The 203,525-nt window shown below is 73.3% G+C and carries 134 protein-coding genes; 74 read left to right on the top strand and 60 right to left on the bottom strand.

What is annotated here, in order from left to right; translation table 11 throughout:
• The 4 genes from IEY78_RS14335 to IEY78_RS14320 all read right to left on the bottom strand — a co-directional run.
• On the bottom strand, positions 1 to 11,258 hold an 11,258-nt coding region (locus IEY78_RS14335; protein WP_189098164.1), incomplete at its 3' end, for a type I polyketide synthase.
• Between the two features lie 55 nt (positions 11,259 to 11,313).
• Positions 11,314 to 23,130, bottom strand: coding sequence for a type I polyketide synthase (locus IEY78_RS14330; protein WP_189098161.1), 11,817 nt, complete (start codon positions 23,128 to 23,130; stop codon positions 11,314 to 11,316).
• A 312-nt stretch (positions 23,131 to 23,442) separates the two neighbouring features.
• Positions 23,443 to 38,376, bottom strand: a complete 14,934-nt coding sequence (locus tag IEY78_RS14325) for a type I polyketide synthase (RefSeq protein WP_189098159.1) — start codon at positions 38,374 to 38,376, stop codon at positions 23,443 to 23,445.
• 46 nt (positions 38,377 to 38,422) lie between these two features.
• Positions 38,423 to 51,073, bottom strand: a complete 12,651-nt coding sequence (locus tag IEY78_RS14320; protein WP_189098157.1) for a type I polyketide synthase — start codon at positions 51,071 to 51,073, stop codon at positions 38,423 to 38,425.
• Positions 51,074 to 51,445: 372 nt separating this feature from the next.
• On the opposite strand from IEY78_RS14320, the gene IEY78_RS14315 reads away from it, so the two are divergent.
• The gene (locus IEY78_RS14315; RefSeq protein WP_189098202.1) at positions 51,446 to 52,852 is read left to right on the top strand and encodes an NDP-hexose 2,3-dehydratase family protein; all 1,407 of its coding nucleotides are present in this window, start codon (positions 51,446 to 51,448) and stop codon (positions 52,850 to 52,852) included.
• Between the two features lie 32 nt (positions 52,853 to 52,884).
• Here the strand turns inward: IEY78_RS14315 and IEY78_RS14310 are convergent, their stop codons facing one another.
• Both IEY78_RS14310 and IEY78_RS14305 read right to left on the bottom strand, forming a co-directional pair.
• Positions 52,885 to 53,511 (bottom strand): TetR/AcrR family transcriptional regulator, encoded by a 627-nt coding sequence (locus tag IEY78_RS14310; protein ID WP_229699947.1) that lies wholly within the window; start codon positions 53,509 to 53,511, stop codon positions 52,885 to 52,887.
• A 57-nt stretch (positions 53,512 to 53,568) separates the two neighbouring features.
• Complete coding sequence (locus tag IEY78_RS14305) at positions 53,569 to 54,351, bottom strand: FadR/GntR family transcriptional regulator (protein ID WP_189098153.1); 783 nt, start codon at positions 54,349 to 54,351, stop codon at positions 53,569 to 53,571.
• A 1,046-nt stretch (positions 54,352 to 55,397) separates the two neighbouring features.
• On the opposite strand from IEY78_RS14305, the gene IEY78_RS14300 reads away from it, so the two are divergent.
• From IEY78_RS14300 to IEY78_RS14290, 3 genes are all read left to right on the top strand, one after another.
• The gene (locus IEY78_RS14300) at positions 55,398 to 58,208 is read left to right on the top strand and encodes a helix-turn-helix transcriptional regulator (RefSeq protein WP_229699950.1); all 2,811 of its coding nucleotides are present in this window, start codon (positions 55,398 to 55,400) and stop codon (positions 58,206 to 58,208) included.
• 319 nt (positions 58,209 to 58,527) lie between these two features.
• Entirely contained in the window at positions 58,528 to 59,400 is an 873-nt protein-coding gene (locus IEY78_RS14295) for a helix-turn-helix transcriptional regulator (RefSeq protein WP_229699946.1), read from the top strand.
• Between the two features lie 1,043 nt (positions 59,401 to 60,443).
• Positions 60,444 to 63,320 (top strand): ATP-binding protein, encoded by a 2,877-nt coding sequence (locus IEY78_RS14290; RefSeq protein WP_189098149.1) that lies wholly within the window; start codon positions 60,444 to 60,446, stop codon positions 63,318 to 63,320.
• A 23-nt stretch (positions 63,321 to 63,343) separates the two neighbouring features.
• On the opposite strand, the gene IEY78_RS14285 is transcribed toward IEY78_RS14290, so the two are convergent.
• Positions 63,344 to 64,057 (bottom strand): 4'-phosphopantetheinyl transferase family protein, encoded by a 714-nt coding sequence (locus IEY78_RS14285; RefSeq protein ID WP_189098147.1) that lies wholly within the window; start codon positions 64,055 to 64,057, stop codon positions 63,344 to 63,346.
• A 339-nt stretch (positions 64,058 to 64,396) separates the two neighbouring features.
• On the opposite strand from IEY78_RS14285, the gene IEY78_RS14280 reads away from it, so the two are divergent.
• Positions 64,397 to 64,615: a DUF5988 family protein gene (locus IEY78_RS14280; RefSeq protein ID WP_189098145.1), complete on the top strand. Its 219-nt coding sequence runs from the start codon at positions 64,397 to 64,399 to the stop codon at positions 64,613 to 64,615.
• 86 nt (positions 64,616 to 64,701) lie between these two features.
• On the opposite strand, the gene IEY78_RS14275 is transcribed toward IEY78_RS14280, so the two are convergent.
• Positions 64,702 to 65,412: a DUF6215 domain-containing protein gene (locus tag IEY78_RS14275; RefSeq protein ID WP_189098143.1), complete on the bottom strand. Its 711-nt coding sequence runs from the start codon at positions 65,410 to 65,412 to the stop codon at positions 64,702 to 64,704.
• A gap of 333 nt (positions 65,413 to 65,745) precedes the next feature.
• Between IEY78_RS14275 and IEY78_RS14270 the strand changes: the two genes are divergently transcribed.
• From IEY78_RS14270 to IEY78_RS14255, 4 genes are all read left to right on the top strand, one after another.
• Positions 65,746 to 66,462, top strand: a complete 717-nt coding sequence (locus IEY78_RS14270) for a hypothetical protein (protein ID WP_229699945.1) — start codon at positions 65,746 to 65,748, stop codon at positions 66,460 to 66,462.
• On the top strand, positions 66,459 to 67,739 hold the full coding sequence (locus IEY78_RS14265; protein WP_189098141.1) for a sensor histidine kinase: 1,281 nt from the start codon (positions 66,459 to 66,461) through the stop codon (positions 67,737 to 67,739). The genes IEY78_RS14270 and IEY78_RS14265 overlap by 4 nt, the downstream gene beginning before the upstream one ends.
• A gap of 203 nt (positions 67,740 to 67,942) precedes the next feature.
• Positions 67,943 to 70,027, top strand: coding sequence for a SpoIIE family protein phosphatase (locus IEY78_RS14260; RefSeq protein ID WP_189098139.1), 2,085 nt, complete (start codon positions 67,943 to 67,945; stop codon positions 70,025 to 70,027).
• Between the two features lie 170 nt (positions 70,028 to 70,197).
• Positions 70,198 to 71,220 (top strand): TolB family protein, encoded by a 1,023-nt coding sequence (locus IEY78_RS14255; RefSeq protein WP_189098137.1) that lies wholly within the window; start codon positions 70,198 to 70,200, stop codon positions 71,218 to 71,220.
• A 102-nt stretch (positions 71,221 to 71,322) separates the two neighbouring features.
• Here the strand turns inward: IEY78_RS14255 and IEY78_RS14250 are convergent, their stop codons facing one another.
• Entirely contained in the window at positions 71,323 to 72,054 is a 732-nt protein-coding gene (locus tag IEY78_RS14250) for a methyltransferase domain-containing protein (RefSeq protein WP_189098135.1), read from the bottom strand.
• A 169-nt stretch (positions 72,055 to 72,223) separates the two neighbouring features.
• Here IEY78_RS14250 and IEY78_RS14245 point away from each other — a divergent pair, with 169 nt between their 5' ends.
• Both IEY78_RS14245 and IEY78_RS14240 read left to right on the top strand, forming a co-directional pair.
• Positions 72,224 to 72,649 (top strand): protein-tyrosine phosphatase family protein, encoded by a 426-nt coding sequence (locus IEY78_RS14245; protein ID WP_189098133.1) that lies wholly within the window; start codon positions 72,224 to 72,226, stop codon positions 72,647 to 72,649.
• Positions 72,650 to 72,726: 77 nt separating this feature from the next.
• Complete coding sequence (locus IEY78_RS14240) at positions 72,727 to 73,260, top strand: putative immunity protein (protein WP_189098131.1); 534 nt, start codon at positions 72,727 to 72,729, stop codon at positions 73,258 to 73,260.
• Positions 73,261 to 73,375: 115 nt separating this feature from the next.
• Here the strand turns inward: IEY78_RS14240 and IEY78_RS14235 are convergent, their stop codons facing one another.
• Entirely contained in the window at positions 73,376 to 74,452 is a 1,077-nt protein-coding gene (locus tag IEY78_RS14235; RefSeq protein WP_229699944.1) for a S1 family peptidase, read from the bottom strand.
• A gap of 896 nt (positions 74,453 to 75,348) precedes the next feature.
• Here IEY78_RS14235 and IEY78_RS14230 point away from each other — a divergent pair.
• On the top strand, positions 75,349 to 75,615 hold the full coding sequence (locus IEY78_RS14230; RefSeq protein ID WP_189098129.1) for a hypothetical protein: 267 nt from the start codon (positions 75,349 to 75,351) through the stop codon (positions 75,613 to 75,615).
• A gap of 115 nt (positions 75,616 to 75,730) precedes the next feature.
• Here IEY78_RS14230 and IEY78_RS14225 read toward each other — a convergent pair whose 3' ends face one another.
• On the bottom strand, positions 75,731 to 76,357 hold the full coding sequence (locus IEY78_RS14225) for an alpha-ketoglutarate-dependent dioxygenase AlkB (protein ID WP_189098127.1): 627 nt from the start codon (positions 76,355 to 76,357) through the stop codon (positions 75,731 to 75,733).
• An 89-nt stretch (positions 76,358 to 76,446) separates the two neighbouring features.
• On the opposite strand from IEY78_RS14225, the gene IEY78_RS14220 reads away from it, so the two are divergent.
• From IEY78_RS14220 to IEY78_RS14210, 3 genes are all read left to right on the top strand, one after another.
• Positions 76,447 to 77,205 carry an IclR family transcriptional regulator gene (locus IEY78_RS14220; protein ID WP_189098125.1) on the top strand — a complete coding sequence of 253 codons (759 nt, stop codon included), beginning with the start codon at positions 76,447 to 76,449 and terminating at the stop codon, positions 77,203 to 77,205.
• Between the two features lie 103 nt (positions 77,206 to 77,308).
• Entirely contained in the window at positions 77,309 to 78,559 is a 1,251-nt protein-coding gene (locus tag IEY78_RS14215; RefSeq protein WP_189098123.1) for a PP2C family protein-serine/threonine phosphatase, read from the top strand.
• Positions 78,560 to 78,622: 63 nt separating this feature from the next.
• Positions 78,623 to 79,042, top strand: coding sequence for a PPOX class F420-dependent oxidoreductase (locus IEY78_RS14210; RefSeq protein WP_189098121.1), 420 nt, complete (start codon positions 78,623 to 78,625; stop codon positions 79,040 to 79,042).
• Positions 79,043 to 79,164: 122 nt separating this feature from the next.
• Here the strand turns inward: IEY78_RS14210 and IEY78_RS14205 are convergent, their stop codons facing one another.
• Positions 79,165 to 80,046: a SigB/SigF/SigG family RNA polymerase sigma factor gene (locus IEY78_RS14205; protein ID WP_189098119.1), complete on the bottom strand. Its 882-nt coding sequence runs from the start codon at positions 80,044 to 80,046 to the stop codon at positions 79,165 to 79,167.
• Positions 80,047 to 80,395: 349 nt separating this feature from the next.
• On the opposite strand from IEY78_RS14205, the gene IEY78_RS14200 reads away from it, so the two are divergent.
• The 3 genes from IEY78_RS14200 to IEY78_RS14190 all read left to right on the top strand — a co-directional run bounded on the left by IEY78_RS14200 (position 80,396) and on the right by IEY78_RS14190 (position 83,628).
• Positions 80,396 to 81,286: a virginiamycin B lyase family protein gene (locus IEY78_RS14200; RefSeq protein WP_189098118.1), complete on the top strand. Its 891-nt coding sequence runs from the start codon at positions 80,396 to 80,398 to the stop codon at positions 81,284 to 81,286.
• 223 nt (positions 81,287 to 81,509) lie between these two features.
• On the top strand, positions 81,510 to 82,799 hold the full coding sequence (locus IEY78_RS14195) for a PP2C family protein-serine/threonine phosphatase (RefSeq protein WP_189098194.1): 1,290 nt from the start codon (positions 81,510 to 81,512) through the stop codon (positions 82,797 to 82,799).
• A 502-nt stretch (positions 82,800 to 83,301) separates the two neighbouring features.
• Complete coding sequence (locus IEY78_RS14190; RefSeq protein ID WP_189098116.1) at positions 83,302 to 83,628, top strand: hypothetical protein; 327 nt, start codon at positions 83,302 to 83,304, stop codon at positions 83,626 to 83,628.
• Between the two features lie 109 nt (positions 83,629 to 83,737).
• On the opposite strand, the gene IEY78_RS14185 is transcribed toward IEY78_RS14190, so the two are convergent.
• Positions 83,738 to 85,555, bottom strand: a complete 1,818-nt coding sequence (locus IEY78_RS14185; RefSeq protein WP_189098114.1) for a M28 family metallopeptidase — start codon at positions 85,553 to 85,555, stop codon at positions 83,738 to 83,740.
• Positions 85,556 to 86,023: 468 nt separating this feature from the next.
• Between IEY78_RS14185 and IEY78_RS14180 the strand changes: the two genes are divergently transcribed.
• Positions 86,024 to 86,776: an ASCH domain-containing protein gene (locus IEY78_RS14180; RefSeq protein WP_229699942.1), complete on the top strand. Its 753-nt coding sequence runs from the start codon at positions 86,024 to 86,026 to the stop codon at positions 86,774 to 86,776.
• A 64-nt stretch (positions 86,777 to 86,840) separates the two neighbouring features.
• The gene (locus IEY78_RS14175; RefSeq protein ID WP_189098112.1) at positions 86,841 to 87,470 is read left to right on the top strand and encodes a GNAT family N-acetyltransferase; all 630 of its coding nucleotides are present in this window, start codon (positions 86,841 to 86,843) and stop codon (positions 87,468 to 87,470) included.
• A 152-nt stretch (positions 87,471 to 87,622) separates the two neighbouring features.
• Here IEY78_RS14175 and amaB read toward each other — a convergent pair whose 3' ends face one another.
• The 3 genes from amaB to IEY78_RS14160 are packed head-to-tail and all read right to left on the bottom strand — an operon-like array spanning position 87,623 to position 91,723.
• Positions 87,623 to 89,152 carry an L-piperidine-6-carboxylate dehydrogenase gene (gene amaB / locus IEY78_RS14170; RefSeq protein ID WP_189098110.1) on the bottom strand — a complete coding sequence of 510 codons (1,530 nt, stop codon included), beginning with the start codon at positions 89,150 to 89,152 and terminating at the stop codon, positions 87,623 to 87,625.
• A gap of 47 nt (positions 89,153 to 89,199) precedes the next feature.
• Positions 89,200 to 90,591: a 2-oxoadipate dioxygenase/decarboxylase gene (gene hglS / locus IEY78_RS14165; RefSeq protein WP_189098108.1), complete on the bottom strand. Its 1,392-nt coding sequence runs from the start codon at positions 90,589 to 90,591 to the stop codon at positions 89,200 to 89,202.
• A gap of 25 nt (positions 90,592 to 90,616) precedes the next feature.
• Positions 90,617 to 91,723 (bottom strand): NAD(P)/FAD-dependent oxidoreductase, encoded by a 1,107-nt coding sequence (locus IEY78_RS14160; RefSeq protein ID WP_229699941.1) that lies wholly within the window; start codon positions 91,721 to 91,723, stop codon positions 90,617 to 90,619.
• Here IEY78_RS14160 and IEY78_RS34415 point away from each other — a divergent pair.
• The 3 genes from IEY78_RS34415 to IEY78_RS14150 all read left to right on the top strand — a co-directional run bounded on the left by IEY78_RS34415 (position 91,710) and on the right by IEY78_RS14150 (position 94,695).
• Positions 91,710 to 91,925 (top strand): hypothetical protein, encoded by a 216-nt coding sequence (locus IEY78_RS34415; RefSeq protein WP_229699940.1) that lies wholly within the window; start codon positions 91,710 to 91,712, stop codon positions 91,923 to 91,925. The genes IEY78_RS14160 and IEY78_RS34415 overlap by 14 nt on opposite strands.
• 84 nt (positions 91,926 to 92,009) lie before the next feature.
• Complete coding sequence (locus tag IEY78_RS14155; protein WP_189098105.1) at positions 92,010 to 92,924, top strand: LysR family transcriptional regulator; 915 nt, start codon at positions 92,010 to 92,012, stop codon at positions 92,922 to 92,924.
• 355 nt (positions 92,925 to 93,279) lie between these two features.
• Complete coding sequence (locus IEY78_RS14150; protein ID WP_189098103.1) at positions 93,280 to 94,695, top strand: amino acid permease; 1,416 nt, start codon at positions 93,280 to 93,282, stop codon at positions 94,693 to 94,695.
• 40 nt (positions 94,696 to 94,735) lie between these two features.
• Here IEY78_RS14150 and IEY78_RS14145 read toward each other — a convergent pair whose 3' ends face one another.
• Positions 94,736 to 95,653 (bottom strand): LysR family transcriptional regulator, encoded by a 918-nt coding sequence (locus IEY78_RS14145; protein WP_229699939.1) that lies wholly within the window; start codon positions 95,651 to 95,653, stop codon positions 94,736 to 94,738.
• 156 nt (positions 95,654 to 95,809) lie between these two features.
• Here IEY78_RS14145 and IEY78_RS14140 point away from each other — a divergent pair, with 156 nt between their 5' ends.
• Positions 95,810 to 98,767 carry an FAD-binding and (Fe-S)-binding domain-containing protein gene (locus IEY78_RS14140; protein WP_189098099.1) on the top strand — a complete coding sequence of 986 codons (2,958 nt, stop codon included), beginning with the start codon at positions 95,810 to 95,812 and terminating at the stop codon, positions 98,765 to 98,767.
• Entirely contained in the window at positions 98,760 to 99,908 is a 1,149-nt protein-coding gene (locus tag IEY78_RS14135; protein ID WP_189098097.1) for a Glu/Leu/Phe/Val family dehydrogenase, read from the top strand. Before IEY78_RS14140 ends, IEY78_RS14135 begins: the two co-directional genes overlap by 8 nt.
• Positions 99,909 to 100,028: 120 nt before the next feature.
• On the opposite strand, the gene IEY78_RS14130 is transcribed toward IEY78_RS14135, so the two are convergent.
• Positions 100,029 to 100,331 (bottom strand): PASTA domain-containing protein, encoded by a 303-nt coding sequence (locus tag IEY78_RS14130; RefSeq protein WP_229699938.1) that lies wholly within the window; start codon positions 100,329 to 100,331, stop codon positions 100,029 to 100,031.
• Between the two features lie 54 nt (positions 100,332 to 100,385).
• Positions 100,386 to 101,318: an aminoglycoside phosphotransferase family protein gene (locus IEY78_RS14125; protein WP_189098093.1), complete on the bottom strand. Its 933-nt coding sequence runs from the start codon at positions 101,316 to 101,318 to the stop codon at positions 100,386 to 100,388.
• A 65-nt stretch (positions 101,319 to 101,383) separates the two neighbouring features.
• On the opposite strand from IEY78_RS14125, the gene IEY78_RS34410 reads away from it, so the two are divergent.
• A complete protein-coding gene (locus tag IEY78_RS34410) occupies positions 101,384 to 102,202 on the top strand; it encodes a phosphotransferase family protein (protein ID WP_229699937.1) in 819 nt (272 codons plus the stop codon).
• Between the two features lie 24 nt (positions 102,203 to 102,226).
• Here IEY78_RS34410 and IEY78_RS14115 read toward each other — a convergent pair whose 3' ends face one another.
• The 3 genes from IEY78_RS14115 to IEY78_RS14105 all read right to left on the bottom strand — a co-directional run bounded on the left by IEY78_RS14115 (position 102,227) and on the right by IEY78_RS14105 (position 106,305).
• Positions 102,227 to 104,170 carry a glycoside hydrolase family 5 protein gene (locus IEY78_RS14115; protein WP_189098091.1) on the bottom strand — a complete coding sequence of 648 codons (1,944 nt, stop codon included), beginning with the start codon at positions 104,168 to 104,170 and terminating at the stop codon, positions 102,227 to 102,229.
• A 246-nt stretch (positions 104,171 to 104,416) separates the two neighbouring features.
• On the bottom strand, positions 104,417 to 105,895 hold the full coding sequence (locus IEY78_RS14110; RefSeq protein WP_189098089.1) for an FAD-dependent oxidoreductase: 1,479 nt from the start codon (positions 105,893 to 105,895) through the stop codon (positions 104,417 to 104,419).
• The gene (locus IEY78_RS14105; RefSeq protein ID WP_189098087.1) at positions 105,892 to 106,305 is read right to left on the bottom strand and encodes a hypothetical protein; all 414 of its coding nucleotides are present in this window, start codon (positions 106,303 to 106,305) and stop codon (positions 105,892 to 105,894) included. Before IEY78_RS14105 ends, IEY78_RS14110 begins: the two co-directional genes overlap by 4 nt.
• Before the next feature lie 96 nt (positions 106,306 to 106,401).
• Here IEY78_RS14105 and IEY78_RS14100 point away from each other — a divergent pair, with 96 nt between their 5' ends.
• Together IEY78_RS14100 and IEY78_RS14095 are read left to right on the top strand one after the other, a co-directional pair.
• Positions 106,402 to 106,914 (top strand): MarR family winged helix-turn-helix transcriptional regulator, encoded by a 513-nt coding sequence (locus tag IEY78_RS14100; RefSeq protein ID WP_229699936.1) that lies wholly within the window; start codon positions 106,402 to 106,404, stop codon positions 106,912 to 106,914.
• Positions 106,915 to 107,126: 212 nt separating this feature from the next.
• Entirely contained in the window at positions 107,127 to 107,846 is a 720-nt protein-coding gene (locus IEY78_RS14095; RefSeq protein WP_189098085.1) for a hypothetical protein, read from the top strand.
• Positions 107,847 to 107,913: 67 nt separating this feature from the next.
• Here the strand turns inward: IEY78_RS14095 and IEY78_RS14090 are convergent, their stop codons facing one another.
• Positions 107,914 to 108,297, bottom strand: coding sequence for a VOC family protein (locus IEY78_RS14090; protein ID WP_189098083.1), 384 nt, complete (start codon positions 108,295 to 108,297; stop codon positions 107,914 to 107,916).
• A gap of 185 nt (positions 108,298 to 108,482) precedes the next feature.
• Between IEY78_RS14090 and IEY78_RS14085 the strand changes: the two genes are divergently transcribed.
• The 6 genes from IEY78_RS14085 (at position 108,483) to IEY78_RS14060 (ending at position 115,490) form a co-directional block, all read left to right on the top strand.
• Entirely contained in the window at positions 108,483 to 110,294 is a 1,812-nt protein-coding gene (locus IEY78_RS14085; protein WP_189098081.1) for a TIGR03767 family metallophosphoesterase, read from the top strand.
• A gap of 278 nt (positions 110,295 to 110,572) precedes the next feature.
• Complete coding sequence (gene dacB, locus IEY78_RS14080; RefSeq protein WP_189098080.1) at positions 110,573 to 112,180, top strand: D-alanyl-D-alanine carboxypeptidase/D-alanyl-D-alanine endopeptidase; 1,608 nt, start codon at positions 110,573 to 110,575, stop codon at positions 112,178 to 112,180.
• 101 nt (positions 112,181 to 112,281) lie between these two features.
• Positions 112,282 to 112,728 carry an RrF2 family transcriptional regulator gene (locus IEY78_RS14075; protein WP_189098078.1) on the top strand — a complete coding sequence of 149 codons (447 nt, stop codon included), beginning with the start codon at positions 112,282 to 112,284 and terminating at the stop codon, positions 112,726 to 112,728.
• 164 nt (positions 112,729 to 112,892) lie between these two features.
• Positions 112,893 to 114,116: a globin domain-containing protein gene (locus IEY78_RS14070; protein ID WP_189098076.1), complete on the top strand. Its 1,224-nt coding sequence runs from the start codon at positions 112,893 to 112,895 to the stop codon at positions 114,114 to 114,116.
• 185 nt (positions 114,117 to 114,301) lie between these two features.
• Complete coding sequence (locus tag IEY78_RS14065) at positions 114,302 to 114,835, top strand: GNAT family N-acetyltransferase (RefSeq protein ID WP_189098074.1); 534 nt, start codon at positions 114,302 to 114,304, stop codon at positions 114,833 to 114,835.
• Between the two features lie 118 nt (positions 114,836 to 114,953).
• Entirely contained in the window at positions 114,954 to 115,490 is a 537-nt protein-coding gene (locus IEY78_RS14060) for a hypothetical protein (RefSeq protein WP_189098073.1), read from the top strand.
• Between the two features lie 54 nt (positions 115,491 to 115,544).
• On the opposite strand, the gene IEY78_RS14055 is transcribed toward IEY78_RS14060, so the two are convergent.
• The gene (locus tag IEY78_RS14055) at positions 115,545 to 116,534 is read right to left on the bottom strand and encodes an ornithine cyclodeaminase family protein (RefSeq protein WP_189098071.1); all 990 of its coding nucleotides are present in this window, start codon (positions 116,532 to 116,534) and stop codon (positions 115,545 to 115,547) included.
• 434 nt (positions 116,535 to 116,968) lie between these two features.
• Between IEY78_RS14055 and IEY78_RS14050 the strand changes: the two genes are divergently transcribed.
• From IEY78_RS14050 to IEY78_RS14040, 3 genes are all read left to right on the top strand, one after another.
• Positions 116,969 to 117,304, top strand: a complete 336-nt coding sequence (locus tag IEY78_RS14050; protein WP_189098069.1) for a hypothetical protein — start codon at positions 116,969 to 116,971, stop codon at positions 117,302 to 117,304.
• Between the two features lie 273 nt (positions 117,305 to 117,577).
• A complete protein-coding gene (locus IEY78_RS14045; RefSeq protein ID WP_189098067.1) occupies positions 117,578 to 117,835 on the top strand; it encodes a WhiB family transcriptional regulator in 258 nt (85 codons plus the stop codon).
• A gap of 303 nt (positions 117,836 to 118,138) precedes the next feature.
• Positions 118,139 to 118,798 (top strand): NADPH-dependent FMN reductase, encoded by a 660-nt coding sequence (locus IEY78_RS14040; protein ID WP_189098065.1) that lies wholly within the window; start codon positions 118,139 to 118,141, stop codon positions 118,796 to 118,798.
• Between the two features lie 75 nt (positions 118,799 to 118,873).
• On the opposite strand, the gene IEY78_RS14035 is transcribed toward IEY78_RS14040, so the two are convergent.
• From IEY78_RS14035 to IEY78_RS14020, 4 genes are read right to left on the bottom strand one after another with little or no spacing between them, the layout of a single operon-like run.
• The gene (locus IEY78_RS14035) at positions 118,874 to 119,113 is read right to left on the bottom strand and encodes a hypothetical protein (RefSeq protein ID WP_189098063.1); all 240 of its coding nucleotides are present in this window, start codon (positions 119,111 to 119,113) and stop codon (positions 118,874 to 118,876) included.
• The gene (locus tag IEY78_RS14030; RefSeq protein WP_189098061.1) at positions 119,110 to 119,523 is read right to left on the bottom strand and encodes a hypothetical protein; all 414 of its coding nucleotides are present in this window, start codon (positions 119,521 to 119,523) and stop codon (positions 119,110 to 119,112) included. Before IEY78_RS14030 ends, IEY78_RS14035 begins: the two co-directional genes overlap by 4 nt.
• Before the next feature lie 51 nt (positions 119,524 to 119,574).
• Positions 119,575 to 121,068 carry a sensor histidine kinase gene (locus tag IEY78_RS14025; RefSeq protein ID WP_189098059.1) on the bottom strand — a complete coding sequence of 498 codons (1,494 nt, stop codon included), beginning with the start codon at positions 121,066 to 121,068 and terminating at the stop codon, positions 119,575 to 119,577.
• Positions 121,065 to 121,775, bottom strand: a complete 711-nt coding sequence (locus tag IEY78_RS14020; protein WP_189098057.1) for a response regulator transcription factor — start codon at positions 121,773 to 121,775, stop codon at positions 121,065 to 121,067. Before IEY78_RS14020 ends, IEY78_RS14025 begins: the two co-directional genes overlap by 4 nt.
• 164 nt (positions 121,776 to 121,939) lie before the next feature.
• Between IEY78_RS14020 and IEY78_RS14015 the strand changes: the two genes are divergently transcribed.
• From IEY78_RS14015 to IEY78_RS14005, 3 genes are all read left to right on the top strand, one after another.
• A complete protein-coding gene (locus IEY78_RS14015; protein ID WP_189098055.1) occupies positions 121,940 to 122,398 on the top strand; it encodes an RrF2 family transcriptional regulator in 459 nt (152 codons plus the stop codon).
• Positions 122,399 to 122,681: 283 nt separating this feature from the next.
• Complete coding sequence (locus tag IEY78_RS14010; RefSeq protein WP_189098053.1) at positions 122,682 to 123,950, top strand: acyl-CoA dehydrogenase family protein; 1,269 nt, start codon at positions 122,682 to 122,684, stop codon at positions 123,948 to 123,950.
• 139 nt (positions 123,951 to 124,089) lie between these two features.
• The gene (locus IEY78_RS14005; protein ID WP_229699935.1) at positions 124,090 to 124,611 is read left to right on the top strand and encodes a hypothetical protein; all 522 of its coding nucleotides are present in this window, start codon (positions 124,090 to 124,092) and stop codon (positions 124,609 to 124,611) included.
• A gap of 60 nt (positions 124,612 to 124,671) precedes the next feature.
• On the opposite strand, the gene tgmB is transcribed toward IEY78_RS14005, so the two are convergent.
• The 11 genes from tgmB to IEY78_RS13950 all read right to left on the bottom strand — a co-directional run bounded on the left by tgmB (position 124,672) and on the right by IEY78_RS13950 (position 135,177).
• Complete coding sequence (tgmB, locus tag IEY78_RS14000; protein ID WP_189098051.1) at positions 124,672 to 125,601, bottom strand: ATP-grasp ribosomal peptide maturase; 930 nt, start codon at positions 125,599 to 125,601, stop codon at positions 124,672 to 124,674.
• A gap of 6 nt (positions 125,602 to 125,607) precedes the next feature.
• A complete protein-coding gene (tgmA, locus tag IEY78_RS13995) occupies positions 125,608 to 125,799 on the bottom strand; it encodes a putative ATP-grasp-modified RiPP (RefSeq protein ID WP_040901932.1) in 192 nt (63 codons plus the stop codon).
• A gap of 265 nt (positions 125,800 to 126,064) precedes the next feature.
• Positions 126,065 to 126,766: an alpha/beta hydrolase gene (locus IEY78_RS13990; protein ID WP_189098050.1), complete on the bottom strand. Its 702-nt coding sequence runs from the start codon at positions 126,764 to 126,766 to the stop codon at positions 126,065 to 126,067.
• The gene (locus tag IEY78_RS13985) at positions 126,763 to 127,590 is read right to left on the bottom strand and encodes a DUF1295 domain-containing protein (protein ID WP_189098049.1); all 828 of its coding nucleotides are present in this window, start codon (positions 127,588 to 127,590) and stop codon (positions 126,763 to 126,765) included. The genes IEY78_RS13990 and IEY78_RS13985 overlap by 4 nt, the downstream gene beginning before the upstream one ends.
• Positions 127,587 to 128,882 carry an SAM-dependent methyltransferase gene (locus tag IEY78_RS13980; protein WP_189098048.1) on the bottom strand — a complete coding sequence of 432 codons (1,296 nt, stop codon included), beginning with the start codon at positions 128,880 to 128,882 and terminating at the stop codon, positions 127,587 to 127,589. The genes IEY78_RS13985 and IEY78_RS13980 overlap by 4 nt, the downstream gene beginning before the upstream one ends.
• Positions 128,879 to 130,192: an SAM-dependent methyltransferase gene (locus IEY78_RS13975; protein ID WP_189098047.1), complete on the bottom strand. Its 1,314-nt coding sequence runs from the start codon at positions 130,190 to 130,192 to the stop codon at positions 128,879 to 128,881. Before IEY78_RS13975 ends, IEY78_RS13980 begins: the two co-directional genes overlap by 4 nt.
• Positions 130,189 to 130,959 (bottom strand): DUF1365 domain-containing protein, encoded by a 771-nt coding sequence (locus tag IEY78_RS13970; RefSeq protein ID WP_229699934.1) that lies wholly within the window; start codon positions 130,957 to 130,959, stop codon positions 130,189 to 130,191. Before IEY78_RS13970 ends, IEY78_RS13975 begins: the two co-directional genes overlap by 4 nt.
• Entirely contained in the window at positions 130,956 to 132,221 is a 1,266-nt protein-coding gene (locus IEY78_RS13965; protein ID WP_229699933.1) for an NAD(P)/FAD-dependent oxidoreductase, read from the bottom strand. The genes IEY78_RS13970 and IEY78_RS13965 overlap by 4 nt, the downstream gene beginning before the upstream one ends.
• A 222-nt stretch (positions 132,222 to 132,443) precedes the next feature.
• Positions 132,444 to 133,190, bottom strand: a complete 747-nt coding sequence (locus IEY78_RS13960) for an anti-sigma factor (RefSeq protein ID WP_189098046.1) — start codon at positions 133,188 to 133,190, stop codon at positions 132,444 to 132,446.
• Complete coding sequence (gene sigK, locus IEY78_RS13955) at positions 133,187 to 133,777, bottom strand: ECF RNA polymerase sigma factor SigK (RefSeq protein ID WP_189098045.1); 591 nt, start codon at positions 133,775 to 133,777, stop codon at positions 133,187 to 133,189. The genes IEY78_RS13960 and sigK overlap by 4 nt, the downstream gene beginning before the upstream one ends.
• 158 nt (positions 133,778 to 133,935) lie before the next feature.
• The gene (locus IEY78_RS13950; RefSeq protein WP_189098044.1) at positions 133,936 to 135,177 is read right to left on the bottom strand and encodes an NAD(P)/FAD-dependent oxidoreductase; all 1,242 of its coding nucleotides are present in this window, start codon (positions 135,175 to 135,177) and stop codon (positions 133,936 to 133,938) included.
• A 199-nt stretch (positions 135,178 to 135,376) separates the two neighbouring features.
• Here IEY78_RS13950 and IEY78_RS13945 point away from each other — a divergent pair, with 199 nt between their 5' ends.
• Entirely contained in the window at positions 135,377 to 136,564 is a 1,188-nt protein-coding gene (locus tag IEY78_RS13945; RefSeq protein ID WP_189098043.1) for a lycopene cyclase family protein, read from the top strand.
• Positions 136,565 to 136,624: 60 nt separating this feature from the next.
• Positions 136,625 to 138,190 carry an FAD-dependent oxidoreductase gene (locus tag IEY78_RS13940; RefSeq protein ID WP_189098041.1) on the top strand — a complete coding sequence of 522 codons (1,566 nt, stop codon included), beginning with the start codon at positions 136,625 to 136,627 and terminating at the stop codon, positions 138,188 to 138,190.
• A gap of 36 nt (positions 138,191 to 138,226) precedes the next feature.
• Here the strand turns inward: IEY78_RS13940 and IEY78_RS13935 are convergent, their stop codons facing one another.
• The 7 genes from IEY78_RS13935 to IEY78_RS13905 form a co-directional block, all read right to left on the bottom strand.
• A complete protein-coding gene (locus IEY78_RS13935; protein WP_189098039.1) occupies positions 138,227 to 139,225 on the bottom strand; it encodes a DUF5914 domain-containing protein in 999 nt (332 codons plus the stop codon).
• A complete protein-coding gene (locus IEY78_RS13930; RefSeq protein WP_189098037.1) occupies positions 139,222 to 140,223 on the bottom strand; it encodes a phytoene/squalene synthase family protein in 1,002 nt (333 codons plus the stop codon). Before IEY78_RS13930 ends, IEY78_RS13935 begins: the two co-directional genes overlap by 4 nt.
• The gene (gene crtI, locus IEY78_RS13925) at positions 140,220 to 141,755 is read right to left on the bottom strand and encodes a phytoene desaturase family protein (RefSeq protein WP_189098035.1); all 1,536 of its coding nucleotides are present in this window, start codon (positions 141,753 to 141,755) and stop codon (positions 140,220 to 140,222) included. The genes IEY78_RS13930 and crtI overlap by 4 nt, the downstream gene beginning before the upstream one ends.
• Before the next feature lie 74 nt (positions 141,756 to 141,829).
• Positions 141,830 to 143,059 carry a beta-ketoacyl-[acyl-carrier-protein] synthase family protein gene (locus IEY78_RS13920; protein ID WP_189098033.1) on the bottom strand — a complete coding sequence of 410 codons (1,230 nt, stop codon included), beginning with the start codon at positions 143,057 to 143,059 and terminating at the stop codon, positions 141,830 to 141,832.
• Complete coding sequence (locus IEY78_RS13915) at positions 143,059 to 143,352, bottom strand: acyl carrier protein (protein ID WP_189098031.1); 294 nt, start codon at positions 143,350 to 143,352, stop codon at positions 143,059 to 143,061. The genes IEY78_RS13920 and IEY78_RS13915 overlap by 1 nt, the downstream gene beginning before the upstream one ends.
• A gap of 286 nt (positions 143,353 to 143,638) precedes the next feature.
• Positions 143,639 to 145,213: an MFS transporter gene (locus IEY78_RS13910; protein ID WP_229699932.1), complete on the bottom strand. Its 1,575-nt coding sequence runs from the start codon at positions 145,211 to 145,213 to the stop codon at positions 143,639 to 143,641.
• The gene (locus IEY78_RS13905; protein WP_189098029.1) at positions 145,210 to 146,025 is read right to left on the bottom strand and encodes a thioesterase II family protein; all 816 of its coding nucleotides are present in this window, start codon (positions 146,023 to 146,025) and stop codon (positions 145,210 to 145,212) included. Before IEY78_RS13905 ends, IEY78_RS13910 begins: the two co-directional genes overlap by 4 nt.
• A gap of 381 nt (positions 146,026 to 146,406) precedes the next feature.
• Between IEY78_RS13905 and IEY78_RS13900 the strand changes: the two genes are divergently transcribed.
• Genes IEY78_RS13900 through IEY78_RS13885 form a run of 4 tightly spaced genes read left to right on the top strand, consistent with a single transcriptional unit; the run spans position 146,407 to position 150,532 of the window.
• Positions 146,407 to 147,375, top strand: a complete 969-nt coding sequence (locus IEY78_RS13900; RefSeq protein ID WP_189098027.1) for an alpha/beta hydrolase — start codon at positions 146,407 to 146,409, stop codon at positions 147,373 to 147,375.
• Complete coding sequence (locus tag IEY78_RS13895) at positions 147,368 to 148,537, top strand: acyltransferase family protein (RefSeq protein ID WP_189098026.1); 1,170 nt, start codon at positions 147,368 to 147,370, stop codon at positions 148,535 to 148,537. Before IEY78_RS13900 ends, IEY78_RS13895 begins: the two co-directional genes overlap by 8 nt.
• Positions 148,538 to 148,547: 10 nt before the next feature.
• The gene (locus tag IEY78_RS13890; RefSeq protein WP_189098024.1) at positions 148,548 to 149,864 is read left to right on the top strand and encodes a sensor histidine kinase; all 1,317 of its coding nucleotides are present in this window, start codon (positions 148,548 to 148,550) and stop codon (positions 149,862 to 149,864) included.
• Complete coding sequence (locus IEY78_RS13885) at positions 149,861 to 150,532, top strand: response regulator (protein ID WP_189098022.1); 672 nt, start codon at positions 149,861 to 149,863, stop codon at positions 150,530 to 150,532. Before IEY78_RS13890 ends, IEY78_RS13885 begins: the two co-directional genes overlap by 4 nt.
• Before the next feature lie 101 nt (positions 150,533 to 150,633).
• Here IEY78_RS13885 and IEY78_RS13880 read toward each other — a convergent pair whose 3' ends face one another.
• Positions 150,634 to 151,083 (bottom strand): MarR family winged helix-turn-helix transcriptional regulator, encoded by a 450-nt coding sequence (locus IEY78_RS13880; protein ID WP_189098020.1) that lies wholly within the window; start codon positions 151,081 to 151,083, stop codon positions 150,634 to 150,636.
• A gap of 105 nt (positions 151,084 to 151,188) precedes the next feature.
• On the opposite strand from IEY78_RS13880, the gene IEY78_RS13875 reads away from it, so the two are divergent.
• Positions 151,189 to 151,581 carry a nuclear transport factor 2 family protein gene (locus IEY78_RS13875; RefSeq protein ID WP_189098018.1) on the top strand — a complete coding sequence of 131 codons (393 nt, stop codon included), beginning with the start codon at positions 151,189 to 151,191 and terminating at the stop codon, positions 151,579 to 151,581.
• 40 nt (positions 151,582 to 151,621) lie between these two features.
• Here IEY78_RS13875 and IEY78_RS13870 read toward each other — a convergent pair whose 3' ends face one another.
• Positions 151,622 to 152,881, bottom strand: coding sequence for a LuxR C-terminal-related transcriptional regulator (locus IEY78_RS13870; protein WP_189098016.1), 1,260 nt, complete (start codon positions 152,879 to 152,881; stop codon positions 151,622 to 151,624).
• 209 nt (positions 152,882 to 153,090) lie between these two features.
• Between IEY78_RS13870 and IEY78_RS13865 the strand changes: the two genes are divergently transcribed.
• Positions 153,091 to 154,026, top strand: coding sequence for an NADP-dependent oxidoreductase (locus IEY78_RS13865; RefSeq protein ID WP_189098014.1), 936 nt, complete (start codon positions 153,091 to 153,093; stop codon positions 154,024 to 154,026).
• A 40-nt stretch (positions 154,027 to 154,066) separates the two neighbouring features.
• Here the strand turns inward: IEY78_RS13865 and IEY78_RS13860 are convergent, their stop codons facing one another.
• Positions 154,067 to 154,780 (bottom strand): TetR/AcrR family transcriptional regulator, encoded by a 714-nt coding sequence (locus IEY78_RS13860; RefSeq protein WP_189098012.1) that lies wholly within the window; start codon positions 154,778 to 154,780, stop codon positions 154,067 to 154,069.
• A gap of 213 nt (positions 154,781 to 154,993) precedes the next feature.
• On the opposite strand from IEY78_RS13860, the gene IEY78_RS13855 reads away from it, so the two are divergent.
• Positions 154,994 to 155,950, top strand: a complete 957-nt coding sequence (locus IEY78_RS13855; RefSeq protein ID WP_189098010.1) for an NAD-dependent epimerase/dehydratase family protein — start codon at positions 154,994 to 154,996, stop codon at positions 155,948 to 155,950.
• 97 nt (positions 155,951 to 156,047) lie between these two features.
• Here the strand turns inward: IEY78_RS13855 and IEY78_RS13850 are convergent, their stop codons facing one another.
• Entirely contained in the window at positions 156,048 to 156,590 is a 543-nt protein-coding gene (locus tag IEY78_RS13850; protein ID WP_189098008.1) for a DUF4232 domain-containing protein, read from the bottom strand.
• 473 nt (positions 156,591 to 157,063) lie between these two features.
• On the opposite strand from IEY78_RS13850, the gene IEY78_RS13845 reads away from it, so the two are divergent.
• The gene (locus IEY78_RS13845) at positions 157,064 to 159,247 is read left to right on the top strand and encodes an FUSC family protein (RefSeq protein WP_189098178.1); all 2,184 of its coding nucleotides are present in this window, start codon (positions 157,064 to 157,066) and stop codon (positions 159,245 to 159,247) included.
• A 22-nt stretch (positions 159,248 to 159,269) separates the two neighbouring features.
• Here IEY78_RS13845 and IEY78_RS13840 read toward each other — a convergent pair whose 3' ends face one another.
• The 4 genes from IEY78_RS13840 to IEY78_RS13825 all read right to left on the bottom strand — a co-directional run bounded on the left by IEY78_RS13840 (position 159,270) and on the right by IEY78_RS13825 (position 163,871).
• On the bottom strand, positions 159,270 to 161,687 hold the full coding sequence (locus IEY78_RS13840) for an excinuclease ABC subunit UvrA (RefSeq protein ID WP_189098006.1): 2,418 nt from the start codon (positions 161,685 to 161,687) through the stop codon (positions 159,270 to 159,272).
• 194 nt (positions 161,688 to 161,881) lie between these two features.
• Entirely contained in the window at positions 161,882 to 162,244 is a 363-nt protein-coding gene (locus IEY78_RS13835; protein WP_189098004.1) for a VOC family protein, read from the bottom strand.
• A 91-nt stretch (positions 162,245 to 162,335) separates the two neighbouring features.
• Complete coding sequence (locus IEY78_RS13830; RefSeq protein WP_189098002.1) at positions 162,336 to 163,085, bottom strand: ribonuclease H family protein; 750 nt, start codon at positions 163,083 to 163,085, stop codon at positions 162,336 to 162,338.
• A gap of 108 nt (positions 163,086 to 163,193) precedes the next feature.
• Positions 163,194 to 163,871 carry an AIM24 family protein gene (locus IEY78_RS13825; protein ID WP_189098000.1) on the bottom strand — a complete coding sequence of 226 codons (678 nt, stop codon included), beginning with the start codon at positions 163,869 to 163,871 and terminating at the stop codon, positions 163,194 to 163,196.
• A gap of 321 nt (positions 163,872 to 164,192) precedes the next feature.
• Here IEY78_RS13825 and IEY78_RS13820 point away from each other — a divergent pair, with 321 nt between their 5' ends.
• A complete protein-coding gene (locus IEY78_RS13820) occupies positions 164,193 to 165,659 on the top strand; it encodes a sugar transferase (RefSeq protein WP_372509115.1) in 1,467 nt (488 codons plus the stop codon).
• A gap of 89 nt (positions 165,660 to 165,748) precedes the next feature.
• On the opposite strand, the gene IEY78_RS13815 is transcribed toward IEY78_RS13820, so the two are convergent.
• Complete coding sequence (locus IEY78_RS13815) at positions 165,749 to 166,693, bottom strand: GDP-L-fucose synthase family protein (RefSeq protein WP_189097999.1); 945 nt, start codon at positions 166,691 to 166,693, stop codon at positions 165,749 to 165,751.
• Between the two features lie 176 nt (positions 166,694 to 166,869).
• Here IEY78_RS13815 and gmd point away from each other — a divergent pair, with 176 nt between their 5' ends.
• Genes gmd through IEY78_RS13800 form a run of 3 tightly spaced genes read left to right on the top strand, consistent with a single transcriptional unit; the run spans position 166,870 to position 169,564 of the window.
• On the top strand, positions 166,870 to 167,883 hold the full coding sequence (gmd, locus tag IEY78_RS13810) for a GDP-mannose 4,6-dehydratase (protein ID WP_189097997.1): 1,014 nt from the start codon (positions 166,870 to 166,872) through the stop codon (positions 167,881 to 167,883).
• On the top strand, positions 167,880 to 168,437 hold the full coding sequence (locus tag IEY78_RS13805) for a DapH/DapD/GlmU-related protein (protein WP_189097995.1): 558 nt from the start codon (positions 167,880 to 167,882) through the stop codon (positions 168,435 to 168,437). The genes gmd and IEY78_RS13805 overlap by 4 nt, the downstream gene beginning before the upstream one ends.
• Complete coding sequence (locus IEY78_RS13800) at positions 168,434 to 169,564, top strand: glycosyltransferase (RefSeq protein ID WP_229699930.1); 1,131 nt, start codon at positions 168,434 to 168,436, stop codon at positions 169,562 to 169,564. Before IEY78_RS13805 ends, IEY78_RS13800 begins: the two co-directional genes overlap by 4 nt.
• 37 nt (positions 169,565 to 169,601) lie before the next feature.
• Here the strand turns inward: IEY78_RS13800 and IEY78_RS13795 are convergent, their stop codons facing one another.
• Positions 169,602 to 170,810: a glycosyltransferase family 4 protein gene (locus IEY78_RS13795; RefSeq protein WP_189098172.1), complete on the bottom strand. Its 1,209-nt coding sequence runs from the start codon at positions 170,808 to 170,810 to the stop codon at positions 169,602 to 169,604.
• 185 nt (positions 170,811 to 170,995) lie between these two features.
• Between IEY78_RS13795 and IEY78_RS13790 the strand changes: the two genes are divergently transcribed.
• The 5 genes from IEY78_RS13790 (at position 170,996) to IEY78_RS13770 (ending at position 177,826) form a co-directional block, all read left to right on the top strand.
• Entirely contained in the window at positions 170,996 to 172,498 is a 1,503-nt protein-coding gene (locus IEY78_RS13790; RefSeq protein WP_189097993.1) for a hypothetical protein, read from the top strand.
• The gene (locus IEY78_RS13785) at positions 172,495 to 174,174 is read left to right on the top strand and encodes a tyrosine-protein kinase domain-containing protein (RefSeq protein WP_189097992.1); all 1,680 of its coding nucleotides are present in this window, start codon (positions 172,495 to 172,497) and stop codon (positions 174,172 to 174,174) included. Before IEY78_RS13790 ends, IEY78_RS13785 begins: the two co-directional genes overlap by 4 nt.
• Positions 174,171 to 175,745: an oligosaccharide flippase family protein gene (locus IEY78_RS13780; RefSeq protein WP_189097991.1), complete on the top strand. Its 1,575-nt coding sequence runs from the start codon at positions 174,171 to 174,173 to the stop codon at positions 175,743 to 175,745. The genes IEY78_RS13785 and IEY78_RS13780 overlap by 4 nt, the downstream gene beginning before the upstream one ends.
• A gap of 88 nt (positions 175,746 to 175,833) precedes the next feature.
• Positions 175,834 to 177,375: a fibronectin type III domain-containing protein gene (locus IEY78_RS13775; RefSeq protein ID WP_229699929.1), complete on the top strand. Its 1,542-nt coding sequence runs from the start codon at positions 175,834 to 175,836 to the stop codon at positions 177,373 to 177,375.
• Between the two features lie 22 nt (positions 177,376 to 177,397).
• Positions 177,398 to 177,826 carry an FAD synthase family protein gene (locus IEY78_RS13770; RefSeq protein WP_189097990.1) on the top strand — a complete coding sequence of 143 codons (429 nt, stop codon included), beginning with the start codon at positions 177,398 to 177,400 and terminating at the stop codon, positions 177,824 to 177,826.
• Between the two features lie 69 nt (positions 177,827 to 177,895).
• Here IEY78_RS13770 and IEY78_RS13765 read toward each other — a convergent pair whose 3' ends face one another.
• Positions 177,896 to 178,624, bottom strand: coding sequence for a CDP-alcohol phosphatidyltransferase family protein (locus IEY78_RS13765; protein WP_189097989.1), 729 nt, complete (start codon positions 178,622 to 178,624; stop codon positions 177,896 to 177,898).
• A gap of 40 nt (positions 178,625 to 178,664) precedes the next feature.
• On the opposite strand from IEY78_RS13765, the gene IEY78_RS13760 reads away from it, so the two are divergent.
• The 4 genes from IEY78_RS13760 (at position 178,665) to IEY78_RS13745 (ending at position 182,809) form a co-directional block, all read left to right on the top strand.
• A complete protein-coding gene (locus IEY78_RS13760) occupies positions 178,665 to 179,966 on the top strand; it encodes a glycosyl hydrolase family 28-related protein (RefSeq protein ID WP_229699928.1) in 1,302 nt (433 codons plus the stop codon).
• A 220-nt stretch (positions 179,967 to 180,186) separates the two neighbouring features.
• Complete coding sequence (locus IEY78_RS13755; protein ID WP_189097988.1) at positions 180,187 to 181,260, top strand: HpcH/HpaI aldolase/citrate lyase family protein; 1,074 nt, start codon at positions 180,187 to 180,189, stop codon at positions 181,258 to 181,260.
• A gap of 5 nt (positions 181,261 to 181,265) precedes the next feature.
• Positions 181,266 to 182,141, top strand: a complete 876-nt coding sequence (locus tag IEY78_RS13750; RefSeq protein ID WP_189097987.1) for an HpcH/HpaI aldolase/citrate lyase family protein — start codon at positions 181,266 to 181,268, stop codon at positions 182,139 to 182,141.
• A gap of 302 nt (positions 182,142 to 182,443) precedes the next feature.
• Entirely contained in the window at positions 182,444 to 182,809 is a 366-nt protein-coding gene (locus IEY78_RS13745) for a hypothetical protein (RefSeq protein WP_189097986.1), read from the top strand.
• 139 nt (positions 182,810 to 182,948) lie between these two features.
• Here IEY78_RS13745 and IEY78_RS13740 read toward each other — a convergent pair whose 3' ends face one another.
• Positions 182,949 to 183,359 (bottom strand): hypothetical protein, encoded by a 411-nt coding sequence (locus tag IEY78_RS13740; protein ID WP_189098166.1) that lies wholly within the window; start codon positions 183,357 to 183,359, stop codon positions 182,949 to 182,951.
• Between the two features lie 189 nt (positions 183,360 to 183,548).
• Complete coding sequence (locus IEY78_RS13735; protein WP_189097985.1) at positions 183,549 to 184,832, bottom strand: helix-turn-helix transcriptional regulator; 1,284 nt, start codon at positions 184,830 to 184,832, stop codon at positions 183,549 to 183,551.
• A 336-nt stretch (positions 184,833 to 185,168) separates the two neighbouring features.
• Between IEY78_RS13735 and IEY78_RS13730 the strand changes: the two genes are divergently transcribed.
• The 4 genes from IEY78_RS13730 to IEY78_RS13715 are packed head-to-tail and all read left to right on the top strand — an operon-like array spanning position 185,169 to position 190,726.
• The gene (locus tag IEY78_RS13730; protein ID WP_189097984.1) at positions 185,169 to 186,542 is read left to right on the top strand and encodes an ATP-grasp domain-containing protein; all 1,374 of its coding nucleotides are present in this window, start codon (positions 185,169 to 185,171) and stop codon (positions 186,540 to 186,542) included.
• On the top strand, positions 186,539 to 188,554 hold the full coding sequence (locus IEY78_RS13725) for a PEP/pyruvate-binding domain-containing protein (RefSeq protein ID WP_189097983.1): 2,016 nt from the start codon (positions 186,539 to 186,541) through the stop codon (positions 188,552 to 188,554). The genes IEY78_RS13730 and IEY78_RS13725 overlap by 4 nt, the downstream gene beginning before the upstream one ends.
• Positions 188,551 to 189,882: an MFS transporter gene (locus IEY78_RS13720; protein ID WP_189097982.1), complete on the top strand. Its 1,332-nt coding sequence runs from the start codon at positions 188,551 to 188,553 to the stop codon at positions 189,880 to 189,882. The genes IEY78_RS13725 and IEY78_RS13720 overlap by 4 nt, the downstream gene beginning before the upstream one ends.
• 22 nt (positions 189,883 to 189,904) lie before the next feature.
• The gene (locus tag IEY78_RS13715; protein WP_189097981.1) at positions 189,905 to 190,726 is read left to right on the top strand and encodes a class I SAM-dependent methyltransferase; all 822 of its coding nucleotides are present in this window, start codon (positions 189,905 to 189,907) and stop codon (positions 190,724 to 190,726) included.
• Between the two features lie 61 nt (positions 190,727 to 190,787).
• On the opposite strand, the gene IEY78_RS13710 is transcribed toward IEY78_RS13715, so the two are convergent.
• Positions 190,788 to 191,930: an agmatine deiminase family protein gene (locus tag IEY78_RS13710; RefSeq protein ID WP_189097980.1), complete on the bottom strand. Its 1,143-nt coding sequence runs from the start codon at positions 191,928 to 191,930 to the stop codon at positions 190,788 to 190,790.
• A 91-nt stretch (positions 191,931 to 192,021) separates the two neighbouring features.
• On the opposite strand from IEY78_RS13710, the gene IEY78_RS13705 reads away from it, so the two are divergent.
• The 7 genes from IEY78_RS13705 to IEY78_RS13675 all read left to right on the top strand — a co-directional run.
• Positions 192,022 to 192,597, top strand: coding sequence for a TetR/AcrR family transcriptional regulator (locus IEY78_RS13705; RefSeq protein ID WP_189097979.1), 576 nt, complete (start codon positions 192,022 to 192,024; stop codon positions 192,595 to 192,597).
• Positions 192,598 to 192,925: 328 nt separating this feature from the next.
• Positions 192,926 to 194,233, top strand: coding sequence for an MFS transporter (locus IEY78_RS13700; RefSeq protein WP_189097978.1), 1,308 nt, complete (start codon positions 192,926 to 192,928; stop codon positions 194,231 to 194,233).
• A 99-nt stretch (positions 194,234 to 194,332) separates the two neighbouring features.
• Positions 194,333 to 195,628, top strand: a complete 1,296-nt coding sequence (locus IEY78_RS13695) for a condensation domain-containing protein (RefSeq protein ID WP_189097977.1) — start codon at positions 194,333 to 194,335, stop codon at positions 195,626 to 195,628.
• A gap of 149 nt (positions 195,629 to 195,777) precedes the next feature.
• Positions 195,778 to 198,966, top strand: a complete 3,189-nt coding sequence (locus tag IEY78_RS13690) for a non-ribosomal peptide synthetase (protein WP_189097976.1) — start codon at positions 195,778 to 195,780, stop codon at positions 198,964 to 198,966.
• Positions 198,963 to 200,876: a non-ribosomal peptide synthetase gene (locus tag IEY78_RS13685; RefSeq protein WP_189097975.1), complete on the top strand. Its 1,914-nt coding sequence runs from the start codon at positions 198,963 to 198,965 to the stop codon at positions 200,874 to 200,876. Before IEY78_RS13690 ends, IEY78_RS13685 begins: the two co-directional genes overlap by 4 nt.
• 1 nt (position 200,877) lies before the next feature.
• Positions 200,878 to 202,794: a non-ribosomal peptide synthetase gene (locus IEY78_RS13680; protein ID WP_189097974.1), complete on the top strand. Its 1,917-nt coding sequence runs from the start codon at positions 200,878 to 200,880 to the stop codon at positions 202,792 to 202,794.
• Positions 202,784 to 203,525 (top strand): condensation domain-containing protein (locus IEY78_RS13675; RefSeq protein WP_229699927.1); only part of this gene is annotated, 742 nt, incomplete at its 3' end. The genes IEY78_RS13680 and IEY78_RS13675, both read left to right, overlap by 11 nt.

The raw sequence follows: 203,525 nt of genomic DNA, 5'->3' as shown, positions 1-203,525 counted from the left end.
ACACCCGGCTCAGGGTCATACAACCCCTCAACATCCCAACCACGATCCACCGGGAACGGCACCACACCATCCCCACCCCCAACCAACAACCCCCACAACTCCTCCGGCGACCCCACCCCACCCGGGAACCGGCAACTCATCCCCACAATCACCACCGGGTCATCCAGCAGTGCCGTCGCCGTCGGCGACACGGCGCCCGCATCGGCCGCCTCGACCCTGTCGGACAGCGCGTCTTCCAGGTAGCGGGCCACGACCAGCGGAGACGGGTAGTCGAAGACCAGAGTGGCGGGCAGTAGCAGTCCCGTGGCTGCCTGCAGTTGGTTGCGCACTTCCACGGCGGTCAGGGAGTCGACGCCGAGTCCGCGGAAGTCGCGGGTGGGCTCGATCGCCTCGGGACCCGGGTGCCCGAGGACGAGTGCCGCCTGGGTGCGCACGAGTTCCAGCAGCGCGGCCCTCCGCTCGGCCTCCGACAACCGGGCGAGCCGGGACCGCAGGGCGTCCGCCGGTGACAGCGCCACCGACGAGGAGGCGGCAGTACGACGCGCGTTCCTCCCCAACAGGCCGCGCAGGAGCGGCGGAAGAACGCCCGCGGCGTCCTGCTCCCGCAGCATGGTGTGATTGAGCTGGACGGGGACGACCACGGGTACGGCGGTGTGCCGGGCGGCGTCGAAGGCCTCCATGCCCCGTTCTTCGGTGAAGGGCGTGATGCCGCCGCGTGCCATGCGTTGCAGGTCGGCTTCGCTCAGTTCACCGGTCATGCCGGCGTTCGGCGCCCACGTGCCCCAGGCCAGCGACCTGGCGGGCAGTCCCGAACCGCTGCGCCGGCACATCAGGGCATCCACGAATGCGTTCGCCGCCGCGTAGTTGGCCTGGCCCGCGCTGCCGAAGGTACCCGCCACCGACGAGAACACCACGAACTCCGCGAGGTCCGCGCCGCGTGTCAGCTCGTCCAGATGCACCAGCGCGTCCACCTTCGGCGCCAGCACGGCGTCCATGCGGGCGGGCGTCAGCGAGGTCAGCGTGCCGTCGTCGAGTACGCCGGCGGTGTGGACGACGGCCGTCAGCGGATGCTGCTTCGACACCGACTCCAACAGACCACTCAACGCCGCACGATCAGCGATGTCACACGCGGCCACCGCCACCTCTGCACCGAGCTCCGCCAACTCCTCACGCAGCGCGTCCACACCCGGGGCGTCCGGGCCGCGACGGCTGGCCAACAGCAGATGCCGCACACCATGCTCAACGACCAGATGCCGTGCCACCAACGCACCCAGGCCGCCGGTACCGCCAGTGACCAGCACCGTTCCGTCGTTGTCGAGGGGAACGGGCATCGTCAGCACGACCTTGCCCACATGCCGCGCCTGACTCAAGAAACGGAACGCCTCCGGAGCCTTGCGCACATCCCACGCCGACACCGGCAACGGCTCCAACACACCCCCCTCGAACAACTCCCGCACATGCGCAAACATCTCCCCGATCCGATCCGGCCCCGCCTCGATCAGATCGAACGCCTGATACCGCACACCCTCATACCGACCCGCGACCTCCTGGGGGTCGCGGATGTCGGTCTTACCCATCTCCAGGAAACGGCCACCCCGCGGCAACAACCGCAGTGACGCGTCCACGAACTCCCGGGCCAGGGAGTCCAGCACCACATCCACACCACGACCACCGGTCGCCGCCAAGAACGACCGCTCGAAGTCCAGATCACGGGACGAGGCGATGTGGGCCTCGTCCAGACCCAGCGCACGCAGTGTTCCCCACTTACCGGGGCTGGCCGTGGCGAACACCTCCGCACCCAGATGCCGCGCCAACTGCACCGCAGCCATCCCCACACCGCCCGCACCCGCATGCACCAGCACGGACTCACCCGGCCGTACTCCACCCAGCTCCACCAGGGCGAAGTAGGCCGTCAAGAACACCACCGGAACGGAGGCAGCCTGAGCGAACGACCAGCCCTCCGGAACCCGGATCACCATCCGCTCATCCGCCACCGCCACCGGCCCGAACGCAGCCGGGAACAACCCCATCACCCGATCACCCGGGGCCAGACCCACCACACCCGGGCCGGTCTCGGTCACGACGCCGGCGCCCTCCAGGCCCAGCGCGCCCGCGTCCCCCGGGTAGGTGCCGAGGACGTTCAGCACATCGCGGAAGTTCACCCCGGCCGCGCGGACCGAGATGCGCACCTGTCCGGGCTCCAGGACGTTCGACGTCTCGGGGTGCCGCACCAGGCGCAGGCTCTCCAGCGTGCCCTCGTCGGCGGCATCGAGGCTCCAGCCGTCCTGCGGCAGACCGGGCATCGACAGTTCGTCGCGCCGGATGTTGGTGCTGAGCCTCGGCAGATAGGCCGTGCCGTTGCGCAGGGCGAGTTCCGGCTCTCCCGAGGCGAGGGCGGCCGGCAGCGCGGCGAGCGAGGCCTCGGTGCCGTCGACGTCCACCAGCACGAAGCGGTCGGGGTGCTCGATGCGTGCGGCTCGGACGAGGCCCCAGACCGTGGCCTGGGCGGGGTCGGGCTGCCGCAAGTGCGCCGGGGCGGCGTTCCGGGTCACCACGACGAGTCGCGCCGCGGAGTAGCGCTCGGCTGCCGTCCACTCCTGGACGCAGGCCAGGGCCCGATGCGCGGCGGCCCGGGCGGCCTCGGGGGTCCCGGCGGAGTCGTCGGTGATGGCGTCGAGACGCAGCGTGACGAACGCGGGCAGGGCGTCGTCCGGTACGGAGTCGAGGGCGTGGAAATCGACGAGCCCGTCAAGGCCGTCGGGGCCGCTGCCCACGGTGTCGACGGCTTCGGCGGCGTTCTCGGGCAGGCGGGTCCAGTCGACCCGGTAGAGGGCGTCGGAGCGGCTGCTGCCCTGCCGGGCGCGGTGGAACATGTCCGCCGTCATCGGCCGCCGGGTGAGGGCTGCGATCTCGGCCACCGGTTGTCCCACGGCGTCTGCCAGCTGGAGCGACACCTCGCCGTCCGCGTGCGCCGAGATGCGTGCCCGCAGGACGGTGGCTCCCGCGGCGTGCAGCTTCACGTTCTGCCAGGAGACCGGCAGTTGTCCAAGGGGGGCGGTCTCGTCCGCTTCGAGTGCCAGGGCGTGGAGGACGGTGTCCAGCAGCGCGGGGTGCAGCCCGAAGGACGAGGCTTCCGACGATTCGGGGAGTTCCACGGTGGCGAAGAGGTCGGTGTCCCGCCGCCATACGTCGCGCAGTCCGCGGAAGGCGGGCCCGTAGGCCACCCCGGCGTCGGCGAAGGTCTCGTAGAGGTCGTCCGTGGGGACGGGCTGGGAGTCTTCCGGGGGCCAGACGGCGAAGTCGAAGGTCTCGCGGTGCTCGCCCGGGCCGAGCAGGCCGGTGGCGTGCCGGACCCATGGTTCCTCCGCGACGCCGGTGCTCCCGATGCGGCAGGAGTGGATGGTCAGTGCGCGGGTGCCGTAGAGGTCCGGCTCCTCGATGCGCATTTGCAGCTGGACGGGTTCGTGGGCCGCGAGTACCAGCGGGGCCTCGATGGTGAGGGACTCGACCTGGTCGGTGCCGGCCTGGTCGGCGGCGCGGAGCGCGAGTTCCAGGAAGGCCGTGCCGGGGACGAGGAGGGAGCCGTCGACGACGTGGTCCGCGAGCCACGGTTGCTGCTGCGCGGAGAGCCGTCCGGTGAAGACCACGGAGGAGGAGTCGGCGAGCGTCATGGTGGCCGCGAGCAGGGGGTGTTCGGCTGCCTGGAGTCCCGCGGAGCCGAGGTTCGTGGCGTCGGTGTGGGCGAGCTGGAGCCAGTACCGCTCGTGCTGGAAGGCGTAGGTCGGCAGGGCGACCTGCCGGGCGCCGGTCCCGGCGAAGAGGGTGGCCCAGTCGACGGGGACACCGTGGGCATGGGCGTGGCCGAGCGCGGTGAGGAGTGCCGTCACCTCGGGACGGCCCTTGCGGAGGGCGGGGACGAGGAGCTGGTCCGCGCCCGCGTCCTCGGAGAGGCAGCTCTGGGCCATCACGGTCAGCGTGCCGTCCGGGCCGATCTCCAGGAACCGGGTGACCTCGTTCTCGACGAGCCGGCGGATGCCGTCGGCGAAGCGGACGGCGCCGCAGACATGACGCACCCAGTAGTCGGGGGACATCAGGTCCTGGGGCGTGGCGAGTTGGCCGGTGAGGTTCGAGACGACCGGGATGCGGGGGGCCTCGAACGTCAGGCTTTCGGCGACGGTACGGAACTCGTCGAGCATCGGCTCCATGAGTGGCGAGTGGAAGGCGTGGCTGACCATGAGCCGCTTGGCCTTCCGGCCCTCGGAGGTGAAGTGGTCGGCGATCGCCGACACCGCCGCTGTCTCGCCGGAGATCACGACCGACTGCGGACCGTTGACCGCGGCGATGCTCACCCGCTGCTCCTGGCCCGCCAGCAGCGGCACCACCTCGTCCTCGGCGGCCTCCAGCGCGAACATCGCGCCGCCCTCCGGGAGTGCCTGCATGAGGCGACCGCGGGCCGCGACCAGGCGGCAGGCGTCCTCCAGCGACAACACGCCCGCCACATGCGCGGCCACCAGCTCACCGATGGAGTGGCCCAGCAGGAAGTCGGGGCGGACGCCGAACGACTCCATCAACCGGAACAGCGCCACCTCGACGGCGAACAACGCCGGCTGGGTGAAAGCGGTCTGGCTCAGCGCTTCGGCGTCGTCGCCGAACACCACGTCCCGCAGGGGCGAGTCCAGCTCGCCGTCGAAGTGCGCGCAGGCCGCGTCGAAGGCGTCCGCGAAGATGGGGAAGGAGTCGTACAACTCCCGGCCCATGTGCGTGCGTTGGGCTCCTTGGCCCGTGAAGAGGAAGGCCAGGCCGCCGGCGGAGGTGGCCATGCCTTCGACGACGTTGCTCTGTGGTGCGCCGGCGGCGAGGGCCCGGACGCTGTCGAGGAGCGTTTCCCGGTCCTGGCCGAGCACGACGGCCCGGTGTTCGAAGGGGGACCGTGTGGTGACGAGCGAGAATCCGACGTCCCGCGGGTCCAGTTCGGGGTGGGCGTGCAGATGGGCCGACAGGCGCTCGGCCTGCGCCCTGAGTGCTGCCTCGCCGCGTCCGGACAGGACCCAGGGCACGAGACCCGCCGTTGCGGGCGTCGGAGCGGGGGTGTCCTGGGTTCCGTCCTCGGTTCCGTCCTGGATCTCGCCCTCGGGTGCGTACCCGGTCTCGCCCGCCGTTTCGTCCGCCGTCTCGCCCGCCGGGGGTTGTTCGAGGATGACGTGGGCGTTGGTGCCGCTCACGCCGAATGACGACACGCCGGCGCGGCGGGGGCGGTCCGTGTCCGGCCAGGGCACGTCCTCGCTCAGCAGCCGTACGTGACCGGCCGACCAGTCCACGTGCGAGGTCGGCTCGTCCGCGTACCGGGTCCGCGGCAGGATGCCGTGCCGGAGTGCCTCCACCATCTTGATGACGCCTGCCACACCCGCCGCGACCTGGGTGTGGCCGATGTTCGACTTCACGGAGCCCAGCCACAGCGGGCGGTCCGCGTCGCGGTCCTGGCCGTAGGTGGCCAGGAGTGCCTGTGCCTCGATGGGGTCGCCCAGGGTGGTGCCCGTGCCGTGGCCCTCGACCGCGTCGACGTCGGATGCCGAGAGTCCGGCGCCGGCCAGTGCCTGCCGGATCACCCGCTGCTGGGAGGGGCCGTTCGGGGCGGTGAGCCCGTTGGAGGCGCCGTCCTGGTTCACGGCGCTGCCGCGGACGACCGCGAGGATCCGGTGGCCGTTGCGCCGGGCGTCGGAGAGGCGCTCCACCAGGACGACACCGGCGCCCTCGCCCCAGATGGTGCCGTCGGCGGACTCGGCGAACGCCTTGCAGCGGGCGTCGCCGGCCAGGCCCCGCTGCCGGCTGAACTCGATGAACGCGCCCGGCGTGGACATCACGGTCACGCCGCCGGCCAGGGCGAGGTCGCAGTCGCCCGAGCGCAGCGACTGCACCGCCAGGTGCAGGGCGACCAGCGACGAGGAGCACGCCGTGTCCACGGTGACCGCGGGCCCCTCCAGGCCCAGTGCGTAGGCGACGCGGCCGGACACCACGGCGCCGGAGCTGCCGGTGAGCAGATGGCCCAGGAGGTCGTCGGGCATCTCGACGGCGCCGGAGCCGTAGCCCTGGTAGCCGCAGCCGACGAAGAGTCCGCTGCGGCTGCCGCGCAGTGACAGCGGGGCGATGCCGGCCCGTTCGACGGCTTCCCAGGAGATCTCCAGGAGCATCCGCTGCTGGGGGTCCATGGCCAGGGCCTCGCGGGGGGAGATCCCGAAGAAGCCGGGGTCGAAGTCGCCGGCGTCGGCGACGAAGCCGCCCTCCCGTACGTAACTGGTGCCCGGGCAGACGGATTCGGCGTCGTAGACGGCGTCGATGTTCCAGCCGCGGTCGTCGGGGAAGGGGGTGATGGCGTCGCCGCCGTCGGCGATCAGCTGCCAGAGGTCGTCCGGTGACCGTACGTCGCCGGGGTAGCGGCAGGCCATGCCCACGATGGCGATCGGTTCGTCGTCCGCCTGCACGGGGAGCGCGAGCGCGGCGGTGTGCTGCTCGCCGAGGTCTCCGAGGAGTTCGGCGCGCAGATGGCCGGCCAGTGCCGACGGGGTCGGGTAGTCGAAGACGAGCGTCGGGGACAGGGTCAGGTCGACGGCCGTGGAGAGGCTGTTGCGCAGTTCGACGGCGGTGAGGGAGTCGGTGCCGAGTTCCTGGAAGGTGCGGGTGGTGTCGACGGCGTCGGGGCCGGGGTAGCCGAGGACGGCGGCGGTGGTCCGGCGTACCAGGCGGAGCAGGTGCTGTTCCTGTTCGGCGGCGGTGCGCAGAGTGGCGAGGGTGCTGCGGAGGTCGTCGGCCGGGGTGTCGTGGCCGGAGTTCCGGTCGGCGGCTTCGGGCAGTTTTCCGAAGAGCGCGTTGCGGCCGGCGGGGAACAGGTCCCAGTCGATGTCAGCGATGACGAGGTGGGTCTCGCCGTGGTCGAGTGCCTGGTGCAGGGCGACCAGGGCGGTGTCCGGCTCCATGGGCGGCAGGCCGGCGCGGCTGAGCTTGGCGCGCAGGGTGGGGTCGGCCGCCATGCCGTCGTGTGCCCAGGGGCCCCAGGCGATGCTGGTCGCGGGCAGGCCGTGGGCGCGGCGGTGCTGGGCGAGGGCGTCCAGGCCGGCGTTGGCCGCGGCGTAGTTGGCCTGGCCGGCCGCGCCGAGGGTGCCGGCGATGGAGGAGAACAGGACGAACGCGGTCAGGTCGTGGCCGCGGGTGAGGTCGTGCAGGTTGGCGGCGGCCTCGGTCTTGGGGCGGAGCACAGTGGCGAACCGTGCGGCGTCCATGGTGGCGAGGGTGCCGTCGTCGAGTACGCCCGCGGTGTGGAAGACGCTGGTCAGGGGCTGGTCTTCGGGGAGGGTGGCGAGGAGGTGGGCCAGTGCGTCGCGGTCCGCGGGGTCGCAGGCGGCGAGGGTGGTGCGGGTGCCGAGGGCGGTGAGTTCGGCGACGAGTTCCTCGGCGCCCGGGGCGTCGGGGCCGCGGCGGCTGATCAGCAGCAGGTGGGCGGCGCCTTCGCGGGCCAGTTGGCGGGCGAGGGCGGAGCCGATGGTGCCGGTGCCGCCGGTGATCAGTGTGGTGCCGGCCGGTGCCCAGGCGGCGGAGTCACGGGGCTGCTCGGGGCGGGCGGCCCGGACGAGTCGGCGGGTGAAGAGGCCGGAGGCGCGGAGGGCGAACTCGCTGTCGTGGCCGGTGGTGTGGGCCGGGCCGTGGAGCACCGCGCACAGCCGGTCCAGGGCGCGTTCGTCGAGCTGTTCCGGCAGGTCGATCAGGCCGGTCCAGTGGTCGGGGTGTTCGATGGCGGCGCTGCGGCCCAGGCCCCAGACGGTGGCCTGTTCGGGGGCGCCGAGCGGGTCGGAGCGGCCGATGCTGACGGCGCCCCGGGTCGCGGTCCACAGCCGGACGGGCGCGTCGGTGCACAGCAGCGCCTGGACGAGCGCGCCGGTCAGGGGCAGGGCGGCGGGGGTGTCGGGGTGGTGGGGGTGGCGGGCGGTGCCGAGGCCGAGGAGGGAGAGGACGTGCAGCTCGTCGGTGCCGTGGGCCAGGTCGCGGGTCTCGTCGAGGCGTCGGGCGATGTGGTCGGCGTCGGCGTCCGGCGGCAGGCTCAGGGTGGTGACGGTCGTGCCGTGCCCGGCGAGTGCGGTGGTGAGGGCGTCGGCGACGCCTCGGTAGTGCTCGGGGTCCGTGGCGGGGACGACGAGCAGCCAGTGGGCCGGTGCGGTGGTGGCGGGGCCGGGGTCGACGGGCTCCCAGTGTTCGGCGTAGCGCCAGGAGCGGGCGGTGGAGTGCTGTTGCTGGTCGCGGTGGAAGGCCGCGAGTGCGGGGACGACCGGTTCGAGGAGGGAGCGGTCGAGGCTGAGGCTGTCGGCGAGTTCGGGCAGGTTCTGCTGCTCGACGGCGGTCCAGAACGCGGAGTCGGCCGGCCGGCCGGCGGGGGTGTGGTCCTCGGGGGCGGTGGCGTGCAGCCAGTAGCGGGAGCGCTGGAAGGCGTAGGTGGGCAGGTCGACGCGGCGGGCGCCGGGCAGCAGGGCGGCCCAGTCGAGGGGGACGCCGGCGGTGTGGAGCCTGGCAAGTGCGGTGAGCAGGCTGAGGGCTTCGCGGGTGTCCTTGCGCAGGAGGGGCGTCAGCAGCCGGTCGCCGCCGGGCAGGCAGGCCGCGGCGAGTGCGCTGAGGGTGCCGTCGGGGCCGAGTTCGACGAGCCGGGTGACGTTGCGGTCGGCGAGGGCACGGACGCCGTCGGCGAAGCGCACGGCCTCCCGGGCGTGGCGTACCCAGTAGTCGGGGCTGCACAGTTCGTCGGCGGTGGCCAGGCGGCCGGTGACGTTGGAGACGACGGGGATCTGCGGCTGCCGGTAGGTGAGGTCGCGGGCGGTGGCGCGCAGCTCCGCCAGCATCGGGTCCATCAGCGGCGAGTGGAAGGCGTGGCTGACGCGGAGGCGGGAGACCTTGCGTCCCAGGTCCCGGAAGTGGCCGGCGAGGGTGTCCACGGTGGCTTCGTCGCCGGCGATGACGGTGGCGTCGGGGCCGTTGACCGCGGCGATGCTCACCCGGTCCGCGGTGTCCGCGAGGAGCGGCCGGACCTCGGCTTCGGTCGCCTGGAGGGAGGCCATGGCGCCGCCGGGCGGGAGTGCCTGCATCAGCCGTCCGCGGGCCGCCACCAGACGGCAGGCGTCCGGGAGGGACAGCACGCCGGCGATGTGCGCGGCGGCGAGTTCGCCGATCGAGTGGCCCATGACGACGTCGGGCTTGACGCCCCAGGAGCTGAGCAGCCGGAAGAGGGCCACTTCGAGGGCGAAGAGCGCGGGCTGGGTGGTGCCCGTGCGGTCCAGCGGTGCCGGGTCGTGGCCGAAGACGGTGTCGCGCAGCGGTCGTTCGAGTTCGGGGTCGAGGTGTGCGCAGGCGGCGTCGAAGGCCTCGGCGAAGACCGGGAACGTCGCGTACAGCTCACGGCCCATGCCCAGGCGCTGGGCGCCCTGGCCGGTGAACAGGAAGGCGGTCTTGCCGCGGAGGGGGGAGCCGCTGACGGCCCCGGCGGCGTGCGGGCCCTCCTCGGCGAGGGTGGTCAACTCGCCGCGCAGTTCGGCCGGGTCGGTGCCGAGCAGCACCGCGCGGTGCTCGAACGCCGAGCGGGAGGTGGCGAGCGAGTACGCCAGGTCGTAGGGGTCCGTGTCGGGGTGGCCGTCCAGGTGCGCGCGCAGCCGTCCGGCCTGTGCCCGCAGGGCGTCGGCGCTGCGGGCGGAGAGCACCCAGGGGATGTGCGGAAGGCGGTCCGCGGGGGCGAGCGGAGTGGCTTCGGCGGCCGGGTCCCCGTGTGCCGACGCGTCCTTGGCGTCCGCCGCCTCTGTCGCGGACCGTTCGCCGTCCGCCGTGGGCTGTTCGGTGTCCTCCCCCGGTGTGCGGTCCGGGTCCTGCGGGGCCTGTTCCAGGATGGTGTGGGCGTTGGTGCCGCTGATGCTGAAGGAGGAGACCGCGGCGCGGCGCGGCCGGGTGCTCTCCGGCCAGGTCACGGCCTCGGTGAGCAGCTGCACCCGGCCCGCCGACCAGTCCACGTGGGTGGAGGGGCGGGCGGCGTGCAGGCTCTGCGGCAGGACACCGTGCCGCAGGGCGAGGACCATCTTGATCACGCCGGCGACGCCCGCGGCCGCCTGGGTGTGGCCGATGTTGGACTTCACCGAGCCCAGCCACAGCGGCCGGTCGGCCGGGCGGTCCTGGCCATAGGTGGCGAGCAGCGCCTGCGCCTCGATGGGGTCGCCCAGGGTCGTACCGGTGCCGTGGGCCTCGACGGCGTCCACGTCGGCGGCGGACAGTCCGGCGCCGGTCAGCGCGGAGCGGATCACCCGTTGCTGGGCGGGGCCGTTGGGGGCGGTCAGCCCGTTGGAGGCGCCGTCCTGGTTGAGGGCGCTGCCGCGGAGCAGGGCGAGCACGGGGTGGCCGTTGCGGCGGGCGTCGGAGAGCCGCTCGACGAGCAGCATGCCGGCGCCCTCGCCCCAGCCGGTGCCGTCGGCGTCGTCGGAGAACGGCTTGCAGCGGCCGTCGCGGGCGAGTCCGCCCTGCCGGTCGAACTCGACGAAGGCGGCCGGGGTGGACATGACCGCCACGCCGCCCGCGAGCGCCAGGTCGCATTCGCCCGCCCGGAGGGACTGTGCGGCGAGGTGCAGGGTGACCAGGGAGGAGGAGCAGGCCGTGTCGACGGTGACGGCGGGGCCTTCGAGGCCGAGGGCGTAGGCGACCCGGCCGGAGACGACGCTGCCGGTGGTGCCGGTGAGGATGTGCCCCTCGACGCCCTCGGGGACGTTGCCGCGCAGCCCGGAGCCGTACTCCTGGTTGCTGCAGCCCGCGAAGACGGCGGTCCGGCTGCCGCGCAGCGTCATCGGGTCGATGCCCGCCCGCTCCAGGGCCTCCCAGGACACCTCCAGCAGGAGTCGCTGCTGCGGGTCGGTGGCAAGGGCCTCGCGCGGACTCATGCCGAAGAACTGCGGGTCGAACTCGTCGGCGGTGTGCACGAAGCCGCCGCGGGTGGTCGTCGCGTCGAGTGCGCCCAGGTCCCAGCCGCGATCGGCGGGGAGGTCGGACAGCGCGTCGGTGCCGGCCGCGAGCAGCTGCCAGAACTCCTCGGGCGTCTGCACGCCGCCGGGGAAGCGGCAGCTCATGGCGACGATGGCGAGGGGTTCACCGGCGGCGTCGACCAGCTGCTGGTTCTGCTTGCGCAGCCGGTCGTTCTCCCGCAGCGAGGCCCGCAGGGCTTCGACGATCTGATCCGCGGACGTGGCCATTGGTCAGCTCTCCATCATTCCGGCTTCGTGGTGTGGCTTCGTCGGGACGGGGTGTTCAGCCGTCCGTGGCGCCGAACGCGAGGCGCACGAGGTCGTCGACTTCCATGCTCTCGATGGCGTCGGAGTCGGGGGCGTCATCGGCTTCCGGCGCGCGATCCGCGGCGGACGGCTCCGGCTGGGCCAGCGCCAGCAGGTCGTCCAGCAGCCCGGCCGCCCGTAGTCGGGCGAGGGGGATGGCGGCGAGGGCTTCGCGTACCGCGGCTTCGTCCTCCGGCGCGGCGGCCGGCCCCACGGGGTGTTCGGGGACAAGTTCCGTGCACAGATGGTCGGCGAGGGCCAGCGGTGTCGGGTAGTCGAAGACGAGTGTGGCGGGCAGCAGGGCGCCGGTCGCGGCGCCGAGCCGGTTGCGCAGTTCCACCGCGGTCAGCGAGTCGAAGCCGAGGTCCTTGAAGGACTGCTGGTCGCCGACCTCGGCCGCGGAGGCATGGCCGAGCACGGCGGCGACCTGGGTGCAGACCACGTCGAGTACGGCGTGGTGGGCCTCGTCGCGGGTCAGGGTGGCGAGCGTCCGGGCCAAGGTCTCGGCGGAGCCCGGTCCGGCCGGTGCCGGGCCCGCGGCCGCGGTGCGCCGGGCCGCCGTAGGCAACAGGCCGCTCAGCAGGGGCGGTACGGGCCCGCCGGAGCCCAGGGCGCGCTGGTCGACCAGCATCGGCAGCAGAGCGCCCTCGGGCCGGCCGAGTGCCGCGTCGAAGAGGGCGAGACCGCGGTCGGAGGGCAGCGCGGGCAGCCCGGCGCGGGCCATGCGGTCCAGATCGGCTTCGGTGAGTGAGCTGGTCATGCCCGTCGCACGGGACCACGGCCCCCAGGCGAGCGAAGTGGCGGGCAGCCCGGCGGCCCTTCGCTCGGCGGCGAAGGCGTCGCAGAAGGCGTTGGCGGCGGCGTAGTTGGCCTGGCCGGGAGCGCCGAACACCCCGGCGGTCGAGGAGAAGACGACGAACGCCGCCAGATCCTCGTCGCGGGTGAGGTCATGCAGATGAACCGCGGCGTCGGCCTTGGGCCGCAGGACCGCGCCCAGCCGCTGCGGGGTGAGCGAGGTGACGACGGTGTCGTCGAGTACGCCGGCGGTGTGGACGACGGCCGTCAGCGGATGCTGCTTCGACACCGACTCCAACAGACCGCTCAGCGCCGCACGATCAGCGATGTCACACGCGGCGACCGCCACCTCGGCGCCGAGCTCCGCCAACTCCTCGCGAAGTGTGTCCACCCCCGGGGCGTCCGGGCCACGACGGCTGGCCAACAGCAGATGCCGCACACCATGCTCCACCACCAAATGCCGCGCCACCAACGCACCCAGGCCGCCGGTACCGCCAGTGACCAGCACCGTTCCGTCGTTGTCGAGGGGAACGGGCATCGTCAGCACGACCTTCCCCACATGCCGCGCCTGACTCAAGAAACGGAACGCCTCCGGAGCCTTCCGCACATCCCACGCCGACACCGGCAACGGCTCCAACACACCCCCCTCGAACAACTCCCGCACATGCGCAAACATCTCCCCGATCCGATCCGGCCCCGCCTCGATCAGATCAAACGCCTGATACCGCACACCCTCATACCGACCCGCCACCTCCTGCGGATCACGGACGTCGGTCTTACCCATCTCCAGGAAACGACCACCCCGCGGCAGCAGCCGCAGCGAGGCGTCCACGAACTCCCGGGCCAGGGAGTCCAGCACCACATCCACACCACGACCACCGGTCTCCGCCAAAAACGACCGCTCGAAATCGAGATCACGGGAGGAGGCGATATGGGCCTCGTCCAAACCCAGCGCACGCAGCGTTCCCCACTTACCGGGGCTGGCCGTGGCGAACACCTCCGCACCCAGATGCCGCGCCAACTGCACCGCAGCCATCCCCACACCACCCGCACCCGCATGCACCAGCACGGACTCGCCGGCCTGAACTCCACCCAACTCCACCAGGGCGAAGTACGCCGTCAAGAACACCACAGGAACAGAAGCAGCCTGCGCGAACGACCAACCCTCCGGAACCCGGATCACCATCCGCTCATCCGCCACCGCCACCGGCCCGAACGCAGCCGGGAACAACCCCATCACCCGATCACCCGGGGCGAATCCGATGACGCCGGGGCCGGTCTCCGTGACCACGCCCGCGCCTTCGAGGCCGAAGGCTCCGGCGTCGCCGGGGTACATGCCGAGGACGTTCAGCACATCGCGGAAGTTCACCCCCGCCGCGCGGACCGCGAGGCGGATCTCGCCCTGTTCCAGCGGGCGTTCGGCGTCGTCGTGGGGCAGCAGGGTGAGGTGGTCGAGGGTGCCCTTGCCGGTCATGCCCAGGCGCCAGCCGGTGCCGTCGACGGGCTCGCGCAGTGCGGTCCCGGTGTGGACGGGGGCGACCTTCGGCAGGTGCACGGTGCCGCCGCGGACGGCGAATTGGGGCTCGTCGGTGGCGAGCGCGGCGGGCAGCGCGGCGTAGGAGGCGTCCTGGCCGTCGAGGTCGGCGAGCACGAAGGTGCCGGGGTGCTCGGACTGTGCCGAGCGCACCAGGCCCCAGATGGGGGCGGCCGCGGCGGCGTGGTGGGTGGTGCCGGGGGCATCGACGGCTCCCCGGGTGACGAAGACGAGGCGGGTCGCGGCGGGCGGGTCCGCCAGCCATCGCTGGACGAGTTCCAGCGCGCCGGTCGCCGCCTGGTGCGGGTCGGCGGCGGGGAGCGCCACGAGGACGGTGCCGGTGGCCTGTGGGAGGTCGGGGCCGGTCAGCCGGGTGGTGGGCAGGCCCGCGGCGTCCAGGCCGGCGGCGAGGTCGTCGCTGTCCAGGACGAGGAGGCGGGCCGGCTCCTCAGGGGGCGTGGTGGGGAGGGGGGCCACGGGCCAGTCGAGGTGGTAGAGGGGGCCGGTGGAGCGGGCGGAGAGCGCGACGCGGTCCGGGGACAGCTCGCGCAGCGTCAGCGCCTCGATGTCGGCGACGGGGCGGCCGTCGGTGTCGGTGAGGGCGAGGGAGACGGTGTCGGGTGCGGACAGGTCGAGGTGGGCCCGCAGCCGGGTGGCCCCGGTGGCGTGGATCTGCACGCCGCGCCAGGAGAAGGGCAGCCGTCCGCTGTCGGAGTCCTCGGTGGGCAGGAACGCGGTCGCGTGCAGGGCGGCGTCGAGCAGTGCCGGGTGGAGGGCGAACCGGTCCGCGTCGTCGTCCGCGTCCTGGTGTGCGGGCGCGGGCAGGGTGATCTCGGCGTGGACGCGGTCGCCGTGGCGCCAGGCCGCGCCCAGTCCCTGGAAGAGCGGCCCGTAGTCGAATCCGCCGGCGCTCAGCTGTGCGTAGAGGTCCTCGACGGGGAGGGGTTCGGAGCCGGCGGGCGGCCAGGTCGTCGAGGCGGGGTCGGTGGGCTCCGGGTGGGCGGCGGTGAGGGTGCCGGTGGCGTGCAGCGTCCAGGGCTCGCCGGGGGCCGGGTCGGTGCGGCGGGCGTGGACGGTGAACGGGCGGTGGCCCTGCCCGTCGTCGGTGCCGAGGACCGCTTGGAGGTCCACCGCGTCGTCCTCGGACAGGACGAGCGGGCTGACCAGGGTCAGGTCCGCCACCCGGGGGCAGCCCGCGCGGTCGCCGGCCAGGACGGCGAGTTCCACGAAGGCGGTGCCGGGGACGACGGGGGTGCCCGCCAGGGCGTGGTCGGCGAGCCACGGCTGCTCGGCCACCGAGAGCCGTCCGGTGAACAGGTGGCTGCCGTCGGCGAGTTCGACGGCGGCGCTCAGCAGCGGGTGGCCGGCCTGGCTGATGCCGGCGCTCGCGCGGGCGCGGGGGGTGGGCCAGTAGCGCTGCCGCTGGAAGGGGTAGGTGGGCAGGCCGTCGACGGCCGGGCGTCCCCGGTGGGCGTTGGCGACGGCGGACCAGTCCAGGTCGGCGCCGTGGACGTGGGCGCGGGCGAGGCCGTCGAGGAGTGCCTGCGGCTCGGGCGTCCGGGCGTGCAGCAGCGGGATGACCGCGGTGCCGGTGGTGTCGGGGGGCAGACAGGCGGCGGTCATGGCGGAGAGGGTGCCGTCGGGGCCGAGTTCGACGTAGCGCCGGACGCCCTGGGCGGCGAGTCCGCGGACGCCGTCGTGGAACCGGACGGCTCCCCGCACCTGCCGCACCCAGTAGTCGGGGAGGTCCAGCTCGGTGGCGGTCTCGCCGGTCAGGTCGGACACGACGGGCAGCCGCGGCGGGTGGTAGGTGAGCGACTCGGCGACGGTGCGGAACGCGTCCAGCATCGGGTCCATGTGCGGGGAGTGGAAGGCGTGGCTGACCTGGAGCTGCTTGGTCCGGCGGCCGTCGGCGGCGAGGGTTTCGGCGAGGCCGGTCACCGCGGCGCGGTCGCCGGAGATCACGACGGAGTCGGGGCCGTTGACCGCGGCGATGCAGACCTGCCGGTCGAGCCCGTCGAGCAGCGGCAGCACCTCGTCCTCCGTCGCCTGGAGCGCGACCATGGCGCCGGTCTCGGGGAGGGCCTGCATGAGCCGGCCGCGGGCGGCGACCAGGGTGCAGGCGTCGGCCAGCGAGAACACCCCGGCGACGTGTGCGGCGGTCACCTCGCCGATGGAGTGGCCCAGCAGGTGGTCGGCGTGCAGGCCGGTGCTCTCGGCGAGGCGGTGGAGGGCGGTCTCCATGGCGAAGAGGGCGGGCTGGGTGTACGCGGTGCGGTGCAGCAGTCCGTCGGTGTCGTGGAACATGACGTCGCGCAGCGGCCGGTCGAGATGGCCGGCGAAGTGGTCGCAGATCTCATCGAGGGCCTGGGCGAACACCGGGAAGGTGCGGTGCAGTTCGTGTCCCATGCCGGGGCGCTGGGCGCCCTGTCCGGTGAAGAGGAAGGCGGTGCGTGCGCCGGGTTGCGCCACGCCGTCCAGGGCGCCGGTGGCCGGTTCGCCGGCGGCCAGGCCGTGCAGGGCGATCAGCAGGCCGGCGCGGTCGGTGCCGTGGGCGACGGCGCGGTGCTCGAAGGTGGCGCGGGTGGTGGCCAGGGCGTGGCCGACGGCCGCGGCGGGCAGGTCGGGGTGGCCCGCGGCGTGGGTGTGCAGGGCGGTGGCCAGGGCGCGGAGCGCTTCGGGGCTGCGGGCCGACAGCGGCCAGACGACGGGCAGCGGGGCGGTGCCGGAGGTGTCGTGCGCGTCCGGTGCCTGCTGTGTGCCGTCGGCCGGTGCGTCGGGCCCGGCCGCTTCGGGCTGTTCGAGGATGACGTGGGCGTTGGTGCCGCTGAAGCCGAAGGAGGAGATGCCCGCTCTGCGGGGCCGCCCGTGGTCGGGCCAGGTGGTGGGGGCGGCGAGCAGTTCCACGGCGCCGTCGGCCCAGTCCACGTGGGTGGAGGGCGCGTCGAGGTGCAGTGTCTGCGGGAGCAGTCCGTGGCGCAGGGCCTGCACCATCTTGATCACTCCGGCCACGCCGGCCGCGGCCTGGGTGTGCCCGATGTTCGACTTCACCGAGCCGAGCCACAGCGGCTGGTCCCCTGTGCGCTCCTGGCCGTAGGTGGCGAGCAGCGCCTGGGCCTCGATCGGGTCGCCCAGGGTGGTCCCGGTGCCGTGGGCCTCGACGGCGTCCACGTCGCCGGGGGTGAGCCGGGCGTCGGCGAGCGCGGCCCTGATCACCCGTTGCTGGGACGGGCCGTTGGGGGCCGTGAGGCCGTTGCTGGCCCCGTCGGAGTTGATGGCGCTGCCGCGGACGACGGCCAGCACCGGGTGCCCGTTGCGCCGGGCGTCGGACAGCCTCTCGACGAGCAGCACGCCGGCGCCCTCGCCCCAGCCGGTGCCGTCGGCGCCGTCGGCGAAGGCCTTGCAGCGGCCGTCGGCGGACAGTCCGCGCTGGCGGCTGAACTCCAGGAACGCGGCGGGGGTGGACATCACGGTGACACCACCGGCCAGGGCGAGCGAGCACTCCCCCGACTGGAGGGCGCGGACGGCCCAGTGCAGGGCGACGAGCGAGGAGGAGCAGGCCGTGTCCACGGTGACGGCGGGGCCTTCGAGGCCGAAGGAGTAGGCGATGCGGCCGGAGACCACGCTCGCCGCGTTGCCCGTGCCCAGGTATCCGTCCACGTCTTCGGCGGCGTTGCCCAGGACGGTGGTGTAGTCCTGCCCGTTGGTGCCGGCGAAGACGCCGGTGCGGCTGCCGCGCAGCGAGTGCGGGTCGATACCGGCCCGCTCGAACGCCTCCCAGCAGACCTCCAGCAGGAGCCGCTGCTGGGGGTCCATGGCCAGGGCCTCGCGGGGGGAGACGCCGAAGAATCCGGCGTCGAAGCGGTCGGCCTCGGTGAGGAAGCCGCCCCGGCGGGTGTAGGTGGTGCCCTCGTGCTCCGGGTCGGGGTCGTAGAGCGCCGCGGTGTCCCAGCCCCGGTCGTCGGGGAACTCGCCGATGGCGTCGCCGCCGGCGGCCAGGAACTCCCAGAAGGCCTCCGGGGTCCGGATGCCGCCGGGGAAGCGGCAGCTCATCGCCACGATGGCGACGGGCTCCCCGGCCGTGGCGGGGTCCGCTCCGGATGCCGTCAACTCCTCACTGTCACCGAGCAGTTCGGACAGCAGGTAGTTGGCGACAGCTGAGGGCGTGGGGTGGTCGAAGACCAGGGTGGCCGGCAGCCGGAGTCCGGTGCGGCGGCCGAGGGCGTTGCGCAGTTCGAGGGAGGTCAGGGAGTCCAGGCCGAGGTCGCCGAAGGCGCGCTCGGCGTCGACCCGGCCGGCCGAGGCGTGGCCGAGCACGGTGGCGATCTCGGTGCGCACCAGGTCCAGGACGTGGGCGTGGCGCTCCTGCGGTGCCAGGGCGGCCAGTGCGTGGGCGGCCGGGGACGCGGGGTCGCCGCCGGGTGCGGCCGCCGGGGCCGCGGTCCGCTTGGCGGGACGGCCGGCGAGGGTCCGGAGCAGGGGGGCAACCGCCGTTCCGCTCCTGCGGATCGCGGCGACATCGAGCGGCACCGGGACCGGGACGGCCCGGTCCTGGGCCAGGCAGCGGTCGAACAGGGCGAGCGCCGCCTCGGTGGACAGCGCGCCGACGCCGCCGCGGTCCATCCGCCGCCGGTCCGTCTCCACCAGGCGGGCGCTCATCTCGCTGCGCTCGGCCCACATGCCCCAGCCGAGCGCCAGGGCCGGGCGGCCCTCGGCGCGGCGTTGGTGGGCGAGCGCCTCCAGGAAAGCGTTGCCGGCGGCGTAGTTACCCTGGCCCGGGCCGCCGAAGGTGGCGGCGGCCGAGGAGAACAGGACGAAGGCCGACAGGTCGAGGTCCCGGGTGAGCCGGTCGAGGTTGACCGCGGCATCGGCCTTGGGACGCAGGACGGTGGCGATCCGTTCGGGGGTGAGGGACGAGATGACCCCGTCGTCGAGCACCCCGGCAGCGTGCACGACCGCGCCCAGGGGGTGTGCTTCGGGGAGGGTGGCCAGCAGGTCGGCGAGTGCCGTGCGGTCGGCGGCGTCGCAGGCGGCGAGGGTCACCCGGGCGCCCAACTCGCGGAGTTCGGTGGCCAGTTCGGTGGCTCCGGGCGCGGTCGCGCCGCGGCGGCCGACGAGCAGCAGGTGCCGTACGCCGTGTCCGGTCACCAGGTGTCTGGCGACCGCGGCGCCGACGGTCCCGGTGGCGCCGGTCACCAGCACGGTGCGGAACGAGTCGAAGCGGGCGCCGGCGGCGGGAGGGGTGGACGCGGTGGCCCGAGCGGGCCGGTCGAGCCGGGTCAGCCGGGGGGCCAGCACGCGCGAACCGCGGACGGCGAGCTGGGTCTCCCCCGCCTCCGTGGCCGCCCCGACGACGGCGGCCGGCAGCACGCCGGAGCCGTCAGCGGCATCGGCGTCAGCTGCGTCGATGTCAGCTGCATTGGCGTCGGTGTCGGTGTCCACCAGCAGGAAGCGGTCCGGGTTCTCCGACTGCGCCGAGCGCACCAGGCCCCACACCGCGGCGGCGGGCAGGTCCGTGACGGTCTCGTCCGGGCCGGTGGCGACGGCGCCGCGGGTGAGCAGGACCAGCCGGGCGTCGGCGAACTCCGGCCGGGCGAGCCAGTTCTGCAGCAGCGCCAGGGCGTCCACGACCGCGGCGTGGGCGGCGTCGGCCGGCTCACCGGACTCGGCGGTTTCGGCGGTCGGCCAGGGCACCACGACGAGGTCGGGAGCCTCGGCGCCCTGTGCCACCGCCGTGGCCAGTGCGTCCAGGGCACCGTGGAAGGCGGGTGCGTCCGTGTCGGCTCCGGTGCCTTCCGCGCCGAGGACCGCGACCCGGCGGGGCCGCTGCGGGGCGGTGGGCGGCCGCAGCCCGGTCCACTCGACGGTGAAGAGATCGTCGCGGCCGGCCGGGTCCGGCGCGGGTGCGAACTCGGTGGCGGGCAGGGGTGTGACGGAGCCGAACGAGGCTACCGGCTCGCCGAGTTCGTCGGTGAGGTGGAGGGTCAGACCGCCGTCGTCCGCCGGGGCGAGACGGGCCCGCACCGATTCCGCAGCCACCGCGTGCAGCACGCAGTCGCGCCAGGACACGGCGACGGCGTCGGCGTGTCCCGCCGCCGGGAGCGCCTGGAGCACGGCGTCGAGCAGCGCCGGGTGGAGGGCGTAGCGCGCCGCGTCGCCGCGGTACTCCTCGGGCAGTGCGGCCTCGGTGAACACCACGTCGCCCTGGCGCCATACGCCGCCCTGGCCGGTGTCGACGGGCCGGGCGTCGGCGGGCGGCCAGGTCCCCAGGTCGTGGCCGGGGAGCACGGGCGGCTGCGCGGTGAGGGTGGCGTGGGCGTGCCGGGTCCACGGGGTCTCGTCGTCGGGCCGGTCGGCGGGGCGGGAGTGCACGGTCAGGGTGCGCTGTCCGTCCGGTTCCGCGGCGGCGTCCAGCACCACCTGGATCTCGACGGCGGACCGCTCGGACAGGACCAGGGGCGCGTCCACCGTGAGCGCGGTGAGGTGTTCGCAGCCGGCGAGCGCGCCGAGGTGCAGGGCGAGGTCGAGGAAGGCGCTGGTGGGGAGTTGGACGCGGCCGTCGAGTGCCCGGTCGGCGAGCCAGGGGTGCGCGGCGGCGGTGAGGAGTCCGGTGGAGACGACGGCGCTGCGGTCCGCGAGGGTGAGGGCCGTGGGGAGCAGGGGGTGTTCGCCCGGGCGGTGTGCGGCGGCCGCCTCGGGGGCCAGCCAGTAGCGCTCGCGCTGGAAGGGGTAGGTGGGCAGGTCGACCCGGTCGGCGCCCGGGAAGAGGCGGTCCCAGTCGGGGCCGGTGCCGCGGGTGTGCAGGGCGCTCAGCGCGGTGAGGAGGCTGCGGGTCTCGGGCCGGTCCTTGCGCAGGGCGGGCACGAGGAGGGGGCCGGGGCGGCCGGGGTCCGCGTCGAGGCAGCCCTGTGCCAGGGCGGTGAGGGTGGCGTCGGGGCCGATTTCGAGGAAACGGGTGACGCCGCGCCGCTCCAGGGCGCGGATGCCGTCCGCGAACCGCACGGCCTCGCGTACGTGCCGCACCCAGTAGTCGGCGGTCGCCAGGTCGGTGGCCGGCTCCCCGGTCACGTTGGAGATGACCGGGAGGGTGGGCTGATGGAACGTCACGCTCTCGGCCACCGCACGGAAGGCGTCGAGCATGGGGTCCATCAGCGGGGAGTGGAAGGCATGGCTGACCCGCAGCCGCTTGGCCTTGCCGCCCTGCTGCTCGAAGTGTTGGACGAGTGGGGCGAGCGTTTCCTCGGCGCCGGCGACGACGGTCGTCCCGGGCCCGTTGACGGCGGCGACGCCCATCCGTTCGCCGGCGTCGGCCAGCAGCGGCAGCACCTCGTCCTCGGCGGCCCGGAGGGAGAACATCGCGCCCCCGGAGGGGAGTTCCTGCATCAGGCGGCCGCGCGCCGCCACCAGCCGGCAGGCGTCCGGCAACGAGAGGACACCGGCGACGTGGGCGGCGGCCAGCTCCCCGATGGAGTGGCCGAGCAGGAAATCGGGGGCCGGGCCCCAGGAGGCGACGAGCCGGAAGAGCGCCACTTCGAAGGCGAACAGGGCGGGCTGGGTGAAGCCGGTGCGGTCCAGCGCGGCGGCGTCCTGCCCGAAGACGACGTCCGCGAGCGGCTGGGGCAGCTCCGGGTCGAGGTGGGCGCAGATCTCGTCGAAGGCCGCCGCGAAGACGGGGAACGCCGCGTGCAGGTCACGGCCCATGCCCAGGCGCTGGGCGCCCTGGCCCGCGAAGAGGAACGCCGTCTTGCCGCGGCCGGCCGTGCCCCGGACGGCCGCGGTGTCGTCGCCCTGTGCGAAGCGGGCGAGGTGCCGGAGCAGCTCCTCGCGGTCCTCGCCCAGCACCACCGCGCGTTCCTCGAAGGCGGTACGGGTGGTGGCCAGCGAGGCACCGATGTCCTCGGCACCGGCGTCGGTCAACTGGCCTATGTGGTCGACCAGTTGGGCCGCCTGGGCGCGGAGGGCGGGTTCGCTGCGGGCGGAGAGCACCCAGGGCACGACCGGGAGCGGCGCTGCGGCGGGCTGCTCGGCGAGGGGTGCGGGCTCCGCCGCGTCGGGGTCGTCGGTGTGCGGTGCGGGGTCGGTGGGCGGGGCCTGTTCCAGGACGGCGTGGGCGTTCGTCCCGCTGACGCCGAAGGCCGAGATGCCGGCGCGGCGCGGGCGGTCGGTGTCGGGCCAGTCGACGGCGTCGGTGAGCAGCCGGACGTCGCCCTCGCTCCAGTCGACGTGGGTGGAGGGCCGCTCGGCGTGCAGGGTGCGGGGCAGCACGCCGTGCTGCATCGCCTGCACCATCTTGATGACGCCGGCGACCCCGGCCGCGGCCTGGGTGTGCCCGATGTTGGACTTGACCGTGCCGAGCCACAGCGGGCGGTCGGCCTCGCGCTCCTGGCCGTAGGTGGCGAGCAGTGCCTGGGCCTCGATGGGGTCGCCGAGGGTGGTGCCGGTGCCGTGCGCCTCGACGGCGTCCACGTCGGACGTGCCGAGGCCGGCCGCGGTGAGTGCCGCGCGGATCACCCGCTGCTGGGACGGCCCGTTGGGGGCGGTCAGCCCGCTGCTCGCGCCGTCCTGGTTGACGGCGGTGCCCCGGACGAGGCCGAGGACGCGATGGCCGTTGCGGCGGGCGTCGGAGAGCCGCTCCAGCAGCAGCATGCCGGCGCCCTCGCCCCAGCCGGTGCCGTCGGAGTCGTCGGAGAACGCCTTGCAGCGGCCGTCGGCGGACAGCCCGCGCTGGCGGCTGAACTCCAGGAAGGTGACGGGGGTGGACATCACCGTCACACCGCCGGCCAGGGCGAGGGAGCACTCGCCCTGGCGCAGTGCGTTGCAGGCCAGGTGCAGGGCGACCAGCGAGGAGGAGCAGGCGGTGTCGACCGTCACGGCCGGGCCTTCGAGGCCGAAGGTGTAGGCGACGCGGCCGGAGGCGATGCTGGCGGCGCTGCCGTTGCCGAGGTGTCCTTCGAGTCCGGCGGGCGGCTCGGTGAAGCGGGAGCCGTAGTCGTTGTACATGACACCGACGAAGACGCCGGTGGGGCTGCCCTTGAGGGCCTGGCGCCGCAGGCCCGCGCGTTCGAAGGCCTCCCAGGACGTTTCGAGGAGGAGGCGCTGCTGCGGGTCGGTCGCCAGTGCCTCGCGGGGCGACATGGCGAAGAAGTCGGGGTCGAAGTCGGCGGCGTCGTGCAGGAAGCCGCCTTCCCGGGTGTAGCAGGTGCCGGGGTGGGCGGGGTCCGGGTGGTAGAGGGAGTCCACGTTCCAGCCGCGGTCCTCCGGGAAGGGCGTGATGCCGTCGGTGCCGTCGGCGACCAGCTGCCACAGGTCCTCGGGCGAGCGCACATTGCCGGGGTAGCGGCAGCTCATGGCGACGATGGCGATGGGCTCGCGTTCGCGGGCCTCCATCTCGCGCAGCCGCTTGCCGGTGCGGTGGAGATCCGCCGTCACCCTTTTCAGATAGTCGCGGAGCTTTGCCTCGCTCACCGTTCAGCTCCCTTCCCCGGACCGCTCGGCGGACCGGCGGCCTGCCTCACACCGGCGACCACGACGCTGGAATCTCTACTCGCTGATCACATTCTGTGGCCGCCGGTCGGCCGTTTTGAGCGCTGGCCGGGGACTCTAAGAGAACCCCTAGGAGGTGCCGGACCGGTCTCGACGGGGGCTGCCGGGCGTCCGGCGGCGCGCTGTGCAGGGGCGCGGCCCGGGGACGGCGGCCCTTGTCCGCGCTGTATGACGAGACCGGCTCCGGCCGCCCTCGGTGGGCGGGCCGGAGCCGGTGTGCGGGCGCTCAGCGCGTCATGATCCGCCGAGTTCCTGCTCGATGAAGTCGAACAGCTCGTCGTCCGACGCCTGGTCCAGGCGGCTCTCCAGCGCGGTGTCCGGGTCCTCGGGGAGGCTGTCGAGCCGGTCCATGAGGCCCTGGAGGCGGCCGCGCAGCTCGGTCCTGGCGGCGGTGTCGGCCAGGAGCCGCTCGGTCTGCGCCTCCCACGCGTCCAGCGGACCGGAGGCGGGGCCGCCCGCGGCCGGCTGCTGTTCCACCGCGGCGGCGAGCTTGCCGAGCAGGTGGTCGGCGAGGGCGCCCGGTTCCGGGTAGTCGAACAGCAGGGTCGCCGGCAGCCTGATCCCGGTCGCGGTGGTGAGGCGGTTGCGCAGCTCGACGGCGGTCAGCGAGTCGAAGCCCAGCTCCAGGAAGCCGCGCTCGGGGTCGACCGCGTCGGCCGAGGCATGGCCCAGGACCAGCGCGGCCTGGCCCAGGACGGTATCGAGCACCGCCTGGTGCCGGTCCCGCTCGGGCAGTGCGGCGAGGCGGGCGCCGAGCGGGACGGCGTCCGCGGCGGGCGCGGGGCCGGGCCGCCCGGCCGGGGTGCGGGTCCGCGTCCCGGTCAGCGACCGCAGCAGCGCGGGCACCTCCCCCGCCGCGCTCCGCAGCGCCGCCAGGTCGAGCCCGGCCGGGACGAGGAACGCCTCGTCCGCGGCGAGTGCGGCATCGAGCAGCGCCAGCGCCTGGTCCGACGGCATGGGCCGCACCCCGCCCCGGGCCATCCGGTGCAGGTCGCTCTCGTCCAGCTTGGTGGTCATCCCGCTGCGCTCGGCCCACAGGCCCCAGGCGAGGGAGACGGCGGGCCGGCCGGCTGCCCGGCGGGCGTGCGCGAAGGCGTCGAGGAACGCGTTGGCCGCCGCGTAGTTGCCCTGCCCGACGCCGCCGAAGGTGCCGGCGAGCGAGGAGAACAGGACGAACGCCGTCAGGTCCAGCTCGCGGGTCAGCTCGTCGAGGTGCAGGACGGCGTCCGTCTTGGCCCGCAGCACGGTGTCCATGCGGTCGGGCGTCAGCGAACCGAGCACCCCGTCGTCGAGCACGCCCGCGGTGTGGATGACCGCGGTGAGCGGGCGTTCGGCCGGCACGGAGGCCAGCAGCCGGGCGGTGTCGTCCCGGTCGGCGAGGTCGCAGGCGGCGATCTCGACCTCCGCGCCCAGTTCCCGCAGCTCCTTCTCCAGTTCGGGCATCCCGTCCGCGGTGCGCCCGCGGCGGCTGGCGAGCAGCAGCCCGCGCACGCCGTGCGCGGTCACCAGATGACGGGCCACGAGCCGGCCGAGCATGCCGCCGGCCCCGGTGATCAGTACCGTGCCGCCGGCGCCGAGCCCCCGGAACGGCTCGGCCGCCCGGGCCCGTACCAGGCGCGGCACCCGGGCGGTGCCGCCGCGCAGGGCGATCTCCGGCTCGCCGTTGGCCAGGGCGGCCGGAAGTGCGGCCGCGGAGGACGCCGTGCCGTCGTGGTCGAGGAGGGCGAAGCGGCCGGGGTTCTCCGCCTTGGCGGTGCGGATCAGACCCCAGACGGCGGACTGCGGCAGGCCGGAGACCGGCGCGCCGGGCCGGTCGGCCACGGCGTCGCGGGTGCACAGCACCAGCCGCGAGGCGCTGAACCGCTCGTCGTTCAGCCAGGCCTGCGCCACCGCCAGGGCGTGGTGCACGGCCCGCCGGGTGGCCTCGGCCGGGTCGCCGGCGGCCGGCGGGCAGCCGACGAGGACCGTGGCGGGCGTTTCGGCCCCGGCGTCGACGGCGGCGGCCAGCGCGGACAGGTCCGCGTACCGGTCGCCGTGCCCCTCGGGCAGCTCCGGTATCCCGTCCGTGCCGAGGACCGCGTACGGCTCGGCCGGATGTCCGTGCAGCGCCAGGTCCGTCCAGTCCATCCGGTACAGGTCGGCCGACCCGTTTGCTGCGGCGGCCAGTTGGGCGGGGTCAACGGGCCGCAGGACGAGCGCCGGGATCGCGGCGAGCGGGGCGCCCGACGCGTCGGCCAGCTGCACCGCGTAGGTGTCGTCGGCCTGCCGGTCGAGACGGACCCGCAGGGTGTCCGGGTGGGCCGCCGGTGCCGCGCTGACCGACCGGAAGCTGAAGGGCAGTACGGCCCGTTCGGTGTCGGGGGCGGCCAGGGCGACGGTGTGCAGCGCGGCGTCCAGCAGCGCCGGGTGCAGTACGAATCCGGTGTCGCGGTGCTGCTCGGGCAGGGCGACCTCGGCGAACACCTCGTCGCCGCGGCGCCAGGCGGTGTGCAGTCCGCGGAAGGCCGGGCCGTAGGCGAAGCCGTTGGCGGCGGTGCGCTCGTAGAGGTCGGAGACATCGACCGGCTCGGCGCCGGGCGGGGGCCAGGCGGTGAGGTCGGCGGGCGCCTCGGTCTCGGGCGGGCCGTCGGCGAGGGTGCCCTCGGCGTGCCGGGTCCAGGGCGCTTCCTCGTCCTCCGGGCGGGTCGCGGGGCGCGAGTGCACGGACAGCGGGCGGCGCCCGGTCGCGTCGGGCTCCCCGACGGTGAGTTGGAGCTGCACGGTGCCGTCCTCCGGCAGCACCAGGGGCGATTGCAGGGTGAGTTCCTCCAGGTGGCCGGCGCCGGTCCGTTCGCAGGCCTGGAGCGCGAGTTCCAGGAATCCCGTGCCGGGGAAGAGCAGCGTGCCGTCCAGGGCGTGGTCGGCCAGCCAGGGCTGGCGGCCCGCCGAGAGCAGCCCGGTGAACAGGGCTCCGTCGGACCCGGCGAGCGGCACGGCCGCGCCGAGCAGGGGATGGCCGGCGGCCTCCAGTCCCGCGGCGGCGACGTCCGTCAGATCGGTGCCGGCCTCCAGCCAGTACCGCTGCCGCTGGAACGGGTAGGTCGGCAGCGGCACCCGCCTGGCGCCCGTGGGCGCGAGGTAGCGCTCCCAGTCCGGGCCGTGGCCGTGCAGGTGCAGCTGGGCGAGGGCGGTGGTGAGCGACTCCGACTCGTCGGTGTCGCGGCGCAGCAGCGCGCCGAGGGTGACCCCGTCCGTGGTCAGGCACTCGTCGGCCATGGCGGTCAGTACCCCGGACCCGAGGTCGAGCAGGGTCCGGGCGCCCAGTTCCTCCAGGGTCCGGGTCCCGTCGTGGAACCGGACCGCCTGCCGTACGTGCCGCACCCAGTAGGCGGGGCTGCACAGCTCCTCGGCCGTGGCCGGGCGTCCCGTGACGTTCGAGACGACGGGGACGGCCGGTGGCTGGTAGGTCAACTCGGCCGCCACGGAGGCGAATTCGTCGAGCATCGCGTCCATGTGGGCGGAGTGGAAGGCGTGGCTGACCCGCAGCCGCTTGGTGCGGTGGCCCGCGGTGGCGAGCTGTCCGGTGACCTCGGTGACGGCGTCGTCGTCGCCGCTGAGGACGACGGCGGCCGGTCCGTTGACGGCCGCGATCACGACCCGGTCCCCGTACGGCGCGAGCAGCGGCAGCACGTCCTCCTCGGCCGCCTGGACGGACACCATGGCGCCGCCGGCGGGCAGGGACTGCATCAGCCGGCCGCGGGCCGCGACCAGGCGGCAGGCGTCGGCCAGCGAGAAGACCCCGGCGACATGCGCGGCGGCCAACTCGCCGATCGAGTGGCCGAGCAGCAGGTCCGGATGCACGCCGTAGCTCTCCAGCAGCCGGAACAGGGCCACTTCGAGGGCGAACAGTCCGGCCTGGGTGTAGACGGTGCGGTCGAGCAGCTCGGCGTCGGGCGTGCCGGGCTCAGCGAAGAGCACCTCGCGCAGGGGCCGGTCGAGGTGGCCGTCCAGGTGTGCGCAGGCCGCGTCCAGGGCGTCGGCGAACGCGTCGTGGGTGGCGTAGAGGGCCCGTCCGGTCCCGGCGCGCTGCGATCCCTGCCCCGGGAAGAGGAAGGCGAGCTTTCCGGTCCGGGCGCGCCCGGCAGCGGCCCTCGGGTGCTCCTGGCCGTCCGCGAACGCCCGGAGCGCTTCGCCCAGTTCACCGGTGTCCCGGCCGACGAGGGCCGCCCGGTCCTCGAACGCGGTGCGCGAGGTGGCCAGGGACAGGGCGACATCTGCGGGCGCGAGCCCGGGGTTGCGGGCGAGGTGGTCGGCCAGCCGTCGGGCCTGGGCCCGCAGCGCCGTGGTGCCCCGCGCGGACAGCAGCCAGGGGACGACGGCCGCGGGAGCGGCGGCGTCCGCCGGCAGCAGGTCCTGCGGCGCGGCGCCGGTCTCGACGGCCACCGGCTCGGGCTCGGGCTCGGCCTCGGGCTCGGGCTCGGGCTCGGGCTCGGGCTCGGGCTCTTCGAGGATCACATGCGCGTTGGTGCCGCTGATGCCGAAGGCGGAGACACCGGCGCGGCGCGGGCCGTTGCCCGGTGTCCACTCCTGCGGCTCGTTCAGCAGCCGCACGTTCCCCGCCGACCAGTCGATGTGCGGCGAGGGCTGCGCGGCGTGCAGGGTGCGGGGCAGCACGCCGTGCCGCATGGCCTGCACCATCTTGATGACGCCGGCGACCCCGGCCGCGGCCTGGGTGTGCCCGATGTTCGACTTGACCGAGCCGAGCCACAGCGGGCGCTCCGCCGGCCGCTCCTGCCCGTAGGTGGCCAGGAGCGCCTGCGCCTCGATCGGGTCGCCCAGCTGGGTGCCGGTGCCGTGCGCCTCGACGGCGTCCACGTCGCCGGCGGACAGGCCCGCGTGGGCCAGCGCCCGGCGGATGACGCGCTGTTGGGCCGGTCCGTTGGGCGCGGTCAGGCCGTTGGAGGCGCCGTCCTGGTTGACGGCCGTGCCCTTGACGATGGCCAGCACCGGGTGCCCGCGCCGACGGGCCTCGGAGAGCCGCTCCAGCAGCACGACACCGACGCCCTCGGCCCATCCGGCGCCGTCGGCGTCCGCCGAGAACGCCTTGCAGCGGCCGTCGGGAGCGAGCGCCCGCTGCCTGCTGAACTCGATGAAGGTCTGCGGGGTCGAGATCACGGTCACACCGGCGGCCAGCGCCAGCGAGCATTCGCCGGACCGCAGGGCCTGGGCCGCCAGGTGCAGGGCGACCAGCGACGACGAACACGCGGTGTCCACCGTGACGGCCGGCCCCTCCAGCCCGAGGGTGTAGGCGATGCGGCCGGAGGCGACGCTGCTCGCGCTGCCCGTCGCCAGGTATCCCTCCATGCCCTCCGGGGCGGTGTGCGCCCGGGAGCCGTAGTCGTTGTAGTTCGAACCGACGAAGACGCCGGCCGCCGTGCCCCGGAGCGCCTCCGGGTCGATGCCGGCCCGTTCGATCGCTTCCCAGGAGGTCTCCAGCAGCAGCCGCTGCTGGGGGTCGATGGCGACCGCCTCACGCGGGGAGATCCCGAAGAACGCCGGGTCGAAGTGGTCGGCGTCGTAGAGGAATCCGCCGTCGCGGGCGTAGAAGGTGCCCGGCTTGTCGGGGTCCGGGTCGTAGAGCCGCTCGATGTCCCAGCCCCGGTTGGTGGGGAAGCCCGAGACGGCGTCGGTGCCCTCGTCGAGCAGCCGCCACAGCTCCTCGGGCGAGTCGGCCCGCCCCGGGTAGCGGCAGCTCATCCCGACGATGACGACCGGATCGTCCTCGGCCGGAACGGCGACCGCGGCCCGGTCCGGGGTCCCCGGCTCCGCGCCGAAGAGGCCGTCGTGGAGGAAGGACGTGAGCGCGGTCGCCGTCGGGTGATCGAACACCAGGGTGACCGGCAGCCGCAGCCCCGTCGCCTCGGCGAGCCGGTTGCGCAGCTCGACCGCGGTCAGCGAGTCATAGCCCAGCTCGCGGAACGCCCGGTCGGCGGGGAGCGCGTCGGGCCGGTCGTAGCCGAGGACGGCCGCGGCCGCGGCCCGGACCTCGTCCAGCAGCGCGGCGCGCCGCTCCACCGGTGCCTGTTCCCGCAGCCGCGCGACGAGCGGCGCGGCGTCGCCGCGCACCGCCGCCCCGTCCGCGTCCGCCCCGGCCGACGCCCGGACCTCCGGCAGCTCACTGACCGCGGCGACCTGCCGGGCCGGTGCCTTGTGCCAGTCGACATCCGCGACGACCAGGAACGTCTCCTGATCGTCCAGCGCCGTCTGCAGGGCGGAGACGGCCAGGTCGGGATCCATCGGCGGCACACCGTCGCGGCGCAGCCGCAGGGCCAACTCCTCGCTCACCAGACCGCCGCCGCCCCAGGCGCCCCAGGCGATCGAGGTGGCGGGCAGGCCCTCGGCGCGGCGCCGCAGGGCGAGCGCGTCGAGACAGGCATTCGCCGCCGCGTAGCTGCCCTGGCCGGGCCCGCCGAGCGTGCCCGCCATGGACGAGAAGAGCACGAACGCCGACAGGTCCAGGTGCCGGGTCGCCTCGTGCAGGGCGAACGCGGCCCCCGCCTTGGGCTCCCACACCGTCGCGGCGCGGTCCGGGGTGAGCTGGTCGATCACCCCGTCGTCGAGGACGCCCGCGGTGTGCACCACGGCCGTCAGCGGCTGCTCAGGCGGCAGGCTCTCCAGGAGCGCCGTCACCGCCGCCGGGTCGCCGACGTCGCATGCCCGCACGGTCGCTTGTGCCCCGAGCCCGGCGAGTTCCTCTACGAGCGCGTCGGCACCCGGCGCCTCGGGGCCCCGGCGGCTGACGAGTACGAGGTGTTCGGCGCCGTTGCGGGCGAGCCAGCGGGCGAGATGTCCGCCCAGCGCGCCCGTACCGCCGGTGACCAGGACGGTGCCGCGCGGCCGCCAGCCCTCTCCGGCCGGCCGGTCCGCGGGCAGCGACCGCAGCATCCGCCGGATGAAGACACCGGAAGCGCGCAGCGCCACCTGGTCCTCGCCGGTGCCCTGCGCCAGCAGGGCGACCAGCCGGCGCCCGGCCCGGTCGTCCAACTCGCCCGGCAGGTCGACGAGTCCGCCCCACCGCTGCGGATACTCGAAGGCGGCGATCCGGCCCAGCCCCCACGCCATCGCCTGCGTCGGACGGTCGACGGCCTCGGCACGGTTCACCGACACCGCGCCGCGCGTCGCACACCACAGCGGCGCGTCGATCCCGGCGCCACCGAGCGCCTGAAGCAGTGAGGTCATCAGCACCAGCCCGCCCGGCAGGGACTCCGCGGCGGTCCACGGCCGCTCGTCCAGCGCGACGAGGGACAGCACCCCGGCGATCGTCCCGCCGGCCGCCTCCGCCTCGTCCCGCAACCGCTCCGCGAGCCGTTCCCGGTCGGCGTCCTCGCTGCCGACGATCAGGGTCCGGATGTCCGCGTCGCCCGACCGCAGCGCACGGTCGACCCCCTCGGCCACGGCTGATTCCTGGTGGCCGTCCGGCACGACGACCAGCCAGGTGCCGTCCAGCGCGGTGCGCTCGGACTCCGGCCGGGGCCGCCAGACGATCCGGTAGCGCCAGCCGTCGACGGTGCTGCGCTGTTGCCGCTGCTGGTGCCACAGCGACAACGCGGGCAGCACCTCGCGCAGCGCGCCGTCGTCGGACAGCCCGAGCGTCTCGGCCAGCGTGTCCGCGTCGCCGCGCTCGACGGTCTCCCAGAAGCGGGCGTCGGCGGCGTCGACCGGTACCGAATCGGCCGTGGCTGCACCGGACTTGTGCGATTCGAGCCAGTAGTGGCGGTGCTGGAAGGCGTAGGTGGGGAGGTCGACGATCGCGGGCCGGGGCGCGGCGAAGGCGGCGGACCAGTCCACGTCCACGCCCCGCACATACGCCTCGCCCAGGGAGGTGTAGAGCCGCGACAGACCACCGTCATCGCGGCGCAGAGTCCCGGTCACCACCGCATCGGCGTCCGCCGCCTCGGCGGTCTCCTGCACCGGCATCGTCAGCACCGGATGCGGGCTGACCTCCACGAACACCCGATGATCCGACGCCAACAGCGCACGAACCGCAGGCTCCAACCGCACCGTCTGCCGCAGATTCGTGAACCAGTACCCGGCGTCCATCTCCGCCGTGTCCAGCCACTCCCCCGTCACCGTCGAGAAGAACGGCACCTCCGACGCCCTGGGCACCACCGGCGCCAAAACGTCGAGCAGCTCGTCACGGATCGACTCCACATGAGCCGAATGCGAGGCGTAATCCACATCGATGCGACGGGCCCGAACCTCGCGCTCACGGCACACATCCATCAGCTCATCGAGCGCATCAGCGTCACCGGAGACCACCACCGAAGTGGGGCCATTGACGGCAGCCATGGAAATGCGTCCGCCCCACGGCTCGACAAGCTCCGGGACCTCCGACGAGGGCAGAGCCACGGACACCATTCCCCCGCGACCGGAAAGGGCACGGATGGCCTTGCTCCGCAGCGCCACCACCCGGGCGCCGTCCTCCAGGCTCAACGCACCAGCGACACACGCCGCGGCGATCTCACCCTGACTGTGACCGACAACCGCGGCAGGCTCGACACCATGAGAGCGCCAGACCTCGGCAAGCGAGACCATCACGGCCCACAACACCGGCTGGACCACATCCACGCGGTCCAGCCCAGGCGCGCCCTCAACCCCGCGCAGCACCTCACTCAACGACCAGTCCGTGAACGGCTCCAACGCCGCCTCACACTCCGCCAACCGACCAGCGAACACCGGCGCGGAATCGAGCAACTCCACCGCCATACCGGCCCACTGCGACCCCTGCCCCGGGAAGACGAACACCGTACGGCCCGGATCGCCCGCCGCAGCGCTGGGCTTCAATTCCCCTAGCTGCGTGGTGAGTTCGTCGGTATCCGAGCCCACGGCCACGGCCCGGTGCTCGAACGACGACCGCGTGGCCGCCAACGACCAGCCCACCTCCACCGGCGACCAGTCACTGTCGGCCACCCGCGACGCCAGCCGCTCCGCCTGCGCCACCAGCGCCTCGGCGGAACGCCCGGACACCACCCACGGCACGACCGGGGCCGCTTCGGTGGCCGGCCCGGCGTCTGCGTGCGCCGGCTCGGCCTCCGCCACCTGCTCGACGATCACATGGGCATTGGTCCCGCTCACGCCGAACGAGGAGATGCCTGCGCGGCGCGGACGGCCGTCTTCGGACGCCCACGGCCGGGCCTCGGTGAGGAGTTCCACCGCGCCCGACGACCACTCCACATGCGGCGACGGCTCGTCGGCATGGAGCGTCGCCGGCATTTCTCCGTGGCGCAGTGCCTGCACCATTTTGATGACACCGGCCATGCCGGAGGCGGCCTGGCTGTGTCCGATGTTCGACTTCACCGAGCCGAGCCACAGCGGCCGGTCCGCCGCCCGCTCCTGCCCGTACGTCGCCAGCAGCGCCTGCGCCTCGATCGGATCGCCCAGCGACGTACCCGTACCGTGCGCCTCCACGGCATCCACGTCACCGGTCGACACACCGGCGTTCGCCAGCGCGGCGCGGATCACCCGCTGCTGGGACAGGCCGTTGGGTGCGGTCAGACCGTTCGAGGCGCCGTCCTGGTTGATGGCCGTGCCGCGAACGATCGCCAGCACGCGGTGGCCGTTGCGGCGGGCGTCCGAGAGGCGTTCCACGAGCAGGACGCCGACACCTTCGGCCATGCCCATGCCGTCGGCGGAGGCCGAGAACGGCTTGCAGCGGCCGTCGCGCGCCAGCCCCCGCTGCCGGCTGAAGCCCACGAGGCCGATCGGTTCACTCATCACGGCCGCGGCTCCGGCGATCGCCAGGGAGCACTCCCCCGAACGCAGCGCCTGGACGGCCAGGTGCAGCGACACCAGCGAGGACGAGCAGCCGGTGTCCAGCGTGACCGCGGGGCCTTCCAGTCCGAGGGTGTAGGAGATACGGCCGGAGGCGATGCTGGTCACCGTTCCGGTGATGAGGTGCCCCTCCAGGCCTTCGGGTGCCTCGCCGTTGCCGTATCCCTGGTAGGCGGCGCCGAAGAAGACGCCGGTCGGGGTGCCCCGGAGCGTCTTGGGGTCGATGCCGCCGCGCTCGATCGCCTCCCAGGAGGTCTCCAGGAGGAGCCGCTGCTGCGGGTCCATGGCGAGGGCCTCGCGCGGGGAGATCCCGAAGAACTCGGGGTCGAAGTCACCGGCCGCGTCGAGGAATCCGCCTTCGCGGACGTAGCAGGTGCCGGTGCGGTCCGGGTCCGGGTCGTAGAGCGCGTCGAGGTCCCAGCCGCGGTCGGCGGGGAACTCCGAGATCGCGTCCGTCCGGTCCCGCACCAGCTGCCACAGGTCCTCGGGCGACTGCACGCCACCCGGGTACCGGCAGGCCATGGACACGATCGCGATCGCGTCGTCCTCGGCCGGGGCGACGGGGGCCGCGGCTTCCGGGGCGGCGGCCGGTACGGGCAGAGCGGCGCCACCGCCGGCACCGTGTCCGACGAGGGTGGTCTCCAGATGCCCGGCGAGCGCCTTCACGGTCGGATGGTCGAAGACCACGGTGGCGGGGAGTTTCAGTCCGGTGGCCGTGTTGAGCCGGTTGCGCAGCTCCACCGCGGTGAGGGAGTCGAAGCCCAGCTCGCGGAAGGCCCGGCCGACCTCGACCTCCGAGGTGTCCGCGTGCCCGAGGACGGCCGCGACCTGCTTGCGCACGAGGTCGGAGAGCTGCCGCTCACGTTCGGCGGGAGGGAGCCCGGCGAGCTGGGAGCGCAGCGACTCGGAGGTGTTCTCGGCGGCGTCCGTGTCGGCCTCGTCGGCCTCCAGTGCCCGCAGAACCTCCGGGACCTCGTGCAGCAGCGGGCGGCGGTGCGCGGCGGTGAAGACGGGGACGAAGCGCTCCCAGTCGATGTCGGCCACCGCGAGGAACGTCTCATCGTGGTCGAGCGCCTGCTGCAGTCCCATGACGGCCAGCTGCGCCGGCATGAACGGGATGCCGCGCCAGCGCAGTTGCTCCTGGACGACATCGACGGCCATGCCGCCGCCCTCCGGGCTCCAGATGCCCCAGGCGATCGAGGTGCCGGTCAGGCCGCGGGCGCGCCGGTGTGCCGCGAGGGCGTCGACGTAGGAGTTCGACGCGGCGTAGGCGCCGTGGTCGCCGCTGCCCCAGGTGCCGGCGACGGACGAGTACAGCACGAACGCGTCCAGTCCGTCACGGTCGAAGAGCGCGTCGAGGTTGCGGGCCCCGAGCAACTTGGCGCGGGCGCCCTCGGCGAACTCCTCCAGAGTGGTGTCGGCGAGCGGCACGAGCAGGCCGACGCCGGCGGTGTGCACGACGGAGCGGATGGCCGGGCCCTCGGACTCGACCCGGGCGACCAGCTCGGCCAGCGCGTCGGCGTCCGTCACATCGCAGGCGGCGATGGTGACTTGAGCCCCCAACTCGGCCAGTTCGGCGCGCAGTTCGGCCGCACCCGGTGCGTCCGGGCCGCGTCGGCTGGTGAGGACCAGGTGCTCGGCACCGTTACGGGCGAGCAGCCGGGCGGTGTGCGCGCCGAGACCGCCGGTACCGCCGGTGACCAGCGCGGCTCCGCTGGTGCGCCAGGGGGTGGCCGGCGCGTCGCCGTTCAGTGGGGCGCGGGTGAGCCGGCGGGTGAGGAGTGCGGAGCCGCGGAGGGCGAGCTGGTCCTCGTCCCCGCCCGCGGCGAGGACCCCGGACAGCAAGGCCGCCCCGCGGTCGTCCAGCGCGGAAGGCAGGTCGATGAGGCCGCCCCACTGCTTGGGGTGCTCCAGGGCGAACACGCGCGCCAGACCCCAGACGGCTGCCTGGAGCGGGTGTCGCACGTCGTCATCGGATCCGGTGGCGGCGGACTCGGTCGTGAGCAGCCACAGCGGAGCCTCGATGTCGACATCGAGGAGCGCCTGCATCAGCGCCACGGACTGGACCAGCCCCACGCTGACCTCGGGATGCCCGGTCAGCGGCCGCTCGTCCAGCGCGAGGAAGGAGACGACACCGCTGGGAGCACCGGTCGCGAGGGAGCCGCGCAGCTGGTCGGCCACTGCTTGACGGTCGGTGGCCGACTCCTCCAGGACGAGGAGCACGACCTCGGCGCCGTGGTCCCCCATGCCCTGAAGAGTGGCCCGTACGCGGTCGTCGCCCAGGTGGTCGGCGGGCACGACGACGAGCCACGAGCCCGCCAACTTGCCGCCCTCCGGCTCGGGTTGGGGTCGCCAGGCGATCCGGTAGCGCCAACCGTCGACCGTGCTGCGCTGCTGCCGACCCTGCCGCCACGACGACAATGCCGGCAACACCTCACCCAACGCACCCGAATCCGTCAGACCCAACGTCGCCGCCAGACCTTCCACATCCGCCCGCTCCACCGCATCCCAGAACCGCACATCCACCGGATCCACCACACCATCCGGCGACGACTGACCCGACTCCAACCAATAGCGGCGGTGCTGGAACGCGTAGGTGGGCAGGTCGACGACCTTGGGCCGGGGCGCGGCGAAGGCCGGGGACCAATCCACGTCCACGCCCCGCACATACAGCTCACCGAGCGAGGTGTAGAGCCGCGACAGACCACCGTCGTCGCGGCGTAGGGTCCCGGTCACCACAGCATCGCTGCCTGCCGCCTCGGCGGTCTCCTGCACCGGCATCGTCAGCACCGGATGCGGACTGACCTCCACGAACACCCGATGATCCGACGCCAACAGCGCACGCACCGCAGGCTCCAACCGCACCGTCTGCCGCAGATTCGTGAACCAATACCCGGCATCCATCTCCGCCGTGTCCAGCCACTCCCCCGTCACCGTCGAAAAGAACGGCACCTCCGACGCCCTGGGCACCACCGGCGCCAAGACGGTGAGCAGCTCGTCACGGATCGACTCCACATGAGCCGAATGCGAGGCGTAGTCCACGTCGATGCGACGGGCCCGAATCTCGCGCTCACGGCACACGTCCATCAGCTCATCGAGCGCATCAGCGTCACCGGAGACCACCACCGAAGTGGGCCCGTTGACCGCCGCGACCGAGACCCGACCACCCCACGGCTCGATCAGCTTCGCCACATCGGACGAGGACAGCGCGACGGACACCATCCCGCCACGGCCGGAGAGCGCGCGGATGGCCTGGCTGCGCAGCGCCACAACCCGGGCGCCGTCCTCCAGGGTCAACGCCCCGGCGACACAGGCCGCCGCGATCTCACCCTGACTGTGACCGACCACCGCAGCAGGCTCGACACCATGGGAGCGCCAGACCTCGGCCAGCGACACCATCACGGCCCACAAAACCGGCTGGACCACATCGACGCGGTCCAGCCCGGGAGCCTCCCCAGCCCCCCGCAACACCGCGCTCAACGACCAGTCCGTGAACGGCTCCAACGCCGTCCCACACTCCGCCAACCGACCCGCGAACACCGGCGAGGAGTCCAGCAACTCCACCGCCATCCCAACCCACTGCGACCCCTGCCCCGGGAAGACGAACACCACATCGGCGTCGCCCTCCAAGGTTCCCGCGTCGCCCACCACCGCGCCGGCGGGGGTCTCGCCCTCCGCCACGGCACGCAGTCCGGCGACCAGTGCGTCCTGGTCGGATCCCACCACGACGGCCCGGTGCTCCAGGGCCGCACGCCTGGTGACCAGCGCATGTGCCACGTCCGCCGACGGCTGTCCGGCGGTCTCGGCCCATGACGCGAGTCGGTCCGCCTGTGCGCGCAGGGCCGTCGCGGAACGCCCGGAGACCACCCAGGGCAGCGCGACGGGAGCCGCGTCCTCCGTGGGGGCGGCCGCTGCGGAAGCGTCCTGCACGGGCTGTTCGTCGGCCGGTTCGTCGGCCGGCTCCTCCGCCGGTGCCTGTTCGAGCAGGACATGGGCGTTGGTGCCGCTGCCGCCGAAGGACGAGACACCGGCGCGCCTGGGTGCTTCGGTCTCGGGCCAGGCCGTCTCGTCGGTGAGCAGCCGGACGTTCCCCGTCGACCAGTCGACATGCGGTGAGGGCGCGTCGACATGGAGCGTCGCGGGCAGCACGCCGTGGCGGATCGCCTGCACCATCTTCATCACTCCGGCGATGCCGGAGGCGGCCTGTGCGTGGCCGATGTTCGACTTGAACGAGCCGAGCCACAGCGGCCGGTCCGACTCCCGCTCCTGCCCGTACGTCGCCAGCAGTGCCTGCGCCTCGATCGGGTCGCCCAGGGACGTACCCGTACCGTGCGCCTCCACCGCGTCCACCTCGGCGGCCGACAGACCGGCGTTCGCCAGCGCGGCACGGATCACCCGCTGCTGCGAGGGGCCGTTCGGCGCGGTCAGACCGTTGGAGGCACCGTCCTGGTTGGTGGCGCTGCCGCGGATGACCGCGAGGACCGGATGGCCGTTGCGGCGGGCCTCCGAGAGGCGTTCCAGCAGCAGGACGCCGACGCCTTCGCCCCAGGCGGTGCCGTCGGCGGCCGCGGCGAACGGCTTGCAGCGGCCGTCGCGGGCGAGTCCCCGCTGTCGGCTGAACTCCACGAAGTTCCGTGCCGAGGACATCACGGTCGCTCCGCAGGCGAGCGCCATCTCGCACTCGCCGTGCCGCAGCGCCTGGACGGCGAGGTGCAGGGCGACCAGCGAGGACGAGCACATGGTGTCGACGGTGACGGCCGGGCCCTCCAGCCCGAAGCTGTAGGCGAGCCGTCCGGAGAGCACGGCGGCCGAGCCTCCGGTCAGCAGATGGCCCTCGACGCCCTCGGGGGCGGTGCTGCCGTCGGCGGCAGCGGCGTAGCCCTGGTTGCTGGATCCGACGAAGACGCCGCCCGCGCTGCCGCGTACCGAGGTCGGGTCGATGCCCGCGCGCTCGAAGACCTCCCAGGAGGTCTCCAGCAGGAGCCGCTGCTGCGGGTCCATCGCGAGAGCCTCGCGCGGAGAGATCTCGAAGAAGCCGGCATCGAACTCCGAGGCGTCGTAGAGGAAACCGCCCTGCCGGACGTAGCTGCTGCCGGCCCGGTCGGGGTCCGGGTCGTACAGCTTGTCCACGTCCCAGCCGCGGTCGGTCGGCATGGGCCCGATGGCGTCGGTGCCGTCGGCCAGCAGCTGCCACAGTTCCTCCGGCGAGGCGACTCCTCCCGGGAAGCGGCAGGCCATGGCGACGATCGCGATGGGATCGTGCTCCCGCGACTCCACCTCCTCCAGCCTGCGGCGGGTCTGCCGCAGGTCCGTGGTGACCCGCTTGAGGTAGTCGCGGAGCTTGCCCTCGTTGTCCATGTAGCGTCAGCCCTTCAAGAAACCGGCGGTCGGTGTGCGTTCCGGATCAGCCGATCCCGAGTTCCCTGTCAATCAGGTCGAACATGTCCTCATCGCTCGCTTCCGCGAGTTCGTCGTCGACGGTCTGTGCCGGTGGCGACTCCTGGCCTTCCCAGTGGGCGAGCAGGCCGCGCAGCCCTTCGGTGAGCGCCCGCCGGGTGTCGTCGTCGGTGGCCGCTTGCAGTGCGCTCGCGACCTGTCGCAGCTCGGGGAGCACCGGGAGGTCGCTCCCGGCCTCCGGCTCCGGGGGGAGCAGGGCGTCCCGCAGGTACGCGGCGAGTGCGGTCGGGGTGGGGTGGTCGAAGACCAGAGTGGCGGGGAGTTTCAGTCCGGTGGCCGTGTTGAGCCGGTTGCGCAGCTCCACTCCGGTGAGGGAGTCGAAGCCCAGCTCGCGGAAGGCCCGTGCGGGCCGGACCGCCTCGGTCGAGGAGTGTCCCAGCACGGCGGAGGCGTGGGTGCGGACGAGGTCCAGGAGCATCCGCTTGCGCTTGGGTTCCGCCAGCGCGGCCAGCCGCTCCGGCAGGTCCGAACCCTTCTCCCCGGTCTTGTCCGCCGGTGCCTCCTCCTTCTGGTCGGCGAGCAGCTGCCGCACGTCGGGGAGTTCGTCCAGGAGGGGCCGGTGCCCGCTGACCGTGTAGGCGGGGAGGAAGCGGTCCCATCGGATGTCGGCGACGACGAGGGTGGTCTCCGCCTGGTCGACGGCCTCGCGCAGCGCGTGCACGGCGAGTGCGGGGTTCATGGCGGGCACCCCGCGGCGGCTCAGCTGCTCGGCCACGGCCTCGTCGACCATGCCGCCGCCGTCCCAGGCGCCCCAGGCGATGGAGGTGGCCGGGCGGCCCTGGGCGCGGCGCCAGGCGGCGAGGGCGTCGAGGGTCGCGTTGGCCGCCGCATACGGGCCCTGTCCGCCGTTGCCCCACACTCCGGCGCCGGAGGAGAACAGCACGAAGGCGTCCAGCGGGTGATCAGCCAGCAGCTCATCGAGGTGCCAGGCGCCGGAGATCTTGGCGTGCACGGCGGCCATGGCGTCGTCGAGGGAGGTCTCGTCGAGGGGGCGGGCCTCGCCGACGACGCCCGCGGTGTGCACCACGGCGGTCAGCGGTGCCTCGTCGGTGAGCGAGTCCAGCAGCTTGGCCAGCGCGGCCCGGTCGGTGACATCGCAGGCGGCCACCGTGACGCGCGCGCCGAGTGCCGTCAGTTCGGCGGACAGCTCGGCCGCGCCCGGGGCGTCGGGCCCACGCCTGCCGGCGAGTACCAGGTGCTCGGCACCGCCGTCCGCGAGCGCCCGCGCCACATGGGCGCCGAGCGCCCCGGTGCCCCCGGTGATCAGGACCGTGCCGCGCGGCTGCCACGGCGTGGCGGCGGACGACGGGTCGAGGGGCGCCCGCACCATGCGCCGGGCATGGACGCCGGACGGGCGGACCGCGTACTCGTCCCGACTGCTGCCGCCGCCGCTGAGCAGCGACAGGAAACGGCGCAGCGCGTCGTCGTCCAGGGTCCCGGGCAGATCGATCAGGCCGCCCCTGCGGTCATCGTGATCGAGGCCGAAGACCCTGGCCAGACCCCAGATGGCCGCCTGGCCGGGATGGCGTATCGGGTCGGAGGCCAGGTCGGATCCCGGCCCCCCGGCCGCGGCATCGGTGGAGACAGCGCCCTGGGTGACCGCCCAGAGGCGGGCCTTCCGTTCCGTGTCGGCGAGTGCCTGGGTGAGCGCCAGGGTGCTGAGCAGGCTGCCGGGCACTCCCCGCCGGCCGCCGGCCTCCCGGTCGTCCAGCGCGAGCAGCGACACCACGTGCAGCGGGGCATCGGCGTCACCGTGCAGCGCCGCGAGCCGCGCCGTCAGGTCCGCGCGGTCGGCGGTGGCCGATATGGGCATGAGGCGAGCGCGTTCGCCGAGGAGGCGGGAGGTCGCCTGCACCAGGTCGTCGTCCAGGTGGTCGTCGGGTACGGCGATCACCCAGCTGCCGTCCAACTCGCCCTGCTTCGGCTCGGGTTGGGACCGCCAGGCGATCCGGTAGCGCCAGCTGTCGACCGTGCTGCGCTGCTGACGACCCTGCCGCCACGACGACAACGCCGGCAACACCTCACCCAACGCACCCGAATCCGTCAGACCCAACGTCGCCGCCAGACCCTCCACATCCGCCCGCTCCACCGCATCCCAGAACCGCACATCCACCGGATCAACCACACCACCCGGCGACGACTGACCCGATTCGAGCCAGTAGTGGCGGTGCTGGAAGGCGTAGGTAGGCAAATCGACGACCTTGGGCCGGGGCGCGGCGAACGCCGGGGACCAATCCACGTCCACGCCCTGCACATACAGCTCACCGAGCGAGGTGTAGAGCCGCGACAGACCACCGTCATCACGACGCAGAGTCCCCGTGACCACCGCCTCGACATCGGCCACCTCGGCGGTCTCCTGGAGTGGCACGGTGAGTACGGGGTGCGGGCTGACCTCCACGAAGGTGCGGTGTCCTGCGGCGGTGAGGGCCTCGATGGCGGGCGCGAACTCCACGGTCCGCCGCAGGTTCGTGTACCAGTACCCGGCGTCCATCTCCGTCGTGTCCAGCCAGTCCCCCGTCACGGTCGAGAAGAGCGGCACGGACGACTTGCGGGGCGCGACCGGCGCCAGGACCTCCGCCAGTGTCTTCTCGATCGACTCCACATGGGCCGAGTGCGAGGCGTAGTCCACGTCGATGCGGCGAGCCCGGATCTCACGCTCACGGCACACGCCCATCAGCTCATCGAGCGCGTCCGCGTCACCGGAGACCACCACGGAGGTGGGGCCGTTGACCGCCGCCATCGAAATGCGGCCGCTCCACGCCTCGACAAGCTCCGGGACCTCCGACGACGGCAGCGCCACGGACACCATTCCGCCACGGCCGGAGAGCGCGCGGATGGCCTGGCTGCGCAGCGCCACAACCCGGGCGCCGTCCTCCAGGGTCAACGCCCCGGCGACACAGGCCGCCGCGATCTCGCCCTGACTGTGACCGACGACGGCCGCAGGCTCCACGCCATGAGCGCGCCAGACCTCGGCCAGCGACACCATCACGGCCCACAACACCGGCTGAACCACATCCACCCGGTCCAGGCCAGGCGCGCCCTCAACCCCCCGCAGCACCTCACTCAGCGACCAGTCCGTGAACGGCTCCAACGCCGCCCCACACTCCGCCAACCGACCCGCGAAGACGGGCGAGGAGTCCAACAACTCCACCGCCATACCAACCCACTGCGACCCCTGCCCCGGGAAGACGAACACCGTACGACCCGGGTCACCAACCGATGAAGCGGCATCCAACTCTCGCAATTTGACGGCGAGTTCAGCCGTCTCGGAGCCCACGACCACCGCCCGGTGCTCGAACGACGACCGTGCGGCCACCAGGGACCATCCCACCTCCACCGGCGACCAGTCGCTGCCCACCACCCGTGACGCCAGCCGCTCCGCCTGGGCCACCAACGCCTCGGCGGACCGCCCGGACAGCACCCACGGAACGACCACACCCGAAGCCGACGACGGCGCGACGGCTTCCGCCTCGGTCGGCTCGGGCTGCTCCACGATCACATGTGCATTGGTCCCGCTGATGCCGAAGGAGGAGACGCCCGCGCGGCGCGGGTGGCCGTCATCCGAGGTCCACGGCCGGGCCTCGGTGAGCAGTTCCACCGCGCCCGACGACCAGTCCACGTGCGGCGACGGCTCGTCCACGTGCAGGGTCGCCGGCAGTTCGCCGTGCCGCATGGCGAGCACCATCTTCATGACGCCGGCCACACCCGAGACGGTCTGGGTGTGTCCGATGTTCGACTTGACCGAGCCGAGCCACAGCGGCCGGTCCGACTCCCGCTCCTGCCCGTACGTCGCCAAAAGCGCCTGCGCCTCGATCGGGTCACCCAGCGACGTACCCGTACCGTGCGCCTCCACCACGTCGACCGCACCGGCCGGGAGACCGGCGTCGGCGAGCGCGGCACGGATCACCCGCTGCTGTGAGGGGCCGTTCGGCGCGGTCAGACCGTTCGAGGCGCCGTCCTGGTTGATGGCCGTGCCCCGGACGACCGCCAGCACCGGGTGCCCGTTGCGGCGGGCGTCCGAGAGGCGTTCCACCAGCAGGACACCGACGCCCTCGGAGAGCGCGAAGCCGTCGGCCGCCGCCGAGAACGGCTTGCACCGGCCGTCCCGCGCCAGCCCCCGCTGCCGGCTGAAGCCGATGAAGGGACCGGGGTCGGCCATGACCATCGCCGCTCCGGCCACGGCGAGCGGGCACTCCCCCGAGCGGAGTGCCCGCACCGCCATGTGCAGGGCGACCAGCGACGACGAGCAGGCCGTGTCGACCGTGACGGCCGGGCCCTCCAGTCCCAAGGTGTAGGCGACCCGGCCGGAGGCGACGCTCGCGGCGGCCCCGGTGGCGAGATAGCCCTCGAACTGCTCGGGGGCCGACGTACGCAGCCGGTTCCCGTACTCCTGGTCGGTGACGCCCATGTAGACGCCGATGCCGCTGCCGCGCAGGGACTTGGGGTCGATACCCGCCCGCTCGAAGACCTCCCAGGAGGTCTCCAGCAGGAGCCGCTGCTGCGGGTCCATGGCGATTGCCTCGCGCGGGGAGATCCCGAAGAACTCGGCGTCGAAGTCACCGGCATCGCGCAGGAACCCGGACTCCCGGACGTAGCTCCTGCCCGGCTCGTCGGCATCGGGGTCGTAGAGGCCGTCGAGGTCCCAGCCGCGGTCGGTGGGGAAGGCGGACATCGCGTCGACACCCTCCCGGACGAGCCGCCACAGGTCCTCGGGCGACTGCACGCCGCCCGGGTACCGGCAGGCCATGGACACGATGGCGATCGGGTCGTCGTCCGCGGAAACGTAGACGGGTGCGGGGGTGGGCGTGGGGACGAGGGCCGGCTGCGTGCTGCCTTCCTCCTCGCCGGCCAGTTCGGTGCCGACGTAGCCGGCGAGCGCGGCCGGGCTGGGATGGTCGAAGACGACGGTCCTGGGCAGTCGCAGCCCGGTGGCCCGGCCCAGGCGGTTGCGCAGCTCGACGGCGGTCAGCGAGTCGAAACCCAGCTCCTTGAAGGCGCGTTCGGGGTCGACCGGGGCCGTCTTGTCGTGGCCGAGCACCGAGGCGACCTGCTCACGGACGAGGTCCAGCAGCGCCACGCCACGCTGCCGGGCATCGAGCCCGGCCAGCCGCTCGGCGAGCGGGGAACGTGCGGCCCCGCGCTCCGTACCGCCGCCCTCGCCATCCGCTCCGTCTCCGCTCTCCGCCAGTTGCGGGATCTCGGTGAGGAGACGGCTGGGCCGGACGGAGGTGAAGACGCTGTGGAATTGCTGCCAGTCGACATCGGCGACCGCGAGGGCGGTCTCGTCGTGGTCGAGCGCCTGTTGGAGGGCGGCCAGTGCGGTGTCCGGGGCGATGACGGGCACGCCGCGGCGCCGCAGCACGTCATGGATCGAGTCGGAGATCATGCCGCCGCCCGCCCATGGGCCCCAGGCGACCGACAGGACCGGCAGGCCGTCGGCCCGTCCGCGGGCGGCGCGGGCGTCGAGAAGCGCGTTGGCGGCGGCGTACGCGCCGTGCTCGGCCACGCCCCAGGTGCCGGAAATGGAGGAGAAGTAGACGACGGCGTCGAGTTGCGCGGGGTCGAGTACGGAGGACAGATGGTCGGCTCCGGTGACCTTGCCGGCGAGCGCGGCCGCGAGGTCGTGCGGACCGGCCTGCGCCAGTGTGCCGAGGGCGCTGACGCCGGCGGCGTGCACCACGGCCCGGACCGGTTCCCCGTCCTGCTCGATCTGCCGTACGAGGGCCGCGACCGCCTGCCCGTCGGCGAGGTCGCAGGCCGCCACGGTGACCTGAACCCCCTGGTCACGGAGTGCGGAGCAGAGCGCGTCGATGCCGGGGACATCGGCGCCGCGACGGCCGGTGAGGACGAGGTGTTCCGCGCCGTTGTCCGCGAGCCAGTGGGCGATATGGGCGCCGAGTGCTCCCGTGCCGCCGGTGACGAGGACGGTGCCGCGCGGGCGCCAGGCGCGCCGCGGGGTCTTCCCGGCGACCGGCGCGGGGACCAGCCGGCGCCCGTACACGGCGGCTCCGCGGACGGCGAGCTGATCCTCGTCGCCACCGGTCGCCAGGATCCGCGCCAACAGCGCCACTTCCTGCCCATCGGCGGCCGCCCGGCCGGACAGGTCGATGAGGCCGCCCCAGCGCTCCGGATGCTCCAGCGCGGCGACCCGGCCGAGCCCCCAGATCCCGGCCTGGTCGGGATGCGTGGGCGCCTGGTCCGCGTGATCGGTGCCCGCCGCGGACTCACCGCTGGATCCACTGGTGGGCTTGGCCGTGTCACCGGTGGCGACCGCGCCTCGGGTGACGCACCACAGCGGGGCGTCGATCCCGGCCTCGCCGAGTGCCTGGAGCAGTGCGAGGGTGAGCGAAAGGCCGCTGGGTACGCAGGGCTGGGTACGGTCCGGCCGCTCGTCCAGGGCCAGCAGGGACAGCACACCGGCGAACGGTCCGGAGGCGGCACACAGCCGAGCGGCAAGCCCGTCGCTGTCGTCCACGGTCAGTGCGTGGGTGCGGGCGCCCGCCTCCTCCAGTGCCTCGCGGGCGCCGCGTACCAGCGCGTCGTCCTCGTACCCGGCCGGGACCGCCAACAGCCAGGTGCTGCCGTCGAGTTGCTGGGCCGCGGGCTCCGCGAGGGGACGCCACACGACGCGATAGCGCCAGCCGTCGGCCGTGCTCCGCTGCCGCCGGTTCTTGTGCCACGACGACAGCGCGGGCAGCACCGCGTCCAGGGCTTCAGCGCCGGGCAGCCCGAGCGTGTCCGCCAGTGACGTCGCGTCCTGGTCCCCGACGGCCGTCCAGAACGCCGCTTCCTCGGGGGAGGCGGCGACGGCGGGCGCATCCGGCTCCAGCCAGAAGCGCTGCCGCTGGAACGCGTAGGTCGGCAGCTCCACCCGGTGCGGGCGGCGGTCGGCGAAGACGGGGGACCAGTCGATGTCCACACCGTGCGCGTACAGCGTGCCGAGCGAGGTGAAGAGCCGCGGCAGGCCGCCGTCGTCCCGGCGCAGGGTCCCCGTCACCACCGCGTCCGCGCCCGCGTCCTCCACAGTCTCCTGGAGCGCCACGGTGAGCACCGGATGCGGGCTGACCTCGACGAACGCGCGGTGTCCTGCGGCGGTGAGGGCCTCGACGGCGGGCGCGAAGCCCACCGTCCGCCGCAGGTTCGTGTACCAGTACCCGGCGTGCATCTCCGCCGTGTCCAGCCACTCCCCCGTCACCGTCGAGAAGAACGGCACCTCGGCGGTCCTGGGGGTCACCGGCGCCAAAAGGTCGAGCAACTCCTCACGGATCGACTCCACATGAGTCGAGTGCGAGGCGTAGTCCACGTCGATGCGGCGGGCCCGGACCTCGCGCTCGCGGCACACGTCCATCAGCTCATCGAGCGCGTCCGCGTCACCGGAGACCACCACAGCCGTCGGACCGTTGACCGCCGCGACCGAGACCCGGCCGCCCCACGGCTCGATCAGCTTCGCCACATCGGACGAGGACAGTGCGACGGACACCATCCCGCCACGACCTGACAGCGCACGGATGGCCTTGCTCCGCAGCGCCACGACCCGCGCGCCATCGTCCAAGCTCAACGCACCGGCGACACACGCCGCCGCGATCTCCCCCTGACTGTGACCGACCACCGCAGCAGGCTCGACGCCATGGGAGCGCCAGACCTCGGCCAGCGACACCATCACGGCCCACAACACCGGCTGGACGACATCGACGCGGTCCAGCCCGGGCGCCCCCTCAACCCCCCGGAGCACCTCACTCAACGACCAGTCCGTGAACGGCTCCAACGCCGCCTCACACTCCGCCAACCGACCCGCGAACACCGGCGAGGAGTCCAGCAGCTCCACCGCCATGCCGACCCACTGCGACCCCTGCCCCGGAAAGACGAAGACCGCTGACGAAGCGGGGGTGGTGGGTACGGAGCCGGTGGCGGTGTGGGGGCCGGGGTCGCCCTCGGCCACGGCGTGCAGGTCCGCGACGAGGGTGGCGCGGTCGGCGCCGGTGAGCACCGCCCGGTGTTCCAGGGCCGCGCGCGTCGTGAGCAGCGAGTGCGCGACGTCGTACGGTGCCGCGTCGGGGAGGGAGCCGAGGTGGGTGGCGAGTGCGGCTGCCTGGGCGCGCAGTGCTTCCGGGGTCCGGCCGTGTACGACCCAGGGCACGACCGGCCGGTCATCGCGGTTGCCGGGTGCTCCTTCCCCGTCGACCGGCTCCGCCGCGTCGGGCCGTGCGGACGCGGCCTCGGCACCGGTCTCAGTCTCGGTCTCGGCCGGGGGCTGTTCCACGATCACATGCGCGTTGGTGCCGCTGATGCCGAACGAGGAGACTCCGGCCCGGCGCACCTGCCCGTTCGCCTGCCACGGCTGATCGGTGCTGAGCAGCCGTACCGTGCCGGCCGACCAGTCCACATGCGGGGAGGGCGCGTCGAGGTGCAGGGTCTCGGGGAGGAGGCCGTGCCGCAGGGCGAGCACCATTTTGATGACGCCGGCGACACCGGCGGCGGCCTGGGTGTGCCCGATGTTGGACTTGAGCGAGCCGAGCCACAGCGGCCGGTCCGACTCCCGCTCCTGCCCGTACGTCGCCAGCAGCGCCTGCGCCTCGATCGGGTCGCCGAGCGCCGTACCGGTGCCGTGCGCCTCGACCGCGTCGACATCGGAGGGCCGCAGTCCGGCGGCGGAGAGCGCGGCGCGGATCACCCGTTCCTGAGAAGGGCCGTTGGGGGCGCTGAGGCCGTTGGAGGCGCCGTCCTGATTGGTGGCGCTGCCGCGCAGCACGGCGAGCACCGGGTGGCCGTGGCGGCGGGCCTCCGACAGGCGTTCCAGGAGCAGGATCCCGGCGCCTTCGCCCCAGGCCGTGCCGTCAGCGGCCGCGGCGAACGGCTTGCAGCGGCCGTCGGGCGCGAGTCCCCGCTGCCGGCTGAACTCCACGAACATGCCGGGCCGGGACATCACCGTCGCCCCGCCGGCGAGCGCGAGGGTGCACTCCCCGCTGCGCAGGGCCTGCGCCGCGAGATGCAGCGCCACCAGCGAGGAGGAGCACGCCGTGTCCACGGTGATGGCCGGGCCTTCGAGACCGAGGGTGTAGGCGATGCGTCCGGAGGCCACGCTCGTGGTCGTACCGGTCAGCACATGGCCCTCGACCTGCTGGCCCGCCTGGTGCAGTCGGGGGCCGTACTCCTGGGCCATGGCCCCGACGAACACGCCCGTGAGGCTGCCGCGGACCCCGGTCGGGTCGATGCCGGCCCGCTCCAGCGCCTCCCACGAGGTCTCCAGCAGCAGTCGCTGCTGCGGGTCCATCGCCAGGGCCTCGCGCGGCGAGATCCCGAAGAAGCCGGCGTCGAAGGACGCGGCATCGAGGAAGCCGCCCTCACGCACGTAACTGGTGCCCGAGCGTTCGGGGTCGGGATCGTACAGCCCGTCGGTATGCCAGCCGCGGTCGGTGGGGAACGGCGATACCGCGTCCACCCGGTCCCGGAGGATCTGCCAGAGGTCTTCGGGCGACCGGACGCCGCCGGGGTAGCGGCAGGCCATCGCGACGATGGCGATCGGCTCGTCCGGGGCGGCGGCCGGGCCCTGCGACGGCGTCAACTCCGGTGCGGTACCGAGGAGTTCTCCGTCGAGGTAGCGGGCCAGCCGGGCGGGTGAGGGGTGGTTGTACAGCGCGGTGGACGGCAGTCGTACGGCGAGTGCCCGGTTCAGCCGGTTGCGCAGCTCCTCGGCGGTGACCGAGTCGAAGCCCAGGTCCTTGAAGGTGCGGGCGGCGTGGAGCGCGGAGGGGTCCCGGTGGCCGAGCACCGCGGCGGCGTGGTCCCGTACGACGTCGAGGGTGGGGCGGTTGGTCCCGGAGCGCTCGGCCGGGGAGGCGGTGGGCCCGTCGGGTACGGCGGGGGCGAGGGCCGTGTGGCGGGGGTGTCCGGCGACGGCCTCGATCCAGTGCCGCTCGCGCTGGAAGGCATAGGTGGGCAGGTCCACGAGCGGGGGGCGGGGCGCGGCGAAGGCCGGGGACCAGTCGACGTCCACGCCCTGCACATACAACTCGCCGAGTGAGGTGTAGAGCCGGGCGAGGCCGCCCTCGCCACGGCGCAGGGTGCCGACGACCGCCCCCTCGACGCCCGCGGCCTCCACCGTCTCCCGCACCGGCATGGTCAGCACGGGGTGCGGGCTGACCTCCACGAAGGTGTGGTGCCCGGCCGCGGTGAGAGCCTCGATGGCGGGCGCGAACTCCACGGTCCGCCGCAGGTTGGCGAACCAGTAGCCGGCGTCCATCTCCGCCGTGTCCAGCCAGTCCCCCGTCGCCGTCGAGAACAGCGGCACGGTGGAGGTCCGGGGCGCGACCGGCGACAGGACCTCCTTCAGGGTCTCCTCGATCGTCTCCACATGCGCCGAATGCGAGGCGTAGTCCACCTCGATCCGCCGTGCCCGGACCTCGCGCTCCCGGCACTCCTCCACCAGCCGGCCCAGAACATCACCATCACCGGACACCACCACCGACGACGGACCGTTGACCGCCGCAACCGAGATCCGACCACCCCACGGTTCGATCAACTCCTCCGCCTCGGGCCGGGGCAGCGCCACCGACACCATTCCGCCACGGCCCGCGAGGGCACGGATGGCCTGGCTGCGCAGCGCAACGACCCGCGCGCCGTCCGCCAGGGTCAACGCCCCGGCGACACACGCCGCCGCGATCTCACCCTGGCTGTGGCCTACGACGACGGCAGGCTCTACACCGTGAGCGCGCCAGACCTCAGCCAGCGACACCATCACCGCCCACAACACCGGCTGGACCACATCCACCCGGTCCAGCCCGGGCGCCCCCTCTTCACCCCGCAATACCGCACTCAGCGACCAGTCCGTGAACGGCTCCAACGCCGCCTCACACTCCGCCAACCGACCCGCGAACACCGGCGAGGAGTCGAGCAACTCCACCGCCATACCGGCCCACTGCGACCCCTGCCCCGGGAAAACGAACACCGTCTTGCCGGAGCGGTCGGTGGCCGTGTCGCCGATGACGTCGGGCGCCTCGCCGATCGTCACCGCGGCGTCGGGGCGTCCGTCCGCCAACGCCCTTACCCCGGCGGTCAGTTCGTCGATCCGGGAGCCCACCACGACCGCGCGGTGCTCGAACGACGACCGGGAGGCCAGCAGCGACCAGCCCACCTCCGCCGGCGACAAGCCGCTGTCCGTCACCCGTGACACCAGTCGCTCCGCCTGCGCCACCAGGGCGTCCGCGGACCGCCCGGACACCACCCAAGGCACCGTCACATCCGCGCCCGCATCGGCAACCGCGTCCGAGGCCTCGCGAGAGCCCGCCGTCCCCGCCACGATCAGATGCGCATTCGTGCCGCCCATCCCGAACGAGGAGACACCGGCGACGAGTTGGCGCCCTTCCTCTGCCGTCCAGGCACCGGTCTCGGTCTGTACACGCAGGTTCAGGGCGTCGAGCGGTATGTCGGGGTGGGGTGTGGTGAAGTTCAGGCTGGGGACGAGGTGGCCGTGCGCCACGCACAGCACCACCTTCAGCAGTCCCGCGATGCCGGCGGCGCCTTCGAGGTGACCGATGTTGGTCTTGACCGAACCCACGGGCAGCGGGGTGCTGCGGTGCGGGTCGGTGCCGAACGCGGCGCCGAGCGACGCCGCCTCGATGGGGTCGCCGACCTTGGTGCCGGTGCCGTGCAGCTCCACATAGCCGAGGTCGCCGGGCCGGACGCCGGCGCGTGCGCAGGCCAGGCGCAGCACCTCTTCCTGCGCGGCGGCGTCCGGGGTGGTGAGGCCGGGGCCGCCGCCGTCGTTGTTGACCGCGCCGCCGCGGATCACACAGTGGACGTGGTCGCCGTCCGCCAGGGCCTTGGAGAGGGGCTTGAGGACGACGAGGCCGCCGCCCTCGCCGCGTACGAAGCCGTCCGCGCGGGCGTCGAAGGTGTGGCAGCGGCCGCTCGGGCTGAGCGCGCCGAAGCGGGCCATGGCGAGGGTGCTCTCGGGGGCGAGGTTGAGATGCACCCCGCCGGCCAGCGCGGTGTCGCAGTCGCCGCGGCGCAGGCTGTCGCACGCGGTCTGGACCGCGACGAGGGAGGAGGACTGGGCGGTGTCCAGGGTCATGCTGGGGCCGCGCAGGCCGAGGTGGTAGGAGAGGCGGTTGGCGATCAGTCCGCGGTTGAGGCCGGTCGGGGTGTGATGGTCGAGCGCCTCGGGGCCCTGCTGGTGGACGAGTACGGCGTAGTCCTCGACGGTGGCCCCGATGTACACCCCGGTCCGGTGGCCGTGGAGCCGTTCGGGTCGGATGCGGGCGCTCTCCAGTGCCTCCCAGCCGAGTTCCAGGGCGAGCCGCTGCTGGGGCGCCATCGACTGGGCCTCGCGCGGGGAGACGCCGAAGAAGGCGGCGTCGAAGCCGGCGACGTCGTCGAGGAAGCCGCCCTGCGGCGGCTCGGACAGCCCGGATTCCGCGAGGAGTTCGGTGGTCCACCGGTCGGCCGGCGCCTCGGTGAGGGCGCTGCGGCCGTCGCGCAGGAGTTGCCACAGGGCGTCGGGGTCGGCTGCCCCGGGCAGGCGGCAGGACAGGCCGATGACCGCGATCGGCTCACCGTCCGGCGAGGGAATCCTGGAGCCCGCGGGTTCCGACCCGTTCATCAATCGCACTCCCTACGCGAAGCGGCACAGTCACGGCTGAAGTTCACCGTTCCACAGCGGCGGGCCGCGAAAGGCGGGCCGTAGGGCACCTCTAGGGGAACTCCTAGGGGCGGCAAAGGGCCCTTCCGTACCGCTCTGAGCAGGGGTTCCGTGGGGTGTGCGGCATCCGGGACGGGGTGGCCCGGCGCCCGTTCCCCGACGGCCCGGGGTGCGGCGGCCGCCGGCCGTGCGCGGGCGGGCCCCAGAGGCTGGGCCCCAGAGACTAGGTGAATGCCAGGACTCCCCGGTGCAGGCTGCGGGTGGAGAGGTCAGCCGTCCGGTGCCGTGGGCGGTGCCGTACACCCATCGGCGTGGAGGGGCGCAGCAATGCATATGGACAGCACGGTGGAGCCTTCGTACTCATCCGGCTCCGTGGTGTCTTCCCGGCGGGCGGTGGCGCTGTCGTCACGGCTGGCCGCTTCGGCGCTGGCCACCGAGGGCGGGGTGATGGGCAACGAGGCGTTCCACGCGTGGTTCGAGGAGCGGCAGCGCAGCCACGCGCTCCAGGTCAGCCGGATACCGTTCGGGGAGCTGCGGGGCTGGGGCTTCGCGCCGGGGAGCGGGAACCTGCGGCATGACAGCGGGCGTTTCTTCTCGATCGAGGGTCTGCGGGTCCGCTCCGACTACGGGCCGGTCCGTGAGTGGTGCCAGCCGATCATCCACCAGCCGGAGATCGGTGTGCTGGGCATCGCGGTGCGGGAGATCGACGGGGTGCTGCACTGTCTGATGCAGGCCAAGCCGGAGCCGGGGAACGCCAACGGGGTGCAGCTCTCCCCCACCGTGCAGGCCACCAAGAGCAACTACACGCGGGTGCACGGCGGTTCCGCCGTGCCGTACATGGAGTGCTTCGTCGATCCCGATCCGCGCCGGGTGCTGGCCGATGTGCTCCAGTCCGAGCAGGGGTCGTGGTTCTACCGGAAGCGCAACCGCAACATGGTGGTCGAGGTGGGCCCCGAGGTCGAGGCGGGCGAGGACTTCTGCTGGGTCACCCTGGGCCAGCTCGGCGCGCTGCTGCGCCTGCCCGACCTGGTGAACATGGACGCCCGTACGGTGCTGTCCTGCATCCCCGACTGGCGGGCGGGTTCCGCGACGGCCAATGCCGGACTGCACTCCGACACGGAGATCCGCAGCTGGGTCACGACGCGGCGGGCCCGGCACGAGATCGTCGCGGAGCCGGTGCCGCTGCGCGAGGCGGCGGGCTGGCACCGTTCGCCGGACGCGATCTCGCACGAGAGCGGGCGCTTCTTCAGCATCGTCGCGGTCGATGTCAGCTCGCACCGGCGGGAGGTGCCCGCCTGGACGCAGCCGCTGCTCGAACCGCACGGGCTGGGGCTGGCCGCGCTGCTGGTGAAGCGGATCGGGGGCGTCCCGCACGCGCTGCTGAGCGCCCGGGTCGAGCCGGGGTTCCTGGATGTGGTGGAGCTGGGGCCCACCGTGCAGTGCACGCCGGAGAGCTACGCGCATCTGCCCGCGGGGGACCGTCCCCGGTATCTCGATGCCGTGCTGGAGCGTCGTCCGGAGCGGACGCTGTTCGATGCCGTGCTGTCGGAGGAGGGCGGCCGCTTCCTGTATGCCCGCAGTCAGTATCTGATCGTCGAGGTGGACGAGGACTTCCCGACCGCGGTGCCCGAGGATTTCCGCTGGGTGACGCTGTGCCAGATCAATGAGCTGCTGAAGTACAGCCACCATCTGAACGTGCAGGCCAGGACGCTGGTCGCGGGAATGCGGACCCTGGCCTAGGGACTGTCTTCACAGTCCCTGGGGAACGTCGCTCAGGAGCCGGCCCGGGTGGCGCGGTCGAAGAGATCGGCGAGCTTGCTGCCGTAGCTCTCCAGGTCGACGCCGGGGGTGAGCATGTGGTGGCGCAGGGTGTTGTCGATGGCGCCGCGGATGGCGACGGCCATCACCCGCGGTTCGACGTCCGCGAACTCCCCGGCGTCCAGCCCCTTGTCCAGGCAGTCGACGAGGGTGTCGATGGAGGCGGTGGCGTGGTTGATGGCGCCGACCGGCACATTCTCCCGGTCGCGGGTGCCGATGACGATCTCGGCGAGGGCGAGGGTGTGCCCGGGGTACTTGGCCATGAAGGCGAGATTGGACTCGATATAGGCGCGGAGTTTGGCCCGGTAGGTCGGCTCGTGCTGTATGCGGGGTCCGACGAACTCCTCGGCGGCCCGCAGGACCGTGGACACCACCTCGTCGAACAGCTCGGCCTTGCCGGCGAAGTAGTACGAGATCATGCCGGTGCTGCTCAGGCCCGCCCGCTGGGCGATCTTGCTGAACGACGTGTTGGGGTACCCGTGCTCCGCCACCGTGTCGATGGCCGCCCGCACGATCTGGGCGCGCCTGGCCTCCTCGGTGAAGGTCCGGCCGCCGTTCTGGCTCACCCTCTTCTCACTCACGAGCAAAAAGTAGCACAAGCGAGCAAGACGCTCAGGTGTCCGCTCGGCGGTCGGTGTTCAGCGGTCGGCCGGCGCCGGAATTCCCGGAGTCTGCGCACACCGGCAGACCGGGGCGGCCTCGCGCCCCTCCGCGCCGGCGCGGTCCGGCCGGACGATGGTGGTCAGCGCCCATTCGACATGTTCGAGGTGGGCGGTCATGGCCCGCACGGCGTCGTCCTCGGAGCGGTCGACGATCGCCTCGACAATGGCGCGGTGCTCCCGGTTGGACTGCTCGCGGCGGTCCCTGGCCAGCATGTCGAGAAAGGTGGACTGGCGGGCCAGCGCGTCCCGGATCTCCTCAATCACCTTGCGGAACACGGGGTTTCCGGCCGACTGCGCGATGGTGATGTGGAACAGGGTGTCCAGGGCGACCCATGCCGTGGTGTCGGTCTGCCGCTCCATCCGTACGAGCAGCCGGTCGAGCAGGTCCAGGTCGTCCTGGGTGCGCCGGGTGGCGGCGTAGGCCGCGACCGGGATCTCGACATGCCGGCGGACCTCGACCAGATCGCGTGAGGAGTACGCGCCGAAGGTGGGGTCCTCGGTCGCTCCCGGTGAGGCGACATAGGTGCCCTTGCCGGCGCGGGAAGACGTCAGGCCCAGGGCCTGCATGGCGCGGAGGGCCTCGCGGACGACGGAGCGGCTCACCTCGAAGCGGTGGCCCAGCTCCGCCTCCGAGGGGAGCTTGTCACCGACTTCGTAGTCGCCCCGCTCGATGGCGCCCCGCAGGTCTCTCAGCACAACCTCCATCGCATTGACGCGCCGAGACGGTACTGCTGCGGTCCTGCTGTCCAGGTCGGCCATGCCTCGCATCCTGTGGCCGCCCCGCGAGAGGCGTCAACGCACGGCGGGAACTTCTGTGTTTTTCCCTAGAAGGGTGGCCGAACCCGCCACCCCGCAGGTCAGGGAACCGGCCACCACCTGCGCCGTTGCGAGGGGGGACGTTCGGCAGCGCAAGTAGGGACGTTGGTCCGGTTGACACCTCTCACCTGGAGTTCGACGATGCGTCGTGAACTTGTCAGACAGCCGGACAGGCACGACTGAGAGGTTCGGTCCGGCTGCCCGTGCACCACCCCAGGCGCGGCGACCGGAGGACCCGGCCCGGCCACAAGCCGAGGGCGCTCGCGGCGGAGGAGAGGAGAAGGCTCAGATTCTCCTCAAGAGCCTCCCGGTGGACCTCAGATGCGTGCGTAACATTGCTCACACCGTTACGGCCCGTCAGCCTCCGACGGAATTCCGCTTCGCCCTCCCCGTGCGATCCACGGTTCCGGCACCGCGCGGAGCCAGAAGTCGCAGCGAGCCTGAGAATCCCGTGAAAAAATTTCATGAGGGACGCCGTTCGCAGGAACATTTCTTTCCCCGGAGAAAGGCTACCGCCGAGTATTTCTTCAGGTTTCCTTCCGGGACCCGCCAGGGAGACTCCCTTCGAATGCCTCCCAGCGCACCGTTCCGCGCCCCTGGGAAGGGTTCACCGAACGATGTGGCAACCTTGAACACAGCGAATGACGAAATACCCGTGAACCGCACTGCTGTTGGAGGGTGAGCGCTGACAGGAGGCCGCAACAGAAACCAGCTCACCGCAATACACGCCGGGCGCTCGGCGTGAGCGGCAAATCTCCGGCAGGCTGCCTCGACCGCACTGCCCCGCCGGATTTTTGCGCCTCCTGCCCCTCCCTCCAGCGCCACCCGCGACAGCATGTCCGAAGCAGTACGTGCCCTGTGCGCCGGGTCCCGACGCCTGCGTGGCCGGGAGACCCCCCGGCACCGCGCCCACCGGCCCGCACAGCGTGCGACTCCCTCGGCACACGCCGCCGTGACACCAGTTCGCGGTCTGAAGGGATCTGAACTTGATGTTGCTGGACCGCGATGTGGAGCTGGACCTGGCCGCCACCGCCCTGCGGAGCGGGCGAGGCGCACTGGTCCTGGTCAGCGGTCCGTTGGGGGTAGGCAAATCAGCGCTCCTCGACGGCATCGGCGCACTCGCCGCGGCGCAGGGGGCCCTGCACCTGCGGGTGAGCGCGGCCCCGATGGAACGGGACTTCTGTCTCGGAGCGGCCCGCCAGCTGCTGGAGCCGGCGCTGCGCGACGCGTCGCCGGAGACCCTGGCGCGATGGACCGCGGGTGACGCCCGCGACGTGCTCGACGCGGGCGGACCCGGCGGCGCCGGCCCCTCGCAGGCCGCGCTGGACGGTCTCACCGCGCTCCTCGAGAACATGGCCCGTGACCAGCCCATTCTGATGCTCGTCGACGAACTCCAGTGGGCGGACCCGGCGACCCTGCGGTGGCTGCGGCAGCTGAGCGGGCGGACCTCCGGCCTGCCGGTGCTGCTGGTGTGTGCCGTCCGCGAGGGCGACACCCTCACCGGGGAGCCGGCGGTCCAGGAGGTGATCGCGCAGGCCACGCACACCCTGCGCCCCGGGAACCTCGGCGTGGCGGAGACCGGCGAGCTGATCCGGCGGTATTACGGGGAAGCGCCGGACGAGGCGTTCACGGCCGCCTGCCACCGGGTCACCGGCGGCAATCCGCTGTTCCTGAGCTGCCTGCTGGCGGATGCGGCGCCGCGCGGCCGGCAGCCCACCGCGGACCAGGCCGAAGCGGTCGCCGCGCTGCGGCCGGCCTCGCTGCAACACCGCCTGCTGCCGCGTCTGGGCATGCAATCGGAGCAGGTCAGACGGGTGGCCCGAGCGGTGGCCGTGCTCGGTGACGACACGAACCCCGAGCTGCTGAGCAGGCTGGCCGAGGTGGACGCCGCCGAGCGGGACGAGGCCCTGCGCCGGCTGACGGATCTCGGTCTGACGACCGGCATGCAACGCCCCCGGTTCGTCCGCGCCCTGGTGCGGTCGGCCGTGGTGGAGGGCATCCCCCCGGAGGAGCGGACCGCCATGCACGCGCTGGCGGCCGAGTCGCTGCACCGGGCCGGCCGGCCGCCGGAGCACGTGGCGAAGCACCTGATGGCCCTCACGACACCGACCTACCCCTGGGCCGCCGAGGTGCTGCGCGCGGCGGCCTGCGCCGCGCAGCGCAGGGCGGCGCCCGAGCTCGCCGCGAACTATCTGCGGCAGGCGCTGATGGGCAGCTCGCCGGACAACGACCGCGCGGAGCTGCTGATCGACCTGGCCACGGCGGAGCGCAGCTTCGCCCCGTACGCGGCCGTGCGGCACATCGCGCAGGCCGTGCTGCTGTGCGACGGGCCCGTCCAGCGCGCGCAGGCCGTGGTGCGGCTGGCGCCCAGCGCGTTCTCCTCGACGCTGCTGCCCGTCCACGAGCTGCTCCAGGAGACGGCGGACGCGCTGGGGCCCGGGGACCGGCTGCAGGGCGCTGACCGGGAGCTGGCGCTGCGGCTGGAGGCCCGGATCCGGCAGTCGGCGCTGTCGGACCCCGAGCAACTGGCCGACTCCGTGGCCCGCCTCGTCGGGCTGGGCGGCGCGCCGCGGACCGACACCGTGGCCGAGCGGGAGCTGCTCGCCCCGCTGATCAGCGCCGCGACGTTCTCCAACGCCTTGCCCGCCCATGAGGTGGCGCTGCTGGCCAACCGCGTCCTGGACCGCGAGCCGGCGCTGCCCGCCCATGTGCACACGACCATGCCGATGGTGGTGGCCAGCCTCGTGGCCGCGGACTCCGTCGAGCGGCTGGGCGCCTGGCTCGACGCGGTCCAGGAGAACGCGGTGGGTCGGCAGACCCGCGTGGAGCAGGCGCTGATCGGCACCGAGCAGGCGCTGGTCTCGCTGGCCCGCGGCCGGCTGGCGCGGGCCAAGGAGCAGGCGCTCGCGGCCTTCGAGCTGGGCGGGGAGAAGCACGAGGAAGTCTTCACCGTGTCCTCGATGACGCTGGCCACCTGCGCGATCCTCACCGGAGACCATCAGCTCGCCGACCGGCTGCTCGCCGTGAAGTACCGGGCCGAGGACGATCCGTACGTCTGGTCCGGGCTGGCCATGCTGAAGGGGCAGAGCGCGGCGCGGAAGGGCGATCTGGACGGGGCGCTGGGCTGGTTCCTCGATGCCGGGCGACGCCTTGAGCAGTGCGGATGGCTCAATCCGGCGCTGCTGCCCTGGGCCTCGGCCGCCGCCTTCCTGCACCTCTACCTCGGCGAGCACCAGGAGGCCAGGAAGTTGAGCGCGCTGGAGGTGGAGCGCGCCCGGGCCTGGGGTGCGCCGGGGCCGCTCGGCCGGGCACTGCGGGTGTACAGCCACATGGTGGACGGGCCGGGCAGCATCGAGGTGCTGCGGGAGGCGGTGGACGTGCTGCATCTGTCCGCCAACCGCTTCGAGCTGTGCCAGGCCCTGCTGGATCTGGGCGAGCGCCTCGGCCCGGCCGACGCCCGCGGCCGCACGGCGCTGCGCCAGGCCTACGCGGAGGCCGTCGTGTGCGGCACCCAGTGGCTGGGCCAGCGGGCGGAGGAGCTGCTCGCCGAGGCCCCACCGGACCCGCAGGCCACCCGCGGCCAGCTCACCCCCTCGGAGCGGAAGGTCGCCCAGCTGGCCGCGTCGGGTCTGACGAACCAGGTGATCGCCGACGAGTTGAACATCACGTGCCGTGCCGTGGAAAAGCATCTGACGAATTGCTACCGCAAGATGTCAATTCCGGGGCGCGGGCATCTCTCCACGGCATTGGGAGAACTCGACCGGCAGTCCGACTCCTCCGGCGCGGCGGCACCTTACTGACCTGACCCTCCCCCGGCTTTGCGGCAGAGGCCGGCGTCGCTTGGCGGCGCCGGCCTCTCTCAACAATCGGGTCATGACGAAGAGTTATTGCTACCGCACCGTATTGACACCGAACCACCGTACCGAGACACCACAGTGTTTTGCTATTTGCCACATCTCGCGTTGACTCCCGGGTTGCGGCGTTCCTAGGGTCGTCACAGCGGAATACCAATGCAAAGAAAGGCACTTCGCTCCGCGGACCGAAGGAGCGAGGACGACCAATGCCTCATTCGACGGGCGGATTTCCCGGTGCGTCGACCGCAGAAAGACGGTAGCTCCCTTGACATCCCAGCACTACGCCGACCCGATGCCTCTGGCGGCGGCCCCTCATGCCCCGAACGCCCAGACGCCGCGTGCGCCCGACCAGTCCGCCGCCGCGGCGGTACGGCGCCCGCTGGAGTCCCAACAGGCCTGCATGGCAAGCCTTGACGCCACGCTGTCGATCATGGCCGCCGACGCGGAGTTCTTCCGGCTGTTCGGCCAGGACTCCGCCGAGGCGTGCGGTCGCAGCCTCTACTCCCTGCTGCACCCCAGCGCCCCCGGTCTGCTGAACCGGCACTTCGCCCGGCTGGCCGAAGGGCACCGCGCACGGTTCGTGGAGCGGATGGTGGGAATCCGCGGCGAGGAGGTGCCGTTCTCGGGCGAACTGACCGGGATAGCGGTGCGCAGCGAATCGGAACAGGCACCGTCCTTTGTCGTGGTCGTGCGGCCCGATGACGATTCGGCCGCGCTCAGCGGCCAGGACGAGGCGCCGGCCAGCCGCCGGCAGCTGCTCACCGAGCTCGACGCGCAGATCCTCGAAGGCGTCGCGAGCGGCGCCTCCACCGTCCAGCTGGCCGCCCGGCTCTACCTCAGCCGGCAGGGCGTGGAGTACCACGTCGGTCTGATGCTGCGTCGGCTCAAGGCCCCCAACCGCGCCGCGCTGGTCGCCCGGGCGCACTCCATGGGGATGCTCACGATCGGCAGTTGGCCGCCCCGGGTCCTGCCCGAGTTCGTGAAGGACGCCGACAACCGGCGCAGCCGCAACCGCCGCGCCGACGCGTCCCGGCAGCGCACCGCGGCCGCCCGTGCCGAGGCCGCCGCGCCTCGCACACCGGCGACCGTACCGGGCGCCCGGACCGCGCCCGGCATGACGAACTCCCGCGCCTCATAGGGGTTCAGCGCGACCGGCAGCACAGTGGGGCGTCCCCGGCGGGGCGCCCCTTCTCGGTTCCTCCTGCCCCTCCCCCGCACCCGGGGCCACCGCGCCTCCTCCTGTCCGGGCCCCGGGATCGCGGCCGCCGGCTTCCGGGCCGGGGATATAGGGAATTCCTCAACTGCCCCGGGAGAGGATGGATATGTCGCCGAAGCCGCTCTCGGACCCGGGCCCCCGCGCTCCGAGAGTCTTGCTGGGACGGCGACAAGGGTCGGCAAACGCCTCCGGCCCGGAGCGCACCGGCTCCGTGAGGACAATCCCCCTCCTCTCGGAGCCGGTGCTGCATTTCGCGGCGGGGCGCGTACGGGAAAGTGCCCCATCTTCCGTACCAGCAGCATTAATTGACGTAGCGTCAGTTCCTGCACACGCCCCTCGATCCGCCGCCGCACCCGCCCGCACCGGCCGCCGCTCTCCGCCGTCCGCCCCCTCCCGGAAACGGACCGCAAGCAGCGCCGTTGCACCGCCCACGACGCCGATGCGGCCCGTACGCCACCGACGCCCTCGCCGCGGCGCCCCACCGGCGATTCCCCCGTCCGTCCAGTCACACGGTGCACGGGTCTCACTCCCGGCCGGGTGCTGGGGCTAAAGTCGACGCTGCGGGAACGTGCTGTCGCCGGTATGCCTGACCTGCCGCCCGGGCATATGCCCCTGAGTGGAGTTGTCCCAGCTCAGGGCGGGCGGACGGCGCGCTCCGGCAGGACGCGCACATGGCCACGGGGAGGCCTCTTCATCCAAGCGTCGCCTCCCGGGCACCCCCGGGGGCCTCCCGTTCACCACATATAGGAGAAACTGGGGAAAGCTTCCCGGCGGGAAGAGGGCAAGGAAACAGTGAGGGACAGGCGGCATTCCTGTCCGCACGGGCACCGCCGCGTACCGCGCGGCACCCCGGCGGGGGCCGGCCGGCCGGTGGCCGGCAGCCCGCTCGGCTGCCGCGTTCCTGCCCGCGGAGGACTGCCCGGCACGACCGTGCCGGGTGCAGGTGCGGACAGAGGAGGCTCCCGATGACCGACGGGATACCCACCGACGCGTTCGAGTGCCGGCGCGACACGCTGGCCCTCGTCAATCGCGAGGAGGAGATGTCCTCCCTCTCCGCCCTCGTGCAGGACGCCCGCGCCGGGTCAGGCGGTATCGCGCTCCTGGAGGGCGTCGTCGGCATCGGGAAGAGCCTGCTGCTGGAGCGGCTGGTGGCCGCGCTCCCCACCGAGGGGCTGCAGGTGCTGGAGGCCCGCGGTGGCGTGCTGGAGCGCGACTTCCCCTTCGGTGTCGTGCGCCAGCTCTTCGAGCCGCTGCTGGCCACCCTCGACGGACCGCGGCTGGCCCGGCTGCTGGCCGGCAGCGCCCGCACCGCCGCGCAGGCGCTGAGCGGGCAGCGGCAGCCGGGCGATGTCATGCTCCCCGGCGAGGACATGTCGTACGCCGTGCTGCACGGGCTGTACTGGTTCACCTGCAATCTGGCGGCCGAGGCGCCGCTGGTCATCGTGGTCGACGACGCGCACAGCGCCGACATGGCCTCGCTGCGCTTCCTGACCCACCTCGCCCGCCGGATCGAGGGCCTGCCCATCCTGCTGGTGCTGTCCCGGCGCACCGGCGACACGTCGACGGACGCCGCGCTCCTCGGTGACATCGCCGGGCAGCCGCTCTGCCGGGTGCTGCGGCCCGGCCCGCTGACCGGCGACGGCATCGGCCGGATGGTGGAGACCGTCTTCGGTCACGCGGCCGACGAGGAGTTCCACGAGGCCTGCCTGGCGCTCACCGGCGGCAACCCGCTGCTCGTGCACTCCCTGCTGAGCGTGCTGCGGCTCGACGGCCGGCCGCCCGTGGTCGACGCGCTGCAGTACATCTCCGGGGACGGCACGTTCTTCCACGACGCGGTGCGGGCGGTGTTGCAGAGCCAGCCCGCCTCCGCCTCGGCGGCCGCCCGCGCCCTGGCCGTGATGGGCGACGACGCCCTGCCGGAGGTCTGCGCACGGCTGGCCGGGCTGGATGTCGCGACCCACTCGGCCGCGATGTGGGCCCTGCGGTCCAACGGGCTGGTCTCGGAGGTCGACGACGGCCGGAGATGGTCCTTCAACCACGGGCTGATCAGGGAAGTCATCGTGGCGGACCTGTCGCCCGAGCGGCTCGCCGAGGCACACCACCGCGCCGCCCGTCTGCTGCTGGACGCGGGGGCGCGTGCCGAGCAGGTGGCCGGCCATCTGCTGATGACGCCCCTGCCGGCAACCGAGGACTGGGCGGTGACCGTGCTGCGGGAGGCCGCCCGCGAGGCGTCGTTCCGCGGCGCCCCGGCGCTGGCGGTGGATCTGCTGCGGCACTGCCTGCCCGCGGACGGGCGGCCGCCCGAGGACACCGCGGTCCTGGTGGAGCTGGGGCTGGCGGAGGCGGGCGTGGACCCGCAGGCGAGCGTGCGGCATCTCCAGGCGGCGCTGGAGCACGTCCGGGAGCCGTCGCTGCGCTTCCGGCTGCTCAGCTCGCTGGCCAGCGGCCTGATCCGCAGCGGGCAGTCGCTCCAGGCGGTGCGGCTGCTCGCCGAGCAGGCGCCGACGGTCCGCGACGCCGATCTGCGGCGCCTGCTGGAAGGGCAGCGGCTGATGGCGTCGGCCGAGGACCTGAGCAGCTTCGCGGTGACGCTGCGGGAGTATCCGTTCGACATCAGCCGGCCCGGTACCACGCCCGGTGAGCGGGCCCTGATCGCCGCGGGGGCCGGACTGTGCTCGGTGCGCGCGGACCGGGCGCAGGAGTCGGCCGCGGCGGCCCGCCGGGTGCTGGAGAGCAGCGTGCCCGGCGTCGACTCGCCGTTCTTCCTGACCACCGCGGCGACGGCGCTGCTGTACGCGGGGCTGCCGGACGAGGCGGACGCCGCCTATCAGCGGGTCATCGACGACACCCGGGCCAGCCAGCGGCTGCTGCTGTACGGCCTGTGCCAGGCGCTGCGGGCCGAGGCGCGCTACCGGCTGGGGGCGCTGTCGGAGTCGCTGGCGGCCACCCGCTCCGCGCTGAACGTGGTGCCGCCGAGCCACTGGGGCCGCACGCTGGCGCTGCCGGTCGCGACCCAGATCCATGCGCTGATCGACACCGGTGATCTCGCGGGCGCCGACGCCGCGGCCGCGCAGGCCTTCCCGTCGACGAGCCTGGACACCTGGCAGTGGAACGAGTTCCTGTGCGCGCGGGGGCGGCTGCGGCTCGCTCACCAGGAGCCGAAGGCGGCACTGGCGGACCTGCTGGAGTCCGGCAGGCGGCAGCACGAGTGGACGCGGACGAGTCCGGCCGTGTCGTCCTGGTGGGCCTGGGCCGGCCGCGCCCATCTCGCCCTGGGGGCGCTCGCACCGGCCCGGGAGCTGGCGGAGGAGGCGGTGGACCGCGCCCGGCAGGGGAAGTTGACCGATGCGCTGGGTGCCGGTCTGCGGCTCCTCGCGACGACGGAGAGCGGCCCGCGGAAGCTAGGCATGCTGGAGGAGGCGCTGTCCGCCCTCGACGGGTCCCCGGCCCGCCTCGAACTGGCCCACGCGCTGGTCGATTACGGTGCCGCGCTGCATGCGTGCGGTCACACGGAAGCGGCCCGCGAGACGCTGCGCCAGGGGCTCGATCTGGCGTACACGCTCGGCGCCGCCCGGCTGCGCGCCCGGGCCAACGACGCGCTGCTGGCCACCGGTGCCCGTCCGCGCCGGGTCACGTCGAGTGGCATGGAGTCGCTGACGCCGAGCGAGGCGCAGGTGGCGCGGATGGCCGCGGTGGGTGAGACCAACCGGGAGATCGCCGAGGAGCTGTTCGTCACCCAGCGCACCGTCGAGCAGCATCTGACCGCGGTGTACCGCAAGCTCGCGGTGTCCGGGCGGCGTGGCCTCGGTTCGTTCTTCGACCCGGAGCGGGCCGCGAAGTGACCTCCCGGCCGTAGCGCGCCCGGTCATCGCGCGGCCCCCGCCGCGGCTCCGGACCCGTGCGCCGTGCGGCCGTTCCGTACGGCGGGCACGGCGACCGCGGTCAGGACCAGGCCCTCGCGCACCGCCCAGCGCCCCCGGAAGCTCGTCAGCAGCTCGTCGCCGAGCGGCCATCCGGGCACCAGCAGCCGGGCGGTGAAGGTCCCGTTGTCCGGGTCGAAGGCGAGGAAGGCGTCCTCGAACTCCAGCGGGCGCCCGGTCATCGGGAACCAGGCCTTGTACACGGACTCCTTGGCGCTGAACAGCATCCGGTCCCAGGGCAACGCCGATGCCCCGTCGGTCCGTTGGGGAAGTGCGGCGCGTTCCCCGGGCAGCGCCACGGCCTCGAGGACGCCGTCCGGCAGCGGCTGGGCCGGTTCGGCGTCGATGCCCAGGGCGAGCACCTCGGAGGACCGCGCGACGACCGCGGCGGCGTAGCCCTCGCAGTGGGTGAGGGCGCCGACGAGCCCGGCGGGCCAGCCCGGCTCCCCGCGCGGGCCCGGCAGGACCGGTACGGGCGACAGGCCGAGCCCGGCCATCGCCCGGCGGGCGCACCAGCGGCCGGCGGAGAACTCGCGTACGCGCTTGTCGACCGCGCGGGCGATGTGCGGCTCCTCCTCGGGCAGGAGTGCCGCGGGCGGCGGTTCGTCGCCGAGGAGCTCGGCCGCGGAGACGGTCTCCGGCAGCAGCTCGTCGATCATCGCGTCTCCTGTCCTGGCGGCGGTGCGGGCGCGCCTCGCGGGGCGTCGGCGCGGAGCGGCACCTCACGTCGCCGCTCGGCCGAGACTAGAGCGGCGGTCCGCACGGGACCACCGCACGGGGCGGCCGCGCGTCAAGTCCCGGGGAAACGCCCAGTCTTTCCGGAGCGACCGGGCCCGGGCCCGGTCGGATCGCGTCGGCGGGTGTTCCGACGTTCCCGCCGACGGCCGCCTTTAGGGGTTTCCCGAATAGGAGCCCTGCTGGAATGGCTGGGTCCGCATCCTCACCACGAAAGCCGATCAGTTACGCAGTCGAACGGGCTCGGAGAAGGGCAGTTGACCATGCTGATGAACGAAATGAACGCAGTGCTGCGTGGGGGCCCCACCACGTACGTGGCAGAGGAGGAGCGGGTCCGCTATGTGCCGGACATGGCGTCGCCGCTCAAGCTGCTCTGCGGCAACCGCTATGAGCATTTCGAGCCGACGGCGGAGCGGGTCCGGCAGGACGGTCACACGCTCCAGGTGTTCGTCTGGACGGGCTGCACCTACGTGGCCGAGTAGCGCCGAACGACCGGAGCCGTCGGCCGCGGTCGTGCCGGGTGCCCGCAGGACGTACGGGCACCCGGCCGCCGACGGCATCGACGGCGTCACCTCCCGCCGGCGGTCCACCCCGGGATGGCCGGCAGCACCTTCTGGGCGACACCGAGCAGCGTCGCGTCGTCCGGTACCCCGCCGTCCGCGCGCCACAGTGACAGCTCGAAGGAGCCGCCGCTGTCCCGCGCGTCGTGGGCCACGATGAGGGTGCGGGCCGGAACGCCGGGGCCGCTCTTCGTTTCGCTGCCGTCGAGGCGGAAGCTGACGCCGATGGTGCGGTCCGCGTACAGGATCGCCGGGTGGCCCAGTACCTTCCGGTCCGGCAGATCGTCCCGCATGAGTGCGGCGAAGCGGGTCACCGGACGGTGGTCGTAGGTGGCTGACAGCGACACCGTGTAGGTCGTGAACTCGATCCGGGCCGAGGGGGTGTCGATCTCCTTGCCGCCGGCGTACCTCTCGGAGCCGGCGCTGCCGCCGGCGGTCTTCGCGATCTCCCCCGGTGTGCCCAGCAGTCCGGCCAGGTCGCGGCGGTTCAGAGCGCTGCACAGCTGCGCCCCGGAGACGTGCCCCGCGGCCTTCTGGGACGTCGTCTGCGTCGTACGGGACTCCCCGCCCGAGCAGGTGGCGGGCGACGGATGGTCACTGTCCGAAGACGCTGTCCCCCCGAACGCCCACAGGCCCACTCCGAGCGCCCCCACCAGAGCAACGGCCGCGACGGCCTGCCCCCACGCGCCCTTCACGGGCACGTCGTATTCGTCTGTCATGTCCCCCGCTTGCGGTGATCCCCCGATATGTGCTCGGGGACTGTAACCCGTGATCACCGGGCCGACAAGGAAAATGTCCGCAACACCGCCCGCTGCGCGGGAATTTCGCGCCGCGGCCTGCCGCCCGGTGCACCGGACCGCGCCGCCGACGTGCCGAACCCCTCCCCCACCTGCGAGGCTTTCGGAAGGCATTCCTCCGGTCACGGAATTTGCCGGGGAAGCGCGCCTTTTGCCGCTGCATATCCTTTCGTTACACTTCCGCGGGATTGCCGCACCAGCGAGCAGCCGCCCTCGCGTCATCCGACATTCCCGCTTCCCCGACTGGAAATCGCCGTGTCCCTTCCCCGCTCCCGGCCGGCACCCGGTCGCATACGGGTCCTGCCGCCGGTGCTCGGCACCGCGGTCGCGGTCCTGCTGCTGGCCGGCTGCACGGGGACCGGGGAGCCCAAGAGCGCGGGGCACACCGCGGGCGCGTCGGCGCCGGCACGGCTGTGGCCCGAGCGCTCGCCGGCACCGCAGCCCTCCTCCGACGAGGTGGGCTCCCACGAGCGGCCCGCGCGGCTGAGCGGGGTGCCCCGCGTCCCGTCCGGCGACATCCGCAAGGTGCCGCTGCTCACCGTCGTCAAGGCGCAGCTCCGGGCGGGCTCCGAACTCAAGGGCACACCGGAGTTCGACCGGGCCACCACCAGGAAGATCGAGCACTGTGCCACCGACCGGAAGCACTGCCCGGTACGGACCCCGCAGTACCGGGATCTGAACAACGACGGCAAGGACGAACTGCTCGTCGGCATCGAGAGCCCGGACCACAACCTGGCTCTGTGGGTCTTCATGCTCAAGAACGGAGCGCTGACCCGGATCATGGACGCCGGGGTGACACCGCTGGCGGTGGAGGTGACCGGCGGGGACGTGATCATCCGGGAGCCGACCGGCACGCCCGGCTTCGACATGCGCACGGTCTACTCCTGGGACAAGCGCACCCAGTCCATGGCCCTCCGGGTCATGGAGTTCGACGAGACCTACCGGACCACGCCCCGTAAGAGCACCTCATGAGCGCCGGCCGGTCCGCGCCCCGCCGCCTCTTCGGGTGGACGGCGACGCTGCGGTGGAAGGCCGCCTTCTTCACCGTCGTGATGTGCTGCTTCCTCGCCACGGTGCTCGGGGTGCTGGTCCATGTCCTGGTCGGCCGGCAGACCGAGGACCAGGCGCGCGAAGCGGCCCTGGTCGAGCTGGACTCGGCGGTCGAGGCGTACGTCGACGGTGAACCCCTGGGCCACGACGCCGGGGTGGACCCCTCGGAGCTGCCGCCGGCGCTGCGCGAGATGGCCCGGCACGGCGAGCGCGGCACCCAGCTCGGCCGGCACGCCGGCCACCCGGTCATGTGGGCGGTCGCCCCGGCCGACGGCACGGCGCTGGCCGTCCGGCAGGACTACACCCAGCGGGCCGCGGTCCTCCAGGGCCTGGACCGCGCCATCATCGGCTCCGCGGCCGTGGCGATCTTCCTGACGCTGCTCGTCGGCCTGTACGCCGCTTCGGGTGTCACCCGGCGTCTGCACCGCACCGCGCAGGTGGCGCGCCGGATCAGCGACGGGGATCTCGACGCCCGGGTGGACGACCCCCGCGGCCTGCGCCCCGGGTACGCGCGGGACGAGCCGGCCGCCGTGGCCGCGGCGCTCGACGCGATGGCCGCGAGTCTCCAGGCCAAGCTGCACAGCGAGCAGCGCTTCACCGCCGACGTGGCCCATGAGCTGCGCACTCCGCTCACCGGTCTGCACGCGGCCGCCGAACTGCTGCCGCCCGGCCGGCCCACCGAGATGGTGCAGGAACGGGTCCGGGCCATGCGCCGGCTGACCGAGGACCTGCTGGAGATCTCCCGGCTCGACGCCGAGGTGGAGCGCGCCGAGCTGGATGTGCATCCGCTGGGGCCGCTGGCCGAGCGCGCGGTGCGGGCCACGGGGCTGGCGGCCGAGGTGCGGGTGGTGCGGGATGCCCGGGTGGAGACCGATCGGCGCAGGCTGGAGCGGGTGCTGGGGAACCTCGTCGGCAACGCCCACAAGCACGGCCGTCCGCCGGTGACGGTGACCGTGGACGGGCCGGTGCTCACCGTGCGCGACCACGGCGACGGCTACCCCGAGGAGCTGCTGGCCCACGGCCCGCAGCGGTTCAGGAGCCGGCCGGGCAGCGGGACGAAGGCCGGGCACGGTCTGGGGCTGACCATCGCCCTGGGGCAGGCCCGGGTGCTGGGCACCACCCTGCGGTTCTCGAACGCGCCCGACGGCGGGGCCGTCGCCGAACTCACCGTCGCCCCGGAGGAGCCGTCCGGGCACTGACCGGGACCGCGCCCGGACGGGACGCGCCGCGCGCGGGACGGCCCCCGGCCCCGGTCGGCGGGCGCCCCGGCACCGCCCCGTGAAGCTGCGGGAGTCACCGGTGTCGAGAGAGGATGAAGACACCCCTGGTCTTCAGGGGGGTCGGGTGAATGCACCAGAGGGACCGTCCGCCGTTGCGGCGGGCGGTATCAGGAGCGGCTGGTATGGACACCGAGGGGTTCCAGGCCGAGCTCGGCCCGTCCGATGCCCGCGCCTCGGCCGAGCCGTCGCCGTCCCGCGGCCTGCTGGACGTCCTGGCCGTCGCGGCGGTCGTGCTCGACGCGTCCGGACGGATCGTGCTCTGGAGCCCGCAGGCCGAGCAGCTGCTCGGTTACCCCGCCCAGGAGGCGCTGGGACAGTACGCGGCCCGGCTGCTGGTGGCCGAAGAGGACTTCGACCGCGTGCTGGAGCTGTTCGCCCGGGTGATGGAGAGCGGGGAGCCCTGGGCCGGGGTCTTCCCCGTCCGGCACAAGGACGGCAGCACCCGGCTGCTGGAGTTCCGCAACATGCGGCTCACCGACGACAGCGGGGACGTCTACGCCCTGGGACTCGCCACCGACCAGGCGATCCTGCGCCAGGTGGAACAGGACGTGGCGCTGTCCACCCGACTGGTCGCGCAGTCCCCAATCGGCCTGGCCGTACTGGACACCGCCCTGCGCTACGTGGCCGTGAATCCCGCCCTGGAGCGCATCAACGGCATGCCCGCCCAGGCGCACCTCGGCCGGCGGGTCCGCCAGGCGCTGCCCTTCCTCGGCGCCGAGGCGGTCGAGGCCGCGATGCGCGAGGTGCTGGCCACCGGTGTCCCGCAGGTCGACCGGTCGGTCGTGGGCCGGACCCCCGCCGACCCCGACCATGATCACGCCTGGTCGGTGTCGTACTACCGGCTGGAGGCTCCGGGCGGCACCGTCCTGGGGGTGGCGGCCTCGGTGATCGACGTCACCGACCGGCACCGGGCGGCCACCGAGGCGTACCACGCCCGTCAGCGGCTGGCGCTCATCGCGGACGCCTCCGTACGCATCGGCACCACTCTCGACCTGGAGCAGACCGCCCGGGAGCTGGCCGAGACCGTCGTCCCCGACCTCGCGGACGTGGCCGCCGTCGACATCCTCGACACCACCCTGCACCACTCCCCCGGCCCGGGGGGCTCCTCGGCGGGGCAGTCGGTCTTCCGTGCCCTGGCGGTGGCGGCGGCCTACGAGACGGAAGCGGTCGCCGCCGCCGACCCCGTCGGCGAACCCGCCCGCTACGAGGCGGACCGGCTGGTCACCCGCTCCGTCACCACCGGCACCCCGGTCCTCGTGCCGCACGTCGGTGCGGAGGATCTGCCGCGGATCGCCCGGGACGGTGAGTCCGCGGCCCGCCTGGCCCGGGCCGGACTGCACTCCTACCTGGCGGTGCCGCTGATCGCCCGCGGCACCGTGCTCGGCGCCCTCGACCTCAAGCGCCTGCGCAACCCGCTGCCGTTCGACGACGACGACCTCGTCCTGGCCGGCGAGTTGGCCAACCGGGCCGCGGTGTCCATCGACAACGCCCGCTGGTACCAGCGCGAGCGCGCCACCGCCCTCACCCTGCAGCGCACCCTGCTGCCACAGCACCCGGCGTCCCGGCCGCGACTGGAGATCGCCTCCCGCTACCAGCCCGCGGGTGCGGCCAGCGAGGTCGGCGGCGACTGGTTCGACGTCATCCCGCTGTCCGGCGACCGGACCGCGCTGGTCGTCGGGGATGTGATGGGCAGCGGCATCAACGCGGCGGCCACCATGGGACAGCTGCGCAACACTACCCGCGCACTGGCCGGTCTCGGCCTCGATCCCGCGCAGGTCCTCCGGCACGTCGACCGCAGCAGCACCGGCCTGGAACAGGCCATCGCCACCTGCGTGTACGCCGTCCACGACCCGCACCGCGACGAGTGCCGGATCGCGACCGCCGGCCATCTGCCCCCCGTCCTCCTGCGGCCCGGCCGCGCGCCCGCGCTGCTGGACCTGCCCACCGGTGCCCCGCTCGGCGTCGGCGGCATCACCTTCCACGCGACCACCATCCGCCTGGCCCCCGGCGACCAACTCGTCCTCTACACCGACGGCCTGGTCGAAACCCGCGACCAGGACATCGACACCCGCCTCCAGGTCCTCCTCGACCTCCTGGCCACCCCCCGGCCGAGCCTGGAGGAAACCTGCGACCACCTCCTGAGCACCCTGCGGCACCCCGACGACTACGACGATGTCGCCCTGCTCATCGCCCGGGCACTGGGGTAGCGGCTGTAGTGCGGACCGGCAGTACCGGTGTGGCTGCTACCCCGTGAGGGCATCACTGAGGTTGCGATGGGGCTTGCTCCGTTGAACTCCGTTCGTGGTCACGGCTGTTGACCGCTCACGGAAGCAGGCATTCTGGCCGCCCGACCCGACCGAACCGACGAGGTGCCCGCATGAACCGCACCACCCGCCTGGTCATCCTGCTGGCCGCCATCGTGCTGCTCGGGACCGTGGGCACGGTGGCGGTGCTGCACGCCGCCGACCGCTCCGGTTCGCGCGAGCGGGACCGGGCGGGCGGCCCGCAGGTACGGACGGGCACCGTCACACTCCGCTCGGCCGTCGGCCGCCAACTACTGGTACGCAACCTGGCCTGGGGCCCGCACCGTGACGAGATCGCCGCCGTGCCCGCCGACCGGCCCTCCGCACCGCGCACCGCGTCCGGCGTCAAGTGCCTGCGCTTCCATGCGGCCGCGGGCACCGCCCTCTGCCTCCAGGCCGAGCACGGCGCGCTGCGGGACACCTACCGGGCCGTCGTCCTCGACTCCCGGCTGCACGAGCGCCGCCGCTTCCAGGCCGCCGGCATCCCCACCCGCGCCCGGGTCTCGCCGTCCGGCCATCTGGCCGCCTGGACCGTCTTCGTCAGCGGCGACTCCTACGCGGGCACGAACTTCTCCACCCGTACCACCCTCGTCGACACCCGCACCTGGGCGATCGACAACAACCTGGAGTCTTTCGCCGTCACCAAGGACGGCCGGCCGTACCACGCCTCCGACGTCAATGTCTGGGGAGTGACCTTCGCCGACGACCACCGCTTCTACGCCACCCTGGCGACCGGCGGCCGCACCTATCTCGTCCGCGGCGATGTCGCCGCCCGCACCCTGACCACCCTGCACCGCAACGTCGAATGCCCCTCCCTCTCCCCCGACGGCACCCGCCTCGCCTACAAGAAGCGGGTGCCCCACGCCTCCCCCGACGCCCCCTGGCGGCTGTACGTCCTCGACCTGCGCAGCATGACCGAAACCCGCACCGCCGAGCACCGCAACATCGACGACCAGGCACTCTGGTCCGACGACTCCACCCTGGTCTACGCCCTCCCCGGCGACTACGGCTCCGACCTGTGGACCGTCCCCGCCGACGGCAACGGCTCCCCACACCACCTGATGACCTCGGCACTGGCCCCGGCCTACCTCGGGTAGGAGCGCTGCCTCGGGTGAGGGGCCGGGCGCGGTCCTGCCGGTGCCCGTGCGGGCTCGGAGAGCGGATTCATGCAACTAGCCTTCCTGCGCGGGCAGTTCGAGTCACATCCGCCGGGCGACCGTGATGATCTCCCGGCTCGCTGCCGTGACCGGACCGCGATCCCAGTCACCGTAACGGCCCTCCAGGACGAAGCCCGCCGCGGCGAGGAACTCGTCCAGCGCCGCCACTTCGAGGAAGCGCAGGGTCGTGCGGTCGACGCGGAGCACCCGCCCGTCGGGCTCCGCCGTCGTGCCGGTGAAGGTGACCAGGTCACCGGTGACGGACTCGACATGGTGCCAGACCCGCAGGGCGCGTCCGGCCGGGCCGGTCAGCTCTCGGGCGTGCGAGGGGTTCCAGTCCTGCCAGGCACGTGCCTGCGGGTGCCTGGTCTCGAAGGCGAAGCGGCCGCCCGATCGCAGTGCCGCACGGATCGCGGCGAGCGAGGCCCGCAGTTCCTCGTCGGTGACCAGGCACTGGAAGGCGTGCCCGGTCATCGTCGCGAGCGCGAACGCGGCCTCCGGAGCGGCGTCCGCCGCGGTCCCCTCGACCCACTCGACGTCGGTACGACGCCGCGCCCGGGCCAGTGCGGCCCGGTCCGGGTCGAGCCCGACGAGACGTCCGCTGTGACCGTGGCCGCGCGCCCAGTGCAGCATGGCCCCTGTCCCGCACCCGACATCCAACACCGAGTCGGCGTCCCCCACCAACTCGTCGTAGAAGCGGTCACTGGACCGACTCATGGGTTCCCACGGATTCAGCAGGTCATACAACGCGGCGGCATCGGCGTCCGAGAACATCACATCAGTATCCACAGGCCGCCGAACGCCACCAACTACATTCCATAGAAGGCAACTTGAGGACTATCCCGATCCGGAGCGACCCAGGGACTGGGCAGCGGTATCGCGCTCGCGCCGGGGACGCGACGGGCGTCCCCGCGCACGCCTGCCCCGGCCCTACAGTGATCCGGTGACTTCGACCTGGACAGCCACCGACACCGGGGTGCTGACGCTTCCCTCCGGACGCCTGATTCGGGGGCGCGCCCTGCGCCGACCGCTGCCGGACGGACCGACACCGCACTTCACGGTCTGTCTGCTCGGCACACAGCCGCCTCCTCTCCCCTGGGAATCCCGGTGGCTGCGCTGGCCGGACTTCCGGCTGCCCGGCGACCGTGCGGAGGCACGGCAGACGCTCCGCGAGGTGTGGGCCCGCGCCGAGGCCGAACGCGTGGAAGTCGCCTGCGCGGGCGGGCGCGGCCGCACCGGCACCGCCCTGGCCTGCCTCGCCGTCCTGGACGGCGTACCGGCGGCCCTGGCCGTGCAATTCGTACGGCGGAACTACGATGCCCACGCCGTCGAAACCCCCTGGCAAAGGCGTTACGTCCGCCGTTTCTGACTCGCGGACCGGGTCCGACAGGCCGCCGGACCGGATACGCCGCCCTGGCCGGCGACAGCCTGCGGCAAGATGGGGCCGTGCCCACTGCATCGGACGACATCGAGCTGACGGAACAAGAACTCCGCGACATCACGGGCTACGCGGCCGAGGGTGCGCGCCGGGTGCTGCCGCTCTTCGAGGAGGCGCATCCCGCTGACCCGCGTCCCCGCGACGCGCTTGAGGCGGCCGACGCGTTCGCCGCCGGTGGCCGCCGCACGAACATCCTGCGGCAGCGCGCGTGGGCGGCGTACCGGGCGGCGCAGGACGCCACCTCGCCCGCCGCGGTCGACGCGGCCCGGGCGGCGAGCCATGCGGCCGCCGCCGCGTACCTCCATCCCAAGGCGAGCGCCCACCAGGTGAAGCACATCCTCGGCGCGGCCGCACACGCGGCACGAGCGGAGGAGCTGGCCTGCGGGGAGGAGCAGCCCGTCACCGCGGGGACCCTTGGCTGGGCGCGGCTGCACGCGCCCGCGGCGGTCACCGCGGTGCTCGGCCGGCTGCCGGCCGCACCTCCCGGAGGCGGGCGGATGGGAGAGCTCCTTCGCGACCTGGACGCCGCCCTCCGCGACTGAGGACGACGCCCGAGCGCGACGACGCCCTGCCGCACCACCTCCCGTGGCACAGCAGGGCGTTGCGCTTCTCCGTCGTGTCCGGCGTTTTTCGGCGTGTCCGGCGTGTTCGGCGAGGTCAGCCGAGGTGGGTGCCGGTCTCCTCCAGGGCCTCGCGCACCGGCTGGTAGTAGCTCTGGCCGGCCGTGGCGCAGTCGCCCCGGCCGCCCGAGGTCAGACCCAGCGCGGCCTCGTCCTCGAAGAGCGCCCCACCGCTGTCGCCGGCCTCCGCGCAAATACTGGTCTGGATCAGCCCGTTGACCGTCCCCTCCTGGTAGTTGGCCGTCGCGTCGACCGCGAGGACGTCCCCCTCCCGCAGGTGGGTGGTGCTGCCGCTGCGCGACACACGCTGGCCCACGATCGGGTCGTCGGCCTCGGTGATCTCCTGGATGTCACCGTCGTAGAGGTCGACGGCACTGGGGTGCTCGATGTCGTCGTCGGTGTATCGCGCGAGACCGAAGTCGCTGCCGGGGAAGTTGCTGGAGATGGTCTTCGCGATCTCGGGCCCGCCCTGGGTGTCGGACCAGGTCCGCATGGCGCCGGTGCAGTGCCCGGCGGTCAGGAAGTACGGCTCGCCGCCCTTGGTGACGTTGAAGCCGAGCGAGCAGCGGGCGCCGGGCCCCCAGATGGCGTCACCCCCGGCGATCATCGGCCGGAGTGCACCCGCCGACCGCTGAAGGGCGGCGCGGTCACCGAGCGAGGAGACGACCGTGGTCAGCTGCCGCAGCTTCGCGCCCTGGACGGTGCGGTCCGCGATGACGATCACCCGGTTGGCCTTGGGATCCATGGCCCAGGCCGTGCCGGGGATCGTGGCCTTCTCCCGGAGGGTGGCGCGGGCGGCGTCCAGGGAGGCGAGGGAGTGCCGGACGACCCTGGGTTCGGCACCGGCCACCCGGACCGTACCCGCGGCGGCCCGGTCGGTGACATTGACGACGAGACGGTGGTTCCCGGCGTCGTAATAGGCGCCGGCCCCGCGCGGGCCGAGGGCGGCACTGAGGGCCTTGGCGCGCTGCACGGCGGCGGCGGACGATTGGGGGTCGGGCCCCTGGACGGGAGCGGCCTGCGCGCTCGGCAGGGTGAGTGCGGCGGCGAGCAGGGCCACCGCACCGGCTCCGGCGAGGAGGGTGCGGGGCGTAGGTGCGCTTGTGTGCTTCAACTCAACACCTCTGGTGGGGGTGGGCCAACGGGGCGCCCCGCCCTCGGAAGGTGTCGGCGCCACAAGCGGCCTGTGAGGGCGTGGCACGGCGGCGCGGAGCCATTCTGGACCGCCGTCGCGCCGCACTGCGCCCGCCCGGCCACGGGTCCGCAGGAATCACCTGTACGGCCCCGGAACCGCATCGTCCGCGCTCCGGTCAGCGGCAGCCGCGTCCCGGTCGGCGGCAGCCGCGTCCCGGGCTCCTCTGCTGCGGACGGCGGAATCGTTCGTCGGGCGGCGCACCCCTCCGGCGGGAACCCCGGACAGTGGATCAGGCGCCGCGGCTGCCGTGGGACTTCGCGGAAGCGGGCGCGATGGGGCGGGGCGAGACGGGGCGGACCTGGGTGCCGGGTGGGGTCGGCGAGGCCTGCCGGGTCTGCGAGGCGTGCCGGTCTGCCGGACCCGTGCGGCGATGCCGGAGCTTGGGCCGCCCAGAGACCGAGGCTGCTTCCGAGGCGGAGGCAGCGCGGCGCCCCGTGCCCCGCGACCTGCACTTCGATCCCCCCTCACGAACCAGACGCGCCCCAGCCGCACTTGGTCAACAGCCACCGCTCGACAGGACGCCAACGGCCGCGAAGGAACCGCACACGCCCCGGACGTTGACTGTCACCCCCACTCCACCGCCCACGAAGGAAACACGCCACGCCGTGTCGTCGCACTCCTGGCGAATTCCCCATCATCTTGGGACAGATGTGACACCAGATACGTGAGATGTCGCTTTCTTCCGCGTTATGTATGCATTGCGTAAAGCCATTGGTGTTGACCTGATTTGGCGGGCGCCGCCGGTGCATGGTCATTCATGCCCGGCCGTCGGCAGGGCATCTCGCACCACGGCAATGCAGAAAGGCACGATCCTCATGATTGACGGATTCAAGCGCGCCCTCGCCCTGGGCGCCGCCACCGTTGCCCTCGCCGGGGGCGCCGTCCTCACCACGGTGGGAACCGCCTCGGCCGCACCCACCCACCACGGCGACCACACCGCGACCAGGCACCTCGACCGCGGCCGCTGCCACATGGTCCGCGGACACTGGACCCGCGTCTGGCGCGACGGGCGCGGCTCGCGTCACGGCCACTGGGTCAGGGTCTGGCACCGGGAGCAGCTGGTCTGCCGACACCGTCGATGACCTTCACACCTAGGCAGTAACCCGGACCCCCGAGCCGTTTCGGCTCGGGGGTCTTCCGTATGCAGTGCCCGCGCGGCGCGTACCCGGGGTGCGCAATGCGCCTGCGGCCCCGTCGTCAGCGCACGCCGTGCGGCCGGAACTGGATGCTGATCCGCGGGCCCGCCGCCCGCGCGCTCTTGGGTATCGCGTGCTCCCAGGTCCGCTGACAGGAGCCGCCCATCACGATGAGGTCGCCGTGCCCGAGCGGATGCCGGACGCCGGCGCCGCCGCGCCGCGGACGTAGCAGCAGATCGCGCGGTTCCCCCACGGACAGGATGGCGACCATGGTGTCCGCACGCCGCCCGCGGCCTGTTCGGTCGCCGTGCCAGGCCACGCTGTCGCGGCCGTCCCGGTAGTAGCAGAGCCCGGCCGTGGTGAACGGTTCGCGGAGCTCGTCGGCGTAGTGGGCGGTGAGCGCCTCGCGCGCCTCGTCCAGCACGGGATGCGGCAGCGGGTCGGCGGACCCGTAGAAGGCGAGCAGCCGCGGCACGTCCACCACCTGCTCGTACATCCGCCGGCGCTCGGCCTGCCAGGGCACCTCGGCGGCGAGCCGCGCGAACAGGGCGTCGGCCCCGCTCAGCCAGCCCGGCAGCAGATCGAGCCAGGCCCCGTCGCCGAGCGCGGTCCGGCGCATCCCGCACAGCGACCCGAGCCGGACCTCGTCGGTCTGGTCGAACAGTGAGCCCTGAAGGTGCGTGGCCATGCCTCCAGCGTACCCAATATTCGAATGTATGTTCTGACCTGTGGAGAACCACTCTTGCCCGATCGGGACGCCGGGCGCACGCTGAAGGTATGGGCACCGCAGAAGGCCCGACACTCATCACGTCCGTCCAGCGCGCCTTCCGCCTGATGGAGGCCGTGGGTGCGCACGAGGGCGGCGCCCCCGCGAAGCAGCTGGCACGGGAGACGGAGCTGCCGCTGGCCACCGCCTATCACCTGCTGCGCACGCTCACCCACGACGGGTACATCCGAAAACTGGAGGACGGCGGCTACGTCCTCGGCGACAAGCTCGACACCCTCCAGACCGGCGGCCGCGCCCAGGCCCTGCTCAACCGGATCCGACCCACGCTCGCGGCCCTGCGCGACGATCTGTCGGCCGCCGCGTACCTCACCTTCTACGAGGACGGCGAGATCCGGGTCGCCGAGATCGTCGACGGCCCCCGGGCGCCACGGGTCGACCTGTGGGTGGGCTTCGAGGACGCCGGCCACGCCACGGCGCTGGGCAAGTGCGTACTGCGCGAACTGGACGCCGGCGCCCGCGACGACTACCTCTCCCGGCACCCCTTGGCCGACCTCACCCCGCGCACCATCACCGCCCGCGCCGAACTCCTCCGCAGGCTCGACATCACACCGGCATCACCGGTGGTCACGGACATGGAGGAGTACGCCCTCGGCACGTTCTGTGTCGCGGTGCCGGTGTACAGCGGGCAGATCCTGGGCTCCCTCGGCGTGTCGCTCCGAGCGGACCGGATCTCCCGCTTCGAGGAGGTCCAGGACCGGCTCCTTCCGGCAGCGAGCCGCGTGACCAGGGGTTTGTCGCTCACTATCTGAAATCCGGGTCCTTGCGGCAGCCGCGCGAGTCCCGTTTCCTAGTTGAAACGGACATTTCGGCGCGTATGTGCCACGAGCACGGAAGTGAGCTGCGGACGAGGACATGCACCAGGCCCGAATCCACCCCCACGACCACCGGCCGCGACCGCAGCTCACCGCATCGCTCTCCACTCTGTGGGCAGCGTTGCGCCGCGCGATGGAGGAGCCCTCCGCCTCCACGGGCGTCTTCCGCCACTACGCCCACAACGCGCCGGTGCTGATCATCGCCGTCGTCGCGTGCCTCGCCCTCGCCGGCGGCACCGGCATGAACTGGCTGCCGCTGCTCGCCGTCGGCCCCGCGCTGGCCGCCGCCACCAGCGGGCCGTGGGGCGTGCTCCGCATCGGCGCCCTGGCGGTGGCGCTGGCCGCGGTGCTCGGCGTACGCGGCGGCGCGCCGGGGACCGAGCAGGCGATCATCCTGTCCGCGCTGACCGCCGTGACCTTGGCCGGCGGCCTGGCCAGCGCGCTGCGCCGGCGCCGCGAACACGTACTGGCCGCCGTCCGTTCGGTGGCCGAGGCCGCCCAGCACGCTTTCCTCAAGCCGGTGCCGTCGACCGTCGGACCGTTCCAGGCGGCGGTCCACTACAGCGCCGCCGCTGCCGAGGCACGGAGCGGCGGCGACCTCTACGCGCTGGTGCCCACGCCGTACGGGGTGCGGCTCATCGTGGGCGATGTGCGCGGCAAGGGGCTGCCGGCCGTGGGAGTCGCCGCGCTCGTACTGGGCGTGTTCCGCGAAGCGGCCTACGACGAGCCGGATCTCCTCGATGTCGTGCACCGCATCGAGCGGAGCCTGGCGCGCAACCTCGGTCCGGACGACTTCGTCACCGCGGTGCTCGCGGGCTACCCGGAGGACGGCCGCATGGAGCTGGTCAACTGCGGGCACGCCGCTCCGCTGCTGGTCCACGACTCCGGCATCCTGCCGGTCGAGCCCGCCCGTCCGGCCCCGCCGCTCGGACTGCGGTCCCTGTCCGACGAGTCGCCGAGCCTCCAGCACATGACGCTGGTCGACGGGCACCAGGTGCTCTTCTACACCGACGGGGTCACCGAGGCCCGCGACCACGAGCGGGCGTTCTACCCGCTCGGGGAACGGCTGGCCCAGCACCTTTCGGAGGAGCCGTCCCGCACCCTCGCCGCGCTGCACAAGGACCTGCTCGCGCATGTGGGCGGTGAACTGCACGACGACGCCGCCATGTTGCTGCTGCGGAAGCCGGCCGACGCCACCCGGGACCAGGCCGCCACCGCTCCGGTGGCACCGACGGCACCGACGCGGTCCACCGACCGGCGCGCCGCCCCCGCGGTGGGTGCTGCCGAGTAACACGCGCGGCTCGGTGCACGATGGTTTCGGACCGGATCAAGAACCCCGGAAGGAGCACCTCCATTGTCGAAACCACCGCTTCCCGATGCGGCGATCGCCATACTGACCAAGGCGAACCCGGCGGTCATCACGACGCTGCGCCCCGACGGCCAGCCGGTCTCCACCGCCACCTGGTACCTCTGGGACAACGGCCGGGTCCTGGTCAACATGGACGAGGGCCGCAAACGACTGGCACACCTCCGCCACGATCCGCGCGTCAGCCTCACCGTGCTGGACGAGGGCAACTGGTACACCCACCTCAGCCTCATCGGCCACGTCACCGAAACCACTCCGGACGAGACCCTCACCGACATCGACCGCCTGGCCCAGCACTACCTCGGCCGACCGTACCCACAACGCGACCGCCGCCGTTTCACCGCCTGGATCGAAATCGACCGCTGGCACGGCTGGGGCACCATGAAGGACAACGACCAGGCGGGCTGACGACGCGGGGCCATGAGCCGTGGGGCACGACGCCGGGCGGCCGTATCCGGGGGCTGGCACCCGTCCGCCGCCTGCCGCGCCTCTGGGGCGTGACCTCTTCGGCCGCCCCTGCCGAGAGCGGCTCAGCTCTCCAGGAGTCCCTTGCGGAGGGTGGCGCAGGCACGGCTGAGGAGGCGGGACACGTGCATCTGGGAGAGGCCGAGCTCCTGGCCGATCTCGGCCTGGGTCATTTCCGCGCCGAAGCGCAGCTGGAGAAGGGTGCGGTCGCGTTCGTCCAGATCGGCCAGGTGCGGCTTGAGGGCCTGGACGTCTTCGGCCAGGGCGAGGGCGGGGTCCTCGGTACCGATGAGGTCGGCGACCAGTCCGGCCTGCTGCTTTCCGCCGGCGGCCTGGATGGGGCGGTCGATGGAGTCGCTGTCATAGCCGTTGGAGGCGACGAGCCCCTCGGCGACCTCCTCCTCGGTCAGATCGAGGTGGGTGGCGAGGTCGGCGGCGGTCGGTTCATGGACGCCCTCGCACTCCAGCTCCTCGCGGGCGCGGGCCAGGTCGATACGGAGTTCCTGCAGCCGCCGGGGCACCCGCACCGACCAGGTCGTGTCGCGGAAGAATCGCTTGATCTCGCCCTGGATATAGGGGACCGCCAGCGTGGTGAACTCCACGTCGCGGGAGGCGTCGTAACGGTCGATCGCCTTGATCAGACCGATCGTGCCGACCTGGAGGACGTCCTCCATGGACTCTCTGCGGCTGGCGAAGCGGCGCGCGACGTAGCGCACCAGGGAGAGGTTCATCTCGATCAGGGTGTTCCGCACGTACTGGTACTCGCTCGTCCCCTCGTCGAGCTCTTCCAGCCGCAGCAGGAACCGCTTGGACAACTCCCTTGCGTCGGCGGGGGCGACACGTTGCGGGGCCTGGACCTGCGGCAGGACCGTCGGAGCCGGAACGGCGCGCTCCTTCGGCGTGGTCTTCGGGTCCGTTCCCGCCGCCAACGTGCTGTTGCTCGTCATGCGCTTGGCTCCCACCTGTTGCCGAGCCCCCGTCGGTCGCTCCCCTACCCGCCGCTGCCGACGGTATGTCCCGACATCTGCACGCCGGTTCGGACGCGGTCGCAGCGGCTCCGCTCATGGGTCCGGCACGGGCTCCGGCTCGGGTTCTGACTCGGGCTCTGGCTCCGGCTCAGGTCGTCGCCAAATCCGCTTGCCTGCGCCCCGGCATCGTGACAGCATCTCTTAATGCAACTAAAGTAGCGCTAGTGATTCCCGGCCCTCAGCACGCATGACCACTCTTGACCACGCATGACCACCCATCAGCTCGTCCCCACACGTCCCACGTACACGTAAAGGAAGCGCCCCGCCCATGTCGCGCCGTGTCGTCTCTTTCCAGCGATTCCCCGTTCCCGACGGCGCGGGCCCGTACGCCCTCACCGCCGGCCCCGACCAGGCGCTGTGGTGCACCCTGGTCCACGCCGGGCAGATCGCCCGTCTGACGCCGGACGGTCAACTCGTGTGCCACCGGCTCGACTCCGCGTCCTGCGGGCCTACCACCATCACCCCGGGGCCCGATGGCGCGCTGTGGTTCGCGCGGAGCCAGGACCACCGGATCGGACGGATCACCGTGACCGGGGAGGCGACCTCATTCCCCCTTCCGAGTCCGGGCAGCGGTCCGTTCGGCCTCGTGTCCGCCCCCGACGGCGCCCTGTGGTTCACGCAGATGCACGCCGACCGCATCGGACGGATCACCACGGACGGCGCGGTGACGGAGTTTCCGCTGCCGGTCAGCGGCGCCTTCGCCTCGGCCCTCACCACCGGCCCCGATGGCGCACTGTGGTGCACCCTCAATCAGGCGCACGCGATCGGCCGCATCAGCCTGCAGGGAGAGGTGACGGTCTATCCGCTGCCCACCGAGGGCGCCGCGCCGGTCGGGATCACGCCCGGCGCGGACGGCGCCCTCTGGTTCGTCGAGATCGGCGCCGGACAGATAGGCCGGATCACCACGGACGGCCGGATCGAGGAGTTCCGCCTCCCGGACCCCGCGTGCCGGCCGCACGCGATCGTGGCGGGTCCGGACGGAGACTGCTGGTTCACCGAATGGGGAGCCCACCGCATCGGCTCCCTTACCCGGGACGGCCGTATCGAGGAGTTCGACCTGCCGGCCGCGGCGTCGGAACCGCACGGTCTGGCCTTCGGGCCGGACGGTGCCCTCTATGTGGCGCTGGAGAGCGGAGAGGTGGTCCGGATGATGCCGTGAGAGTGCCGTCCCGAGGTGTCGCTCTCGTGCCTCCCCGCGGTGTCGCTACGGGCAATGTGCATCTCGGTGTCACCATCAGCAGCACAGCGACAGCACATGCACCGCCGCGGGTGCGCCGGTCAGCGGCGGTGCCACGGCGGGACAGCCCAGAGGGCGGACGGCTTCGGCGGGCCGGCGTCCGAGGAAAGGTGCCCGAATGAGCAGTCCAGCGGCCCGCGGACGGATGCTGGGTGATCTGATCGCCGCCAGCCATGTGGTCACACTGGACCAGGTCCCGGACATGGTCGCCAAGCACGCGGCCCGGATCGGCTGGCTGGAGGTCCTGATCTACCTGGCCGACCTCCAGCAGGACGTGCTGTGCCTGCTCGCCGGCCAGGGGTCCGGGGCCGGCGGCGGCGCGGAGGCCGTTCCCGACGAGCTGCGGATCGAGGGCACGCTCGCGGGACGGGCCTTCCAGACGGGCGGCATCGTCGCGAGCACCGCCTCCGAAGGCGGCCTGTGGTGGGTGCCGTTGCTCGACGGCACGGAGCGCCTGGGGGTCCTGCGGGCCTGCGCCGCACCCGGGACGGAATGGGACGCCCAAGCGGCTCAGGACCTGCGCAATCTCGCCGGGCTGGTCGCCCTGATGGTGGTCAGCAAGCGCGGGACGAGCGACACGTACGCCGGGCTCGTACGGCGCCGCCGGATGAACATCGCCGCGGAGATGGAGTGGCGGGTGATGCCGCCGAGGACGTTCGCCACCGGCCGGTTGCTGATCAGCGCGGTGATGGAGCCCGCCTACGAGGTCAGTGGCGATGTCTTCGACTACGCCGTCGCCGATGAGATCGTGCACCTCGCGCTCTTCGACGCGATGGGCCACGACACCGCCGCCGGGCTGACCGCGAGCCTCGCGGTGGCCGCCAGCCGCAACCACCGCCGGCAGGGCTCCGGGATCCTGCCGACCGCCGAAGCCATGGGCCGGGTGCTCGCTGACGAGTTCGACGGCGACCGCTTCGCCACGGGCATCCTGGCCGAGCTGAACACCGCCACCGGGGTCCTCATCTGGACCAGCCTGGGACACCCGGCACCGGTCGTCATCCGCAAGGGCCGCACCGCGCTGGTCCTGCCCTGCTCGCCCGCGCCCCCCATGGGCACCGACCTGGGCGTATCGCCTCTCCTCTGCCGTGATCAGCTGGAGCCCGGCGACCGACTGCTGCTCTACAGCGACGGCATCACCGAGGCCCGCAACAGCGAGGGCCTGGAGTTCGGCCTGCCGAGATTCACCGACTTCCTCATCCAGCACCACGCCGACGGGCTGCCCGTGCCCGAGACTCTGCGCCGTCTGATGCGACGCCATCTCGCGTACCACGGCGGGCGGCTCAACGACGACGCCACCGTCCTGCTGCTGGAGTGGAGCGGCCCCACCCCCTACCGCCCCGCCCACGTCGAAGCCCTCGCCGGCCTGCCCGAATACACCACCCCCGCCACCGCCCTGCCCACCCGCTGGGCACGGCCCGACGTCGAGGAGCCGTGAGCTGCCCGGGACCAGGAGCGCAGGGGGGCGGGGGACGTGGAGAGCCCGGAGGGGCATGGATGGATGCGGAGAGCACGGAGGGACGCGGGGGGCGTCGGCGGAGGCGTCGGCGGCCGCCGGGGCGAGCGGCCCGGCCCCGCCTGAGCCCGGCCCCGGTTCCGGTCTCCGTCCCCGCTCCGGCCTCCTTCCCGGTCCCGGGTGCCGTTCTCCGTCCCACTCCGATCCCCGTTCCGGTCTCCGTCACGTTCCCGATCTCCATCACGGTCCCGGTCATCGTCACCGTCACCGTCCAGTCCCAGTGACAGTCGCCGCCCCGCCCCGGTCCAGTCCGCTCTGCCCCGTGATGCATGCTCTGCCCAACCGGGGCATACGCACCGTACGCCGCCAGGCAGCACGGCACACTCTCCGTAGGCACAGCGCTCTCCTCAAGCACAGCGCCCTCCGCGAGCACAATGCTCTCGCAGGCATCGCACGTCCCGCCCCATGACAGGAGCCCACCCCCATGACCGAGACCGAACAGAACGCCCCGGCCGCGCCGGCCGTCTTCCGGGCGGAGGCCTTCACCCGTCATGGCCACTGGCATCTAGAGATCGCCAGTCTCGACCGCGAGCCCGACGCCGGCGACACCGAGGCGCTGCTCGTCACCCTCTGGCCGGTCGGGGAGACCCCCGAGGGCGGCGGGTTTCCGGCCGAGGCGCTCCGCGACCAGCTGCGCGAGAACGGCTTCGCCCTGGCCGACCCCGACCACGGCACCGGTGGCTGGACGCCCACCGGCGACCGGGACCGCTTCACCGCCACCTGCTACCAGACGGACGAGGCGACGGCCTGAGCCACCGCGCGCCTCACGGGGGCATAGGGAACGTGCCGGAGGGGCAGCTCCGGTGTGCGCCAGCCGCGGCCGGGCTCGCGCTGCTGCCCCTCCGGGCTCGTGCGCCGGGTCAGCCGGTCTGCAGGGCCGCGTCGTCGACGACGAAGCTGCTCTGGAGGCCGGAGTCCTCGGTGGCGGTGAAGGTGAGGGTGATCCGCTGCCCGATGTAGGGGCTCAGGTCCAGGGTCCGCTGGGTGTAGCCGGCGGCCGCATCGGTGTTGGAGAGGGTCGTCAGGGTGGTGCTGCCCACCTTGACCTTGAAGGTGTCGTAGGCGACGCCGCCGCTCTCGCCGGTGTCGATGTGCAGCCAGTAGGTCAGGGTGGCCTTGCGGCAGCCGGCGGGCACGGTCACCGACTGGCTGACGGTGTCGGTGGCCGAGTAGCCGTATCCGCCGAGCCAGGCGAATCTGCTGCCGCCGTGGGCGGACTGGCCGGAATGGGCCCCGATCACTCCGGTGTCGCCCGTCCAGGGTGCGGTGCCGTTCTCGAAACCGCCGTTGCCCAGGAGCTGTTGGCCGGTGCAGCCGCCCGTTCCCTTGACGGTCAGGGTGTAGGTCGCGGTATGGGTGGTGGCGGACCCGGTGCCGGTGACGGTCAGGGAGTAGGTGCCCGGCGCAGTGGCCGTTGTCGTGGTGACGGTCATGCTGGAGCCGGCGCCGGAGGTCACCGAGGAGGGGCTGAAGGAGACGCTCACCCCTGCCGGTGCGCCGGACGCCGACAGCTGCACGGTCTGGGCAGACCCGGCGGTGGTCGCCGTGGAGACGGTGCCGGTGGCCGACGCACCCGGGTCGACGCTGCCGGACGTGGGGCTGACGGCCAGCGAGAAGTCGTTCGCCGGGGTGGAGGGCGTGACGGCGAGCTGCCACAGGGTGGCGGCGATGCCGTCGACGCTGCGGTCGAGTCCGGTGGCGTTGATGTTGCCGGTGGTGTCGCAGGACTGGTGGTAGCAGGAGTCATAGGCGCGGCTGGCGGTGCCGCCCCACTTCGCGGCCTGCGCCGTGGTCTTCCTGGCGCTGGCGCCCATCGCATAGCCCGAGGTCGCGATGCCGGCCTGCTCGAAGGAGTAGTCGTCGGAGCGGCCCGCGCCCTCGGTGTTCTCCTCCGGCTGGAGGCTCAGCGAGTCCCAGTAGGCCTTCATGGGCTGGGCGGCGGCGGAGGTGATGTGGTTGATGAAGTAGCCGCCGTTGGGCGAGGCGATCATGTCGAAGTTGTAGTACGCCTTGATCTTCGCCCGCTCGGCGGCGGAGAGGGAATTGACGTAGAAGTCGGAGCCGTTGAGGCCCTGCTCCTCGTCCGTCCACCAGGCGAACCGGACGCGGGCCGCCATGGCGGGGTGCTGCTCGGCGAGGGTCAGTGCCGTCTCCAGCAGCGCGGCCGAGCCGGAACCGTTGTCGTTGATGCCCGGACCTGCCGACACGCTGTCCAGGTGGGAGCCGAACATGTACACCTTGGCGGCGTCGCCCTGCGGCCATTCGGCGATCAGGTTGGGCCCGGCCCCCGAGGCGCAGCCGGAGGTGCAGGGCTGCTCGGTGACGGTGTAACCGGCCGCCTGGAGCTTGCCCTTGACGTAGGCGACGGAGTCCCGGTAGCCCTGTCCGCTGGATTTGCGGGTGCCGCCGTTGCGGGTCGCGATGGCGTTCAGTTCGGTGAGGTGGGCCTGGACCTTGGCCACGTCGATGTCCGGCGCGGCGAGGAGCGCGGCGCGGCCGGCGTCGGCGTGTGGCTGCGGCGCGGCGGGGGCGTGCCCGGCCCGGTCGGCGACGGAGATCGTGCGGGACGGCGGAGCAGCGGGCGGGTGCGCCGGGGGCGCGGCGGCTGCGGGGAGGACGGCCGCTCCGAGGGTGACGGCCAGGGATATTCCGGCCACCGCGAGTCTTCGTATCACCATGACTCCTTGAGGGGGTAGGCAGTTCTACCGACGGAGGTTCTGGTGGAACGCCGGGCCGCGTACGCCGTACCGTCCTGCCGGATCCGACGACGTGGTGCACTGCGGGCAGGAAGGCGACATGTCCATGACCCAGGCGGCCGTACCATCACATCGGGACACCTGCGGCGTCAATGGATGTCCCTGAACAGAGCGCCGTTTGTCGAAAAATGTCAGACGGCGCCCGATATCCGGGCACTCACCGACCCTTCCGGAGGCCCGTCCGTCGTCCCTTCACCTCCGCGCCGGCCCGCACCGGCGCGGCAGTGCGACCACGGACCGGACGCCGGCAAGCCCCCGCACCGGCGCGTGGCCGACGCGGGGGCTTGCCGGCACTCCGATACCTCCCGTGTGCCGGAGGTGCCTAGCGCTGTGACCGCAAACGTCCACCTGGATACATGACTTGGGGACGTCATGAGTAGTGTCTGCCGGATGGACAGCACGATGAATCCGCCGACGGCAGAAGACCTGGAGCTGGTCGAGTTCGCCCGGCGCGTTGTTGAGACCAACGGTGACGGCGACGTGCACACCGTCGGGGCAGCCGTGCGAGACGCACAGGGCCGGATGTTCGGTGGTATCAACCTCTATCACTTCACTGGCGGGCCCTGCGCGGAGTTGGTGGCGCTCGGGCATGCGCGTGCCGCGGGAGCACGTGACCTCACGGCGATCGTTGCCGTCGGTGACACGGGACGCGGCGTGCTCGCGCCCTGTGGCCGGGACCGGCAGGTCCTGCTGGACTACCACCCAGGCATCCGCGTCCTCGTGCCGGCAGCTGGCGGCATTCGCAGCGTCGCGATCACCGATCTCCTGCCTCATGCCTATGTCTGGGGGGAGCATTCCGCAGCGTCCGACGGAGCGCTGCGCTCGGCCGCGACGCAGGCTCTGCATTTCCATCGCACCTATCTCGAGGCTGTACGCACCGGGCGGAAGACGACCACGGTGCGGTTCCGCGACCCAGTGGAGACGGGCCCGGTGAACATGGTGTTCGAGTTGGATGACGAGGTGGTGCTGCCCGGTGTGGTCACTCGGATCACCTCCAAGAGCGTTGCCGAGTTGACCGAGGCGGACGCTATCGCCGACGGGTTTCGTGGTCTCGCCGAGCTGCAAGACAGGCTGCGGTTCCACTACCCCGACATCAAGTCAACCGATGACACCACCATCGTTCACTTCCGTCTTGCGACGTAAGGTATGCACTCGACTGCCGCCTATTACCTGGCCGTTGAGGCGGCCACAGCTTCGGGAGGGCTTGATGGTTGCGGACATTGTCACGACGTGGGTGGCGGGATGGGCCTTGTCCCGGCGGACTCCCCCGCCCGTCAAGGAGCCCTGGGGGTTCTATATCGAGGTCGCAGGCAACCCCGACGAAGTGGGACGTCATGTCCTGCCCGAGGCGGAGGAGTCTTTGGTGCGCAGCGCCGCGGCCTCGGTGTCCGTACCGCGGACTTGGATGAAGATGCCCGCGGAGCCGGAGGAGATCGAGTCCTGGCTGCCCCGGGGGTGGGTCTGGGAGGAGAACGGCCATCTGATGGCTGTTGACCTGATGGCCACGGCTCCTGTCGCGCCGGCGGGGTACACCGCGAGCGTGGAGACGGTGGGAGCCGTCACCTCCGTTCGGGTGCTGGATGCGGCGGGCGAGCAGGCGGCCCAGGGGCAGATGGCCTCCCTCGGGGACGCCGTGGTCGTGGATCGGATGGTGACCGCGGAGGCCCATCGGCGGCGCGGGCTGGGCAACTTCGTCATGCGTACGCTTGCCGACCGCGCCCTGGAGACGGGCGCGGTTCTCGGCGTGCTGGGCGCGACCGACGCCGGGCGCGCGCTGTACGAGACGCTGGGCTGGAAGAAGCACGCGACGCTGGCGGAGTGCGTCTACCGGCCCTGAAGCGGGAGCATCGGCCGTACTCGTGGCAGGGGATGCGCCGCTCGCGTGGCCGTTCCCCAACGCCAGCACGCGGCCGGGGCCCCCGCAAAGGACCCCGGCCGCTGAGCCGCACGACAGCCGAGCCGAGCCGAGCCGATCCGCGTCACAACCCCCTAAAGGAAGCTGACGTTCTGCGCGAGCGCCAACTGGCCGGAGTAGTTGATGGTGTTGGTCGCGGAGCGCATGTAGGCGCGCCAGGCGTCGGAGCCGGACTCGCGGCCGCCGCCGGTTTCCTTCTCGCCGCCGAAGGCGCCGCCGATCTCGGCCCCGGAGGTGCCGATGTTGACGTTGGCGATGCCGCAGTCGGAGCCCTCGGCGGACAGGAAGAGTTCGGCTTCCTGCTGGTCGCGGGTGAAGATGCTGGAGGAGAGGCCCTGGGGGACGTCGTTGTGCAGGGCGATGGCCTCGTCGAGGGTGTCGTAGGTCAGCACGTACAGGATGGGGGCGAAGGTCTCCTCGCGGACGACCTCGCTCTGTTCGTCGACGCGTACGAGGGCCGGCTCGACGTAACCCGCCTGCGGTGCGGCGTCGGTGAGGCGGCGGTTGCCGCCGGCCAGGACCTTGCCGCCCTCCGCCTGGACCCGGGTCAGGGCGCCCTGCATGGTCTCCAGGGCGTGGGTGGAGATCAGGGGGCCGACGAGGGTGGACTCGTCGAAGGGGTCGCCGATGGGGAGCTTCTGGTAGGCGGCGGTGAGCCGGGCGAGGAGGGTGTCGGCGATGTCGCGGTGCACGATGAGCCGGCGCAGGGTGGTGCAGCGCTGGCCCGCGGTGCCGGCGGCGGCGAAGACGATGCCCTGGACGGCGAGATCGAGGTCCGCGGAGGGGGTGACGACGGCCGCGTTGTTGCCGCCGAGTTCGAGCAGGCTGCGGCCGAAGCGGGCGGCGACGCGGGGGCCGACCTCGCGTCCCATGCGGGTCGAGCCGGTGGCGCTGACCAGGGCGACGCGGGGATCGTCCACGAGCTTCTCGCCGATGGCGCGGTCACCGAGCAGCAGCCGGTGAACCTCGGCCGGGGCGCCGTCCTCCTCGGCGGCCCGGGCCAGCAGCCGGTCGCAGGCGAGCGAGATCAGCGAGGTCAGCTCGGAGGGCTTCCAGACCACGGTGTCGCCGCAGACCAGGGCGATGGCGGTGTTCCACGACCAGACCGCGGCGGGGAAGTTGAACGCGGAGATGACGCCGACCACGCCGAGCGGGTGCCAGGTCTCGGCGAGCCGGTGGCCGGGGCGTTCGGAGGCGATCGTGCGGCCGTAGAGCTGGCGGGACAGGCCGACGGCGAACTCGCAGATGTCGATCATTTCCTGGACCTCGCCGAGCGCCTCGGAGCGGATCTTGCCCGCTTCGATGGTGATGAGGTCGGCCAGGTCGCTCTTGTGGTCACGCAGCAACTCCCCCAGGCGCCGTACGAGTTCCCCGCGGCGCGGCGCGGGCGTGGTGCGCCAGGTCAGGAACGCCTCGCGGGCGTCGGCGACGGCCTGTTCGGCGTCGGCGGCGGTGGCGGCCCGCAGGCCGAAGAGGTCCTCGCCGGTGAGGGGGCTGCGGGCGGCGAAGTCGTCGCCTTCCGGGACGGTGACGCCGAGGCGGGTGAGGCCGGTGCGGGCGCGGGTGCGCAGGTCCTCGGTGGTGGGGAGGTGGGTGCGGGACATGGTGCTCCTTCGGGGGTGTGGCGGGTGCGGGTGGCGGGTCGTGCGGTTCAGCGGGGTGTCCGGTCCAGCCCGAGGTCGCGGGTGAGCTGGGCGAGGGAGCGGTCCTGTTGCTCCTCGTAGAGGTCGAAGGGGTCCAGGACGTCGCGTCCGAGGACGCCGGAGAGCCAGTCGCTGTCGTAGGCGGCGCCCTGCTGTTCGTTGTTCCTGGAGCCTCCGTCGCTGAGGTTGGACTGGAAGATGCCGGCCGCGGAGCGGGGCAGGAAGTCCTCGTAGACGACGGGTTCGGCGCGTGCCCAGCCCTGTGCCAGCAGGTCGTGGAGGGCGGCGGGCGGCCGGGAGCCGTCGTGGGGCCGGCCGGGCTCGGCGTGGTAGGTGAAGTGCGCCAGCCCCTGTGCGGCCAACTCCTGTTCGGTGTCGGGGAGTTCCCCGGCCCACAGGGTGCGGGCGAGGTCGGCCCGGTCGTCCCCGGGGCGGCGGGCCGCCTCCTCGTCGACGCGGACGAGCAGCGCGTCATAGCGGGCCCGGCCCCGGCGGGTGAGCGCGATACCGCGGGCTTCGACCTCGCCGAAGCGCACCCGCAGGGCCCCGCTGACCACCTCGCCGTCCGGGGTGCGCAGGGCGCGGGGCTCGGCGAGGGCGCGGAACGAGGTCTGGCGCAGCAGGACATCGGGCCCCTGCCAGCGAGGCGGGCCCTGGATGGTGTCGATCATCTCGATGCCGCGTGCGGTCATCCGCCGGTACAGCTCGTCGATGTCCAGGACGCGGGGGGTGAGGTGGTTGATGTGGGTGCTGCGCACGCCCCCGATGTCCGCGGCGACGGCGGAGACCCGCTCCAGGGTCTCGTACCACGCCTGGTCCACCGGCTCCGGCGACAACTCGAAGGCCTGCACGGCGAGGTGCAGGAACCGTTCGGCGTCCGCCTCGGGCAGTTCCCCGGCGGCCTCCGCGCGGTCGGCGAGGTCCAGCAGCTCCGGGGGGAAGAGCCGGCGTCCGGCGAGGAAGTTCTCCAGGCGGGCGCGCAGGTCGTCGTCGAAGAACCGGGGGTCGGCGGGGGTGAGCAGGGAGGTGAACACGCGGAACGGGTTGCGGGCGAGTTCCTCGCCGTCGACGGGGCGGAAGGCGGTGGAGACGACGGGGACCGCGCTGGCGGCGGCCTCCCGCAGGTCGTAGAAGCCGACCGGGTGCATGCCGAGGGCGCCGAAGATCCGGGCGACCTGCTGGAGTTCGGCGGGGGTGCCGACGCGGATGGCGCCATGGCGTTCCGCGGTGACCCGGCCGATGGATCCCAGTCGCTCGGCGTCGGCGCCCCGTGCGCGCAGCACGTCCTCGTTGACCTCGCGGGAGACATCCACGAGCGTGGTGTAGGCAGGCACTTCGCGCCCGTACATGTCCGAGAGCCGCCGGGCGAAGGCGGCGCGCAGTTGCCACTGGCTGATCATCGGGAGGTCGTCCTTCCGTCGGAGTTCACACCACGTGGATTTCGGGGCGGATCGGGGCGCCGGTCGTGAAGCGGTCGGCGCTGAACGGCGTCACATCGAGGAACGGTGCGCGCTCCAGGTGGAGGTCGCGCATGATCTCGCCGACCGCGGGCGCCTGGAGGAACCCGTGGCCGGAGAACCCGGTGGCGTAGAGGAAGTTGGGCAGCGTGCCGGAGCGTCCGATCAACGCGTTGCGGTCGGGGGTGACCTCGTAGAGCCCGGCCCAGCCGCCGGTGGTCTCCAGGTCCGCGAGGGCGGGGGCCCGGTGCCGTACGGCGGCGCGGAACAGGGTGAGCCAGTCCGGTGTCCAGGTGGTGTCGAAGCCCTCGGCCTGGCCGGGGTCGGCGAGGCCGAACAGCAGCCCGTCGTCGCTGTTGTGGAAGTAGGCCGTCGAAGCGAAGTCGATGGTGAAGGGGATGCGGGGCGCGGGCGGGGTGAGGGGTTCGGTGAAGGCGAGCTGGCGGCGGACCGGGCGCACCGGCAGGGGGACGCCGGCCATGTCGCCGATCGCCGCGGACCAGGCGCCGGCGGCGCAGATGACCGTGGCGCAGGAGATCCGGCCGTGGTCGGTGTGGACGGCCGTGACCCGGTCGCCGGTGGTGTCGAGGCCGGTGACGGCGGTGCGGGTGGCGAAGACGACCCCGGCGCGGGCGGCGGCGCGGGCGTAGCCCTGGACCGCCAGCCGGGGCCGGGCGTGGCCGTCGGCCGGGGAGTAGGCGGCGGCTACCAGTCCGTCGGTGCTGAGGTAGGGGCAGAGCCGCTGTGCCTCGCGGGGGTCGATGAGGCGGCTGGGGACGCCCAGCTCGTTCTGGATCCGGACGCTGGTCTCGAAGTCCGCGGCCTGCTCGGCGCCGGTGAGCAGGAAGAGGTAGCCGACCTCGTCGAGTCGGATGTCGGCGCCGGGCCGCTGTCCGAAGTCCTGCCAGGCGCGCAGACTCCTGCTGCCCAGGGCGATGTTGAGCGGGTCGGAGAACTGGGCCCGGACGCCGCCGATCGGCTTGCCCGAGCTGCCGCTGCCCAGCTCGTCGCGTTCGATGACGACGATGCGCCGCACCCCGGCCTCGGCGAGGTGGAAGGCGATGCTGGTGCCCATCACACCCCCGCCGATGATCACGACATCGGCGGTGGCCGGCACGGTGCGGGAGCTGGAGGAAGTGGAGGAAGTGGAGGAAATGGAGGAGCTGGACGACCTGGACGACATGGACAAGAGGCCGATCCCTTCCGGAGGCCGTGGCCCCGCGCCCGTGCGGAGGGCGGCGCGCGGCCCGGCTGTCGGTGCTGGCAAGAAGAGCTGATCAGCTAGCTGCCCGTCATCGTGCAGCACCACAACCGTTGACGTCTACGTACAGTTACTGCGTCTGATCTATTACGATCTCTATATGGATTGGACGAGTGCCCAGCTGCGGTCCCTGGTGGAGCTGACCCGGCGCGGCACGATCACCGCGGCGGCCCAGGCCCTTGGATACACGCCCGGCGGAGTCTCCCAGCAGATCGCCGCGCTGGAGAAGGCCGCCGGTATGGAGCTGCTGCGGCGCGTCGGGCGGCGGGTGGAGCTGACCGACGCCGGCCGGACGCTGGCGTGTCACGCCGAGCGGATCCTGTCCACGGAGGCGGAGGCCGTCGAGGCACTGGAGCGCACCCGGCGCGAGGTCTCCGGGGTGCTGCAGGTGGGGCTGTTCGCCACGGCGGCCGCCGAGATCCTGCCGCCCGCCCTCCAGGAGGTGCGGCGGGTGCATCCGGGGCTGACGGTGCACAGCCGCGACATGAACGTGGACGAGGTGCAGGACGCCGTCGCCTCCGGCGCGGTGGATCTGGCGCTCGGCCTGGACTACCCGGACGTGCCCATTCCGCGCGAGCCCGCCGTGCGGGTGCGGCAGCTGTACCGCGAGCGGTTCTCGCTGGCGGTGCCGGTCGGGTCGCTGGCCGGCCGCGAGGTGGTCACCCTGGCGGACACCCAGGACCTGGGCTGGATCCTGCCGTCGCCGGACAGCTACTACGGCCGCGCGGTGCGTACCGCCTGCCGGCGCGCCGGCGTCGAGCCCCGGGTGCGGCACGAGGTGACGGACACCGCGGCCACCCTGGCCCTCGTCGAGGCGGGGATCGGGGTGAGCACGGTGACCGGTCTGATGCTGGGCCTGCGGGCGTCCCGGCTCGATGTCGTCCGTCTGCGGGAGCGGATCGAGCGGCACATCGTGGTGCTGTTCCGGTCCTCCGCCGAGCACCGGCCGACGGTGGCGGCGCTGGTGGAGGTGCTGCGGACGGTGTCCGGGACCCGACGCGACACCGCCGGGTAGCGGTCTCCAACGGGCTGCACTACAGGGCGAGTTGCCGCCCTCCTCGGTCTTTGCTCCCGCCGTGCGAGACGGTCGTCCACTCGCCCTGCGGGGCGCGTTCACCAGCCCGCCTTGGCCTCAGCCCCGCAAGTTGTCGCGCTGCGGTCTCTTTTGCCGGGGCGGCTCGTGAGTGAAGGTTTCAGGCCAGTGGTGACCCACGCCACGACGGCAGCCCGTCGTGTTGCCGTTGGCCGACAGGGAGCGAACGATGTCCCCCCATCACACCTCGAAATCTCCGCTTCCCGCCCTGCTGGGAAGGGGTCCGCAGGGAATCTTCCGGCGCACGCTGCCCCATGAACAGACCGGCGGGGAGCGTATGGTGCGCACCCTGGGCCTCACCCAGCTCACGATGATCGGCATCGGCGCCATCATCGGGGCCGGCATCTTCAGCCTGGCCGCGGCCGTCGCCCGCGATGTCGCCGGCCCCGCCGTGCTCGTCTCGTTCCTGGTGGCCGGTGCCGCGTCGCTGTGTGCGGCGTTCGCCTATGCCGAGTTCGCCGGGATGGTACCGAAAGCGGGCTCGTCCTACACCTACTGCGCCGCGGTCCTGGGGGAGATCGTCGGCTGGATCGTGGGCTGGGACCTGCTGCTGGAGTACACCGCGATCGTCGCCGTCGTCGCGATCGGGATGTCGGGCTACCTGGGATTCCTGCTGGCGGCCGTCGGCATCCACCTGCCGACCTGGGCCCTGGGTGCGCCCGGCACCGGGGCCGGCCACCGGGTCGATCTGCTGGCGGTGGCGATCTGCCTCGGGGTGGCCTGGCTGCTGACCCGCGGCACCCGCACCTCGGCACGGGTGGAGACGGTGCTGACCGTCGTCAAGATCGCCATCGTGCTGCTGGTGATCGTGGTCGGGTTCACCAAGGTCAAGACCGGCAATCTGCACCCCTTCGCGCCCTTCGGACTCGGCGGGGCGTTCACCGGCGCGGCCACGGTCTTCTTCGCCGTGTTCGGCTACGACGCGCTGAGCACCGCCGCGGAGGAGTCGCTGGAGGCCCGCCGCAAGCTGCCGAAGGCGATGATGCTGTCGCTGGCGGTCTCCATGGTGCTCTATGTGCTGGTCTGCGTCGTGCTCACCGGGATGCAGCACTACACCGAGATCAACCCGGAGAGCGGGATCTCCAGCGCCTTCCGGAGCGTGGGGATGGGCGGGCTGGCCAATGTGATCGCCGTCGGCGCGGTCATCGGCATCGTCACCGTGACGTTCTCCTTCATGATGGCCGCCGCCCGCCTGTGGTACGCGCTGAGCCGGGACGGCCTGATGCCGGCCTGGTTCGGCGCCATCCACCCCCGGCGGAAGGTCCCGCACCGCGCCACCTGGCTGATCGGCGGGGTCTCCGCGGTGCTGGCGGGGCTGCTGCCCATCAACGCGGTCGCCGAACTCACCAATATCGGCGTGCTGTTGGCGTTCGTGGTGGTGTCCGCTTCGGTGCTGGTGCTGCGCTACCGCAAGCCGGATCTGAGGCGCGGTTTCCGCTGCCCGGGCATGCCGGTGGTGCCCGTTCTGGGCATGGTGTTCTCGGTGTGGCTGATGTCGTTCCTGCAGTGGCAGACGTGGGTGCGGCTGGGCGGCTGGCTGGTGGTCGGACTGGTCCTCTACGCCACGTACGGCTACCGCCGCACCCGCCGGGTCATGCCGGGCGGGTCTGTGGACCTCGACGCCCTGAACGAGATGCCCGACTCCGACGACGTGCCCCACTCCGGCGACTCGTCGCCCGTGGCCGCCGGGTGACGGCCTCCCCGGCGCCGCGCCCGCCGGGGAGCCGGGGCGGTCACCCGGCCGGTGCCGGGTGGAGGCACGGCTCCCCGGTGGGGACCGCGCGCCGCAGGGCCTCGATCATGGTCGTGAGCAGCGGGTTGCTGTTCTCGGCGCGGTGCAGGGCCAGCACGGTGCGGTGTGCGGAGCGCTGGGTGAGCCGGGTGGCCTCGATGCCCTCGTCCGGGACGTGGCCGAGCGCCGGGACCACGGCCACCCCCAGGCCCGCGGACACCAGCTCCCGCACCACGCCGTAGTTGTTGCTGCGGAAGGCGACGGCGGGCTCGAAGCCGGCGGCCGCGCACAGCCGGACGAAGGAGCCGGCCCCGGCACTGCCCTCGCGGCTGGTGATCCAGCGGGCCCCGGACAGCTGCGGCAGCTGGGCGCTCAGCCCGCTGCCGCGCGCCCGGAGCAGAACGAGGTCCTCGCGCAGCAGCTGATGGCGGGTCAGCCCGTCCGGCCACTGCCGGGGGCTGAGCCCGTACTCGTACACGAGCGCCACATCCAGATCGCCGTGGCCCAGGGCGGTGATCAGCTCCTCGGGTTCGCCCTCCTCCAGTTGGATCTGCGCCCGCGGATGGGTGTCGACGAGCGCGGACAGGGCCGAGGGGACGAGCCGGACATCGGCCGTGGGGAAGCTGCCCAGCCGCAGCCGGCCGGTGGCGCCGGTGGCCAGCTCGTGGACCTGGTGGTCCAGTTCGTCCATGGCAGCCAGCACATGGGTGCTGAGGTCGACCAGGCGGTGGGCCGCGGCGGTGGGACGGATCCCGTGCGCCTCCCGCTCGAACAGCGACAGGCCGGTCTCCTTCTCCAGGGCGGAGATCTGCTGCGAGATGGCGGAGGCGGTGTAGCCGAGGTCGCGGGCGGCGAGGGCGAACGACTCGGTGCGGACGACGGCCTTCAGCGTGAGCAGATGCAGTGGCTTCAGCAACACGGGCTCCCGGGGACGCAGAAGAACGAGCATAAGCATTCTTTGGCCTCAAGCGTCAATACTTTCGCGCTGCTGGGCCTTGTCGGACGCCCCGCCCGGCCCACATCGTGGTCGCAACCAGGCGGAAGGCGAGCGGTGAGCACGAAGGAGCACACGACGGTGACCACGACAGCCCAGGACCGTGGCGGCCTCGATGCGGCGGCGGTGGCCGAGGCCCTCCGGGAGGGGGACTGCGGCACGGTCGCCGGCGACCGCGGCACCCGGGCACGGTACTCGGCCGACGCCTCCAACTACCGCCGGATCCCGCTGGCCGTGGTCTTCCCCCGCGAGCGGCAGCACGTCCTCAACGCCCTCGGGGTGTGCCGGCGCCTGGGCGTGCCGGTCACCTGCCGGGGAGCGGGCACCAGCACCTCCGGGCAGGCCGTCGGATCGGGCGTGGTGCTCGACTTCTCCCGCTCCTACAACCGGCTGCTCGCGCTGGACCCGCACGCCCGGACCGCGACCGTCCAACCCGGCCTGGTGCTCGACGCGTTGCAGTCGGCCGCCGCCGGGCACGGGCTGCTGTTCGGCGCCGACCCCTCCACGCACAGCCGCTGCACCCTGGGCGGCATGATCGGCAACAACGCGTGCGGCTCGCGCTCCCTCGCCTGGGGCCGCACCGCCGACAACATCGTGGAACTGGAGGTGGTGACCTACCGCGGCACGGTGGTCCGGCTCGGCGAGATGAGCCAGAAGGAGATCGACCAGGCCATCGCGGCGGGCGACGACCGCGCGGAGCTGATCGCCGCGCTGCACCACCTCGCCCAGCGCAATCTGGCGGTGCTGCGCACCGGGCTGGGGCGGTTCCCGCGGCAGGTCTCGGGCTACGCGCTGGAACAGCTGCTGCCCGAGCGGCGCTTCCACCTCGCGCGGGCGCTGGTCGGCAGCGAGGGCACGCTGGCCGTCGTGCTGTCGGCGACCGTCCGGCTGCTCTCCCCGCCGCCCGAGCGGGCCCTGGTCGTCCTCGGTTTCACGGACGCCTGTGCCGCGGCCGACGCGGTCCCCGCACTGCTCGGGCACCGGCCGTTGGCGCTGGAAGGGCTCGACCACGCGCTGACCGACATCGTCACCCGGCCCGAGACCCGGGCCGCCATCGACACCCTGCCGGCCGCGCGGGCCTGGCTGTTCGCGGAACTCGGCGGCACCGCGGACACCCTTCCCGGGCAGGCCGAGGCGCTGGCGGAGGCCGCGCGGCAGACGCCGGGCTGCACCGGCAGCGAGGTCATCACCGATCCGGCGCGCGCCCGCCGGCTGTGGCGGATCCGCGAGGACGGCGCCGGCCTGGCCACCCGCTCACCCGAGGGCCACGAGGCCTGGCCCGGGTGGGAGGACGCCGCCGTCCCGCCAGAACAACTCGGCTCCTATCTACGGGAGTTCACCGCCCTGCTGGACCGCCATGGCCTCCAGGGCGCCGTCTACGGGCACTTCGGCGAGGGCTGTCTGCACGTCCGCATCACCTTCGACTTCGGCACCGAGGAGGGCACCGCCGTCTTCCACGCCTTCGTCACCGAGGCCGCCCGGCTGATCGCCGCGCACGGCGGTTCGCTGTCCGGCGAGCACGGCGACGGCCAGGCCCGTTCCGCACTGCTGCCCCTCATGTACGGCCCCGAGATCATCGCCCTGTTCGAGGAGTTCAAGCACGTCTGGGACCCCGACCACGGCCTCAACCCCGGCATGATCGTTCGGCCACTGCCCGTCGATGCCCATCTGCGGGTCAGCCCGCACCGCACTCCCCTGCCGCTGGCCACCGTCTTCCCGTTCCCCGCCGACGACGGTGACTTCGCCAAGGCCACCCGCCGGTGCGTCGGTGTCGGCAAGTGCCGCTCGGCGAACGGCGGTGGCGGGGACGTGATGTGCCCCAGCTACCGAGTCACCCTCGACGAGAAGGACTCCACCCGCGGCCGCGCCCGGCTGCTGTACGAGATGACCCAGGGCGAGGTGATCACCGACGGCTGGCGCTCCACCGAGGTCCGGGACGCCCTCGATCTGTGCCTGTCCTGCAAGGGATGCAGCGCCGACTGCCCCGTGGGCGTGGACGTGGCCACCTACAAGTCGGAGTTCCTGCACCACCATTACCAAGGGCGGCTGCGCCCCGCCTCGCACTACACCATGGGCTGGCTGCCCCTGCTGGCACGGCCGGCCGCCCGGATCCCCGGGCTGGTCAACGCGCTCACCTCCTCCCGGCTGGCTCCGGCCCTCAAACGGCTCGGCGGCATCGCCGCCCAGCGCGACATCCCCCGCTTCGCCGACCGGACCTTCCTGACGTGGTTCCGCCGCCGCACCCCGCAGGGCGACGGCCGGCGCGGCCCGGTCGTGCTGTGGGTCGACTCGTTCAACAACCACTTCAGCCCCGAGGTCCTCCGCGCGGGCGTGGCGGTCCTGGAACACGCCGGTTTCCGGGTACAGGTGCCGGACGGCACCCAGTGCTGCGGGCTCACCTGGATCACCACCGGACAGCTCGGCGTCGCCCGCCGCCTCGCCCGGCGCACCACCGCCGCGCTGCGGCCGGCCGTCCGGGCCGGTGTCCCCGTCGTCGGCCTGGAGCCGAGCTGCACGGCGGCCCTCCGCGACGACCTGCCCGCACTCCTCGACGGCGACGCGGACGCCCGGGCCCTCGGCCGGTCCACCCGCGCCCTCGCCGAACTCCTCGTCGACCACGCCCCCGGCTGGCAGCCCCCGCGAATCGAGGCCCGCTCGCTCAGCCAGACCCACTGCCACCAGCACGCCACCTCCGGCTTCGGTGCCGACAGCGCCCTGCTGGCCCGGATGGGCGTCGACAACACCGCGCTCGCGTCCGGGTGCTGCGGACTGGCCGGCAACTTCGGCTTCGAACGCGGCCATTACGAGGTCTCGGTGGCCGCGGGGGAACACGTTCTGCTGCCCGCGGTGCGCGCGGCCGCCGCCGACACCCGGATCCTGGCCGACGGCTTCAGCTGCCGCACCCAGATCGCCCAGCAGACCTCGCGCCGGGGCACCCACCTCGCCCAGCTGATCGCCCACGCCCTGCCCCCGTCCGGCACCTCCGGCCGGACCGCCTCGCCCGCCCTTCCCAGCGATAAGGAACGCTTCCGTGACTGATGCACTCTCCCTCGTCGACGAGTGGGGCCCCGAGAAGATCGTCGTCGTCTCGCACCGCCGCACCGGGATGAAGGGCGTCCTGGTGATCGATAACACCGCCCGCGGCATCGGCAAGGGCGGAACCCGTATGAGCCCCGGCGTGACCGTCGACGAGGTGTCCCGGCTGGCCCGCGTCATGACGTGGAAGTGGGCCGCCGCCGATCTGTTCTACGGCGGCGCCAAGGCCGGCATCGTCGCCGACCCCGCCTCCCGCGACAAGGAGGCGGTGCTGCGCGCCTTCGCCCGCGCCCTGTCCAACGAGGTGCCCCGCGCGTATGTGATGGGGCTCGACATGGGTCTGACGGAGGACGACGCCGCCATCATCCAGGACGAACTGGGCGACCGCGGCGCCGCCGTCGGCACCCCCGAACACCTCGGCGGGGTGGCCTACGACCGGCTCGGGGTCACCGGCTACGGAGTCGCCGAGGCCGCCGACGCCGCGGCACGGCACCAGGGGCTGCCGCTGGCCGGGGCCCGGGTCGCGCTTCAGGGCTTCGGGGCGGTGGGCAGCGCCGCCGCCCGGCGCTTCGTCGAACTCGGCGCCACCGTCGTCGCGGTGTCCACCGCCCACGGCGCGCTGCACGACCCCGGCGGCCTGGACCTCGACGCGCTGCTGGCCGCACGTGCGGAACACGGGGACCGCTTCGTCACCCACCGGCCTAGCGGCAGCGCGCTCGCCGCGGGCGACGAGCTCACCGTGGACTGCGACATCGTGGTACCCGCCGCGCTCCAGGACGTGATCACGCACCGCACGGCCCACGAGATCAAGGCGAAGCTCGTGGTGGAGGGCGCCAATCTGCCGACCTCCGCGCAGGCCCGGACCGTCCTGGCGGAGCGCGGGATCACGGTGGTCCCCGACTTCGTGGCCAACGCCGGCGGCGTGGTCGCGGCCGCCTTCGCGATGGACGCCCGCTACTCCGGCTTCCGCCCGGAGACCGCCGGCATCTTCGAGACGGTCTCGGCGAAGCTGCGCGCCAATACGGTGACCGTCCTGGACGAGGCCCGGCAGCAGCAGGTCACCCCGCACACCGCCGGCCGCCGACTGGCCGAGGCACGGGTGCGCGCCGCCATGGAGAGCAAGGGGCGCATCCCGCGCGGCTGACCGTGCTCCGGCCGCGAGTTGGGCTCGGCCCGCGGTCCGGCCTGGGCCTCCGCCTCGCGCCTTGTCCCGCCATCATCTCCCCGGCACACCCGTGCGCCGCGCCGGAGCGGCGGTGGCGTCTCACGGCCGGCAGGACTCGCGGTTCTTCACGACGACGAGGGTGACCTTCCGGTCCGTCAGCGGTGTCCCGGCATCCGGGCTCTGTGCGCAGACCTTCCAGCTCGCGGGCCACAGGACATGGCGCCCCGCGCCCCGTCCGTCCCTGAGCCGGAGCGCGGGATCGTAGTGGAGGGCCTGGTAGGCGGAGACCAGGCCCCGGCCGGTGACCTGCGGCATCAGTGCCGGGCCGTCGTCGGCACGGGCCGGGCCGGCCGGGGCGAGGGCGAGCAGGGCGAGGACCGAGGCGGTGACGATTCGCTTCACGACCTGGGAACGATCCTCACCGGCGAGGGTCACCGCACGGCACGTGACAGCGGGTCAGCAGCCACCCGGGTGGCCGAGGAGGACTTCCCCGATCACCGTCCGGGCGATGTCCGCCATGACCGGATGGCTGGTCCGGTAGTAGCTGAGTTCCATGAGCGCGACGGACAGCGCCCAGCCGCGGCCCCGCGCCCAGGTCGCCTCGTCCACCCCCAGGGCCGTACGGAAGACGCCGCGCGCCTCGGCGGGCAGCAGGTACCACGCCGCGATCACATCGACAGCGGGATCGCCCAGGCCGGCGCACCCGAAGTCGATGACGGCGCTGAGCCGTCCGCGGTCGAGCAGCACGTTCCCCGGTTGCAGATCGGCATGGATCCAGACGGCCGGGCCCGGCCAGGACGGCGCCCGCAGAGCCGCTTCCCACACCGCGGTCGCGGCTTCGGTGTCGACCAGGGCGTCGAGTTCGGCCAGCGCCGCCCGCGTCGCGTCATCCCGCTCCCGGAGGGGCTCGCTGCGGTAGGCGGGCGGCCCGTCCGCGGGGTCGATGCGCTGCAGGGCCGCGACGAACTCCGCGAGGTCCGCCGCGAGCCGAGCGGGTGCGGCGAGGCGGCCGGGGGCCGGATTGCCGCCGTCGAGCCAGCGGTAGACGGACCAGGGCCACGGATAGCCGTCGGCGGGGCTCCCCTTCCCCAGCGGTGCGGGGACGGCCACCGGGAGGGTGGGGGCGAGCCGCGGCAGCCAGCGGTGCTCCTTCTCCACGTCGCCGGCCGCCCCGGCGGTGCGCGGCAGCCGGACGACCATGTCCGCGCCGAGCCGGTACATGGCGTTCGAAGTACCGGCGGAGTCCACCGCCGTCAGCGAACGGTCCGCCCACTGCGGAAACTGCGCAGCGAGCAGTCGGCGCACCAGGGGCATGTCGATGTCCGCCTCATCGGCGTGCAACGTGCGGGCGCCCGCGCCGTGTGGGGGCACGAGCCTGTCGGATGTCATACCGCGAGCGTAGAGCCGGCCCCGGACGCGCGGGACGGCGGCCGCCGTCTGCCAGGATCGCCGTCATGATGCCCGAACACTGCACGCATACGGTCGAGTTGCTGCCCGACCGGGTCATCAAGCGGTTCCGTGGGACGGATCGGGCGGGCGCCGAGCGCGAGTGGCGGGCGCTGTCCCTGCTGGCCGTGCACGCTCCCGGGCTGGCGGCCGAGCCGCGCGAGTGCGACCTTGCCGCCGCCGAGCCCATGGTGGTGATGTCGCGGGTGTCCGGTGAGCCGATGCGCGGGCGTCCCCTGTCGGGCGAACAGGTCGGCGCGCTGGCGGCAGCCCTGCACAGGCTGCACACCGCGGTGCCGCCCGAGGCGCTGGAGCACGTCCCGCCCCGTCCGGACCTCGCCGGGGAACTCGTCGCCAGGATCCACCGCTGGACGCCCCGCACGCGACCGGGACTCGGCGGGCCGGTGGCACAGGCCATGGACGCCGGGCTCGCCTGGCTGGCGTCGGCGCACCTCGATCTGCCCGGCCCGCCGGCGGGCCCGCAGGTGTTCGGTGCCGGGGACGGCAATCTCGCGAACTTCCTCCACGACGTCCGCACCGTCCGGATCGTCGACTTCGAGGACTCGGGCCGCAGCGATCGGGCCTTCGAGCTGGCGGAGATCACCGAGCATGTGGCGAGCTGGGCGGAGCACCCCCTCGATGTCGGCTCGTTCCTCGGCCACTTCGCGCTCACCCGGGCGGAGCGAGCCCGGTTGTGCGAGTACCGCCGACTGCTCGCCCTCGTCTGGCTGTTCCTGTTGCTGTCCGACGCCCGGAGCGGCAGCCGGCGGAACCCCCTCGACGCCGTGGAGCGCCAGTCCCGGCGTCTGCGGGATCTGCTCGGCTGAGGCAATGCCCCGTCGGTGTGCCCGTCAGGAGAGTGGGCGGCACAGCAGGGCGTCGGGGGTGCCCTGGTGGCCGAGGCGGGTGGTGTAGGCGAGGCCGGCCGCATAGGTGTCGGAGGCGCACTGGCCCTTGAAGCGGCCGTAGGCGAATTCGCCGCCGGGGTCGCCGGACGGGCGGTGGTCGCCGCGGTCGAACCAGACGGTTGCGCCGCCGCTGCCGAGCGGGCCCCCGGCGGGCATGCACAGGGCGGCGGAGACCCGCTCGCCGCGCAGGCTGTAGCCGGTGAGGAAGTGGCCCTCGGGGCACTGGAGTTTGCTGTAGCCGGGAGCCCAGTCGCCGCCCGCCGGGACATACCGCTCGTCGCGGACGACCTGGGGGACGCCGTCGGGCCGGCGCAGGTCGCGGGCCGTGGGCGCGTCGGTGCACAGGCCGCGGCCCCGGGTGTGGCTAAGGCCGATCAGCCGTTCGCCGTCGGGGCAGGCCGCCTTGCGGGCGCCGTTGTCCCAGTCGCCCAGGGCCCGGGCACTCAGGGACTGGACGAAGTCCCGGTGGTCGAGGGTGAGCATGTGCCAGGCGGGGGTGCGGGGCACCGGGCCCGTCCTCTGCGGGGCCGTCGTCAGCCGGTTCCACGCGGTCGCGCGCCAGTCGTCGCCGTCCAGGATCCCCGTGCGCTTCCCGGTGTTGTCGTACCGCAGCAGGGCCCAGCTGTCGCCGCCCGGCCGACCCTGGCCGTCGGTGCTCCAGCCGACGAGCGGCCAGTAGGCGAAGTCGGTGTCGGTGTCGGCGAGGTAGTCGGTCAGATTGCCGAACCAGGTGCGGGCCGCGGTCCCCTGCTCCTCGGCGCCGACCCCGAATTCGCTGATCCACAGGGGTGCGGTGAAGTGCTGTCCGGTCTCCTGGGAGACGAAGAACGCCTGATCGTGCAATACGGCGCGGAGCTGCTCACGGGAGAGGTCCTGGTAGCGGGGGTCGCTGGTCTCCCCCAGCCCCGTGGCGCCGCTGTGGTGCGGGCCCGTGTAGCCGTAGAAGTGGGCCGAGTAGACGAGTTTGCCGGAGACGAGGAGGGTGTGCGAGAGGGTGCGGGCGGGGGTGAGGGTCGGGCGGCCGTGCGGCAGGCCGTCGACGGGCAGTCCGGTCCAGTTGATGCCCTCGATGATGAGCAGGAGGCGGGGGTTGGCCTCGGTCTGGATCCGGTCCGCCGCCTCCTGGGCCGCGGCCTGCCAGTCGTGGTCGTCACCCAGTCCCCAGTTGGGGTCGTTCCAGACATCGCGGCGCACTTCGTTGTAGAGGTCCGCGCCCACGACCCGGGCGTTGTCGCGGTAGCGGCGGGCCATGAAGACCCAGTCGTCGGCCCACTGCCGGGTGCTCTGGTGGCTGTTCCAGCGCTCGTTGCCGTCGAGGCCGCAGCACCATCGGGTGGTGTAGGTGTGGTTGTTGAGGATGACGGCGAAACCGTCCGCGGTCAGGGCTGCGATCACCGCGTCGAAGATCTCCAGCGGCGTCTTGCCGCGCAGTCCCGGGTTCGCGGCGACCGCGGCATCGGGTACCGGGGCCGTGCCGCGGATCATCTCGTTCGAGAACGGCAGCCGGATGCTGTTGAGGCCCAGCCGGTGGAAGTCGGCCAGCAGCGCGGGGAGGGCGACGCGGTCCAGGCCGAGCGGGATGCCGTGGGAGTTCTGGCCGCTGTGGTGGCTGGACGCATCATTGCTGTCGCCCGAGCCGCTCCAGGAGCCCTGTGCGCCGTCCCAGTTCCCCGCTTTCAGCCGGAAGCGGGTGCCGTCGGCGTCGACGATATAGCGGCCCCGGGTGGACAGCGGGGCGGTCCACGACGCGGCGGAGGTGCCGGGCTTCGCGGCGGTCCGTACGGCAGCGGGCGCGACGGCTGCCGCGCCCGCGCCGGAGACGGTGGTGCCCAGGAGAGCGAGGCATATCGCCAGGGCGCCGCACGCCGCACGTACCGGAGACTTCATCTCAGCTGCCCGTTTCGCCGGGGGTACCCGTCGGGGCCGTCCGGCGGGCTGCCCCGGGCCAGGAGATCGCCGAGGGCAGGGCCAAGGTAGCGGGGAGGCGGAAGGGGAGCCATAGCGTATGGCTGATTCCCTGTCACTTCTCCATGGAGTCAGCTGAATTGCCGTCACTGTTAAGGGTGTTGCCGCCGGGGGGCCGCCGGGCGCGCGGTCCGCGGCCCCTCACACGCCGCGGTGGACCAGGGCCCCTCACCCGCGACTCGTCCAGGCCTCCAGCGCCGCGCTCACCCCCGCCGCGTCGGGAGCGGTCCAGGCGCGGGCGATGTAGCCGTCCGGCCGGATCAGCGCGGCGGACAGGCCCGACCATGGCAGGGCTTGGACGACCTCGGCACCGTGCGGGCGCAGGTGTCCGAAGGCGGCGTCGGGGGTGAAGTCGGCGAGCAGGAACCGGTCGACGGCCAGCCGGCGGTGCACGGAGCCGGCCGCCAGCGCGAGGTCCGGCGCACGGCGGCCTTCCAAGGGGTGCCCGGGGACGGCGGGCGGATAGGAGTGGCCGAGCCCGGACAGCCAGGCGGCGAGGTCGTCGGCAGTGTCACCACCCTTGGCGATCAGCCCGCTCATCAGGTCCCGCAGCGCCGCCCCCGCTGGGGTGAAGGTGGTGAACAGGGCGCCCTGGGCAAGGGTGTTGGTGGCCAGCCGGGCGGCGACAGGGGCCCGCTCCCGCTCGTAGGCGGCCGGTCCGTCGACGATCATGGACGGTGCCCGGCCCTGGATCTCGGCGGCCAGCTTCCAGGCCAGGTTCGCCGCGTCCTGCATGCCGATGTTCATGCCCTGGCCGCCCGCGGGGAAATGGACATGCGCCGCGTCGCCGGCCAGGAAGACCCGGTCGCTCCGGTAGCGGGCCGCCTGTCGCGTGGTGTCACCGGCCTTGGACAGCCACCGCACCTCGCACAGCCCGTGGTCGGTGCCGGTCACGCGCCGCAGGGCGGCCCGCACCTCCTCGACGGTCAGCGCCTGCGACTGACGCGTGCGCACCTGCTCGGGGGTGAGTCCGGTGTCCTCGACCGTGGTGCCGAACACCCGGCACCAGCCGTCCGGGAACGGGATGATGCTGGCCTGGCCCCGCCGATGATCCCAGTAGTGCCGGACCCGGTCCGGCGGGTCGGCCAGGGTGACATCGGCGACGAATCCCACCGTCGTGGGCGGCGTGCCGGGGAAGTCGATGCCCGCCTCCCGCCGTACGACGCTGCGCGCCCCGTCCGCACCGACCAGGTAACGGGCCTCGTGCACACCGCCGTTGACGGTCACCCGCACCCCGTCGTCGTCCTGGGTGAAGCCGGTGACCTCGTGGCCGTGGCGGACGGGCACGCCGCGCCGTCGCAGGTGGTCCGCCAGCACCCGCTCCGTCGTCGCCTGCGGGATCACCAGCAGGAACGGATAGGGCGTGTCGAGCCCGGAGTAGTCGAGCAGATCGGGCAGGGCGGCGAAGTGGGTGGCCGGTTCGGGGCGTCCGAGCGAGACCAGGACATCGGAGAGCCGCCGGCCGTCGTCGGTCCGCAGGACGGTGAGGATCTCCAGGGTCCGCGGATGCATCGCGGCCGCCTTGGAGTGCTCGCTCTGGCCGGCCTTGCTCTCCAGCACCTCCACGCGCACCCCCGCCGCGTCCAGGAGCGCGGCGGTCAGCAGCCCGACCGGCCCGCCTCCCGCGACGATCACCTCGGTGCTCATCGGCACTCCCGCTCGGGGCGCAGCAGCCAGATGCCCGCGGCGAGACCGGTGGTGGAGGCGAGGTGCACCGCGAGGGCCTTGGAGTGGGGCGCCCAGACGCCCGTCGTGGGTCCGCCGGACCACATCGCCGCCGCGAAGCCGGCCCCGGCAGCGGCCATCGCCCCCCACAGCTGCCTGCCGCGCCGCGGCCCGGACAGCACGCCGATCCCGACGGCCGCCAGGCTGCCCGCGGTGATCAGGGCCTCGCGGGCCATGTGGTACTGCACATGGCCGGCGCCGTCCCGCACCTCGGGCGTCCGATAGCTGTCGTCCGTGATGTGGGTGACGGTCTGCCATACGGACGGCAGAGCCGCCGCCATTCCGGCCAGGGTGACGACCTGGCCGACCTTCTCACGCCCCGTGCGCGTCATACGGATCCTCCATCGCCTTGGACATGGAGCTCATTATCTTAACGTTAAGCTAATTAACGTTCGCCTACCTGTCAAAGCGCTGCTAGGATCCGGCGGGTGACCGACAGCTCCCCCCGCGACCGCATCGACGGCATGATCGATGTCATCGCCCGTGCACACGACCTCGCCGATCTGGAATCCAAAGCGCTGGTGTACCGGCTGCGGCGGGTGGCACACCACATGGAGATCGAGCTCAAGCGTGAACTCGCCGGGCACGGCATCGAGTTGTGGGAACTGGAGCTGCTGGCCTGCCTGTACCGGACACTGCCGCATCACCGGGTCAGCGCCAAGGACCTGATGGAGCAGATGCAGCTCACCACCGGGGCCGTCACCAATCGCGTCTCCCGCCTCGAGGCCAAGGGGTGGGTCAGCAGGGAGATCGCCCCGGACGACCGCCGCAGCATCCTGGTGACCCTCACCGAGCCCGGCCGCGCCCGCGCCGCCCAGGTCTTCGCCACCAAGACCGAGGCCGAGCGCCGGCTGCTGTCCGCCTTTCCGGACGAGCAGCAGCGCCAGCTCAATGCCGCCCTGCGGACGTTGCTGATCAGCCTGGAAGGGCGTCACAGCTGATCAGGGCGCTCGCGCGCCTCGTGGCGCCGGGCCGCCGCCGCGCCTGACACGCCCGGGCGGCAGGACATCGGCGGCCGCCGTCCGCTTCGACTCGCCGGCCCGCCACCCCGGGTCCCGCGCAACCGCGCGACGCCGCGCTCGGCACGTACAGTGACCTTTCCTCACTCGCCGTGCGCCACGGGTGCGCGGCGGCACCGGAGAAAGGGACCCGCATGCGCGCTCGCCTCCTCGCCACGGCCGCCGTCCTGGCGGTCACCAGCACTCTTCTCGCCGCCGCACCCGCCCCGGCGGACGCCTCCGCGGTCCCCGGCCCGCCCGGCGCGTCGGTCATCACCGGCCGCCGCGCCGGAAACACCGAGGTGCCCGTCACGGGCGGCACCGCCCGCTTCGAGGCCCCGCCCAAGCTCCTCGCCGCCCTGGAGGACCACGGCGTGACGATCGCGCGCCTCGACGCCCACGGCAGGATCAGCCGGCAGCCCGCCTCCGATGCGGGCGTGCGCATGGACATCGAGGGCGGCGTGGTCACCAACAGCGGCGGGAAGGTGGGCGGTGAGCTGCGGTTCGCCAGGACGGGCCTCGCGCTGCTCAATTCCGAGACCGGGAAATCCGTCCGGCTCTCCGACTTCGTCGGCGACCTGTCCCAGGGCGCGCTCCGGGCCCGCCTGAACCACGGCCGGGACCTCACCGTGGGCACCTTCACCCAGTCCGCCACGAAGGCCGCCGTCGACACGGATACCGCGAGGCTGCGGATGAACGTGGGCATCAAGGTCACCGCGGCCGCCGCCGCCCGGCTCAATGCCGCGCTCGGCACCAAGGTCTTCACCGCCGGCGGTCCGCTCCTGCACGCCCGCGTCGACGTCCGTCTCGACTCGTCCGTCGACCTGCGCACGGCCCTCAACCTGAACCGCCGCCCGGCACGACGCGAGGACTAGGGCCCGTCCAATGAGCTAGGGCGGAGACCGCGGCGGCCGATGCGGACCGGCGTCCCCGCGCAGGCGGTCAGAGGGGCTGGAGCCGAGTGCGCAGCAGGCAGAATTCGTTGCCCTCCGGGTCGGCCAGGACGTGCCAGCTCTCGGTGCCGGTCTGACCGATGTCGACGGGCCGGGCGCCGAGGGCGAGCAGCCGCGCCAGCTCGGCGTCCTGGTCGCGGTCGGTGGCGCTGACGTCGAGGTGCAGGGGGAGCTTTCCGCTGCGTGGGGCGCTGCCGGGGCTGAGGACGAGGGTGGGCTGCGGGCCGCCGAAGCCGGCGCCGGGCGGCCCGATCTCGATGCTTCCGTCATCCTCCCGGCCGAGTTCGACGTAGCCGAGGACCTCGCTCCAGAACGCGGCGAGCCGTTCGGGGTCGGCGACGTCGATGACCAGCTCACTGATGCGGCATGCCATGCCCGTCAGTGTAGGGAACCGTGTGCCGCGCGGCGGGGGACGGACCGTACCGACGGGCAATGGGTGCGCCGCGTTCCGGGGGCGTTCAGCCAGCGGTCACGCACGTCACCCAAACTCTGGAACGAGACATTCCGTTTGGTGACACCGCTGTGGCCAGGCCTGCCGGCCACGGCACGGAGGGCCTGATGGCCGGTATCGAAACCCACATCCCCACCAACCGTCGTCGCTTCCTTCTCAGCTCCGGTGCCGCCGTCGCCGGAGTCGGTGCCGCATGGGCACTGCCGGGTCAGCGCAGCAGCAGCGCGGCTCCGCACGCGCATCCCCTCACCCGCACGACGCCGGCCCGTACGGGTGGTCGCCGGCCGGCCCCGTACGGGGTCACGACGCTGGACACCGCCGCGCACCTCACCGGCAGTGGCACCTACCGCCGCATCGGCTCCGGGCCCGGATGGCCGCTGGTGGTCCGCGGTGACCTCGCCGGAGCCACGGCCGGACGCCAGGACCGGCGGACCGCCCTGGCCTGCTTCGTCCAGTTCACCGACCTCCATGTGGCCGATGTGCAGAGCCCGTTGCGCACCGAGTATCTGCGCGCCGGATCGCCGGGGTCGTGGCGGGCGCAGGAGGCGCTGTCGGTGGCCGGCGCCGTATCGCTGGTGGAGCAGGCCAACGCGCTGGGCGGCGGCCCCCACACCGGCCGGCGGCCGGCCTTCGTCATGTCCACGGGCGACAACATCGACAACCACTCCACGGTCGAGCTGGAGTGGTTCCTCACCCTGATGAGCGGCGGCCGCATCACGCCGAACACGGGTGACCCGGCGGTGTACGAGGGCGTGCAGAACTGCGGACTCCCCCTGTACTGGCACCCGGCCGACGGCCTGCGCGACCAGGACAAGAAGCGGGGACTGCCGTCGATACCCGGCTATCTCGACGCCGCGATCCGCCCCGTCACCAGTCCCGGCCTGCGGATTCCCTGGTACTCGACACCCGGCAACCACGACGACCTGCCGGGCGGCTGCCTGACCCCGCAGGACCCGGAGCTGGCGGACTATGTCACGGGGTCGCGCAAGCTGTTCTCCGTACCGGACAGCGATGTGGCCTCCTTCGCCAAGGTGCTGGAGACCGGCGACGACCCCAAGAGCACCGTGCTCAAGGAGATCCTCGCGCGCAATGCCGCCCGGTCCCGGACCGTGACCGCGGACGAGCGGCGCCGCATGTTCACCCCGCACGACTATCTGCGGGCGCATCTGAACCCGGCGTTCGCCGGCGCCGGACCGGCCGGGCACGGCTACACCGAGGACCATCTCAACGACGACCGGATGTACTACACCTTCACCGTCGCGGAGGGCGTCCTCGGTATCAGCATCGACACCACCTACCGCAGCGGCCACTTCGAAGGGTCGCTGGGCACCGGTCAACTCCACTGGCTGGAGCGGACCTTGGCCGCCCACAGCGCCCGCCACTACGACGCGGACGGCCGGCTGGTGCGCAACGCCGGAGCCGATGACGCGCACATCCTGATCTTCAGCCATCACCACAGCCCGAGTATGACCCGGCGCCCCGACGCGGCCCGCTCGGAGGAGAAGCGGCACGACGGCGAGGAACTCATCGCCCTGCTGAGCCGGTTCCCCAACGTGGTGGCGTGGATCAACGGCCACAGCCACGTCAATCGCATCACCCCGCACGCCCACCCGACGGCCGCCCGCTCCTTCTGGGAGATCAACACCGCCTCGCACGTGGACTATCCGCAGCACGCGCGGATCCTGGAACTCGTCGACAACCACGACGGCACGCTGTCGCTGTTCACCACCCTCATCGAGTCCGCCGCTCCGCACCGCACGGACTTCGACGACCTCTCGGCGGTCGGCCTCGCCTCCCTCTACCGCGAACTGTCCTACAACGCCCCCGGCCTGGCCGCCGGCATGGGCGGCGGCGTCCATGAGGCGATGGCCGGTCGCCCGGCGGACCGCAACACGGAACTCCTCGTCCACCGGGCGTGACGGGGCCGACGGTCCGGCCGACGGGGCGGGCTCGGGTGCTCCATCCGCCGGGATGCGGTCAGCGGCCGCCGGATGGCGTGTCACAGCCGGCGTGTCGCAGCGCGAGTGGTCGGGGTAACCGCCGACGCGATCCGCGAGGGCGCCCCGCTACCGGCGCCCGTCACAGCTCATCCGGGGGACCCCACCGACGCGCTGCGCTCCGACCACCGCCGTGGGCAGTACCTTCAGGAGGAACATCACCGGAGATATCGTCACAAAAACACCTTGGTGGAGTCCGCATGTCACCCTCCGTCACACGCCGGGCGAGCCGACGGCGCCTCGCCGGCACCGTGAGCGTGCTGCTGGCCGTCGGCGTGGTCCTCACCGGCCTGGTCCAGGCGGCGCCGTCCACCAACCCCCACCCCCTCGACCCGCGCATCACGGCGGTCATGCGGAAGCCGGACTACCCTCATGCCCAGTGGGGCCTGTTCCAGCAGAACCCGGCCAGCGGCGAGGTGACGCAGTCCCGCTACGCCGACCAGTTCTTCGTCCCCGGGTCGACGGCCAAACTGTTCAGCGTCAGCGGCACCTGGCAGACCCTGGGCGGCGACCACCGCTTCGTCACACCGGTGCACGCCGTCGGACAGCGGCGGGGCAGCACCCTCAAGGGCAATCTGGACCTGGTCGCGCAGGGTGACCTGACGCTCGGCGGCCGCACCCGCAAGGACGGCACCGTCGCCTTCACCACCATCGACCACACCTACGCCGACGACGTCCCGGGAGCCACCCTCACCCCGCAGGACCCGCTGGCCGGTATCGACCAGCTGGCCCGGCAGGTACGCGCCTCGGGCATCCGGCAGGTCGACGGCGATGTGGTCATCGACGCGCGGCTGTTCCGTCCGGACCCGGTGCTCGACCCGACTCCCACCCCGCTGATCGTCAACGACAATCTCATCGACCTGCTGACCACCCCCGGCTCCCGGCCGGGCACCCCCGCCGGGCTGGACTGGCGCCCGAAGGTCGCGCCCTACCACGTCACCTCGGCCGTGCGCACCGTCGCGGCGGGACAGCCCACCGGCATCGACGTGACCAGTTCCCGCGACGGCACCCGCATCCGGCTGTCCGGCACCATCGCGGCCGGATCCGCGCCCGTCCTGCGGGTGTCCGACATCAAGGACCCGAACGCGTTCGGCCGGACGGCCATGATCGAGGCGCTGCAACGCGCCGGCGTGAAGGTCCGGGCGAAGGCGGTCGGCCCCAACCCCGCCGCCCGGTTGCCGCACTCCTATCAGGGCGCGCCCACGGTGGCCCGGTACACCTCCCCGCCCTACGCCCAATACGCCAAGCTGATCCTCAAGGTGAGCCACAATCTCGGGGCGAACCTGGGGATGTGCCTGATGGCGACGACCGCGAAGAGCACCGACTGCGAGGACGGGTTCCCGGTGCTCGCCGCCTTCCTGGACCGCGCGCACGTGGACCGCAAGGCCGTACAGCTCGCCGACGGCCGGGGCGGCAACCCGGTCGACCGCACCACGCCCCGGGCCTTGGCGCAGATCCTGACGTACTGGCAGCGCACCCCCGAGGCGGCACGCTTCCGCACCTCGCTGCCGATCCTGGGCGTCGACGGACTGCTGGCGGACTCCTGCCGGCACTGCCCCTCACGCGGCAAGGTCTTCGCCAAGACGGGCACCGTCGCGGGCGGTGACACACTCAACGACCGGCTGGCGGTGGGCGCCGAAACCGCGGCCGGCTATCTGGAGACCCGCAAGGGCCACTTCGACGTGTTCTTCGACGGGGTCAACGGCGCCTCGACGCCCAATGCCGATATCAACGGCGTCCTGACCATCGGCGACGACGTGGCCGACATCGCGGCCTACCTCCAGCAGCAGTCCTCGGCCGGGCACTGAACCCCGGAGGCGGCCAGGCGTTGCCGTCGGTCGGCGGTCGCCGATCGCGGGCCGCCGGATTTAATTGGCATCTTGGATACCACTTCTGTAGAGTCGCGAGCGTGCGACTGACCAAGAGCACCGACATCGCCCTCCGCATCGCCATGCGCCTGGCAGTGCTCGGCGACCAGGACGACGCGCCCACCACCCGCGAGGTGGCGAGCGCCGTCGAGGTGCCGTACACCCACGCCGCCAAGGTCGTCAGCAAGCTCCAGCACCTGGGCGCCGTCGAGGCCCGGCGCGGCCGCGGCGGAGGGCTGAGCCTCACGACCGCGGGGCGCACGGGCTCCCTGGGAGAGCTGGTCCGCGAACTGGAGGGGGTCGACGATGTCGTGGGCTGCGAGGACGACCCACCCTGCCCGCTGCGCGGCGGCTGCCGACTGCGCGGTGCACTGCGCGCGGCACAGGAAGCGTTCTACGCCGCACTCGATCCGCTCTCGATCGCCGATCTCATCGAGAGCCCGACCGGCCCGATCCTCCTCAGCCTGACCGCCCAGCCCGGAGCCTGACCCCGCCCCGGGGACACCCACGCCGCGCACCCCACTCCCCCAGCCACGCCACGCACCACGCTCTCGATCCCCACACCCATAAATACGCATCTCAGATGCAAGTTTCGCCTCCTCCGCCCCCCTTCTCCCCTTCTTCTCCTCCCTTCGAGAATCAGGAGCAGTTGATGCTGTCGACCGAGTCCGCCAAGACCATCACCGCCACCCTCCCCGCCGTACGCGGAGCCCTCGGCGAGATCACGGCGCTCTTCTACGAGAAGCTCTTCGCCGCCCGCCCCGAGCTGCTGCGCGACCTCTTCAACCGCGGCAACCAGGCCAACGGCAGCCAGCGGCAGGCCCTTGCGGGATCGATCGCCGCCTTCGCGGGCCATCTCGTCGCGCACCCGGACAGCCGGCCGGACACCATGCTGGCGCGGATCGCGCACAAGCACGCCTCGCTCGGGGTGCGCGCGGACCAGTACCCGATCGTGCGGGAGCATCTCTTCGCGGCCATCGCCGAGGTTCTCGGCGACGCGGTGACGGACGAGGTGGTGCGGGCCTGGGACGAGGTGTACTGGCTGATGGCCCATGCCCTGATCGCCCTGGAGAAGCGGCTCACCTACGAAGCCGGCGTCCGGGACGGCAGTGTGTGGCGGCCCTATCGAGTCGTCGGACGCATCCGCGAGACGGCGGAGGTCACGACCTTCCTCCTGCGCCCGGCCGACGGCGCCCCCGTCCCGCCGTCACGACCCGGCCAATACGTCTCCGTTCAGGTCCAACTCCCCGACGGCGCACGGCAGATACGCCAGTACAGCCTGTCCGGGCAGCTGGACGGCGGACTGCAGATCTCCGTGAAGCGGGTGGCGGCGGGCCGCCGGGCCGGGGAATCGTCCGAGGATCCCGCGGGTGAGATCTCCGGCCATCTGCACGCGCACGTCCACGACGGGGAAATCCTGTACGTGAGCCCGCCATTCGGCGAGGTGGTGCTCTCCGAGGACGACGGGGGCCCGCTGCTCCTCGCCTCGGCGGGCATCGGCTGCACCCCGATGATCGGCATGCTCGCGCATCTCGCCGCCGCCGGCTCCCGGCGCCGGATCCTCACCGCCCACGCCGATCGGTCGCCCTCCGCCCACCCGTTCCGCACGGATCTGCGCCGGCTCACCGACAAGCTCTCCGACGCGACGGCGGACCTCTGGTACGAGGAGGGCGCCGGGGACGGGGACCCGACCGGGGCGGTGACCGTGCGCACCGGCCTGATGGATCTGACCCGGCTCGCCATTCCCTCCGGGACCACCGCGTATCTCTGCGGGCCGGTGCCGTTCATGAAGGCGGCACGCGCCCAACTACTGGCCTCGGGACTGCCCGCCGAGCGGATCCACTACGAGGTCTTCGGCCCGGATCTCGGCCTGTAGGCGAATGCGGGGACGTTACGGCACTGCCGACGGCACGCGTCCCGCACCCGGCCCGCTCGGCCCGTCCGGCCCGCTCGGCCCGTCCGGCCCGCTCGCCGCGTCCGGTCCAACCGCTGTCCGGGCCGGTCGCCGCACCCCGCCCGATATCCGTTGCCTGCGGCCGGAGCGCACCGCATGATGCGATCATGACTGCCAACTCACCCTCCACGTCACGCACCGTCGTCGCCCTCGCGCGCTACACGAAGCGGGAGTTGGGCGAGATCCTCGGGGAGGTGGAGGATCCGTTCGGCGTCGCGTACACCGGGCTGACCTGGCTGGCCAAGGAGCGGCACTTCGGCATCCGACGTGACGGGCGGCTGGTGGCGCACACCGGTCTGGTGACGCTGCCCGTCACGGTCGGCACGGCCGAGACCGAGGTGGTCGGCTTCGGCGGGGTGGCCGTCGCTCCCGATCTGCGGGGGCAGGGACTGGCGCGCCTCGTCGTCAACGGCGCGCGGGAACACGCCCGCGCCATGGGGCCGGCGTACGGTCTGCTGTTCTGCCGGCCGCCACTCCTGCCCCTGTACGAGCGGCTCGGCTGGCAGGCGCTTCCGGGTGAGGTGCGCGTCGAGCAGCCCGACGGGCCCGTGGTGATGCCGCTCCGGACGATGTGGACACCTCTGCGGGACGGGGCGCGCTGGCCCGAGGGACCGGTGCGGCTGCGGTCGCTGCCCATGTGAGCGGCAGAGGGATGTTCGAACCCGCCGCGTCAGCACGGGAGTCCTACGTCGTCCTTCGTCCGCGTGGCGCCCCGGCGCGTCGGTTGGACAGCTCACGCGGCTCCGACACCGTGAGAGGGTGCGTCCTCTTCTTCTTCGTCTCGTCACCGCGACCGCCGTCCTCCTGGCCACCAGCGGCTGTGTCTCCCTGCCGGCCGGCGGCTCCGTACACGGGCCCGGTCCCGCACCGGGCGGCCGCACGGTCGCCCCGGCCCGGCCCACACCGCTGGTCGCGCCCAGCAAGGGGTCCTCGCGGGAGGGGCTGGTGGACGTGGCCTCCGCGCGGCACAAGCCCGGGCGCCGACCGAAGGCGCACAAGAAGAAGACGCACAAGAAGGGCGTGGTGCAAGGGCACGCCGCGGCGGTCAACGGGCCGGAGCAGGGCGGGAGTCAGGCCGCCGCGCAGCCCCCGCGTTCCGTGCCGCCCGAGGAGCGTGTCGGGCCCCCCGAGCACACCGGGCCACGGCCGTGGCACCACGGGGAGGGGCAGCGGCGGGCTTTCCCCGGATCGCGGCGGCGCGGGTCGTCGGTCGATCCGGGGATGATGTGCCGGATGGCGTCCGGCCGGGTGCGCTCGGATCTGGTGCAGTTGTGCCGCAGCGCGTACGGACGCTGAGGCTGCCGGCCGACGGCGCGGCCTCACGCCCCGGCCGTCGGCATCCGTACGTCATCAGCCCAGGCTGATCTCCGTGCCCATCGACCGCTCCCGGGCGGCCGCGACGACCAGGGCCGCGGCCGCAGCGTCCTGCACGGCGACCCCGACGGACTTGTAGAGGGTGATCTGGTCCGGTGAGGTGCGGCCCGCCTTGGCGCCGGTGAGGAGTTCGCCCAGCTCGGCGTGTACGTGGTCCTCGGTGATGACGCCCTCGCGGAGCGGCTCCAGCAGGTCGTTGCTGCCCGCGGGGAACGGGGCCAGGGCCGCCTGCCGCGATTCCACGCACACCAGCGCCTCCGCGATCGTGGCATCGTCGATCTCGCGGCCGTCCGGGTTGAAGCCCACCGAGGTCACATGGACGCCGGGCGGGAGCCAGGAACGGCGGATCACCGGGTCGACGGCATGGGTGGTCGCGGCAGCGATGTCCGCACCGTCGAGCGCCTCGGCGTAGGTGGCGAACGCCTCGACGGAAAGCCGGAGTTCGGCCGACAGCGTCTCGGCCAGCGCGGCCGCCTTCGCGCGGTCCCGGCCCGCGATGCGGATCCGTTGGACCGGGCGGACCCGGCACATGGCCGCGGCGTGCGCCCGGGCCTGTGCGCCGGTGCCCAGGAGCGCGAGCACCGAGGCGTCGTCACGGGCCAGCAGCCGGGCCGAGAGCGCCGAACCCGCGGCGGTGCGGGCCGCGGTGATCGCCGTTCCGTCCAGCAGCGCGGTGGGCTCCCCGGTGTGCGGATCGAAGGCGACGATCAGCGCCTGATGGGTCGGCAGACCGGTACCGCCGTTGTGCGGGAAGACGGAGACCAGCTTGGTCATCAGGGTCTCGGCCGACGGCACATGGCCCGGCATCGCGGCCAGGAAGCCGTCCTGTTCGACCATCCGCACGGCCACCCGGTCCGGGGCGGCGGCGCGCCCCGCGCTGAGATCCGTCATGGCCGACGCCAGGGCGTCGATCAGCGCATCGATGTCGAGCAGCGCCTCGACCTGCGCACGTCCGAGAACCAGCATGCGTCCCATCCTCCCGATCACCGCGTACCGGCCGGCGTCCCACCGGGCCGGGATGCCGACCGTAACCCGCTGCCGGGGACGGGGACGCATATGGGGCGGCGGAGCAGAGCGCGCCGCCTGCCGGTGTCCGTGACGTCGCGTGAAGCCGCCGCGGCCGGTCGGGGATCCGACTGCGTCGGGTCACCGTTCGCGACCCTGCGCAACCCCCTCACCGTTGCCCGATCTGGGGTAAATTCTCTTTATGCCGCTTTTATGCGAGCCGGGTGCCCGGCGGGCCGAGAGGCCGGAAGCCGGACGACGGGCACGGTCCCCGCACACGGAGTCGCGGGCGGTTCGGACGCCGATGAATTCTGGGCCATGCCGCACGGCTCGTGAGGACAGTGCCCCGAGCGTCCCTTCCCGAGCCCCAGAGGCTCAACAGGAGGTGTAGTTCCATGCGAGCACAGCAGGTGAGGCGCTCCTTCGCGGTCGCCGCGGCCGGTGCCGTGCTGGCCGGCGCAGCGGCCATGGGGACCGCGGGCATGGCCGCAGCCGCGGCTCCCGCAGCGCCGGCCACGCCGTCCACGGCCAGTCAGGCCCTGCACGCCAAGTGCGCCTGGCACGCCGGTTACTGGACCAAGGTGTGGCACCCGGGGCACTGGGAGTACCGGTGGCACGGGGGCTGGTACGACGGTCACCACCACTGGCACAAGGGGTATTGGAGCAAGTACTGGCACCCCGGCTACTGGGTGAAGACCTGGCACAAGGGCTACTACACCTGTAGGCACTGAACCCGCAGGGTACGGCTGGGCACGGTGCGGCTCCCCGACGACGGGGGGCCGCACCGTGCCGTTCCGCCGCGTTTCCGCCGCTCCCCCGGGCCGTCGGGGGTGAACGAGCGGGCGAATCCGTATACCCCGAAGGGACGACGCATTGCGCGCGCAGGATCGGGCACGCGAGGACAGCGAGGCGCCGTCGCAGGACGGGTGAGGCAATCAGCGGTTCCGGCGCCTCGCCGCATTGCCTTGTGGACCGCGTTCGCCGCGGAGAAAGGGAGGGAATCCATGGACTGGCGCCATGACGCCGTGTGCCGCGAGGAGGACCCGGAGCTGTTCTTTCCGGTCGGCAACACCGGTCCCGCGCTGTTGCAGATCGAGGAGGCCAAGGCCGTCTGCCGCCGCTGCCCGGTGATGGGACAGTGCCTGCAGTGGGCGCTGGAGTCCCGTCAGGAATCGGGGGTCTGCGGCGGGATGAGCGAGGACGAACGGCGTGCCATGCGCCGCCGGGCCGCACGCAACCGGGCGCGCAGTGCCGCCGTTTGACGATCCCTCAACTGCCGGGTCCGGTACCGCGAGGCGGCACCCCGGCCCCGCCGACCCGAACCGTCAGGGGCGGTGGCGGAGCACGATCCGCCACCGCCCCTCCGTCGTGCGCGTACACGGTCTCGTGCACGCGCGGAGCGGGTCCACGGCGCCCGGCGCCGACGGGGCCCGGAGCCGGGCGGGCGCGGCGCGAGGAATGCCCGGTTTGCCGGTCCGGCGCCGGTACGCTGCCGTCACCCCCGGACGCTGACCCGGCGCATGCGGCGACGGGCTCCCGGGGCACGGTCCGGGAAGGACGTCGCCATGACCACGGAGGGACACCCCGGTGCGCTGCGCGTCCTCGTGCTCGGCGCCGCACTGCGCACCGGATCGACCAATGCCCAGCTGGCCTCGCTGGTGGCGCGGATGATGACCGAGGCCGGCGCCGATGTCGACCTGGCCGCGATGCGGGATTTCGACATGCCGCTGTACGACGGTGACGCGGAGGCCGCGGACGGGGTGCCGGCGGGCGCGCTCGCGCTGCGCGACCGGCTGGAGCGGTCCGACGCCTTCGTCCTCTCCTCCCCCGAATACAACGCCTCCGTGCCCGGTGTGGTGAAGAACGCGATCGACTGGGTCTCCCGCATCCGGCCGCAGCCGTTCAAGACCAAGCACGCGCTGCTGCTCTCCGCCTCCCCGTCGCTGGTCGGCGGCAACCGGGGGCTGTGGGCGCTGCGGGTGCCGCTGGAGCACCTCGGCACCCGGGTCTACCCGGACATGTTCAGCCTCGCCGGGGCGCACAAGGGGTTCGCCGAGGACGGGCAGCTGACCGACCCCGCGCTCCAGCAGCGCCTGAACGAGACGGTCACGGCGTTCCTCCACCTCGTCGAGGCTGATGCGCGCTATGGCTGTCTGCAGCGCCGTTGGTACGAGTTCCTCGGCGACCGCACCGGGGCTCCCGTGACCCAGCGGGCGGAGGACTGAGCCTCCTGCCCGAATGCGCCGGGGCGCTCCGCACGCGTACGCCCCGCCCCGTGACGGGACGTACGCGTGCGGCGGTCAGCGGTCCGCGGCCGCGTCGGAATCCGCGGCGGCGGCCGCGCTCGCGGCCTCGTCCACCAGCTTCTGCATCTCCGCGGCGCCGGTGGGTGACGGGGCGGCGGACGACGGGGCGGCGGTAGACGGGGTCGCGGCGGGTGCGTTGCCCTCGGCGCGTACCCCGTTGCCGCATCCTGCGACGAGCAGGCCGCACACCAACGTGGTCACCACGAGCACCGCGCACTGCCCAATGCGGGTCACGAGGAGGCCGTGTTGTGCTGCGTACGGCACCAGGAGGCGACCTTGGCGAGGTCCTTCTGCCGCTGCTGGAGCGTGGGGATCAGGGACTTGCGGTGGGTGAGCTTGTGGCTGAGGAAGGTCTCGACCTCGTTGTGCCCGGCGGCCTTCGCCTTGGCCACCCGCTTCTCCAGGCGGGCGACGGAGCCGCGGACCCCGGCGTTGCCCTGGAGCCGGTGCAGTGCCTTGGTGAGGCGCTTGTCGATCTTCGGGGCGCGCTTGCAGAGCGCCCGCGACCCGTCGCCGGCGCCGTGCTTTGCGGACGCGGAGGGCGCCGGGGTGCTGCTGCTGTCGGCGGCGGCCGCGGTGCCCACGACGCCGAGCAGCGCGGTGCAGGCGGCCACCGAGGAGAGGGCGAGGTTGCGGGTGCGCATGAAGGTCCTCCTGACAGGAAGGCGGGCACGGTGCCCGCATCTGCGGAGAAATTAGGGGTGTTCCTTGTGGAAACCTTGTGGCCGCTCCGCGGGGTCCGCCAGCCAGTCCCGGTGTGCGGGCAGCGCCGGGTGGCGGGGCCGTCCGGGCCGCTCGGCGGGGAACGTCACCTGGAAGCGGGCTCCGCGGCCTCCGGGGCCGTCCAGGACCCGCAGCTCGGCCCGGTGCAGGGCGGCCTGCTGGGCGACCAGGGTGAGCCCGAGGCCGGAGCCGGGGCTGTCCGGGCGGCGGTGGAAGCGCCGGAAGACGTCCGCCCGTCGCTGCGGGGGGACGCCCGGGCCGCGGTCGTCGACGCTGAGGACGATGCCGGGCGCGGCGGCCTCGCCGGTGGTGCGCACGGAGAGCGCGACATACCCGCCGGCGCCGGCGGACCGGCCGTGGACCAGCGCGTTGGTCAGGAGGTTGTCGAGCAGCGACCGCAAACCGGGCCGCCATCCGTGGACCTTCAGCCCCGGGCTGCTGTGGACCGCCACCTCGGCCGCGGGGTGTCCGCGCCGCAGTCCGGCGGCCGCCTCGTCGGCGAGCTCGGCCATGTCGATGGCCTCGAACGACTCCGCCTCCACCAGATCGCCCTGCGCCAGGGCGCGCAGCATCACCAACAGGCCCAGCAGGCGGGCGTGTTCGTGCCGTAGGTCGTGCACGGTCTCGGCCCGGTCGGCGGCGTCGAGGTCCTGGAACGCCTCCAGGATGTCGAGGTTGGTCTGCATGCTCATCAGGGGCGTGCGCAGTTCGTGGGAGGCGGCGGCGGAGAACGAGCGGGCCGACGCCAGTGCCTCGACGGTGCGGGCGGCCTGCTCGTCGTAGCGGCTGAGAAACGTCTGGAGCGTGCGGGCGAGGTCGTCGACCTCGGTGATGCCGGTGGGGGCGTGCTCCAGCCGGGCGGCACTGGTGTACGGATCCAGGCCGCCGGCCGTCTGTTGCAGCCGGCGCAGCGGCCGGGCCGCGCGGGCCGCGAGCAGCCAGCCGACGCCACCGGCGAGCGGCGCGGCCAGCAGGGCCACCGTGAGCACCCGGCGGCGCACCAGCCCGAGTTGCGCCTCGCGCGCCGTGTCCGGGGAGAACAGCCACAGCGTCCCGCGCGCCCCGGGGCCGCCGCCGTCCACGGGTACGGCGAGCACCCGCCAGCTCTGGCCGTGCGACCGCACGGTGGCCGGGCGGGTGCGCTCCCCGGGCGGCGGCACCGGCCCGGCGGGCTGCGGGCCGTCCCGCAGGGTGCCGCCGGGGCCGGTCAGCCGCACCCCGACGTCCAGGGCGGCGGTGAACAGCTTGCGCTGGCGGGCCTGTTCGGCGCGCGGCCGGTCGTGCGAGGTGGCACGCAGCAGGCCGCGGGCCGCCACCGCCACGCTCTGGGCCCGTGCGGCGAGCCGCTGATCGGCCTGGGCGCGCAGGTCCTTGCCCACCAGGGTCACCAGGACCCAGCCGGACGCCACCACCAGCAGCGGCACCACCGTCCCGGCCACCAGCGCGATCCGGGTGGACAGCCTCATCGCGCCGCCCCGCTCTCGTCGTCCCGCAGCACGAACCCCACGCCGCGCACGGTGTGCACGATCCGGCCGCGGCCGCCCGCCTCCAGTTTGCGGCGCAGGTAGCTGACGAAGGTGTCCACGGCGTCGGTGCGGACCTCGAAGTCGTAGCCCCAGACGCGCTCCAGCAGCTGGTCGCGGGTCAGCACCTGCCCGGCGTTGCGGGCCAGGACCTCCAGCAGGGAGAACTCCCGCCGGGTCAGGGTCAGCTCCCGGTCGTCGAGCCGCGCGCGGTGCGCCGCCGCGTCGAGGGTGAGGCCGCCGACGTGCACGGTGTCGGTGTCGGCGGGCGGCCGGCGGCGCAGCAGTGCGTGCAGGCGCAGCACCAGCTCGTCCAGGGCGAACGGCTTGACGAGGTAGTCGTCGCCGCCGGCCTGGAGCCCGGCGACCCGGTCGGCGACCTCGTCGAGCGCGGACAGCATCAGGACCGGTATGTCGTTGCCGCTCTCCCGCAGCCGCCGGCACACCGTGATGCCGTCGAGGTCCGGCATCGAGATGTCGAGGACCATGACGTCCGGCGGCGACTGCGCCAGTCGCTCCAGCGCGGCCCTGCCGCCCTCCGCCAGTGCGACGGTGAAGCCGTTCAGCCGCAGCCCGCGGCCAAGTGAGCGGCGGATCGCGGCGTCATCGTCCACCAGCAGGACCCGTCCGGTACCGCTTTGTCCGTACATGCACCCCTCCGTGGTGACGGCAGCCTGCCGACAGCATGCGGTACGGCCTCGGCGCCGCCTCGGGCGCGGTCGGGGAAGCCGGACGGGTGGGGAGGTGGTCACAGGAGGGGGACGCGGCGGACCCGGAGGGCTCGCGCGGCGTCCCGTACGGGATAATGCGGGGCATGCGGATCTCAGCCAGGGCGGACTATGCCGTGCGTGCCGCGCTGGAACTCGCCGCCGCACGGGAGGCGGGACCGCTCAAGGCGGAGGCCATCGCCCATGCCCAGGACATTCCTCACAAGTTCCTCGAAGGCATCCTGAACGACATGCGCCGGGGCGGGCTGGTGCACAGTCAGCGCGGCGGCAACGGCGGCTACCGGCTGGCCAGGGCCGCGGAGGCGATCAGCATCGCCGACGTGATCCGCGTCGTGGACGGGCCGCTGGTGTCGGTCCGCGGCGTGCGCCCGCCGGAGCTGTCCTACACCGGCCCCGCCGCCTCCCTGCTGCCGCTGTGGATCGCCCTGCGGTCCAATGTCCGGGAGATCCTCGACGGGGTGTCGCTGGCCGATGTCGCGTCGGCCGGGCTCCCGGCGGAGGTGTCCGCGCTGACCGAGGACCCGGCCGCCTGGGACAATCCGTAGGCACCGTCGCCGCGGTCCCGGACCAGGGCCTGTCGTGTGGATCAGACCCGCTCCCTCCCGTGCGCTGATCTCGTATCCCAAGACCGCCTTGTCCACGCTGTGAACGTCCCTTGCCCTGCGCGCAGTCGGCGCCGCATGCTTCCGGCATCAATTCCTATCAATCCAGTGGGAAAACTAGGGAAGAAGAGACGGCAGGGCCGCCGCACGGCGTGCCGCCTCTCCGGCCGGTGGCGCGGCCGCCGGTGCCGCGCCCGACACACCCGACAGGACGGTGCACCGCGCCATGCCGAAGAAGTCCGCAGCACGGCCCGGTCCCGCGCAGTGGGACCAGGGCGCCGGTGAAGCGCTCCGGGCGCGGCTGATCCGTGAGGTCGCGGACGATCTGGCGGTGGACGCCCTGCCGCGCGACCGGGCGGGGAAGCCTCCGTTCGACGAGGCCGCGCGGCTGCGCGAGGCGGGGCTGCCCGCGCTGCTGACCCCGCCCGGTCCGGACGGCCGGGGCACCGACTGGCGCACCGCCTGTGCGGTCGTCCGGGAGATCGCGGCGGCGGACGGCTCCATCGGCGAACTGCTGGGCCGGCACTACGCGCTGTCGTGGAGCGCCCGCTTCTTCGCCGCCCCGGAACGGGCCGACCGGCTGGAGCGCCGGGCGGTGGCGGAGCAGTGGCTGTGGGGCGGGAGCACCGACCTCCCGGGCGCCGAGCCGGCCGCGGAGCCCGGCCTCGCGCTCACACCGGCCGGTGGCGGATACCTCCTCGACGGGCGCGCCGCCCTCGCCGCGGGTGTGCAGGTCTCCGACCGGCTGGTGCTCGGCGGGGTGGACACCGCCACCGGCGACTGGCTGATGGTGCGTCTGGACCCGGAGCGTCCCGGTGTGACGGCCGACGCCGCGCACGACCGCCTCGGCCAGCGGCTGACCGGAGCCGGCACCCTCACCTTCGACGGCGTCCCGGTCCTCGTGGACGAGGTGCTCGGCACCGTCCCCCGCGACGAGCACAGCGTCCCTCCGTACGCCACGCTCGCCCCGCTGGCGCTCCGGCTCGCCCTGGTGCACGTCGCCCTGGGCACCGCCGAAGGCGCGCTGGCCGAGGCGCGGGACGCCGACCGGGCCGCACCGGGCCGCCTGCCGGGGACACCGCCGGAAGACGACGCCTACGGGGACGCCTATGCGGACCGCACCGGTGCGGATCCCTATCTCCTGCTCGCGTACGGGGAGCTGGTGACGGCGGCTCATACCGCGGCCGTGGTGGTGGAGTCGGCGACCGAGGCGCTGGCGAGGGGACTGGCGGCCGGCGGCGGGTTCGGGGTCGACGAGCGGGCCGAGATCGCGGTGCGGGTGGCCGCGGCGGAGGCGGTCACCGGCCGCGCGGCGATGCGGATCACCACGCGCGTCCTGGAACTCACCGGGGGCGCCGCCGACTCCCTGGGGCTCGACCGGTTCTGGCGCAATGCCCGCGTCCTCACGGCACAGGCCTCCCCCGCCCACCGGCTCCGCGACATCGGCGACCACTATCTGAACGGTACGCACCCGCCGTTGACTCTGCGCGCCTGACCGCTCGGGGCCCGTCACGCGGTGAGGGGCAAAATGCCGGGGCGTCGGCGCAGCTTCGAACGGATCGGCACCGGGGGCTGCTACATCTCGTGTGTGCCTCCCCGAGCGGGGAAGCCCGTCGGTCCTGTGAGGTGGCGCCTTGTCAGAAAGCAGCAGTGTTCCGGTACACCGGCCCGCCAGACGGGGGGAGCCCCTCCAGCGGCTGCTGTTCGGCGGGGTGTACGGTTCGGTGCTCGCCAGCGCGCTGGCGGCGGCCCTGGACCACGAGGGCCGGCCGGCGGACCCCGGGTATGACGCGCTGTGGGTGACGCTGGCGGCGATCGCGTCGGCCGCGGCCCACGGCTATGCGCACTCCATCGCGCACCGCACCGAGGAGGACACCCAGGTCACCGCGAGCGCGGTGCGCTCCATGCTCACCGAATGGCCGCTGGTGGCCGCGGTGGTGCCGACGGTGGCCGCCCTGCTCGGCTCCTATGCGCTCTGGTGGAGCGAGGAGAGCGCGGTCGAAGTCGCCCTGGGCATCAACATGGTGGCGCTGTTCGGCTGGGGTGTGTGGGCGGCCCGAGTGGCCGGCCGGGGGTGGCCGGCGTCCCTGCGCGTCGGTGGTGTGGACGTGCTGATCGGCCTGTTCATCGTGATCGCCAACGTCGTGAGCAAGTAGCCGACGGCAGCGGGCCCGGGTCGGATCGAGGTTCCGTCCGGGCAGGTGCCGCTCCCCGGGTCAGTGCGGTGCTTTCACCGCCAGCCAGTCGGCGATGGCCCGGGCGATGGGCTGGTCGGTCTCCAGTTGGACGAAGCCGAACTGGCCGCCCTGGTTGCACTCCAGGAACCACCAGGCCCCCTCGGGGTCCTCGGCGAAGTCGAAGGCACCGTAGGCGAGTTGGGCGATGTCCAGGTAGGAGAGCACCGCCCGGTGGATGGTGTCCGGGACCTCGACGGGCTCCCAGGTGCCGTGGTGGGTGAAGCGGCTGTCCACCTCGTCCGGGTCGGCCTTCTTGCGGGCGGCGAAGAGCTGGTCGCCGACGCAGGTCAGCCGGATGTCGGCGGCCTTGGGGACATGCCGCTGGAGCAGGGTCGGGCCGGCCGCCACCCCGGAGAAGTCCGTGTCCGGGCTGATGCGGGTGGTGGGCAGCACCATCGGCGGGTCACCGGGGTGCTTCCCGCTGACCGACTTCACCACGAGGTCCCGCTGGGCGGCGGCGAACTGGCGGGCGGCGGACGGGAAGGAGGTGAGCAGTGTGGGGGGAACGAGGAAGCCGCTGCGGTGGGCGACGTGGAGCTGCCAGGGCTTGTAGCGGGCCTGTGCGGCCGCGGTGGGGTGGTTCATCCAGCGTGCCCGGGTGCAGCTGAGCATGCCGTACAGCGCCTGTTCGGCCTCGGCCGTGATCCAGGCGGACTGTTCGGCCGAGCGTGCTCCGGGAGCGCCGGGCCGGCGGACCCACACCGAGCGCAGGCTGTCGAGGCTCACCATGCGTTCGCCCGACTTCAGATATCCGTGGAAGTCGTTGTCGGTGTACTCCGCCGACAGCGAGACCCGCCCGGGGAGGTCGGCGGGGTCGAGCCGGACGAGCGGCACCCCGAGGTCGTGCAGCGTCGCGACCACGATGTCCGCGGTCAGGTCTTCCTCACAGGTGAGGACCAGGACGGTCATCGGTGCTCAGTCGTCGAAGTGGGTCTTGGAACCGGCGGTGGAGGCGGTGGTGCCGGTGGCCAGCAGCACGGCGCGGCTGCAGGTGGCCGGGCGTCCGTCCGGCAGGACGTTGAGTTGCCGCGTGGCGTCGTAGCTGTAGGGGGTGCTGGTCGCCGACTTCACCGCCGGCCGGGCGTAACTCAACGCAAACGGTCGCATGCCATCTCCTTCAAAAAACAGTTTCCGAGCCTTAGCCACGGGGCAGAGGTGGAAGGCCCCGCCTTATGACTCTGCACGGAAGACGCGACAATCTGGCCGTTTAGTTGCTTCTTTTGCTCGTTTCCAGCGTTCCACTTGACTGAAAAGCGGCGAACGCGTACTCACTGTTCTCCTTACGTGCCGCCGCGTAGGCGCCGCGCCCCGGGCATGCCGCAAAGCCCCGCCCTGGCAGGCGGGGCTGACGGGCCGTCAGTGACCGGTGAGCCTACTCCGGAGGCACCCCGCCGACCGCGTCCCGCACGGGTGTGCCGTCCAGAAGGGCGGCGACGAGGTCCACGGTCAGCCGGTGCCAGTGGCGGGCGCCCCGGAGCATGGTGTGTCCGCCGCGCGGCATGGCGACCGTGTGGACCCGGGCCCCGGACCGCCGGGCGCGGTCGGCGAAGTGCCAGGAGGCCTCCGCGTCGGTGATCCGGTCGCGTACGTCGTGCAGCAGCACCAGGGTCCGCTCCCGCAGATGGGTGACGGGCTCCCCCGGCGGGCACCAGGGGGCGAGCGCGACGACGCCCCGCACCGCGGGGTGTCCGCCGGTGCGCAGGGCGGCCCGGCCGCCCATGGAATGGCCGACCAGCACCACCGGCACATCCGGGGCCCGGGCGACCAGTTCGTCGAGCGCCGCGCGGGCGTCCCGGGCGGCGTCCGCCTGCGGCCCGTTCCAGCCCCGGTAGCGGTAGCGCACGGAGGCGAGCAGCACCTCCCGGCCGCGCGGGGTGCGGGAGATCGCGGCGGCGAAGGGCCGCATCCGCAGCGCGGGGAGGTTCAGCCGGGTGGGCGGGGTGCGGTCGTCGGGACGCCCTCCGTGCAGCAGCAGCACCGCCGCCTGGGCGGTGTCCGGGCCATGGTGCACCAGCAGCGGCCGGTGCGGCTGCCCGTCGTCGGGTTCCGGGGGCCGGGCCGGGGAGGTCGTCATGGGCGGGGGTCCTCGGGGTCGGGGTGGCGGCGCGGTGGCAGGGGGAGGAATCCGCTGGTGCGGGCCGTGTAGGCGGCGTATCCGGGGCGGTCGGCGAGCTGCTTCTCCAGCAGGCGCTTGCCGCTGCCGACCGTCAGCAGGCAGGACATCACCAGCGGCGAGACGACGGTGACGGCGGCGGCCTGCCAGGTGCCGCAGGCCAGTCCGAACAGCCCCCACCAGACGAGGAAGTCGCCGAAGTAGTTGGGGTGCCGGGTCCAGCTCCACAGGCCGCGGTCCATGACCTTCCCCCGGTGGGCCGGGTCGGCCTTGAACCGGGCGAGCTGATGGTCGCCGACGCTCTCGAAGACGAAGCCGGCGGCCCACAGCAGCCCGGCGGCGACGGCCCCGGGGCCCAGCGGCACCGGCACGTACGGGGCCACCTGCACCGGGAGCGACACCAGCCACACCAGGGCGGCCTGGAGCAGGTAGACCATGCGCAGGGCGTAGGCGTCGCGGCTGCCGGGAGCCCTGGCGAGCAGCCGCTCGTAGCGCGGGTCCTCGCCGTGCCCGCGGCCGCGGCGGGCGATGTGGGCGGCCAGCCGCAGCCCCCACACCACGGTGAGGACGGTGACGAGCAGCCGCCGGCCGTCGTCGCCGTGGCCGGCCGACAGCGCCCAGCTGACCAGGGCCACCACGGCGAACGCCACGCCCCAGGCGATGTCCACCAGGCGGTGCAGTCCTCTGGCCCGGGCGACGGCGAAGGTGGCGAGGAGCACCGCGAGGGCGGCCCCGGCCGACGCGGCGGCGTTGACGGCGAGGGCCGCCCAGGGCAGTCCGGTCATCCCCGTCCTCCCGGCACGTACCAGTCGTACGGCGTGGGCGGCATGGCGGCCTCTCCTTCCGGGGTGGGGCGTACCGCGAGGATCTGGTCGACGCCCATCCGGCGCTCGCGGAACGCGAGTCCGCTGCCGGCAAGGTACAGCCGCCACACCCGGGCGGTCGGCTCCCCGGCCAGTGCGACGAACTCCGTCCAGCGGGTCTCCAGGGTGTGGTGCCAGGCGGCGATGGTCCGTGCGTAGTGCTCCCGCAGCGACTCGACGGACCGCACCTCCAGCCCGGCGGCCTCCAGCAGACCGACGGTCTCGCCGAGCGGACGCATGTGCATGTCGGGGGCGATGTAGGACTCGATGAACGCACCGCCGCCCCGGGCGCCGGCGCCGCGGGACATCTGCTGGACCAGCAGCCGTCCGCCAGGGCGCAGCAGCGTGTGCAGGCGGGCGGCGAAGGCCGGGTACTGCGCGTCGCCGACGTGCTCGCCCATCTCGACGGCGCAGACCGCGTCGTGGGGGGCCTCCGCGATGTCCCGGTAGTGCCGGAGCCGGACGTCGACCAGCTCGCCCAGCCCCTCCCGGGCGACCTGGGCGGCCACGTGGTCGTGCTGCTCGCGCGACAGGGTGACCGCGGTGACGTGGGCCTTGAACTCCCGTGCCGCGTACAGCGACAGGCTCCCCCAGCCGCAGCCGATGTCCAGCAGCCGGGCGCCGGGGAAGAGTCCCAGCTTGCGGCAGATCAGCTCCAGCTTGTCGCGCTGGGCGTCGGCCGGTCCGTAGGACGGGTCGTCGGGGCGGGTCCAGTAGCCGCAGGAGTAGGCCATGGTCTCGTCCAGCAGCAGCGCGTACCAGTCGTTGGACAGGTCGTAGTGGTGGCTGATGGCGGCGCGGTCGCGGCCGGTGCTGTGGAGGGCACCGCGCAGCCGGGCCTGCGGGGCGCCGGGTGCGGGCGGACGCGGGCCCAGGGCCCCCAGGCGCAGGGCGGTGACGGACAGCGCGGCCAGCTGCCGGGGGCCGGGAGCGGCGGGGGCCGGGCCGCTGTCGCGTACCGTGCGCCACACTCTGCTCAGCGCGTCGGCGAGGTCGCCCTCGACGTCCAGCTCGCCGGCGATATAGGCCTGGGCCAGGCCCAGTTCGCCGGGCTGCCACAGCAGTCGGCGCAGTGCGCGCCGGGCGCGCAGCACCACGACCGGCGCGTCCGGCGGCCCGGCCTCGCTGCCGTCCCAGGCGCGCAGCCGCACCGGCAGGCCGCCCGGGAAGTGGCCGGCGAGGAGGGCGGCGAGTCGGTGCGCGACGGGCGTCATCGGCGCTCTCCGTCCTTCGTCGGGGCGGCGGGGGTCAGGAGCAGCTGGCGCACGTCGAGGTAGCCGGCCCGGAACCCGGCTTCGGAGTAGGCGAGATAGAACTCCCACATCCGGCGGAAGACCGGGTCGAAGCCCAGCGCGGCGACCTCGGCGGAGCGTGCGGTGAAGCGCTCGCGCCACAGCCGCAGCGTCTCGGCGTAGTGGCCGCCGTATCCGTCGTTCTCCCGCACCCGGAGTCCGGCGGCGGCCGCGCACCGTTCGACGGCCTCGACGGAGGGGACGATGCCGCCGGGGAAGATGTACTTGTGGATCCAGGTGTAGGTGGAGCGGGTGGCGCGCATCCGCGCGTCCGGCATGGTGATGGCCTGGAGGGCGATCCGGCCGCCCGGTGCCACCAGGCGGGCCAGCGCCTCGAAGTAGACGGGCCAGTACTCCGCGCCGACCGCCTCGATCATCTCCACGCTCACCACGGCGTCGTAGACCCCGGTCACCTGCCGGTAGTCGCACAGCTCCACCGAGACCCGGTCCGCGTGGCCGGCCCGGGCGATACGCTCGACGGCCAGGTCCCGCTGCTCCTGCGACAGGGTCACGGACACCACCCGGGCGCCGCGGGCGGCGGCGCGCAGGGCCAGTTCGCCCCAGCCGGTGCCGATCTCCAGCAGCCGGGTGCCCTCGCCGACGCCGGCCAGGTCCAGCAGCCGGTCGATCTTACGGTGCTGGGCGTCGGGGAGCGCGTCCCACTCGGCGGGGCGTTTGCGGAAGACGGCCGAGGAGTAGGTCATGCTGCGGTCGAGGAAGAGCGAGAAGAGGTCGTTGGACAGGTCGTAGTGGCGGTGGATGTTCTGCCGTGCGCCGTCCAGGGTGTTGCGCTGCGCGCCGGGCCGGCGGCGCGCCCAGACGCCCCGGAGCCACTGCAGCGGGCGGGGCACCAGCGAGGTCAGCCGGGAGGCGAGCACGGTCAGTACGCCAACCAGGTCGTCGGCGTCCCACTCCCCCGCCATGTAGGACTCGCCGAAGCCGATCAGCCCGTCGGCGCCGATCCGGCCGAAGAACGCGGCCGGGTCGTGCACCCGCAGCAGCGGGCCCTCGACGCCGGTGACAGGCGCGTCACCGTAGAGGACGCGCAACGGCAGTGCGCCCAGGGCACGTTGCACAATGCTGCGGGTCGCGGCGGTGCGCAGGGCCGAGGCGTGTGGGCCGCGCGCCACATCCGGCCAGGCTGCCGCGTCCGGTTGCGCCGGAGCCGTCGCGACAGCGGCGGCCGGGGCGGCGGCACCGGCTTCGGTGCGGTCCGAGACGGAGGTGTTCACTTCATGCCCTCCTGAAGGCGGTGGCGGGTTCGGGGCTGCACGGGAAGCCCGCGCAGGAGCAGTCGGATGCCGTGCCGGCGGATCGCGGCCGAGACCGCGGCGGTCGACCAGGGGTGGCGCCGCGCCGCGGCCAGCAACTGCCGGGCGGTGGCGGGCCGCCGGGTGCCGCGTACGGTCGCGGTGAACGGCGTGCTCGCCCCGCGTCGCAGCTGGACGGTCAGATCGAGGCGGCCGTCCGGCTCGGGCAGGCGCATCCGGTAGGCGCCGTCGACGGGGAAGAACGGGGAGACATAGAACTCCTTGGCGGTCTCCGCGTGGTCCTGTGCGTCGGTGCGCAGCAGATAGCAGTGGCGCTCGCCGTAGGTGTTGTGCACTTCGGCCACGACGCAGATCTGCGCGCCGTGCCGGTCGTGGCACCAGTACAGGGTCAGCGGGTTGAAGACGTGTCCCAGGACCCGGGCGTGCGCGAGCATCAGCACCCGCCCGCCGTCGAGTGCCACGCCACGGCTCGTCAGAAAGCGTTCCAGGCCCGCCCGGAGGGAGGGCGCGGTGCCGCCGAAGTGGTCGCGGGGGTCGAACCGGGCCAGGGGGCGCAGGGCGGCCGGGAGGCGGGGCGGGTGGTCGAGGTCGATCAGCCAGAGATAGGTGCGGTGGCGCAGCGCGTGGCGCACCGGGGCCGTACGGGTGTGGGAGACCACGCACTCGTAGAGGGCCGGGGTGTGCGCCTCGGTGCCGGGGACGGCCGGGGCGGCCGCGGGGGCGGTCACCAGCGCACCCCCAGGGCCGCGGCCGCCTGGACGCCGGAGCGGCAGCCGTCCTCGTGGAAGCCCCAGCCGTGGTAGGCCCCGGCGAACGCGGTGACCGCCGTGTTGAGCTGCGGCAGCCGCTGCTGGGCGGCGAGCGACTCGGGGGTGTACTGGGGGTGGGCGTAGACCATGCGCGCCAGGACCCGGTCGGCGGGGACGCGGTCGCCGGCGTTGAGGGTGACGACGAAGTCCTCGGCGGTGTCCAGCCGTTGCAGCCGGTTCATGTCGTAGCTGACCCGCACCTCGTCGGCGGGCGTGGTGCAGGAGGACATCAGGTAGTTCCACGAGGCGCGGGCCCCGCGGGCACGGGGCAGCAGCGAGGTGTCGCCGTGCAGCACGGTGGTGTTGCGCGAGTAGCGGAACGTGCCGAGGATCCGCCGCTCGTCGTCGGTGGGCCGGGCGAGCATCCGCAGGGCCTGGTCGGGGTGGGTGGCCAGCACCACCGCGTCATGGGCGTGTTCGGCGCCGTCCTCCGTGACGATCCGGGCCCCGTCGGGAGTGCGGTGGACGGCGCGGACCGGGGTGCCGGTGCGCACCGCGGTGAGCTGCTTGCCGATCCGGCTGACGTACTCCACCGAGCCGCCGGTCACCGTCCGCCACCGCGGGGAGCCGCCGACCGACAGCAGCCCGTGGTGCGCCAGGAAGCGGAACAGGTAGACGGCGGGATAGCGCACGGCGGTGGTGGGGGCGCAGGACCACACCGCGGAGACCAGCGGCATGACGAAGTGGTGGACGAAGTACCGCGAGAAGCGGTGCGCGGTGAGGAAGTGGCCGAGGGTGAGGGCGTCGCCGGGGTCGAGGGCGAGCGTGGTGCGCGCCGCGCGGTGGAAGGCCCGGATCTCGGTCAGCATCCGCAGATAGCGGCCCCGCAGGACGTTGCGCGGCTGGGCGAACACCCCGGCCGGGCCGCGGGCACCGGCGTACTCCAGTCCGCAGCCCTCGCACCGCACCGACATGCTCATCTCGGAGTCCTGGGTGGCCACGCCGAGTTCGCGGAAGAGCCGCAGCAGCAGCGGATAGGTGCGCTCGTTGTGGACGATGAAGCCGGTGTCGACCCGTACCGTCCGGCCGTCGCCCGTGGGCCGGTCGTGCGTGTGGGCGTGGCCGCCGAGCCGGTCCTCCGCCTCGTACAGGGTCACCTCGCACCCGCCTCGCTCCAGCACATGGGCCGCGGTGAGCCCCGCGACGCCGCCGCCCACCACCGCTGTCCGTCGACGCTCCACAGCCGGCTGCCTCCTCCTGTCGGGGCGGGGCCGCTTCCTCCCGCGGCGCCCTGCTCACCAGGGGATTCGGAACCGGTGGCGGCGCGGATTGGTGGCGATGTGCACGAACTCGGAGCCGTCGACGGGAGGCGCGGGGCGCGTACGGGCACGGCTGACGGCCCCGCCGCCAAGGTCGGCGGAGGGGCCGTCAGCCGTGCGCGGGGGGCCGGTGGGGCGCGGCGGTCACACGCCGAGGAGGCCCAGGGGTGCGCTGGTGGGCCGGCTGGAGCCGCCCGGCGGTTCCGCGGTGATGCCGACGCCGTCGGCGCCCCGCGGTCCGCCGGTCAGCAGCATCGCGCCACTGGAGCGGCCGGTCTCGACGAGTCCGGCGGGCACCATCGAACCGTCGCGGCTGTACCAGAGTTCGTAGACCCGCCCGCCGGGCAGCGCCGGCAGGCCGTGGTAGAGGAACGCGGTGCGGCCCTGCCGCTCGGAGGCCACGACCGTCCCGCTGCCGCCGCCCTTGAGCGCCGTGGTGTGGAAGGTGGCGTCCGGGGCGGCCAGCAACGCGCTGACCGCCGCCGCCTGTTGCTCGGCGCGCACGCCGCGGTCCCGCTGCGCGTCGGCGTCCTGCCGGGCCTGGACGGCGTACCCGCCGGCGACCGCGGCGGCCACCAGGCAGGCGGCGGCCGCCAGATAGGGCAGCCGGTGCCGCATCCGCCGGCGCATCGGCACCACGTTCGCCGCGTGCTCGGCCGGCGGCAGCTGCCGGACCTCGGGCAGGGCGGCCATCACCCGGGTGCGCAGGGCGGCCGGGGGGACCTCGGCCACCGCCAGGGCCAGCCGGGCCGCGGTCTCCTGGAGCTCGCGGACCTCCTGGGTGCAGGCCTCGCACCGGTCGAGGTGGCGGGCGAACTCCGCGGCCTCCCGGCCGGTCAGCGCGCCCAGGGCGTAGGCGCCGGTCAGGGTGTGCAGTTCGACGGTGCTCATGCCGATACCCCCAGGCAGTCGCGGAGCCGGATCAGCCCGTCCCGCAGCCGTGTCTTGACCGTTCCCAGTGCCGTGCCGAGCAGGTCGGCGGTCTCACGGTAGGTGTACCCGCGGTAGTAGGCGAGGGTCACCGACTCCCGCTGGAGCTCGGTCAGCTGTCCCAGGCAGCGGCGGACCTGCTCGCGCTCCAACCGTCGTTCCACCTGCTCGCTGACCTCGTCGAACGCCGCGGTGTAGCCGTGCACCGCGGCCCGGTGGTCGCGGTCGGCCGCGGCCTGGGCCGAGCGCACCCGGTCCACCGCGCGGCGGTGCGTCATCGTCATGATCCAGGCCATCGCGCTGCCCTGCCGCGGGTCGAAGCGGGCCGCGGACCGCCACACCTCGATGAGCACCTCCTGCGCGACCTCCTCGGACTGGGCCGGGTCCCGCACCACCCGGCGCACCAGGCCCAGCACGGTCCCGGCCACCGCCGTGTAGAGACTCTCGAACGCCTGCTGATCGCCCCGGGAGACGCGGTCGAGCAGGGACTCCAGGGCACCGCTGTGCGGCGCTGAGGAGCGGTCGCCGCGGCGGGCTGCGACGGGCATGGACACCTCCGGACTGTGACGTGGTCACAGCTGATTCGGCGCCGGGTGACACCTGGATTGGTGGAGAGAGGGATTCTTGCCGATGGCCCGGCGGTCGCCGCACCCGCCCCTGTCCCTCCAGGCCCCGGCCCGCGCGGCCCCGGCCCGCCGGCGGGAGGCTACCGGCCGAGGTCGCGCAGGATCTCGCGGGCCGCGCGGGCGCCGGAGGCCAGCGCCCCCTGGACCGAGCCGGTCGCCCGGTGGTCCCCGCACACATAGCGGCCGGTGCCGATGCGCGAGGGCCGGCTCAGCGGCTGCGGCGGCAGCATCGCGGGCAGCGCGTCATGGACGGTGCGGACGGTGAGCAGCTCCCATGCGTCGGTGTCGGCGTCGTAGGCCTCGGCCAGCGCCGTCCGCACTCCGTCCTCCCGTCCCGGGGTGTCCGCGCCGAGCACCGAGGTGGCCACCAGGCTGTAGCCGTCCGGCGCGTAACCGGGGACCACCTCGCTCAGGACGCAGGTGTGCAGGAACCGCCGGCGGACGTCGACGAGCAGGGTCGGCTCAGCCAGCGGGGTCGCCGTCGACACGTGGTAGTAGGTCGTGACCTCGCGGTGCGGCGGGATGTACAGCCCGGGCAGCAGGGAGGCGGCCGCGGCGGCTCCGGTGGCGACCACGACGGTGCGGGCCGGGAGGTGCTCGCCGCCGGCGGTCATCACCCCGTCGTCGGTGAGCCGGGCGACCGGGCGGTCCAGCCGCACCGTGTCCGGCGGCAGGACGCCCGCGAGCTGCCGGGGCACCGCGCCGATGCCGTCGCCGGGCAGGCACAGGGTGCCGCGGATCATGCTGCGCCACACCAGGTGGAAGAAGCGGCTGGAGGTCTCCAGTTCGTCCTCCAGGAAGATCCCCGACAGGAACGGCCGGAAGAACCGTGCGACGAACTCCTCGGACACCCCGGCCGCGGCGAGCGCGGTGCGGGTGGTGCGCTCCGTGCCGCGCTTGAGGAGGGCGGCCGGCGCCAGCGCGTCGCGGGCCGACAGTCCGCCGAGCGCCAGCAGGTCCCGGGCGCCGGCCAGCCGGCCCGGCAGCAGATCGGCCGCCCGGCGCGGCTCGCGGCTGGGGTCGGTGAAGCGCAGCCGGCCGCTGCCGGTGTGCACGAGCACGGCCGGCGAGAAGGGGTGCAGCCGCAGCGCACGCCGCTGGATCCGCCGCTTGACCTGGGGGTAGGCGGTGTTGAACACCTGGAAGCCACGGTCGATGACGAACCCTTCCACCCGGTCCGTACGCATCCGCCCGCCGACCCCGTCGGAGCCTTCGAGGACCTGGACGGCCAGCCCGGCCGACCGCAGATCGGCGGCGCAGGCGAGCCCGGCCGCTCCCGCGCCGACGACCAGGACATCGACCGCACTGCCGGCTGCCGTCATGGGGCACCGCCTTTCGCCTCGGGCACCGTGTCCGCACGCCTCGGGCCGGCGGGGCCGGTGCGCCGCTGTGGGCTCTTCGTACCGTCCCGCCGCGGCGCCCGGCCGGATGCACCGGAATTCCCGCGCGTCGCACCCGGCCGCCCGGCCGGGACCTGCGCGAGGATCGCCGTCGGGGCACGAGGCACGGAGAGGACCGGGTGTGCGGGACGCGGATGCCGTCATCGTCGGCGCGGGAGCGGCCGGGCTCTCGCTCGCCCACCGGCTGTGCGCCCCCGCGGCGGGCCCCGGGCCGCGGGTGCTGCTGGTCGACGCGCCGCCCGGCCCCCGCACCCCGCCGGAGCGCACCTGGTGCTACTGGGAGGCGCCCGGCGGCGCCTTCGACGGCGCGCTGACCGCCTCGTGGGAACGGCTGCGGGTCCACGGGCCCGGTGGTGCGGCGACCGTGGGCAGCCCCGCGCCCTTCCGGTACAAGATGCTGCGCTCGCGGGACTTCGAAGCCCTGGTCGGCGCCCGGCTCGCCGGCGCGGGCGGCGTCGCACGGGTCGAGGCGACGGTCGATCACGTGCGGGACGCGCCCGGCGGGGCCGAGGTACGGGGGCGGGACGCGGCGGGGCGGCCGGTGCTGCTGCGGGCGCGCTGGGCCTTCGACTCCCGCCCGGCCGGCCGCCTGCCGTCGGCCCGCACCACGCTCCGGCAGCACTTCCGCGGGTGGTTCGTGCGGACCCGGCGCCCCGCGTTCGACCCCGCGACGGCGGATCTGATGGACTTCCGCACCCCGCAGCCCGCCCACGGACTGTCGTTCGGCTATGTGCTGCCGCTGGACGAGTGTGCCGCGCTGGTGGAGTACACCGAGTTCTCCCGCCGCGCCCTGGACACCGCCGGCTACGAGCGGGCCCTGCGCCACTACACCGAACAGGTGCTGCGCCTGGGCGCGTTCCGGGTCACCGGGACCGAGCAGGGCGTGATCCCGATGACCGACGGGCGCTTCCCGCGGCGGGGCGGGCGCGCGGTGTTCCGCATCGGGACCGCGGGCGGCGCGACCCGCCCCTCGACCGGGTACACCTTCGCCGCGGTGCAGCGGCAGAGCGCGCTGATCGCGGCGGCCCTGCGGGCGGGCCGGACGCCGCTCCCGCCGCCCGCGCACACCTCGTGGCACCGGGCGCTGGACGCGGTGCTGCTGCGGGCGCTGGACAGCGGACGGGTGGACGGGGCCGAGTTCTTCGCCGGGCTGTTCCGCACGGTGCCGACGGCGCGGCTGCTGCGGTTCCTCGACGGCCGCTCGCGGCTGTGGGAGGACGTCACCATCGGGCTGCGCACCCCCGTGCTGCCGATGCTCCGCACCGTCGCCGAACTCCCGCTGCTGCCCCGCCGTGCCGCGCCCTGGTGACCGACCCCCACCCGCACGGGGCGCCCGCCGCCCCTCCTACCGACCCCTTGAGGAGGGCTCGTGACACCTCGACAGCGGCACGACGGGGCCGCGCGACGCGGACGTGACCGGCGGGCCCACCGGCTGCCGGGGCCACCGGGGCGGGACCGGGCCGCGCCCGAGGGGCCGGGCGTGGCGGTGATCGGCGGCGGCATCGCGGGCCTCGCCGCCGCGACGGCGCTGGCCGAGCGGGGTGTGCGGGTGACCCTGTACGAGCGGGAGCGGAGCCTCGGCGGCCGGCTGGCGGGCTGGCCGGTGCGGCTGGCCGACGGCTCGCGGGCGACGATGAGCCGCGGCTTCCACGCCTTCTTCCCGCAGTACTACAACCTGCGGGGGCTGCTGCGGCGGGCCGACCCGGGGCTGGAGGTGCTCCGGCGGCTGCCGGACTATCCGCTGCACCACCGCTCGGGCCTGCGGGACAGCTTCGCGCGGGTGCCGCGGACACCGCCCTGGAGCGCGCTGGGCTTCGCGGCGCTCAGCCCCAGTTTCGGCTGGCGGGATCTGGCGCGGATGCGCCCCGGGGCGGCGCTGCCGCTGCTTGACGTGCGGGTGCCGCAGGTCTACGAGCGGCTGGACCGCACCAGCGCCTGGGACTTCCTCGACCGCATCCGGTTCCCCGAAGCCGCCCGGCACCTCGCGTTCGAGGTGTTCTCCCGGAGCTTCTTCGCCGATCCGCGGGAACTGTCGGCCGCGGAGCTGGCGTTGATGTTCCACATCTACTTCCTGGGCTCCAGCGAGGGCCTGCTGTTCGACGTGCCCGGCGAGCCCTTCCCGCAGGCCCTGTGGGAGCCCCTCGGCCGGTATCTCGCCGGGCACGGGGCGGCGCTGCACACGGACACGGAGGTGGCGGGGGTGGAACCGGCGGCGGACGGCGGGCTGCGCGTCGCGGTGTCCGGGGAGCGCGCGGAGCGCCGGTTCGAGGCGGTGGTCCTCGCGTTGGATCCCGGCGGGCTGCGCCGGCTGGTGGGCGCCTCGCCCCGGTTGGGGAACGCGGCCTGGCGGGCGCGGATCGGGCGGCTGCGGACCGCGCCGCCGTTCCTGGTGTCCCGGCTGTGGCTGGAGCGGCGGGTGTACGCCGACCGGCCCGGCTTCCTGGGGACCAGCGGCTACGGCTCCCTGGACAACGTCAGCGTGCTGGAGCGCTGGGAGGGCGAGGCGGCCCGCTGGTCCGCCCGTACCGGCGGCTCGGTGCTCGAACTGCACGCCTACGCGGTGTCCCCGGACGCCGACCGGCCACGCGAACAGCGCGGTCTGGTACGCCAGTTGCACGCCCTCTACCCGGAGACCCGCGGCACCCGGATCGTCGACCGGCGCCACGAGTGGCGGGCGGACTGCCCGCTGTTCCCGGTCGGCGGCTACGGCGACCGGCCCACCGTGCACACCCCCGACCCGCGGCTGGTGGTGGCGAGCGACGCGGTGCGCACCACGCTCCCGGTGGCGCTGATGGAGCGCGCCGCGACGACCGGGTTCCTCGCGGCCAACGCCCTGCTGGCGCGCTGGGGCGTGCGCGGCCAGACGCTGTGGACGGTGCCGGGCAGGGGGCGTTCGGCGGTGCTGCGGTGGGCGGCCGGACAGTCCGGACGGTGAACGGGGGCGCCTTCCGGACGCCGGGCGGGCGGCGCCTCAGTCCGGGAGGCGTCCGCTGCTGCGCAGCTGCCAGCGGCGCTCGGCGTAGGCCATGTCGTCACGCCACAGCCGGGCCGCCGCGGCGCGCATCAGCGGGCGCAGAGCGGGCGCGGCCGCGCGGGCCAGGGCGAATCCCGGGCGCCGGGAGGTGGCCACGATCGCCTCGACGACGGCGGTGCGCGGGCGTCCCCGGTCGTCCGGGCCCAGTGGCGTGGCATGGCTCTCCACCACCGAGCCGCGCCCCTCACCGGCCACGATGTGCATGACCACGGTGCGCGGCTCGGGGGCGGTGAACCGCGCCGTGACCGGCACGACGGCCCGGCCGGCGACCTTGAACGAGACCTCGACGGTGAGGCCTTCGGAGGGCTCGCCGCCGGCCGGGGAGTCCGCCACGGTCAGGTCGGCGAAGGAGTAGGGGTGGAACCACGCGCCGTGCCAGGGGTCGAGCCGGTTGGCCACCACGTCCTCGGGTTCGCAGACGCCGGTCGCGGTGTGGACGGCGGCGACGGTTCCGGCCGGCCGCGGCCGGACCGGGAGGACCGGCTGTGGCAGCGGGAGTTCGCCGCCCGCCCCGTCCAGCCGCACCCACGCCAGCAGTCCGTCGTCGTGGGCGGGGAACGGCTCCCAGCCGGCGAACGGGGCGCCGTCCAGGGCGAGTCCGTGCCACCGGCAGCGCAGCACGCCGCAGTGCACCGGGCCGAGTGCGAGGGGCGCGCCCAGGTGGGGGCACGCGCCGGGGCCGGCGACCAGCCGCCCCGCGGCGTCGCGCCAGGCGACGACCTCGATGCCGGCGACGGTACGGCCGAAGGCGCGGCCGGGGGCGATGTCGCGGGCCGCGCCGAGGACGAACCAGTTGCCGGAGGGGCGGGCGAGCGCGGCCTTCACGGCGTCGGCGATGACCGCGGGCCGGGCGTCCCGCCAGGTGGGGCGCTGCTGTGCCCAGGGCTGCGGCCGCCGCAGCCGCAGCGGGAGGCGCGGACGGGGCGCCCGGCTCACGAGGCCTCCTCCGGCACCCGCGCGGGAGCGGGCCGCGGGGCCCCACCGGGCGGTGCGGCGGACCGTCCGGCGGTGAGGCGGGTGGCGGCCAGACGGGCCAGACCGCCCGCGGCGGTGGCCACCCGGCGCCGGCGGGAGACCACCGCGCGGCGGTGCAGCACGGCGTAGCCGTCGTCGCGCACGGCGTCGAGGATGGCGCGGTAGAGGACGTACGCGGTGCGGATGCACGGGCGCGCGGACGGTTCGAGCAGGGCGAGGCCGGGCGCCGCCTCGCGGTAGACGCCGTGGGTGAGGTCGGCGGCGGCCATCAGGGCCGCGGTGATGCGCGGGTCGCGGGCGCCGGTGTCCCGGCTCCAGCGCAGCAGGTGGCGGTCGACGCCGTTCGCCGCGAGCAGGTCGGCGGGCAGGTAGATCCGGCCCCGGTCGAGGTCCTCGCCCACGTCGCGCAGGAAGTTGGTGAGCTGGAAGGCGATGCCGAGGGCAGCGGCGTGCGGCGCCGCCTCCTCCTGCGGGACGACCGTGCCGAGCACCGGCAGCATCTGGAGCCCCATCACCGCGGCCGAGCCGTGCATGTAGTGGCGCAGGTCGGCGTAGGTGGGGTAGTCCGTCACCGTCAGATCGCTGCGCATGGACGCCATGAAGTCCAGGAAGTGGCGGTGGTCGATGCCGTACCGGGCGGCGGTGTGCACCACCGCCCGCACCACGGGCTCGGTGGTCGGGGCGCCGCGCAGGCCGTCCTCCAGGCACTGCCGCAGGGCGTCGAGCGCGGCGGCGCGGCCGTCGGTGGTGCGGCCGGCGCCGGGCTCGTCGACGAGGTCGTCGGCCCAGCGGGCGAAGCCGTACAGGGCATGGACGGCCGGGCGGCGGGACGCGGGCAGCAGCCGGGTGGCGAGGAAGTAGGTCTTGCCGTGCCGGGCGTTGAGCCGGCGGCAGTGGGCGTAGGCGTCGCGCAGGAGCGGGTCGGTGACACCTGCGGCGTCCAGTTCGCGGTCGGTCATACCGGGATGCCTCTCTTCGCGGGGCGGAACGGGCCGGGGGCGCGGCGGGGCGGCCGGAGTCCGGTGATCCGGGCGGCGGCGAGCTTGCCGGAGAGCAGGACGGTGGGGATGCCGACGCCCGGGGTGGTGCCGCAGCCCGCGAGCACGGCGTTCTCGGTGCCGCGCACGAGGTTGCGGGGGCGGAAGGGCCCGGTCTGCGCGAAGGTGTGGGCGACGGAGAACGGGGTGCCGGCGGCGAGTCCCTGGGCGGTCCAGTCGGCCGGGGTGACCAGGTGCTGCTCCTCGATGGCGGCGCCGATGCCGGTGAGTCCGCGGCGCTCCAGCACGGCGAGCAGGCTGTCGCGGTAGCGGGGGGCGAGGTCGTGCCAGGTGCGGGCGCCGGGGCCGGTCTCGGTGTTGGGGCAGGGCGCCAGGATGTAGTGCAGGTGGCGGCCGGGCGGGGCGAGTTGCGGGTCGGTGGCGGTGGGGCGGGTGAGCAGCAGGGAGGGGTCGCTCATCAGCCGGCCGGTGCGGGTGAGTTCGTCGAAGGTGCGCTCCCAGGCGGCCCCGAAGGAGAGCGTGTGGTGCGCCAGCTGCGGCCAGGTCCGGTCGGTGCCGGCGTGCAGGATCACCGCGGACGGCGCGTGGCGCAGGGGCAGCGGGCGTCGCGGCCGGCGGCCGAGCAGCCGGTGGACGACGGGCAGATCCGGGGTGAGCACCACCGCGTCGCAGGGGATCCGCTCGTGCGCGGTGAGCACGGCGGTGATCCGGTCGCCGGCGCGCTCCAGGCGGGTCACCGGCTGGCCGTAGCGGAAGGCGGCGCCGGCGTCCGCGGCGGCCTGGGCCATCGCCTCGGGCACGGCGTGCATGCCGCCTTGGGGGAAGTACACCCCGGCGATGGTGTCCATGTAGGCGATGACGGCGTAGGCGGCGAGGGCGCGGGCCGGCGGCACCCCGGCGTACAGCGCCTGGAAGGAGAAGACCCGGCGCAGCCGCGGGTCGGGCAGGAAGCGGCCGATCCGGGCGTCGAGGCGGCCGAACCCGCCGAGGGCGGCGAGCCGCACCAGGTCGGGGTGGAGCAGTTGGAGGGGCGAGTCGAAGTTGGTGTCGATGAAGCGGTGCCGCTGGACGTCGTACATCTGCCGGAGCCAGTGGCGCAGCCGGCGGTAGCCGTGGGCTGCCCGGGCGCCGGCGAACCGTTCGACCTCGGTCTCCATCGCCTCCGGGTCGGTGTGCACCGCCAGTTCGCTGCCGTCGGCGAAGCGGGCGAGGTAGGCGGGGTGCAGGGCCCGCAGGGTGAGCCGGTCGGTGAGGCGTTCGCCGACCGCGGCGAACGCCTCGTCGAGGAGGTCGGGCATGGTCAGCACGGTGGGGCCGGTGTCCATGCGGTAGCCGTTGCGCTCGATCCGGCCGGCCCGGCCGCCGGGCCGCTCCTCGCTCTCGACGACGGTCACCCGGCGGCCGGCGCCGAGCAGATGCAGGGCGGCGGACAGTCCGGAGAGTCCGGCGCCGACCACCACCACGTGGTCGGTGCGGCCCGGGACGGCTCTCATACGGCGCTCCGTTCGGCGCGGCGGGTCGGGACGAGGGGTGGAACAGCGGTCCGGTGCGGCGGGTTGAGCGGTGGTCAGACGGCCCGGAAGACGAGTGCGGCGTTCTGGCCGCCGAAGCCGAAGGACGTACTGGCGGCGGCGGACAGCGGGGTGCGGCGCGGGGCCTTGGCCACGATGTCCAGGTCGATGTCGAGGTCGCGGTCCTCGTGGTTGGCGGTGGGCGGGATGCAGGACTCCTGAAGGCTCATGACGGTGACGGCCGCCTCGATGGCACCGGCCGCGCCGATGGCGTGGCCCAGGGCGCCCTTGAGGGAGGTGACGGCGGGCGGCGCGCGGAAGACCGACCGCAGGGCCCTGGCCTCGGCCAGGTCGTTCAGCCGGGTGCCGGTGCCGTGCGCGTTGACGTGGTCGATGTCCCCCGGCGCCAGACCGGCGTCCGCCAGGGCGGCGGTGAGGGCCGCCGCGGCGCCCCGGCCGTCCGGGTCGGGGGCGGCGTAGTGGTAGGCGTCGCAGGTCGCCCCGTAGCCGGCGAGCTGCGCCCGCGGGCGGGCGCCGCGGGCCCGGGCGTGCTCGGGGTGTTCCAGGACCAGGACGGCGGCGCCCTCGGAGAGCACGAAGCCGTCGCGGGCGCCGTCGAACGGGCGGCAGGCGCCCGCCGGGTCGGCGACGCGTGCGGAGAGGGCGCCCATGCGATGGAAGCAGGCGGCGGGGATGGGGTGGCGGGCCGACTCCGCGCCGCCGGCCAGCACGAGGTCGCAGCTCCCGGCGCGCAGCAGATCGCGGGCGACGCCCAGCGCGCTGCTGCCGGAGGCACAGGCGGTGGACACCGCGAAGTTGGGGCCCTTGGCCGTCAGGTCGAGGGCGATCTCGGCGGCGGCCATGTTGGGCACGCTGCGGGTGACGGCGAGCGGCGAGATGTCCAGCGGGCGGCCGGCCGCGAGCTTGGCGAACTCGCCGACGTAGCGCTCCATGCTGGCCGTTCCCGTCCCGATGACCACGCCGACCCGGGCGGCGTCCCACTCGCCGGGGACCAGGCCGGCGTCGGCGACGGCGTGCCGGGCGGCGAGGAGGGCCATGGCGACGAAGCGGTCCAGCCGCCAGGCGGCCTTCCGGCCGACCAGCCGCGCGGTGTCGAAGTCCGGCACCTGGCACGAGATGTCCACCGGCAGGCCCGCCAGCTCCGGGTCCCGGGCGGCGGTGGACCGGCCGGTGAGCAGCTCGTCCCAGGTGGCCCGGGCGCCGATACCGGCCGGGCTGACGACGCCCAGCCCGGTGACGGCGACCTCGCGGCAGGGGCCGGGCATCAGCGGGTGCTGTTCGGCGCGGCCGTCAGCGCCCGGTCGGCCCCGGACCGGTCGGCCTCGGAGCGCTCGGCCTCGGCGCGGTCGATGAGGGCCGCCAGCCCGCCGATGGTCGTGTGCAGCGGCACGTCGTTCAGCGTCACCCCGGTGCGCTCCTGGAGCATCAGCCCCATCTCGACCAGGGCGAGGGAGTCCATGCCCAGTTCCTCGAAGGTGCGCTCGGGGGTGACCTCGGACGGGTCGAGGTCGAAGGTCTCGGTGAGGGTGGTGGTGATCAGCTCGGTACTGGTGGGCACGGGTGACTCCTTCGGTGGACGGGACGGTGCCGGCCGCGGGTCCCGGCCGCGGTGCCGCCGGGCGCGGGACGCCGGTGCGGACCGGCCTCCGGTGTCCGTGCGCGGGCGGGGGCCGGGCGGACGCGGACGGGGTGCGGCATCGCGGCTCCGGACGGGCGGGCGGCACCGCGGGCGGTGCGCGGGGGTCGGTCGGCGCGCCTTCCACTGTCGCCGACCGGGTCCCCGGGGGCGGGGCGTGAAGGCACCGCCGAACGAGTGGCTCCGCGCCCGGTGGCGCGGGTATGCGTCACCGGTCCGCGGCCAGGGCGGGCGCGGCGGGCGCAGGTGCGGCCTCGTGCGCGTCATCGGGACGGGGCGGCCTGCCGAGCCAGCGGGCGGCCGCCGCGGCGGTGAGCAGGGTGACCGCTCCGGCGACGACGGCGGTGAGCGTCATCGCGTCGGTGAAGGCAGCGCGGGCGGCGGACAGCACCCCGGCACGCAGCGCCGGGGGAAGCTGCCGCGCCTGTGCCGGGACGGACAGCATGCTGTGCTCGGCCGCCGCCGTCACGCCCGCGGGGGCGTGCAGGCCCGTCAGGGACGTACGGAACCGGGCGGTGAAGACGGCCGCGAGCAGGGAGCCCTGGACGGCCACGCCGAGGGCGGAGCCGACCTGCCGGGTGGCGTCGTTGATGGCCGAGCCGAGACCGGCCCGTTCGGTGGCGACCGAGCCCATCACCGACTCGGTGGCCGCCGCCGCGACGAGGCCCGCGCCGACGCCCGCGATCAGCTGGAAGGCCGCGCAGTGCGGATAGCCGGAGTCGGATGCGGTGGCGGCCAGGACGGCGAAGCCGGCCGAGACCAGGGTCAGTCCGGCGACGACGGGGACCCGTCCGCCCAGCCGGTTCCGCAGGGGGACGGCGCAGCCGGCGCCGAGGGCCAGTCCGCCCGGCAGCGGCAGCGTCCGCAGACCGGCCTGCCAGGGGCTGAAGCCGAGCACGCCCTGGAGGTAGAGGGTCAGCACGAACAGCGCCCCGAACATGGCGAAGGACATCAACGCCAGGGCCGCCGCCGCCACTCCGATGCCCGGCACCCGCAGCAGCGCCAGCGGCAGCATGGGGGCGGGCGTGCGCAGCTGATGGACGACGAAGGCGGCCAGCAGCAGCGCGGCGGCGGTGAATCCGGTCAGCGCCGCCGGGCTGGTCCAGCCGCGGTGCGGGCTCTCGGTCAGCGACCACACCAGCGCCAGCAGCCCCGCGGCGGACAGCACGGCGCCGGGCACGTCGAAGCCGGCGCGCCGCACCGTGCGGGACTCGGGCACCAGCGCCAGGGCGAGGACGACGAGGACGCCGGCCAGGGGCAGATTGATCCAGAAGGCGGCGCGCCAGGAGAAGTGCTCCACCAGCCAGCCCCCGATGACCGGACCGCACAGGCCCCCCATGCCGCCGACCGCGGCCCACGCGGCGATCGCCCGGCCGCGCAGCCGGGGTTCGGGGAACAGGTGGTGGAGGACCGCCAGGGTCGCCGGCATCAGCAGCGCGGCCCCGGCTCCCATGACGCAGCGGGCAGCGATCACCTGCCCGGGGTGGCCGGCCAGCGCGCCCACAAGTGAGGCGCCCGCGCAGACCGCCACTCCGCAGACGAAGGAGCGGCGCCGGCCCCACGCGTCGGTGAAGGCGCCCACGGCGAGCACCGTGCCCCCCAGGACGACGGCGTAGCCGTCCACGATCCACTGCACCTGCGCGGTGGAGGTGTCGAGGTCGCCCTGGAGGCCGGGGACGGCGACGTTGAGGACGGTCAGATCCAGGCCGAGCATGAACAGCCCGAGGCACACCACGGCGGCCGCGCCCGTGCGCCGGGCGCCGGCCCGCCCGGTGGCCGTCATGCCGTGGCCACCGGGCGGCGGGCGACCGTGCCGAGGACGCCGGTGAGGTGCCCGACCAGCTCCTTGGCCGCCGTCTGCGGGTAGTTGTGCCCGCCGGGGAAGAGGTGCACGTCGGCGGGGGTGGTGACCAGGTCGTTCCAGGCCTGGAGCTGGCGCGGGCCGGTGACCGGGTCGTGCTCGCCGCCGTAGAGCACCAGGGGCACCGGGAGGGGCGGCTCCGGGTGGTGCCGGTAGTGCAGGAGCAGCAGCAGGTCGGCCAGCAGCGGGGTGCAGGCCGCGGCCATCAGGCGGGCGTCGGCGAGCAGTTGCTCGGGGATCGGGCCGACGAGTTCGTCCAGGCCCGCGAGGCCGGCCGTCAGACGGGGCGGCAGGTCCGCGGTGTAGGCGTCGAGGTGCGGCGCCGACAGCGAGGACACCGCGAGCAGCGCGGGCGGGCGGCCGTGGGTGCGTCGCAGATGGCGGATCGCCTCGTAGCCCAGCAGCGCGCCCGCGCTGTGGCCGAAGACCGCGTACGGCCGGGGGTCGGTCCAGTCGTCGAGCACCGCGGCCAGCCGGGCGCTCAGATAGGCGGGATCGGTGAGCGACGGCTCCCCGGCGCGGGTGCCGCGGCCGGGCAGTGCCACGGAACACAGCTCGACCCAGGGCGGCAGCAGCGGCGCCCACCGCAGATAGCACTCCGGGCCGGCCCCGGCGGGCGGCAGGGCGTAGAGCCGCAGCGACGCCTGCGGGCGGGCGGCCAGCACCACGCGTTCGGGCACCGCCGACGCCGCGGCCGGCACCGTGGTCGACCCGTGTGTGCCACCGACACCCATGACTCACGCCCTTCGCCTCGCGCTCCACCGGCCGCCCCCGGCAGGGCCGCGCCCGGCCGTGCGGTTCCGGCCGGGCACCGCACCGATGCCCACGCCGACCCTGCACTCCCCCGCCCGCTCACTCCACACACCACGCACGGCGCCGGGCCCCTCTGACACCAACGGCGGCAGCCGCCGCCGTCCGCGGGCGCCGGTCCCGGGGTGCGGGCCGGGCCGCACCGGGCCGCCGGGCGCCGTCCGTTCGGGGGCCGCCGCCCCCTACCCCTAGTACTTGAGAGTTAGGCGGGAAGTGCGCTCCGGGGCGGGACGTGGACCAACCGGTGTGCTTCATAGCGTGCGTCCCGGAAGCACGACGGCTTCCGTGACGGAAGGACCGATCCCATGGCGTCCCGCCCGCGCAGCGGCCGACTGCTGCGTACCCTGCTCGCCGCGCTCGTGGCGGCCTCGGTGGCCGTGCCCGTGTCCGGCGCGGCCCGCCCCGCGGCCGTCCCGGCGCCCGCGCCGGTGGCCCTCGCCCCGTTGCGGACCGCCGGGCCCGGCGCCCTCGCCGGGCGCTATGAGGTCAACCGGGCCGGCATCCGCGCGGCGGCCCGGATGGCCGAGGGCCACGGCGACCTGGCACGGGCCCGGGCGCTGCGCCGGATGGCGGGCCCCGAGCGGCAGTTCCTGTCCTTCGACGGCCGCGGCGGGGGCCGCACCGCCGAGGTCCTCGGCGATCTGGCGCGAGCCGAGCGGATCGCCGTCCTGGTACCGGGTTCGGACACCAACCTCGACACCTACGGGCGGTTCCTGAAGGGGGCGGCGGCGCTGCGGCGGACGCTGGACGCCCGCACCGCCGTGGTCGCCTGGCTCGGGTACCCGACGCCGGGCACGGTGAGCCCCGACGTGCTGACGACCGGGCTCGCCGACTCGGCCGCGCCGCAACTCCGCGCGTTCCTTGCCGACATGGCGGCGCTGCGGCCCGCGGCCCGGATCTCGGTGCTGTGCCACTCCTACGGGTCGGTGGTCTGCGGCCGCGCCGCGCCGGGGCTGCCGGTGACCAACCTCGTGCTGTACGGCAGCCCCGGCGCCGGGGCCGAGAGCGCCTCCGCCCTGCGCACCCGGGCAACCATCTGGGCCGGCCGGGGCGCGGACGACTGGATCGCCCATGTGCCGCACGGCCGGCTGCGGCTGCCCTTCGCCACCCTCGGGTTGGGCACCGACCCGATGTCGGATGCCTTCGGGGCGCGGGTCTTCGCGGCCGGGGACGGCGGCCACAGCGACTACCTCGCGCCCGGGTCCGTCGCCCTGCGCAACATCGCCCGGATCGTCTCGGGCCGGACACCGACCGAGGGACACCGTGATGCGTGAACTCGCCCGGCGGATCGCCGCCGCCACCCCGGAGGGCCGCGACCGCGGCGTCGACGCCCTGCGAGCGCTCGCCATCCTGGGGGTGGTGCTCGGACACTGGCTGGTGACCGCCCTGGTCACGGACAGCGGCGCGGTGCACGGTGCCAGCCCGCTGCGCTCGATGCCGCAGCTGACGCCCGTCTCCTGGGTCTTCCAGACCCTGGCGGTCTTCTTCCTCGTCGGCGGCCGGGTGGCGGCGCGCGGTCATGCCTCGGCCCGCGCCCGGGGCGAGAGCTACCGGCGGTGGCTCGGCGCCCGTACGGCCCGGCTGTCGCGGCCGGTTGCGGCGGTGCTGGTGCTCTGGGGTGTGGTGGCCCTCGCCCTGCTGGCCTCCGGGGCCGGGGTGGGGACCGTCGCCACCCTGGGGACCCTGGTGCGCTCCCCGCTCTGGTTCCTGCTGGTGTTCACCGCGCTGACGGCGGCGACCCCGCTGGTCGCCCGGCTGCACCCGCTGTGGCCGCTGGCCGTCGTCCTCCATGTCGATCTGTTCCGCTTCGGGTTGGGCGGTCCGGAGTGGCTCGGCTGGCTCAATGTGCCGGCGGGCTGGCTGGTTCCGTACTGCCTGGGCGCGGCCTGGGCACGCGGCCGGCTGGCCGGCCGCTCGACCGGCTGGACGCTGCTGCTCGGTGGCGGCGCCGCCACCGCCGCACTCGTCGGGTGGGCCGGGTATCCGGCTGCCATGGTCGGGGTGCCGGGCGCCGCGATATCCAACCTCAACCCGCCCACCCTCGCGGTCGTCACCTTCGGCCTGGCCCAGTGCGGGGCGGCCCTGCTGCTGCTCGGTCCGCTGCGGCGGGTGCTGCGGCGCCCCCTGGTCTGGGCGCCGGTGGCGCTGCTGAACCTCGCGGCGATGACGGTCTTCCTGTGGCACCAGACGGCGATGATGGCCGTCACCGCGCTCGGCCTGCTCGCCGGCCACCCGCTCCCCGGCCTGCACACCGCCCCCGACGGCGCGGCATGGGTCCTCGCCCGGCTGGCCTGGCTACCGGTGTTCGGACTGGCCCTGCTGGTGTGCCTGGCCGCCTTCCGTGCCTACGAGCAGGGCCGCACGGGGCGGCACGGGCGCTCCCGACGGGCGTCCGGCCGGCGCCCCGCCCTGCCGGGGGCGACCCGTCGTGTCTAGGGTGGTGCACATGGTCACGGGGGGCGGGACGGGCGGGCAACCGCGGCTGCGGGCGGCGCTGTTGGCGCTGCCGCGTACGCTGCGCGACGATCTGTGGACGGTGGCGGCCGATCCGCTGCCGAGGATGCGGGGTCCCCGTCTGTTCGCCCGGCTGCCGCATGTGCTGATCGGCGTCCTCGTCTATGCGACGACCATCCTCACCACGGACTACCTCATTCATCTTTACGGGCTGGCGACGGGCCTGGCGCTGCTGCTCGCGCTGTGCCAGTCCCTGGCGCTGTTCGGGGCCATGTTCCGTCCGATACCGGCCTGGTGGGTGTCGACGGCGGCGATGGTGGTCGCGGCGCGGGCCGCGGGGGACGGGTTCCCCGGGGCGGAGCCCTTCCCCTGGACCGAACCGGGTCTCCTCGCGCAGGCCGCGACGATATTCCTGCTGGCGCTGCGGGTACGCCCGCGAGTCGCGGCCGAGGCGCTGGGGCTCCATGTGCTGGCCGGGCTGTCCTGTCTGGCGTTCCTCGGCCCGGGCCACTACCAGAACGCGACGCAGGCGGTCCCGCTGCTGATCATCGCGGCGGTGCTGGGGGCCGCGCTGCGCGGCCGCCGGGTGGCCCGCAACCAACTCGTCGAGCAGGAGGAGCTGACCGCCGAGGAGCGGGCCCGGCGCACCCTGCTGGAGGAGCGCCACCGCATCGCCCGGGAGCTGCACGACGTGGTCGCCCACCACATGTCGGTGATCTCCATCCAGGCGCAGGTCGCACCCCATCTCGTCGCGAACCCCACCGACGAGCTGACGGAGAACCTCGCGGGCATCCGCGCGAATGCCGTCGACGCGCTGCGCGAACTCCGCCGCGTACTGGGCGTGTTGCGCTCCGAAGACCTCGCGGCGGACGGCGTGCGGCACGCCCCGCAGCCCACCCTGGACCGGCTGGACGAACTGCTCGACAACGTACGGACGGCCGGACTGACCGTCACCACCGAGACCACCGGCGAGCCGCACGCGCTGTCGCCGGGGGCCGAGCTGTCGGCGTTCCGCATCGTCCAGGAGGCGCTGAGCAACGCGATGCGGCACGCGCCCGGCGCAGCGGTGCGGGTGCGGCTCGGCTACGCGCCCGACGCTCTCACCCTCCACGTCACCAACACCGCGCCAGTCGGGCCCGCCCCGCCCTCCCCCGGCTCCGGACACGGGCTGCTGGGCATGCGCGAACGCACCGCGATGCTCGGCGGCGAACTGGCCGCCGGCCCCACCCCGGACGGCGGCTACGAGGTCGCCGCCCTGCTGCCCGCCCCCGCGAGACAACCGGCCGAGACCGGCGAGGACACCCCATGACGACCATCCGCGTGCTGATCGCCGACGACCAGATGATGGTCCGCCAGGGATTCACCGTGCTGCTCAACGCCGAACCCGGGATCGAGGTCGTCGGCCAGGCCGTGGACGGCCTCGACGCCCTCGACAAGGTCGCCGAACTCGCCCCGGACGTCGTCCTGATGGACGTCCGGATGCCCCGGCTCGGCGGCATCGAGGCCACCCGCCGCCTCACCGAACCGGCCGGCGCCACCGTCAAGGTCCTCGTCCTGACCACCTTCGACCTCGACGAGTACGTCTACGAGGCGCTGCGGGCGGGCGCGTCCGGCTTCCTGCTCAAGGACGCCTCGGCGGCCGAACTCGCCCAGGCGGTACGGGTGGTGGCGGCCGGCGACGCCCTGCTCGCCCCGAACGTCACCAAGCGCCTGATAGCCGAGTTCTCCCGGGTGACCAGCACCCCGCGCACCCCGCTCAAGGACCGGGTGGGCACCCTGACGGAACGGGAGACCGAGGTCCTGTCACTGATCGCCCAGGGCCTGTCGAACGGGGAGATCGCGGAGCGGCTGGTGGTCGCGGAACAGACCGTGAAGAGCCACGTCGGCCGCATCCTGGTCAAGCTGGGCCTGCGCGACCGGACCCAGGCCGCCGTCTTCGCCTACGAGACGGGCCTGATCCGCCCCTCCGGCTACTGACCCCGGCCACGGCACGGCACCGCCACCGTTCCACCACCCACACCCTCGACAAGCGACCGCCCCTCCGCCAACCCGCCGACGCCGGACGCTACTGCACCTCACTACACCTCCTTGAACGGCCCCTCGTCGAGGAACCTGCGCAGATTCCGGGCGAAGGACCGTGCCTCCCCCTCCGGCCAGGAACGCAGGGACTCCTCGATACGCGCGGCGAGGCGCTCGCGCATCAGCGCCACCGTCTCGGTGCCCTGCTCGGTGAGGGCCAGCAGGACGGCCCGCCGGTCGTCGGGGTCCGGCGCCCGCCGCACGAGACCGGCCGCCTCCAGACGTGAGGCGCGCCGACTGACACCGGACCGGTCCAGGCCCACCTCCCCGGCCAGCTCGGCGGCGCTACAGGGCCCCGTCCTGGCCAGTCCGCTCAGCACCGGATAGGTGACCTCGTCGACACCCTCGCCGATGTTCTCGGTCAGGGCTTGGTACAGGTTGGCCCGCAGGGTGCGCTTGAGCAGATCGCCCAGGGCTTCGGCGACCGCGTGACCCATCTCGTTCTCCATACCCCCAGGATAGCGTGCGCCACGCACACATCTGGTGTACCTTCTCCTTATGCGTGCGCAACGCACGCAACACCGTAGAGTCATCCCCACGGACGGAGCACACCCATGCGTCACACCACCATCACCCCCGCCCTCACCGACCTCCTCTTCACCCCGGAACTCGACCTCCAGGAGGCCGTCGACCGGCACTTCGCCCCCGACTACCGCCAGCGCACGGACGGCGAGTGGGCCGACCGCGCCGAGTTCACCGAGCACATCGCCCACCTCCGCACGGTCGTGGCCGCAGGCTCCATCGAGGTCCGCGAAGAGCTGACCGACGGGAAGCTCTACGCCGACCGCCACCTCGTACAGGTCACCAAGAACGACGGCTCCACCGTCCGCACCGAGGTCTACGTCTTCGCCGAGTTCGCCCCCGACGGCCGCTTCCGCCGCATCGAGGAGACCACACTGATGCTGGAGGGCACCGAAGCAGACCGAAACCTGGGAAGCGCCCGCTGAGACGGTTCCGCCCCAACACCCCACCCCCTAGAAGCACTTCCTAGGCCACGGCATGGAACAGGGCCGCCGCCTCACCCCGTGACTCGACGCCCAGTTTGGTGAGGATCTTCGCGACGTGGAACTTCACCGTCGACTCGCTGATGTGCAGCTCCTGCGCGATCGCCCGGTTGCGGTGCCCGAGCGCCAGCCGCGCCAGCACCTGGAGTTCCCGCTCCCCCAGCGCGGTGAGCGGGTCGGGGGACGGGTCCTGGGACACCCGCAGCGGGATCGTCGCCGACACCGTGGTCCCCCACCCGGGTACGGCATCGACGTCCAGCCGCCCGTTCAGCACCTCGAGTCGCCCGGCGATCCCGCCGTCGGCCAGGCCGCCGTGGGTGAGGGCGCCGGACCCGTCATCGCGCACCGTCGCGCGCAGTGCGTCGTCGGTGATCTGCCAGCCGACGTGGACCCGGCTCACCGCCTCCTGCTCCAGAACCTTCAGCAGCAGCGTCCGGACGATGACCCGCGCGGTGTGTGCCACGTCGGCGGCCACCGTCCGCGCGGAGTCGGGGGCGCCCAACTCCAGCCGCACGGGGCTGTATCGCACCAGCGGCCGCAGGGAGTCGGCGAGCCGGGCGAAGGCCTGGCAGGCCGGTTCCTCGGCGATCTCCTGGTCCCGTTCCGCCTCCGCACGCAGCTCGACCAGGGCCGAGACCGCGAGATCCGTGGCGGTGGCACGGGCCGCCGCGTCATCGAGGGTGCGACTGCGCAGGACGCCCAGCACTCCCGTGAGCGCGGCCGCGTAGGCCTCGCCCAGCTCCGCGATGACCCGGGCCCGGGTGCCTGCGGCGGTCCGTGAGCGGGCCAGCGCACCGGGCAGAGCCTCGGCCGCCAACCGGTCGAAGTGGCTGGTGACCACGTCCCACAACGCCTGCACAAGGGCGGCTGCGGGGGCGTCGACAGCGTCGGCATCCGCGTCCCGCACCAGCAGCAGGACGGCGCCCCGGATCGTGGCACGGCTCGTCACGGCGAGGACGGGCCACTCGGATCCGGCGAGGGCGAGGGTGCCTTGCCACGGGCGGCCCGGGATGCCGGAGGCGAGCAGCGGCGCCAAGTGGGCGGTGGTCAGCCGGCCGCTGAGCTCGGCGTCGCCATACGTCTTGAACGGCGAGTGTGCGCAGTGCGTGGAGAGTTCCGCGGCCGCCCGGTGCGGCACCAGCTCGGCCAGGACGGCGGACAGCCGGGGCAGGATCTCGCCCAGGGGCTGGCGGATCACCTCGTAGGCGGCGGTCAGGGCGGGCACGGATCCGGTCAACTCCATGTGCCTGAGCGTAGCCAGCGGCACCCCGGCCGGTACTGGCCTTTCGGCCAGGCCGGACTGTCCCGATGGCGGGCGCCGCGCCTCATGTCGGCGACGAAGCTGAAACCGCCGGCCCCGCCCCTCTGCGGAACTGGACACCCCCTCCACCTCATCTGCCTCGCCCACCCCATCCACTCCATGCATTTCACGCCATGAACAGGGAGACCGATATGCGAGCGATCCTCTACAACGAATTCGGCGGTCCCGAGGTGCTCACTCTCGGGCACACCGACAAGCCGGTGCCCGGACCGGGGCAAGTACGCGTGAAGGTGGTGGCAGCCGGCGTCAATCCACTGGACCACAAGCGGCGTTACGGGTGGGTGGAGCAGTTCTACCCGACGACGTTCCCCGCCGTGCCGGGGCTGGAGTTCGCCGGGGTGGTGGACGCACTCGGCGAAGAGGGCGGCACCGGCCCGATCCCCGGGGAAACCCTCGCCGTCGGCGACGAGGTCTTCGGCTGGTCCAGCACCGGTTCCTACGCGGAGTACGCCCTCGCGGGCGATATCGTGCGCAAGCCCGCCGCGCTCTCCTTCGACGCCGCAGCGACCCTGCCGGTGGCCGGTGAGACGGCGCAGCGGGTCCTCGGCCTGCTGGGGCTGAAGGAGGGCGAGACCCTGCTGCTGCACGGCGCGGCCGGCGCCGTCGGCCAGGTCGCGACCCAGCTCGCGGTGGCGGCCGGCGCCGTGGTCGTGGGCACGGCGTCCCCGGCCAATCACGACTTCCTGCGCTCGCTGGGCGCGATCCCGGTGGCGTACGGGGCGGGCCTTGCCGACCGGGTCCGGGCCGCCGCCCCGCAAGGCATCGACGCGGTCTTCGACTCGGCCGGACAGGACGCGCTGCCGGTTTCGATCGCCCTGCTCGGCGGGACGACCGACCGCATCGTCACCATCGCCGACATGCACGCCGCCGATCACGGTGTGGTCTTCTCCGCGGGCGGCACATCGCCGGAGGAGGTCCGGTCAGTGATGGCCGTCCATGCCCGACTGGCGGTTGAGGGGAGGCTCGCCGTACCCGTCGTCGAGACGTTCGCACTCGCCGACGCCGCGAAGGCACAGGAGTTGAGCGAGGCGGGGCATGTGCGAGGAAAGCTGATCATCAAGGTCTGAGCCGCGCAGCGGTCCGCGACTGCGATCCGAGAAGCAGTACCTACAGCCCGAACGAGTCCGCCAGGGTATCGATCTGGGCGGCGAGCAGCGTCGGTGCACGGTGGCCCATCCCGGTGTACTGGCCGGAGACCTCCAAGCTGACCGTGCCGTGCAGTTGTGACCAGGCCAGGACCGTGCCGGCGAGGGCGATGCCTGCCGCCTCGTCCTGCGGTGGCAGTCCGGTGTGGTGTGCGACCCAGTCGGCGATGTTCTCGTCCTCGCGGACCCAGGCGGTCATTTCGGCGACGACCGGCCGCAGCGGTTCGCTGGGTGTGCCTGCCGCGAACACCGTGAGGAACGGGCCCAGGGCGGCCCGCGCGCGCAGCAGGGTGTCGGGCGGGGCGGCGTAGCCGGGGAGCGGGGTGCCCTGGATCAGGAGGTAGCGGTGCGGCTGGGCGACGGCCCAGCTCCGGTAGGCGTCAGCCAGGGCGTGCAGGGCGGCCCGCGCGTCCCCGGCGGGTGCCGCGCCGCCGACCTGCTCGGTGACCTGCGCGACCTCGTCATAGGCGTCCCGGATCAGCTCGCCCAGCAGATCGTCCCGGCCCGCGAAGTAGCGGTAGAGGGCCGGCCCGGAGAGTCCCATGTCCTTGGCGATCCGGGTGAGCGCCACGGCCTGGACGCCGCCCTCGGCGAGCTGCTGCAGCGCGGCCGCCTTGATCTCCGCGCGGTTCTGCTCGCGGTAGCGCGCCCGGGGGCTTCGTACCTCGGCGGCCATGTTCTCCTCCTGCGTCGCGGCGGCGTGGGACGGCGAGTGTGAGCCGCCCTCGCACATCGTATCCACCACCCCTCTTGCGATGCACCATCACGAGAGTTATGGTCTCTAACAGAAGCAAGGAGGGGCAACGGAAACCCGCTGCACCGCCCCTCCCCCGCCTTCACCCGCTCCTCGTTCGGCGCCACCCGCCGCTCCACAGAGAAGGAACTCGCCATGTCTGCTGCCGCACGCCGTCTCCACGTCGTCCTGGGCGCCGGTCCGGCCGGCACCACGCTCGCCGCCGAACTCGTCCGCCGGGGGCACGCCGTCCGGCTGGTCAGCCGCTCGGTGCCGGAGAACGCCGCCGAGGGCGTGGAGTGCCGGGCCGCCGATGTGAGCACCGCCGAGGGGGCACTGGCCGCCGTCGAGGGCGCGGACGTCGTCTACCACTGCGTGAATGTCGCCTATCACCTGCAGGTCGAGGTCATGCCCCGGGTCCAGGAGGCGGTGCTGGCCGCCGTCGCGACCACCGGGGCGCGGCTGGTCGTCCTGGACACGCTGTACCCCTACGGCCGCACGCACGGCGAGGTGATGACCGAGGACAGCCCCTGGCAGGCGACGAGCCGTAAGGGCGTGATGCGGGCGCGGCTGGACGAGGCCTATCTCGCCGCCCACCGCGCCGGGCGGGCCCGGGTCGTCCTCGGCCGGGCGGCCGACTTCGTCGGGCCCGGCGTGCTCAACTCGACGCTCGGCGGCACGGTGTTCCCGCCCGCACTGACCGGCGGCGAGGTCCTCGGGCTGGGCGACATCGACCTCCCGCACAGCTACACGGCCATCCAGGACGTGGCGAGGGGACTGGCCACGCTCGGCGAGGACCCGTCGGGCGACGGCCGGGTGTGGCATCTGCCGACCGCGCCCGCCCGCACCACCCGCGAGATCCACGCGATGATCGAGGAGCGGGTGGGCCGTCCCCTGGAGCGGGTGATCCTCGCCGAGCCGCGCCCCTTCGGCCCGTTCGACGAGACCTTCATGGACGAGTACGCGGAGATGTTCTACCAGCACACCGAGCCGCAGATCGTGGACTCCTCGGCGTTCGCCCGGACCTTCGGCATCCGCCCGACTCCGCTGGAGACCACGCTGGACACCACACTCGACTGGTACCGCGCGCTGCTGGCGGGCACGCGGAACTGACCGACGAAGAGCGCCCGTTGGCACCCCCGGGCCAACGGACGCCCCCCGCACCGGAGGCCGACGCGCGATGCGTCGGCCTCCGGTCACCGCGAGGCGGTCAGGACGCGCGGGGCGGCGTGGCCGACCAGGCGGTCACGGACAGGGACCCGCCGTCGACGTCGTTGGCGAAGGGCAGGATGCCGTGGGCGTTGCCGCCCGTCGGGGAGACCTGGAGGTACTTGGCCTTCGCGGACGGTCCGGCGTGCGACCAGACGAGATCGGCGTAGGCGCTCTTGCCCGGCTTGAGCGTGACGCGGTGGGCGCCCGGGTCCTTGGCGAAGTAGGTGTCACCGCGGTGCACCTTGGTCTTGATCGCCGAGTGCCCGGCGCCCTCCAGCGCCAGCCCCGGGTAGCCGGATATCGCGCAGTTGGTCTTGCCGGTGTTGGTCACCTTCAGGTAGGTGCCCTCGTGGCTCATCCCGGCCTGGCCCGAACCCGCGGTGGTGGTCGTGACCTTCAGCGTCCCCGGAGCGCACGCACCGGCGGCCGCCGCACCCGATCCGCCGGTGCCTGCCGCGGTGGCGATGCCCGCACTCGCCCCCGCGGCCAGCACGACAGCGGCGGTGGTGGTGACAGCGGTACGCAGACCACGGATGGTCATCAGTCATCAACTCCCTCTTCTCCGGTATCCGGAGATGGTGGTGTTCTCACCCACCCGGTCCCGCGCGGCGCCGGCGGTGCGCCCGCGGAGCACCGGGCAGGGTGCTCCGCGGGCGCCACCACAGGACCGTCGGTCCCGGCGGTGGGTTGTTCGATTCCGCGCCACCCACCTTGGGCGCTCCCACTGATGCCTCACTAACGCCTCACTAACGCCCGAAATGCACAAAGGGGCCGAGCAGGTCAGGGAGCGGCAGAACGGGTGCCGGGCCACGGAATCCGCAGGTGGTGTGCGGTGCGGTGCGGCCGGCCCGGCACGAGGCGGCTGAAGCCGGTCCGGACGGACGTGCGATGCTGGGGCACCGGGGATCATGGCAAGAAGTGGGAGCGTACGGCAGCGTGGTGGCAGCGATACGACGGGCTGGTACGAACACCTGGGACCGCTTCGCGGCGTCCGACCCGGGGCTGCTGCGGCTGATGGCGGGACTGCGGACGGTCGGGGCGATCGTGCTCACCCTCCTGGTCCTCGCACTGCTCGGCACCGGCACCCCCTTGATGGTCGCGGGCGCGATGGTGTCCATGGTGTCCACCTTTGCGATCAAGGAGAAGGAGGTCCGCGGCCAGGCGGTCACGCTGGCGCTCGGGCTCCCGGTCGCGCTCGCCGCGATGTCGCTGGGCGCGCTGCTGCACGCCCTGGTCGTCACCGGCGATGTGTTCTTCGTGCTGCTGATCTTCGGCGCCGTCTACTCCCGCCGCTTCGGCGACCGCGGCACCGCACTCGGCCTGATCGGGTTTCAGGTCTACTTCATCTCGCTGTTCGTGCACGCGAGCGTCGCCACCCTGCCGGTGCTGTATCTGACCCTGGCCGTGGCCTTCGGGTGCAGCGCCCTCGTCCGGTTCGCCGTCGTCCCGCAGACTCCGCAACGCACCCTGGGCCGGCTGCGCGAGGCCTTCCGGGCCCGCCTCGCCCAGCTGCTGGCCACCCAGCAGGAACTGCTGGACGTCGAACCCGACGAGCTGGACAAGGTCCTCGACGACCTGCGGCGGCACACCGCCCGGCTGCACGAGGCGGCCCTGATGATCCAGGGCCTGCTGGAGGAGGGAACGCGGGACGAGGCCGCGGCGGGACTGGTGCAGCGCCGCGTCGCGGAGGCCGAGATCGCCGCCGAGCGGCTGGGCATGCTGCTGCTCAACGCCCGCAGCGCCGGGCGCGCCGACACCCTCACCATGCATCTGCCGCATGCACCCGTGCCCGCCACCGGCACCCGCATACGCACCGAGGACGACGCGATCCGCACTCTGCGCCGGGACCTCAACGCCCTGCTCCTGCTGATCGCCCGGACCGTGCCCGGCGAGCGCGGCACCGCGCTCGCGCACGTCCGCAACCGGCTGCTCGGCTACCGGGACGAGGACAACCTCCCGCAGGCCTCCCCCGCCGTCCAGGACGTCTTCCGCGGACTCGGTGAGGCCGCCCGTTCCGTCCTGGGTCTGCGGCTGGCGCTGGACGGACCGCAGGACGAGTCGGACGACAGCCCGGCCACCACGCGCTCGCGCGAGGAGTTCGACGCCGAGGACCTGGCGATCGTCGTCGCCGAGGAGGCCGAGGAGCCGGCGGACGACCGCACCGGGCTGCAACGGCCCACCACCCGGGCCGCGTTCCAGGTCGCGGTGGGCTCCACGCTGGCCATGATCGGCGGCGAGTTCCTGTCCAGCCAGCGCTGGTACTGGGCCGTGCTGACCTGCTGGGTGGTCTTCCTCAACACCGCCTCCACCGGCGAGATCATGGTCAAGGGCTACCGCCGGCTGGTGGGCACGGTGCTCGGCGTGATCGCCGGTGTCGCGCTGGCCGGGCTCGTCGGCGACCACACCTGGCTCGCGTTCGCGCTGGTGCTGCTCTGCATCTTCGGGATGTTCTTCACCGCGCCGCTGTCCTACGCGCTGATGTCCTTCTTCGTCACCGCGATGCTCGGACTGCTCTACACCCTGCTCAACACCTACAGCCTCGATGTGCTGGTGCTGCGCATCGAGGAGACGGCGCTGGGCGCCGCCTGCGGGATCATCGGCGCGGTGCTGGTGCTGCCGGTGCACACCGACCGCCGCACCGACGAGCTGCTGGGCACGGTGCTGGTCCGCCTGCGGGACGTGGTGTCCGCCGCGGTGGAGCAGCTCAGCGGCGGGCCCGCCGTCGATCTGCTGGGCAAGGCCCGCGATCTGGACGAGGCGCTGGACGAGCTGCGCGCCTCCATCCAGCCGCTGACGCACCCGATCACACCGCTGCGGGTGCGGCGGCGGACCGCCCGCTATCTGGTGGCGCTCCTGGAGACCTCCGCCTACCACGCCCGTTCCCTGGCGGCGACCGCGGAACTCGTGCCGTTCAGCAGGACCATCGCGGCCGACCCACGCCTGGAGCGGGCCGGCCGGCGGATCGCGTACAACATCGATCTGATCGTGGCGCGGGTGCTGGAGGAGAGCACCGAGGGCGAGGTCCAGTCCGGTGCCAGCATCGCCGCGATGCTGGAGACGGCCGGCTCCGGCGCGCTGCAGTCGGGCACCGTCACCTTCCGCGTGCTGCGGCATCTCCAGCGCCTGGACGAGGGAGTGGTGGGTATCGCCCGCCCCCTGGACGTGCCGGTGGCCGGCCCCGGCGGCAAGGCCGCCTGAGCCGGCCGCGCACCGGAGCCGGTCAGCCGCCGACGTAGGCCGCGAGGTGCTCGCCGGTGAGGGTGGAGCGGGCGGCGACGAGGTCGGCGGGGGTGCCCTCGAAGACGATCCGGCCGCCGTCGTGGCCGGCGCCCGGGCCGAGGTCGATGATCCAGTCGGCGTGCGCCATCACCGCCTGGTGGTGTTCGACGACGATGACCGACCGGCCGGCGTCCACCAGCCGGTCGAGCAGGCCGAGCAGTTGCTCGACATCGGCGAGGTGCAGACCGGCGGTCGGCTCGTCGAGCACCAGGACGGCGCGGCCACCGCCCTTCTCCCCCATGTGCGTGGCCAGCTTGAGCCGCTGCCGCTCGCCGCCGGACAGCGTGGTGAGCGGCTGGCCCAGGCTGAGGTAGCCGAGCCCGACATCGGCAAGGCGGGCCAGGATGCGGTGCGCGGCCGGGGTGTGGGCCTCGCCGGAGCCGAAGAACTCCTCCGCCTCGGTCACCGGCATCGCCAGCACCTCGCTGATGTCCCGGCCGCCGAGGCGGTACTCCAGCACCGCCGGCTGGTACCGCTTCCCCTCGCACTCCTCGCAGGGGGTGGCGACGCCCGCCATCATCGCCAGGTCGGTGAAGACGACCCCGGCGCCGTTGCAGTGCGGGCAGGCGCCCTCGGAGTTGGCGCTGAACAGTGCCGGCTTGACGCCGTTGGCCTTCGCGAACGCCTTGCGGACCGGGTCGAGCAGTCCGGTGTAGGTGGCCGGGTTGCTCCGCCGCGAGCCGCGGATCGGGCTCTGGTCGACGGACACCACACTCGCGCCGTCGGCCCCCGGGCCCTGCACCAGCGACCCGTGCACGAGCGAGCTCTTGCCGGACCCGGCGACGCCGGTGACGACGGTGAGCACCCCGAGCGGCAGATCGACATCGACGCCCTGGAGGTTGTGCGTCCTGGCGTCGCGGATCTCCAGCGTGCCGGTGTGCTTGCGCACCGACTCCTTCAGGCGGGCCCGGTCGTCGAAGTGGCGGCCGGTGACGGTGCCACCGGAGCGCAGCCCCTCCACGGTGCCCTCGAAGCAGACCGTGCCGCCCGCCGGACCGGCACCGGGGCCGAGGTCGATGACGTGGTCGGCGATCGCGATCGTCTCCGGCTTGTGCTCGACGACGAGCACCGTGTTGCCCTTGTCCCGCAGCCGCAGCAGCAGGGCGTTCATCCGCTGGATGTCATGGGGGTGCAGGCCCGTGGTGGGCTCGTCGAAGACGTACGTGACGTCGGTGAGCGAGGAGCCGAGGTGGCGGATCATCTTGACGCGCTGTGCCTCGCCGCCCGACAGCGTCCCCGACGGCCGGTCGAGCGAGAGGTAGCCCAGTCCGATCTCCACGAACGAGTCGAGGGTCTGCTGGAGCGTCGCCAGCAGCGGCGCGACGGACGGTTCGGCCAGCCCGCGCACCCACTCGGCGAGGTCGCTGATCTGCCGTGCGCACGCGTCGGCGATGGTGATCCCGCCGAACCGCGAGGACCGGGCCGCCTCACTGAGCCGGGTGCCCTCGCACTCGGGGCAGGTGGTGAAGGTGACCGCCCGCTCCACGAATGCCCGGATGTGCGGCTGGAGCGCCTCCTTGTCCTTGGACAGGAAGGACTTCTGGATCTTGGGGATCAGCCCCTCGTAGGTGAGGTTCACCCCCTCGACCTTCACCTTGGTCGGCTCCCGGTAGAGGAAGTCCTGCATCTCCTTCTTGGTGTACTTGCGGATCGGCTTGTCGGGGTCGAGGAGGCCCGACTCGGCGTAGACCCGCACGGTCCAGAAGCTGTCCGACTTCCAGCCGGGGATGGTGAACGCGCCCTCGGCCAGCGACTTGGAGTCGTCGTAGAGCTGGGTGAGGTCGATGTCGGAGACCGCGCCCCGGCCCTCGCAGCGGGTGCACATGCCGCCGGTGCGGCTGAAGGTCTGCTTGACCGCCCTGGTCTTCGCCGCGCCGCGGTCGACCGTGATCGCGCCGCTCGCCCGGACCGAGGCGACGTTGAAGGCGAACGCGCTGGGCGGGCCGATGTGCGGCTGCCCGAGCCGGCTGAAGAGGATGCGCAGCATGGCGTTGGCGTCGGTGACGGTGCCGACCGTGGAGCGCGGGTCGGCGCCCAGGCGCTGCTGGTCGACGACGATCGCGGTGGTCAGCCCGTCGAGCACATCGACCTCGGGCCGCGCCAGGGTCGGCATGAAGCCCTGTATGAAGGCGCTGTAGGTCTCGTTGATCAGCCGCTGCGACTCCGCGGCGATCGTGCCGAACACCAGCGAGCTCTTGCCCGAGCCGGAGACCCCGGTCAGCACCGTCAGCCGGCGCTTGGGGATCTCGACGCTGACGTCCTTGAGGTTGTTCACGCGTGCGCCGTGCACGCGGATCAGATCGTGGCTGTCGGCTCCGTGCGGCGCGGGCGACTGGTCCGTCCCTGTGGCCATGCTCATCGTGTCCATCTGTGAGGCGGGGCCGTCTGCGCGGCCCCCGTCGGCGTCGCCCGGCTCGGTCCGACCGGCGTCGAGCAGGAGAGCCGGCGCTCCTCGGCCGGCGCGATCGCGGCAACGGTACGCCGTCCGGGCGACCGGCGGTATCGGCCGGACGGCCGCGATGCGCTCCCCGCCGGCCGTGCGGCGGCGGAGACCTACGCCTGCGGGTCCTGGAGCAGCCCGAGGACGTTGCCGTCGGGGTCGGTGAACGTGGCCACCAGGCGGCCGCCGCCGACATCGCGGGCGGGGTCCTTCAGCGTGCCGCCCGCGGCGGTCACCTCGGCCAGCTTCGCCTCGATGTCCGGCACGTGCCAGTAGGCCACCGGTGCGGCCATGCCCTGCGCCGCACCGCCCGGCACCAGCCCGATGTGCTGGCCCGCCACGTCGAAGCCGACGTAGTAGGACTCGTCGGCCTGCGGCGGTGCGCCGAGCAGGGCGGTGTACACCTCCTTGGCCGCCGCCAGGTCGGACACGGGGTGCAGCACGGTCTTGATCCCCTGGGTGGACGAGCCGGTCATGGTGGTCCCTCCTGACGTCATGGGTGGTGCCCCTGCCGTCACGGTAGCCGCGGCCCGGGGAGTCCGCGCTTCCCCGTCCCGTCGGGCCGGGTCAGGCGCCTGCCGCGGCCGGGGCCGTGCCGCCCGCGCCGGAGCGGCACGCGGGGTGCCCCCAGCCCTCGTCGTTCTTGGCGATCTGCTCGCCCGCCGCGTAGGAGCGCCCGCAGCGGCAGCGCCCGGGGAACTTGGCCTTCAGCGTGCGCGCCGTCTTGCCCGCGCCGCGCCGCTGCGGCGACGAGGCCGCCCCCGCCGTGGCGCCGGAGGCACCGCGGCGGGCGCCGGCGGGCCGCGCGGCAGCCGTGGCGGCCGGCGGCTGCGGGGAGCCGAGGTCGCTGCCGGCGGCCTCCTGGACGACCGCCGCCTGGCTCGCGGCCCGGTCGGCGAAGTCGTTCAGCGGATCGCCGTCGACCTGGTGCGCGGGCACATACCGGAACTCCACGGACCGGCCGGTGAGCAGCTCGTCGATGCGCATCACCAGGTCCTGGTTGGCCACCGGCTTGCCCGCGGCCGTCTTCCAGCCCTTGCGCTTCCAGCCGGGCAGCCAGGTTGTGACGGCCTTCATCGCGTACTGGGAGTCCATCCGGACCTCCAGCGGTACGGATGAGTCGGTGGCGGTCAGCAGCCGCTCCAGCGCCGTGAGCTCGGCGACGTTGTTGGTCGCGGTGCCCAGCGGGCCGGCCTCCCACCGCACGACGGTGTCCGTACCGTCGGCGACGACCCAGGCCCAGCCCGCCGGCCCGGGGTTTCCTTTCGACGCGCCGTCACAAGCGGCACTCACGCGTTCAGCCATGCGCGCGATCATGCCAGGCGGCGGTGCGCCGGGGCCAAGCGGCCACGGACCGCCGGCGGCGGGAGCGGCGGGAGCGCCGGCGGTGGCCCGGGGCGGCCCCCCGCCGCCGGTGCCGCAAGGTCAGTTTCCGGCCGACTTCTCCGGACGGAGTTCGCTCGGCCGCACGATGACGAAGCCCTCGCCGTCCAGCCGGAGCTGCACGGCCTCGCCGGAGCCGCCGCGGAGCATCGAGCCGAGGCTCTGCGAACGGTGCAGCCCGGTACGCAGCGCGCTGCTCCAGCCCACCACGGCGTCGGTGTCGACGAAGACCGGAGACTGCGGCGAGACGGGTATGACGACGGGGTTGCCCTCACACATCACACCCAGCTTGCCCTGGCCGCTGAAGACCGAGTTGAAGAGCCCGCCGCCGATCATGCCGGCGCCCTTGACGATCTCGATCTCGTAGGAGAGGGACGCGTCGAAGCACAGCACGTTGCGGCCGTTGATGGTCAGGCCGTCGCCGGCGGCGAGGTCGACGATGAAGCAGTTGGCGGCCTCGTGCGCGAACCACACCTCGCCCCGGCCCCGGACGGCCATCAGCGCCAGCCCCTCGCCGGTGACCGCGCGCTTGAGGAACTTTCCGACGCCCTGCCCCTTCTTCTCGAAGTGCAGATCGCCGCGGTAGGCGATCATCGAACCCTGTCTCGCGTAACACTCCCCGTCCAGCGCGTATTTGAGCGACTTCGCGTTCTGCTGCACCATGCCGGGGGCGGTCGCCTGCGTCGCCATGTTCTCGGCGGCAAAGAGGTCACTGTTCATGACGGGCATGCTAGAGCGGGGGCCGGCCCGGCGGTCCGGAAGTCCTCCGGCGGCTGCCGGAGGCCCCCTGGTGGTCCGCCGGCGGTCCGGATCGCCGGTCCGTCGAGGCGGCTGAAACCGGATCATGCCTTCCCTGGCTTGTAAACAATGGGACACAAGAACACTCAAATTAGGTAAACCACAGCAGTCAGGCGCAACGTGCTCTAGCGTCACGTCCGACACGGGGCGGCCGTCTGTGCCAGGGGGCGACGGTTGCGCCGGAATGAGGGGACGACCAAGTGGGGGGCCATGGGGTTGTTCGAAGCTGCCGGACCACGGGTGATGGAGTCACCCGCCGGGACAGCCAAGTGGGATCGCGCGCCGGAACACGACAGGGGAGGCAGACACAGGCCGACCGAACGACGGCTCTTACCGGTCGCCTTGGTGGTGGACGCCGTCGGCGTGCTGCTGCCGGTGGCCGCGCTGTGTGTCACGACGCGGCAGCCGCATCCATTGCTCACGGCGGCGCTGGCCGGAATGTCGTGGCTGGCGGTAGGGGCATCGAAGAATCGTTACTCCCGAGATGAACTCGGTGCGGGTGCCGTGCTGCCCGTCTTCCGGGACTGGCTGACCATGCTGGGCGTGCTGGCCGTTGCCTGCGTCGGCGCCCGGATCGATTTCTCCGTCGAGATCTGTGTACTGGCGCTGCTGCCCTGTCTCGCGCTGGGTGTGGCCCGGCGCAAGCTCGCGCACCGCTATCTGCTGGCCATCCGGCGCCGCGCGCAGGCGCTGCGGCGGGTGCTGATCGTCGGCGAGGCGGGCGCGGTCGATGTGGTGCTCGCGGAGCTGGCGCACCGCACCGACCACGAGTATGTCGTCGTCGGCAGCTGTCTCGTCGGGGACGAGGCCATCGATTCGGCGCTGCCGGTGTGCGACCGGCTCGCGTCCGACGGTGAGGCGCCCGAGGGGGCGCTGGACGGGGAGCGGGTGCTCGCCTGTGCCGCCGAACTCGGCGCCGATCTCGTCTTCGTGGCACCGGGCCGGCAGATGTCGGCGGCGCGGGTGCGGCGGCTGGCCTGGGCGCTGCACGACGGGGGCCGGAATCTGGCCATACTTCCGGGCCTGATCGATGTCTCACAGCACCGTGTCCGGCTCGCGAAGGCGGCGGGCCTGACGTTGATGCACATCGACCCGGCGGCGCGGCGCGGCATACCGGTGCTGCTGAAGCAGGCCACCGACCGGCTGGGGGCGCTGCTGCTGCTCACGCTGCTCGCCCCGGTCTTCGCCGTGGTGGCCGCCGCCATACGGTGCACCACCGCGGGCCCGGTGTTCTACTGGCAGATCCGCGTCGGCCGGGATCTGCGGTCGTTCCGGATGTGGAAGTTCCGCACCATGGTGGTCACCGCCGACCGGATGCGGGCCGCGCTGGAACAGGCCAACGAGCACGACGGGGCGATGTTCAAGATGCGGCGGGATCCGCGGGTGACGCCGGTGGGCCGACTGCTGCGCCGCTTCTCGCTGGACGAACTGCCGCAGCTCTTCAACGTCCTGGCGGGACACATGTCCCTGGTCGGGCCGCGGCCGCCGCTGCCCGAGGAGGTCGAGCGGTACGACGGGACCGAGATCCGCCGGCTCTCGGTCAAGCCGGGGCTGACCGGTCTGTGGCAGGTCAGCGGGCGGTCCGACCTCTCCTGGGACGAGACCGTCGCGCTGGATCTGAGCTATGTGGACAACTGGTCCTACTCCCGCGACATAGGGGTGCTGATGCGGACCGTGCGGGCCGTCGTGGACGGGCGTGGTGCGTACTAGTGGTGCGTACCAGCCGCCGTGGTCCGTGGTGTGCGGCCGGTGCCCCGCCGAGGGGCGGGCGCCGGACGCACACCACGGGCCGGCTTCGCTCACGCCGGGGCCGGCTCCGCCTGCCAGGCCTCGTAGGTCCGGGCGATGCCCTCGGCGAGCGGGATGGTAGGGGCCCAGCCCAGCGCGCGCATCCGGCTGATGTCGAGCAACTTGCGCGGGGTGCCGTCGGGGCGGGACGGGTCGAAGGCGATGCGTCCCTCGTAGCCCACCGCGGCGGCGACGCAGGAGGCGAGGTCGGCGATGGTCAGGTCCTCGCCGCAGCCGACGTTGACCGTGTCGTCCCCGTCATAGTGGCGCAGCAGCACCTCGCAGGCCGCGGCCAGATCGTCGACGTGCAGGAACTCGCGCAGCGGCGTTCCGGTGCCCCAGAGGGTGAGTTCGGGCAGGCCCTGCTGCTTGGCCTCGTGGAAGCGGCGGATGAGCGCCGGCAGCACATGCGAGGTCTCCAGGTCGAAATTGTCGCCGGGGCCGTAGAGGTTCGTCGGCATGGCGGAGATGAAAGAGGCACCGTATTGGCGTCGGTAGGACCGGATCTGCACCAGGCCGGCGATCTTGGCTATCGCGTACGCCTCGTTGGTGGGCTCCAACGGCCCGCTCAGCAGGGCGTCTTCGGTGATGGGCTGGGCGGCGTGCTTGGGGTAGATGCAGCTCGATCCGAGGAACAGCAGGCGGCGCACCCCGGCGTGGTGGGCACCGGCGATGACGCTGAGCTGGATGCTGAGATTGTCCTCCAGGAACTGTACGGGGTAGGTGCTGTTGGCCATGATTCCGCCGACCTTGGCGGCCGCCAGCACGACCGCGTCGGGCCGGGCCGCGCGCAGCCAGGCGGCGGTGGCGTCGGCGTCACGCAGGTCGAGTTCCGCACGGGTGCGGGTGAGCACCTCGTAACCCCGGTCCGCGAAGCGCCGGGCCACGGCGGAACCGACCAGGCCTCGGTGGCCCGCGACGAAGACACGGGCAGGTGTGGGCAGCAAGTCATCCATGGGGCGGATTGTCGCAGTCAATCCGCGTCGCCCACCGGCCATTTCCGGAAATATCTGGCTCTTATTGATCTCGACGCCCGGCCCCGGTGCCGGTAGCGTCCACGCCCCGCGGTCCGCCGACGCGTGGAAATCCATCGTTCGATCCCGATGCACATCACTTCTCGTGGGGGGAAGCCATGCCGAAAACCGCGGTCATCACAGGAATCACCGGTCAAGACGGTTCGTATCTGGCCGAATTGCTGCTGAGCAAGGGCTACGAAGTGCACGGGCTGATGAGACGCTCCTCCAGCTTCAACACCGAGCGCATCGACCACATCTACCAGGACCCGCACACGCCGGACCGCCGGCTGCTGCTGCACCACGTCGACCTGTCGGACGGGGTGGCGCTGGTGAACCTGCTGCGCGACGTGCAGCCCGACGAGGTCTACAACCTGGGCGCCCAGTCCCACGTCCGGGTCTCCTTCGACGCCCCGCTGTACACCGGCGACGTGACGGGCCTGGGCGCCCTGCGGCTGCTGGAGGCGATCCGCGCCAGCGGGGTGCGCACCCGGCTCTACCAGGCCTCGTCCTCGGAGATGTTCGGCGCGACCCCGCCGCCGCAGAACGAGGCGACGCCGTTCCACCCGCGCAGCCCGTACGGCTGCGCCAAGGTCATGGCCTACTGGTCGACCGTCAACTACCGTGAGGCGTATGGCCTGTTCGGTGTCAACGGCATCCTGTTCAACCATGAGAGCCCGCGACGGGGCGAGACCTTCGTCACCCGCAAGATCACTCGCGCGGTGGCCCGGATACAGGCGGGTCTCCAGGAGCACCTCTACCTGGGCAACCTCGACGCCGTCCGCGACTGGGGCTACGCACCGGAGTACGTCGAGGCCATGTGGCTGATGCTCCAGCAGGACGAGCCCGATGACTACGTGGTCGCCACCGGTGTGGCCGCGACCGTCCGCGACTTCTTGAAGGCCGCGTTCGAGACGGTGGGACTGGACTGGGAGCGCAGTGTGCGCTTCGACCCGAAGTACGAGCGGCCCTCCGAGGTGGACGCGCTGATCGGCGACGCGTCCAAGGCGAAGAGCAAGCTGGACTGGTCGGCGAAGGTGCAGTACGACGAACTCGCCCGGATCATGGTCGAGTCGGATGTGCGCCAGCTCCAGGACGAGCTGTCCGGGCACCGGGTGCGGGTGGACCGATGACCGCCACCTCCACCTCCACCTCGACCACCGCCACCGCCCGCCGGCTGCGCGGCTTCAGCGGCTCAGGCTATGACAAGGGCCGCGGGGTGCTGACCCAGGCGGCCTGGTTCGCCGTGCTCAATCTGGTGTTCATGAAGTGGTGGTTCCCGCCGCGGCTGCGGCCCCCGCTGCTGCGTGCCTTCGGCGCCCGGGTCGGTCAGCGGGTGCTGATCCGGCACCGGGTACGGGTGCAGTGGCCGTGGAAGCTGACCATCGGCGACGACGTCTGGGTGGGTGAGGACGCCTGGCTGATCAATCTGGAGCCGATCCGCATCGCCGACGACGTCTGCGTCTCGCAGGGCGCCGTCCTGTGCACCGGAAGCCATCAACGCCGCTCCCCCACCTTCGAGTTCGACAACGCGCCGATCAGTGTGGAGGAGGGCGCCTGGGTGGCCGCCCGTGCCGTGGTCCTGCGCGGCGTCACGGTCGGCAAGGGCGCGGTGGTCGGCGCCGGAGTGGTCGCCCACCGCGATGTGCCGGCCGGGGCCGTGCACACCACCGGGGGTGCCGGATGAGGGTCACCCATGTCGTGACCCTGGTCAGCGACGACGGGTCGTACGGCGGGCCGGTGAGCGTGGCCACCGGGCAGCTGGGCGAACTCGCCTCCCGGGGGCACGAGGTGGAGCTGCTGTCCCTGTGGCGGGGCCGGGGCGCGCCCCCACGCGCGGTGGACGGGGTGCCGCTGCGCGCCCGGCCCGCCCGCACCCTGGTACCGGGACAGGGCTTCCTGGGCCTGTTCCACCCGGGGCTGCTGCCGCTGCTCTGGCGCCGGACGGGTCGCGCCGACGCGCTCCATCTGCATGCCGGGCGCGATCTGGTCACCCTCGCCGCGCTCGTGGTGGCCGTGCTGCGCCGCCGCCCCTTCGTGGTGCAGACCCACGGCATGGTCCAACCCCGCGGCTCGGCCGTGGCCCGGCTCTTCGACCGGGTCTACGTCCCGCTGCTGCGCCGGGCGGTCGCGGCGCTGGTGCTCACCGACGAGGAGGAGGCCGGGCTGCGGCAGGTGCTGGGCCCGGGCGGGCCGCGGCTGGTCCGGCTGCCCAACGGGGTGCGGGTCCGGCCGGCCGCTGCGGACGAGGAGCGGGGCGCGGCGGACGTGCTGTTCCTGGCCCGGTTGCAGGCCCGCAAGCGTCCCGAGGCCTTCGTGCGGATGGCTGCGCTGGTGCATCGCAAACGGCCCGAGGTGTCCTTCACCCTGCACGGCTCGGACGAGGGGCGGCTCGCGGAGGTCCGCCGGCTGATCGCCGCGGAGGAGCTCGGTGAGGTGGTGACGTACGGCGGTGCGCTCGCGCACGACGAGGCGGTGCGGCGGACCGCACGGGCCACGGTGTACGTCCTGCCCAGCGTCGAGGAGCCGTTCCCGATGAGCGTGCTGGAGTCGCTGGCGGTGGACACCCCGGTGGTCTGCACGGACCGCTGCGGGATCTCGGCGGCGCTCCGGGAGCGCGGGGCCGCGCTGGTGACCGACGGTTCGCCGGAGGAGCTGGCGGACGCGGTGCTGCGGCTGCTGGAGGACGCCCCGCTGCGCGAGCGCGTCACCCGCGCGGGGCGCGAGGCCGTCGAGGAGGAGTTCTCGCTCCCGGCGGTCGGCGACCGGCTGGAGGAGTGGTACACGCTGCTCGCCCGGCCGGGAGCCGGATGACATGGGGCGGCGGGGGCCGGGCCCCCGCCGCCCGCGGTTACCGGCCGGCCCTCGCGCGCCGCAGCAGCGCGGTGATCCGCTCCAGGCCGGCCCGGCTGCTCAGCCGCTCCTCGACGTACTGCGGACCGCGGGCGCCCAGCCGCGACGCCCCCTCGGGGTCGGCGGCGAGCGCCCGGACCTCCGTCAGCAGGGCCTTGGGGTCCTCCGGCGCGACCAGCACGCCGGCGCCCGCGCGCAGCACCTCCTGGGCGGTGCCCCCCTCGGCGGCCACGGAGGCGATCACCGGCCGCCCGGTCATGAAGTACGAGGTCAGTTTGGACGGCAGACTCATGTCGAGCACGGAGGCCTTCTGGGTCACCGCGAGCACATCCGCGGCGGCGAGCACCTCGGGGAACTCCTCGGCGCCGGCCGGCGACAGGAAGGTCAGCGCGGAGCAACCCGCGGCGAGCGCTTGCAGGTGGGCACGCTGATTGCCGTCACCCATCAGCACGAAGCGGACCGGTGCCGCTTCCTGGTCGGCGAGCATGGCGGCCTCGACGAGCACCTCCAGGCCCTGCTTGAGCCCCATGTTCCCGGCGTGCAGCACCACCGTCTCGTCCGCCTGCCACCCCAGTCGTGCCCGGGTCTTCGCCCGGTCGCCGCTGGGCCCCTTCACATGCGTCCAGTTGGGCACCACATGCACCCGCTCACGCGGCACACCCATCGCCGTGACCCGGTCCACGAACGACTCGTGCACCACCCCGACGACCTCGGCGCCGCGCAGGATCCGCGCCTCCAGCGCCCCGGCCGCGGCGGCTGCCCGGCCCCCGCCGCGGATTCCGCTCTGCTCGGCGGCGGCGCCCATGAGATCCTGCACGACCACGACGTGCGGTACCCCGGCCCGCCGGGCCAGCCGGCCGCCCAGCACTCCCCCGGCCAGGCTCGGCATCTGACTGAGCACCACATCGGGCCGGATGCGCGGCGGTCCCACGAGGCCGTGCGCGAGGATCCCGGCCTCGAACAGCGCCCGGCGCACGGCGGTCTGACGCGACGGCACCGGATGGCGTCTACGGTGCACGGTCACCCCGCCGCGCCGCTCCCGCAGCCGCCACCGGCCGCGGTACTCCTCCGCCACTCGCCAGGCCGGGTAGTGCGGCATGCCCGCGAGTACATGGGTGTCCGCTCCGGACGCGGCCAGATGCTCGGCGATCTGCGTCGAGTACGGCCCTATGCCGGTGTGTTCGGGTGCGTAGTTGGTCGAGACCACGAGCACACACCGGCCTGCGAACGAGTCTTCCACGACTGGCCCCCCTCTGGATGTGCCGTCATCGTAGGAGGCCGCCGGGGGCCGCGGGCTGTGAATTGGGTTGCGATTGTGTCCCGAAGGCGACCTTGTTTCCCGAAGTCCCTTAGATTGTGGCTGGTGGTGGGGAGTTGGGGGGAGGTGGGCCGATGATGCCCGGGAAGTGGGGTGCCGCGCGACCGGTGCGCGGGCTCGCCGCGCTCGGCTGCTGGGCGCTGCTGCTGGTGGTGCTGCTTCCGGTGCTGATCCTGCAGTCGACGGACGCCCGGTTCGGCGCCGCGACCGCCGTGCAGTGCGTGGTGGTGGTGCATACGGGTGCGGCGCTGGCACGGGTGCTGACGGACGTCCGCGCCCGGCTGATCGCGTTCGGCTTCTGGCTGTTCTCGTACGTGTGGCTGGGGCTGGCACCGCTGGCCATGCTCGCGACGGACGCCTATCCGCGGGGGTTCATGGTCGACGCGCACACCGCGTTCCTGACCACCCTCGTGGTGGAGGCGGGACTGCTCGCCTACAGCGCCGGATCCGCGGTGGCGATGTGGCGGTCCTCGCGCACCTCCACGGTCCTCGAACCGCTCCTCGCCCGGCGCCTGTCGCCGGCGCGGGTGCTGCTGCTGTGCGGTCTGGCGCTGCTGCTGGCCGTCGTGCTGATCCCCGGCCAGGGCGGGCTGTCGGCGTTCTTCCTCAGCCGGCAGGCGGCCAACGAGGCGGCGGCCGCGGCGGAGCCGGCCGGCACGGCGGACCGGGCCATGGCCGCCTGGCTGCTGTCGGTGCCGGCGTTCTGGGCGCTGGTGGCGCTGGTGCACGTCCCCCGGTTCACCGCCGGCGACCGGACGCTGCGCGGGTTACGGTGGCTGCTGCTGCCCCTGCTGGTCGCGGTGAACGTCACCGTCAACAACCCCATCAGCCAGCCGCGTTTCTGGGCCGGGACGGTGCTGCTGGCACTGGTCTTCAGCGCGTCCTGGCTGCGCGGGCCGCGGGCGTTCCGGATCGGGGCGGCGGGTGTGGCGGCCGTGGTGCTGGTGGTCTTCCCGTACAGCGACTACTTCCGCTACGACAAGCGGGAGCCGGTCAAGGTGGTCTCGCTCGCCGAGCAGTTCACCTCCAACGGCGACTACGACGCCTTCCAGCAGGTCGAGACGGGTGTGGACTACGTCCGCACGCACGGCTTCACCCCGACGGCGGCGCTCGGTCCGCCGCTCTTCTTCGTGCCGCGTGCCGCCTGGCCCGGCAAGCCCGACGACGCGGGCATCCTGCTCGCCCGGCACGCGGGCTACACCTTCACCAATCTGTCCGCGCCGCTGTGGGTCGAGACGTACATGTGGGCGGGCTTCCCGTCGGTCATCGCCGTCTTCGGTCTGATCGGCGCGGTGGGACGGCGCGTCGACTACCTCCGGCACCGGCTGCGGCACCGCCGGGGCACCCTCGCGGCGCTGGTGGTACCGGCGTTCGGCTTCTACCAACTGGTGCTGCTGCGCGGCAGTCTCATGGCCATCGTGGGTCCGCTGGCGCTGCTGGTGTGCATCCCACTTCTGATCACTCGTAAGGCGGGACGGCGGGCCCTGCCGCCGTCCGCGGCACCGACCGCGAGCGCACCGGAGCCCCGGCCCCGTCGCGAAGCCTTGTCGCTACCCACAGGAGGAGCACGTACGTGAGCGTCTTCGACGAGCCCGCGGAGGAGCCGGACCAGATCCGTGACCAGCTGCGCCAGCTCTTCCGGTACCGCGCCTTGCTGGTGCTCGGGCTGCTCCTGGGCATGCTCGGCGGCGCCGCCGTGTCCGTGCTCGGCGGCTCGACGTACACGGCCACCGGCGAGGTCGTGGTGCATGCGATCAGCACCGCGCCCTTCGAAGCCGGGGGTGTCTCGGCGGACAAGCAGATCAGCATGGGCACCGAGCGGCAGATCGCGCAGAGCGCCTCGGTCGCGGCCGGTGCGGCGAAGTCCCTGCGGATCAGCACCGATCCGGCCAAGCTCCAGCGGGATCTGCGGGTGAGCAATCCGCCCGAGACCCAGACCCTGCTGTTCGAGTACAGCGCGGACTCGGCGGACCGGGCGTCCGACCTCGTCAACGCCTTCGTGCAGGCGTATCTCGACTACCGCCAGGACGCCGCGACGAAGCGGATCGACAAGACCGTCAGCAAGCTCGGCGACGAGCTGAAGCCCCTCCAGGACCAGCGCAAGGTCCTGGACCGGCGGATCGCGAACGCCGGTGGCGGCGCGGGCCGGGCCACCGACGAGTCCGAGCGCAGCAATCTGGTGTCGGAGATACAGGATCTGCAGGGGCGGATCTCCAGTCTGAAGTCCCTGGACACCACGCCCGGTGACATCGTCCGCAAGGGCGATCCGCCGGCCTTCCCGTCGAGCCCCGGGCTGGCGATGATGCTGCTGACCGGTGCGGTGGTCGGTCTGGTGCTGGGCATCCTGGCGGCCTGGGTGCGCTCGGTGCTGGAGCCGCGGGTGCGGTCGGTGGCGGATGTGCAGGACAATCTGCGGGCTCCGGTGCTGGGCATCCTGCCGCGCCGGCAGGGCGGCACCGGGGTGCTGGAGGTCGGCCGGGCGGGCCGCGGCAACCGTGCGGAGGCCTATCGCACCATCGCCTTCCGGCTAGCGCACGACCAGCGCTTCGCCGGGCGGGGCAGCCTGCTGGTCGTCGCGCCCCGGGAGCACTCCGACGCCGTGTCGGTCGCGGTCAACCTGGCCGGTGCGTTCGCCGAGATCGGCAGCGACATCCTGCTGGTCGAGGCCGATCTGCGCACCCCCGGGCTCGCCCGGCAGCTGCCGGTGCATCCCGGTCACGGCCGTCCGGTGCCGGGCGGCTGGGCGAACGGCGAGCGGCTCGCGGTGGACGCGGGCGTCGACGGGCGCTTCGACCTGCTGCCCGGCCGCGAGGTGCCCAACCCGGCCCGGGCGCTGTCTTCCGCGGAGTTCGCCCGGCTGCTGAACGCGCCGTCGGGTCCGGATGAGCACGTCGTGGTCGTCACCGGTCCGCTGCTCGCGCACGCGGACGGGCTGGCCGTCGCCAAGCAGGCGGCCGGTGTGGTGGTGGTCTGCGACCTCAACGAGGTCCGCCGCGACGATCTGGACCGGGTGTGGGAGCTGATCACCGGGGCCGGCGGCCACATCCTGGGTGCCGTCCTGGACAAGGGCAGCGGGCCGACGCTGCGCCGCCTCTCCGACGGCGGACCGACCCACCGCAAGCGCGGCCGCGGCCGCCCTCGGGCCGCCGCGGTGACCCCGCCGCAGCCGCAGCCCGGCACGGCGCCCCGCACCGGCCCGGCACCGGTCGCCGCCTCGCCCCTCGACGCCGACACCACCACGCTCCGCAGGTGACGGCCATCGGCCCGGCGGGCCCGGCCGGCCCGTCGGCGCCCCCGGCCCCCGGACGGTCCGCGGCGACCGGGGGCGGTGTCGCCGGCACGGCCCGCGGCAGCGTGTTCGGCCTGGCCGGCTCGGCCGCGAACGCCCTGTTCGGGTTCGTCCTGGTGGCCGTCGTCACGCACGGGCTGGGGGCCCGCGGCGCCGGCGCCGTCTTCACCGGCGTCGCCGCCTTCACCATCCTGAGCAACGCGCTGAAGCTGGGTGCCGACACCGCCCTGGTCCGCTTCGTCTCCCGGGACCTGGAACTCAGCGGGGGCGCCGGGGTGCCGGCCCTGCTGCGGACCGCGGTCCTGCCGACGCTGCTGGCGAGCACCGCGGGGGCGGCGGTGCTGTGGTGCTCCCCCGGCCTGGCCGGCTGGCTGCTGCCCGACCTGGCCACCGGTCAGGCCATTGCGGTGCTGCGGCTGTTCGCGGTCTTCCTGCCGGTGACGACGGTGGCGCTGGTGCTGCTCGGGGCCACCCGGGGGTACGGCTCGGTGGTGCCGTTCGTGGGCGTGGAGCAGATCGGCAAACCGGCGCTGCGGGTGCTGCTCGCGGTGCCGCTGGTCCTGCTCGCGCCGGGCGTGGCCGGGCTGTCCGCGGCCTGGCTCGCGCCCGGGGTACTGGGGGCGGTGGCGGCCTGGGTGTCGCTGCGCCGGTCCCTTCGCCGGCATCCCGGGAGCGGCCAACCAGCGTCACAGTCGCGGGAGTTCTGGTCCTTCGCCGGGCCGCGGGCGGTGTCCTCGGTCTTCGACATCACCGCGGTGTGGATCGGTGTGATCCTGCTGTCGGTGCTGGGCAGCGGCACCGAGGCCGGCATCTACACGGCGATCGGGCGGCTGGTCACGGCCGGGACGCTGCTCCAGCTGGCGATCCGACTGGCGGTCGCGCCGCAGATCAGCCGCCTGCTGGCGGGGGGTGAGGAGCCGGACGCCCATCGGCTGCACCGGCTGTCGACCCGCTGGATCGCGCTCTTTTCCTGGCCGGTGTTCGTGGTCCTGGCGGCGTTCCCGGGGACCGTGCTGTCGCTGTTCGGCCCGGGGTTCGCCGGCGGCGGCTCGGCGGGGCTGCTGACGGTGGCGGTGGCGTGCCTGGTCAACGTGGGCGTCGGCAACGCGCAGACGGTCCTGCTGATGGCCGGGCGAAGTGTCTGGAATCTGGTGGTCGCCGGCGCCGCGTTCGTGGTCCAACTCGGCAGCGGAGTATGGCTGGTGCCGCGGTACGGGGTGCTGGGGGCGGCGGTGTCCTGGGGGCTGGCGATCGTGGTGGACAACGGTGCCTCGGCGCTGCTGGCCCGCTACCGGCTGGGCTTTCGCACCGTCGACCGGGGGTACGTCCACGCCGCGGTCATCGCCGCCGGAACGGTCGCGCTCCCGGTGTTCGCCCTCCGGGCACTTTACGGGGACACCGTTCCCGCTGCTGTCTTGGGAATTGTTTTAGCCATTGGGGCTTTCGGCACGGCCGTCTGGCGCTATCGTTTGCCGCTGGGGGTAGGGGAGTTCTTCGGAGCGCTGCGCAAGCGCGGTTCGGGAAACTCGCGATGAACACCGGGACCATTTCCGCACAGAACGCGACTGGTTCCCGCTCCCTATCCTGACAATTCCACTCGCGCCATGCTTCCAGGGGGGACCTGTGCGCCAAAGAAACAAATCTGTCCATCTCTTGCTGGCCGCCGCGGTGCTGGGCACCGCGTCGGCGGCACTCGCTGCCGGTCCCGCTCAGGCCAACGGCGAAACCACTCTGACCGCGGATCCGCTGAGCACCTGGCAGACCGACGGCATCGTGTGGTCCATGGCCTATGCCAAGGGCATCGTCTACGTGGGCGGCACCTTCAGCCACATCCGGCCGCCGGGCGCCGCTCCCGGCGCCGCCGGTGAGCTGGCCCGCACCAACTTCGCGGCGTTCGACGCCAAGACGGGTGCCCCGCTGCCGTGCGCTCCGGCGTTCACCGGCGGGACGGGCACGATCCGGGCCATGAAGGCCTCGCCCGACGGCTCGAAGATCTACATCGGCGGCTCGTTCGGCAAGGCCGGACCGGTGGGCCGGTCCAACACGGCCTCGCTCAACACCGCCGACTGCACCATCGGTGCGGACTGGAAGCCGACGGTCAGCTCGACCGTGCGGGCCATCGACGTCACCGACGACTCCGTCTACATCGGCGGCGGGTTCGGCACGGTCCAGGGGCAGACCCGCGAGCGGGTCGCCGCGCTGCGGCCGGACGGCACCCTGCTGCCGTTCAAGGCGACGATCCGCGGGTCCTCGGTCTCCAACGACCCGACTCCGGCGGTCAACGCCCTGACGGTCGCGCCCAAGCTCAACAAGGTCATCATCGGCGGCCGATTCACCTCGGTGAACGGCAGCCTGTTCACCGTGCACGCGCTGGCCGGTCTGGACGCGACCACCGGCAAGGTGGTCGACTCCTTCGCCGGCTGGATCCCCAGCCGCTCCGCGGTCAAGGCGCTCGCCAACGACGGCACCAACTTCTATCTGGGCGCCGAGGGCACCGGCGGCGGGGTCTTCGACGGCCGGGCCGCCGGCCGGCTCTCGGACGGCGCGCAGCTCTGGAAGGACACCTGCCTGGGAGCCACCCAGACCGTGCTGCCGTACAAGGGCGTCCTCTACAGCGGCTCGCACGCGCACGACTGCTCCAGCACCCCGGGCGGATTCACCGACATCAACAACCGCCAGCACTTCCTGGCGCAGTCGATCTCGGACAAGACGATCCTGCCGTGGTTCCCGGACACCAACGACGGGATCGGCGAGCAGATCGGCCCGCGGACGATGGCCATGGCGGACGGCATCCTGTGGGCGGGCGGCGAGTTCACCACCGTCAACGACACCCCGCAGCAGGGCCTGACCCGGTTCGCGGCCGGTCCGGACACCGGAGCGCCGCAGGTGCCGCTGCTGAGCGGCGCGAGCGGGTCCCGGGGCAAGGTCACCTTGAACTGGAAGGCCTCGTGGGACCGCGACAACGGGGTGCTGACCTACAAGATCTACCGTGACGGTGACTATCTGACCTCGGTCAGCGGGGACTCGCGGTACTGGAACCGGCCCGCGATGAGCTACACGGACACCGTGGACCCGGGTTCCGAGCACCGTTACTCGATCGAGGTCACCGACGGCACCAACGTGTCGGGACGCAATGGGCCGGTCTATGTGACGGCCAGGAACTGACCGTATACCGAGTGGGGGGTATATGACGCACCGAGTAGGTTACGCGCCCGGGGTCTACGACCTTTTCCACGTCGGGCACCTGAACATTCTCCGGCACGCCAAAAGCCAGTGCGACTATCTGGTGGCGGGCGTGGTCTCGGACGAAATGGCGGCCCAGGCCAAGGGAAAGTCACCGGTGGTGCCGCTCACCGAGCGGCTGGAGATCGTACGCAGTGTCCGGTTCGTGGACGCGGCGTTCGTCGAGACGGTGCCCGACAAATTGGAGACCTGGCAGCAGGTGCGGTTCGACGTCATTTTCAAGGGCGACGACTGGCGCGGGACGGCCAAGGGCGACAAGCTCGAACGGGACTTCGCGACGGTCGGGGTCGATGTGATCTATTTCCCCTACACCGTGCACACGTCGAGTTCCTTGCTGCGCAAGGTGCTTGACGGGCTCGCGGACTCGGCGTGAGCTGACGCGCCGGCCTGGCATCTCGTCCAGGCCGGCGCCTCGGCTCGCCCGGGGGCTTACGCCGCGCCGTCAGCGGGCCAGGGCGGACAGTTCGCGATACCACTTGACCAGGAACGCGACCATGAAGAGCACATGGGCGGCGAGCAGCACGCCGTACAGCGCCAGGAACACGTCCCGGCTGCCGAACAGCAGGAACACCGCGCAGAAGACCCCGTAGTCGACGGGCAGCAGGGCGACGGAGCGCAGGGTGGAGGCGGGTGCCGCGGGTGCCGGGCCGTCCACGTCGTTCCGCAGTCGCGCGGCGCGCTTGAGCTGTTCGGTGAGAATGCCGCCGAAGAAGACCATCACCGCGGTGAACTGGAACGCGATGGGAAGGAACAGATACCGAGGATCGGAGAATCCGAAGCGGTAGAAGGAGAGCAGCACGGCCATGTGGAGGGCGAGCATCTTGGCGCAGTCGACCACATGGTCCAGCCACTCCCCCGCGGCACTTCCCGTTCCGGTGAGCCGGGCGAGCTGCCCGTCGGCGGAATCGAGCGCGAATCCGACGACCAGCGCCGCGAAGATGCCGAGGGCCGCGGCCGGCGAGGGACGCAGCACCGCAATCATGACCACCCCGGCGAAGGTGAAAGCCCCGCTGATCAGGGTGATCTGATTTGGCGTCAGTTTCATCCCGTAACCCGCGGCGGCCAGTACCCGGCCGGCCGGGCGGTTCACATAGCGCGAGTACAGGGACACCCCCTTCGCGGATTTCTGGGCCGCCGACAGCTGTCTGATCGCATATCCGAACTGGCTCATATTCCCCACCTGATGAATGGACCCCCGAAGGAGCAACATCATGGCAGGCAGGACCTCTCCGTCAACCGGTGGTGCCACCCGCCGGACACTGCTGGCGGGCACGGCCGCCGCGCTGACCGGCGCCCTGGCCGGGTGCGACACGGCGCCGCCTGCCGGCCGGCAGACCTCCGACGACGCCGAGGCCCCGGTGGTCACCGGCCGCAAGCCGAAGGGCAAGGACGTCATCGACGTGGTGGCGGACTGCGGCGCCAAGGGCGACGGACGCACCGACGACAGCCGGGCGTTCGCCCGCGCGTACTCCTACGCGGCCGGCCGGGTGTGGGACCACATCGGCCGGACGGTGGTCGACATACCGGCCGGCACCTATCTCATCCGCGCCCCCGACGCACTGCTCAACGCCCGGAAGGGGAAGCTCAAGGCCAACGGCTTACGGTTCCGCGGGGCCGGCAAGCGCATGACCCAGCTGATCTTCGCGCCGCATCGCGCCGAGGACACCTACCTGTGCCGCAACGAGGACAGCTGGGCGAATGTGGCCTTCGAGCAGCTCGGTTTCGCCTGCGGCACCCCCGGCGCCTCGTTCTTCTACTCGTACTCGACGGGGCAGGCGCAGGACTACCGCTTCACCGAGTGCGAGTGGACCGGCGAGTGGACCTACGGGGTCGCGCTCGACGGCACCAACACCAACTCCGAGATGCGCTGGGACGCCTGCCGGGTGGGCGGCGCCTACCGCAAGGCGTTCCTGTACTCCGGGCTGTCGCAGAACTCGCTGAGCCGCAAGCAGCAGGACCAGTTCCTCAACTACTGGTTCAACGACATGAAGGTCGAGTACTCCTGGGGCAACTTCCTGGAGTTCCCCTACGGCGGCTCCATCACCTGCCGAGGCGGCTCCTACATCGTCACCGGCAGCCGTCCCGAGGACTCCCCCGACTACGGGCGCACCAGCACCTTCTTCCGGTTCCCGCGCGGTCCGCACCACGACTCCGTCCAGCGCTTCCACGCCGAGGACATCCGCTTCGAGGTGCGCACCCCGGACACCGTCGTGATGGACTGCGCCTGGGACAGCGGCACGGTGCACTTCAACGACTGCGACGACACCGCGAACGCCTTCAAGTCGTTCGCGCAGGACAGCCGCCCGCACCGCTACCGCATCGGCGCCCGCGGCCCGCTGGTGCGCTACGACTCGTGCCAGCTGTCGGGGCAGCACTCCTACGAACCGGACGGCACCGGCGGGGCGGGCCCCCGGGCGCGCTACGACATGTGCCACTTCCGCAACCACTCCCAGCAGGACTTCATCGCCGGCTCGGGCGACCGGGTGAGCTTCGTCGACTGCCTGGGGTCCTGAGCGCGCCGGGCGGGCCGGGCGGGGTCTCCACGCGCCGGTCCGCCCGCCCGGCACGCCCCGGACCGGCCTCCGCCGCGCCGGGCGCCCCGATCGCCGACGGTGATCAACGGCACACGTACTGGCCAGTAGCGTAAGCGTCGTGCGGGCCTAGAGTGAGGCCCGAATGGCACCGCCGGAGTCCCGGCGGCGGCCCGTCCTGTGAGCCGACCAGGGAGACTGCATGCGCTCTCCGAAGGATTTCTTCCGCCCGCTGGCCGTCGGGGCGCCGACACCGGTCCGCGAGGTACCGTTCCGGCCGTCCCGGATGATCCACTTCTTCGACCCGGGCAACGAGAAGATGGCCGCGAAGGTGCCGTCCATCGCGCCCACCGTGGACATCCTGCTGGGCAATCTGGAGGACGCGGTCGCCGCCGACCGCAAGGAAGCGGCCCGGTCGGGCCTGGTGAAGATCGCCAAGGCCACGGACTTCGGCGACACCCAGCTGTGGACCCGGATCAACAGCCTGGACTCGCCGTGGGCGCTGGACGATCTGCTGACGCTGGTCACCGAGATCGGCGACAAGCTGGACGTGATCATGGTGCCGAAGGTGGAGGGTGCCGAGGACATCCACTACGTCGACCGGCTGCTCGCCCAGCTGGAGGCGAAGGCGCAGGTCCAGCGGCCGATCCTGGTGCACGCCATCCTGGAGACCGCGACCGGCGTCGCCAACGTCGAGGAGATCGCCGGCGCCAGCCCCCGGATGCAGGGCATCTCGCTCGGCCCCGCCGACCTGGCCGCCAGCCGCCGGATGAAGACCACCCGGGTCGGCGGCGGACACCCCGGCTACCTGGTCCGGGAGGACCCGCACGGCGAGGACGGCAGCGCACCGCGGGCGACCTTCCAGCAGGACCTGTGGCACTACACCCTGGCGCGCATGGTCGACGCCTGCGCGGCGCACGGCATCCTGCCGTTCTACGGGCCGTTCGGCGACATCAAGGACACCACGGCCTGCGAGGACCAGTTCCGCAACGCCTTCCTGCTCGGCTGCGTCGGCGCCTGGAGCCTGCACCCGGTGCAGATCGGCCTCGCCAAGAAGGTCTTCTCGCCCGCGCCCGCCGACGTCGCCTGGGCCCGCCGGGTCATCGGCGCGATGGGCGACGGCACCGGCGCGGTGATGATCGACGGCAAGATGCAGGACGACGCCACCTACAAGCAGTGCCAGGTGGTCGTCGAACTCGCGGAGGCCCTGGCCGCCCGCGACCCCGAACTGCGTGACGCCTACGCGGCGGCCGAGACCCAGCAGAACGAGGAGTAAGACCCATGTCCGACGCGATCCTGCGACCGCGCCGCTCCGTGCTCTACATGCCCGGCGCCAATGAACGCGCCCTGGAGAAGGCCAAGTCCCTCCCCGCCGACGCGCTCATCCTCGATCTGGAGGACGCCGTCGCGCCCGACGCGAAGGCCGAGGCCCGCAAGCGGGTGGCGGCCGCCGCGGCCAGTGGTGAATACGGCTTCCGCGAGGTGACGATCCGGGTCAACGCCCCGGGCACCGCCTGGCACGACGACGATCTGCGGGCCGCCGCCGAGGCGGGCCCGGACGCCGTGGTGGTGCCCAAGGTGGAGTCCGCCGAGACCGTGCGCGCCGTCGAGCGTGCGCTGGAGGCGGCCGGCGCCCCGGACCGCACGGCCATCTGGGCCATGGTCGAGACCCCGCGGGCGATGCTCGACGCCCGTGCGGTGGCCGCCGCCAGTGAACGGCTGACCGTCCTGGTGATGGGCACCAACGACCTGGCCAAGGAGCTGCACGCCGAGCACGTCCCCGGCCGGGCCCCGCTGCTGACCGGGCTGTCGCTGGCGCTGCTGGCGGCGCGGGAGTCCGGGAAGGTGATCCTGGACGGCGTCTACAACGACGTGAAGGACGCCGAGGGCTTTGAAGCCGAGTGTGTGCAGGGGCGGCAGTTCGGTTTCGACGGGAAGACGCTGATCCACCCCTCGCAGGTGGCACCGTGCAACCGGGTGTTCGCGCCGTCGCCGGAGCAGATCACCCGCTCCCGGCGGATCATCGACGCCTTCGAGGAGGCCACCCGCGAGGGCCGCGGCGTGGTCACCGTCGACGGGCGGCTGATCGAGAACCTGCACGTCGAGGACGCCCGCAGGATCCTCGCGCTGGCCGAGGCGGTCGCCGGGCGCGAGTGAGCGACCCGGTCCGACGAGGTATCAGATGCTCTCGGCAGGCGGTCAGTTGGAGCCGCCGGCCGAGGAGGGGGAGGGCCGGGGCCGGCGCTGTGGTGACGCCGGCCCCGGCCGTCACATATCCGGCCGTCACGCACCCGGTAGCCGCGCATCCGGCCGTCGCGCATCCGGCCCGCGCCGGGGGCCGTCGCGGTGAATCCGCTCATCGGACAGGGTGAATCACGGGTGCCGGAGGTTGCCCGCCCCTGGTGGTCCGGGGCATCCGGGATAGCAAGATCCCGGGTACCAACCATGAGGTGCACACAGTGAAGAACACGGCACGCGTCCACACCGTGATCGCAGGAGCCTGCGGTCTGCTTCTGGCCGCCGGCGGGGCCCCGGCATGGGCCGGGTCCGGCGGGGACGGGGTCTCGAACAGCACCACCGTCGCCCGCTTCGACGCCAAGTTCCGCTGCGGTCACCGGGCCAGATTCTGCGTCAACGGTCCGGTGCTCAGCGGAAACCCCGGCCGGGCGCAGAACGTCAACATCTCCGGCACGGTCAGCAACAGCGGCAGCCCGACCAACACCAACGCCAACACCAACTCCGACACCGGCGGGACGACCGGCGCCGCCACCAAGAGCAGCAACAACCAGCAGCACCTCGGCAGTGACGGGGAGCAGACGCTGTGACCGTGCGCTGACCCTCCCGCGGGCTCCTCGCGCCTCGGAGCCCGCGGGGCGGCGGTCACGACAACGGGCGCCCGGCAGATCTCGTCGGGCGCCCGTTGGGCCGCTCGCGGACGCACGGTCCGCCGGTGCCGTCTTTGCGTCAGCGACGGAAGAGGCCGCCGAGGCCCCCGATGACCCGCTGGACGTTGTTGTTGCTGCCCGACGCGGCACCCGTGGCGGAGTCGGCGCTGTTGGTCGACCCGTTGGTGTTGGCGAGATTACCGCTGTTGTTCGGGTTCCCGTGGTTGAAGAAGTTCCCGCTGTTCAGGCTGTTTCCGCTGTTCACGGGCCCGTTGATGCAGGAGTGGGGCGAGGCGAGCTGCGGCGACCGGTAGTGGACCTGGCCGAGGCGGTTGTTGCAGAGCACCCCGTTGACCGTGCCGGTCACCGTGCCGACATCGGCGTCCGCCACCGCCGAGAGCAGTGAGTCGCCCGGGATCGTCACGGCGTGCGCCGCCCCGCTGCCGAGCATCATCAGCCCGCATGTCCCGACGATGGTTCCTGCCTGCACGATTCTTCTCACGTCGCTCCTTGCCTCCGCATCCGTCCGGTGCCAGACGTATCGTCCTGCCGTCGGCGGCCGGGAGCCCCGTTCAACCCGCCAGAGCAAACCACCCGCCGCCCACAATCCACCGGGTGGCCCAACAGCTCCCGCCCGGCGGCGGCTCGGGCCGGGGCCGCCGATGGTGCGGTGCGCCCGTCAGGTGACGCTGTGCGGGTGGCAGGCCGTCGCCGAACGGGGCGGCCAGGTCTGCGGGGCAAGGATGCCCAGGACATAGGCGCGGGCGACGAGCGCGGGTCTGGTCGGCGCGTCCAGCAGGTCCCGCAGCCGGCTGAGGTGGTAGTCGACGGTCTGCCGGGAGAGGTGCAGGGAGCCGGCGATCTCCGCGTTGCTGTGGCCGGCGGCCAGCAGGGACAGCAGCCGTACCTGCGTGGCCGTCAGTGCGGGACCGGCCTCGTGCGCGATGCCCTGATGGGTGACGACCGCCCAGACGCTGCTGGCGCGGCCCGCGCTGCGGCCCACGGTCGTCAGATGCAGCCGGGCGCGGCGCTGGCGGCCGCGGGCGTCCACGAACAGGGCGGAGGTCTGGATCCGCCGGCTGCGGCGCGCGATCAGGTCGTGCCAGCTGCGCCGCAGCCCGGTTAATTCCGGGGCGGGCGCCAGCAGCGTGTGCGCGCGGCGGCCGACGAGGTCCGAGAGCCGGGTCTGCAGCAGTTCGGCGGCGGCCGCGCTGGCCTGCCGGATGCGTCCGCCCGCCGATATCAGGGCGCAGGGCAGCCCGCTGTGGTCGCGCAGCGCGTGCAGGTGCTCCTCGGCCTCGTGGCGCTGGTGCAGGGCCCGGGTGTAGTCGCTGATGTCGATGTAGATGCCCGCCACGCAGGTCTGGCCGCCCTCCAGGACGGGGAAGCGGTGGCCGGCGGCCTGCCCGCTCTCGCCGTCGAAGCGGTGGTAGGTGAGGGTGTGCCGGACCGGTTTGCCGCGGGCGAGCACCTCCCGGTCCAGAGCGAGGACCTGTGCCGCGTCATCGGGGCCGTCGACGTCGGTGACGGACCTGCCGATGATGCTCTCCGGTGTGGTGCCGTAGAGGTGCGCGTAGGCGTGGTTGGTCCACAGGTAGCGTCCGCTCGCGTCCCGGATGAAGGCCGCGGCGGGGGCGAGGTCGGCGAAGGCGTCGTAGCGGCGGGGGTCGTGCGTCCGCGTGCCGACCTCCACGGCCAGTCCGCGGGAGCGGCCCTGCCGGGGCACGCCGAGCGGCCAGTTGACATCGAAGGTGCGGCCGTCGAACTGGGCCTGCCAATGGCTTGTTCCGGTGGGTGCGGCGGGGCCGGGAAGCTCCGCGCGCACGGCGTCGAGGAAGCGTTGGGCGGTGCTCGTGTCGTCGAAGGCCCCGCCGCCGCTGTCGATCACCCGTAATTCACGGTCGGCCTCCCACCAGGAAACCGGAAGGTTTTCGAGCAGCGACTTCAGACTGGTCTCGTCCACGACGGGCCCCTCTGCAAGGAAGAGTTCAACGGATGCGCACGGCGCGTCACCGCCATGCGTATCCCTCGGCGTTGTGTGGCATGCCCGGTTCTCGGCCGATCTCGCGGCGGACCGGGCAACGATGTGCCACACGGCGGCCCTACGGCATCACGGAACCTTCACGGCGAAGCGACCATATCCGCAACTCTGGCATTTGCCTGAGCGATGACGGCCCGATCCGGGGAACCAGGTCTCGCACGGCTGCTTCGCTTGGAGGCGGCGTGCGGACAACGTGGTCCGCGCGCCTTCAGCCGTCCATGTCCTGCCCGTTTGACGATGAAGAGGAGTCGGATTCCAGTGAGCAAGGTGCTGTTCGTATATGCCAAGGGTGGACCGCCCTTGGGGTATGCCCTGTCACGGGTCGCCGCACGGTCGGCAGTGCACCTGCTGGCGCTCAGCGCGCTTCCGCCGACCGTGGCCGCGTCGGTGGACCGGCTGTGTGATTCGGTGCTGAGCCCCTCCGAGGTGGAGCGGCGTGATCTGGTGTCCCTGATCGTCTCCCGGGCCCAGGCCGTCGGCGCGGACGCGGTCGTGACGTTCTCCGAGTACGCCGTCGTCGCAGTCGCCGAAGCCTGCGAGAAGCTCGGCCTGGCCGGGGCGGGCACCTCCTGTGCGCTCGCCCGGGACAAGCGGATGATGCGCCGCACATGGGAGGAACAGGGCATATCCCAGCCCCGGTTCCGGCCCGTCGCCACGGAGGGGGATCTGCGCGACGCCGCCGCCGCGCTGCGCTTCCCGCTGCTGCTGAAGGCCGCCTGGAGCGCCGGTTCGACCGCGCACCGCACGCTGCGTTCGCCCGACGAGGTGCCGGCGGCCTGGGAGCGGGCGCGCGAGGTGATGGCCGAATCCGCGCAGTTGGGGTACGCCGAGCTGCATGTCGCCGGGGCCGGGGCGGACTTCCTCGTCGAGGAGATCGTGCCGGGCACGGCGGCGGACTGGTTCGAGCAGGAGGGCTGGGGCGACTATGTGAGCGTCGAGGGCGTCGTCGTGGACGGCGACTTCCGCCCGGTCTGCCTCAGCGGGCGGATGCCGACGGTGGAGCCGTTCACCGAGCGCGCCGGGATCACTCCCGCGGCGCTGCCGGACGAAGCGCAGCGGCGCATCGTGGACCTGGCCCGGGAGGCCGTCGACGCGCTGGGGCTGCAGAACTGCGGGACGCACACCGAGATCAAGCTCGGGGCGCACGGGCAGATGTGGGTGATCGAGACCGCCGCCCGGTTCGGCGGGGCGATGACCGTCCCGCAGATCGAGGAGGTCTTCGGCCTCGACCTCATCGGGATGCTCACCGACCATCTCCTGGGCCGTGAGGTGTCCTGGCCCGAGGAGGTCCGCACGCCGCTGGAGGCGCGCGGCGCGGCCGGCTCCCTGGTCGTGCTGGCCGTCGACGGCGCCGGTGCGGCGTGGCCGGACCAGCGGGTCTGGGACTTCCCGACGGTGCGCGACGCCGTGCCCCTGAGCGTCGGCAGTCATCTGTCGGTGGTCGCCGAGAACTCGCTGCCGGACGGGGCTCCGGTGCCGGTGTACGACCCGGCCGCCGGCGCCAACACCATGGCGGCGCTGTGCCTGCTGTCCGCCACCGACCCGGAGACGGTGCTGCGCGACTTCCGGACCCTGGTGGACGCGCTGCCCGAGATCCTGCCCACCGACGGCATCATGGAGGCGCAGTCATGACCACCACGATCCTTCCCGCGGGCGCGCCGGGACCGGTCACCGACCGCACCGTCATCGGCGAGAACCTCTCGCTGCCGCTGTTCCGCAGCATTTCCGGCGTGCTGGCCGGCCACCCCTACCTCAAGGTCGTGGTGGACCGCACCGAGAACACCTGGCACCTCCTCGACACCGCCGTCCACCCCTTCCACGTCAACTACATCGCCCTGCGGGTCCTCGGGATGGACCTGGCGGACCTGGACTCCGGACTGGACGCCTTCAACGCCTCGGTCTACATGGACCCCGAGCGGCGGTTCCTGCTGGGCGTGCTCTCCCTGCACACCGACGAGGACACCGAGGGCCGGGAGCGGCCGTTCCTGGTGCTGGAGACGACCGAGGCCGACACCATGAACGGCCTGCTGCTGGAGGAGTTCTACACCTTCGTCCGCCACCGGGTCGACGGCCGGCTGCCGCTGCTGCTGAAGCCGGCGAACCACGGGCAGGAGCAGGAACTCGCCGCGATCAGCGACGTACGGGTGCCGCGGATCCTGGGCCACGAGCTGTTCGGCAACCGCACCCGCACCCCGCTCAACCCGGGCGAGGCCGTCGGGCGGCTGCGCTACTTCCGGACCGCGGAGGAGTACGCGGCGGTGGCCGGCGACCTCGGCTGGTCGGACATCGTGGCCATGCCGTGCCTGCCGGACGACATCCCGCGGGTGGCGGGCTTCCTCAACACCTCGCCCGGGACGCCGCTGTCGCACACCAATGTGCTGGCCTCCGGCTGGGGCATCCCCAACGCGATCGTGCGCGACCTGGACCGCCTCGTCGAGCGGGACTCCCTGGACGGCGCCTGGATCCGCTACCGGGTGCAGGACGACGAGATCAGCCTCGTCCCGCTGGCCCACGCCCCGGACCTGGACGCCCCGACCTGGCACCAGCAGCGCATCCGGATGGAGCCGCCGCTGCTGGAGGACGTGCCCGCGCTGGCCCTGCACCGGCTGCGCCGCGCCGACCACGACCGCTACGGCACCAAGGCCGCCAACCTCGGCGAGCTCCACCACATCCTCGACAGCCGCAGCGTCGACCTCACGGCCTTCTACGGGCAGCCCCGGCCGCCGCGCGCCGACCTCTTGGGCCATCTCGCGGCGCGCCTCGGCCTCAGCGGAGCGACCGCGGACGGTGAACTGCGGGCGGCGGCGGCCGACTTCGTGAGCGGGGTGATCGCGGCGCCCGAGGGCATCGCCCTGCCGTTCGCGCTCCAGCACCGCTTTCTGACCTCCTCGCCGGCCGTGCAGCAGGGCATCGGCAAGCTCAAGATGGCCCTCGAACTCGACGCCGTCGACGTGCTGGACGCGCTCTGCCTGCATCTGCAGCACCTGATCCGCAACACCCCGATGCCCGAGGACGTGACCCGGCAGATCACCCTGGCGCTGCCCGACGGTCCCGCCGCCGGCAGCCGTCTGGTGGTCCGTTCGTCCTCCAACGCCGAGGACCTGCCCGGGTTCTCCGCGGCCGGGGTCTACGACTCGATCACCACCGTCCACGGGGCGGACGAACTCCTCGACGCGGTGCGGCAGGTGTGGGCCTCGCTGCTGTCGCCGCGCAGCGTGCGGCTGCGGCACCAGGCGGGCATCTCCCTCGACGACACCTACATGGGCGTGATCATCCAGCACTACGTGCCCGCGGATCTCGGCGGTGTCCTGGTGACCTGCAACCCGACCCGCCGCGAGGACTTCCGCAACGTCTACCTCAACTGCTCCCCCGGCTCGCCGGAGACGGTCGTCGACGGCACGACGCTGCCGCTGCAGTACCTGTACAACACGGTCGAGGGCGGCGGCCGCACCGTCGCGCTGGGCTCGTCGGGCCGGGACCTGCCCGACACCACCCGGGCCGGGCTGGCACAGCTGGCGCTGGCCGGGCGGCTGCTGCAGTCGCACTTCAGCGACGACGAGGTGGACCATCCGCTGGACATCGAGTGGCTGATGACCGATCAGGGGGACTTCCGCCTGGTCCAGATCCGCCCCTACGCCCTGTGAGCGGCCCCCTCACCCGTCTGCGGCGCGCCCGCGGCTCCAAGCCCGACGCCGCGTCCCTGACGCCGCGGGCCCGCCGGATCATCGGGCTCAACAACGGCTTCCAGCTGCTGTTCAACCTGCTGTGGTGGATGCCGGTCTTCTACGCCTACCAGCGTGAGGCGGGTCTGAGCGACGGGCAGATCTTCGGCATCCAGAGCATCTACTACGTCGCGTTCTGCCTCTTCGAGATCCCGACCGGGATCGTGGCCGACCGGATCGGGGCCCGCAACTGCCTGCGGGCCGGTGCCGTCGTGATGACCGCGGCGAACCTGACCCCGGTCCTGTCCCCCAGCTACACCGGCTTCCTGGTGCACTTCCTGGCCATCGCGGCCGGCCGCTCGCTGACCTCCGGCGCCGCCAGCGCCTATCTCTACGACGGCCTGGCGGCCGAGGGCGCCGGGGAGCACTACCTGAAGGCCGAGGGGCAGGCGCGGGCCTGGGGGCTGGCGGCGAAGGTGCTGTGCTGGCCGCTGGTCGGGCCGCTGATGGCGCTGGCGCATCCCGCGCCGTACCTCCTGAGCGCGGCGAGCGCGGCGGGGTCGCTGGTCTGCGCCGTGGTCCTGCCGCGGCAGGCCGCGGCGCGCGCCGGGAACCCGGCCCGCGCCAAGGGGGCGCCGCGCGACGGGCTGGCGTTCCTGCGCGATGCCACCAAGGCGCTGCGCTGCGTGTGGGCCACCCCGTGGCTCGGCCTGGTCATGCTCCAGGGGGTCGCCGTCTTCACGCTCTCCCGGATCTGCCAGGTCAATCTCTTCCAGCCGGTGCTGCTGCACCACGGCATCCCCGAGAGTTCGCACGGCGGGGTGCTGGCCGCGATGACCGTCGCGGAGGCGGTGGCCTCGGCCCGGCCGCAGTGGCTGGGCCGGCGGCTCTCGCCGGTGGCCTGGGTGTCGTTGCTCAGCCTTGCGATGGCGGCGGCGCTCGCGGGCAGCACCCTGGGCGGTCCGTGGACCGTGATCGCCCTGCTGTGCGTGTTCGCGGCGGTCACCGGCTTCGCCTATCCGCTCCAGCGCAAGCTGGTCAACGACGCGATCCCGGCGGGGGCGCCGCGGGCCACGCTGCTGTCGGTGGAGAGCATCGTGGACCGGGGGGTGTGCGCGCTGGCGGCGGTGGCCGCTGGCGCCTACCTCTCGGCGGGCCGGCTGGACGCGCTGCTGTGGCAGAGCGCGCTGGTGACCGGGGTCGTGATGGTCGTGCTGCACCTGGTGCTGCGGAGGGCCCCGGGACGGCGGCGCAAGGCCCCGGACGCGGAGCCGGCGCCGGAGCTGGTCACCACGGCAGGAAACCCCTGAGCGGCGCCGTCATACTGGGGAGGTGCGCGGTAAGGACGCCGGGCGGTACGGCGAAGGGCTGTTCCGCCCGGAGGAGACCGGCGAGGGCGACCGCATCGATCTGGGAGCGCTCGCCTACGACGGGGTGAGCACCGCCCGGTTGGCGGCGCTGGGGGCCGGCCCCGGCTGGCACTGCCTGGACGTCGGCGCGGGGACCGGCACCCTGTCCCGGTGGCTGCTGGAGTCGGCCGGGGTCGAGACGGTCCTCGCGGTGGACCGCGACACCCGGTTCCTCGCCGGCAAGGACACACCGGGCCTGTCGACCCTGAGCGCCGACATCAGCGCGCCGGGCTTCGACCCCGGCCGCTTCCAGCTGGTCCACGCCCGGTTCGTGCTGATGCATCTGCGCTGCTGGCGCCGGATGATCGCCACCCTGGCCGGGCTGCTCGCGCCCGATGGCGTGCTGGTGCTCAGCGACGCCGTGGACCTGACGTCCGCGGGCGCGCCGGCCACCCCGTACACCACGGTCATGCGCACGATGTGGCAGGCGCTGCGGGAGACCATCGGCACGGACACCTCCTGGGTACCGGACTACCCCTACCTCCTGCGGGAGGAGGGGCTGCACCGGGTCGGTGCCGAGCTGCACGCTCCCCCGCTGGCGGCGGGCAGCCCGCTCAGCCGCTTCTGGGCCGACACCTGGGACCGGACGCAGGACGCCATGGTGGCGACGGGGCGGGTGGACGCGGCGCAGATCGCGCGCGCCCGGCACGAGCTGGCCTCGCCCGGAGGCGCCGGCCTGTCCCCCGGGATGCTCACCGCCTGGGGCTGGCGGACCGACCGGGCCGCCCCGGACCGGCGCGGCTGACCGGGCGCGGGGGCGGCCGGGCGGTCCGGGGCGCGTCGCGGCGCGGGCCCGTGCGGTGGTGTCAGGCGGCCCGGGGGCGTTGCTGGGTGGCGCAGTGGATGCCGCCGCCGCCCTCGCCGAGGTGATCGAGCGGCAGCTGGACGACCTCGCGCCCCGGGTACAGGTCGCCCACGACGGACGCGGCCCTGCTGTCGGCCTTGCGGTCGCCGTAACGGGGCATGATGACGGCCCCGTTGGCGACGTAGTAGTTCACATAGCAGGCCAGGAACCCGTCGCCGTGGCGGCCGATGTCGGACGGCTCGGGCAGTTCGACGACCTCCAGCCGCTTGCCCCGGGCGTCGATGGCCCCGTCGAGGACGGTGCGGGCCTGTTCGTAGGCGGCGGTGAAGGGGCTCCGCGGGGCGCCGGCGGCCGGGGTGCTCATCACCACGACTCCCGGTTCGGCGAAGCGGGCGAGCGCGTCGATGTGGTAGTCCGTGATGTCCTTGTTCTTGACCCCCTTGACCCAGATCACACGGGAGACGCCGAACAGGTCCTTGAGCGCCCGCTCGATGTCCTCGCGGGACCTTCCGGGGTTGCGGTTGTCGTTGATCAGCGAGCTCTTGGTGGCCAGCAGGGTGCCCCGGCCGTCGGTCTCCAGGGCTCCGCCCTCGGCGGTGATCGGCGCCGCGATCCGGGTGAGGCGCTCGTGGTCGAGGACCGCGCGGGCCACGTGCCGGTCGCGGCCGTGCGCCTGCTTCTTGCCCCAGCCGTTGAAGTTGAGGTCGACGCCGGCGACACCTTCCGGGCCGACGACGAAGACCGGTCCGCTGTCGCGCATCCACAGGTCGTCGACCGGGGTCGGGAGCACCTCCACCCCGTAACCGCACGCCCGCCGGGCCGCCGTCGCCTCCCGCTCGTTGGCCAGGAGGGTGACCGGCTCGAACTCGGCGATGGCCCGGGCGATCCGGGCGATGTCGTCGCGGACGCCGGTCACCTCCGGTCCCCAGATCTCCCGGGTGGGCCAGGCCATGTACGTCGCCGCGTGCGGGTGGGTCTCCTCGGGCAGCCGCCAGCGGCCGGCGGGCCGCGCGGCAGCGGCCGCCGCCGCGTGATCCGTGCGGGGCACCGCCCGGGCCGCGTCCGTGCCACTGCAGGCGGTCAGTGCTCCACCGACCGCGGCGGCGGCCGCCGCTTGCAGGGTCTGACGTCGTGATATCTCCACGGAAATCCTCCTGACTGAAATTTTAGTCAGAACCAGCGTAAGGCATGATCGGAGCCGAGCCACAGTTGATTTCTCGCACCCGGGAGCCTCGATGCCGGACCGCCCCACCCAGATCCTCGAAGCCGCCGCCCGGCTGATCGCCCGGAGCGGGGTGCGCGGACTGCGTGTCGAGCAGGTGTCCGCCGAGGCCGGCGTCTCGACCGCGCTGATCTACTACCACTTCAAGGACCGCGCCGGGCTGCTGCGGCGCACGCTGGAGTTCATCAACCGCCGGGCGATCCGCTACACCGACGCCGCCCTGGACTCCTCCGACGCCCCGCGCGCCCAGCTCACCGAGATGCTGCTGCTGGAGTTCCAGGAGGTCCCCCAGGTCAGGGAGAACAGCGCGGCCTGGGGCGAGCTGCGGGCCACCGCCGTCTTCGACCCGGATCTGCGCGAGCTGCTGGCCGGCGCGACCCAGGACTGGATCGAGGACCTCGCCGATCTGATCCGCCGGGCCCAGGCCGCCGGCACCGCCGACGCGAAGGCCGACCCGACGGCGGCGGCCGAACGGCTGTCCGCGCTCGTCGAGGGCCTGAGCGAGCGCTGGCTGAGCGGCACCACCACGCTGGAGCGCGCCCATGAACTGGTGCGCGGCGCCGTCCGCACGGAGCTCGGGCCGGCCTGACCTCCGCGGCGGCTCCGGACACCCCGCCGGGAGGCGCTCCGTCGCACGTCATAGCGGGTGAACCGAATGCTTCGGTCCATAAACGGACATCGACGACTGTTTTCGGTCGGATTCCGTCACGTCACTCTCTGCACCCGAGTGCTCCGTCTCGCCCGGCGTGCGCGGAAGCTTCCCATTTCAGAGCGGGTGCAGCGCGTGCTGGTCATCCGGTGGACACCAGGATCTGATGAAGAATTTTCTGTCGTGGTGGCGAATTGGTGAAGAAAAGCGACCGAAAGTGTGCATCGGGTTTTGACCGCTGATCGACCGCTCAGCCATGGTTCCTGGCATGCCCGTCATACCCCGACCCGCGGCCAGCGGCCCGCTGCGCATCCGCGACTTCCGCCTTCTGCTCGCCGGTGCCGCGGCCGGACAGCTCGGCGCCCAGGTCACCCTGGTCGCCCTGCCCCTTGTCGCCGTGCTCGAGCTCAACGCCCCCGCCTTCCAGGTGGGGTTGCTCACCGCCGCCGAGACCGCAGCGTTCCTGCTGGTCGGTCTGCCGGCGGGGGCATGGGTCGACCGGATGCGCAAACTGCCGCTGATGATCCGGGCCGATGTGGTGCGCGCGGTGGCGATGGCCAGCATCCCGCTGGCCGGCGTCGCCGGTGTGCTGACGATGGCTCAGCTCTACCTGGTCGCCCTGGTCACCGGCGTGGCCACGGTCTTCTTCGACGTGGCCCACCAGAGTTATCTGCCCCAGCTGCTGCCCAAGGACCAACTGGTCTCGGGCAACGGGGCGCTGGAGACCATCCGCTCCACGGCGCAGGTGGCGGGCCCCGGCCTCGGCGGCGGTCTCGTCCAGCTGCTCGGAGCCGCCCTGGCCATCGCCGCCGACGCGGCCGGCTACGCGCTCTCCGCGCTGTTCCTGTGGGCCATCAAGCGGCCCGAGGAGCGTCCGGAGCCCGTGCCGGACGCCTCGCTGCGCAAGGACATCGGTGAGGGGCTGCGGTTCGTCTTCGCCCACCCCCTGCTGCGGGTGATCGCCTTCACCACCGGCCTGGGCAACTTCTTCACCGCCACGCTGATGGCCACCCAGTCCGTCTTCCTGGTCCGGGTGCTCGGGCTGGCGCCCGGAGCCGTCGGTCTGGTGCTGTCCGCCTCCGCGGTGGGCGGGCTGGCCGGCGCGCTGTGCGCGGGCCGACTCGCCGCCAGGCTCGGCCAGGCCCGGCTGATCTGGCTGTCCGCCCTGGTCACCGGCCCGTTCGCGCTGCTGTGGCCGCTGTCCGGCCGGGGCGCGGGAGCGGTGCTCTTCGCGATCGGCTCCGGCGTGGTCTTCTTCGGCGCCGTGGTCTACAACGTCGCGCAGGTGAGCTTCCGTCAGTCCCTGTGCCCGCCCCGGCTGCTCGGCCGGATGAACGCCACCCTGCGCTTCTTGATGTGGGGCACCCTTCCGCTCGGGGCCCTGGCCGGCGGTGCGCTGGCCGACGCCTTCGGCGCCCGCACGGCGCTCGTGTGGTGCGCGGCCGGATTCCTGGCCGTACCGCTCCCGTTGCTCCTCTCCCCACTGCGCCGGATGCGGGATCTGCCCGCCGGCCCCGACGAGGACGCCGCGCGGCCCGCAGCCGCGGACGCGGCCGAGGCCGCCACGCTCGGCTGACGCCGACCGCCTCTTCTCTCCCCCTCCCCCCCGTTCGGCAGCTCTTCCCCCCGCATCCCGCTCCGGTGATGCGGGTCAGTCACGACACAGAGGATCACGGTGCCCAGCATCACGAGCCAGTATCTGGCCCGCTTCCGGCGACTCGACGCCGGGGAGGGGGCCCCGGTCCTGCTGCCCGTCACAGGGGCCCAGCGCCGCTTCGCGCTGGTGCGTGCCATGGACCCCGCCGGGCGGACGGACCTCGTGCCGATGTTCTTCGCCTTCCCGCGCGGCACGGTGGACACCGACCGCCTCGCGGCGGCCGCCAACCGCCTCGCCGCACTGCACCCCGTGCTGCGGTCCCGGCCCACCGTGCAGCGCGGCACCCCCGCGCTGCGCCTGGAGCAGCCGCAGGTCCCCGTCGTCCGTCTGGCGTGCGCGCCCGGCGAGGACGCGGCGGTCGTGCTGCGGCGCGCCCTGGAGGAATGGGACACGCAGGGGGCACCGCTGCGCCTGTTCCTGGCGCCGGACGGCCCGGAGGGCACCGAGGAGGTGCTCGCCGTCGTCCTGGACCATCTCGCCTGCGACGGCCAGTCGCTGGCCCGGCTCGCCGATGAGCTGGGCGCCGCCTACGACGAGGGCACCGGCGCCGAGGGTCCCTCGCCCGCCGAGGCCGAGGCCGAACTGACCGCCTACCGGGACGCCGTCCTGCTGCAGCTCGCCGCGGAGGAGCGCGCGGGCTCGCCCGAGGCCATGGCCTACTGGGGCGAGCGGCTGCGCACGGTGCGCGAGGCGGCCCCGGCGCCGGGGTCAGTGCCGCTCACCCCCGGCACACCGCCCGGCGGCTCGGCCACCGTGACCTTGACCGCGCCCGCCGGCGGGGTGCCCTTCCCGCAGCTGCTGGACGCCTGCCGGGCGGCCGCGGCGGCGCTGTACGGCAGCGGCCCGGTGGTGCCGATCGGCTACCCGTGGGGCGGCCGGCCCTCCGGTGCCGCGCCGGTGCTGGGCTGCTTCCTGAACACCGTGGTCTTCCCGTCCGACACCGGGCAGCGGCCCGACCCGTCGGCGACGGCCGAGGCCTGGTGGGACGACCTGGACCAGGCCGCCACCCCCTTCGACGCCGTGGTGCACGCCGCCCGGGCCGCCGGTTCGGGCTGGAGCGGGCGGCTCGACGGCCTGCTGACCGTGGAGGACGCCCGGCGCCACCCCCCGCTGTGCCTCGCCGGCGTGACGGGCCGTGAGATCCACATCGACGGCCGCGCGGTCCGCGGGCCCTTCGCGGTCTCCGTCACCCAGGGAGCCGAACTGGGCCTGCGGATGGTGTGGGACCGCACCGTCCTCCCCGACCTCACCGCCGAGCGCGCCTTCGCCGCACTCGCCGACAGCCTGCGGACCCCGGCCCCGACGGCCGGCTGATCCGCTCCCGGGGCCCCGCCCCTTCCTCACCCACCGACTCCGCCGGACCCGCCGCACAACCCGCGGCGCGCTCCGCGCACCCCAGGCCGGGCCCGACCACGCTCCGGCCGGAGAACCACACCCGACCCGACAACCTCCAGGGATCGCCCATGCTTCCGCTCTCCTCCTCGCAGGAGATCGTCTGGCTGCACGAACAGGTGCAACCGGGCAGCCGCGCCTACAACTTCACCGCCGCACTCGATCTGTGGGGCACACTCGACGCCGAGGCGCTGCGCCTGGGCCTCGCCGCCACACTCGACCGGCACGCCGGGCTGCGGCTGGAACTCGTCGCCGTCGCCGGGGCGATGCCCGGGCAGCGGGTCGCCGAGGCCTGCGCCCCGCGGCTGCGCACGGTCGACCTGAGCGGGACCGCGGACCCGGAGGCCGCCTTCCAGGAGCTGCTGCGCACCGAGGCGGAGACCCCGCTCGACACGTATGAGGCACCGCTGCTGCGCTGGACGCTGGTCCGGCTGGCGGACGACCGGCACCGGCTCATCCACGTCGAGCACCATCTGATCCACGACGGGCACTCGTTCGCGATCCTGCTGCGGGACGTGTTCAGCGTCTACCGCGGCCACGTCCTGGGCGAGCCGGTGCAGCTGCCGTCCGCCTCCTCCTACGCCGACCACGTCCGCTCCCGGTCCGCCGACGAGGTGAGCGCGCAGCGCACCGAGGGCCTGGAGTTCTGGACCGGCCAACTGCGCGACCTGTCCTACGACATGCCGCTGCCCGGTCTGACCCGGCCCGGCTCGCGGCGCCGCCACCACGGCGGTCAGCTGCGGCAGTCGATCGGCGCGGACCTCGCCGGGCGGCTGCGGGCGCACGCCAAGGACCGCGGGCTGACGCCGTTCGCCACGCTCCTCGGGCTCTTCGCCGAGCTGCTGCGCCGCCACAGCGGCCGCACGCAGATGGTCGTCGGCACCGCGGTCGGCAACCGCCCGCGCGGTTTCGAGGACGCGGTGGGCATGTTCGTCAACACCATCCCGCTCCCGCTCCGGCTGGACCCGGCCGCCCCGGCCGAGGAGTCCATGGACGAGGTGACCGACACCCTCTTCCGTGCGCTGCCGCACCAGGAGGTGCCGATCCAGGAGCTGACCCGCGCGCTCGGGCTGCACACCTCGGGCGCCGACAACCCGCTGTTCAGCGTGATGTTCAGCGCGCACGACGCCGAGCTGCCGGAGATCGACGTCCCGGGCCTGGAGATCACCCTGTTCGAGGGGTTCAACACCGGCACCACCCGGTTCGACCTGGACGTGGTGCTGCTGCCGGACGACCGGCGCGGGGTCAGCCTGCGCCACGGTGCGCCCGGGATGACGCTGGTGTGGGACTACGACGCCGACATGTTCGGCGAGGACGTGGCGAAGCTGCTCGCCGGACGCTTCCTGGACCTGCTGCGGGCCTACCTCGACGCGCCCTCCACCGCCCTGGCGGAGCTGGCGCCGCCGCCCGTGCCGCCGGCCCTCACCGCCCCCGCGCCGCAGCCGTCCGGGCACGACCCGCTGGACCCGGCCGCCGCCCACGACCCGTCGCTGCCCGCGCTGCTGATCGGCGCCCGCCGGCTCACCTACGGCGATCTCGACGAGCGGGTGAGCGCCCTCGCGGAGCGGATGCGGACGGCCGGAGTGACGGCCGGGCAGCCGGTGGCCGCGGTGCTGCCGCGCGGCGCGGACTCCGTCGTGACGCTGCTGGCCTGTCTGCGGACCCGGGCGGTCTACTGCCCGCTGTCCCCGTCCGACCCGGCGGCCCGGCTGTCGCTGCTGCTGGACCGGCTGGCTCCGGCGCTGGTGCTGACCTCGGCGGACTCCCCCGTCAGCGTGCCGGACGGCCTGCCGACGGCCACCGTCGACGCCGAGGCGCTGCCGGCGGCCCGGGCCGCCGAGGTCGTGCCCGATACGGCATACATCATCCACACCTCCGGTTCGACCGGCATTCCCAAGCCCGTCGCGGTGGGCCGGGCGGCGCTGGAGAACCATCTGACCGGCGCGGCCGAGCGGTTCGGGCTGGCCGCGGGCGACCGGGTGCTGCTCTTCGCCCAGCCGTCGTTCGACGTGGCCCTGGAGGAGGTGCTGCCGTCGCTGCACGCCGGGGCGTGCCTGGTGGCTCCCGACCGCGAGGTGCCGACCGGTGCCGAGCTGGCCGCGCTGCTGATCTCCGCCCGGGTCACCGTGGCCAATCTGCCCACCAGTTACTTCCTCGCCACCCGTGAGGAGATGCGTCCCGCCCTGCGCGACGGGCAGTGGGCGCCGCGGCTGCTGGTGCTCGGCGGCGAGCGGCTCCCGGCGGATGTGCTGCACGCCTTCCTGGCGGACACCGACAGCACCGTGCTCAACGTCTACGGCGTCACCGAGGCCGCCATCAGCTCCACCGTCCACGAGATCACCCGCGAGGGCCTCGCGAACGGCGGGGAGATCCCGCTGGGCACCGAGCTGCCCGGCGAGCGCGTCCATGTCCTGGACGAGCGGCACCGGCCGCTGCCCGACGGCGCGGTCGGGGAACTGGCCATCGCCGGCGCCGGGCTGGCCGAGGGCTACGTGGGCAATCCCGAGGCCACCGCCGCACGGTTCGTCTCCGTCGAGGCCCTCGGCGGTGAGCGGGTCTACCTCACCGGCGACCTCGGCTACCGCGGCCGCGACGGGCTGCTGTACTTCCTGGGCCGCCGCGACCACCAGATCAAGCTGCGGGGCTACCGCATCGAGCTGGAGGAGGTCGAGGCGGCCGCCTCGGCCGCGCTCGGCGGCCGGTCCGTCGCCGTCGTTCTGGACCGCGAGGCCGCCGGCGGGCCCCGGCTCGTCGGCTTCCTGGAGCGCGCCGACGAGAGTGCGCCGTGGGACGAGCAGGCGCTGCACACGGAGTTGAGCAGCCGGCTGCCGAGCGCCCTGGTGCCGGGCCGCTGGGCACTGCTGGACGACATGCCGAGGCTGGCCGGCGGCAAGCCGAACCGCACCGCGCTCACCCGCCGGGCCGCCACGCTGGAGCCGGCCGCGCCCGCCGTCGAGAGCGACGCCGGACAGCCGCTGGCGCCGTCCGACCCGATGACGGCACTGCTGGCCGAGGGCTGGTCCGCGGCGCTGGGCCACAGCCGCTTCGACGAGTCCTCGGACTTCTTCCGGTCCGGCGGCCATTCGCTGCTGGCCGCGGAGCTGGCCGCCTGGCTCGAACCGCGACTGGGCAAGCGTCCGCCGCTGCGGCTGCTGTTCCAGAACCCGGTGCTGGCCGACCAGGCCCGCGCACTGGGCGCCACCGGCACCGCCGCCGTCCCCGCTTCCGCCGCCTCGACCCCCGTGACGGAGTCCCGATGACCCAGCAGATGACCGCCCCGGCCCCCGCCCCGCACACCGCGGACGGCCGCCCGCTCAGCATCGCCCACGGCCCCGCCCGCACCGGCGGCGGCGAGAGCGGCGTGCTCGCCCGCTACACGGAGTGGGTCCGGCGCACCCCGCAGGCGCCCGCCGTGACCGACGGGACGCACAGCTGGACCTACGAGCAGATCGACCTCGCCGCCGATGAGGTGGCGGCCGCGCTGCGCGACCGGGTGCGGCCCGGCGATCTGGTCGGCGTCTGCCTGGACCGCTCGGCCGCCCTGGTGGTGACCGCCGTCGCGCTGGCCCGGCTCGGTGCCGTGTACCTGCCGCTCGGTCCGCGCCCCGGTGAGCGCCGTATCGCCGCCGTCACCGAGGACCTGAACGTGGTCGCCCTGATCGGCGACCCCGCCGTGCTGCCGCCCCGGCACCGCTCGGCGGAGCTGCGGGACCTGGTGCTGCCCGGCGACGGCGCCAATGCCGCCGAGCGGGTGGTGGCAGCGTTCGCCGCGCCCGCCGGTGCGGCCCGCACCGCGCCCCCCGAGACGTTCTACGCCGTACTGACCTCCGGCTCCACCGGCCGCCCCAAGGCGGTCGCGGTCGGCGAGGCGGCGCTCGGCACGGTGCTCGACTGGTACCGCGCCACGACCGGTCTCGCCCCCGGCGACCGGCAGTCCCTGCTGATCGGCGTCGCGTTCGACCCGCATCTGATGGAGCTGTGGGCCGGATTGACGTCCGGGGCCACGCTGATCCCCGCTCCGGACGACGTCCGCTGGGACCCGGTGGTGCTGGCCGACTGGTGGCGGGCGGCCGGGGTGACCGTGGGTGTCGCGGCGACCCCGATGGCCGAGCCGCTGCTGGAGCGGCCCTGGCCCGCGGACCTGAAGCTGCGTCATCTGGTGGTGGGCGGTGACCGGATGCGCCGCCGCCCCGGCGCGGAGGTCACCACCACGGTCCACAACGCCTACGGGCCGGCCGAGGCCACCGTGGTCTCCACCGTCCACAGCATGCGGGCCGGCGACGGCGCGGTGGACGTGGAGTCGGCACCGCCGATCGGCCTTCCCCTGCCGGGCGTGACGGTCCTCGTCACCGACGCCGACGGCCGTCCGGTGCCGCACGGCGCGGAGGGCGAACTCCGCATCGGCGGCGTCGGTCTGGCGCTCGGCTACCTGGACCCCGAACTGACCGCGCGCCGCTTCACCGCGGTGCCCGAGGGCCTGGCCCTGCCGGGTGTGGAGCGCCTGTACCGCACCGGGGACCGGGTGCGGATGCTCGACGACGGGCAGCTGGAGTTCCTCGGCCGGCTCGACGACCAGGTCAAGATCAGCGGTGTCCGGATCGAACCGGCCGAGGTGGAGGCCGCGTTCGAGCAGGACCCGGCGGTGCTGAGCGCCGTCGTCACCGCGCCGCGCACCGACGACGGCCGCACCCGGCTGGTGGCGTACGTCCGCCCGGCCGACGGTGCCGCCCCCACGGCGGAGTCGCTGCTGCCCGCCCTGCGGGCCTGGCTGCCCGAACAGGCCGTGCCCTCGGACGTGCGGTTCGTGGACGCCTTCCCCCTGGACGCGAACGGCAAGGTGGACCGGGCCGAGCTGACCCGGCAGGCGTCGGCCGCGGCCGACGCCGGTCCGGACGCCGGCACCGCCGCCGCGCCGGACCCGGACGCCACGCCTGGTGAGCGGCTCCTGCTGGACGCGGTGCGCGATCTGCTGGCCCGCCCGCAGACCTCGCTGGCGGAGAACTTCACCGAGGCCGGCGGCACCTCGATCGTCGCCGCCCGGCTGCTGACCGTCATCGAGAAGGAGAGCGGGGTGCGGCTGCGCGCCCCCGAGCTGCTCCGCCAGCCCGACCTGCGGGCCGTGGCACGGCTCATCGACGAGCGCCGTGCCCGGCAGCAGGCGGGGGCCTGAGATGACCACCCGCACCCCGTACGTCCCCGACGCCCCGAAGGAGGGCCCCGTGCTCACCGATGGCACCTTGCCGCACGAGCGCATTCCGTCCGGTGACCGCACCGGGCCCGTCCCGCCGGCCGGCCGGCCCGCCCCCGAGGCCGGGCTGGCCGCCCTGGTGGCCTGGCACGCCGAACGGACCCCGCACGCCCTGGCGGTGGCGGACGGCGACACCACGCTGACCTACGGGCAGCTCGTCGCGTCGGCCCGGGCGCTCGCCGCCCATCTGCGCGAGAACGGCGTGCGCCCCGGTGACTCCGTGGCGCTGCTGCTGCCCCGCTCCGCCCGCACCGTGGTCGCCCAGCTCGCGCTGTGGTGGGCCGGCGCCGGGTGCGTGCCGCTCGACCCGGCCCATCCGAAGGCCCGTTCCGAGGCGCTGACCGCCGACGCGGGCGCCACGCTGACCGTCGGCGACCGCAAGCTCCTCGAATCCATGGCACCGGCCGGCGCCACCCTGGCGCTGCCCGGTGAGCCGCTGCTCGGCGGCGACGCGCTCGCCGCGGCCGAACTCGGCCCGGACGCCACGGCGTTCACCATGTTCACCTCGGGCTCCACCGGCCGCCCCAAGGGCGTGGCGATCGGGCACCGGGCGGTCGCCGAGCTGGTACTGGACCCGGCGTATGTCACCCTGACCGCCCGTGACCGGGTGCTCTTCCACTCGCCGATGACCTTCGACGCCTCGACCTTCGAGGTGTGGGGCGCCCTGGCCAACGGCGCCGCCGTGGTCGTGTGCACCACCGAACGGCCGTCGCTGGAGGACCTGGCGCGGCACGTGGAGCGGCACGGCGTCACCGTCGCCTTCTTCACCACCGCGCTGTTCCACCAGCTGGCCGGCCGGCGCTCGCGGATCTTCTCGCTGCTGCGCACGGTGATCGTGGGCGGCGAGGCGCTGTCCGCGCACCACGCCGGCGAGGTGCTGGGTGCCTTCCCGTGGCTGGAGCTGGTCAACGGCTACGGGCCGACGGAGGCGACCACCTTCACCACGACCCACCGCGTCACCCCCGCCGACTGCCACGGCCCGATGCCCATCGGCCGGCCGATCGCCGGGGCTAGCGTGCACCTGCTCGACGACGCCGGGCAGCCGGTCGCGGCCGGCGCCCGCGGCGAACTGTGGATCGGCGGCAGCCGGCTGGCACACGGCTACACCGGACAGCCGGAGCTGACCGCCGAACGCTTCCGCGACCTGCCCGGGCGGGGACGCCTCTACCGCACCGGCGACCTCGTCTCCCAGCGGCCGGACGGCACGCTCGACTTCCACGGGCGCACCGACGACCAGGTGAAGATCCGCGGCTTCCGGATCGAGCCGGGCGAGATCGAACACGCCCTGCGGGAGCGGCCCGAGGTCGCGGACGCGGCCGTGACCGTGCTGCATCCCACGCCCGAGGACGCCCGGCTGGCCGCGTTCGTGGTGGCCGCGCCGGGCCCGGTGCCGCGCCCGGACGCGCTGCGCGAGACGCTCAGCGCCGTCCTGCCCGCGCATCTGATCCCCGACGACATCCAGTTCGTCGAGGCGCTGCCGCTCACCCCGTCCGGCAAGGTCGACCGCCGGGCGCTGCGGGACCTCGTCGCCGACGGCGGGGCCGACGCCCCGGCCGGGCCGCTGGGCCCGCTGGAGCAGGCCGTCGCCGAGATCTGGAGCCGGTCGCTGGGGCGCGAGGTCGCCCGCGCGGACGCCGACTTCCTGGCGCTGGGCGGTCACTCGCTGCTCGCGCTGGCCGTCGCCGACGACCTCCGCGAGGACCTCGGCGTGGAGCTGACGCTCGCCGACTTCTTCGCCGCCCCCACGGTGGCCGGGCACGCCGCGCTCGTCGAGCGTGCGCTGCTGGCCGCCCACAGCGATCTGCGCCCCGGCGCCCCGGAGGCCACCGATGTCCACTGACTCCCCGACCGCCGCTGCGCTCCAGGAGGAGCTGCTGCGCCGGGCACGCGCCCGCACCGCCCGCCCGGCGCCCGCCGCCGAGGCCGACCGGCGCGGTCCGGCGCCGCTCTCCCACGCCCAGCGCCGGATGTGGCTGATGGACCGGCTGGGCCAGGACGGCGCGTCGTACAGCGTGCCCTTCGCCACCCGGCTGCGCGGCCCGCTCGACACGGACGCGCTGGCCGCCGCGCTGACCGCGCTGGTGGGCCGCCACGAGATCCTGCGGACCCGCTACGGGCACCGGGACGGTGAGCCGTTCCAGGAGGTGCTCCCGGCGCCGGAGGCCCTCACGATCCGCCTCGTGGAGACGGACGAGGAGGGCGCGGGCAGGCTGCTGGCCGAGGAGGCCCACCGGCCGTTCGACCTCACGGCCGGCCCGCTGCCGCGCGCCCTGGTCCTGCGGCACGGACCGCAGGACCACACCGTGCTGCTGACGTTCCATCACATCGCCATCGACGGGCCGTCGTTGGAGACGGTGGCCGACGAGCTGAAGCAGCTCTACAGGGCCGCCGCCGAGGGCTCGCCGGCCGCGCTGCCGGCGGCGCCCCCGCAGTACGCGGACTTCGCCCGGCGCGAGCAGGCGGCCGCCGACCGGCTGGAGAAGGGGCTGAGCCACTGGACCGAGCGGCTCGGCGGCGCCGCCCCGCTGCCGCTGCCGCGCCCGGCGCAGCCGCCCGCCGACGGGGCGACCT

Source organism: Streptomyces kronopolitis (assembly GCF_014646275.1).
Classification (GTDB): domain Bacteria; phylum Actinomycetota; class Actinomycetes; order Streptomycetales; family Streptomycetaceae; genus Streptomyces; species Streptomyces kronopolitis.
The sequence above is the reverse complement of the archived record's forward strand: the minus strand, read 5'-3'. Positions and strand labels throughout refer to the sequence as shown.

Excerpts from the sequence above, each read along its gene's own strand:
- IEY78_RS14325 (WP_189098159.1), bottom strand. The coding sequence starts at position 38,376 with ATGGACAACGAGGGCAAGCTCCGCGACTACCTCAAGCGGGTCACCACG.
- IEY78_RS14320 (WP_189098157.1), bottom strand. The coding sequence starts at position 51,073 with ATGAACGGGTCGGAACCCGCGGGCTCCAGGATTCCCTCGCCGGACGGT.
- IEY78_RS14315 (WP_189098202.1), top strand. The coding sequence starts at position 51,446 with ATGGACAGCACGGTGGAGCCTTCGTACTCATCCGGCTCCGTGGTGTCT.
- IEY78_RS14305 (WP_189098153.1), bottom strand. The coding sequence starts at position 54,351 with ATGGCCGACCTGGACAGCAGGACCGCAGCAGTACCGTCTCGGCGCGTC.
- IEY78_RS14300 (WP_229699950.1), top strand. The coding sequence starts at position 55,398 with ATGTTGCTGGACCGCGATGTGGAGCTGGACCTGGCCGCCACCGCCCTG.
- IEY78_RS14290 (WP_189098149.1), top strand. The coding sequence starts at position 60,444 with ATGACCGACGGGATACCCACCGACGCGTTCGAGTGCCGGCGCGACACG.
- IEY78_RS14285 (WP_189098147.1), bottom strand. The coding sequence starts at position 64,057 with ATGATCGACGAGCTGCTGCCGGAGACCGTCTCCGCGGCCGAGCTCCTC.
- IEY78_RS14280 (WP_189098145.1), top strand. The coding sequence starts at position 64,397 with ATGCTGATGAACGAAATGAACGCAGTGCTGCGTGGGGGCCCCACCACG.
- IEY78_RS14275 (WP_189098143.1), bottom strand. The coding sequence starts at position 65,412 with ATGACAGACGAATACGACGTGCCCGTGAAGGGCGCGTGGGGGCAGGCC.
- IEY78_RS14265 (WP_189098141.1), top strand. The coding sequence starts at position 66,459 with ATGAGCGCCGGCCGGTCCGCGCCCCGCCGCCTCTTCGGGTGGACGGCG.
- IEY78_RS14260 (WP_189098139.1), top strand. The coding sequence starts at position 67,943 with ATGGACACCGAGGGGTTCCAGGCCGAGCTCGGCCCGTCCGATGCCCGC.
- IEY78_RS14255 (WP_189098137.1), top strand. The coding sequence starts at position 70,198 with ATGAACCGCACCACCCGCCTGGTCATCCTGCTGGCCGCCATCGTGCTG.
- IEY78_RS14250 (WP_189098135.1), bottom strand. The coding sequence starts at position 72,054 with ATGTTCTCGGACGCCGATGCCGCCGCGTTGTATGACCTGCTGAATCCG.
- IEY78_RS14230 (WP_189098129.1), top strand. The coding sequence starts at position 75,349 with ATGATTGACGGATTCAAGCGCGCCCTCGCCCTGGGCGCCGCCACCGTT.
- IEY78_RS14225 (WP_189098127.1), bottom strand. The coding sequence starts at position 76,357 with ATGGCCACGCACCTTCAGGGCTCACTGTTCGACCAGACCGACGAGGTC.
- IEY78_RS14220 (WP_189098125.1), top strand. The coding sequence starts at position 76,447 with ATGGGCACCGCAGAAGGCCCGACACTCATCACGTCCGTCCAGCGCGCC.
- IEY78_RS14215 (WP_189098123.1), top strand. The coding sequence starts at position 77,309 with ATGCACCAGGCCCGAATCCACCCCCACGACCACCGGCCGCGACCGCAG.
- IEY78_RS14205 (WP_189098119.1), bottom strand. The coding sequence starts at position 80,046 with ATGACGAGCAACAGCACGTTGGCGGCGGGAACGGACCCGAAGACCACG.
- IEY78_RS14200 (WP_189098118.1), top strand. The coding sequence starts at position 80,396 with ATGTCGCGCCGTGTCGTCTCTTTCCAGCGATTCCCCGTTCCCGACGGC.
- IEY78_RS14195 (WP_189098194.1), top strand. The coding sequence starts at position 81,510 with ATGCTGGGTGATCTGATCGCCGCCAGCCATGTGGTCACACTGGACCAG.
- IEY78_RS14190 (WP_189098116.1), top strand. The coding sequence starts at position 83,302 with ATGACCGAGACCGAACAGAACGCCCCGGCCGCGCCGGCCGTCTTCCGG.
- IEY78_RS14185 (WP_189098114.1), bottom strand. The coding sequence starts at position 85,555 with ATGGTGATACGAAGACTCGCGGTGGCCGGAATATCCCTGGCCGTCACC.
- IEY78_RS14180 (WP_229699942.1), top strand. The coding sequence starts at position 86,024 with ATGGACAGCACGATGAATCCGCCGACGGCAGAAGACCTGGAGCTGGTC.
- IEY78_RS14175 (WP_189098112.1), top strand. The coding sequence starts at position 86,841 with ATGGTTGCGGACATTGTCACGACGTGGGTGGCGGGATGGGCCTTGTCC.
- amaB (WP_189098110.1), bottom strand. The coding sequence starts at position 89,152 with ATGTCCCGCACCCACCTCCCCACCACCGAGGACCTGCGCACCCGCGCC.
- hglS (WP_189098108.1), bottom strand. The coding sequence starts at position 90,591 with ATGATCAGCCAGTGGCAACTGCGCGCCGCCTTCGCCCGGCGGCTCTCG.
- IEY78_RS34415 (WP_229699940.1), top strand. The coding sequence starts at position 91,710 with ATGCTGGTGCCCATCACACCCCCGCCGATGATCACGACATCGGCGGTG.
- IEY78_RS14160 (WP_229699941.1), bottom strand. The coding sequence starts at position 91,723 with ATGGGCACCAGCATCGCCTTCCACCTCGCCGAGGCCGGGGTGCGGCGC.
- IEY78_RS14155 (WP_189098105.1), top strand. The coding sequence starts at position 92,010 with ATGGATTGGACGAGTGCCCAGCTGCGGTCCCTGGTGGAGCTGACCCGG.
- IEY78_RS14150 (WP_189098103.1), top strand. The coding sequence starts at position 93,280 with ATGGTGCGCACCCTGGGCCTCACCCAGCTCACGATGATCGGCATCGGC.
- IEY78_RS14125 (WP_189098093.1), bottom strand. The coding sequence starts at position 101,318 with ATGACATCCGACAGGCTCGTGCCCCCACACGGCGCGGGCGCCCGCACG.
- IEY78_RS34410 (WP_229699937.1), top strand. The coding sequence starts at position 101,384 with ATGATGCCCGAACACTGCACGCATACGGTCGAGTTGCTGCCCGACCGG.
- IEY78_RS14115 (WP_189098091.1), bottom strand. The coding sequence starts at position 104,170 with ATGAAGTCTCCGGTACGTGCGGCGTGCGGCGCCCTGGCGATATGCCTC.
- IEY78_RS14110 (WP_189098089.1), bottom strand. The coding sequence starts at position 105,895 with ATGAGCACCGAGGTGATCGTCGCGGGAGGCGGGCCGGTCGGGCTGCTG.
- IEY78_RS14105 (WP_189098087.1), bottom strand. The coding sequence starts at position 106,305 with ATGACGCGCACGGGGCGTGAGAAGGTCGGCCAGGTCGTCACCCTGGCC.
- IEY78_RS14095 (WP_189098085.1), top strand. The coding sequence starts at position 107,127 with ATGCGCGCTCGCCTCCTCGCCACGGCCGCCGTCCTGGCGGTCACCAGC.
- IEY78_RS14090 (WP_189098083.1), bottom strand. The coding sequence starts at position 108,297 with ATGGCATGCCGCATCAGTGAGCTGGTCATCGACGTCGCCGACCCCGAA.
- IEY78_RS14085 (WP_189098081.1), top strand. The coding sequence starts at position 108,483 with ATGGCCGGTATCGAAACCCACATCCCCACCAACCGTCGTCGCTTCCTT.
- dacB (WP_189098080.1), top strand. The coding sequence starts at position 110,573 with ATGTCACCCTCCGTCACACGCCGGGCGAGCCGACGGCGCCTCGCCGGC.
- IEY78_RS14070 (WP_189098076.1), top strand. The coding sequence starts at position 112,893 with ATGCTGTCGACCGAGTCCGCCAAGACCATCACCGCCACCCTCCCCGCC.
- IEY78_RS14065 (WP_189098074.1), top strand. The coding sequence starts at position 114,302 with ATGACTGCCAACTCACCCTCCACGTCACGCACCGTCGTCGCCCTCGCG.
- IEY78_RS14055 (WP_189098071.1), bottom strand. The coding sequence starts at position 116,534 with ATGCTGGTTCTCGGACGTGCGCAGGTCGAGGCGCTGCTCGACATCGAT.
- IEY78_RS14050 (WP_189098069.1), top strand. The coding sequence starts at position 116,969 with ATGCGAGCACAGCAGGTGAGGCGCTCCTTCGCGGTCGCCGCGGCCGGT.
- IEY78_RS14045 (WP_189098067.1), top strand. The coding sequence starts at position 117,578 with ATGGACTGGCGCCATGACGCCGTGTGCCGCGAGGAGGACCCGGAGCTG.
- IEY78_RS14040 (WP_189098065.1), top strand. The coding sequence starts at position 118,139 with ATGACCACGGAGGGACACCCCGGTGCGCTGCGCGTCCTCGTGCTCGGC.
- IEY78_RS14030 (WP_189098061.1), bottom strand. The coding sequence starts at position 119,523 with ATGCGCACCCGCAACCTCGCCCTCTCCTCGGTGGCCGCCTGCACCGCG.
- IEY78_RS14025 (WP_189098059.1), bottom strand. The coding sequence starts at position 121,068 with ATGAGGCTGTCCACCCGGATCGCGCTGGTGGCCGGGACGGTGGTGCCG.
- IEY78_RS14020 (WP_189098057.1), bottom strand. The coding sequence starts at position 121,775 with ATGTACGGACAAAGCGGTACCGGACGGGTCCTGCTGGTGGACGATGAC.
- IEY78_RS14015 (WP_189098055.1), top strand. The coding sequence starts at position 121,940 with ATGCGGATCTCAGCCAGGGCGGACTATGCCGTGCGTGCCGCGCTGGAA.
- IEY78_RS14010 (WP_189098053.1), top strand. The coding sequence starts at position 122,682 with ATGCCGAAGAAGTCCGCAGCACGGCCCGGTCCCGCGCAGTGGGACCAG.
- tgmB (WP_189098051.1), bottom strand. The coding sequence starts at position 125,601 with ATGACCGTCCTGGTCCTCACCTGTGAGGAAGACCTGACCGCGGACATC.
- tgmA (WP_040901932.1), bottom strand. The coding sequence starts at position 125,799 with ATGCGACCGTTTGCGTTGAGTTACGCCCGGCCGGCGGTGAAGTCGGCG.
- IEY78_RS13990 (WP_189098050.1), bottom strand. The coding sequence starts at position 126,766 with ATGACGACCTCCCCGGCCCGGCCCCCGGAACCCGACGACGGGCAGCCG.
- IEY78_RS13985 (WP_189098049.1), bottom strand. The coding sequence starts at position 127,590 with ATGACCGGACTGCCCTGGGCGGCCCTCGCCGTCAACGCCGCCGCGTCG.
- IEY78_RS13980 (WP_189098048.1), bottom strand. The coding sequence starts at position 128,882 with ATGACGCCCGTCGCGCACCGACTCGCCGCCCTCCTCGCCGGCCACTTC.
- IEY78_RS13960 (WP_189098046.1), bottom strand. The coding sequence starts at position 133,190 with ATGAGCACCGTCGAACTGCACACCCTGACCGGCGCCTACGCCCTGGGC.
- sigK (WP_189098045.1), bottom strand. The coding sequence starts at position 133,777 with ATGCCCGTCGCAGCCCGCCGCGGCGACCGCTCCTCAGCGCCGCACAGC.
- IEY78_RS13950 (WP_189098044.1), bottom strand. The coding sequence starts at position 135,177 with ATGACGGCAGCCGGCAGTGCGGTCGATGTCCTGGTCGTCGGCGCGGGA.
- IEY78_RS13930 (WP_189098037.1), bottom strand. The coding sequence starts at position 140,223 with ATGACCGACCGCGAACTGGACGCCGCAGGTGTCACCGACCCGCTCCTG.
- crtI (WP_189098035.1), bottom strand. The coding sequence starts at position 141,755 with ATGAGAGCCGTCCCGGGCCGCACCGACCACGTGGTGGTGGTCGGCGCC.
- IEY78_RS13920 (WP_189098033.1), bottom strand. The coding sequence starts at position 143,059 with ATGCCCGGCCCCTGCCGCGAGGTCGCCGTCACCGGGCTGGGCGTCGTC.
- IEY78_RS13910 (WP_229699932.1), bottom strand. The coding sequence starts at position 145,213 with ATGACGGCCACCGGGCGGGCCGGCGCCCGGCGCACGGGCGCGGCCGCC.
- IEY78_RS13905 (WP_189098029.1), bottom strand. The coding sequence starts at position 146,025 with ATGGGTGTCGGTGGCACACACGGGTCGACCACGGTGCCGGCCGCGGCG.
- IEY78_RS13900 (WP_189098027.1), top strand. The coding sequence starts at position 146,407 with ATGGCGTCCCGCCCGCGCAGCGGCCGACTGCTGCGTACCCTGCTCGCC.
- IEY78_RS13895 (WP_189098026.1), top strand. The coding sequence starts at position 147,368 with ATGCGTGAACTCGCCCGGCGGATCGCCGCCGCCACCCCGGAGGGCCGC.
- IEY78_RS13890 (WP_189098024.1), top strand. The coding sequence starts at position 148,548 with ATGGTCACGGGGGGCGGGACGGGCGGGCAACCGCGGCTGCGGGCGGCG.
- IEY78_RS13885 (WP_189098022.1), top strand. The coding sequence starts at position 149,861 with ATGACGACCATCCGCGTGCTGATCGCCGACGACCAGATGATGGTCCGC.
- IEY78_RS13880 (WP_189098020.1), bottom strand. The coding sequence starts at position 151,083 with ATGGAGAACGAGATGGGTCACGCGGTCGCCGAAGCCCTGGGCGATCTG.
- IEY78_RS13875 (WP_189098018.1), top strand. The coding sequence starts at position 151,189 with ATGCGTCACACCACCATCACCCCCGCCCTCACCGACCTCCTCTTCACC.
- IEY78_RS13870 (WP_189098016.1), bottom strand. The coding sequence starts at position 152,881 with ATGGAGTTGACCGGATCCGTGCCCGCCCTGACCGCCGCCTACGAGGTG.
- IEY78_RS13865 (WP_189098014.1), top strand. The coding sequence starts at position 153,091 with ATGCGAGCGATCCTCTACAACGAATTCGGCGGTCCCGAGGTGCTCACT.
- IEY78_RS13860 (WP_189098012.1), bottom strand. The coding sequence starts at position 154,780 with ATGGCCGCCGAGGTACGAAGCCCCCGGGCGCGCTACCGCGAGCAGAAC.
- IEY78_RS13855 (WP_189098010.1), top strand. The coding sequence starts at position 154,994 with ATGTCTGCTGCCGCACGCCGTCTCCACGTCGTCCTGGGCGCCGGTCCG.
- IEY78_RS13850 (WP_189098008.1), bottom strand. The coding sequence starts at position 156,590 with ATGACCATCCGTGGTCTGCGTACCGCTGTCACCACCACCGCCGCTGTC.
- IEY78_RS13845 (WP_189098178.1), top strand. The coding sequence starts at position 157,064 with ATGGCGGGACTGCGGACGGTCGGGGCGATCGTGCTCACCCTCCTGGTC.
- IEY78_RS13840 (WP_189098006.1), bottom strand. The coding sequence starts at position 161,687 with ATGAGCATGGCCACAGGGACGGACCAGTCGCCCGCGCCGCACGGAGCC.
- IEY78_RS13835 (WP_189098004.1), bottom strand. The coding sequence starts at position 162,244 with ATGACCGGCTCGTCCACCCAGGGGATCAAGACCGTGCTGCACCCCGTG.
- IEY78_RS13830 (WP_189098002.1), bottom strand. The coding sequence starts at position 163,085 with ATGATCGCGCGCATGGCTGAACGCGTGAGTGCCGCTTGTGACGGCGCG.
- IEY78_RS13825 (WP_189098000.1), bottom strand. The coding sequence starts at position 163,871 with ATGAACAGTGACCTCTTTGCCGCCGAGAACATGGCGACGCAGGCGACC.
- IEY78_RS13820 (WP_372509115.1), top strand. The coding sequence starts at position 164,193 with ATGGAGTCACCCGCCGGGACAGCCAAGTGGGATCGCGCGCCGGAACAC.
- IEY78_RS13815 (WP_189097999.1), bottom strand. The coding sequence starts at position 166,693 with ATGGATGACTTGCTGCCCACACCTGCCCGTGTCTTCGTCGCGGGCCAC.
- gmd (WP_189097997.1), top strand. The coding sequence starts at position 166,870 with ATGCCGAAAACCGCGGTCATCACAGGAATCACCGGTCAAGACGGTTCG.
- IEY78_RS13805 (WP_189097995.1), top strand. The coding sequence starts at position 167,880 with ATGACCGCCACCTCCACCTCCACCTCGACCACCGCCACCGCCCGCCGG.
- IEY78_RS13800 (WP_229699930.1), top strand. The coding sequence starts at position 168,434 with ATGAGGGTCACCCATGTCGTGACCCTGGTCAGCGACGACGGGTCGTAC.
- IEY78_RS13790 (WP_189097993.1), top strand. The coding sequence starts at position 170,996 with ATGATGCCCGGGAAGTGGGGTGCCGCGCGACCGGTGCGCGGGCTCGCC.
- IEY78_RS13770 (WP_189097990.1), top strand. The coding sequence starts at position 177,398 with ATGACGCACCGAGTAGGTTACGCGCCCGGGGTCTACGACCTTTTCCAC.
- IEY78_RS13765 (WP_189097989.1), bottom strand. The coding sequence starts at position 178,624 with ATGAGCCAGTTCGGATATGCGATCAGACAGCTGTCGGCGGCCCAGAAA.
- IEY78_RS13760 (WP_229699928.1), top strand. The coding sequence starts at position 178,665 with ATGGCAGGCAGGACCTCTCCGTCAACCGGTGGTGCCACCCGCCGGACA.
- IEY78_RS13755 (WP_189097988.1), top strand. The coding sequence starts at position 180,187 with ATGCGCTCTCCGAAGGATTTCTTCCGCCCGCTGGCCGTCGGGGCGCCG.
- IEY78_RS13750 (WP_189097987.1), top strand. The coding sequence starts at position 181,266 with ATGTCCGACGCGATCCTGCGACCGCGCCGCTCCGTGCTCTACATGCCC.
- IEY78_RS13725 (WP_189097983.1), top strand. The coding sequence starts at position 186,539 with ATGACCACCACGATCCTTCCCGCGGGCGCGCCGGGACCGGTCACCGAC.
- IEY78_RS13705 (WP_189097979.1), top strand. The coding sequence starts at position 192,022 with ATGCCGGACCGCCCCACCCAGATCCTCGAAGCCGCCGCCCGGCTGATC.
- IEY78_RS13700 (WP_189097978.1), top strand. The coding sequence starts at position 192,926 with ATGCCCGTCATACCCCGACCCGCGGCCAGCGGCCCGCTGCGCATCCGC.
- IEY78_RS13690 (WP_189097976.1), top strand. The coding sequence starts at position 195,778 with ATGCTTCCGCTCTCCTCCTCGCAGGAGATCGTCTGGCTGCACGAACAG.
- IEY78_RS13685 (WP_189097975.1), top strand. The coding sequence starts at position 198,963 with ATGACCCAGCAGATGACCGCCCCGGCCCCCGCCCCGCACACCGCGGAC.
- IEY78_RS13680 (WP_189097974.1), top strand. The coding sequence starts at position 200,878 with ATGACCACCCGCACCCCGTACGTCCCCGACGCCCCGAAGGAGGGCCCC.